At 42.2% G+C, this 230686-nt stretch carries 197 protein-coding genes, 1 tRNA gene, 1 other RNA gene, 11 pseudogenes and 1 riboswitch (2 of these 211 only partly in view); of the genes and pseudogenes, 79 read left to right on the top strand and 131 right to left on the bottom strand.

Annotated elements, in window-relative coordinates; genetic code table 11:
* From UJ203_RS05795 to UJ203_RS05785, 3 genes are all read right to left on the bottom strand, one after another.
* A protein-coding gene (locus UJ203_RS05795) for a DUF2975 domain-containing protein (protein ID WP_322009056.1) crosses the window boundary here: on the bottom strand, positions 1–273 show its 5' portion. It extends 210 nt beyond the left edge of the window; only the first 273 of its 483 coding nucleotides appear in the window; its start codon is at positions 271–273; its stop codon lies beyond the left edge, outside the window.
* Between the two features lie 325 nt (positions 274–598).
* Positions 599–1273 (bottom strand): SOS response-associated peptidase, encoded by a 675-nt coding sequence (locus UJ203_RS05790; RefSeq protein ID WP_322009054.1) that lies wholly within the window; start codon positions 1271–1273, stop codon positions 599–601.
* Between the two features lie 570 nt (positions 1274–1843).
* On the bottom strand, positions 1844–4264 hold the full coding sequence (locus tag UJ203_RS05785) for a peptidase G2 autoproteolytic cleavage domain-containing protein (RefSeq protein ID WP_322009052.1): 2421 nt from the start codon (positions 4262–4264) through the stop codon (positions 1844–1846).
* A gap of 530 nt (positions 4265–4794) precedes the next feature.
* Here UJ203_RS05785 and UJ203_RS05780 point away from each other — a divergent pair.
* Positions 4795–5116, top strand: a pseudogene (locus tag UJ203_RS05780) (hypothetical protein).
* A 106-nt stretch (positions 5117–5222) separates the two neighbouring features.
* Here the strand turns inward: UJ203_RS05780 and UJ203_RS05775 are convergent.
* From UJ203_RS05775 to UJ203_RS05765, 3 genes are all read right to left on the bottom strand, one after another.
* On the bottom strand, positions 5223–5945 hold the full coding sequence (locus UJ203_RS05775; protein ID WP_127695132.1) for a YrpD family protein: 723 nt from the start codon (positions 5943–5945) through the stop codon (positions 5223–5225).
* Between the two features lie 365 nt (positions 5946–6310).
* Entirely contained in the window at positions 6311–6514 is a 204-nt protein-coding gene (gene cotC, locus UJ203_RS05770) for a spore coat protein CotC (RefSeq protein WP_105991908.1), read from the bottom strand.
* 192 nt (positions 6515–6706) lie between these two features.
* Positions 6707–6892, bottom strand: a complete 186-nt coding sequence (locus UJ203_RS05765; protein WP_322009047.1) for a twin-arginine translocase TatA/TatE family subunit — start codon at positions 6890–6892, stop codon at positions 6707–6709.
* Between the two features lie 264 nt (positions 6893–7156).
* Here UJ203_RS05765 and UJ203_RS05760 point away from each other — a divergent pair, with 264 nt between their 5' ends.
* On the top strand, positions 7157–7555 hold the full coding sequence (locus tag UJ203_RS05760; protein ID WP_322009045.1) for a hypothetical protein: 399 nt from the start codon (positions 7157–7159) through the stop codon (positions 7553–7555).
* A gap of 91 nt (positions 7556–7646) precedes the next feature.
* On the opposite strand, the gene UJ203_RS05755 is transcribed toward UJ203_RS05760, so the two are convergent.
* The gene (locus tag UJ203_RS05755; protein WP_322009043.1) at positions 7647–8081 is read right to left on the bottom strand and encodes an SRPBCC domain-containing protein; all 435 of its coding nucleotides are present in this window, start codon (positions 8079–8081) and stop codon (positions 7647–7649) included.
* A gap of 484 nt (positions 8082–8565) precedes the next feature.
* Between UJ203_RS05755 and UJ203_RS05750 the strand changes: the two genes are divergently transcribed.
* The 6 genes from UJ203_RS05750 (at position 8566) to UJ203_RS05725 (ending at position 13290) form a co-directional block, all read left to right on the top strand.
* Positions 8566–8754, top strand: a complete 189-nt coding sequence (locus UJ203_RS05750; RefSeq protein WP_059335696.1) for a hypothetical protein — start codon at positions 8566–8568, stop codon at positions 8752–8754.
* Positions 8755–8823: 69 nt separating this feature from the next.
* Positions 8824–9624 carry a hypothetical protein gene (locus UJ203_RS05745; RefSeq protein WP_322009040.1) on the top strand — a complete coding sequence of 267 codons (801 nt, stop codon included), beginning with the start codon at positions 8824–8826 and terminating at the stop codon, positions 9622–9624.
* Between the two features lie 4 nt (positions 9625–9628).
* Positions 9629–10249 carry a DUF4166 domain-containing protein gene (locus UJ203_RS05740; protein WP_322009038.1) on the top strand — a complete coding sequence of 207 codons (621 nt, stop codon included), beginning with the start codon at positions 9629–9631 and terminating at the stop codon, positions 10247–10249.
* Complete coding sequence (locus tag UJ203_RS05735; protein WP_322009035.1) at positions 10243–11871, top strand: YndJ family protein; 1629 nt, start codon at positions 10243–10245, stop codon at positions 11869–11871. The genes UJ203_RS05740 and UJ203_RS05735 overlap by 7 nt, the downstream gene beginning before the upstream one ends.
* 109 nt (positions 11872–11980) lie before the next feature.
* Positions 11981–12292: a hypothetical protein gene (locus tag UJ203_RS05730; RefSeq protein WP_322009033.1), complete on the top strand. Its 312-nt coding sequence runs from the start codon at positions 11981–11983 to the stop codon at positions 12290–12292.
* A gap of 239 nt (positions 12293–12531) precedes the next feature.
* Positions 12532–13290, top strand: a complete 759-nt coding sequence (locus tag UJ203_RS05725) for a poly-gamma-glutamate hydrolase family protein (RefSeq protein ID WP_322009031.1) — start codon at positions 12532–12534, stop codon at positions 13288–13290.
* 21 nt (positions 13291–13311) lie between these two features.
* Here UJ203_RS05725 and UJ203_RS05720 read toward each other — a convergent pair whose 3' ends face one another.
* From UJ203_RS05720 to UJ203_RS05710, 3 genes are read right to left on the bottom strand one after another with little or no spacing between them, the layout of a single operon-like run.
* On the bottom strand, positions 13312–13764 hold the full coding sequence (locus UJ203_RS05720; protein ID WP_044155741.1) for a YndM family protein: 453 nt from the start codon (positions 13762–13764) through the stop codon (positions 13312–13314).
* An 8-nt stretch (positions 13765–13772) separates the two neighbouring features.
* The gene (locus UJ203_RS05715) at positions 13773–14072 is read right to left on the bottom strand and encodes a spore coat protein (RefSeq protein ID WP_059335692.1); all 300 of its coding nucleotides are present in this window, start codon (positions 14070–14072) and stop codon (positions 13773–13775) included.
* Positions 14069–14272: a DUF892 family protein gene (locus UJ203_RS05710; RefSeq protein WP_024121571.1), complete on the bottom strand. Its 204-nt coding sequence runs from the start codon at positions 14270–14272 to the stop codon at positions 14069–14071. The genes UJ203_RS05715 and UJ203_RS05710 overlap by 4 nt, the downstream gene beginning before the upstream one ends.
* A 196-nt stretch (positions 14273–14468) precedes the next feature.
* On the opposite strand from UJ203_RS05710, the gene fosM reads away from it, so the two are divergent.
* Together fosM and UJ203_RS05700 are read left to right on the top strand one after the other, a co-directional pair.
* Positions 14469–14891, top strand: coding sequence for a FosM family fosfomycin resistance protein (fosM, locus tag UJ203_RS05705; protein WP_322009025.1), 423 nt, complete (start codon positions 14469–14471; stop codon positions 14889–14891).
* 82 nt (positions 14892–14973) lie between these two features.
* Entirely contained in the window at positions 14974–15402 is a 429-nt protein-coding gene (locus tag UJ203_RS05700) for a hypothetical protein (RefSeq protein ID WP_322009023.1), read from the top strand.
* Between the two features lie 393 nt (positions 15403–15795).
* Here UJ203_RS05700 and lexA read toward each other — a convergent pair whose 3' ends face one another.
* Positions 15796–16413: a transcriptional repressor LexA gene (gene lexA / locus UJ203_RS05695; RefSeq protein WP_010334405.1), complete on the bottom strand. Its 618-nt coding sequence runs from the start codon at positions 16411–16413 to the stop codon at positions 15796–15798.
* 156 nt (positions 16414–16569) lie between these two features.
* Here lexA and yneA point away from each other — a divergent pair, with 156 nt between their 5' ends.
* The 6 genes from yneA (at position 16570) to UJ203_RS05665 (ending at position 20930) form a co-directional block, all read left to right on the top strand.
* Positions 16570–16881: a cell division suppressor protein YneA gene (gene yneA / locus UJ203_RS05690; protein WP_059291742.1), complete on the top strand. Its 312-nt coding sequence runs from the start codon at positions 16570–16572 to the stop codon at positions 16879–16881.
* Between the two features lie 17 nt (positions 16882–16898).
* Positions 16899–17552, top strand: a complete 654-nt coding sequence (locus tag UJ203_RS05685) for a recombinase family protein (protein ID WP_024121575.1) — start codon at positions 16899–16901, stop codon at positions 17550–17552.
* Positions 17553–17615: 63 nt separating this feature from the next.
* Positions 17616–17849 (top strand): DUF896 domain-containing protein, encoded by a 234-nt coding sequence (locus UJ203_RS05680; RefSeq protein WP_024121576.1) that lies wholly within the window; start codon positions 17616–17618, stop codon positions 17847–17849.
* Between the two features lie 174 nt (positions 17850–18023).
* Positions 18024–20027 carry a transketolase gene (gene tkt / locus UJ203_RS05675; protein ID WP_105954358.1) on the top strand — a complete coding sequence of 668 codons (2004 nt, stop codon included), beginning with the start codon at positions 18024–18026 and terminating at the stop codon, positions 20025–20027.
* Between the two features lie 152 nt (positions 20028–20179).
* The gene (sirA, locus tag UJ203_RS05670) at positions 20180–20626 is read left to right on the top strand and encodes a sporulation inhibitor of replication protein SirA (RefSeq protein WP_024121578.1); all 447 of its coding nucleotides are present in this window, start codon (positions 20180–20182) and stop codon (positions 20624–20626) included.
* Positions 20627–20711: 85 nt separating this feature from the next.
* Positions 20712–20930 carry a YneF family protein gene (locus tag UJ203_RS05665; protein ID WP_003221221.1) on the top strand — a complete coding sequence of 73 codons (219 nt, stop codon included), beginning with the start codon at positions 20712–20714 and terminating at the stop codon, positions 20928–20930.
* Positions 20931–21003: 73 nt separating this feature from the next.
* Here the strand turns inward: UJ203_RS05665 and ynzD are convergent, their stop codons facing one another.
* Positions 21004–21177 (bottom strand): aspartyl-phosphate phosphatase YnzD, encoded by a 174-nt coding sequence (gene ynzD / locus UJ203_RS05660; RefSeq protein ID WP_024121579.1) that lies wholly within the window; start codon positions 21175–21177, stop codon positions 21004–21006.
* 220 nt (positions 21178–21397) lie between these two features.
* Between ynzD and UJ203_RS05655 the strand changes: the two genes are divergently transcribed.
* The 3 genes from UJ203_RS05655 to UJ203_RS05645 all read left to right on the top strand — a co-directional run bounded on the left by UJ203_RS05655 (position 21398) and on the right by UJ203_RS05645 (position 23129).
* Positions 21398–22105, top strand: a complete 708-nt coding sequence (locus tag UJ203_RS05655; RefSeq protein ID WP_322009014.1) for a cytochrome c biogenesis protein CcdA — start codon at positions 21398–21400, stop codon at positions 22103–22105.
* Between the two features lie 89 nt (positions 22106–22194).
* On the top strand, positions 22195–22557 hold the full coding sequence (locus UJ203_RS05650; RefSeq protein WP_010334411.1) for a response regulator: 363 nt from the start codon (positions 22195–22197) through the stop codon (positions 22555–22557).
* 80 nt (positions 22558–22637) lie between these two features.
* Positions 22638–23129: a CcdC family protein gene (locus UJ203_RS05645; protein ID WP_082687905.1), complete on the top strand. Its 492-nt coding sequence runs from the start codon at positions 22638–22640 to the stop codon at positions 23127–23129.
* 30 nt (positions 23130–23159) lie between these two features.
* On the opposite strand, the gene UJ203_RS05640 is transcribed toward UJ203_RS05645, so the two are convergent.
* From UJ203_RS05640 to sspO, 4 genes are all read right to left on the bottom strand, one after another.
* A complete protein-coding gene (locus UJ203_RS05640) occupies positions 23160–23588 on the bottom strand; it encodes a DUF2621 domain-containing protein (RefSeq protein WP_322009012.1) in 429 nt (142 codons plus the stop codon).
* A gap of 232 nt (positions 23589–23820) precedes the next feature.
* The gene (gene cotM, locus UJ203_RS05635; protein ID WP_322009474.1) at positions 23821–24213 is read right to left on the bottom strand and encodes an outer spore coat protein CotM; all 393 of its coding nucleotides are present in this window, start codon (positions 24211–24213) and stop codon (positions 23821–23823) included.
* Between the two features lie 78 nt (positions 24214–24291).
* Positions 24292–24438 carry a small acid-soluble spore protein P gene (locus tag UJ203_RS05630; RefSeq protein ID WP_003221237.1) on the bottom strand — a complete coding sequence of 49 codons (147 nt, stop codon included), beginning with the start codon at positions 24436–24438 and terminating at the stop codon, positions 24292–24294.
* 30 nt (positions 24439–24468) lie between these two features.
* A complete protein-coding gene (gene sspO / locus UJ203_RS05625; protein ID WP_003221239.1) occupies positions 24469–24615 on the bottom strand; it encodes an acid-soluble spore protein SspO in 147 nt (48 codons plus the stop codon).
* 227 nt (positions 24616–24842) lie between these two features.
* Here sspO and acnA point away from each other — a divergent pair, with 227 nt between their 5' ends.
* The 7 genes from acnA to UJ203_RS05590 all read left to right on the top strand — a co-directional run bounded on the left by acnA (position 24843) and on the right by UJ203_RS05590 (position 29668).
* Positions 24843–27572 carry an aconitate hydratase AcnA gene (gene acnA / locus UJ203_RS05620; protein WP_322009009.1) on the top strand — a complete coding sequence of 910 codons (2730 nt, stop codon included), beginning with the start codon at positions 24843–24845 and terminating at the stop codon, positions 27570–27572.
* A 70-nt stretch (positions 27573–27642) separates the two neighbouring features.
* A complete protein-coding gene (locus tag UJ203_RS05615; RefSeq protein ID WP_322009007.1) occupies positions 27643–28152 on the top strand; it encodes a redoxin domain-containing protein in 510 nt (169 codons plus the stop codon).
* An 80-nt stretch (positions 28153–28232) separates the two neighbouring features.
* Entirely contained in the window at positions 28233–28358 is a 126-nt protein-coding gene (locus tag UJ203_RS05610; RefSeq protein WP_003244964.1) for an FbpB family small basic protein, read from the top strand.
* A gap of 64 nt (positions 28359–28422) precedes the next feature.
* Complete coding sequence (gene sspN, locus UJ203_RS05605) at positions 28423–28569, top strand: acid-soluble spore protein SspN (protein WP_024121586.1); 147 nt, start codon at positions 28423–28425, stop codon at positions 28567–28569.
* A 35-nt stretch (positions 28570–28604) separates the two neighbouring features.
* Entirely contained in the window at positions 28605–28856 is a 252-nt protein-coding gene (gene tlp, locus UJ203_RS05600) for a small acid-soluble spore protein Tlp (protein ID WP_024121587.1), read from the top strand.
* An 80-nt stretch (positions 28857–28936) separates the two neighbouring features.
* Positions 28937–29353: a YbgC/FadM family acyl-CoA thioesterase gene (locus tag UJ203_RS05595; RefSeq protein WP_010334419.1), complete on the top strand. Its 417-nt coding sequence runs from the start codon at positions 28937–28939 to the stop codon at positions 29351–29353.
* 15 nt (positions 29354–29368) lie between these two features.
* Complete coding sequence (locus tag UJ203_RS05590; RefSeq protein ID WP_024121589.1) at positions 29369–29668, top strand: hypothetical protein; 300 nt, start codon at positions 29369–29371, stop codon at positions 29666–29668.
* A 32-nt stretch (positions 29669–29700) separates the two neighbouring features.
* Here the strand turns inward: UJ203_RS05590 and UJ203_RS05585 are convergent, their stop codons facing one another.
* Together UJ203_RS05585 and plsY are read right to left on the bottom strand one after the other, a co-directional pair.
* On the bottom strand, positions 29701–29988 hold the full coding sequence (locus tag UJ203_RS05585; RefSeq protein ID WP_024121590.1) for a HesB/YadR/YfhF family protein: 288 nt from the start codon (positions 29986–29988) through the stop codon (positions 29701–29703).
* Between the two features lie 93 nt (positions 29989–30081).
* Positions 30082–30663 (bottom strand): glycerol-3-phosphate 1-O-acyltransferase PlsY, encoded by a 582-nt coding sequence (gene plsY, locus UJ203_RS05580; protein WP_024121591.1) that lies wholly within the window; start codon positions 30661–30663, stop codon positions 30082–30084.
* 168 nt (positions 30664–30831) lie between these two features.
* Here plsY and UJ203_RS05575 point away from each other — a divergent pair, with 168 nt between their 5' ends.
* The 3 genes from UJ203_RS05575 (at position 30832) to parC (ending at position 36017) form a co-directional block, all read left to right on the top strand.
* A complete protein-coding gene (locus UJ203_RS05575; protein ID WP_322008999.1) occupies positions 30832–31239 on the top strand; it encodes a CoA-binding protein in 408 nt (135 codons plus the stop codon).
* A 389-nt stretch (positions 31240–31628) separates the two neighbouring features.
* The gene (gene parE, locus UJ203_RS05570; protein ID WP_198098466.1) at positions 31629–33596 is read left to right on the top strand and encodes a DNA topoisomerase IV subunit B; all 1968 of its coding nucleotides are present in this window, start codon (positions 31629–31631) and stop codon (positions 33594–33596) included.
* 3 nt (positions 33597–33599) lie between these two features.
* The gene (gene parC, locus UJ203_RS05565) at positions 33600–36017 is read left to right on the top strand and encodes a DNA topoisomerase IV subunit A (protein ID WP_322008995.1); all 2418 of its coding nucleotides are present in this window, start codon (positions 33600–33602) and stop codon (positions 36015–36017) included.
* A 50-nt stretch (positions 36018–36067) separates the two neighbouring features.
* Here parC and UJ203_RS05560 read toward each other — a convergent pair whose 3' ends face one another.
* Together UJ203_RS05560 and UJ203_RS05555 are read right to left on the bottom strand one after the other, a co-directional pair.
* A complete protein-coding gene (locus UJ203_RS05560; RefSeq protein WP_010334426.1) occupies positions 36068–36193 on the bottom strand; it encodes a hypothetical protein in 126 nt (41 codons plus the stop codon).
* A gap of 24 nt (positions 36194–36217) precedes the next feature.
* Positions 36218–36568 carry a hypothetical protein gene (locus UJ203_RS05555; RefSeq protein WP_322008992.1) on the bottom strand — a complete coding sequence of 117 codons (351 nt, stop codon included), beginning with the start codon at positions 36566–36568 and terminating at the stop codon, positions 36218–36220.
* A gap of 457 nt (positions 36569–37025) precedes the next feature.
* Here UJ203_RS05555 and UJ203_RS05550 point away from each other — a divergent pair, with 457 nt between their 5' ends.
* From UJ203_RS05550 to UJ203_RS05540, 3 genes are all read left to right on the top strand, one after another.
* Complete coding sequence (locus UJ203_RS05550; protein WP_105954367.1) at positions 37026–38423, top strand: alanine/glycine:cation symporter family protein; 1398 nt, start codon at positions 37026–37028, stop codon at positions 38421–38423.
* Positions 38424–38756: 333 nt separating this feature from the next.
* Positions 38757–40256 carry a cellulase family glycosylhydrolase gene (locus UJ203_RS05545; protein ID WP_322008988.1) on the top strand — a complete coding sequence of 500 codons (1500 nt, stop codon included), beginning with the start codon at positions 38757–38759 and terminating at the stop codon, positions 40254–40256.
* A gap of 76 nt (positions 40257–40332) precedes the next feature.
* Complete coding sequence (locus UJ203_RS05540) at positions 40333–40593, top strand: YnfE family protein (RefSeq protein ID WP_105954369.1); 261 nt, start codon at positions 40333–40335, stop codon at positions 40591–40593.
* 500 nt (positions 40594–41093) lie between these two features.
* Here UJ203_RS05540 and UJ203_RS05535 read toward each other — a convergent pair whose 3' ends face one another.
* Positions 41094–42239, bottom strand: coding sequence for a choline esterase (locus UJ203_RS05535; RefSeq protein WP_322008983.1), 1146 nt, complete (start codon positions 42237–42239; stop codon positions 41094–41096).
* Between the two features lie 1181 nt (positions 42240–43420).
* On the opposite strand from UJ203_RS05535, the gene UJ203_RS05530 reads away from it, so the two are divergent.
* Positions 43421–44257 (top strand): sialate O-acetylesterase, encoded by an 837-nt coding sequence (locus UJ203_RS05530; protein ID WP_322008981.1) that lies wholly within the window; start codon positions 43421–43423, stop codon positions 44255–44257.
* Positions 44258–44348: 91 nt separating this feature from the next.
* Here the strand turns inward: UJ203_RS05530 and UJ203_RS05525 are convergent, their stop codons facing one another.
* The 4 genes and pseudogenes from UJ203_RS05525 to UJ203_RS05510 form a co-directional block, all read right to left on the bottom strand.
* Positions 44349–45620 (bottom strand): glycoside hydrolase family 30 beta sandwich domain-containing protein, encoded by a 1272-nt coding sequence (locus UJ203_RS05525; RefSeq protein ID WP_322008979.1) that lies wholly within the window; start codon positions 45618–45620, stop codon positions 44349–44351.
* Between the two features lie 81 nt (positions 45621–45701).
* The gene (gene xynD, locus UJ203_RS05520; RefSeq protein ID WP_322008977.1) at positions 45702–47240 is read right to left on the bottom strand and encodes an alpha-L-arabinofuranosidase; all 1539 of its coding nucleotides are present in this window, start codon (positions 47238–47240) and stop codon (positions 45702–45704) included.
* Between the two features lie 64 nt (positions 47241–47304).
* Positions 47305–47440 (bottom strand): annotated as a pseudogene (locus tag UJ203_RS05515) (malonyl CoA-acyl carrier protein transacylase); the annotation flags it as partial.
* A 345-nt stretch (positions 47441–47785) separates the two neighbouring features.
* A pseudogene (locus UJ203_RS05510) lies at positions 47786–47936 on the bottom strand (6-carboxyhexanoate--CoA ligase); the annotation flags it as partial.
* 273 nt (positions 47937–48209) lie between these two features.
* Between UJ203_RS05510 and UJ203_RS05505 the strand changes: the two are divergent.
* From UJ203_RS05505 to UJ203_RS05495, 3 genes are all read left to right on the top strand, one after another.
* A complete protein-coding gene (locus tag UJ203_RS05505) occupies positions 48210–48617 on the top strand; it encodes a GtrA family protein (protein WP_202853120.1) in 408 nt (135 codons plus the stop codon).
* A 6-nt stretch (positions 48618–48623) separates the two neighbouring features.
* Positions 48624–49517: a UTP--glucose-1-phosphate uridylyltransferase GalU gene (gene galU / locus UJ203_RS05500; protein ID WP_322008973.1), complete on the top strand. Its 894-nt coding sequence runs from the start codon at positions 48624–48626 to the stop codon at positions 49515–49517.
* A 73-nt stretch (positions 49518–49590) separates the two neighbouring features.
* Positions 49591–50187: a DedA family protein gene (locus UJ203_RS05495; RefSeq protein ID WP_014113955.1), complete on the top strand. Its 597-nt coding sequence runs from the start codon at positions 49591–49593 to the stop codon at positions 50185–50187.
* 46 nt (positions 50188–50233) lie between these two features.
* Here the strand turns inward: UJ203_RS05495 and UJ203_RS05490 are convergent, their stop codons facing one another.
* From UJ203_RS05490 to UJ203_RS05400, 19 genes are all read right to left on the bottom strand, one after another.
* Complete coding sequence (locus tag UJ203_RS05490) at positions 50234–51433, bottom strand: DHH family phosphoesterase (protein WP_322008970.1); 1200 nt, start codon at positions 51431–51433, stop codon at positions 50234–50236.
* Positions 51434–51601: 168 nt separating this feature from the next.
* Positions 51602–53131 carry an acyl-CoA carboxylase subunit beta gene (locus UJ203_RS05485; RefSeq protein ID WP_322008968.1) on the bottom strand — a complete coding sequence of 510 codons (1530 nt, stop codon included), beginning with the start codon at positions 53129–53131 and terminating at the stop codon, positions 51602–51604.
* 19 nt (positions 53132–53150) lie between these two features.
* Positions 53151–53933, bottom strand: coding sequence for an enoyl-CoA hydratase (locus tag UJ203_RS05480; protein WP_322008966.1), 783 nt, complete (start codon positions 53931–53933; stop codon positions 53151–53153).
* A 16-nt stretch (positions 53934–53949) separates the two neighbouring features.
* The gene (gene ldeG, locus UJ203_RS05475; protein ID WP_322008964.1) at positions 53950–54852 is read right to left on the bottom strand and encodes a hydroxymethylglutaryl-CoA lyase; all 903 of its coding nucleotides are present in this window, start codon (positions 54850–54852) and stop codon (positions 53950–53952) included.
* A gap of 15 nt (positions 54853–54867) precedes the next feature.
* Positions 54868–55089, bottom strand: coding sequence for an acetyl-CoA carboxylase biotin carboxyl carrier protein subunit (locus tag UJ203_RS05470; protein ID WP_024121611.1), 222 nt, complete (start codon positions 55087–55089; stop codon positions 54868–54870).
* 14 nt (positions 55090–55103) lie between these two features.
* Positions 55104–56438, bottom strand: coding sequence for an acetyl-CoA carboxylase biotin carboxylase subunit (locus UJ203_RS05465; protein ID WP_322008961.1), 1335 nt, complete (start codon positions 56436–56438; stop codon positions 55104–55106).
* A gap of 13 nt (positions 56439–56451) precedes the next feature.
* Entirely contained in the window at positions 56452–58101 is a 1650-nt protein-coding gene (locus UJ203_RS05460; protein ID WP_322008959.1) for an AMP-binding protein, read from the bottom strand.
* Between the two features lie 41 nt (positions 58102–58142).
* Entirely contained in the window at positions 58143–59285 is a 1143-nt protein-coding gene (locus tag UJ203_RS05455; RefSeq protein ID WP_322008957.1) for an acyl-CoA dehydrogenase family protein, read from the bottom strand.
* A gap of 79 nt (positions 59286–59364) precedes the next feature.
* A complete protein-coding gene (locus tag UJ203_RS05450) occupies positions 59365–59607 on the bottom strand; it encodes a TetR/AcrR family transcriptional regulator (RefSeq protein ID WP_322008955.1) in 243 nt (80 codons plus the stop codon).
* A gap of 301 nt (positions 59608–59908) precedes the next feature.
* The gene (locus UJ203_RS05445; protein ID WP_322008953.1) at positions 59909–61444 is read right to left on the bottom strand and encodes a glycoside hydrolase family 10 protein; all 1536 of its coding nucleotides are present in this window, start codon (positions 61442–61444) and stop codon (positions 59909–59911) included.
* A 144-nt stretch (positions 61445–61588) separates the two neighbouring features.
* Positions 61589–61981, bottom strand: coding sequence for a DUF1360 domain-containing protein (locus UJ203_RS05440; RefSeq protein WP_322008952.1), 393 nt, complete (start codon positions 61979–61981; stop codon positions 61589–61591).
* 123 nt (positions 61982–62104) lie between these two features.
* Positions 62105–65929, bottom strand: a complete 3825-nt coding sequence (gene fenB, locus UJ203_RS05435; protein ID WP_322008950.1) for a fengycin non-ribosomal peptide synthetase FenB — start codon at positions 65927–65929, stop codon at positions 62105–62107.
* A 28-nt stretch (positions 65930–65957) separates the two neighbouring features.
* The gene (fenA, locus tag UJ203_RS05430) at positions 65958–76751 is read right to left on the bottom strand and encodes a fengycin non-ribosomal peptide synthetase FenA (protein ID WP_322008948.1); all 10794 of its coding nucleotides are present in this window, start codon (positions 76749–76751) and stop codon (positions 65958–65960) included.
* 25 nt (positions 76752–76776) lie between these two features.
* Entirely contained in the window at positions 76777–84441 is a 7665-nt protein-coding gene (gene fenE / locus UJ203_RS05425; RefSeq protein ID WP_322008946.1) for a fengycin non-ribosomal peptide synthetase FenE, read from the bottom strand.
* 16 nt (positions 84442–84457) lie between these two features.
* Positions 84458–92173 carry a fengycin non-ribosomal peptide synthetase FenD gene (gene fenD, locus UJ203_RS05420; RefSeq protein WP_322008944.1) on the bottom strand — a complete coding sequence of 2572 codons (7716 nt, stop codon included), beginning with the start codon at positions 92171–92173 and terminating at the stop codon, positions 84458–84460.
* A gap of 25 nt (positions 92174–92198) precedes the next feature.
* Entirely contained in the window at positions 92199–99881 is a 7683-nt protein-coding gene (fenC, locus tag UJ203_RS05415; protein ID WP_322008942.1) for a fengycin non-ribosomal peptide synthetase FenC, read from the bottom strand.
* 431 nt (positions 99882–100312) lie between these two features.
* On the bottom strand, positions 100313–101788 hold the full coding sequence (gene dacB / locus UJ203_RS05410) for a D-alanyl-D-alanine carboxypeptidase/D-alanyl-D-alanine-endopeptidase (protein ID WP_105955728.1): 1476 nt from the start codon (positions 101786–101788) through the stop codon (positions 100313–100315).
* A gap of 26 nt (positions 101789–101814) precedes the next feature.
* Positions 101815–102789 carry an aldose 1-epimerase gene (galM, locus tag UJ203_RS05405; RefSeq protein WP_322008939.1) on the bottom strand — a complete coding sequence of 325 codons (975 nt, stop codon included), beginning with the start codon at positions 102787–102789 and terminating at the stop codon, positions 101815–101817.
* 139 nt (positions 102790–102928) lie between these two features.
* Complete coding sequence (locus tag UJ203_RS05400; protein ID WP_322008937.1) at positions 102929–104320, bottom strand: MATE family efflux transporter; 1392 nt, start codon at positions 104318–104320, stop codon at positions 102929–102931.
* Between the two features lie 289 nt (positions 104321–104609).
* Between UJ203_RS05400 and UJ203_RS05395 the strand changes: the two genes are divergently transcribed.
* A complete protein-coding gene (locus UJ203_RS05395) occupies positions 104610–105155 on the top strand; it encodes an IseA DL-endopeptidase inhibitor family protein (RefSeq protein ID WP_322008936.1) in 546 nt (181 codons plus the stop codon).
* 88 nt (positions 105156–105243) lie between these two features.
* Here UJ203_RS05395 and UJ203_RS05390 read toward each other — a convergent pair.
* The 3 genes from UJ203_RS05390 to UJ203_RS05380 all read right to left on the bottom strand — a co-directional run bounded on the left by UJ203_RS05390 (position 105244) and on the right by UJ203_RS05380 (position 106465).
* Positions 105244–105316, bottom strand: a tRNA-Arg gene (locus UJ203_RS05390).
* A gap of 54 nt (positions 105317–105370) precedes the next feature.
* Positions 105371–105916 carry a site-specific integrase gene (locus UJ203_RS05385; protein WP_044155674.1) on the bottom strand — a complete coding sequence of 182 codons (546 nt, stop codon included), beginning with the start codon at positions 105914–105916 and terminating at the stop codon, positions 105371–105373.
* 318 nt (positions 105917–106234) lie between these two features.
* Positions 106235–106465, bottom strand: coding sequence for an excisionase family DNA-binding protein (locus UJ203_RS05380; RefSeq protein ID WP_322008933.1), 231 nt, complete (start codon positions 106463–106465; stop codon positions 106235–106237).
* A gap of 182 nt (positions 106466–106647) precedes the next feature.
* Between UJ203_RS05380 and ggt the strand changes: the two genes are divergently transcribed.
* Positions 106648–108411, top strand: a complete 1764-nt coding sequence (gene ggt, locus UJ203_RS05375) for a gamma-glutamyltransferase (protein ID WP_322008931.1) — start codon at positions 106648–106650, stop codon at positions 108409–108411.
* Positions 108412–108701: 290 nt separating this feature from the next.
* Here ggt and UJ203_RS05370 read toward each other — a convergent pair whose 3' ends face one another.
* Entirely contained in the window at positions 108702–109571 is an 870-nt protein-coding gene (locus UJ203_RS05370; RefSeq protein ID WP_322008929.1) for a LysR family transcriptional regulator, read from the bottom strand.
* A 128-nt stretch (positions 109572–109699) separates the two neighbouring features.
* Between UJ203_RS05370 and UJ203_RS05365 the strand changes: the two genes are divergently transcribed.
* Complete coding sequence (locus UJ203_RS05365) at positions 109700–110689, top strand: zinc-binding dehydrogenase (RefSeq protein WP_322008928.1); 990 nt, start codon at positions 109700–109702, stop codon at positions 110687–110689.
* A 54-nt stretch (positions 110690–110743) separates the two neighbouring features.
* On the opposite strand, the gene gltD is transcribed toward UJ203_RS05365, so the two are convergent.
* A complete protein-coding gene (gene gltD / locus UJ203_RS05360; protein WP_044155668.1) occupies positions 110744–112225 on the bottom strand; it encodes a glutamate synthase small subunit in 1482 nt (493 codons plus the stop codon).
* Positions 112226–112241: 16 nt separating this feature from the next.
* Entirely contained in the window at positions 112242–116804 is a 4563-nt protein-coding gene (gltB, locus tag UJ203_RS05355; protein ID WP_322008925.1) for a glutamate synthase large subunit, read from the bottom strand.
* A gap of 146 nt (positions 116805–116950) precedes the next feature.
* Here gltB and gltC point away from each other — a divergent pair, with 146 nt between their 5' ends.
* Positions 116951–117853 carry a glutamate biosynthesis transcriptional regulator GltC gene (gene gltC, locus UJ203_RS05350; RefSeq protein WP_024121635.1) on the top strand — a complete coding sequence of 301 codons (903 nt, stop codon included), beginning with the start codon at positions 116951–116953 and terminating at the stop codon, positions 117851–117853.
* A 59-nt stretch (positions 117854–117912) separates the two neighbouring features.
* Here the strand turns inward: gltC and proB are convergent, their stop codons facing one another.
* The 3 genes from proB to rtp all read right to left on the bottom strand — a co-directional run bounded on the left by proB (position 117913) and on the right by rtp (position 120437).
* Positions 117913–119028, bottom strand: a complete 1116-nt coding sequence (gene proB / locus UJ203_RS05345) for a glutamate 5-kinase (RefSeq protein ID WP_322008923.1) — start codon at positions 119026–119028, stop codon at positions 117913–117915.
* Positions 119029–119043: 15 nt separating this feature from the next.
* Entirely contained in the window at positions 119044–119922 is an 879-nt protein-coding gene (gene proC, locus UJ203_RS05340) for a pyrroline-5-carboxylate reductase (RefSeq protein ID WP_101863279.1), read from the bottom strand.
* 146 nt (positions 119923–120068) lie between these two features.
* Positions 120069–120437 (bottom strand): replication termination protein, encoded by a 369-nt coding sequence (gene rtp / locus UJ203_RS05335; RefSeq protein WP_010334473.1) that lies wholly within the window; start codon positions 120435–120437, stop codon positions 120069–120071.
* A 304-nt stretch (positions 120438–120741) separates the two neighbouring features.
* Here rtp and UJ203_RS05330 point away from each other — a divergent pair, with 304 nt between their 5' ends.
* Entirely contained in the window at positions 120742–121959 is a 1218-nt protein-coding gene (locus tag UJ203_RS05330; RefSeq protein ID WP_322008921.1) for a cytochrome P450, read from the top strand.
* A gap of 30 nt (positions 121960–121989) precedes the next feature.
* Here UJ203_RS05330 and UJ203_RS05325 read toward each other — a convergent pair whose 3' ends face one another.
* A complete protein-coding gene (locus tag UJ203_RS05325; protein ID WP_059293344.1) occupies positions 121990–122706 on the bottom strand; it encodes a 3-ketoacyl-ACP reductase in 717 nt (238 codons plus the stop codon).
* A gap of 148 nt (positions 122707–122854) precedes the next feature.
* Between UJ203_RS05325 and UJ203_RS05320 the strand changes: the two genes are divergently transcribed.
* From UJ203_RS05320 to UJ203_RS05310, 3 genes and pseudogenes are all read left to right on the top strand, one after another.
* Positions 122855–123160: a DUF948 domain-containing protein gene (locus UJ203_RS05320; protein ID WP_059336520.1), complete on the top strand. Its 306-nt coding sequence runs from the start codon at positions 122855–122857 to the stop codon at positions 123158–123160.
* A 68-nt stretch (positions 123161–123228) separates the two neighbouring features.
* Positions 123229–124007, top strand: a pseudogene (locus UJ203_RS05315) (hypothetical protein).
* 43 nt (positions 124008–124050) lie between these two features.
* A complete protein-coding gene (locus UJ203_RS05310) occupies positions 124051–124605 on the top strand; it encodes a GNAT family protein (protein WP_322008917.1) in 555 nt (184 codons plus the stop codon).
* 354 nt (positions 124606–124959) lie between these two features.
* Here UJ203_RS05310 and UJ203_RS05305 read toward each other — a convergent pair whose 3' ends face one another.
* From UJ203_RS05305 to UJ203_RS05295, 3 genes are all read right to left on the bottom strand, one after another.
* Positions 124960–126204 carry an MFS transporter gene (locus UJ203_RS05305; RefSeq protein WP_322008915.1) on the bottom strand — a complete coding sequence of 415 codons (1245 nt, stop codon included), beginning with the start codon at positions 126202–126204 and terminating at the stop codon, positions 124960–124962.
* A gap of 93 nt (positions 126205–126297) precedes the next feature.
* Positions 126298–127776, bottom strand: a complete 1479-nt coding sequence (locus UJ203_RS05300; protein WP_322008913.1) for an FGGY-family carbohydrate kinase — start codon at positions 127774–127776, stop codon at positions 126298–126300.
* 18 nt (positions 127777–127794) lie between these two features.
* Positions 127795–128817, bottom strand: a complete 1023-nt coding sequence (locus tag UJ203_RS05295; RefSeq protein WP_322008911.1) for a 2-hydroxyacid dehydrogenase — start codon at positions 128815–128817, stop codon at positions 127795–127797.
* 97 nt (positions 128818–128914) lie between these two features.
* Positions 128915–129006, bottom strand: a riboswitch (SAM riboswitch).
* Between the two features lie 149 nt (positions 129007–129155).
* Between UJ203_RS05295 and UJ203_RS05290 the strand changes: the two genes are divergently transcribed.
* Together UJ203_RS05290 and UJ203_RS05285 are read left to right on the top strand one after the other, a co-directional pair.
* Positions 129156–131198 carry a molybdopterin oxidoreductase family protein gene (locus UJ203_RS05290; protein ID WP_322008909.1) on the top strand — a complete coding sequence of 681 codons (2043 nt, stop codon included), beginning with the start codon at positions 129156–129158 and terminating at the stop codon, positions 131196–131198.
* A gap of 111 nt (positions 131199–131309) precedes the next feature.
* The gene (locus tag UJ203_RS05285; protein WP_105992013.1) at positions 131310–131606 is read left to right on the top strand and encodes a hypothetical protein; all 297 of its coding nucleotides are present in this window, start codon (positions 131310–131312) and stop codon (positions 131604–131606) included.
* A gap of 224 nt (positions 131607–131830) precedes the next feature.
* On the opposite strand, the gene UJ203_RS05280 is transcribed toward UJ203_RS05285, so the two are convergent.
* The 5 genes from UJ203_RS05280 to UJ203_RS05260 form a co-directional block, all read right to left on the bottom strand.
* Positions 131831–132988, bottom strand: a complete 1158-nt coding sequence (locus UJ203_RS05280; protein WP_322008907.1) for a Gfo/Idh/MocA family oxidoreductase — start codon at positions 132986–132988, stop codon at positions 131831–131833.
* Between the two features lie 13 nt (positions 132989–133001).
* Positions 133002–133925 (bottom strand): sugar phosphate isomerase/epimerase, encoded by a 924-nt coding sequence (locus UJ203_RS05275; protein WP_322008905.1) that lies wholly within the window; start codon positions 133923–133925, stop codon positions 133002–133004.
* Between the two features lie 453 nt (positions 133926–134378).
* Positions 134379–135374 (bottom strand): LacI family DNA-binding transcriptional regulator, encoded by a 996-nt coding sequence (locus UJ203_RS05270; protein ID WP_322008903.1) that lies wholly within the window; start codon positions 135372–135374, stop codon positions 134379–134381.
* A 205-nt stretch (positions 135375–135579) separates the two neighbouring features.
* Positions 135580–136278 carry an expansin EXLX1 family cellulose-binding protein gene (locus tag UJ203_RS05265; protein WP_188323042.1) on the bottom strand — a complete coding sequence of 233 codons (699 nt, stop codon included), beginning with the start codon at positions 136276–136278 and terminating at the stop codon, positions 135580–135582.
* A 292-nt stretch (positions 136279–136570) separates the two neighbouring features.
* Complete coding sequence (locus tag UJ203_RS05260; protein ID WP_322009469.1) at positions 136571–137248, bottom strand: YoaK family protein; 678 nt, start codon at positions 137246–137248, stop codon at positions 136571–136573.
* A gap of 169 nt (positions 137249–137417) precedes the next feature.
* Between UJ203_RS05260 and UJ203_RS05255 the strand changes: the two genes are divergently transcribed.
* Entirely contained in the window at positions 137418–138455 is a 1038-nt protein-coding gene (locus UJ203_RS05255) for a polysaccharide lyase family 1 protein (protein WP_101861439.1), read from the top strand.
* A gap of 233 nt (positions 138456–138688) precedes the next feature.
* Here the strand turns inward: UJ203_RS05255 and UJ203_RS05250 are convergent, their stop codons facing one another.
* Positions 138689–139462 carry an acetoin reductase gene (locus UJ203_RS05250; protein WP_322008893.1) on the bottom strand — a complete coding sequence of 258 codons (774 nt, stop codon included), beginning with the start codon at positions 139460–139462 and terminating at the stop codon, positions 138689–138691.
* Positions 139463–141019: 1557 nt separating this feature from the next.
* On the opposite strand from UJ203_RS05250, the gene UJ203_RS05245 reads away from it, so the two are divergent.
* On the top strand, positions 141020–141565 hold the full coding sequence (locus UJ203_RS05245) for a hypothetical protein (RefSeq protein ID WP_322008892.1): 546 nt from the start codon (positions 141020–141022) through the stop codon (positions 141563–141565).
* Positions 141566–141864: 299 nt separating this feature from the next.
* Here the strand turns inward: UJ203_RS05245 and UJ203_RS05240 are convergent, their stop codons facing one another.
* Positions 141865–142221, bottom strand: a complete 357-nt coding sequence (locus UJ203_RS05240; protein WP_322008890.1) for a DUF3221 domain-containing protein — start codon at positions 142219–142221, stop codon at positions 141865–141867.
* A gap of 352 nt (positions 142222–142573) precedes the next feature.
* On the opposite strand from UJ203_RS05240, the gene UJ203_RS05235 reads away from it, so the two are divergent.
* Positions 142574–142930: a YoqO family protein gene (locus UJ203_RS05235; RefSeq protein WP_322008888.1), complete on the top strand. Its 357-nt coding sequence runs from the start codon at positions 142574–142576 to the stop codon at positions 142928–142930.
* Positions 142931–143084: 154 nt separating this feature from the next.
* On the opposite strand, the pseudogene UJ203_RS05230 reads toward UJ203_RS05235, so the two are convergent.
* From UJ203_RS05230 to UJ203_RS05215, 4 genes and pseudogenes are all read right to left on the bottom strand, one after another.
* Positions 143085–143565 (bottom strand): annotated as a pseudogene (locus UJ203_RS05230) (DUF4944 domain-containing protein).
* A 289-nt stretch (positions 143566–143854) separates the two neighbouring features.
* The gene (locus UJ203_RS05225) at positions 143855–144334 is read right to left on the bottom strand and encodes a hypothetical protein (RefSeq protein ID WP_322008886.1); all 480 of its coding nucleotides are present in this window, start codon (positions 144332–144334) and stop codon (positions 143855–143857) included.
* 185 nt (positions 144335–144519) lie between these two features.
* Complete coding sequence (locus tag UJ203_RS05220; RefSeq protein WP_105992020.1) at positions 144520–145065, bottom strand: delta-aminolevulinic acid dehydratase; 546 nt, start codon at positions 145063–145065, stop codon at positions 144520–144522.
* 363 nt (positions 145066–145428) lie between these two features.
* Entirely contained in the window at positions 145429–146844 is a 1416-nt protein-coding gene (locus tag UJ203_RS05215; protein WP_322008882.1) for a sugar porter family MFS transporter, read from the bottom strand.
* Between the two features lie 619 nt (positions 146845–147463).
* Between UJ203_RS05215 and UJ203_RS05210 the strand changes: the two genes are divergently transcribed.
* Both UJ203_RS05210 and UJ203_RS05205 read left to right on the top strand, forming a co-directional pair.
* A complete protein-coding gene (locus tag UJ203_RS05210) occupies positions 147464–148075 on the top strand; it encodes a thermonuclease family protein (protein WP_415859177.1) in 612 nt (203 codons plus the stop codon).
* A 79-nt stretch (positions 148076–148154) separates the two neighbouring features.
* Positions 148155–149594 carry a flavin monoamine oxidase family protein gene (locus UJ203_RS05205; RefSeq protein WP_322008880.1) on the top strand — a complete coding sequence of 480 codons (1440 nt, stop codon included), beginning with the start codon at positions 148155–148157 and terminating at the stop codon, positions 149592–149594.
* Between the two features lie 318 nt (positions 149595–149912).
* Here the strand turns inward: UJ203_RS05205 and UJ203_RS05200 are convergent.
* From UJ203_RS05200 to xylA, 3 genes and pseudogenes are all read right to left on the bottom strand, one after another.
* Positions 149913–150078, bottom strand: a pseudogene (locus tag UJ203_RS05200) (1,4-beta-xylanase); the annotation flags it as partial.
* Between the two features lie 101 nt (positions 150079–150179).
* The gene (gene xylB, locus UJ203_RS05195) at positions 150180–151679 is read right to left on the bottom strand and encodes a xylulokinase (protein WP_322008878.1); all 1500 of its coding nucleotides are present in this window, start codon (positions 151677–151679) and stop codon (positions 150180–150182) included.
* A 162-nt stretch (positions 151680–151841) separates the two neighbouring features.
* Positions 151842–153179, bottom strand: a complete 1338-nt coding sequence (xylA, locus tag UJ203_RS05190; RefSeq protein WP_322008876.1) for a xylose isomerase — start codon at positions 153177–153179, stop codon at positions 151842–151844.
* A gap of 257 nt (positions 153180–153436) precedes the next feature.
* Between xylA and UJ203_RS05185 the strand changes: the two genes are divergently transcribed.
* On the top strand, positions 153437–154591 hold the full coding sequence (locus UJ203_RS05185; RefSeq protein WP_322008874.1) for a xylose repressor: 1155 nt from the start codon (positions 153437–153439) through the stop codon (positions 154589–154591).
* 149 nt (positions 154592–154740) lie between these two features.
* Here the strand turns inward: UJ203_RS05185 and xynB are convergent, their stop codons facing one another.
* The 3 genes from xynB to UJ203_RS05170 all read right to left on the bottom strand — a co-directional run bounded on the left by xynB (position 154741) and on the right by UJ203_RS05170 (position 158679).
* Positions 154741–156342, bottom strand: a complete 1602-nt coding sequence (gene xynB, locus UJ203_RS05180) for a xylan 1,4-beta-xylosidase (protein ID WP_322008872.1) — start codon at positions 156340–156342, stop codon at positions 154741–154743.
* A 54-nt stretch (positions 156343–156396) separates the two neighbouring features.
* On the bottom strand, positions 156397–157788 hold the full coding sequence (locus UJ203_RS05175) for an MFS transporter (protein ID WP_322008870.1): 1392 nt from the start codon (positions 157786–157788) through the stop codon (positions 156397–156399).
* 609 nt (positions 157789–158397) lie between these two features.
* On the bottom strand, positions 158398–158679 hold the full coding sequence (locus UJ203_RS05170) for a permease (RefSeq protein WP_322008868.1): 282 nt from the start codon (positions 158677–158679) through the stop codon (positions 158398–158400).
* Between the two features lie 549 nt (positions 158680–159228).
* On the opposite strand from UJ203_RS05170, the gene UJ203_RS05160 reads away from it, so the two are divergent.
* Positions 159229–159459 carry a hypothetical protein gene (locus UJ203_RS05160; RefSeq protein WP_105955058.1) on the top strand — a complete coding sequence of 77 codons (231 nt, stop codon included), beginning with the start codon at positions 159229–159231 and terminating at the stop codon, positions 159457–159459.
* 12 nt (positions 159460–159471) lie between these two features.
* Here UJ203_RS05160 and UJ203_RS05155 read toward each other — a convergent pair whose 3' ends face one another.
* From UJ203_RS05155 to UJ203_RS05145, 3 genes are all read right to left on the bottom strand, one after another.
* On the bottom strand, positions 159472–159867 hold the full coding sequence (locus UJ203_RS05155; RefSeq protein WP_322008866.1) for a UPF0715 family protein: 396 nt from the start codon (positions 159865–159867) through the stop codon (positions 159472–159474).
* 83 nt (positions 159868–159950) lie between these two features.
* The gene (locus tag UJ203_RS05150) at positions 159951–160226 is read right to left on the bottom strand and encodes a hypothetical protein (RefSeq protein ID WP_322008864.1); all 276 of its coding nucleotides are present in this window, start codon (positions 160224–160226) and stop codon (positions 159951–159953) included.
* Between the two features lie 541 nt (positions 160227–160767).
* A complete protein-coding gene (locus UJ203_RS05145; RefSeq protein WP_105992038.1) occupies positions 160768–161388 on the bottom strand; it encodes a lytic polysaccharide monooxygenase in 621 nt (206 codons plus the stop codon).
* Positions 161389–161956: 568 nt separating this feature from the next.
* Between UJ203_RS05145 and UJ203_RS05140 the strand changes: the two are divergent.
* Positions 161957–162459: pseudogene (locus tag UJ203_RS05140) on the top strand (DinB family protein).
* A gap of 201 nt (positions 162460–162660) precedes the next feature.
* Positions 162661–162879 (top strand): hypothetical protein, encoded by a 219-nt coding sequence (locus UJ203_RS05135; protein WP_322008861.1) that lies wholly within the window; start codon positions 162661–162663, stop codon positions 162877–162879.
* A 145-nt stretch (positions 162880–163024) separates the two neighbouring features.
* On the opposite strand, the gene UJ203_RS05130 is transcribed toward UJ203_RS05135, so the two are convergent.
* On the bottom strand, positions 163025–163537 hold the full coding sequence (locus tag UJ203_RS05130; RefSeq protein WP_322008859.1) for a GNAT family protein: 513 nt from the start codon (positions 163535–163537) through the stop codon (positions 163025–163027).
* Between the two features lie 277 nt (positions 163538–163814).
* Between UJ203_RS05130 and UJ203_RS05125 the strand changes: the two are divergent.
* Positions 163815–163952 (top strand): annotated as a pseudogene (locus tag UJ203_RS05125) (UV damage repair protein UvrX); the annotation flags it as partial.
* Here UJ203_RS05125 and UJ203_RS05120 read toward each other — a convergent pair.
* Positions 163937–164026, bottom strand: a pseudogene (locus UJ203_RS05120) (YolD-like family protein); the annotation flags it as partial. The pseudogenes UJ203_RS05125 and UJ203_RS05120 overlap by 16 nt on opposite strands.
* A 385-nt stretch (positions 164027–164411) precedes the next feature.
* Complete coding sequence (ppsA, locus tag UJ203_RS05115; protein WP_322008857.1) at positions 164412–167015, bottom strand: phosphoenolpyruvate synthase; 2604 nt, start codon at positions 167013–167015, stop codon at positions 164412–164414.
* Positions 167016–167526: 511 nt separating this feature from the next.
* On the opposite strand from ppsA, the pseudogene UJ203_RS05110 reads away from it, so the two are divergent.
* Positions 167527–167611, top strand: a pseudogene (locus UJ203_RS05110) (putative holin-like toxin).
* 633 nt (positions 167612–168244) lie between these two features.
* Here UJ203_RS05110 and csaA read toward each other — a convergent pair.
* From csaA to UJ203_RS05075, 7 genes are all read right to left on the bottom strand, one after another.
* A complete protein-coding gene (gene csaA, locus UJ203_RS05105; protein WP_322008856.1) occupies positions 168245–168577 on the bottom strand; it encodes a chaperone CsaA in 333 nt (110 codons plus the stop codon).
* Positions 168578–168639: 62 nt separating this feature from the next.
* A complete protein-coding gene (locus UJ203_RS05100) occupies positions 168640–169362 on the bottom strand; it encodes a helix-turn-helix domain-containing protein (protein WP_322008854.1) in 723 nt (240 codons plus the stop codon).
* Complete coding sequence (locus UJ203_RS05095) at positions 169362–170114, bottom strand: GNAT family N-acetyltransferase (RefSeq protein ID WP_106021262.1); 753 nt, start codon at positions 170112–170114, stop codon at positions 169362–169364. The genes UJ203_RS05100 and UJ203_RS05095 overlap by 1 nt, the downstream gene beginning before the upstream one ends.
* A gap of 77 nt (positions 170115–170191) precedes the next feature.
* Positions 170192–170767 carry a TetR/AcrR family transcriptional regulator gene (locus UJ203_RS05090; RefSeq protein WP_322008850.1) on the bottom strand — a complete coding sequence of 192 codons (576 nt, stop codon included), beginning with the start codon at positions 170765–170767 and terminating at the stop codon, positions 170192–170194.
* 2 nt (positions 170768–170769) lie between these two features.
* The gene (locus tag UJ203_RS05085) at positions 170770–171474 is read right to left on the bottom strand and encodes an MBL fold metallo-hydrolase (RefSeq protein ID WP_322008848.1); all 705 of its coding nucleotides are present in this window, start codon (positions 171472–171474) and stop codon (positions 170770–170772) included.
* A gap of 75 nt (positions 171475–171549) precedes the next feature.
* A complete protein-coding gene (locus tag UJ203_RS05080; protein WP_322008846.1) occupies positions 171550–172035 on the bottom strand; it encodes a GyrI-like domain-containing protein in 486 nt (161 codons plus the stop codon).
* A 53-nt stretch (positions 172036–172088) separates the two neighbouring features.
* Entirely contained in the window at positions 172089–173027 is a 939-nt protein-coding gene (locus tag UJ203_RS05075) for a helix-turn-helix transcriptional regulator (protein WP_024121705.1), read from the bottom strand.
* 210 nt (positions 173028–173237) lie between these two features.
* On the opposite strand from UJ203_RS05075, the gene csk22 reads away from it, so the two are divergent.
* Positions 173238–173780 (top strand): mother cell-specific sporulation protein Csk22, encoded by a 543-nt coding sequence (gene csk22 / locus UJ203_RS05070; RefSeq protein WP_322008843.1) that lies wholly within the window; start codon positions 173238–173240, stop codon positions 173778–173780.
* 30 nt (positions 173781–173810) lie between these two features.
* On the opposite strand, the gene czrA is transcribed toward csk22, so the two are convergent.
* Positions 173811–174143 (bottom strand): Zn(II)-responsive metalloregulatory transcriptional repressor CzrA, encoded by a 333-nt coding sequence (czrA, locus tag UJ203_RS05065; RefSeq protein WP_322008841.1) that lies wholly within the window; start codon positions 174141–174143, stop codon positions 173811–173813.
* Positions 174144–174334: 191 nt separating this feature from the next.
* On the opposite strand from czrA, the gene UJ203_RS05060 reads away from it, so the two are divergent.
* On the top strand, positions 174335–175009 hold the full coding sequence (locus tag UJ203_RS05060) for a lysozyme family protein (protein ID WP_024121708.1): 675 nt from the start codon (positions 174335–174337) through the stop codon (positions 175007–175009).
* A 92-nt stretch (positions 175010–175101) separates the two neighbouring features.
* Here the strand turns inward: UJ203_RS05060 and UJ203_RS05055 are convergent, their stop codons facing one another.
* Together UJ203_RS05055 and UJ203_RS05050 are read right to left on the bottom strand one after the other, a co-directional pair.
* A complete protein-coding gene (locus UJ203_RS05055; protein WP_003231280.1) occupies positions 175102–175638 on the bottom strand; it encodes a DUF420 domain-containing protein in 537 nt (178 codons plus the stop codon).
* Positions 175639–175775: 137 nt separating this feature from the next.
* A complete protein-coding gene (locus UJ203_RS05050; RefSeq protein ID WP_322008838.1) occupies positions 175776–176558 on the bottom strand; it encodes a VLRF1 family aeRF1-type release factor in 783 nt (260 codons plus the stop codon).
* Between the two features lie 170 nt (positions 176559–176728).
* On the opposite strand from UJ203_RS05050, the gene UJ203_RS05045 reads away from it, so the two are divergent.
* The 5 genes from UJ203_RS05045 (at position 176729) to desR (ending at position 181298) form a co-directional block, all read left to right on the top strand.
* Complete coding sequence (locus UJ203_RS05045) at positions 176729–177226, top strand: hypothetical protein (RefSeq protein ID WP_105955037.1); 498 nt, start codon at positions 176729–176731, stop codon at positions 177224–177226.
* 64 nt (positions 177227–177290) lie between these two features.
* Positions 177291–178268: a S66 peptidase family protein gene (locus UJ203_RS05040; protein ID WP_322008834.1), complete on the top strand. Its 978-nt coding sequence runs from the start codon at positions 177291–177293 to the stop codon at positions 178266–178268.
* A gap of 121 nt (positions 178269–178389) precedes the next feature.
* Positions 178390–179448 carry a fatty acid desaturase DesE gene (gene desE, locus UJ203_RS05035; protein WP_322008832.1) on the top strand — a complete coding sequence of 353 codons (1059 nt, stop codon included), beginning with the start codon at positions 178390–178392 and terminating at the stop codon, positions 179446–179448.
* 119 nt (positions 179449–179567) lie between these two features.
* The gene (gene desK, locus UJ203_RS05030) at positions 179568–180680 is read left to right on the top strand and encodes a two-component sensor histidine kinase DesK (protein WP_322008830.1); all 1113 of its coding nucleotides are present in this window, start codon (positions 179568–179570) and stop codon (positions 180678–180680) included.
* 18 nt (positions 180681–180698) lie between these two features.
* The gene (gene desR / locus UJ203_RS05025; protein ID WP_044155563.1) at positions 180699–181298 is read left to right on the top strand and encodes a two-component system response regulator DesR; all 600 of its coding nucleotides are present in this window, start codon (positions 180699–180701) and stop codon (positions 181296–181298) included.
* Positions 181299–181425: 127 nt separating this feature from the next.
* Here desR and UJ203_RS05020 read toward each other — a convergent pair whose 3' ends face one another.
* From UJ203_RS05020 to UJ203_RS04980, 9 genes are all read right to left on the bottom strand, one after another.
* A complete protein-coding gene (locus UJ203_RS05020) occupies positions 181426–181761 on the bottom strand; it encodes a sodium:solute symporter family transporter (protein WP_322008828.1) in 336 nt (111 codons plus the stop codon).
* 115 nt (positions 181762–181876) lie between these two features.
* Positions 181877–182071, bottom strand: a complete 195-nt coding sequence (locus UJ203_RS05015) for a hypothetical protein (protein WP_322008826.1) — start codon at positions 182069–182071, stop codon at positions 181877–181879.
* A gap of 573 nt (positions 182072–182644) precedes the next feature.
* Positions 182645–183508, bottom strand: coding sequence for a LysM peptidoglycan-binding and 3D domain-containing protein (locus tag UJ203_RS05010; protein WP_044155560.1), 864 nt, complete (start codon positions 183506–183508; stop codon positions 182645–182647).
* 236 nt (positions 183509–183744) lie between these two features.
* Positions 183745–185532 (bottom strand): DNA helicase RecQ, encoded by a 1788-nt coding sequence (gene recQ / locus UJ203_RS05005; RefSeq protein WP_322008823.1) that lies wholly within the window; start codon positions 185530–185532, stop codon positions 183745–183747.
* A gap of 143 nt (positions 185533–185675) precedes the next feature.
* Positions 185676–185862: non-coding RNA, 6S RNA (gene ssrS, locus UJ203_RS05000), on the bottom strand.
* Between the two features lie 231 nt (positions 185863–186093).
* A complete protein-coding gene (gene azoJ, locus UJ203_RS04995; RefSeq protein WP_024121718.1) occupies positions 186094–186720 on the bottom strand; it encodes an FMN-dependent NADH-azoreductase AzoJ in 627 nt (208 codons plus the stop codon).
* 150 nt (positions 186721–186870) lie between these two features.
* Positions 186871–187362, bottom strand: a complete 492-nt coding sequence (locus UJ203_RS04990) for a TraR/DksA family transcriptional regulator (protein ID WP_059293268.1) — start codon at positions 187360–187362, stop codon at positions 186871–186873.
* Positions 187363–187484: 122 nt separating this feature from the next.
* The gene (locus UJ203_RS04985) at positions 187485–187829 is read right to left on the bottom strand and encodes a PH domain-containing protein (RefSeq protein WP_024121720.1); all 345 of its coding nucleotides are present in this window, start codon (positions 187827–187829) and stop codon (positions 187485–187487) included.
* A 385-nt stretch (positions 187830–188214) separates the two neighbouring features.
* Positions 188215–188418, bottom strand: a complete 204-nt coding sequence (locus tag UJ203_RS04980) for a DUF6501 family protein (protein ID WP_024121722.1) — start codon at positions 188416–188418, stop codon at positions 188215–188217.
* 228 nt (positions 188419–188646) lie between these two features.
* On the opposite strand from UJ203_RS04980, the gene dhaS reads away from it, so the two are divergent.
* From dhaS to UJ203_RS04965, 3 genes are all read left to right on the top strand, one after another.
* Positions 188647–190134 carry an aldehyde dehydrogenase DhaS gene (dhaS, locus tag UJ203_RS04975; RefSeq protein ID WP_105992065.1) on the top strand — a complete coding sequence of 496 codons (1488 nt, stop codon included), beginning with the start codon at positions 188647–188649 and terminating at the stop codon, positions 190132–190134.
* 99 nt (positions 190135–190233) lie between these two features.
* A complete protein-coding gene (locus UJ203_RS04970) occupies positions 190234–192132 on the top strand; it encodes a prenyltransferase/squalene oxidase repeat-containing protein (RefSeq protein WP_322008815.1) in 1899 nt (632 codons plus the stop codon).
* The gene (locus UJ203_RS04965) at positions 192122–192967 is read left to right on the top strand and encodes a superoxide dismutase (RefSeq protein WP_105955027.1); all 846 of its coding nucleotides are present in this window, start codon (positions 192122–192124) and stop codon (positions 192965–192967) included. Before UJ203_RS04970 ends, UJ203_RS04965 begins: the two co-directional genes overlap by 11 nt.
* Positions 192968–192998: 31 nt before the next feature.
* On the opposite strand, the gene UJ203_RS04960 is transcribed toward UJ203_RS04965, so the two are convergent.
* Positions 192999–194336: a sodium-dependent transporter gene (locus UJ203_RS04960; RefSeq protein WP_095713102.1), complete on the bottom strand. Its 1338-nt coding sequence runs from the start codon at positions 194334–194336 to the stop codon at positions 192999–193001.
* A gap of 240 nt (positions 194337–194576) precedes the next feature.
* On the opposite strand from UJ203_RS04960, the gene UJ203_RS04955 reads away from it, so the two are divergent.
* On the top strand, positions 194577–195542 hold the full coding sequence (locus tag UJ203_RS04955; protein WP_322008811.1) for a bile acid:sodium symporter family protein: 966 nt from the start codon (positions 194577–194579) through the stop codon (positions 195540–195542).
* 57 nt (positions 195543–195599) lie between these two features.
* On the opposite strand, the gene odhB is transcribed toward UJ203_RS04955, so the two are convergent.
* The 8 genes from odhB to cdaS all read right to left on the bottom strand — a co-directional run bounded on the left by odhB (position 195600) and on the right by cdaS (position 207282).
* Entirely contained in the window at positions 195600–196856 is a 1257-nt protein-coding gene (gene odhB / locus UJ203_RS04950; RefSeq protein WP_322008809.1) for a 2-oxoglutarate dehydrogenase complex dihydrolipoyllysine-residue succinyltransferase, read from the bottom strand.
* Positions 196857–196871: 15 nt separating this feature from the next.
* Positions 196872–199706, bottom strand: coding sequence for a 2-oxoglutarate dehydrogenase E1 component (sucA, locus tag UJ203_RS04945; protein ID WP_322008807.1), 2835 nt, complete (start codon positions 199704–199706; stop codon positions 196872–196874).
* Positions 199707–199934: 228 nt separating this feature from the next.
* Positions 199935–201851, bottom strand: coding sequence for a nitric oxide reductase activation protein NorD (locus tag UJ203_RS04940; protein ID WP_322008805.1), 1917 nt, complete (start codon positions 201849–201851; stop codon positions 199935–199937).
* 10 nt (positions 201852–201861) lie between these two features.
* Complete coding sequence (locus UJ203_RS04935; RefSeq protein ID WP_322008803.1) at positions 201862–202752, bottom strand: MoxR family ATPase; 891 nt, start codon at positions 202750–202752, stop codon at positions 201862–201864.
* Between the two features lie 87 nt (positions 202753–202839).
* Positions 202840–203430, bottom strand: coding sequence for a superoxide dismutase family protein (locus UJ203_RS04930; RefSeq protein ID WP_024121733.1), 591 nt, complete (start codon positions 203428–203430; stop codon positions 202840–202842).
* A 142-nt stretch (positions 203431–203572) separates the two neighbouring features.
* Positions 203573–204808, bottom strand: a complete 1236-nt coding sequence (locus UJ203_RS04925; RefSeq protein ID WP_322008801.1) for a LysM peptidoglycan-binding domain-containing protein — start codon at positions 204806–204808, stop codon at positions 203573–203575.
* Positions 204809–205206: 398 nt separating this feature from the next.
* The gene (locus UJ203_RS04920; protein WP_322008799.1) at positions 205207–206424 is read right to left on the bottom strand and encodes a macrolide family glycosyltransferase; all 1218 of its coding nucleotides are present in this window, start codon (positions 206422–206424) and stop codon (positions 205207–205209) included.
* Between the two features lie 243 nt (positions 206425–206667).
* Positions 206668–207282 (bottom strand): sporulation-specific diadenylate cyclase CdaS, encoded by a 615-nt coding sequence (gene cdaS, locus UJ203_RS04915; protein WP_105992058.1) that lies wholly within the window; start codon positions 207280–207282, stop codon positions 206668–206670.
* Between the two features lie 275 nt (positions 207283–207557).
* Here cdaS and UJ203_RS04910 point away from each other — a divergent pair, with 275 nt between their 5' ends.
* The gene (locus tag UJ203_RS04910; RefSeq protein WP_059352489.1) at positions 207558–208916 is read left to right on the top strand and encodes an MATE family efflux transporter; all 1359 of its coding nucleotides are present in this window, start codon (positions 207558–207560) and stop codon (positions 208914–208916) included.
* Between the two features lie 15 nt (positions 208917–208931).
* Positions 208932–209780, top strand: a complete 849-nt coding sequence (locus UJ203_RS04905; RefSeq protein WP_199398027.1) for an STAS domain-containing protein — start codon at positions 208932–208934, stop codon at positions 209778–209780.
* 30 nt (positions 209781–209810) lie between these two features.
* On the opposite strand, the gene bshB2 is transcribed toward UJ203_RS04905, so the two are convergent.
* The 4 genes from bshB2 to rarD all read right to left on the bottom strand — a co-directional run bounded on the left by bshB2 (position 209811) and on the right by rarD (position 212092).
* Positions 209811–210476, bottom strand: coding sequence for a bacillithiol biosynthesis deacetylase BshB2 (gene bshB2 / locus UJ203_RS04900; protein WP_202853609.1), 666 nt, complete (start codon positions 210474–210476; stop codon positions 209811–209813).
* A 19-nt stretch (positions 210477–210495) separates the two neighbouring features.
* Complete coding sequence (locus tag UJ203_RS04895) at positions 210496–210846, bottom strand: YojF family protein (protein WP_010334594.1); 351 nt, start codon at positions 210844–210846, stop codon at positions 210496–210498.
* Complete coding sequence (locus UJ203_RS04890) at positions 210843–211121, bottom strand: hypothetical protein (RefSeq protein ID WP_044155530.1); 279 nt, start codon at positions 211119–211121, stop codon at positions 210843–210845. Before UJ203_RS04890 ends, UJ203_RS04895 begins: the two co-directional genes overlap by 4 nt.
* 74 nt (positions 211122–211195) lie before the next feature.
* On the bottom strand, positions 211196–212092 hold the full coding sequence (gene rarD, locus UJ203_RS04885; protein ID WP_322008790.1) for an EamA family transporter RarD: 897 nt from the start codon (positions 212090–212092) through the stop codon (positions 211196–211198).
* Positions 212093–212190: 98 nt separating this feature from the next.
* Between rarD and UJ203_RS04880 the strand changes: the two genes are divergently transcribed.
* Positions 212191–212646, top strand: coding sequence for an Hsp20/alpha crystallin family protein (locus tag UJ203_RS04880; RefSeq protein ID WP_322008788.1), 456 nt, complete (start codon positions 212191–212193; stop codon positions 212644–212646).
* A gap of 32 nt (positions 212647–212678) precedes the next feature.
* Here UJ203_RS04880 and UJ203_RS04875 read toward each other — a convergent pair whose 3' ends face one another.
* Entirely contained in the window at positions 212679–212912 is a 234-nt protein-coding gene (locus tag UJ203_RS04875) for a hypothetical protein (RefSeq protein ID WP_322008787.1), read from the bottom strand.
* A 99-nt stretch (positions 212913–213011) separates the two neighbouring features.
* Positions 213012–213112: pseudogene (locus tag UJ203_RS20875) on the bottom strand (transporter); the annotation flags it as partial.
* 363 nt (positions 213113–213475) lie between these two features.
* On the opposite strand from UJ203_RS20875, the gene UJ203_RS04870 reads away from it, so the two are divergent.
* The gene (locus UJ203_RS04870) at positions 213476–213865 is read left to right on the top strand and encodes a tautomerase family protein (RefSeq protein ID WP_024121746.1); all 390 of its coding nucleotides are present in this window, start codon (positions 213476–213478) and stop codon (positions 213863–213865) included.
* Positions 213866–213954: 89 nt separating this feature from the next.
* Here UJ203_RS04870 and UJ203_RS04865 read toward each other — a convergent pair whose 3' ends face one another.
* Both UJ203_RS04865 and yodB read right to left on the bottom strand, forming a co-directional pair.
* The gene (locus tag UJ203_RS04865) at positions 213955–214221 is read right to left on the bottom strand and encodes a hypothetical protein (protein ID WP_024121747.1); all 267 of its coding nucleotides are present in this window, start codon (positions 214219–214221) and stop codon (positions 213955–213957) included.
* Between the two features lie 181 nt (positions 214222–214402).
* Complete coding sequence (gene yodB, locus UJ203_RS04860) at positions 214403–214741, bottom strand: transcriptional regulator YodB (protein WP_024121748.1); 339 nt, start codon at positions 214739–214741, stop codon at positions 214403–214405.
* 129 nt (positions 214742–214870) lie between these two features.
* Between yodB and UJ203_RS04855 the strand changes: the two genes are divergently transcribed.
* Positions 214871–215479: a nitroreductase family protein gene (locus UJ203_RS04855; RefSeq protein ID WP_322008783.1), complete on the top strand. Its 609-nt coding sequence runs from the start codon at positions 214871–214873 to the stop codon at positions 215477–215479.
* 45 nt (positions 215480–215524) lie between these two features.
* Here the strand turns inward: UJ203_RS04855 and UJ203_RS04850 are convergent, their stop codons facing one another.
* Together UJ203_RS04850 and UJ203_RS04845 are read right to left on the bottom strand one after the other, a co-directional pair.
* On the bottom strand, positions 215525–216127 hold the full coding sequence (locus UJ203_RS04850) for an alpha/beta hydrolase (RefSeq protein ID WP_322008780.1): 603 nt from the start codon (positions 216125–216127) through the stop codon (positions 215525–215527).
* An 11-nt stretch (positions 216128–216138) separates the two neighbouring features.
* A complete protein-coding gene (locus tag UJ203_RS04845) occupies positions 216139–217050 on the bottom strand; it encodes a ring-cleaving dioxygenase (RefSeq protein ID WP_322008778.1) in 912 nt (303 codons plus the stop codon).
* Positions 217051–217234: 184 nt separating this feature from the next.
* On the opposite strand from UJ203_RS04845, the gene UJ203_RS04840 reads away from it, so the two are divergent.
* The gene (locus UJ203_RS04840; protein WP_044155515.1) at positions 217235–217435 is read left to right on the top strand and encodes a DUF3311 domain-containing protein; all 201 of its coding nucleotides are present in this window, start codon (positions 217235–217237) and stop codon (positions 217433–217435) included.
* Complete coding sequence (locus UJ203_RS04835) at positions 217435–218925, top strand: sodium:solute symporter (protein WP_322008775.1); 1491 nt, start codon at positions 217435–217437, stop codon at positions 218923–218925. The genes UJ203_RS04840 and UJ203_RS04835 overlap by 1 nt, the downstream gene beginning before the upstream one ends.
* A gap of 34 nt (positions 218926–218959) precedes the next feature.
* On the opposite strand, the gene UJ203_RS04830 is transcribed toward UJ203_RS04835, so the two are convergent.
* Entirely contained in the window at positions 218960–220360 is a 1401-nt protein-coding gene (locus UJ203_RS04830) for a S41 family peptidase (protein ID WP_322008773.1), read from the bottom strand.
* A gap of 151 nt (positions 220361–220511) precedes the next feature.
* Between UJ203_RS04830 and UJ203_RS04825 the strand changes: the two genes are divergently transcribed.
* On the top strand, positions 220512–221213 hold the full coding sequence (locus UJ203_RS04825) for a class I SAM-dependent methyltransferase (protein WP_322008771.1): 702 nt from the start codon (positions 220512–220514) through the stop codon (positions 221211–221213).
* Between the two features lie 86 nt (positions 221214–221299).
* Positions 221300–221560 carry a hypothetical protein gene (locus UJ203_RS04820; protein WP_024121755.1) on the top strand — a complete coding sequence of 87 codons (261 nt, stop codon included), beginning with the start codon at positions 221300–221302 and terminating at the stop codon, positions 221558–221560.
* 40 nt (positions 221561–221600) lie between these two features.
* On the opposite strand, the gene UJ203_RS04815 is transcribed toward UJ203_RS04820, so the two are convergent.
* On the bottom strand, positions 221601–222422 hold the full coding sequence (locus UJ203_RS04815; RefSeq protein WP_044155508.1) for a D-Ala-D-Ala carboxypeptidase VanY: 822 nt from the start codon (positions 222420–222422) through the stop codon (positions 221601–221603).
* Positions 222423–222505: 83 nt separating this feature from the next.
* A complete protein-coding gene (gene deoD / locus UJ203_RS04810) occupies positions 222506–223207 on the bottom strand; it encodes a purine-nucleoside phosphorylase (RefSeq protein WP_024121757.1) in 702 nt (233 codons plus the stop codon).
* A 201-nt stretch (positions 223208–223408) separates the two neighbouring features.
* Between deoD and UJ203_RS04805 the strand changes: the two genes are divergently transcribed.
* Positions 223409–223534, top strand: a complete 126-nt coding sequence (locus UJ203_RS04805) for a hypothetical protein (protein WP_024121758.1) — start codon at positions 223409–223411, stop codon at positions 223532–223534.
* Between the two features lie 37 nt (positions 223535–223571).
* On the opposite strand, the gene yodL is transcribed toward UJ203_RS04805, so the two are convergent.
* The 3 genes from yodL to UJ203_RS04790 form a co-directional block, all read right to left on the bottom strand.
* The gene (gene yodL / locus UJ203_RS04800; RefSeq protein WP_038954208.1) at positions 223572–223886 is read right to left on the bottom strand and encodes a shape determination protein YodL; all 315 of its coding nucleotides are present in this window, start codon (positions 223884–223886) and stop codon (positions 223572–223574) included.
* A gap of 59 nt (positions 223887–223945) precedes the next feature.
* Positions 223946–224557 (bottom strand): phosphatase PAP2 family protein, encoded by a 612-nt coding sequence (locus UJ203_RS04795; RefSeq protein ID WP_024121760.1) that lies wholly within the window; start codon positions 224555–224557, stop codon positions 223946–223948.
* Positions 224558–224634: 77 nt separating this feature from the next.
* Complete coding sequence (locus tag UJ203_RS04790; RefSeq protein ID WP_202853601.1) at positions 224635–224811, bottom strand: YozD family protein; 177 nt, start codon at positions 224809–224811, stop codon at positions 224635–224637.
* Between the two features lie 120 nt (positions 224812–224931).
* On the opposite strand from UJ203_RS04790, the gene UJ203_RS04785 reads away from it, so the two are divergent.
* Positions 224932–225075 (top strand): hypothetical protein, encoded by a 144-nt coding sequence (locus UJ203_RS04785; RefSeq protein WP_305934428.1) that lies wholly within the window; start codon positions 224932–224934, stop codon positions 225073–225075.
* Here the strand turns inward: UJ203_RS04785 and UJ203_RS04780 are convergent.
* The 7 genes from UJ203_RS04780 to UJ203_RS04750 all read right to left on the bottom strand — a co-directional run.
* On the bottom strand, positions 225072–225752 hold the full coding sequence (locus tag UJ203_RS04780) for a hypothetical protein (RefSeq protein WP_010334614.1): 681 nt from the start codon (positions 225750–225752) through the stop codon (positions 225072–225074). The genes UJ203_RS04785 and UJ203_RS04780 overlap by 4 nt on opposite strands.
* A 153-nt stretch (positions 225753–225905) precedes the next feature.
* Positions 225906–226130 (bottom strand): YozE family protein, encoded by a 225-nt coding sequence (locus tag UJ203_RS04775; RefSeq protein WP_010334616.1) that lies wholly within the window; start codon positions 226128–226130, stop codon positions 225906–225908.
* Positions 226131–226216: 86 nt separating this feature from the next.
* Positions 226217–226495 (bottom strand): YokU family protein, encoded by a 279-nt coding sequence (locus UJ203_RS04770; RefSeq protein ID WP_105992047.1) that lies wholly within the window; start codon positions 226493–226495, stop codon positions 226217–226219.
* Complete coding sequence (gene ablA, locus UJ203_RS04765; RefSeq protein ID WP_322008755.1) at positions 226492–227916, bottom strand: lysine 2,3-aminomutase; 1425 nt, start codon at positions 227914–227916, stop codon at positions 226492–226494. Before ablA ends, UJ203_RS04770 begins: the two co-directional genes overlap by 4 nt.
* Before the next feature lie 32 nt (positions 227917–227948).
* A complete protein-coding gene (gene ablB, locus UJ203_RS04760) occupies positions 227949–228776 on the bottom strand; it encodes a putative beta-lysine N-acetyltransferase (RefSeq protein WP_322008753.1) in 828 nt (275 codons plus the stop codon).
* Positions 228754–230064: a peptidase gene (locus tag UJ203_RS04755; RefSeq protein ID WP_268510998.1), complete on the bottom strand. Its 1311-nt coding sequence runs from the start codon at positions 230062–230064 to the stop codon at positions 228754–228756. Before UJ203_RS04755 ends, ablB begins: the two co-directional genes overlap by 23 nt.
* 8 nt (positions 230065–230072) lie before the next feature.
* On the bottom strand, positions 230073–230686 hold the 3' portion of the coding sequence (locus tag UJ203_RS04750; RefSeq protein WP_024121766.1) for a 3-oxoacid CoA-transferase subunit B. Its footprint extends 40 nt past the window's final position; the window shows 614 of its 654 coding nt (coding positions 41–654); the start codon falls outside the window, past its right edge; its stop codon occupies positions 230073–230075.

The following is a 230686-nucleotide window of genomic DNA, read 5'->3' as shown; positions in this document are numbered from 1 at the left end:
TATTTTCTTTAAAGCTCCTACTGATAATTCCGAGAAAGCTTTATTCCGGTCAATATAGCTTAAAAGTGTAAAGGCTTGATACAGAGCGAAATAAAAAGGTATCGCCGCTGCATACAAATCGATATAAACAAGATATTTCAGATAAGAAATATCTGGATACAATTCCGCTGCAAAGTTCGCTATCTGCGGCACCAAAAATATGCACAGAGCAAGAACTGGAATTCCAATAAGAATAACAGCTATCTTTAAAAAAAGTGTTGATCCTCGTTTCATAAAAAGCACCTCACCTAATATTGTCGATTTGAATTTAACATACTATTTATCGTTTTACAATAAAAAAGTATTGATAAAGATTATTTCCTTGTTGTTTTAAAACTATCTTTTTTCACTTTGGACAAGAAAAAAGCATTCCTCATTACAGAGAAACGCTCTATATCTTTAATCGATTCAATTTAAAAATTGGACAGCTAACTGAATCATTGACTAGCTATGGTTTAAAAATAACGCATGGCACATAAAGGGTTGTTTTTGAATCATGTACACGTTCGTTTATTATGCTTAGGCGAAAGTGATATATAAAGCAATCTGGCAGCGGTACTTAATGGGCTACAATAAGCTCAGGTGAATTGTTTTTAGGTGAGTTAACTAATGATGAAACCTGGTATGCTTCCATGTCATCAGCATCATATGGCAAAAGCAAGCTTTTGAGAAAATCGGGATCTGTATTTTTAGGGTTCAGCCATTCTTTTTCATGACCGTGACCTAATATAACCGGCATTCGATCATGGATATTTTCCATAAGCGCATTAGGTTTTGTCGTAATGATTGTGCAAGTGTAGAGCGGGTAACCTTCAGGCGTATTCCACTTTTCGTATAAGCCGGCAAAAGCGAACAGATTGGATGATTTCAGCTTGATTCTCATAGGAATCTTAGTTTTTGGATCAAGGCGTTTCCATTCATAAAAACTGTCGGCCGGAATAATGCAGCGTTTGCTGACAAGCGGTTTTCGAAAGCTGGGTTTCTCGGCCAATGTTTCAGCACGAGCATTGATCATTTTATAACCGATCTTTTCATCTTTAGCCCAAGGAGGAATGAGGCCCCATCTTAATTTTCCAAGGCGGTTGCTTGATCCATCATTAATAATGGTAAGGATGTTTTGTGCTGGCGCGACATTATAGCTGGGGTGATATTCGTCTTCAGGCAAGAAGTGATCTATGTTGAATTGCTCAATGATGTCGTCAAATTCTGAGAATAAAGTGAATCTGCCACACATGTTCATCATCCTTTTGGTTTTTTGAATATTGTACAGGGTTGGTATATGAAAATCAAAAAGGGGAGTATGATGCAGCAAGTGAAGAACGAATTATTTGAATAAAAAACTGAGGGAAAATCAAAGATGCGGAAACATTCAACGTTATGCGTAGCAAGAAAGTTTTAAGGCTACAGATATAAAAGTCGTTCCAAAGATTTAAGAGTTATAAAATGATATGTATAAAAAAGGTGAGTACCTTGTATTGGATAGTATTAGCACCTTAATTGGAATGCATAGAATTTTTAAATACTGATGTAAATATGCAATGTTGGTTAATGTTAACCTTCCCGGAAATGTGAAGAAGGGAATAGGGATCAAAACAAGGATGTTTATAAAATTATTGTGATTTAGGTTTGTTACGTATTTTTGATTTCTAATGAAGTGGTCATGAAGCCCAAGTTTCAAGAAAATGAGCCTGAATCTTGGGCTATTTATAGCTTGAGATATCTTGATATTAAACCAGCAGGAAATGAAAAAAAACTGATATCATTTAATCTTTCATCAGTATAATGAACTTGTTCCAGACTCTCACTATCTAATGACGGTGAGTGCGATGCCATACCCTTTTTCCGGAGTGTAAATGGTAGTGATTTTCATTACTTTCCAGGTTCCTTCAGATGCTTTTGTTCCTATCCCATTATGCGCAGTAAGATAGTCTCCTTGACCGACAGTTTCGTCAATACGTACATAATGCTGTCCCGCCAGTCCAACCACATGCCATTCGTCCCTTACAGCCCGTGAATGATAAGCGCTCTCCAGCGCTGCATCATAGTCTGGATTTTGTTTTGGCACACGTATCAATTCACCGGTTTCCTTGTCGATCAGATCCTCATAAATGAATCCGCCAAACTCATTAGTCAAATAGCGGTTCTGCCAGACGAAGCTAGATGCTCCTGAAATGAATGCTGCTGTTTCCGAAATAACTCCAAGCATATAATCTCCCACGTGGGCGGGCGCTATTTTTTCACCTCTTAAAGTTACGATTGTACCTGTCTGGATTAACTGCCCAGTTGAACTCTCAAAATACTCTCCATATCCATTTAAGGAAGAATTGATTGCTCCTGCAAATGTCCCGTTTCCTCCAACTGAGTCAAGAAGCCATTTCATTGATTGATGGCCTCCTGCCACGGTGTATGGTTCTTCCAGTATAATACTTTCAGAAGACAAAATTGTTCTTGAAACACTGTTTCCTTTAATATGGGCATTGTTTGAAGAAGCGATTAATGCCCGGGAGCCTTCTGTGCTAGAGCCTCCTGAAGCGCCGATGACCGCATTTCTTTCTCCCTTCGCCGTAATGTCTCCGGTACCAGCGATAACTGCGCTCGTTTGGTTAAAGGCGAAGCCAGAGGTTGTTGCAAGCTGTGCGCCGCCTTTTAAATTAATGGGTACATGCTGGTATGTTTGACCTTTGATGGTGACCGCCGTACTATAACCTTCTGCCTGTACACCGAGAATGACGGTTTGATTATTAGGCGACTGAATTCCGACCGCTCCGTTATCAGCAATCATTGTACCGTTTAGTATATTCACATTATAGAGACCGCCACCAATTGAAATTCCTTTTGGAGCAGATTGATAAATATCGAAGTTTGAAATTTTAATATAATCAGTTTTATTTGACCCGCCTGATAAATGAATATCAACACCGGCTTTTTTAAATCCGCGAATTTTAATACCGTTAAGGGTGATATTCTGACTGCGGTATTGCAAAGCTACGACAGGATTTTCCTTATAGTCATAGTCGGGATCACCAATTGCTGTGAATCCGCTTACATTAACGTTTTTATATGCTGAAACAACTAGCGCTCTTGGCGTGACAGCTTCATAAAGAGAGTTGAAAACCGGTTCAATTGCTGAACAATCAATGAGTGTGACATCATAAGCCGTTGTGCTTTCAGGATCCGTGGCTTGATGATGACCAATATGACGAAGATCAAATGCCCGGACATCACGATAAGAAACATGGCCGATGATATGGACATTTTGAGAGGCTGGCCACATTGCATGCGCTTTAACCTCTACTCCACGAATGTTTCCGCTTGTAAAGTTATTCAAAAGCCACACATGCTTAGACCCATCGTCGATTTCTATTCCGTTGGAGTTGGATACACCCTCTGCAAACTCCGTTCCTCGCGGATTACCGGAATGGCAATTTGAAATAAAGATGTATTCACTATAATGGGTAGTAATGCCGTCGTCTCCTGAACCATATGCCACACAGTTATCAATCCAAATATATTTTGAGCCGTCTTTGGTCCAGTCGGTATCAGGTAAATGATCGTACGTTGGGGATGTAATATCAATACCGTGAAGACCTGCGTTAATGGCTTCCACGTCTCTAATCCATCCATATTCAACTTTAGCAAAAGTTAAACAGCTGGAGAATTGACCACCAGGATTTTTCACACCGCATTGTCTATTTGGATTCCAGTCTAATGACATTCCTTGAACAAAAATATTGCGGTTCCCATTTTGGTAATCATCATTTGTGATTACCCATTCATGAGCGGGAGTGTCTTCATGAAGTTTAATTACGGTAATTCCTTTACCTTGCCCTACAATAGTTGTCCAGGACGGAAGTTTAATCCCTTGAACCAGATATTCTCCGGCAGGAACATTTACTTTGACGCGACCATTACCGATTGCTTTTCGAAAAGCTTCTGTATTGTCTCGTCCATCGGGAACAGCTCCGAAGTCTTCCACATTTACTTCCCGGGTGATTTTACTTAAAAGCTTATGGTATTCTCTGTCAAGACGTTCTTTTAAAAGAGAGGTGATCTCTCCTTCTGCCGTCACCCTTGCGTCAGTAACTTCGACGTTTTGATCTGTAACGGAATGCTTAATAAGGTTTTGCATTCTCTCCTTGACATGTTCAATTTCAGATGTATATTCCGGGTGTGACTCAGATTTGGCGTTTAGAGAAGGATCGGGGTAGTTTTTAAAATGAACCATTCTAAAGACACCTCTTTCTTTTAATATAAGCGCAGTTTTCAGTATTGCAGTTTCTGTAGCGCCTTTTGCGCTTATCTTTCCAATTCTGTATTTGTTGCTAGAATTCCTTTTAAATCCATATTAGTTTTCAAAGATAAGTAAGTCTTGAACAAGAATTCGATGGAAAATAGGGAAATTAGTTAATGTCCATAAAAGGAGTGGTTCATATTCCAGCGCTGATTTAAAAACTGGGATTACAACAAAAGCAAAAATACTAAAATTAATGTAAGGAAAGATGTCATTAGCCCTTTTAATTTAAGAAAAGATTTACTCCAACTCCGTAGCAGACTTGAATCCACTTTACCTATTCGGTTTCGTTAGAGAGCCAAGGTATTAAAAGAGTCTGTTTAGCTTCTGCGGTGTATTCAATGGTAGTAGTCATTAAGAGGCAAGAGAATTGAAAACATTTAAGTAGGGGAAATTCTGCATTGACGCACGTTAATGAGTGTTAATATATACCGGATTAAATATATGAAAAAGATGAGAGAAGAATGAAAAGACTTGCCTTGTTATCAAGTTTTGCTGCTATTGTCATCTCAATCATCGGACAGCTGATGGGAATGTTAGATGAGCCTTATGCAGTGGGTAACGCATGGTTCGTAGGTGTATTAGCAGGATTGATTACCTTTCTTAGTTTTTATTGACAGTCAAGGGATGACAAAAAGTTATATCATAAGTTCAAGTACAATTTTAGGTATTCTAGGAGTAGGTTTTTTATATTTCCCAGTTGCATTAATTAACATTTTAATAGCTTTTAAGCTAAACAAAAAAAAGAGAGGGAATTTTTTTATTCGTAAAGAGAAAATGTGGTAAATGAAGACATCATAGTATTGGAATCATCATTTTATTCAGTGGATTGAATTTTTAGGTTATACAATAAAAAAGGACGCCAGCATTGCCAGCGGCCCTTTGCAGAACCTTATTTATTAACAGAAATTGTGACATTATTTCCAGAAGGGAGGACTTTTGCAAAATCCTGTGTATCTACGACAGGTGTCACTGCTTTATTGTCGATTGTGATATTGTTAAAAGTTGTTGAAAAAGTTGCTTTAATGGCAGAGCGTTGGCTTTCAGCTGAAACCGCAGCGGTGGCAAGTGTTTTCCATTTCGACAGAGTGCCGATGTTTGTTCCTTGAATTTCCATGATAATACGTCCGGTATAGCCGTCATTGTTCGTTCCCCAGAGGGTCATGCGAGTATTCCCGTTCAAGTTTTTGTAGATCGTCATTTGCACTGTGCTTCCGGGACGAAAGCCTTTATTATAAGTGAATTTCTCTTTTCCTTCGATATACGTTTCATCATTTTTAGAACCGACTTTCATGAGCGGTTTCCAGACGTTGTATTGTTTGCTGTACTGAAGGCCGATATCTGCCTCAGTTCCGTTTTTTGCGCTAAAGCCTGAATAAATATAAGGGGTAGAGACAGAGTCTTGGATGTTCACAGTGTCGGGAAGCTTAATTTTAGCCGTGAATACAGCGCCTGTACTGTTTAGGTAGGCGCGTCCGCCGATTCCCTTAGGCAGCTGGGAAGCCGCTTTTGCCACTTGAGTGTCTGCTCCTGGAAGACCTGGAACTCCTGAAGAAATGGTTCCGAAAAGAATAGCTGTTCCTACTGCACCTGCAATTAATACTTTTTTCAACAAAATTCCCCCTTTTAAAAGTGGTTTCGCCAATTATTATACCTTATTTTGGAACTGCTTTTATTAAGATAAATCGACAAAATCGTTAAAATCTTGTGTTTATGAATAGGTTATGTTTATATATTGACACCATAGATCTAAAAATAAACTAATTAAACTATGTACCAAATGTTCATTTTTTTATTAAAAAATCGGCATTAAGAGGCAAATAATAATTGTAAGACACTCACCAAAGGTAAAAAAGCTTTATCCTTTTTTAACAAATTAGACCTAGGATTCGTTTAGACATTGAAGTTACATAGTTTTTTCTGCAAAAAAACCCCCGGCCATTGACCGGGGAAGCAAAATTGAGGAGATTAAATGGAGTATTAGCAGTGTTTCTTACGCTTTTTATACTCTACAACGTAGTCATAGTCTTTTTTGTCGTGATCATAATGTTTTTTGTCATAATCACAGTAGTAATCTTTTTTATCATGGTGATCATAATGTTTTTTGTCATAGTCGTAATACTTCTTGTAATACGTTTTCTTAACCGTACAATACTCTTCTTTATATTTTTTGTAATAACCCATAAATACCCCTCCTTTTATGATCCATACGCTTTATTATATGGAAGTTAGCGTTTGCGGATTGGACAGTTTAAATTGCAAAAGTAAAAAAGGGCTGTCCAAAAAAGAAGTTGAGAAAAAATCAGAGGAAAACTGAGGGATCATGCAGAAACAACAATATAAAAAGCCGATGTGCATCGGCCAAATCATTTTACCTTACATTTGCTTGTCTTCTTTGTCTGAACCACTACTTCTTATGTCTTGAGTCAATCCGCTTGTCGCTTTTTTAAATTCTGATAAGGCTTTTCCGGCAGAGCGGCCAAGCGCAGGCAGCTTATCAGGACCAAACACTAAAAAACCTACAAATAAAATAACTAAAATTTTTGTGACGCTTAATTCCATGATGCTTCTCCTCCTCTTGTTTGAAGTACGAACCTTTATTAACAAATTATAAAAGATGGCGGTTCAAATGAGAATACGTCTGTTTTGAATATTTTGTATAACACAGGCGAAGGGAGGATGATGTGATTTATTCAGGAAAAAATGCTGATGATAAAACGTATGGCTTCCAATGCCATACACATACCTGCAATTTTATTTAAAGGGGGGGTGATATATATATAACTGTAAGTTGCCATGATCAAAATAAAGGGGGAGATATTAATTATGAGATGCAATAAGCTAATAGGGTACCTGTCTGTTTTCATGTTCGCTGTCACTTTTCCATTATCTGCACATGCAGAAAAAGCGGGAACTGCTGGAGCCGGAGAGTGGGATAAGCTTGGGACTTACACCTATACTTATTCAAGTCCGACGGTATACTCGAGCGGAGGCGATTTTAGAGTTTGTCTTTCAGGAAGTACACCTTTCTCCGTATCGCTGCATCTATATGAGGATGATGCTGGTGACAACCCTGATGAATATGTGGGTTCTAATTATTTTTCACCCGGAGAATGTCATACCTTTAGCAATATCGGGAAATTTGTAGATGGAAGCAATAACAAGGCAGAGTTCTTTGTTACTGATTACTCTGGTAAATCAAAAACAGTTACGTTTTACGATTGATTCGGAGATACAGTTCAGTGAATATAACTTTGTCATGAATAAAAGAGAGAGGGAGCTCTCTCTTTTTATACTGTATGAGCAATGAAATACCTTACTCTTGAACAGCTTTGCGAAGTCGTTCATTCACAATGCCTGTCCAGCCGCCATCCATCTTATCCCGAATGACTAAGCTTTTCTCGTTTGCCTTACCGATCATTTCATCCGGCTTCTTCCAACCGCTGTGGATGAGAGTGAATTCTGTTTTGTTCCCTACGTCTCTTAATTGAAATGTAACAATCCATCCATCAGTATCCCATTCAAAAGAAAGCTCTCCGGGAGCATGAACCGTCAAAACTTTGCAAGGTGATGGTCCAAATGGTGATTGTAAATGAAATTTATATCCTTCCTTCAGCTGAAAATCATTCGGCATAAACCACTTGGCTATGCCTTCTGAAGTTGAGACTGTCTCCCAAACCTTTTGAATAGGCGCCTTTATTGTTATATGTTTCGTAATGTCCGGTAATGTTTTTTCTTGATATTTATCCATATATTGCTCCTCTTTATTCAATATATATTTTCATGCAAATTTTATATCATCTAACGAAATCATGTCCATAGTGAGCATGAATCTGAATCTGTTGTCGGCAAGTGTTTCATTCTATAAATTTCACGATTAAAAGTGAATTTATTATCCATTTATTGTTATATTGAGTGGTGAAAGGCAGGGGAAGCCTCATGCAAAAAAACGAAAATACAGCAGGAGAGCGGAAAATATATATCACGGTCTTTTCATTCTTGTGATTTGTCTGGCAGCAATATGCTTTTATGAACAAAGATTTCTTTTTAATCAATTAGCATTTCGGGTATTTGATGCACTGATCAGTTTTGTGTTATTGGCCAATGTGCTGTTTTTCTGGAGAAAAAAGAAGAGCATAGCATATGTCTCAGGCATTTTGGCTGTAGTTAATGTAATTATGCTGATATTTCTGCTTTTTCTATCGTGATGAGAATGTAAAGAAGGAGGGTTCTGCGTGCTTGGTAAAATAAAAGCGGCCATTGATAATAGTCCGGGAAAACCCGCGAAAATTGTAGTTAATGAAAGCACACTTCAGCAGTTAAAAGAAGAGATGCGTTTTGTTTACGTTTCCAAACCTAAAACCATTATGGGGATACCTGTGGAGGTTTCAGATGATGTAGAAGGCTTTGAACTCAAATTTTAACGTTAATCTATTTTAATACTATAAATATGCTAATATAGGAACTGCTAGAAAAAGAAGGGAGGAGGGGCTGTGAAACAGAAGCCGATTTATGTCGAAATCGAGATGACATCTGACCTGGACAAGCTTTGGGAATATACGCAAAACCCATCGTTACATAAGGAATGGGATCTGCGGTTTTCTGACATTACATATTTACACAGAAGCGTAAATGAAGCGCAGAGGTTTCTTTACGAGACAAGAATTGGCTTTGGATTAAAGGTGTCAGGTGCTGGTGAAACCGTGGGAACGAAATTGCATTCCTCTCAAAGAGTATCCTCCCTGGCCTTTTCCTCCAACCATCCGTTATCCTTGATTAAAAAAGGCAGCGGGTATTGGAAATACATACAGCATGATAACGGGAAGCTTACATTTATGACACAGTATCAATATGAAACGGCATATGGCTTTCTGGGAAGATGGATTGACCGTTTATTATTTCGGCCGCTGTTGGGCTGGGCAACAGCATGGAGTTTTGATTCATTGAGACTTTGGATTGAACAAAATAAACATCCGAAACAATTGATCCGTTATGCGTTTGTCTATATGCTGACGTGCTTGTTTTTTAGTCTGTTTTGGTTTTACCACGGGTTTACAGATCTTGAAACGAACAATATGGCAGGAGCAGCGAGGATAGGATTGGGCATTTTATGGCTGAGTCCATTAAAGAGAAAATGGACACTTCATGCTGTGCAGATCTGTATCTTTGCTGTCTTCGCTTTTCTGGATGCCGGAATATGTTCTTTACTGTTAAGTGTGATTACTGCGGCAAGCGGCTTGATCAGTCTCCGGCTTCCAAGTGCTCGGCATACGAAACGAAAAAGAAAGAAGTGAAATGGTGAGTTCAATGTATAAAAAAACAATTATAAATTATCATCTATTACATCCCAAGCTGCAGAAACGTTATCAATTAGACAGGTCACATACATTCAGCGGAAGAGGAACGATGTCAGAAATAAGCGGAGGGTCTTTTTTTGTCAGAATGCTGCTGAAATGCGGAGTGTTTTTTAGATGTTTCTTTTCAGAAAGAGGAAAGGACATCCCTTTTACAATTAAAAACAGAACATGTCTTACGAAGCAGGAACATACGGGGATTGAATGGAATCGGACTTTTGTCTTTAAAGATAAAAAGCGTTACTTTGATGCAGTTATGGTATACGACGAAAATGAAAAACGAATACTTGATTTTTTCGGCCAACCTCATATTCTGCTGTCCGTTTTAACTTTTGAAGCACTCTCTGACGGGTCTCTCCACATTACATCAGGAAAGCAATGGCTATTAATATGCGGAAAAAGAATTCCTTTGCCAAAATGGCTGAGCGGTAATTCCACTGTTTGCGAAACTTTTGATGAAAGCAACAACTGTTTCACTATTCAAGTTCATGTGGAAAATGCAATTCTTGGCACTCTATTCTTTTATAAAGGGACGTTTCAGGAAACAGAGGGAGAAGTATGTTAAAACGAAACGGCATCATTAGTGCACTTTGTTTCATTTGGTTTCTTGCATCTGAAGCTCCCGACATATCAGTTGCTGAGGCGCTTGTCTTGTTTTCCATTCTCTTTTTTGTGCCGGGAATTTTTCCTTTTGTTTTTCATCAATCAGCTCACAGGACTATTCAATTTTCGGAAAAAATATTGATGCACATCTATTCGGCAGCAGCTGTTTTCGCGGTATTAGCCCTTGTGACCGACGTGGGGTATTTTGCACTGATCTGGTGGATATACACTGCTTTGTTGGCTTTATATGGTGTGTTGCGGCTTTTGAAAACAAAAATACATAGAATCGAAGAAACATCTATTTTGTTAGGACTCGTTTATTTAGGAGGAGGGGGATTTTGGTTTTTTGCCTATGCTGCGCATTTACATATCCTGCACTTCGGTCCTCTTATTATTTTGCTCACAGCTGTTCATTTTCATTATTCTGCTTTATTGATCCCGATCTTTCATGGTTTACTTGGCAGAGTCAATAGAGAAAAACGGGTTATGTACGGTTGGGTGACATGGATTATTTTACTGTCGCCGCTCCTCATCGCACTCGGAATAACATACTCAAAAACACTTGATATCTTGGCGGTTGGTATCTATATGGCGGCACTATATCTTAACTCATACTTAATATTTAAGACAGCTTTTCGCAGTAAGACAGGAAAAGTGCTTATCCGACTGTCTTCTGTCGTGTTAATGATAACGATCTGTTTCTCTTTCATTTACTCATTCGGTGTATTCCGGCAAGAAGTCACGCTGACCATCAGCCAAATGATTTGGATACACGGTGTCGTGAACGCATTCGGTGTTATTTTGCCGGCTCTTGCAGGATGGAGAAAAGAAAATCCTCAGCCCTCGGATGCGAGTGTCAAGGTTTTCAGCCGTATATACGGAAAGAGAACAATCGGAAAGAACTTTTTGCACAACATTCACGCTGAAAATAACATTCGATATAGCGGACTTGTGGATGATATGAGAAGCCTTCGTTCGAACGATTTTTCACCGGAGCACTTGACACCGTTGATTGTTTCTTTTTATGAACAGACGAAAGATTATGAGGTAAAAGCAAAAGTGACGTGGAGCACTTGGTTTCAGCCCTTTGCGAAAATGTATGAATACATCAGCAAAAGAACCGGACAAATACATCTGTCAACGAATCCTGACTGGTATAGGATGCACAGTACAATAAAAGGTGTCCATTCAAAAAAAGACGGAAGAAAAAAGGTACGTGCCTGGATCAGAACAAATGAAAAAAACGAAACCATTTTTACCGCGCTGTATTCTGTATATCGCTCAAAAGGGGAGGGGTACATGAATATTTCTCTGCCGCTTCCTTTCAGTAACATGACAGGCATTTTAAAGCCTTATCATCACAAAGAGAACCTGATTTTGACCAGCAGGCGGAGAAAAAGCGGTGCTGGGGATGAAGGAATTTATCTTAGAACAAGAATCGGGACCTGCCCGCTTCCATTATCTGAAACCTTTCTAATAAAGGCTCCGGGTGCAAGCAGGTTAACAGCTGTTCATGAAATGTGGCTGTTTGGGATTCAATTTCTAACTGTAGAATATGACATTACATATTGCCCGTCCAAATGAATAATATAAAACAAAGACAATAGTTCATCTGACAGTCTCTCGTCCGGTAATAATCGGTTCGGCACATTTTCATGCTGCACCTCATACAGACGGGGAAGGAAGGATTTTTATGTTTTATATCAGTTTGTTTCTGATTGTATGGCTGGCTGCGGGATTTGCAGTGGGGATGAAGCAAGTTTATGTCGATCAGCTGTTCGATAAAGATGTAATCGAAAGGCTTGAAAAAGAAGCAGGTGACCATGATCTTGTTGACCGTTTTATCAAACACCGTTTCATTTATATTACAGCAGTTACTTTAAGCGGGTTTATTGCTGTTTACAGTGAAATAAAAGCCATTCCGCAAAAGCGGAGAATAAGAAAAATTGAAAAAGACATTATTAAGCTCAATAAAGTAAAGAAACGCGGGGATAACAGAAAGTAAAAGGTGCACAAGCCAGCAGGCGGGTGCATTTTTTTATGTAATGGGGGAATGAGAATAAAGCCGGTACGATCTTACTTTTTTGCTAAGGAGTATAAATTCATAAATGTGAAGAACAGCGCCCGGGCTAATGGTATATAATATTGTGAATTTAACAAAAATTTAACAAGGAGGACGAGATAATTCGTGCTAAAGCCTCAAAGAGTCCAGCATCCTGTGTTTTTGGTTTTGAGGCGGAGTAGATGAAACCGGCCAAAGTATCCCTGCTCCGCCGTTTGCTCCATTCCTTGAAGCATGTTGATTGTAACATAGTCAAACGTTTTCCATCAACTTTAAAAAATGTAAAATTGTTGTTAATTTTCTTGTTGTTTGTTCCGGTTTCTTCTGTATATGCAGAGGATATCTATCAGAATTTCGAGGAATTAAAGAATCACGAAGATCCTTCAGATTATAACATTGCCACAAAAGAAACCGGCAGCTCTGTGCTTGTTTTAGCTATTCACGGAGGAGGTATTGAAGGCGGCACAAGTGAATTAGCGAGAGAGCTCAGCAAAGAATATTCCATGTATTTGTTTGAAGGTTTGAAGACGTCTGGAAATTCAGTACTGCATATAACAAGCACCCATTTTGATGAGCCTCAGGCACTGAAGCTTGTAGCAAGTCATGAGTATGTCATTTCATTGCATGGATATGCAGGAGAGGACCAACAGATACAAATCGGCGGAACAGACCGATCAAGAGCGGCAGAATTAGTTTCAAAACTGCAAAAAGCCGGTTTTCCGGCTGAATTGCTTGGTACGGATCATCCGCATGCAGGCGTAAGTCCAAACAATATATCGAATAAATCAAAAACCGGTTTGAGTATCCAATTAGAGATGAGTACAGGGTTCAGAGAATCTTTGTTTGGCATCTTTTCTTTAAAAAGCAGATCCACGACTCAAAATGAGAGGTTTTATGATTTTACAGAAGTGATGACCCATTTCATAGAAAACAGCTATTAAATAAGGAGGCTTTGCGCCTCCTTATTTTTCGTCCTTCTGATCATTGGCTTCAGGAAACAATTCATCTGATGCCTCAGTTTGATATTGCAAAGTGTTATCTTTGACAGTCAGTTCGTTTCGGAATGTTTCATCCAGCACATTTTTCAGTAAATACCGGTGAAAAAAATATTCAAAAACAGTAAGGCAGACAGACGCAATCAGAGCGGCTGCAAACGGTGAGAAACCGTTTCTAGTTTGCGTTTCAAGAAAGACCCAAAGAATAACGAGTGAAAGTCCGAAGTCAGCCAGTGAAGCTGTTATATTGCTGGTTCTCGGCAAGATCAGGATGTCACCGGAAAGGTATGTTACAAAGCTTAAGAAAAATGCAATAAACAGCACACTTAAAAAGGAAGCATGATAAACTCTATCCAAAATCACATACAATAGGGCAAGAGTTAAAGCTGTTTTAGAAGCAAGAGCGATAATATGTTTCATTTGATCACCTATATTTGTGGCAAATCTTTAGCGGTATCTGCAGCCTCAAGATCGACACTTATTTGCTGAGTTAAATCTTTAGAATGATAAAAACCCTTTGCAGCCATATAATGAAAAATTTGTTCATGGGTATTCATCGCGTCATGTAAATATTGCTGCAGCGTTTCCCTGACTTCTGGGGAAGAAGATTCTGTGATGGCAGCTGCAATATTCCTTACGCCTGTCTTTGCCGATATTAAAAAATCCGTTGCGATCACTTGTTCGGTCATGCTGCCCATTCCGGCTAATTTTTGAAAGAACTCATTCACGCTTGTTCACCTCTCACTGACAGCAATTCCTGCAAACGCGCAACCTGCTGTTTTGTTTTTTGAGCATCCTGCTCAAGAATACTCTTTAATTCTTCATCTTGTACAAGTCCCGTCATGGTTGAAGATTTTGTTAAACAAAGATTCTTAAACGTAAGCAATTCGTGCAATTCCAACGTTTCATGAAGGCCGTAGCCATTCATAATGGTCATTCCCTTCTGAAGTAATATGGTTTATTTTGAACAAATTGCTTTTGTTTACACTGGTATTTTTTGCTGGTCGTTTGAAACTTTCTGACTGCAATGCCCGTACAAAAGGGGTGAGGGTGAGCTTCTGTTAAACAAATCAATCTTTCATGGTTTTTAATCATCTATCTTTAAATACTAAGGAGGAGACACAGTGGAGATCAAAGGGATCAATCACTTGTTATTTTCTGTTTCTGATTTATTGACTTCCATCGAGTTTTATCAAAATGTCTTTGATGCTAAACTGCTGGTTAAAGGAAGGAGCACTGCATATTTCGATTTAAACGGCATATGGCTGGCTCTCAACGAAGAGCGTGACATTCCCAGAAATGATATTAACGCTTCTTATACCCATATCGCTTTTACAATTGAGGAAAGCAAGTTTGAAGAAATGTCCGCAAAATTAAAAAAACTTCATGTTACTATTTTGTCTGGGAGAGAACGAGATGAACGTGATCGAAAATCAATTTATTTCACTGATCCTGACGGCCATAAATTTGAATTCCATACAGGAACTCTTCAAGACAGACTTCAATATTATAAGCAAGCTAAAACCCACATGGATTTTTACGATTGAAAAAGTACGGGAAACAGAGTAATGGGGAATATACATATTTATCTTCTGGGGTTAATATATGGTAAAGGAGGGGGGATTGCAGTTGAGAAATAAAATATTATTCATGACAGCTGTTTTGCTATGTGTTTTTGGAACCGGGACCATTCATGCAGCAACTTCACATTTTGAGCATAAAACCGACTTTATTCTAAAGGACGGAACAAAAGCGCTTTATGTAGAAAACATTAGTGATGTACCGGCAATGGATTATTTTTTAGGATACCAATTTACGATATTAGGAGTGAACACTTGTTCAGTTAACATTAAGCTTCAGCGAATGGGACTTGCAGGGGATTATACTACGTTAAGCACAAAACAATTCACCGGTAATTGGTTTGATTTTAGCGCTCAAGATAAGGTTTCCATTGAACCTTATCACCGGTATCGAATATTAGCTGAAGAACATTCAGAAAACTGTGCAAGTGTTCATGTAAAAGGCCGCTATGGTGTAGAATATTTTAATTTTGATTGAAGCTCACATTTTTGAAAAGAAGTGAGCTTTTTTTGCAGAATAAATTAACTAAATAAACTATGTACTAAATATTCAGTATATTTCCTTTTGTCTCGCTCAATATAAAAGAGCAGAGTATAACTCATCTTTTCACGTCCGAAAATCGAAACATTTATAAGAAAAGAACGTCTAGTTTTTTAAACAGCACTTTTTTAAAAAAAGTTTCGTTAAGGAAAGAAAATTTCTTGACTTCAACAATTAAATGATGGATAATTATGGTGTAAACATGATGTTCTTTTTCCTCCTATTCAGGTTCGCACCTAAGCCAGGGCGAGCCTGCTTTTTTAAAAAAACAAAACCCCCACTCCGCAAAGGGAGAGGGGGTTTATTCTTTGTAACTGATAGTTCAATAGTTTAATGGACAGTTCTGAACACACCAATTACTTTTCCTAATATGCTGACATTCTGCAGTATGATCGGAGCCATGGTTGGATTTTCAGGCTGTAAGCGAATGTGTGTATCCTCTTTATAGAAACGTTTTACCGTAGCTTCATCATCTTCTGTCATCGCCACTACGATTTCACCGTTATTCGCCGTGTTTTGCTGTTTTACAATTACATAGTCCTTATCAAGTATACCTGCGTCAATCATACTGTCACCCATGATCTCCAGCATAAACACATGCTCATCCGGAGGAACCATACGGTCAGGAAGCGGGAAGTATTCTTCAATGTTTTCAACCGCTGTAATAGGTGAGCCCGCCGTTACTTTTCCGATTACCGGTACATTAACGACTTGGCTTTTTGGAATCTCTACTTCTTCATCCAGAATTTCTATCGCTCTTGGTTTTGTCGGATCGCGTCTAATCAGCCCTTTTGTTTCCAAACGGGCCAAATGGCCGTGGACAGTAGAACTGGACGCAAGGCCGACAGCCTCTCCGATCTCTCTAACCGAAGGCGGATATCCTTTTGATTTAACCTCTGCTTTAATAAAACGGAGGATATCAAGTTGCCTTTTTGATAGCTTCGTCATTTTTTGCACCTCTAAACGTCGATTTTAAATAGATTATAGCATGATTTTCCTGACAGTACAAACATAGGTTCGAAAAAAACAATTGACAGAAACGTTTGTTCGTATATACTGAAATTATAAAAATGCGAACAAACATTCTTGTCGGAGGTTGTTATCATGAATAAAGAATCTATTATTTTTGTCGGCCTGTTCACTGTGATTCTAAGCGTGGTTATCCTTCTGTTGTCATATACAAGCAGCGACCAGGAGCTTAATCAATATGTTAAAATAAAAGTTCAGTCTGGGGATACGCTCTGGTCGCTCGCTGATCAGGTGGATGACTCAAAAAAGATAAATAAAAGTGATTTTGTTGAATGGGTAGCTGAAAAAAATAATCTCCAGACGTCTGAGATTCAGCCGGGGGATGAATTGGTTATTCCATTAAAAAAGGAACACCCGGCTGCATACGAACTGGCTACTGTTAAATAGAGAGGAAAGGTAGAAAGGTGAAAGCACTCATTTATGCCCGAGTAAGCACAAATAAAGAACAGCAAGAAACCTCATTAAAGCGGCAGGAGGAGGAGCTTACGGCCATTGCTGCCGAGAACGGCATGGAAGTCGTCAAAGTGATTTCTGAAAAAGCCAGCGGATATGAAATGGACCGGGATGGTGTATTTGATTTGCTTGATCACATCAAGAATTCAAATATTGATGTGATTTTAGTTCAGGATGAAACAAGACTCGGCCGGGGAAACGCGAAAATTGCACTTCTTCATTGTATTTACAGGGAAGGTGTGAAAGTATATACGACCGCTCACAGAGGTGAGCTGGAGTTATCAGAGGCTGACTCTATGGTGCTGGAAATCGTCAGCATTGTGGAGGAATACCAGCGGAAAATCCACAATATGAAAATTAAACGCGGAATGAAACGTGCAGTGAAAAATGGTTTTAAGCCACAAAAGAACCTGAAAAACCAGCATGAAAACAGCGGAAAAGAAAGAATAGAAGTTCCGATCTCGGAGATTGTCCGGTTGAGAGCGAATAAACTGACGTTTGCTGAAATCGCAGCTACGTTAAGAGGTTTCGGCTATGATGTGTCAAAGGCGACAGTCCATCGGCGTTTTCAGGAATACATAGAGAATGAGCAGACAGGCGAGTGAATCAGTTGTAAAACTCCTCTTGTTTTAGTAGTATATAGACAAAATGCAATAAAGGAGTTTATCATGATTTCAAACGAAAAAATTGCCAGAATCAATGAACTTGCCGCAAAAGCTAAAGCTGGCGTTATTACAGAAGAAGAAAAAGCTGAACAGCAAAAGCTCCGTCAAGAGTACCTAAAAGGATTTCGTTCTTCTATGAAAAACACATTAAAAAGTGTAAAAATCATTGATCCTGAAGGCAATGACGTAACACCTGAAAAGTTAAAAAGAGAAAAAAATAATAACAGACTTCACTGATATAAGAGGAATACGGCAATATCGTATTCCTCTTTTGTATATACTACAAACAACAGCGCTTTCTTCAGGTGACAAAATTCATCAAGTTTCTCTCAAATTTAAGCTGAAACAGTTGAGAAAAAGTCGTCAGACATTTATGATGAAAGGGTACAACATATAAGGAAGGGGATTTTTATGGATACAATTGAAAAGAAATCAGTTGCTACCATTCGCACACTATCAATAGACGCTATTGAAAAAGCTAACTCTGGTCACCCTGGTATGCCTATGGGGGCAGCGCCAATGGCATATACGCTATGGACAAAATTTATGAATGTAAATCCGGCAAACCCTGGGTGGTTTAACCGCGACCGTTTTGTTTTATCTGCGGGACACGGATCAGCACTTTTATACAGCATGCTTCATTTAAGCGGGTATGATCTCAGCATTGAAGATCTTAAGGGATTCCGCCAGTGGGGCAGCAAAACACCGGGGCATCCGGAATTCGGACATACAGCAGGTGTTGATGCAACAACAGGGCCGCTTGGACAAGGAATCGCAATGGCGGTCGGAATGGCTATCGCAGAACGCCATTTAGCCGAAACTTACAACCGCGATTCATTCAATGTAGTCGATCACTATACATACAGCATTTGCGGTGACGGCGATTTAATGGAAGGTATTTCTTCTGAAGCCGCTTCACTTGCAGGCCATCTTCAGCTTGGCCGTCTGATCGTATTATACGATTCTAATGACATCTCATTGGACGGAGATCTGGATCGTTCATTCTCTGAAAACGTGAAACAGCGTTTCGAGGCGATGAATTGGGAAGTTCTTTACGTTGAAGATGGAAACAATATTGAAGAATTATCTGCGGCAATTGAAAAAGCACGCCAAAACGACAAGAAACCTACATTGATTGAAGTAAAAACGACAATCGGTTTCGGTTCTCCTAACCGTGCCGGCACTTCCGGTGTTCACGGTGCTCCGCTTGGCAAAGAAGAAAGTAAATTAACAAAAGAAGCTTATGCATGGACGTATGAAGAAGATTTCTACGTTCCGTCAGAAGTATATGAGCATTTCGCAAAAACAGTAAAAGAATCCGGCGAGAAAAAGGAACAGGAATGGAATGACCAATTCGCTAAATATAAAGAAATTTATCCGGAACTCGCTGAACAGCTTGAGCTGGCTATCAAAGGAGAACTTCCGAAAGACTGGGATCAAGAGGTGCCTGTTTATGAAAAAGGAAGTAGTCTGGCATCCCGTGCCTCTTCAGGTGAAGTTCTGAACGGTCTTGCGAATAAAATTCCGTTCTTTGTCGGCGGTTCTGCAGACTTAGCAGGGTCAAACAAAACGACGATTAAAAATTCCGGTGATTATACAGCGCTTGATTACTCAGGCAAAAATTTCTGGTTTGGTGTTCGCGAATTTGCTATGGGTGCAGCCTTAAATGGTATGGCGCTTCACGGCGGACTTCGTGTATTCGGCGGAACATTCTTTGTCTTCTCTGATTACTTGCGTCCGGCCATTCGCCTTGCAGCATTAATGGGTCTTCCTGTGACATATGTCTTTACTCACGACAGTATCGCGGTCGGTGAAGATGGACCGACTCACGAGCCGGTTGAGCAGCTTGCTTCATTACGCGCAATGCCTAACCTTTCTTTAATCCGTCCTGCAGACGGTAATGAGACAGCAGCGGCTTGGAAGCTTGCGGTGCAGAGCACAAATCACCCAACAGCGCTTGTATTGACACGTCAAAACCTTCCTACAATCGACCAAACAGCTGAAGAGGCATTGGCTGGTGTAGAAAAAGGTGCTTATGTTGTTTCTAAGTCTAAAAACGAAACACCTGACGCTCTTCTCATCGCTACGGGATCAGAGGTTGGCCTCGCAATCGAGGCACAGGCAGAATTGGCGAAAGAAAATATTGATGTTTCTGTCGTCAGCATGCCTTCAGTAGATCGTTTTGAGAAACAATCGGATGAATACAAAAACTCCGTGCTTCCGTCAGATGTGAGAAAACGTCTTGCGATTGAAATGGGCTCATCATTTGGCTGGGGCAAATACACAGGGCTTGAAGGAGACGTGCTCGGTATTGACAAATTCGGCGCCTCCGCTCCTGGCGAAACCATTATCAATGAATACGGCTTCTCAGTTGCAAATGTTGTGGATCGAGTCAAAGCATTAATCAATAAATAAATTTTTCAAAGGGGATGAGTCAAATCATCCTCTTTTTCTTGTTTATCCGACAAAAATAGTATTGGCTGTTTAACAGTAATAGACAATTCTTTCTTCTCTTCTTTTGTATAATAGAATGCAAATGAAATGCTGCTGGAAAAGGGGATGAGAAGATGGAACGTCACTACTATACGTACCTGATCAAAGAGGAATTTGCCAATCATTATTTCGGGCGGGAATCGGTTATGTTTGAGCTGTTTCAAGACTATCATTGGACAAGCCTGACGAGGCAGCAGTATGAAATGACAGAGAAACAAATTCAATATATTACGAAACCCATTCCGATTTTACATATGCATCAGCGGTTAAAAATGAATTTGAACAATACAAACTATACACAGCTGGATTATATTTATAGATTATCTCTCCCAAAAGCAAAGGGACAAGCGTCTTTTATGATGAAAGAACACATGATTGAAATTGTAGCTAACGGAGATTACGAGGCGGAAACGATATTTTTTGAAGTTCTTCGCAAAGTAAGCCCTTGCTTTCTTGCAATGGATTTCAATACGAAGCGGTATGGGTGGTTAAATCCGGTGAAAGAAAGAAATTTTGTCTAAAACCGAAGAAAAAGAGATGTAAATGTTGTATAATAGCTTTTGGTTTAGTACACTTTAAACTAGACAACATGAAGGAGGAAATAAAATGACTTTATGGGTTGGCATCCTAGTGGGCGTTGTTGCACTGCTCATAGGTGTTGCACTCGGGTTTTTTATTGCTCGTAAATATATGATGAGCTATCTTAAAAAGAATCCGCCTATTAATGAACAAATGTTACGCATGATGATGATGCAAATGGGAATGAAACCTTCTCAAAAGAAAATCAATCAAATGATGAAAGCCATGAATAATCAAACGAAATAATACGTAAAGATTATGATATAGAGAAACATGGTTATAAAATAAAAAACCCTTTATCGGGTTTTTTATTTTGCAATCATTCATCACCCGCTACTGCTCGAAGGCGCTGCTTTTGATATTGTATGAGAAGATGGTCAAGCTCCTGACTGAGTTCTATCGTAATATGAGATGTCATTCCGTTCGCCATGACAATTTGCAGCAGCTCTGCTCTTTTTTTTTCAATTTCATTTAATAGATGCTCTCTAATCACAGGGATGTATCCTTTCATACATTAGATCTTCAAAAGTGAATGTTTATATTATATCCATATTTATACTAATTTTCAAATGAGAAGGAGTACAATGTCTCAATGTCAAATTAAATTATATAAGTTTTTTTTGAAAATAGAAATCCTTCGAGTGAAAGTGTTAAAAAAATGAAATGATTTTGTCATAACTTGAAGGAATGTCAAATCATGAAGGGATGATGACATGGGAGATGTGAATTATTTACTGACATTCGGGGCAGGATTTTTATCATTTATTTCGCCTTGCTGCCTGCCGCTTTATCCGGCTTTCCTGTCATATATTACAGGAGTCAGCATGGATGATGTGAAAACAGAGAAACTATTGCTGCAAAAAAGAAGCTTGGCCCATACGCTGTTTTTTTTGCTGGGGTTTTCAGTGATTTTTATAGCTTTAGGATATGGAACATCTTTTATTGGAACCTTGTTTAGGGATTATCATGATGCCATACGGCAAGTTGGTGCTTTGCTCATTATTCTGTTCGGTTTTATTACGCTTGGCGTGTTTCGGCCTGAGGTTATCATGAAAGAACGCAGAGTCCATTTTAAGCATAGGCCAAGCGGTTTTTTCGGTTCCGTTTTAATCGGTATGGCTTTTGCGGCCGGCTGGACGCCTTGCACCGGTCCCATTTTGGGGGCTGTTATCACATTAGCAGGTACTAATCCTGGCTCAGCGATACCGTATATGATGCTATATGTTCTCGGATTTGCCGTTCCGTTTGTATTATTGTCGTTCTTCATCACGAAACTGAAGTGGATCAGGAAGAATCAGCTTTTGATCATGAAAGCGGGCGGTGTACTTATGATTGTTATTGGGGTACTGCTATTTTTTGATTGGATGAACTTGATCATTATTTTGCTGTCGGATCTTTTTGGTGGATTTACAGGTTTCTGACTGCTAAATTACTTTTGCACTACTACTAATCCTTTTGTTTTTGGTACAATAAGACTATTACCTGAGGAATTCGATTTTTGGAGGGGAATATGACAAGAGTTTTAGTTGTAGACGACGCCAAGTTCATGAGAGTAAAAATCAGAGAGATCTTGGAAGAGGCAAATTACATAATAGCAGGCGAGGCGGCGGACGGCGAGCAAGCGGCTGACCTGTATAAAAAACTTCGGCCGGACTTAGTGACGATGGATATTACGATGCCGGTGAAAAACGGCATTAAGGCGCTCCGTGAGATCATATCCTTTGACCCTAAAGCAAAGATCATCATGTGTACGGCAATGCGCCAGCAAAGAATTGTTACAGAAGCCATTGAACTTGGGGCCAAAGATTTTATTGTCAAACCGTTTGAGGAGTCCAAAGTATTAGAAGCTGTCAACCGCGTTATGGGAAATTGATAGTCATTTCTTTTCAAAATGGTTTTTTTTATTGTTTTGGAGTATAGTATATAGTGTCAACACTCCGAGAAAACAAAGGAATGATAAGTATGATGATTATAGTTTCATCAATTGTTGCTGTTTTAATGGCTGCAGCTGTGATGGTGGTCAGAATTAAGTCTTCCGATAAGCCCGTTTCACCGAAAAAAATCATTCTCCCGCCGATTTTTATGAGTACGGGGGCGTTAATGTTTTTATTTCCGGTTTTTTGGGTAACGGGTGAAGAGTTTTTAGAAGCGATCACTTTAGGCGTGATTTTCTCTATTTTTCTTATAAAAACTTCAAAGTTTGAAATTAAAAATAATGAAATTTACATGAAACGCTCTAAGGCATTTGTCTTTATATTAGTCGGCCTTTTAGTGATCAGAATTGTGATGAAATCAATTTTAAGCACATCGGTTGATTACGGCGCACTGAGCGGAATGTTTTGGATTCTGGCTTTCGGTATGATTGTGCCGTGGAGAATCGCCATGTATCTGTCATACCGAAAACTTCAAAGCGAGCTGCAGTCAGCAGACATTCAAATGAATTAAAAAACCTTTCCTCCTTGCGGGAAAGGTTTTTTATTTAAGAAGGTCCTGATAAGGTTCAATATCGATTTTCTTGTCTCTTAGATGTTTCTTTAAAAAGGTATGGTCTCTTTTCGGAGTAGCCAGAATATAACCTTTGATAATAAGCCGCTGATCAATCGCAGCTGCGTTTTCTTTTAATGCCAGCTCTCCGATTTTTCCGGCAATTTTTGCTCGAGCTATATCTCTGAACAGCTCCGGAACAGGTGTGACCAATTCATCGAGAAATTGTTTGTTTTCATTACTCCATAGATGTCTGCTGTTTTCAATATAGTAATCCTGCCAATCCAGCTCAGATTTGCCGTCCTCTTTTGGTAAACGCTTTAAAAACTTTCGAAACATAAAAAAACCGCCGATTGATAACAAGACAATCATCGTGATCACCCAAAACAGAATAAACCACAAAAACCAGCCTTCCAGCATCAATCATTCCCCCTTATACTAACCATATTGTATATGAAGAAAGAATAGAAGAACAATGTTTAAAAAAAATAGAAAAAAATGATAGACGTCTAGTCAAAAGAGATGGTAGATCATATTCTATTGTATAGTGAATCTGCTATTTGGCCATGGGAGAGTCACTAGAGGGTATTTGACGATAAATGGACGGAAAAAAAGTCACTTTCATTATAGGGGATGAAAGTGACTTTTGATTTTAGCTGAGAGGGAATTGAAGAGAAAAAGAAGAGCGATCATTCGTCTCTTTATTGACGGCAACTGTGAGAATTTGATTTTCACATTCGGTCTCAATCGACTTGTCATTCAAATAAAAAGGAAGCATCATTTGTTTTTCAAGAGTCTGTTCTGAGGATTTAACCGTCAGGATGAACTCACATCCGGACAAGGTAATTGTGATTTGTGTCGGCTGTATAGACGACAGATCTGCTTCAATAATATATTGCTGACTTGTTTCATATAGATCAATAGGTAATGTTTCGTCGTACCAGGCGAACGGATCTTCAAAAAATTGCCCAAGCCATTCCTCCATACCATCGAAATCATTAGCATCGTTTCGTTTTGAATGGGTCATGGAAGCATTCCTCCATATATATACCTTGCTTTAGCTTATGCAGTTGGTCAGAAATGGGTGAACGCATAAAAAAACAGACGCTACGGTCTGCTTTTATTACATATCATGGCTGGAATTGTGCTTTTGTCTTGTGTGATTTCTGTTTTTTACTTTCTTGCTTCCGCTGAGGGGTTCCGGCTGACCCGGATTGTGTCCTTTAGGAGCGTTTTTATGCATATCTTTACTTGTATTTTTATTGGTCATAAAATGAGAACCTCCTTAAAAGAGTTAACGTTATTGATTGGTTTTTCTTTTTTTGTTATTTTGGCGTTCTGCTTCAGTCAGTACAAGCTGATCGTTTTCTACATAGCCGGCGCCTTTGCCTTGGCTTTTCGCGTCATTCATCCCATTTATTACGTGATTTGCTTTTCGTTTGACCATCATTATCACCTCAATCATAATATGGCTTCTTTCAATGAGGAATATGAGAGAGTGCAGACAGTAAAATTTCCCGCTTTTTTGCCCTGATAAGCCGATCTTATTGTATTTAATAAAAACATTGATATTTACTTATGTATGATTTTGTTTTAATATGAAATTGTGAGAAAATTGTGATGGAATGTAATGTTCATCTGAGAATGAACTGATCTGAAGGGGGATTTTGGAGAATGGCAAACGAGCAAAAAACTGCAGCACAAGACGTTTTCCAAGCGAGAAAATCGTTTACTACAAATGGGAAAACATATCATTACTACTCTTTGAAAGCATTGGAAGATTTGGGGATCGGAAATGTGTCGAAGCTTCCTTATTCCATTAAAGTTCTTTTAGAATCTGTATTGCGTCAAGTTGACGGATTCGTTATCAAAAAAGAACACGTGGAAAATTTGGCAAAATGGGGAACTGCCGAGTTAAAGGAAATCGATGTTCCGTTTAAACCATCTCGCGTTATTTTACAAGATTTCACTGGGGTACCGGCAGTAGTTGACCTTGCTTCATTACGTAAAGCAATGGCAGCTGTCGGCGGAGATCCTGACAAAATCAACCCTGAGATTCCTGTTGACCTTGTCATCGACCACTCTGTACAGGTTGATAAAGCGGGCACAGAAGATGCTCTGGCTATTAATATGGACTTGGAATTCGAAAGAAATGCAGAGCGTTACAAATTTTTAAGCTGGGCAAAGAAAGCGTTTAATAACTACCAGGCAGTACCGCCGGCAACAGGTATCGTTCACCAGGTAAACCTTGAGTTCTTGGCAAGTGTTGTCCACGCAGTTGAAGAAGACGGAGAACTGATTACGTATCCTGATACGCTGGTAGGAACCGACTCGCATACAACAATGATTAACGGAATCGGTGTTCTCGGCTGGGGTGTCGGCGGAATTGAAGCAGAAGCCGGAATGCTGGGGCAGCCTTCTTATTTCCCTGTTCCTGAGGTAATCGGCGCGAAACTCGTCGGAAAGCTTCCGAATGGAACAACAGCCACTGACTTGGCGTTAAAAGTGACACAAGTACTGCGTGAAAAAGGCGTAGTCGGTAAATTTGTTGAGTTCTTCGGACCGGGAGTTGCTGAACTGCCGCTGGCAGACCGTGCGACAATCGCCAACATGGCTCCGGAATACGGTGCAACATGCGGATTCTTCCCTGTTGATGAAGAAGCTCTAAATTATCTGCGTCTGACAGGCCGCGATGCTGAACATATTGACGTAGTAGAAGCATACTGCAGAAGCAACGGCTTGTTCTACACTCCAGATGTAGAAGACCCGCAATTTACTGATGTCGTTGAAATTGATTTGTCTAAAATTGAAGCAAACCTTTCCGGTCCAAAACGTCCTCAGGATTTGATTCCGCTTTCTGCTATGCAGGAAACGTTTAAAAAGCACTTAGTCAGCCCTGCGGGTAACCAAGGATTCGGATTAAACGCCGAAGAGGAAGATAAAGAAATTAAATTTAAATTGCTTAACGGCGAAGAAACAGTCATGAAAACGGGTGCAATCGCTATTGCTGCGATTACAAGCTGTACAAATACATCTAACCCATACGTCTTAATCGGCGCCGGCCTTGTGGCGAAAAAAGCGGTTGAATTAGGACTCAAAGTGCCTAACTACGTGAAAACATCACTTGCACCGGGTTCTAAGGTTGTTACAGGATATCTTGTTAATTCAGGCCTTCTTCCATACATGAAAGAGCTTGGTTTTAACCTCGTTGGATACGGATGTACAACATGTATCGGAAACTCAGGTCCGCTTTCACCGGAAATTGAAGAAGCAGTTGCGAAAAATGACCTGTTGATTACGTCTGTTCTTTCTGGAAACCGTAACTTCGAAGGACGTATTCATCCGCTTGTGAAAGGTAACTATCTTGCTTCTCCGCCGCTTGTAGTAGCTTATGCGCTGGCTGGAACAGTGAACATTAACCTGAAGACGGATCCGATCGGTATCGGAAAAGACGGACAAAAAGTGTACTTCAACGATATTTGGCCGTCAATGGACGAAATTAATTCACTTGTTAAACAAACTGTTACACCGGAGCTCTTCCGCAAGGAGTACGAAACAGTATTCGATGACAACAAACGCTGGAATGAGATTGAGACAACAGATGAAGCGCTGTATAAATGGGATAATGATTCAACTTATATCCAAAACCCGCCATTCTTCGAAGAAATGTCAGTTGAACCAGGCAAGGTTGAACCTTTAAAAGGCCTTCGTGTTGTCGGTAAATTCGGCGATTCAGTCACAACCGACCATATCTCTCCTGCAGGGGCAATCGGAAAAGATACACCTGCCGGAAAATACTTGCAAGCAAAAGGTGTGTCACCTCGTGACTTTAACTCCTACGGTTCACGCCGCGGAAACCATGAGGTTATGATGAGAGGAACATTTGCAAACATCCGCATCAAAAACCAAATCGCGCCGGGCACAGAAGGCGGATTTACAACGTACTGGCCGACTGGTGAAGTGACATCAATCTATGATGCCTGCATGAAATATAAAGAAGATAAAACAGGCCTTGCCATCTTAGCGGGCAAAGATTATGGTATGGGATCTTCCCGTGACTGGGCTGCAAAAGGAACAAACCTGCTCGGCATTAGAACTGTAATTGCTGAGAGCTTTGAAAGAATCCACAGAAGTAACCTGGTATTCATGGGTGTGCTCCCGCTTCAATTTAAACAAGGTGAAAATGCGGATACACTCGGCTTAAGCGGTAAAGAAGTGATCGAGGTGGATGTTGATGAAAGCGTACGCCCTCGTGATATCGTTACAGTAAGAGCAATTGATGAAGACGGAAGTGTAAAAACATTTGAGGCACTTGTGCGCTTCGATAGTGAAGTTGAAATTGATTATTACCGCCATGGCGGAATTCTGCAAATGGTGCTTCGCGAAAAAATGAAGCAATCATAATGTATGAAGAAGAGAAGGCAGCCTGCTTTCTCTTCTTTTTATGAAATAAGATAGCTCCGGGGGTGAATTTATGCTGAAAAAATGGGTGGCAGGAATCCTGTTGATTGGGCTTGCCGGATACATGTGCTGGAACATCTATCAGCAATTTAGCAAAAAAGAAATAGGCATTGAAGAGGGACAGCAAGCGCCTGACTTCACTCTGAAAACGCTATCAGGAGAAAGGATCTCTTTATCAGATGTCAAAGGCAAAAAAGTTCTGCTTAACTTCTGGGCAACTTGGTGCAAACCGTGCCGACAGGAAATGCCGGCGATGGAGGAACTGCAAAAGGAGCACTCAGATGTAGCGGTTATTGCAGTTAATTTCACTTCAGCTGAGAAAAGCGAGAAACAGGTGCAAACTTTTGCTGATACGTATCATTTAACCTTCCCCATTTTGATTGATAAAAAAGGAATTAATGCTGACTATAATGTGTTTTCATACCCAACTACGTATATTTTAGATAAAAAAGGCGTAATTCAAGACATACATATCGGGACTATGTCAAAAAAAGAGATGAAAGAAAAACTGGATCTTTATTAGATTCAGTTTTTTTTATGTGCAAACATGCTTACAAATTTTCAGAATTGGAAAAAATGAAAAAATACGCGGAGGTGAGAAGAGTGAAGAAGATGAGAAAACGTTCTTTTCATGAGCTCGTCATGGAAAACAAAAAAGAGCTGATGACGAATACGGAATATTTAAATCAGCTTGAGGAAAAGCTTGAACAGCGATTTAAGCAAAAATAACCTTTAATTTGTATTCATGTTTGCCCCTCCTTTTGAGAATCCTATTTGTTGAGGAGGGATAAACATGGGAAACAACAAGAAAAACGGTCAGCCTCAATATGCTCCAAGCCACTTGGGTACAAAGCCTGTTAAATATAAACGCAATAAAGGGGAAAAAATGCACGATACTTCTGGTCAGCAGCCAATTATCATGCAGACGAAAGGCGAATAGCGCCGGATTGATTTTATTCTAGGAGGTTCATCCCAATGACAAAAAACCAAAATCAATATCAGCAGCCTAATCCTGACGACCGTTCCGACAACGTAGAGAAACTGCAGGATATGGTCCAAAATACAATCGAAAATATAGAAGAAGCAGAGGAATCAATGGAGTTTGCTTCTGGAGAAGATAAGCAGCGCATCAAAGAAAAAAACGCAAGACGGGAAGAGAGCATCGAAGCATTTCGCAATGAAATTCAAGACGAATCCGAAGCGAGAGAAAACGGATACCGTTCGTAAAAACCAGGGAAACCTGGTTTTTTTCTTTCTGATTTGGATATGGTAAAATGGGGCTAAACTGATTAAGGGAGCAGAGTATCTTGCATGTATCAAAAACAGAAATAGAAGTGCGTTACGCCGAAACAGATCAAATGGGGATCGTGTATCATGCGAATTATCTTGTTTGGATGGAGGTCGGAAGGACGGCACTCATTAAAGACCTAGGCTTTTTATACAGTGATATGGAAAAGAAAGGCGTGCTTTCTCCAGTCGTTGATATCAATATTTCCTACAAAAAACCCCTCCATTATGGAGAAACTGCGGTGGTGCACACATGGATTGAGGAATACAACGGCTTTAAAACCATATATGGCTACCATATTTATAATCCGGCTGGTGAGCTATCTATTGAAGCGAAATCATCTCATATTTGTGTGGATAAAGAAAGTTTTAAACCGATTCAGTTTCGTAAGGCTTTCCCCGATTGGCACGCAGCATATGAAAAGGCCAAAAAATAGGGAAGTGAATGACATATGGCATTTGGCGTGAAACGGGAGGAAGTTAACCGATGGAAGAAGGCAGTCAAAAGAGGGGAAATCGCATTTTTAACACATTATTGGCTGGATGACCGTTTCCCGGAATCTAAAACCGTGACAAAAGCAGGCTGTGCAGATATTGATAAGCTGGTTCAATGGGGTGCGGCGTACGGTTTGAAGGAAGAATGGATACATAAAAAAAGCGAATTTCCCCACTTTGATCTTTTGGGCGAGACGCAAAAATATATCTTAGAACAAGAAAAGCTGACCGACCATCTCACACGTTTTCATTTATAAAAAAAGAACGCATATGATATGCGTTCTTTTTCTTAATGGTATTCAAATACAGGCTCATCAGCAGACTCTGAATAGCTGACGAGAAGATCATGGTTGTCAAAGTACCAAAGATCACTTTCTTCAATAAAGAAGGTGATGCCGCCGACTTCTGCCGTGACTCCTGCCTCTTGGGGAGCATCTTTCGCCACTCCGAGAGAAAAGCCTTTTTGAACGTTGCTGCAGCCGCCATAGCGGACGAAAAATCGAACTTGGTCTCCGTTTTGTAAATCGAGCTCTTCTTTATACCAGTTCAGCGCGTCTTCGTTAACTGTCATATTCATAACAGGACCCCCTTTTCCCTTTGTTATCATTTGATTTTCTCTATTATAAACGTATAAGGCTATCTCGTGTCAAAATAGAAGTTTTTTAAACATTTATAACCATTTGACTTTAGGTTCTGTTTTATTGATAATTCGTTTGATATTCGCCCGGTGCCTGTATATTACAAAAACAGTGAGCAGCGTGACGACAATCAATAAATACTTATCATGTACAAAGAGACTATATATGACAGTATATATCCCTGTTAACATTGATGACAGAGAGACAAATTTTGTCAAGTATAAAAAGATGAAAAAGACCGCAACCATTGTAATGAATAACAGAGGTGCATAAAACAGCAAGACGCCTCCCGAAGTTGCTACGGCTTTGCCGCCTTTAAATTTGGCGAACACAGGAAACACATGGCCAAGAACCGCTATGACTCCCGCAAGGAGCGGATGAATATCAACATGCATGAGGTAAGGCAATGCAGCTGCCAGTGTCCCTTTTAAAATATCTCCGGCTATGACAACCGAACCAGCTTTTACGCCCAGTGTACGGAACGCGTTGGTAGCGCCTAAGTTTCCGCTTCCATGCTCCCGAATATCAATTCCCTTGGCAAGCTTACCTACGATTAAGCCAGATGGAATGCTGCCTATCAAGTAGGCCAAAATAATCAATAAAGCAATTAACATCTACATTTCTCCTTTTTCAATGTCCCTAATCTCTATTTTAACATGAGATGTCATGATCTGATGATAAGTTTTTTTGTAAAGTTTGCTTACAAATCTAATCAGCCATACATCATGTTTTGATTTCTTCCTTTTCGGTCGTGTAGAATAAACAAAAAGGAGTGGTCTATCATGCAAAACCCTTCAAAAGCGGAAATCAAAAAAATTCTTGATGGAAGTAAGAGAATTGCGGTAGTCGGGCTTTCAGACCGTCCCGATAGAACATCCTATATGGTATCAAAAGCGATGCAGGATGCGGGATACGAAATCATACCAGTAAATCCGACGATCGAAGAGGCGCTTGGTGTAAAAGCCGTATCATCGTTAAAAGAAATTGACGGTCCGGTTGATATCGTAAATGTATTCAGACGTTCAGAACAGCTTCCTGATGTCGCTAAAGAGTTTCTGGAGACAGATGCCCCGGTATTTTGGGCGCAGCAAGGCCTGGTGAACGAAGAGGCTTATCAGATGCTGAAGGAAGATGGCAGAACGGTCATCATGGATCTGTGCATAAAAGTGGCACACGCTGTAACAAAATAGGTGCAGAGCTGCAAAAATCCTTGTGAATTCAAGGATTTTTGCTTTTTCATGTAAAGATATTGTTTGCGAATTACTGTGAAACAGATACAATAAAGCTTGAACAGCTTTTTTTGAATGCCTTGCTAAGCTGGGTTCCGGCCGTTCGATTTGCGAAGGTCCGCTGCTTTATATATAATAAACAAACATACGTTCTCATATCGAAAAAACAGCACTTTTGGATGTTTTACGGAATGATTCGTTAGCTGTATGTTGAGAATGGGATGACATTGGTTATAATGAAGAGTCCAAGGCAGAAGCGCACCGGGGCAAGGATTAGGAAAATACTTTTATACAATTGACAAGTAACAATGAAAAAGAGAATGTTAGTTTTTTGAAAGGGGTTTGTACGTTTGGCTAGAAAACAGCAATTTGATTACAACGAAGATGCCATACAGGTGCTGGAAGGCCTTGAAGCCGTAAGGAAAAGGCCGGGTATGTATATTGGCTCAACCGACGCGAGAGGCTTGCATCACTTGGTTTATGAAATTGTAGATAACTCCGTCGATGAGGTACTTGCCGGCCATGGAGATCACATTATCGTTAAAATACATAAAGACAACAGTATTTCTGTACAGGATAGAGGCCGCGGCATGCCGACTGGAATGCATAAACTCGGCAAACCAACCCCTGAGGTCATTTTAACGGTGCTTCACGCAGGCGGAAAATTCGGGCAAGGCGGTTATAAGACAAGCGGAGGGCTTCACGGCGTCGGCGCATCTGTCGTGAATGCTTTATCTGAATGGCTGACGGTTACGATTGAGCGGGACGGCTTCGTCTATCAGCAGCGTTTTGAAAACGGAGGTAAACCGGTCACATCTCTCGAAAAGATTGGCAAAACGAAAAAGACAGGCACACTTACTCACTTTAAGCCTGATCCGACAATGTTCAGCACAACAACTTATAATTTTGAAACGCTTTCTGAACGCTTACGGGAATCAGCGTTTTTATTAAAAGGATTAAAAATTGAACTGATTGACGAGCGGAACGGCCAGCGTGAAGTCTTTTATTATGAGAACGGAATAGAAGCGTTTGTTGCTTACTTAAATGAGGAAAAAGATGCCCTGTCTGAAGTGGTCTCGTTTGAAGGAGAGCATCATTCCATCGAAGTGGATTTTGCGTTCCAGTTTAACGACGGCTATTCAGAAAATATCCTGTCGTTTGTTAACAACGTCAGAACAAAAGACGGCGGAACTCATGAGTCGGGTGCAAAGACAGCGATGACGAGAGCCTTTAATGAATATGCGAGAAAAGTGGCTTTGCTGAAAGAAAAGGATAAAAACCTGGAAGGCACAGATATAAGGGAAGGGCTTTCAGCTATTATCTCTGTCCGTATTCCTGAAGAACTTCTTCAATTTGAAGGACAAACAAAAGGAAAACTCGGCACAAGCGAAGCAAGATCTGCTGTAGACGCAATCGTATCAGAACAGCTTGCTTACTTTTTAGAGGAAAATCGGGACACCGCTACTCTTCTTGTGAAAAAAGCAATAAAGGCGAGCCAGGCGCGAGAAGCGGCACGTAAAGCCCGGGAAGAAGCCAGAAGCGGCAAAAAACGAAAAAAATCAGAAGCGACATTAAGCGGTAAGCTGACACCTGCGGGTTCAAGAAATCCGGCAAAAAATGAATTGTATCTCGTTGAGGGTGACTCTGCGGGCGGTTCAGCAAAGCAGGGAAGAGACCGCAGATTCCAAGCGGTTCTGCCATTGCGCGGTAAAGTCATTAACACGGAAAAAGCAAAGCTTGCTGATATCTTTAAAAACGAAGAGATTAATACGATCATTCATGCCATCGGCGGCGGTGTCGGGGCTGATTTTTCAGTCGACGACATTAACTACGATAAAATCATCATTATGACGGATGCCGATACTGACGGCGCTCATATTCAAGTACTGCTTTTAACCTTTTTCTATCGCTATATGAAGCCGCTCATTGAGAATGGAAAGGTATTCATTGCTCTGCCTCCTTTATATAAGGTCAGCAAAGGAAGCGGGAAAAAAGAAATCATTGAATATGCATGGTCTGATGAAGAGATGGATGGAGTACTGAAAAAAGTCGGCAAGGGCTATACAATCCAGCGATACAAGGGTCTTGGTGAGATGAACGCGGATCAGCTGTGGGAAACGACGATGAATCCGGAGTCCCGTACGCTTGTAAGGGTCAAAATTGACGACGCGGCACGTGTTGAGAGACGCGTGACGACATTGATGGGCGATAAAGTAGAGCCGCGCAGAAAGTGGATTGAGAAAAACGTAGCTTTCGGCTTAGACGAAGAAAGCAATATTTTAGAAAATGAAAACTTATCGGTCGCTGAGGAGGTTTAATGATTGTCACAGCCAGAATTATTTCATGATTTACCATTAGAAGAGGTGATCGGCGACCGTTTTGGACGCTATAGTAAATATATTATTCAAGACAGGGCGCTGCCTGATGCGCGCGACGGATTAAAGCCCGTACAGCGCAGAATTCTGTATGCGATGCATACGGACGGAAACACATTTGATAAAAATTTCAGAAAAGCGGCCAAAACGGTCGGTAATGTCATCGGTAACTACCATCCGCACGGTGACAGTTCGGTGTATGAAGCAATGGTGCGAATGAGCCAGGATTGGAAAGTGCGGAATGTATTAATTGAAATGCACGGGAATAACGGAAGTATAGATGGAGATCCTCCGGCGGCCATGCGTTACACAGAAGCGAAGTTGTCTTCGATTGCATCAGAGCTTCTGCGGGATATTGACAAAAATACTGTTGAATTTGTCCCAAACTTTGATGATACAAGCAAGGAGCCTGTTGTACTTCCGGCTATGTTCCCTAATTTGCTGGTCAACGGTTCTACCGGTATATCTGCAGGATATGCGACTGATATACCGCCTCATCATTTAGGAGAAGTCATTGATGCTGTTATTAAACGTATTCAAGTGCCGTCATGCTCTGTAGACGATCTCATGGAAGTGATCAAAGGGCCTGACTTTCCGACAGGCGGAATTATCCAGGGCGTTGATGGCATTAGAAAAGCCTACGAAACCGGAAAAGGGAAAATTATTATCCGCGGAAAAGCTGAGATCGAAACGATCAGAGGCGGACGTGAGCAAATTGTGATTACAGAAATTCCGTTTGAAGTCAATAAAGCCAACCTTGTGAAAAAAATGGATGAGTACCGTATTGATAAAAAAGTTGAAGGCATCTCCGAGGTTCGAGACGAAACAGACCGAACCGGCCTGAGAGTGGTCGTAGAACTAAAGAAAGAAGCAGATGCCAAGGGCATTTTGAATTACTTATATAAAAATACTGATTTGCAGATTACGTATAACTTTAATATGGTGGCGATCCACAACCGCCGTCCAATGCTGATGAGTCTGCCATCTATTTTAGATGCATACATCGGCCACCAAAAAGAAGTTGTCACAAACCGATCCGTTTACGAGCTTCAAAAAGCAAAAGACAGACATCACATTGTAGAAGGTCTTATGAAAGCTTTATCGATCTTGGATGAAGTTATCGCAACGATTCGCTCCTCAAGCGATAAACGTGACGCCAAAAACAATTTAATGGCGAAATATGAATTCACTGAGCCTCAGGCTGAAGCTATCGTGTCCTTGCAGCTATATCGTTTAACAAATACCGATATCACAGCGCTCAAGGAAGAGGCTGAAGAGCTCAGCAAAAATATTGAAGAGCTTGAATCGATTTTAAGCAATGATAAAAAGCTGTTAAAGGTCATTACAAACAGCTTAAAAGCGCTGAAAAAGAAATATGCGGACACGAGACGCTCTGTCATTGAAGAAAAAATTGAGGAAATCAAAATTAATCTTGAAGTCATGGTTGCCTCTGAGGATGTATACGTGACTGTTACAAAAGATGGCTACTTAAAACGCACAAGCCAGCGTTCCTTTGCCGCTTCAAACGGACAGGATTTTGGAATGAAGGATACAGACAGGATGCTGCACCAGTTTGAAATGAATACGACAGATGTGCTGCTGCTTTTCACGAATAAGGGAAGCTATATCTATTGTCCGGTTCACCAGCTGCCTGATATCAGATGGAAGGACATGGGCCAGCACTTTTCTAACATAATCACGATTGAACGTGACGAAACGATTGTAAAGGCCATACCGATAAAAGAGTTTGATCCATCTGCTTATCTTTTATTCTTCACGAAAAACGGCATGGTGAAAAAGACAGAACTCACCCATTACAAAGCACAGCGTTATTCTAAAGCACTTGTGGCGTTAAATCTAAAGGGTGAAGACGAGCTGATTGATGTACATGTGACAAATGGTGACAGTCAGATCTTGATGGCGACACATCTCGGATATGGCCTATGGTTTGGAGAAGATGAAGTAAATGTTGTGGGCGCACGTGCAGCTGGCGTTAAAGGAATTAACTTGAAAGATGGAGACTTTGTCGTGTCAGGAGAAATTCTGCATGAGTCTGATTCTCTCGTATTGTTTACACAGCGGGGAGCGGTCAAACGTATGAGTCTTTCTGAGTTTGAAAAGACCTCCCGTGCAAAACGGGGAGTCGTTATGCTGCGTGAACTGAAGAAAAATCCGCATCGTGTCGTTTCGCTGTTCGCGTGCGGACTTGATGAGCGGTTTATGGCAGAAACGGAAAAAGGGGACAGAAAAGAACTGCAGGCTAAAGAGCTGCGAACAAACGACAGATACAGCAATGGTTCATTCTTTATTGATGAAGAAGAATCAGGCAAGGTCACAGCTGTCTGGCGTCTTACAACTGAATAATCATTAAAAAACCCGCCCACATATCGTGAGCGGGTATATTTTGTTTTTCATCAGCTTTCATGGCTGGTGAATAAGTCTGTCACGGCATGAATGACTTCAATACCTTGCCATACAAATAAGTTCAGCGCTGTGAAAGAGAACAAGCCTAAAATCACCATTCTTAAGATAAACAACATGTTAACAGCCTCCTCATATTTTCGTTATATATTCGGGTGATGTTGAACATGAAGTTTGTCGAAATAAGATGATTGATAAAATTTGGCCAGTATAAAGCTTTTTCTCCGCTGCCGTCTCCGGGAGTAACATATATCTTTGTTTTCCGCGGTCATCAGCAGCACAGCCATTGAGAAGGCAGTCAGCGCAAAAGCTCCGGTGATGGATTTCTTTTCATCATCTGCATTTTGGCCAGCTTTCATCTCATGCATTTCCTGCTGGTCGGCTACCGCTTTATCATGATGGCCAATATCAAAGGCGTGGGGAATTGAGAACAAATGAAAACTGGCAATCGCCAAAAATAAGATGGAAGCTTTAAGTATCGTTACTTTTTTCAAATGATCTCCCCCCTTCGATATTACTGAATATTTTTATAATGATACCCCAGACCATCTTAAAAGTAAACCTGATTTATTAAATTTAAAAATAAAATTCACTTTGTTAAGTATATATCGTTTCAGTTCCTTTTTAAAGTGAAATGTCTTTTATTAGTATATGTATACCCTATCTAGGGTGTGATACAAAACATATTTTAAAGATATGTTTGCAGTTCAAACATTATCACGATATACACCCTAAGGGTAGGGAGAAACAAGCGGAGAATGAATAGAAAGGGAGACTCTTTTTATTAATTTCTAATGAATTTATTCATAGAAATTAAAAAATCAAACTAACATAATATTCTTTCGAAAAAACTTCCTAATTCGACATATTGTGATATAATAATACTCGTTATGTTAAAAAATCTAACATCGAAATTGAATTCACAATGAATTGATGAAACAGGAGGTAAATATGGAGTCTTTTTTCAACAGTTTGATTAATATTCCAAGTGATTTTATCTGGAAATATTTATTTTATATTTTAATAGGGCTTGGATTATTTTTTACACTTCGTTTTGGTTTTATCCAATTCCGTTACTTTATCGAAATGTTTAGAATAGTAGGGGAGAAGCCACAAGGCAACAAAGGTGTTTCTTCTATGCAGGCATTTTTTATTTCTGCCGCATCCCGAGTCGGTACAGGGAACTTGACTGGTGTTGCCTTAGCGATTGCGACAGGCGGACCAGGCGCTGTATTTTGGATGTGGGTTGTAGCAGCTGTCGGTATGGCTTCAAGCTTTGTTGAGAGTACGTTAGCTCAGCTTTATAAAGTGAAGGACGGAGACGATTTCCGAGGCGGACCGGCTTACTATATTCAAAAGGGGCTTGGGGTCAGATGGCTTGGCATCGTATTTGCTGTCTTAATTACCGTATCATTCGGTTTAATCTTTAACGCTGTTCAATCAAATACAATTGCAGGAGCGTTAGAAGGCGCTTTTCATGTGAATAAAATAGTTGTCGCTGTTGTTCTTGCTGTTTTAACGGCTTTTATTATTTTTGGCGGTTTAAAACGTGTTGTCGCTGTGACACAGTTGATTGTTCCGGTCATGGCAGGGCTTTATATTCTTATAGCACTATATGTTGTATTCACAAATATTTCTGCATTCCCAAGCGTTATTGCGACAATTGTCAAAAACGCTTTAGGAATTGAACAAGTTGTCGGCGGAGGAATAGGAGCTATCATCGTCATCGGTGCACAGCGCGGACTTTTTTCTAACGAAGCGGGAATGGGTAGCGCGCCAAACGCTGCTGCGACAGCTCATGTTTCGCATCCGGCTAAGCAAGGCTTTATCCAGACATTAGGCGTGTTTTTCGATACATTTATCGTATGTACGTCCACAGCGTTTATTATTTTGCTGTACAGTGTAACACCAAAAGGTGACGGCATCCAAGTAACGCAGGCTGCTTTAGACCACCATATTGGGGGATGGGCGCCTAGTTTTATAGCAGTCGCAATGTTCTTATTCGCTTTCAGTTCAGTTGTCGGAAACTACTATTATGGCGAGACAAACATTGAATTCATTAAAACAAGCAAAACATGGCTGAACATTTACCGTATTGCGGTTATTGCTATGGTTGTCTTTGGATGTGTAGCAGGGTTCCAGATTGTTTGGGACATGGCGGATCTCTTTATGGGGATTATGGCGCTGATTAACTTAGTTGTGATCACGCTGCTGTCAAACGTAGCATACAAAGTCTATAAAGATTACGCGAAACAGCGCAAACAAGGACTTGATCCTGTGTTTAAAGCGAAAAATATCCCAGGACTGAAACACGCTGAAACTTGGGAAGAAGAGAAACAAGAAGCATAATTTATAAAGAATACGGCTGCATTCAATGACTTGAATGCAGCTTTTTATTTGCCGAAAAAAAAGCGGAATCTTTTGATTTCATCAAAAAATAACGTGTAAAGTCCTGAACAAGCACTTTTATCCCTGATATACACGTGTCAGCTGTATAAGAAGCAACACAAAAAGAGTCAATAGACAGGCTTTTAAGCCGCCTAAAAACAAGAAATTAGGTTGATAGACAATCATGAGAAAGATTTTTACAATGAGTGCGTGTTTAAAAAAAGAAAGGGAGGGAGAGCGGCAGCTAATAGGCAGACATTTTACATGATTATTTGAAGGAGGAGAGAATGCTATATGAAACGTTCAGTCTCTATCTTTATCGCATGTTTATTAATGACAGTATTAACAATTAGCGGTGTCGCGGCACCAGAAGTATCTGCAGCAGGGGCGAAAACGCCTGTAGGCCTTAATGGGCAGCTTAGTATCAAAGGTACTCAGCTAGTCAATCAAAACGGAAAACCGGTGCAGCTGAAGGGGATCAGCTCACACGGTTTGCAGTGGTTCGGCGATTATGTCAATAAAGACACTTTAAAATGGCTAAGAGACGATTGGGGAATTACCGTCTTCCGGGCGGCAATGTACACGGCTGACGGCGGTTATATCGAGAATCCGTCTGTGAAAAATAAAGTCAAAGAAGCTGTTGAAGCGGTAAAAGAGCTCGGGATATATGTCATCATTGACTGGCATATTTTAAATGACGGCAATCCAAATCAAAATAAAGAGAAGGCGAAGGAATTCTTTAAGGAAATGTCAAGCCTTTACGGAAGCTCACCAAACGTTATATATGAAATTGCTAATGAACCGAACGGTGATGTAAATTGGAAGCGCGATATCAAACCGTATGCGGAAGAAGTGATTTCTGTTATTCGTAAAAATGACCCGGATAACATCATTATTACCGGAACAGGCACTTGGAGCCAGGATGTCAACGATGCTGCGGATGATCAGCTTAAGGATGCAAACGTCATGTACGCGCTTCATTTTTATGCCGGTACACACGGCCAGTTTTTAAGGGATAAAGCGGACTATGCGCTCAGCAAAGGAGCGCCGATTTTTGTAACGGAATGGGGGACGAGTGACGCTTCCGGAAATGGCGGGGTATACCTTGACCAGTCGAGGGAATGGCTGAATTATCTCGACAGCAAGAAAATCAGCTGGGTAAACTGGAACCTTTCCGATAAGCAGGAATCATCCTCAGCTTTAAAGCCGGGGGCATCTAAAACAGGCGGCTGGCCGTTATCAGATTTATCCGCTTCAGGGACATTTGTAAGAGAAAACATCCGCGGCTCCCAAAATTCGAGTGAAGACAGATCTGAGACGCCAAAGCAAGAGAAACCCGCACAGGAAAACAGCATCTCTGTGCAATACAGAACAGGGGATGGAAGTGTGAACAGCAACCAAATCCGTCCTCAGATCAATGTGAAAAATAACAGCAAGACCACCGTTAACTTAAAAAATGTAACTGTCCGCTACTGGTATAACACGAAAAACAAAGGCCAAAACTTCGACTGTGACTACGCGAAGATCGGATGCAGCAATGTGACGCACAAGTTTGTGACATTACATAAACCTGTAAAAGGTGCAGATGCCTATCTGGAACTTGGGTTTAGAAACAGGACGCTGTCACCGGGAGCAAGCACCGGAGAAATTCAAATTCGTCTTCACAATGAGGACTGGAGCAATTATTCACAAGCCGGGGATTATTCTTTTTTCCAGTCAAATACGTTTAAAGATACAAAAAAAATCACATTATATAATAACGGAAAACTGATTTGGGGAACTGAACCCAAATAGTGACTGTTTTGACGGACATCACAATTGGTGTCCGTTTTCATTATCTAATCAGCGGCAGAACAAGGAGGTGCAAGCTGTGGACGAAACATTGAAACAGTATATGTTGCTGTTCAAACAAAATAGCGACTTGGTAAACGGATCGGACTATCCAGGTAAGGAAAAAGATATCCAAAACCAAAAAGAACAGATTGAAGCCTACGAAAAACTTCTGCAGCAAGGCTTTACCAGCGATTATGATTATGATGAGTTTGCTGATTCGGTAATCAAATGCGCATACGGTGATATGACATTGGAAGAGCTGGAAGCCGTATATTATGGGTTGACTTCGCCATTTTAAAGTTTTTTAATAAGGCTTGCTGAAGCTCAGGCATTTGACATTTGAAATGAATACAATCGAAATTAGTCAACCTGTAAGTAATTTTCTTATCCTGTCTCACTAACTTAAGTATACTTTGTTATTGAGACAGGATTTCTTTAAAATTTATTGCTTCCTAGAATATATATTATGTTAACTAAAATAAGTCGCAAATCGACACCATTGTTTTTCAGCCTCTCTTATGCCAGGATTATTATCTGTATAAGAAAAAACCTTTATGGCCAAGACATAGTCGAATTCGGTCCTTTAAAGTAGCTTACGAAAACAATAATTGTTTAGGTGCAATGAAATTTGACAAATCATTGCACCCTTGAGCTTGTAATAATAATCTATTCCGTCGGTTGATTTTTTTAATTGTTTTGCCGGCTTCCAATGCCCAATATGGATTTAGGGTTATCGGCTCTGTGTCTGTACGACTAGCTCTTTGACTTGCGTTTATCAGCAACCTATCATCGGTTATGTCACTTGTTGCTGGTCTTCTTGATCAAGTCCACGCCATCGTATGCCAGACTCTCCACACTTGCAGCCTTCTGCAGTATGTAATGATCAAAAAAGTTCTTCGTATAGTCTGTAACAAGATTTCGCATCTCCATAGCATCCCGTTCGCCTCTGAGTTCCTCATTAACACTGGTAAACACGATGTCGCAGTAATCTAAATGCGCAACACGATCAACAGAGAAATAATAGGTTTCCATGCTATTGTTAGCGCCAATTATCGCATTCATGTTATAGTTAGGTTCACAAAACAGTAGCAAAAAGGGTTTCTTAAGGTCGCTGTCGAGAAGGCCGAATGCACCGCTATCCAAGCCAATCCCGCAGGCGAACCGGTCGTCGTCCCGGCAAACAATCGCCGTCGTAGGCCCTCCATAAGAATGTCCGACTATGCCCATGCCGATGTCAAGCAACAATCTGCCCTGAAAGATGGAATTCAGCTCTCCAGAGTCCAGTTTGTAAAGATAATCGGCTGCATACCTTACATCTTCTGCCTGTAATTCACTATACTCTGTTAACTTGGCAAGTATCGGCAGTGTAAGCACGTTTTGGCACATCTCAATGGCAGTTTCATCGTCAGGCCGCATCTCCATCTTACCAGCCAACGCCAGCATCTCCGGATCTTCAGAAAACGCCATAATGACATCCGAAAAATCCTTTGAAACATTAAACAGACGCCCATCTTTACGCTTATACATCGTGCTATTCTGATGGCCGATGCTTACCACAACATATCCCATGCTTGCCAAGTCTGTACAGATCACTGTACCCCATTCTGGAGAACCGCCCCCGCCGCAAACATAGAATAACACCGGATAGCGCTTTTCCTTCCCGGAGAGGGCGAGGTCGTCGTAACACTGGGTCTTGATATCTATAGAGAAAACATCCTTCCCTTTAAGATACGCAGTGACAAGTGGCTGCTCATTAAACATCTGGTAGACTTCAGGGAACATGTACGTTGATGTAGTCTTACCTTCGCTACTGTCGGACGGATAGTACACAAACGCCGTCAGTTCTCTTTTTGAGTGATCTGATGCCGTGTACTCAAAATCAATCTGGGTTCGACCGACAGTATAGTTCCCAATTGGTTCTGGAAATGCGTCATAAGTTTTCATTCTCTTGTTCCCCCTTAATTAATAAAAGTGGCGAATGTGAAATACATACATTGCGCTATAAGCGCTTTTCAAAACTGTTTTAGGGTTTGTTTCAACAAGAACCCAAAAATCGTATTCTAGATCACTGAACAAGCGAACATTCCTTTTTAGTTAAGGACTATATGATCCCCAATAATTATTTCCAAACTTGCTGCTTTTTTTCATTTATTGGGCGAATACATGTGCACACCTCTTTTAACAAGATTTTTCTATAAAAATTTCGACAAGGTTCTACAATACCCTTCTATAAATATTCATAATATCTCAGTAATAGTGCATCGGTCGTTCAGAATGGATCCATTAAATGATAAAATACTTATTTGACTAGGGTTTACAACGCATAAAATGGATCTATGTTTACTTCCTTGTACAATTCCTCCTTGTTTCTATACCACCTCCTAAGCTGCATCCTTAACTTCCAAGATTACTCGATCACTTTTTACGATAGTATATTTCCATGTGCATTTGAATTGATCATTGAACAGCCAAAAAAGAATAAACCATGCCTAAAGGCGTTAAAATGGACAAATAAAAAAGGACACCTTCACCAACCGGTAAAGTCTGTCCAAAATGGAGTCGAATTTATACGTAAGTTACTGGGGCTGAATAGGCTACGTAGTCACTATCACATTAGTTCACTAACTTTTCCCTCGCTAACCAAGTCCTCCTAATAATTCCCCTGCCTTAGACCCCTCCCCTATATTACAATAAAGTTATTTAAATACGCCCATTAGACTTTTCCAGAAAAGGATCATTTTGTTGAATAAATAAGAGGGATAGCAAAATACCCTTAAAAACTTGACTAAAACGATTCAACCTAATAATAAATTTCGCTATAATTCACATTAAAGGGGATGCTTACAGATGGATAATCACTTAAGAATGTCTGGTACCTCTTCCGCTCATGAAAAGCCTATTATTGGAAAGGCGATACTTTGCATGGGCGAAATGTTTCTAAGTCATTTTCTCCATTTTAGAATCTTGCCGGATTTTTTCTAAATAGACCCCAGCAAAATGCTAGGAGAAACACGTGATGACCGTAAAGTTTATTAAAAATGAACAGTTAAATATTATAAAAAACAGATTGCTTTGATTAACAATTTATTTTTTTGTTAGAGAAATACAAGGAGGCATAAAAAATTATGATACATTCTTTTTTACTAGTTGGTCAATCAAATATGGCTGGACGCGGATTTTTAAAGGATGTTCCAATGATTTGTAATGAACATATAAAAGTTCTACGAAATGGAAGATGGCAAATCATGATGGAACCTATAAACTATGATCGAGCTTTTGCAGGGGTTGGTCCTGCGGCTTCTTTTGCAGCTGCATGGTGCAGAAAAAATGAAGATAAAGAAATAGGTTTAATACCATGTGCTGAAGGTGGCACAAGTCTAGATGATTGGTCAGTAGAAGGACCACTGTTTGAACATGCTATCTTACAAGCAAAACTTGCAAAGCGAAGCAGTAAGTTAGAGGGAGTTTTATGGCATCAAGGTGAAAATGAATGTTCTTCAGGACGTTCTAAACTTTATCATGAAAAATTTTTAGAAATTGTTGAGGCGTTTCGTCATGAACTTTGTGAGCCAGATCTACCTATTATCATAGGTGGAATTGGTAACTATTTAGGAAGTGGTTTTCTTGGTCATTACTTTCCAGAACATTCTGAGGTGAATCAGGAATTACTGAAGTTTGCTAAAAAGGAAAAGAACTGTTATTTTGCAACAGCATTGGGACTAACACCTAATCCTGACGGTATTCATTTGAACGCAGTTTCACAGAGAATATTTGGTCTTCGATATTTTGAGGCATATAATAAGCGAGAGCATATATTAGAACCCCTAGAAGGGGAAGAAAATGCTATTAATATCGATAGTGAAAGACCTTTAACAAAGACTGAAAAGACTGCAATACTAGAAAAACAATTTGCTGGAGGAGAGATATCTTTAGAAGAGTATCAATCGCAGTTGATGAGTTAAAATCGAGAAAAATGTACATACATTTCTGTCAATTGTATCGTTACACATCCTTCTTCTCTTCTTCCTGCAGTCCCGCTTGCCTGAGGTGCCCTTAACGATTTGCGACAAATGTTGTCACGCTTTGAGCTGGAAGATGGGCCCAAAAATGATTCCCCGTTACATTGAGATTTGTTCCAGGTTGAAGATTGCTGCTTCCGCTTGTTATCCACCTAGATACCTGAGAAGCAGATCCATTCTGCAACACAAAGTTTTGGTTGACCCCTGTGTTGCTTTTGTTAATGGCAACAATAACGACCTTGTTGTCACCTTTATAGGCTGACACGTAAACGTTCGCATTAGGATTTTTCGTTGCATCAACCCTTACATAGCCGGGACGCACAAACTTCGAGAAATGAGCCATATTGTAACCGCGTTTGCTGATCGTACCGTCTTCTTTCATAGGACCGTAAGATCTGCGGATGTACCACCAAACATAAGATTGAAAATCTCCCTCCACCATTGAATGGTGAATATGCTCTGAAACGCCTAATGCCTCGGGCCAGCGATCCGCTGAATTGTTGTCACTGTTTGGATAGTATACTTCCGTCATCCATAGCTCTTTCCCTGCTCCTTTTTGTTTGAAAAGAGGATAAGGAAACTGACTGATCTGAGTGCCGTACAGGTGAGTTCCGAGAATATCCATATTCCTTAGCGCCTGTGGATCGTTCAAAATGGGGTCCGATATATTTTTAAAGTACTGAAAAGATTCTGGTGCAATGACACGTGCATTAATGGAACCGGCATTTTCTCTCATGAAACGAAGTATTTCTTGCGGAGTCCACCACGTCCATTCGTGTGCATAATCAGGCTCGTTTTGAACAGAAATCGCATAAAGATTCACGCCATTATTCTTCATGAAGGTAACAAAATCGTTAAGATGCTGCGCGTATGCGGCGTACTTATCGTATCTTAGCCGTTTAGCTGATGTGTCACCATTACGATTGAAAGTCTCAACCATATCGCTTGGAGGATTCCAGGGAGAAGCAAAAACGATTGCTCCATGTTTGATCGCACTCTTTGCAGTCTCCACTTCTCTGTACCAATTATTTCTATTTTCATCCACATGAATTCTTAAGATTGAAAAACCTAACTGATTCTGTCCATTGCCAAAAGCAGTTTCTCTTTGAGCTGCTGTCAAATCTCCAATCCAAGCCGGGTGGTTCATGCCTCCAAAACCGCGAATCACTTGTTTTTCTGCAGACACATTAACTGTTACATCACTTGCTGCCAAAACTTCAGTAGCACCTGGCCCGGTTAACATTACTGACAGCATAGTGAAACATACCAATAATACACAAATTGGTTTTTTCACGCTTGAAATCATTTTTTCCTCTCCTTGTCTTTTACGGTATTAGAAAAATCTGATCTGTCTCCTTATATTACAAACAAAAGGTTTTTTCCTCTGCTATCTTTGCGTAAACTGCCAGTAATCAAAATTAAACAAGTTTCCTGTACCTGTTCCGGTAAATACGAAGAAAACTTTGTGCACACCGGTTGCACCGCTTACCGCAGTTTCTATTTCTCTCCAGGTTTGCGCTCCCCCTGTGGAAGGTACATTCAGGGTTCCTGCAAGCTTACCGTTTGCACTGTCGAGGCGCACTTCTATTTTCCCGCCTATAGTGGATGCTACATTTGCTTTAAACGTTCTGGCACCGCCCGCCCCGAAGTCTGCATTTCCTACAGCAATCCAGTCTCCGTTATGAATGCTTGTTACATGTTGATTATTTACCGGCCCGCCGGTTGCTGAAGATTTCTCGGTCAAAATGCGTCCATTCCAGGCAAACGTTTCAGCTTCTACCCGGTTATATGGATTCAAATTGGAAAGCTGTGTTACGCCTGCATAATTTGCTGCAACCTCTTGAATGGATCCATCTGCATTGTGCACCAGCTTATTAATATGGGGAGAACGGTATCCTTTGCCGGCCCCGAACAAAGCGGAACTGACAGTTTGAGTATGGTACACCGCATACCACTCGTTTTTAAAATTGAAAACAGCATGGTGGTTGTTTCCGCCACCTCCGAAAAATGCTCCCGGATTTTTCAGGAAGTGCCCTCTATATGTAAAGGGACCCATGGGACTTGAGCTGGTCATGTAGCCGATCTCACCTGGGGGGTTATCGGCTGGGTGCGTGCCCCCGAAATTGATGCAATAGGAATAGTAATATTTTCCGTTATGCTTATGCATTCCCGAATCTTCAAACATAAAAGGCGCATCAATTGTAGCTGCACTTCCAACAACACTGGTCATATCAGGCCCCAATTTCATGACTCTTGCTGTTTTAGGATTGGCCCATTGCCCCTGCATTGGATTTGAACCGCCAGGGATGCCTCCCCCGGCATACAGGTAACCGGTGCCGTCATCATCTACAAATACTGCCGGATCAAAAAGCCATACAACACCAGACATTCCTGGCGTACTTGGCGTTACGAGCGCTTTTCCGATTGGATCGGTCCATGGGCCAATCGGACTGTCTGCGGTGAGAACCCCGATACCTCCGCCGCTGTTGGCGAAATAAAGGAAGAATTTATCCTTGCCATTTATCTTTTTAACTGCGACTGACGGGGCCCAGGACGCACCTGCCCATTTCGCAATCCCCTGGCCGCCATTAGCCCCGTTGGCACCTGCTACCGGAATGGCTCCGTGGTCTGTCCAGTTCACCATATCCTCTGAAGAGATGACGAATACTCTATTCAAATTGGCAAATGAGTTATCCTTAATCGTTCCGTTGCTATTATATTCATAGTCATCACTTGACATATAGATGTAGACTCTTCCGTTATAGGTCAGCGCAAACGGATCTGCTCCCAAATGATGGTCGATAAGCGGGTTTGAATTCCCTACATGTTTTGCAATTGTAGTACTGGCTGCATACGCAGACTCCCCAAATAAGCAACTCAATAATAAAGCAAGAATCCATAAACATACGCTACACTTTTTATTCATGACTTAACATCCTCCTTTTTTCTAAAAATGGGGGGTGATCACACAGGTCATGAAGGACACATAAATCGGATGCTGATCGTATCATCGAACTGTGAAAAAGCGCACGGACATTCAAATAAGTATATTTAGCCCCCCTTTTCCTCCGCCATCCTGATGACACATTCCACAGCTTGCCGATGCCTGAAAATCACATGCTGCTGGCAGGAAATCAAAAGGCAGGATTTTTCATGAGTTCCCTCCGATCACATTGAATAGAGATACAACATTATACAAAATATCCCTTTATCTAACATCCTAGCATGGTTATAATAAATGTGTATAGAATACTTTCGGAGGAATTATTGTTCGGTTTTACAAAGAAACTGGATACATTTATTCATTGAATATATATGGTGGGGCTGACACCGGAAAATCAGTCTTAAAAGGTTTTCAGGCGCAAAAAAAACAGCCGTTCAGAGCGGCTGTTTTTTTGCGTACAAGAACTATTGCGGTATACCCGCCGTCCATGACTACGGCCTGACCTGTGATGCCTTTTGCTTTGTCGCTGTCCCTCTTGAGTGCGAGAAGCCTTTATGTAATAAGCCATTCACCCCTTCCTGTAAACCGCTGTAAATGATGACCCGTTCTCCGCCTTGTTCATAGGGGGCGTCCTGGAAAGCTCTCATTCTTGACGCTGTAATGTGTTTCTTCCTGCATCATATTCCCCTCCTTTCTAACCTTGAGAATGAATGTTAACTAAATTCATAAAAGGTTAACAATTGTGCGGAATATTAGTGTTCCTCGTAAAATATGTCAACCTACAAGATCAAACTATTAACTTAATGAATCTGCAAGGCCTCATTATTTTTTCATGTTTTGTTCATATTTTAGTAATTGTTTATTCAACACTGTCCGCTAAAGTAATCCATATCAACAAATGTAACAGCCATCTGCATTTTTTATGAAGGGAGGTCAAAACCGGGTGCCGTTATGTTGAGAGAAAAAATAAAAACATTAGGCCGTTTTTGCACCGTAGGCGTCGGCAATACGCTGATAGATTTTGGTGTCTTCTTTCTTCTCACCGCTTGTCATGTCCCTTATCTGCCGGCACAGATCTGCTCCTATTCGGCAGGTATCATCAACAGCTATGTGTGGAACCGGAATTGGACGTTTCGTGTAAAACGTAAGGCTGACGGAAAAGAGATCGTGCGCTTTCTCATGATTAATATTGCCGCGTCGGGGATCACCTTTTTGCTGCTTTATTTATTTCAAAAAGGCGGCTGTTCGCTTTTGGTGAGTAAGCTCGCCGCCACTATCGGCGGAATGATGATGAATTTTATCGGAAACCGAATCTGGGTATTTGGAGATTCGCTGAAAAACATACAGGATCAGGAGTGAAGATGAATGAGAAAAAAAGTGAGAAAAGCGGTCATTCCCGCAGCGGGTTTAGGAACGAGATTTCTGCCGGCGACAAAGGCGCAGCCGAAAGAAATGCTCCCGATTGTCGACAAACCGGCAATTCAATACATTGTAGAAGAGGCCGTAGAGTCAGGAATTGAAGATATACTGATTATTACAGGGAGAAACAAACGCTCGATTGAAGATCATTTTGACCGGTCGGCGGAATTGGAATTCAATCTGCGGGAAAAAGGCAAGACGGAGACGCTTAAGGAAATACAGCAGATTGCCGATTTGGCCAATGTTCATTATATCCGCCAGAAAGAACCGCTCGGCTTAGGTCATGCTGTGCTGTGTGCGGAGCATTTTATCGGAGATGAGTCTTTTGCCGTTCTATTAGGCGATGATATTATGGTGTCTGAAAAGCCGACTCTTCGGCAATTAATGGATGTATACGCCGATTATGGCACAGAGGTTGTCGGTGTACAGTCTGTTCTCCCTGAGGATGTCAGCAAATATGGCATTATTCAGACATCAGGCTCTCAAGACCATGTGTATGAAGTGAACGATTTAGTTGAAAAACCGTCTCCGGAAGAAGCCCCTTCCGAAATTGCAGTGATGGGACGATATGTACTGAATCCTTCTATCTTCCGTGTTTTGAAGTCGATCGGCAGAGGCGCAGGCAATGAGATTCAATTAACAGATGCACTTCGTGAGGTTTGCCGCACCCAGCCTATTCATGCGCGGCTTCTGGAAGGAAAACGATATGACATTGGCGATAAATTGGGCTGTTTTAAAGCAAGCACCGAAATCGGCTTAATGCGTCCTGAAATGAGATCTCAGCTTTTAGCTTATTTAGAAGAAGTGCTCAAACGGGAAACAAAAGAAGTGCTGCGATAAAAAAATTTGTAACCATCTTGCTCGTCAATCAGTCATATAATAGTGAAAAAGATAAGGACAGGTTGTGAAGAATGTGGGCAGTTTGATAAGCGAAATTTTAACTTGGCTGACGAATATGGGATATGCGGGCATTGCAATTGGGTTGATGATCGAAATCATACCGAGTGAAATTGTATTGGCCTATGGCGGCTATATGGTATCGGAAGGCACGATTGGATTTATCGGCGCCATCATTGCGGGGGTTATCGGGGGCACCATTGCCCAGATCTTTATTTATTGGATCGGACGCTATGGCGGCAGGCCGTTTTTGGACAAATACGGGAAGTACTTATTGATTAAAAAGCATCACATTGACATGTCAGAAAACTGGTTTCAAAAGTATGGTACGGGGGTTGTCTTCTCGGCACGTTTTATACCGGTTGTCAGACATGCGATATCAATTCCCGCAGGCATTGCCAAAATGCCGTTTCTCAAATTTGTGGTACTGACTGTACTTGCTATCATTCCGTGGTCTATCCTGTTTGTTTATTTAGGCATTCAGCTCGGAAGCCAGTGGGATGACGTTGAGAACATTGCGGGCACTTATACTACACCGATTATGATACTGGCTATAGTCGTCATTGCACTTTATTTTGTCATAAAAAAACGCACAGCCATTTTTAAACGATAGCTTATGGATATGCATAGGGATGACTCTCCCCTATGCATATTTTTTGTTATTTTCGATGATGATTTGAAAGCTTCATATGTTCCGCTAAAAATGCGACAAACACTTCATCACGTACAAGAGATGCCTCGTAATTCCTTTTAATAAACCATTCTGCTTCCTCAAAAGCCGCGAAAGTTTCGTCCTGTGTCTCCCCGTTAATTTGAATGTTCCATGCGTTGTCCAAAGGAAACAGGAAGAATCTCATTTGTTCGCGATTTTCGTATAATGAGCCGTTTGCCGACCCTTTCAGATTATAGAAATTACGGAATGCATCTGGGCGGACCGGTTCCATTCGGAATGCTTCAGCTACAAACAAATCGTATACTTCGTCCGTTATGGAACAGCCTGAAGCCTTCGCATGCCCCCCGCCTCCGTACCGGCCTGCTACTTCTGAAACATCAATGTAATCATGAATGGTGCGCAAGCTGGCTCGTTTTGATCCCATGCTTAAAATGGCAATGTAATCAAGATGCGGATTGTCTTTTCCGAGTCTGTTTCCGAGTTCAGAATGGTACGATTCTGCATGAACGATGCCTACACAGTGTTCGTGAACAAAGGTTTGCACCATTTCTCTTTTTTTCCTGCGAAGGTAGCGCTCGATTTTCTCTTCTTCTAAATCAAGCAGTTTCACTTCAAATTCATCAAAGAAGAATTCGTCGTGGGCAGAAAGCCGCTGAATCATTTTTTGTTCAAATTCATCGATTGAAAGCAAAAAGAAAAGGTCATTGAGCCGCTTTGCCTGTTTTTGATCGTACTGCTCCCATTCCCAAGTGTCGTATTGGCGGATGAGCTCTGTAAATTGATCTAAGGCGTTTGTCGGCTTCATCAGATCATTTTGGACAAGATAGTCGTATAAAAGAGATGTGGCCGATGCAAGACGTCCGTCATCGTATTCCACCTGGACAAATCCCCACTCATGCTCATTCAAATGAAGGGCTGTTTTATGGTGGTCAATCAGTTTCACTTTTCCGCCCGCATGGACATACTCGTTCAGCCTTTTTTCATTTTCTTCATTGACAGCAAGATCCGTGATAAATAAGGCATCGTGTCTGCTGCTCTCTTTTGCTTTTTCTAAGAAGTATTGGACTTGAGCATTTAAGCCGTTGACAGAGTTATAACGGACCTCAACTTCTTTCCCGAAAGCCAATTTCGCAACGATCCCGCACCCTACTCCGTCCAAGTCGTTATGTGAATATAAATGGTACATAATAAAAGGCCCCTTTTTATCATACTGGAGATTGCCGCTATAGGTGTGCGGCAGCCTTTATTTACTATTGTAAAAAACAGAGGGTTTTATGCACAGTTGATTAGTTTACATAATAAAATTATCTAAAACAATAAAAAGAGCGCTTATTCACGCTCCTGGTACTTCCTTTTAAACTGGATAAACCGGATGTTTTCGATTGGTGAATGTTATTTCCTTTGTCATGTACGCCATAAGCCGTTTGTGCAATTCTTCGCGCAATGAATTGGCTGGGATAACAGCGTCAATGATCATCTCTGAAGCCAAGCGGTATATATTGATGTCCTCTTTGTACTCCTCCCGTTTGCTGCTGATAAATTGAGCCCTCTCTTCTTTCGGCAGCTCGGAGATTTTTTTGGCATAGACAGCGTTTACGGCTGCTTCAGGGCCCATTACGGCGATTTGTGCGGTTGGAAGCGCTATGCAGCAATCCGGTTCGAAAGCCGGTCCGGCCATAGCATATAATCCCGCTCCATAGGCTTTTCTCACAATTACAGAAAGCTTGGGGACGGTTGCTTCTGACATCGCTGAAATCATTTTGGCTCCATGGCGGATAATTCCGGCCTGTTCTACCTTTGTGCCGATCATAAAGCCGGGGATGTCCGCTAAGAACAGCAATGGAATATGAAAGGCGTCGCATAATGTGATAAATTTAGCGGCTTTGTCCGCTGAATCGTGGAATAAGACACCGCCTTTTACTTTCGGCTGATTCGCAATAATTCCGACAGGCTGTCCGTGAATCCTCGCTAGACCTGTAATGATTTCCGGTGCAAATAAGGCTTTGATTTCAAAAAAAGAGCCTTCATCTATTACACGATCGATCAGCTCAAACATATTAAAAGGTGCATTTTGGTTTTGCGGAATAACGTCGGAAAGCGGTAAGTCAAAGGGCTTTGGCGGCCGTTTTTCTTGTACAGGCGCTTTTTCTTTATAATTTGCCGGAAAGTAAGATAAATATGAGCGTGCCAAGTGAATGGCTTCTTGTTCAGTTTCTGCGAGAATATCTCCGCAGCCGGAAACTGAACAATGCATGCGGGCGCCTCCCATCTCTTCAAGTGACACCTTTTCACCGATCACCATTTCTGCCATCCGCGGCGAGCCTAAATACATGGACGCGTTACCGTCTACCATGACGACAATATCGCAGAAGGCAGGAATATACGCACCCCCAGCTGCGGACGGGCCGAATAGAAGGCAGATCTGGGGAATGCGCCCTGACAATTTGACCTGATTGTAAAAAATTCTCCCTGCGCCTCTTCTACCCGGAAATACATTGATCTGGTCGGTGATTCTGGCGCCTGCCGAATCGACTAAATAAATGAGCGGACAGTTTAATTTTTCTGCTGTTTCTTGTATTCTGATGATTTTTTCAACTGTTTTTGCTCCCCAGGAGCCTGCTTTCACTGTAGAATCATTTGCCATGGCGCAGACGGTTTGGCCGCCGATTTTACCGATGGCTGTTATGACTCCGTCGGCGGGAAGCCCGTCTGACATACATTCTGCAAAAAAAGCGTCCTCAAGCTCGATGTCATCGTCAAATAAAAGGGCAAGCCGCTCTCTAACAAAGAGCTTGCCTTTTTCTTGGTTGCTGCGATGATACTTCTCCGCTCCGCCTTTTTGTATCCTTTCCGCCCGTTCTGTTCGTTCTTTTTCATAATCCATAAGGCATTTCCTCCGATCTTTATTCTCCCGTGTATACGGCACGTCTTTTTTCTTGAAAGGCTTGAAGTCCCTCTGTCCTGTCCTTTGTCGGGATCGTGTGTTCATATGCTTTTTGTTCAATTGATAATCCCGTTCCAAGATTTGTTTCCAATCCTTTATTGATCGCGAATTTAGCCTGGCGGACGGCAATTGGTCCGTTAGCTGAAATGGCTTCTGCCAGTTCCTCTGCTTTCGCCATAAGCTCACAAGAAGCCGTAACATGCTCTACAAGGTTTATCTCTTTGGCTTCATGTGCGGTTATGCGTCTGCCTGTATAAATGAGTTCTTTTGCTTTTCCTCTGCCGATCAGACGCGGAAGTCTTTGTGTCCCTCCTGCGCCTGGGATAATGGCTAAAGCCGTTTCCGGAAGGCCTAACGTAGTGTTCTCTGCTGCTATTCGGATGTCGCATGCCAATGCCAATTCAAGCCCCCCTCCTAAAGCACTTCCGTTTATGGCTGCTATCACCGGCTGCGGCAAGGCTTCGAGTAAAGCAGCGGTTCTGTGAATGAAGGATACACTTTTGAGAACCTGATCTTGTTTCATTTTTATTCTTTCTTTTAAGTCTGCTCCCGCACAGAACGCTTTTTCACCGGCGCCTGTCAGGATGACGCAGCGGATTTTCGTGTTGAATTCAATTTCTTGGAGAATGGATTGCAGATCTCTAAGCATTTCTGCCGAAAGGGCATTTGCCACATGGGGCCTGTTAAGGGTGATGACAGCAATGTGTTCTGTTTTTGCAGTGAAAAGAATAGATTCTCCCATTGGTTTTTCCTTTCTTTTATAAAGATGATTTATACACCTGTAAATTTCGGCTCGGAAGATGTTTCCCGATTTTCTCCTCGATCCATTTGGCTGCTGGAAGTAACTTGGCGAGCTTTACGTTTGTTTCAATTCCCATTTGATCAAGCATGTACACGATATCTTCTGTCGCAGCATTTCCCGATGAACCTGGAGCATATGGGCAGCCGCCAAGCCCGCCCGTTGAGCCGTCAAATGTGGTAATGCCCATTTGCAGAGCGGTGAGAATGTTGGCGAGAGCCGTTCCCCTTGTATCATGAAAGTGGAGTGCGAGCTGGCTTGCCGGGAATCGTTTCAAAAGCGCTTCAAGTACGATTTCAACCTGTAAAGGATTTGCCGCGCCGATCGTATCTCCAAGCGATAGTTCAGAAATTCCGAATTCAAATAAAGATTCTGCCAGGCGAATCACTTGTTCGATCGGTACATGTTTTTCATACGGACAGCCGAAAACTGTGGAGAGATAGGCTCTTACTGTAAGATTTGCTTTTTTTGCGTCGTCTGTTACTTGTTTGAGAACTTGGAGAGTGTCAGCAGTGGATTTGTTGATGTTTTTTATGTTGTGTGTTTCGCTTGCGGACATAAAGACAGAAGCTTCGTCAATGCCCCCTTCCAGCGCATTCTCCAGTCCCTTTTGATTAGGGACAAGTGCTGCGTACGTGATGCCTTTTGCCCGGCTGATGCCTTTTGCCACATCTAGAGCATCTCGAAGCGCGGGAATCCATTTTGGATGAACGAAGGATGTTATTTCGATATAGGAGAGTCCTGTCTGGGAAAGCTGGTTATTCCAAGCGATTTTGTCTTCTGTTGCAAGCCACACCGGTTCGTTTTGCAAGCCGTCCCGCGGGCCGACTTCTCTTAACATGACTTTTTTAGGATAGGACATGGTAAGCCTCCATGATTATTGAGTTGGATCGTTCAGTTCGAGCAGCACATCACCTTCATTCACGAAATCACCTTCCTTTTTTTTCACTTCTTTGACTGTTCCGCTTCTCTCTGCAACAATCGGGATTTCCATTTTCATTGATTCTAAAATGGCAACTTCCTGGCCTTTTTCAACGTGGTCTCCGGCTTTGACATGCACCTTCCACAGGTTCCCTGCCATTTGAATGTGTATCGTCATGACAGCTGCCTCCTTTATAAGTTGTTTTTCAAAAAATCAGTTGTGACGTCTCCTTTTTTGAATGCTTCTAATGAAGCAGCCTGTAAGAGAAGCGGAATATTCGTTTTGATTCCTTCTATTCGATAGTTACGGAGCGCCTCCTTTAGCCTCTCAATCGCTTCCTCTCTGTTTGGGCCTTTGACGATCATTTTGGCGATCATCGGATCGTAAAAAGGGGTAACTGCGCTCCCTGTTGCTACTGCGCATTCGTGTCGGACTCCATATTGTTCCGGGAGAGAAAAAGCGGTGATTGTTCCCGGTGACGGATAGAAGGTTTTCGGATCTTCCGCATATATTCTGACCTCTATGGCATGCCCGTTTCGTTTTATGTCCTGCTGAGCGAACCTGAGAGTCTGTCCCTCCGCAACCCTTAATTGCTGTTCAACTAAATCTAAACCTGTAATTTCTTCAGTCACGGGATGTTCTACCTGCAATCTCGTATTCATTTCCAGAAAATAAAAGTTTTTATTCTCATCGACTAAAAATTCGATCGTTCCCGCATTGGCATAGCCAATCGCTTTAGCTGCTTTCACTGCCGTTTCTCCTATCTTCATTCTCAGCTCATCATCAACAAATGGAGATGGGGCTTCTTCAATGACCTTTTGGTGGCGTCTCTGGACAGAACAATCACGTTCAAACAGATGCACGGCATGCCCGTGGTGATCGGCAAGAATTTGAATTTCGATGTGGCGGGCGTGTTCAATCACCTTTTCTATATACATGGACCCGTCTCCGAAAAAATCTGCTGCTCGCTTTTTGTTTCCTTCATACGCCTTTATCAATGCTTCTTCGTCAGGAACGAGCTGCATTCCGATGCCTCCTCCCCCTGCTGAAGCTTTCAGCATAACGGGGTAGCCGATTTCACTCGCGGCGAGGCAGGCTGCCTGAATATCTCCAAGGGATTCGGAAACACCCGGCACTACAGGAACACCTGCCTCCTCCATTGCCTTTCGTGCTTCAATCTTACTACCCATTTTGGCAATCACAGCGGGTGAAGGACCGATAAACACAATGTTTTCTTCTTTGCAGCGTTGCGCGAAACGGCTGTTTTCTGACAATAATCCATATCCCGGATGGATGGCGTCGGCATTTGCCTTTTTCGCCGCCTCTATGATTCTCTCAATATTTAAATAGCTCTCACTGACTTTCGATTCTCCGATATAATAAGCCTCTGTTGCTGCCTTTGCATGGAGCGCACCTCTGTCTGCTTCAGAATATACCGCTGCCGTTTTGATCCCAAGGCGGCTGCACGTACGTATGATTCTCATTGCGATTTCTCCGCGGTTGGCAATCAGCACTTTTGTAAACAAATGAAATCACCCCTCATTGACTTGATGGTAAGTGAAACAGCTGAATCGTTTTTTCACGCAGCTTGTATTTTTGAATTTTGCCTGAGGCCGTCATAGGATACTCGTCTGTAAAGATGAAATAACGCGGAATTTTGTGGCGGGCGATTTTCCCTTTGCAATAGGCTTTCAGCTCTTCGGGTGAAGCTGTTTTTCCCTCTTTCAGCTTAATCCAGGCAGCTGCCTCCTCCCCGTATTTTTCGTCAGGCACACCAACTACCTGTACATCTAAAATATTAGGATGGCCGTATAAAAATTCTTCTATTTCTCTCGGATAAATGTTTTCACCGCCTCTGATGAGCATGTCTTTTAATCTCCCGGTGACGCGGCAGTATCCGTCTTCATCCATCACAGCGAGATCACCGGTAAAGAGCCATCCTTCTGGGTTGATTGCCTTCTGGGTAGCCTCTTCGTCTTTATAATAGCCCTTCATCACATGATAGCCGCGGGTACAAAGCTCTCCCTGTACGCCTCTTTGAACCTCATTAAACGTGCCGGGCTCCACAATTTTCACTTCGACCTCTGGCAAGGCTCGGCCGGTTGTTTCCACTCTTCTTTGGAAGGAATCATTAGCTCTTGTTTGTGTGATCACCGGCGAAGCTTCCGTTTGTCCGTAGGCGATTGTGATGTCTGTCATGCCCATTTTTTCAATGACAGCTTTCATCACCTCACTCGGACAGGATGATCCTGCCATGATGCCTGTTCGCAACGAGGACAGATCATAAGAATCAAAATCTTGAAGATGAAGCTCCGCGATAAACATCGTCGGAACACCGTGCAGTGCTGTGCATGTCTCGTTTTCAACCGTTTTAAGGACTGTAGCAGGTTCAAATTCTACAACAGGTACCATGGCTGCTCCGACGGTCACACATGCCAAAACGCCAAGCACGCAGCCGAAGCAATGGAAAAACGGAACCGGAATGCACATTCGGTCAGATGAGGTTAATTTCATACATTCAGCGATATTTGCGGCGTTGTTGATGACATTAAAATGAGTCAGCATCACTCCTTTAGGAAATCCTGTCGTTCCTGACGTGTATTGCATGTTAATGACATCATCTTTTTCAAGGCTGCTCATTCTTGCTTCCAGCTCGGCATCTGACACTGTTTGTGCCAACATCTCTGTATCGTCCCAATGATACATACCAGGTAAACGTTTTTCACCGATATAAATCAGTGTTTTTAAACACGGATAGCGTTCTGATTGCAGCTGCCCTGGCTCTGCATCCTTCAGCTCAGGAATTAAGCTGTTGAGGATCCCTGTATAAGAAGTGCCGCGATAGGAATCCATGACGATAAGTGCATCCGCATCTGATTGGCTCAGCAAGTAATCAAGCTCTTGGGATTGGTAATTTGTATTTACGGTAACGAGCACGGCCCCGATTTTTGCGGTGGCGAATTGAGCAGCAAGCCATTCCGGTATATTCGAGGCCCAAATGGCCACGTGGTCTCCCTTTCCAATCCCCATCTTCATGAGCCCTTTAGCGGTTTGGCGGCACAGCCTGTTGAATTGCGCGTACGTGTAGCGGAGATTCCGGTCGGGATAGACAACCGCTTCTTGATCAGGATAGGCTGCTGCCGTTTGCTCCAGCAGCCTGCCGATTGTGCAATGGATGAGTTCGGACATGTGTGGGTCCTCCTTTCACGAGATCAGAAAGCGTTTACATTTTATTTTAGAAGCTGTCTGGCGATCACGATACGCTGAATTTCTGATGTGCCTTCTCCAATTTCCATCAATTTTGCATCCCGCAGCATCCGTTCAACCGCATATTCTCTCATGTAACCGGAACCGCCGTGAATTTGAATCGCTTGGTTGCATGCCCTTGTTGCCATTTCAGAGGCAAACAGCTTGGCATAAGCCGCTTCTTTCGTAAACGGGCGCTTATGATCTTTCAGCCAGGCAGCTTTTAATACCATTTGCCGGGCAAGATCGATTTCCATCGCCATGTCGGCGAGTTTAAACTGAATGGCCTGAAAGGAAGAGATCGGCTGTCCGAACTGCTTTCGTTCTTTCGCATAGGCTAAGGAGGCTTCAAGTGCCGCTTGGGCAATGCCGACTGCAAGAGCGGCAATTGAAATGCGTCCGCCATCCAGGGTATGAAGAAACTGTTTAAATCCTTTTGAAGGGTCGCCGAGCAGGTAACTTGTGGGTACACGGACATCCTCAAGCAAAATTTCTGCTGTATTTGATCCGCGCACGCCCATTTTATCGTACGGGCTCGTTATGGTAAGGCCGGGTGTGTCAGTCGGAACAATCAATGCGGAGATGATATTATTTCCGCTCTCATTTTTGCCTGTCACTGCCGTCACAATTATCGTACGTGCATAGCTGGCATTTGTGATCCAGCATTTTTCGCCGTTAATCACATATTCATCACCATCTATCACCGCTTTCGTTTGCGTGCCTCCTGCATCAGAGCCGGCATTTGGTTCTGTCAGGCCGAATGATCCGAGTGCTTTTCCGGAAGCCAGAGGAATCAAATGCGCCCGTTTTTGTTCTTCTGTCCCGAAGTAATATAGAGGGCTTGCACCGAGTGAAACTGCAGCTGCATAGCTTAATCCTGTACTGCCGCATGCTTTGCCGATTTCTTCAACAGCTAAGGCATAGGAAATCGTATCTCCTCCTGATCCCCCGTATTCCTCAGGAAAGGGGATGCCCATCAGTCCGAGATCACCCATTTTTTGAAACGTTTGTATCGGAAATTCACCCGTTTGATCTACATGTTCTGCGTGAGGAGCAATTTCTCTCTTTGCAAAATCCTTTACCATTTCACGAACCATTTGCTGTTCTTTTGTCAGCTCAAAATTCACTTGGTTTCCTCCTTCACATCTTTGTAACATCCTATTAAGTGAATTCAGGAATCATTCCCTGACAAAAGAAGTCTGAAAATTAAAACGTCAGCGTTAAAATTAACCGGTGATAATAAGCATTTTCATTCGTTCGGGCTTTTGCTGACAGTAATACCTCTTTTCGCTTTTCGGTTGGCGGACGCTGATTATTCTTTACGTTTGCCCATGAACTGTCGCACACATGACGAACCACCTCCAGCAACAGGTTCTCTTTTGTGCGAAAATGATAATAAACCGTGCCTTGCGTGACATTTGCTTGTTCGGCAACTGATTTTAACGTCATTGTAGTCCCTTGATACTTCTCATAAATCCCCCACTTTTTTCTGATAATCTCGATCAAAATGGCTAATCATTTTATGTACTGTCTTTTATGTTATGTTTAGGAAGGATGCCGCGGTTTTCAAATACTTCGTCATGATCATAGATTGAAAATACATGTTGCAAGTGTTCCTCTTCGATCTTTTTTATAATATGAAATGCTCAGTTTCCAATACAGGTAATTCAGCACCGGCAATACGTTTCTTGTCTCATTCATAAAAATGCAATTTGTTGAAAAAGACGGCTAGTAAACAGCCGTCTCTGCGCTATTGATTTATTTTTCTTTTCGAGGCCTTGCTTTCGTTATGAAGTCGGTCTGCGGACGTGACATAATACGTATATGTTTTATTTGGTTCTGCCGTGTCATCCAGGAAGGTTTGCTTGTCGTTTGTTTTTCTTGCTGTGGCCAGCAATGTTTGCTCCTGTTTTCCTTCAGCCCTGTATATCGCATAATAGGCTGTTTCCTTTGTTTTTCGATTGGATGAGTGGTCTTGTATGTGCAGGAGGTTTCCGTTATCGTCTGCGGTTACTTTGATCAGTTTCGGTTTTTTCGGTGCTTTGCTGTCGAGCCAAGGCATTTCGGGTACCAATGCAGGCTTGCTGTACAGGTCGGTGATGAGTCTGTCTTTGATGCCGAGCGGATTTTTATTGAGGTCTTTGAGGCTGAAATGCATGCTTCCTTTCACCAGCTCCAGCTGACGGTTGAGATTGATTTGTCTGGCGTATTCTTCAGGGTCGAACCAAGGCGGGTCAAAATTGTTATTGATTTTATAGGCTGCCTGCCCGATGTATAAATGAACGGGTCTGTTTTTGACCTCGTTGCTCCACCAATCAGCCAGCACGTCATAAGCGGCTGCGTTGAAGCCGATGCTCCAGTAAATTTGCGGGGCAATATAGTCGATGTCGCCTTGCTGGATCCAGTGTCTCGTATCTGCATAAAGGTCGTCATAATTTCTGACACCTGCTTTGGTATTCGATCCGGTTGGGTCGTCTTCTGCGTTTCTCCATACACCGAATGGACTGATGCCGAATTTGACATATGGTTTTTCAGCTTTGATTGTTTGATTGATTTGGCTGACAAGCTGGTTTACATTATCTCTTCGCCAGTCATCAATATCGGGAAACGTGTCTTTCCCGTATTGTTCATACTGTACCGTATCAGGAAATTCCTGTCCGGCTATTTTATAAGGGTAAAAATAATCATCCATATGAACGGCATCAACGTCATAATGCTTTACGACTTCTTCAATGCCTTTGATGATAAAATCCCTCGCTTCAGGAATGCCGGGATTATAATAAAGCTGCTTTCCGTAAGCCACGACCCAGTCCGGATGCTTTCTTGCCGGGTGATCATCAGACAATTTATTGAGATCTGTATGGTTCATCGTAATGCGGTAAGGATTAACCCAAGCGTGGAATTCAAGATTTCGTTTATGGGCTTCTTCAATCATAAAAGCGAGCGGATCATAACCTGGGTCTTTTCCTTGAACACCAGTCAAATATTCAGACCAAGGCCCGTAAGCGGACGGATAAAAGGCATCGGCCGTCGGCTTAATTTGAACAATGACGGCATTCATTCCCATTGACTGAACGTCATCCAGCAGACTGAGATACTCCTGTTTTTGCGCTTCAATCGATAAGCCTTTTTTTGACGGCCAATCAAGGTTTAATACGGATGCAATCCATACGGCTCTCAGTTCCCTGTCTGTTTGTGCTTTGGCCAGATACGGAACGGATATGATTAACGTTCCGATGAGCAAGCTGACAAGAATACGTACAATCGGCTTTTGACAACCCTTCATTCTGCTTCTTCTCCCCCATTACATCGCTTTCACTATTCGTTATTACGGTATTCCCGGGCTGTAAAAGGGTGCTTAATCGGATTGAAGAAACCGGATTTATAACCGGCTGAACGTAAAAAAGCCCCGAAGCCTCTTTACCCTGCTTTAGGACTTTTTATCATTTATGAGAATTTGGACACTTTTTAACACGTCTACGAGTTTTATGCCTACGCCGACAGCTGATTCAAGAATGGCCTGTGCGCCTGCGATCGATAATATGAAAATCACCGGAACAGCGATATCAGGTAAAAAAAGATAGCCAAGCCCGATCAGGATGGCACACCAAACGCCCGCGCACCAGTAGCAATTTAACATATAGCCAAAGTTTGAGGACGGCACGTTTTTTTCATTCACATGCCCGTTTGCATCAACGGTTCTTTTCTTTTTCATAAAAGGTTTTCGGATGAATTCAGTAATTTTGTCGAATACAATTAAGTGTGTCAGCCTGTAACTCGCCAGTATCAGCATAAAAAAAGTAAGCCAAGATAGATGTTCCATGACAAGCCTCCAAGAAAAAGGATGATGTTATCATTCCCCGCTTTTTTGCATCCATTCTTATGCGCGATGCTCTTGCAAAAAGAAAACCGGACAGAGATACGCTTCTGTCCGGCAAGTATTTGTTTAATGCTTATTTGGCAGCACTTTTTGAACTGAATTGATCTTGTCTAAAATATAGAGGATAATATTTGCATTCTTTTCAGCAAATTCACCTTCCAGCATGTCTTTGTGCGCGCCGTACCCGGTGTATTCGGCATAGCCTTCCTCAGCGGCGTCTTGCCATTTCTGTAATACCATAGCCCCGCTCGTTTCGGTTTGAATGCCAGCTTCAATGAAATGAATGTTTGATTTGATGCGGCCTTCATTTATTAACTGAGCCCAATATTCCTGATAACACCTTTTTTTCTGCATCACTGTTTCTCTGACTGCTTCCGGCAGGTATGCGGCTGAGTCGTCGTTTTTGGTAGCTGCTGTTATAGACTGATCCTTTTTGTAGGCGTCTACGATAATGAAGTCACTGACTTCTAATCCTTTCTGCTCCATAGCCTGTACGACCTCAAAAGCCAAGTTTCCGCCCGCGGAGTAGCCTAATAGAACGTACGGCCCTTCTGGCTGTATTTCGGTAATGCGGCTGACATATTGTTCGATGCGGCTGTCTTCCTCAATAAAATGAAAGCCATACACGGCTGCTTTGTGATTCAGCTGCAATGCCAGGTCTTTAAAATAAATCCCGAAGCCTGAAATCGGCGGGAAGCAGAACAGGTTTTTTCCGCCTTGCTGGTTCAGTTGGATCACATGCTGTTCGCCGGCCGCTGACAGCTGATTAGAATAAAGCTTTTCCGCAAGCTGGGCGATCGTCGGATTTTCGAATAAGACATCAATCGGTATATCAATATGCTGATGATGTTTAAGCATGTGTATCACTTGAAGCGCTTTTAGTGAATGTCCGCCAAGAGCGAAGAAATCATCATGTATTCCGATCGTTTTGACGCCGAGTACGCTTTTCCAAATTTGCGCCAATTCCTGTTCGACCCAGTTTCTGGGCGGTGTGAGGTCCTGACGATTTTCAGACTCGTTTTCTGGAACAGGGAGTGCGCTGCGATTGATTTTTCCGTTTCCGGTAAGCGGCATACGGTCAACCCGAACCCAGCGCTGCGGAATCATGTAGTCAGGAAGCACACGTGCCAATGCAGCGCGAATTTCCTTTTCGTTTCTGCTTTCATCACTAACATAATGCGTGTATAGCTGCGCCTCTCCATCTGTTTCCAGCAATGTAACTGCAGCTTCACGTACCCCTTCGATTTCTAACAGACGCGCTTCAATTTCAGCGGGTTCAATCCGTTTTCCGCGAATTTTAATCTGCCTGTCAATCCGGCTGATATATTCTAGGTTCCCATCAGGCAGCCACCGCGCCAAATCACCGGTACGGTATATTCTTTCTCCAGGTATGAAGGGATCAGGAGAAAATACGGCAGCTGTTACATCATCTCTGTTTAAATAGCCTTTTGCCACCCCGTCACCGCCCACACATAGCTCTCCGGGAACGCCTATTGGCAAGAGACATCCTTTTGCATCTAAGATGAAAGCGGTACAATTGCTGATCGGTTTCCCGATCGGGATAGGAGTGGCATAGTCTCTTTTAATCTCAAAAAAGGTTGAGAACGTCGTGTTTTCTGTTGGTCCATAGATATTATAAAGCGAAAGGTTCGGACACGCGCGCCTGACAGCATTTATAAGCTCAGGCGACAGCGCTTCGCCCCCGACATATAGCGTATGAAGCCTGTGAAACATATCAGCTTGAGCTTGTGCCAGCTGATTAAAAAGAGCGGTTGTCAAAAACAGCACAGTGATGTTGTTTTCAATTAAATACGCGCCAAAACGATCTGGTGACAGCATTGTTGATTTATTAATGATATGCAGAGTTGCTCCTTTTAAAAGCGCTCCAAACATTTCAAAGGTGACGGCGTCAAAGCTGATGGACCCTGTCAGGATAAACCGGTCATTTACAGAAGCTGATGTGTAATTGCTGTTGTAAACAAGGGACACGACATTGCGATTGGTAATCATGACGCCTTTAGGCCGGCCTGTCGAACCGGAAGTATACATGATGTACGCGAGATCATCCGGGCCAGTGACGATTTCCAAAGGTTTCGTATGTTCTTCAATCATCGCCTCTGCATCTGCAGAAATAAAGGTTCCTGCAAACGGTGTGTTTGGCTCCAGTCCTTTTTGAACAATCAGCATAGCGGCTTTTGTTTCGTCGAGCATATAGCTGATCCGTTCAGGCGGAAGCTCCGCGTCAAGAGGAAGGTATGTCCCCTCTGCTTTTAAAACAGCCAGTACACTAATGATGAATTCAGGAGAATGACCAGCCAAAATACCGGCTGTTCCGTTCCGGCGCAGCCCGTTTTCATACAATGTTCTGGCCAGTGCATCCGATTTTTGATCGAGTTCACGATACGAAATGGACCTATTTCCGTAAACCAGAGCTGTTTGATCTGGTGTTTTTACTGCCTGTTCGCGGAATATATCTATTACTGATTTGTTTTTCGGATACGCCGTCGAAGTGTCATTACATTGTGTTAAAATCTGCTCTTTTTCTTTCGGATCAAGAAAGGAAAAGTCTGCAACGGGAATGTCAGGGTGATCTGCAGCGGCTTGTAACGCTTGTGTCAGCTGTCTTTGGATGCAGGTCATCCAGGCAGCATCATACACGTGCGCATTATAGCTGAACTTGATGACGAGTTCATCACCGGGAGCAACAACAAGGTTGAAATTGTATCCTGACTGTTCAGACACTTTCACATTGTCTATTTGCAGAGGTGAATCAATCTGATCAGCTGAGTCAGCCATTTTTTGCTGTAACGGATAATTTTCAAAGACAATAATGTGGTCAATCAGTTCCTGTTTTAAGGCGGTGTTTGCCTGAATATCGAATAAAGGATGGCAGGTAAACGGCTCAGCGTCCAGCATATCTTGTTGACAGCGGCTGAGCAGTTCTGCAAACGTTTCTTCTTTGCCTGTTTTAACACGAACCGGAACTGTATTGATAAACAATCCGATCATTGACTCAACACCCGGAATTTCAGATGGTCTGCCTGAAACGACCGCGCCAAAAACGACATCGTCCGTTCGGTTGTAGCGCTGGAGCATGACACCCCAGACCGTTTGAATAAAGGTGGCAAGCGTGACGCCTGTTTGTTTGGCTGTCTCTTTTAGCTTGTCCGTCAGCTTTTGATGTAGAGTGAAAATTAATTCTTCACGGTAATACCCTTCTTTTGCTTCTCTGTCCGTCACCCGAGGCAGCTGTGAGGGGGTGCTGTAGTTTTTCAGATAAGCACGCCAGTAGTCTGCTGCCGTTTCTTTGTCTTGTTTTGTCAGCCAAGAAATATAGGTGCTGTAGGGACGAACAGGCTCCAAAGCAAGGTGATTTCCTGTTTGGATAGATTGATAGATTTGCATAAATTCCTGCAGAATGATTCCGAGACACCAGCCGTCCATTAAGATGTGATGATGGCTCCAGACACAGACATGCTCATTTTCCGCTGTTTTGAGCAGAGAAATCCGCATCAGCATGTCTTTTTGCAAATCAAACCCTTTTTTCTTATCTTTCTCCTTAAACTGTTCAATATAATCATTCTGCTCATTCGTTTGCAGGCTGGAAATGTCCTCAGTGTGCAAATGGAATTTCCGTTCTGTCATCACGACCTGCCGAGGCCCCGATAGATTGGGGACGTGCGGCAGAAATACAGTCCTGAAAATATCATGGCGGTCGATGATGGCTTGAATACTGCGCTGAAACATCTCATAGCTAAGACTTCCTTTTATCGTAAAGAGCGACTGCTCAACATAAGCTCCCTCCTCTTTATGGAGGAAGGAATGAAACAGCATTCCCTCCTGCATATGACTCAGAGGATAAATATTCTTGATTTTTTTGGTTTTAACCATATCGCCTGCACCTTTCTATACGGTTTCATTAGTGAAAACTGAGCATATCAGCGATTTCTTGTAGCGCGTCCTCGGTCAGTTCATGATCATCAAAATCGCTGATGGTTTTTTCTGTTTCTGTTTTGTTCAGACAGTGATCAATCAGCTTCAGTAAATAGTGATGGCAATTCTCACAAAGCTGTGCGATTGTTTTATGCTGGAAACGGGATGTTTCATACGTCATGTTGACTGTCATTTTTCCTTCTGCTGCCATCGCACTGATGTCAAGCGTTTGCTCACGGTTCCAAGAAGTGCTGATATCTTCTCCGGTCCCGAGCGGAGAAAACGAGAAGGTGTTTTCATCAGGCGCTTCAGTTGTACGGCGGTTTTCAAATTGACCCAGATAGTTGAAGCTGATGTCCGCCGTGCCGGTGAAATCGACGTCAGTTTTCTCAGGCGGGGTCAAATATTTGAGTACACCGTAGCCGAATCCTTTGTCCGGAACGCGTCTCAGTGTATCTTTTGTTGTTTTTAACACATGAACCAAGTATTCTTCTTGATCCTTGTCGGTCAAGTCTGAATCTAGTTTGACGAATAATGGATAAATGGCGGTAAACCATCCAACCGTGCGGCTGACATCTATGCCGTCTAACACATCCTCGCGTCCGTGGCTTTCTAATGACAATTTGACGGCGGATTGTTTTGTCCAATCCCGCAAAGCTAGAATCACGGAAGCCAGCAGCATATCTTGCGTATCTGTGTTATATGTGCTGTTGACATGTTTTAAAAGCGCCTCCGTCTCTTTTGTATTTAGAGAGAATGAAACTGTATCCCGTTTTCTCTCATTTGCCGTTTGAGCGTCCATTTGATCAAACGGCAGTGCTTTTGCTTGATACTCTTCAGCTTCGCGCCAATATGCGAGCTGTTTCATAAGCTGACGGCTTTCAGCATAGTCAGCGAGTTTTTCCGTATATGCTTTGAAAGAGCTTGTTTTAGGCGGCAAATCAATGCCGTCTCCGTTTACAGCCTGACGGTATCCGGTTGCCAAATCCTCCAGCAGGACACGCCATGAGACGCCGTCAACGATGAAGTGATGAGCCGTTAGGAACAAAAAGTCTCCGTCATCTGTACGGAAAAGTCCGGCCTGCAATAGCGGCCCTTTTTCCAAATCTATGTTCTGCTGAATGTCACGTACATGATGTTTAATCAGAGATTCATATTCATTAACTTCTGAACCTTTAAGATTGATGATCTGAAGGCTGTACAGCGCGTCGTCTGAATGACTGACCGGCCGATTATATTGAACCCATTTGCTTTGCTCAGACTGTGTGAACACCATTCGCAGCGCATCGTGGTGGATTGTGATGGCTTTTAACGTTTTGCGCAGCGCGTCTTCTTGAACGGAGGTGCTCCGATGCAGCATAACAGATTGATTAAAATGGTGTTTCTCTTTTATATCTTGAGAAAGGAACCATTTCTGAACAGGTGACCACTGTACTTCTCCCTCAACCGGAGCTTGGCTGGCACTAGTATCGGAATCACGGATATATGCTGCCAGTTCTTTAATTGTCGGATGACTGAATAAATCTTTAACCGACATTTGTTTCCCTATTCGATGAAGCCGTGCTGACACCTGTAACGCTTTAATGGAATCTCCTCCGAGCTCAAAGAACGAATCATCAATTCCGATTTTCTCTGCACCGAGCACTTCACCCCATATATCTGCCAGTTTTTGTTCCATCTCGCTGTTCGGTGCATGGAATGTACGTACTGGATTGAATGCCGGTTCTGGAAGTGCCCGGCGATCCAGCTTGCCATTTGGTGACAAAGGAAGCGAGTCCATCGTTTGAATAAACGCCGGCATCATATATAAAGGCAGCTGTTTTTTTAATTCGGCACGCAGCATTTCTGTATTAAAGTCTTGCTCTGCCACAATGTAAGCACATAATTCGGTTTGAGCAGGCGCTGTTTCGCGAGCAAGGACAACAGCCTCTTTTACTCCGCTTATACGGCGGATAACCGATTCAATTTCTTTCGTTTCTACACGGTGGCCCCTGATTTTGACTTGATCGTCCATTCGTCCTAAGTATTCGATTGTACCGTCTGCCATCCATCTGGCTGCGTCACCTGTTCGGTACATGCGTTTTTCGGGCTGGAATGGGTACTGAACGAACGTTTTTGCTGTCAGTTCCGGAAGATTGACGTACCCTCTCGCAAGCCCTGTTCCTGCTATGCAAAGCTCGCCGGCAACTCCGATTGGCTGAAGCTGATCCCCGTTTAAAATCAGCACTTCAGTATTGTCGATCGGCCGGCCGATGCATACGTTTTTCTGCCGTTCCATATGTCTCATAGCTGTGGTTGCCACACTGTTTTCTGTCGGCCCATATTCATTTGCTAGCTCTGTATTCGGGCATATTGCCATGCTGCGGTCTATCAATTCCCGGTCAGCTGCTTCTCCTGCAAGCGTGACTACCCTAAGCGTCTTCGCATCTTCCGGCTGTATGACGTCCAAAAGTGCCCGATATAAAACAGGGACGATAATCATATGTGTAATCCGATGATGAGATAGATCATGCTTAATGGACAAAATATCTTTCGCTTCGTTTTCATCAGGCAGCACTGTCTTTGCACCTGACAAAAGCGGTGTGAACATACTTGTTAAAAAGCCGTCAAACGAAAAAGAAAAGAGCTGAAGGACTGTGTCTGTCTCATTCAAAGCATAAGCATTTCGCCGCCACTGCAGGGTGTTGGCTATTCCTTTATGCTCAACCATCACGCCTTTTGGCTGGCCTGTCGTTCCTGAAGTGTAAATGATATAAGCCAAATGCTGAGGGCGTGACACTTGAGGAAGCGGTGATCCGTCGTATGTCTCCGCGGTCTCTATAGCGAATATCTCACCTTCAAAATCTTCAAGTGCTTCTTGCTCCACAGCAGGTAAAGTGATAAGCAGTTTGGTTCGGCTGTCGCCGAGTATATAGCGTTTCCGTTCCGCCGGGTATTCCGGATCAATCGGGACATAACAGCCGCCGGCTTTCCAAACGCCCAGAATGGCTGCAATCATGCTGAATGAACGAGGCATCATAATTCCGACTGGTGTGTCCGGTTTAACCCCGCGGTCTCGAAGGGCCCATGCAATGCCATTGGACCATTCGTCCAGTTCCTGATAGGTGAGCGTGTTTTCTCTGCTGACAAGTGCAGGAGCATTCGGAGTCAGCGCTGCTTGTTTTTCAAACAGCTGATCGATTGTTTGGACTTTATGTTCATTTTCTTGCCCGCTGTTAAACTCATTCAACAGTTTGTTTCGCTCTTCATGAGTCAGAATGTCGATATTGTTAAGAAGTGTGTTCGGATTTTTGACGATATGGCTCAGCAAATTTGTCAGATGATATGTCCATTGTTTTATCGTTGCTTTTTGAAAAAGCGAAGTTGAATATTCAAATTGCAAATGAATTTGCTCGTCACCTTCAGAAGCCTGCAATGTGATATCAAACTTAGAAACATGATGAGAAACGCCGGTCGGCTGAAGTTGTATGTCATCCAGCTCCAAAGTCTGTTGCTCTGTATTTTGAACGACTAACATCGCATCAAACACTGGATTTCGGCTCATATCCCTTGTTACGCCGAGCTTGTCGACAAGCTCTTCGAACGGATAATCCTGATGTTCGTAAGCTTCCAAGGCAGTCTCACGCACTTCCTGCAAAAATTGCGCAAACGGCTTCCCGCCCTCCGGGCGTGCCCGAAGCGCCAGGGTGTTGACGAACATTCCAAGTATCGGCTCAAGGTCTTTGTGAGGACGTCCGGCAATTGGTGACCCGACGATGATGTCTTCCTGTCCGCTTAAGCGCGCCAATAACGCTGTGTAAGCTGCCAGGAGCACCATGTACAGGGTGCTTCCGTTCTCGCGTGCGAGTTTGTGAAGCCCGGCTGTGAGTTCTTGATCGAGCGTAAATGAGACTTGATCACCCGCGAAGCTTCGCACCGGCGGCCGGGCGTAATCAGCCGGCAGGTCCAGTACGGGCAGCTCGCCTTCGAGCTGCTTCAGCCAGTACGCCTCCTGCGTCTTGTACGTGTCTCCTTTTTTAAAGGCCTCCTGCCATACGGCATAGTCTTTATATTGAATGTGAAGCGCAGGTAGCTCTTGATTGGCGTACAGCTCCCCGAATTCCCGAATGAGCGTATTGACTGAAACACCGTCTGAAATAATGTGATGCATATCGACCAGTAATAGATGCCGCCCGTCTGATACCTTGACGATCCCCGCTCGGAACAGCGGAGCTTGGCTGAGATCAAACGGCTGGATAAACGCTGCCGCGGCTTCCTGTTCAGTTTGTCCGCCGAGCACAGAGGTGCGGAATGTAAACGGCACTTCGTCATGGATGCGCTGAACCGGCTCGCCGTCTGTGTCCGTTGTAAAGGACGTGCGCAGTGACTCGTGGCGTTTGATCAGCTTTTTGAATACGGCATCCATTCTTGTAAGATCCAGCTTTCCTTCCAGCTCCAAGACTGCCGGCATATTGTAGCCTGTGCCTCCATCCTCCAGCTGCTGGAGCACATACATCCGCTTTTGGGCGGAGGAAACCGGGTAGGTCTCGCGTTTTTCAGCCGGCTTCATGGCTTCATACGGACTTTCCGTTCCTTCGCTGATGACAGAAGCCAAACCTTCTACCGTCGGATGGGAAAACACATCCTTCAGCGGCACTTGGACGCCGAATTCCTTGGCGATCCGGGAGACAAGCGCGGTGGCTTTTAAGGAATGGCCGCCCCGGTCAAAAAAGTTGTCGTGAATGCCGACAGGTCCGCTTTTCAGCACTTCCTCCCACAGCTGGGAAAGCTTCATCTCTGTCAGGTTTCTCGGCGCTGTGTAGGTTTCCCGATCTGCCGCTCCGTCAGGAGCAGGCAGCGCTTTTCGGTCGAGCTTTCCGCTCGGGGTAACCGGCCATTGTTCCATCTCAATGATATGGACAGGAATCATGTAGCCCGGAAGCAATGTCTCAAGCTGCTTGCGCACTTCATTTCTGCCGAGTCCTTCCGCATACGCACATAATTCCGGCTCGCCGCTTTCTGTACGAACGGTTACAGCGGCTTCCCGCACGCCTTCAATGCTTCTGAGTGCGGCTTCGATTTCTCCCGGCTCAATCCGATAGCCGCGGATTTTTACCTGGTCATCCAGACGGCCGAGGAATTCAACCTGTCCGTCTGGGAGCCAGCGCGCCAAATCACCCGTTTTGTACATGCGTTCACCCGGATAAAATGGATCATCAAGAAAACGTTCTTCTGTTAATTGCGGACGATTCAAGTAGCCTCTGGCGACGCCGGCTCCGGCGATGTACAATTCTCCGATACATCCAGCAGGCAGCATCCTCTGCTTCTGGTTCAGAATATACAATCTGACATGATGAATAGGTTTGCCAATGGGAATGCGGTCAAGTTTTTCATCCAGCGGGCAATCAAAGTATGCCGCTTCTACAGTAGCTTCGGTAGGCCCATAGGAATTGGTTAATGTAACATCTGGAAGCAATTCACAGAACCGAGAGACAAGATGTGCCCCCAGCTGTTCGCCTCCAGAAAACACCCTCTTCAGCCTGTTCGTTTTGATCGGTACAGGGCCATTTTTTAGATATTCTAAAAACGCATGAAGCATAGAAGGCACAAAATGCATCGCTGTAATCTGCTGTTCTTCTATGACCTTCAATATCATATCCGGTTCTTTTTCGCCTCCTTGAGAAAGCAGATAAACAGAGGCGCCGGCATACGGCCACCAAAACAGCTCCCATATCGAAGCATCGAAGGAATACGACGTTTTATGCAAAATGACGTCCGACTGGTTCATAGGATAGCGGAGCTGAAGGGAATTTAAAAAATTCACTGCAGATTGATGCTCAACCTGTACACCCTTAGGTCTTCCAGTAGAGCCGGATGTATAAATCATATAGGCTAAAGAATCCGGATAGACTTCAACATTTGGATTGGACAGACGACGTTTCAGCCCGCTGTTTAATTGACTGAGATGAACGATTTCTCCATCAAAAGCCGGAATGTCTAGATTGTCAGATTGAATAAGGAGAATGCCAGCATCGCTGTCCTTCAGCAAAAAGCGGATCCGTTCCTCTGGATAATCCGGGTCAATAGGAAGATAAGCGCCGCCTGCTTTTAGAATCGCATAAATCCCGATCAGCATTTCAGGGGAACGCCTTCCCATAATGGCAACAGTCGTTTCGGCTTTTACTCCGCGGTCGATCAGCTCCCAGGCTACACGGTTAGCCTGTTCGTTCAATTCCTTGTAGGTTATCTCTCCGGCTTCAACGATCACGGCCGGTTGGTCAGGTGTTTTTGCCGCTTGCTGTTCGAGTGCATGGTGCAGGGTCTGTTTCAACGGATAGCCTGTCCCTTCAAGCGGCTGGCATGAGTCAATGAAAGACCTTTCTTCTAAAGTCAGGATCGGGATATCGTCCAATTCCATGTCAGGACTGGAAGCTGTGTTTTCCACAAGTGTCGTAAAAAGGTCGGCCCACCTTTGAACGGTATCTTCTTCAAACAAAGCGGTACTGTATTCAAATTGACAGTACAGCTCAGCTTCATGCTCCGTGACATACAGGGAAATATCGAACTTAGATATCGGATGCTGCAAATCGTTCCATCTGAGCAGCAAATCATTCATTTTCAGCGTTTGCTTTTCCATATTTTGCAGTACAAGTGTTGTATCAAACAGCGGATTCCGGCTCATTTCCCGCTGCACACCGAGTTGATCAACCAGCTCTTCAAACGGATAATCCTGATGCTCATAGGCTTCCAGTGCAGTCTGCTTGACTTCCTTGAGAAAATCCGTAAATGTCTTATTGCCGGCTGGGTGCGTCCGGAGCGCTAATGTATTGACGAACATGCCAAGGACCGCTTCAAGATCGGAATGCGAGCGCCCGGCAATAGGCGAACCGATCACGATGTCTTCCTGACCGCTTAACCGCGACAAAAAAGCTGAATACAATGCGAGTAGCGTCATGTACAGCGTGCTCTCATTTTTGCGGGCTAGCTGCTTCAGGCGGGACGTGATTTCTTCATTCATTTGAAATAAAACTTTGCCGCCTGTGAAATTCCGTTCTGCCGGTCGGCGCTTGTCTGTTGGGAGCTCGAGCACCGGCAGCTCACCGCTAAACTGTCTCAGCCAGTAAGTCTCCTGCTTTTTGTATGTGTCTCCCTTTTGAAATTCCTGCTGCCAAACGGCGTAATCTTTATATTGGATTCGTAACGGCTTAAGCGCCCGATTTGCATAACGCTCAGTGAATTCGCGGATTAAAAGCTGAACGGATACACCATCGGAAATGATATGATGCATGTCCACCAGCAGTAAATGCTTCTCGTTCGCCAGTTTCACAAGGCCAGCTCTGAATAACGGCGCTTGACTGAGGTCAAATGGACGGACAAATCCAGCAGCAGAGGCTTCTTCACTTAACGTAAACGGAACCTCACTGTGAATACGCTGTACGGGCTCGGCATCTTCTCCCGGCACAAAGGACGTTCGAAGCGGCTCATGCCGGCTGATCAGTTCCTTGAATACAGCAGCCAGTTTTTCGCGATCAAGCTTCCCTTCCAGTTCTAAAACTGCCGGCATGTTGTAGCCGACACCGCCATTATCTAGATGCTGGAGCACGTACATCCGCTTTTGAGCTGATGATACTGGGTACGTCGGTTGTTCTTTTGCCTGTGCAATTGACGAAAAGGGATTTTCCTCTGCATGTCGAATAATGAGAGCCAATCCTTCCACTGTCGGATGGGCAAATACGTCCTTCAGCGGGACTTGAACATGAAATTCCTTGGCGATTCGCGACACAAGCACCGTTGCTTTTAACGAGTGTCCGCCGCGGTCAAAAAAGTTGTCGTGAATGCCGATCGAGGCTTCCTTCAGCACATCTTCAAACAGCTGCGAAAGCTTTACCTCTAACAGGTTCCGCGGAGCAGCGTATGTATTACTGCTGATTGAAGCTTCCGGTTCTGGAAGAGCTGATTGATCGACTTTTCCGTTCGGCGTCAAAGGAATGCTGTCAACCCTGACCCATTTGGCCGGAATCATATATTCTGGGAGCTCATTTGCCAGATATTGTCGCAAAGCCGAGGAATCCAGCCTGTGCATACTGCAATAATAAGCGCATAACTCATGTTCTTCACCTTGATTTTGCCGGATAAGAATAGCAGCTTCTTTGACCTCTGGATGCTTCATTAACGCGATTTCTATTTCTTGCGGCTCGATTCGATAACCTCTGATTTTCACTTGATCGTCGGCTCGACCGATATATTCAAAGCTGCCGTCTTCACGAATTCTCGCTACATCTCCGGTTCGGTACATGACCGCTCCGGGCCTGAAGGGATCGGGTAAAAATTTCTCTCGCGTCAGTTTATCGTTATTGGTATAACCTCTGGCGACACTTGAACCGGAAATATATAGTTCTCCTGATACCCCCCGGGGCTGCAGCTGTTTTTGGCGATTTAAAATATACAGATCAGTACAATCAATCGGTTTTCCGATCGGAGGAAACTCCGGAATTTGGTCACCCGGATATATGGTATATGCCGATACTACATGAGTTTCTGAAGGTCCATAATGATTGTGCAAGTACATGCTGCGCTGGCGTAAAACATCTTGGAGAAGACTGGAAACGATTAATTGCTCACCGGCTGTAATCAGGTGTTTTACATCATGAGGAAACGCGTTCGCAAATTCCTGTTCGCTGAAAATCATTTTGATAAAAGCCGTTGGGAGAAACACAATAGTCGTCTGATGCTCTTTTATAAATGCAAACAGCTGAGGTACGTCTCTTTTTATAGCTTCTGGCACGATATGAAGTGTGCCGCCTCCCAGCAATGTTGAAAATATTTCTTGATAGCAGACGTCAAAGGCAGGAGTTGCAAATTGCAAAACATCATTTTCAAAGTCAATGCCAGAGCGAGTGAATTCGAACTGCAGCAAGTTCGCCATATTTCGATGTTCAAATTGAACGCCTTTTGGTTTTCCTGTTGTGCCTGATGTGTAAATCATATAGAGCAGATCGTCAGCACTATTCACTGAATGTAAGCAGCTGCTGTCTTCGATTTGAGTATCTTCCATATAGGTAACATTCAGGCCAGTCTCAAGCAAAGGTGCAAAACGCGCTTGTGAAACGACATGAGAGCAGCCGCTGTCATTCAGAATATTATGGATTCTGTCAGACGGATAATGGGGATCGATTGGAACAATGGCGCCTCCAGCCTTCAATATACCGAGAACACCTATAATGAACTCAGTTGAGCGTTCCATCATGATTGCGACAGGTTCCTGCCTCATAATGCCTTTATTCCGCAAATGCCGTGCCAATCTGTTGGCGGATTCGTTCAATTCTTTATAGGTCAGAGAATGCGCTTGATCAATCACAGCCCGCGCGTCAGGCGTCTTTTCTGCCTGTTTTTCAAACATGGCATGGATGGTTTCGTAAACGGGTTTGCGATCTTTGATTTCCCCAATCAGCTGCAGCTTTTCAGTGTCTGTTGTGATATCGATGTCTTCGGGTGAGAGATGCGGATGATCTAAGATTTGGGAAACAGTGTTCAAAAGATGCTCCTTAACAGAAAGCACAAAGGATCGGTCATGCAGTGCTGCATCATAGCTCATTTTTATATGGATTTCTTCCGCTGGCGCCACCATAAGATAAAAGCTGTAATTGGTTTCATCCGCCACTGTGAAGTCATGAATCTGAAAAAGATCTGAATCGTGCTCCTGGCTGTTCAGCATTTCTATTTCTTTCTGGACCGGATAGTTTTCAAATACAAGAATGTGATCAATCAAACCTTGTTTGACTGCTGAACGGGACTGTATCTCGTATAGAGGATGGTAGCTGTATGCTTCTGCAGCAAGGCGATCCTTTTGCATGTCTTTTACGAGCTGTAAAAATGGCGTTTTTGATCCATGCAGCCGTATGGGAATCGTGTTGATGAAAAGCCCGACCATTTGTTCAATTCCTTCAATGTCTGAGGGCCTTCCTGAAATGACAGAACCGAATACCGCGTCATCACTATTGTTATATTTTTGAAGAAGAATTCCCCATAGGGTATGGAAAATTGTACTGAGTGTGACTTCTTCTCTTACGGCAAGCTCTGACAGCCTGCTGCTGTCTTCTTTTGAAAATGAAAATGTAATTTGCTCCTGCCTGCTTGTGCTCTTTGTTTTTTTCTGCTTCGGGAGCAAGGTTTGCTGCTCAATGCCGGAAAGATAATTGTCCCAATAGGAAACAGCTTTCTCTTTATCTTGCTCCACCAGCCAATTGATATAAGTTCCGTATGGCTGAACGGGCTCCAATGATAATGGAGCCCCTTTTATTTTTGATGCATAAATCTGAAGGAATTCTTTTAGTACTATGCCGAGGCACCAGCCGTCCATCATGATGTGGTGAAAGGTCCAAATACAAGTATATTGCCGCTTTCCGGTTCGAATAAGTGTGATGCGCATGAGCATATCTTTTTGCAGATGAAACCCTTTGGCGCGGTCCTTTTCTTTTATTTGTTTGACAAACGCAGATTGGTCCGCTTCATCTAAATGAGCAATGTCCTCCTCCTGTACACTGACAGTCCGTTCCCTCAGGACAACCTGCTGAGGTGAAGAGACATTTTGGCTGATGAAAATCGTTCTGAAAATGTCATGTCTTGCTACTAAAGCATTGATGCTCTCTTGGAAAAACTGCAAATTGACTTCGCCCTCTATTGTAAAAGAGGCTTGTTCAACATATGCCCGTGAATCTTTTTGCAGGAGGGAATGAAAGAGCATTCCTTCCTGCATATAAGACAGCGGATAAATATCCTGAATTGAATTCGCTTTTGTCATGTTCATATCTCCCTGTCACGATTTTCTACAAGTCTTCCACCAAGCTGGATATACTGTCCAAATCCTCTGCCGTTAATGATTGGCTGCTGAAATCGCTCAGCGTCTTTTCTGTGTTCTGTTTTTCAGAACAGTGTTTCATAATATCCTGCAAATAGCATTCAATCATGTTGATGAGCCGCTCCATTGTACCCCTGTGAAACTGTGCCGGCGGATAGCTGAGCTGAAAATGAAGCCGATTTTCAGCTGCCATTGCACTCATCTCAATAAGCTGCTCCCGCTTCCAAGTAGGAGTGATGTCCTTACCGCTCCCAAGACCGGATGGGCGGAAACGGTCTTGACTTTCTATGTCGTTGAACTGCCCTAAATAGTTAAAGCCGATTTCAGGTGTTTTTGAAAACACCATGCTTTTATGTTCGGGAGGTGTAAGATATTTCAACATGCCGTACCCTACCCCTTTGTTCGGTATCCGGCCCAATGTATCTTTCACGGTTTTAACTGCGGCTCCAAACTCATCCGCTTGATTTTCAAAGTCAATAAGGACGGGGTAAATGGATGTAAACCAGCCAACCGTGCGGCTGATGTCTAAATCCGGCAGAATGTGTTCTCTTCCGTGTCCCTCCATTGCCAAACGGAGCTTGCTGCCCCCTGTCCAGTCACAAATTGCTAATGAAGCCGCCGTCAAAAGAATATCTTGTGTATCTGTGCCATAAGCGTGGTTTACTTTTTGCAGCAAGACCGCGGAGTCTGCTTCAGTGAGTGAAAAGCGCAATGTTTCCCTTTCACTGCTGTTCCTATTCTCCATATAAGGCATTTCATATGGCAGTTCCGCTGCTTTTTCCTCTTCAACCGTCCGCCAGTACGTTTCCTCGCGAATCAGCTTGCTGCTTTGGGCATAATCTTGAATTCGCCGTGCGTATTCCTGATAGGAATCTGTTTTAGGCGGAAGCTGTATAGCCTGTCCTGAAGCTGCTTGATGATATGCCGCTGACAGGTCCTCCAGTAAAATTCTCCATGATACCCCATCAACGACCAAATGATGAATCGTGAGAAATAAATAATCTCCGGACAGCGTGTTAAACCAAGCGGCATGCAGTAATGGTCCTTGTTGGAGATTGATACTTTGCTGAAGATTTGCCACTTCTTCTTTAATGCTCGTTTCCCAATCGATTCCCTGATCTGAAAAATCAGAAACCCTTAAGCTGTACAGTTTGGATTCATGAATATCTTGGTTGATTTGCATTTGTTGTCCGCTATCATCCCGATAAATCATCCGCAGGGCATCATGATGCTCTGCCAGTTTTTTTAATGATGCTCGCAGTGCATTTTCCGACAAACAATCAGGGCTAAACAGCATGACAGACTGGTTAAAATGGTGTCTTTCTTCTATATCCTGAGAGAGGAACCAATGCTGAATAGGTGTCCATGGAACAGCTCCCTGAACAGATCCTTGGTCTATTACTCTTTCTGTCTTCCGGATGACTGGTGATAAATCTTTTATTTTGGGATGGCGGAATAAATCGCTTGCATGCAAGCTCCATCCATAACGTCCGAGGCGCGCGGATACTTGAAGAGCCTTAATTGAATCTCCGCCTAGTTCAAAAAACGAATCTTCTATTCCGATCCTCTGTGTCCCGAGAACCTCCTGCCATATGATCGCAAGCTGTTCTTCAAGGTCATTTCGAGGCGGGACGTACGTTTGTTTAGATGTAATATCTGGTTCAGGCAGTGCTTTTCGGTTCAATTTTCCGTTGGCAGTGAGCGGGAGAGCATCCATTTCTATCACATAGGCTGGCATCATATAGCCTGGCAGCATTTGAGAAAGGTGAGTACGCACTTGTTCAGCATCTGTACTCTCTTTCACGCTTATATAGGCGTAAAGCTCCTTGCTGCCTAATTGTCCTGTTCGCGCCAATACGGCTGCTTCTTTGACACCGTCTATATGACGAAGCGCTGATTCAATCTCACCGAGCTCAACCCGGTACCCCCTTATTTTTACCTGATCATCGACACGGCCTACATATTCAATTGTGCCGTCCGGTAGCCAGCGTGCCAGATCACCGGTGCGGTACATTTGTTCGCCGGGCGCAAATGGATTTGGCACAAATTTCTCTTTCGTCAGGTCTGGTCGACCAAGATAGCCTCTTGCCACACCATCTCCGCCGACACACAGTTCACCGACAGCTCCGATCGGCTGCAGCATTCCCCATTTATTTAAGATAAATGCGGTTGAATTACCAATCGGCCGGCCGATCGGAATAGAATGTTCATACAGTTTTTCAATGTGAAAACAAGTCGAAAATGTTGTATTCTCAGTCGGCCCATATCCGTTCCAGATTGACAATGCCGGGCATGCTTGCTTGATTCGATTGACATGACTGACTGACAGAGCTTCTCCGCCAATAATCAGATTTATGAGCCGGGAAAATATTTTCTCATTCTGTTCTGTTAAATGGTTGAAAAGAGATGCTGTCAGCCACATTGTAGTGATTCCGTTTTGTTCTATGTATCTCTTAAGCTGATGGGAATCCAGAAATGTTTCTTTATCTGTGAGATGCAAAGCAGCGCCATTTAGCAGCGGCCCGAGTATTTCAAATGTAACGACATCAAAACCGAGTGAAGAAGTCAGCAGAAGTCGGTCTTCAGGTGTAAATTCAATGTAATTGCTGTTTTTGACAAGACGGATCACACTTCGCTGCTCAATCATGACACCCTTCGGTTTGCCGGTTGATCCTGAGGTATAGATGATATAAGCGAGTGAATGTGGCCCTGCTGGAGATTCAAAGTTCTTCGTTTCTCCTTGTCCTTGAATCTCTTCGATGACGATTTTCTCACATTTAAGCTCTAAGTCTAATCGTTGATTGTTTGCTTTTTCAGATTGAAGGAGTATTTTTGCACCGCTGTCAGACAGCATATATGATATTCGGTCAGCGGGAAGATCCTTAGCAATAGGCAGATAGGCTCCTCCAGCTTTCAAAATGCCGAGCATTCCTGCTGCAATTTCTGGAGTTCGTGTTGTTAATAATGCAACTACAGTTTCAGGTCCGACTCCTTTTCTCCGAAGAACAGCAGCAATCCTGTTTGCCCGGATGTTCAGCTCCTTGTACGTTAATGTTTGTTCATCGCCGGCCACAGCTATGGCATCAGGCGTTTGTGCAGCCTGTAACTCAAACAGCCTGCTGATGGTTTCATGTCTCGGATACTCTCTTTTTGTGCAGTTGAGTTCATGGATAAGGAAATGGGTTTCATTCTCGTCCAATACATGTATTGTTCCAAGTGCTGCTTCGCTGTCTTGGATGATGGCGCGCAGCATATTCATTAAATATTGAAGCCACATTTCAATCGTATTTTTCTGATAGAGATCAGTGCTATATTCCATTTGAAACATCATAGATCCATTAGCTTCCTCGTACGCATACAGGGTTAAATCGAACTTTGATACTTGATGTTCCACATTTGTTGCGGGCCGGAGACACAGGTCCTTCAGCTGCATGGATTCTTGGTCCATATTCTGAAGCACAAACATCACATCAAACAGCGGATTTCGGCTCATATCCCTCGTCATGCCGAGCTTGTCGACAAGCTCTTCGAACGGATAATCCTGATGTTCATAAGCTTCCAATGCAGTCTCACGCACTTCCTGCAAAAATTGTGCAAATGGCTTCTCGCCCTCCGGGCGTGTCCGAAGCGCCAGGGTGTTGACGAACATTCCAAGTATCGGCTCAAGGTCTTTGTGAGGACGTCCGGCAATTGGTGACCCGACGATGATGTCTTCCTGTCCGCTTAAGCGCGCCAATAACGCTGTGTAAGCTGCCAGGAGCACCATGTACAGGGTGCTTCCGTTCTCGCGTGCGAGTTTGTGAAGCCCAGCTGTGAGTTCTTGATCGAGCGTAAATGAGACTTGATCACCCGCGAAGCTTCGCACCGGCGGCCGGGCGTAATCAGCCGGCAGGTCCAGTACGGGCAGCTCGCCTTCGAGCTGCTTCAGCCAGTACGCCTCCTGCGTCTTGTACGTGTCTCCTTTTTTAAAGGCTTCCTGCCATACGGCATAGTCTTTATATTGAATGTGAAGCGCAGGTAGCTCTTGATTGGCGTACAGCTCCCCGAATTCCCGAATGAGCGTATTGACTGACACACCGTCTGAAATAATGTGATGCATATCGACCAGTAATAGATGCCGCCCGTCTGATACCTTGACGATCCCCGCCCGGAACAGCGGAGCTTGGCTGAGATCAAACGGCTGGATAAACGCTGCCGCGGCTTCCTGTTCAGTTTGTCCGCCGAGCACAGAGGTGTGGAATGTAAACGGCACTTCGTCATGGATGCGCTGAACCGGCTCGCCGCCTGTGTCCGTTGTAAAGGACGTGCGCAGTGACTCGTGGCGTTTGATCAGCTTTTTGAATACGGCCTCCATTCTTGTAAGATCCAGCTTTCCTTCCAGCTCCAAGACTGCCGGCATATTGTAGCCTGTGCCTCCATCCTCCAGCTGCTGGAGCACATACATCCGCTTTTGGGCGGAGGAAACCGGGTAGGTCTCGCGTTTTTCAGCCGGCTTAATGGCTTCATACGGACTTTCCGTTCCTTCGCTGATGACAGAAGCCAAACCTTCTACCGTCGGATGGGCGAACACATCCTTCAGCGGCACTTGGACACCGAATTCCTTGGCGATCCGGGAGACAAGCGCGGTGGCTTTTAAGGAATGGCCGCCCCGGTCAAAAAAGTTGTCGTGAATGCCGACAGGTCCGCTTTTCAGCACTTCCTCCCACAGCTGGGAAAGCTTCATCTCTGTCAGGTTTCTCGGCGCTGTGTAGGTTTCCCGATCTGCCGCTCCGTCAGGAGCAGGCAGCGCTTTTCGGTCGAGCTTTCCGCTCGGGGTAACCGGCCATTGTTCCATCTCAATGATATGGACAGGAATCATGTAGCCCGGAAGCAATGTCTCAAGCTGCTTGCGCACTTCATTTCTTCCGAGCCCTTCCGCATACGCACATAATTCCGTCTCGCCGCTTTCTGTACGAACGGTTACAGCGGCTTCCCGCACGCCTTCAATGCTTCTGAGTGCGGCTTCGATTTCTCCCGGCTCAATCCGATAGCCGCGGATTTTTACCTGGTCATCCAGACGGCCGAGGAATTCAACCTGTCCGTCTGGGAGCCAGCGCGCCAAATCACCCGTTTTGTACATGCGTTCACCCGGATAAAATGGATCATCAAGAAAACGTTCTTCTGTTAATTGCGGACGATTCAAGTAGCCTCTGGCGACGCCGGCTCCGGCGATGTACAATTCTCCCGCTACGCCGACAGGCTGTACGGCTAAATGAGGATCTAATACATACAGACGCGCGCCAGGCACGGGTTTTCCGATCGGAAGGCGCAAGCGATCCTTGTCCAGCTTAGGATCACACGCGTAAAATGCCGCATCAACGGTTGCTTCTGTCGGCCCGTAGCCGTGAACCAGCGATGTCTCCGGCAGCAAAGAAGCGAAACGGGCTGCCGTATGGGGTGCCAGCGGTTCACCTCCGGCGAATACACGCTTCAGGCTTCTCGGTGCCTCTATTTCCGCTTGATCCAAAAAGCTGTTCAGCATGGCCGGAATAAAATGAGCCGTTGTAACGCCTTCCTCTCGAATGGCTTTTACCATCAATGCCGGATCTTTCTCCCAGCCGGACGGAAGAAGATAGGCCGAAGCACCTGAAAGCGTCCACCAAAACAGCTGCCAGACAGATGCATCAAAGGAAAAAGACGTTTTCATCATAATGATGTCGTCTTCCTCTAAAGGAAACTGCATCTGCATGCCGGTCAGAAAGGAAACCGCCTGGCGGTGCTCCACGGCGACCCCTTTCGGCTGTCCAGTGGAGCCCGACGTATAGATCACATAGGCGAGAGAATCGCTGTCCGTTTGATGAAGAGAGTGATATTCAGATTCTTCATTCGCAAGAGCCGTCATATCCACTTCAAGTGTCTTTCCGGAAAAATCAGGTGCCTTTAATCCCGGCTGCGTCAGCAACAATGCTGCCCCGCTGTCTTTCAGCATATAGCTCAGCCGTTCCTCTGGATATGCAGGATCGAGAGGAACATAAGCTCCGCCTGCCTTTAAAACGGCGAGAACGGCTGTCAGCATGTCCGGCGAACGCTCGCTTAGAACACCGACAATGCTTTCCTTCGTGACACCATGCGCCGTAAGGCGCGCTGCCAGCCTGTTGGCGTACATGTCAAGCTGCGCGTAAGTCAGCGAGCCGCCAGAAAAGCGCAAAGCCGTCCGATCCGGCGTCAAAGCCGCCTGACATTCAAACAGCCCGTGCAGCGTCGGAGCTAACGCTGAAACAGCTCCCGTCGTATTATATTCAGCAACCATTTTCTGTGTTTTGTCTTTATCTAGTAACGTCATCTTTGAAACAGGAAGAGAAGGATCAGAGATGACAGCCGAAATCATATGCTGTAAATAATCTTTTATCTCAGCCATTATGCCAGGCTCATATAAACCTGTATGAAAATTGATGCGCACGAACAATGTGCGGCCTGGAATCACTTTGACGCTGCATCCATAATTAGTCTCCTCCGCCATCGCAAAGTTTTCCACTGAGAAACCGAACGATCCAGTCTGGTTCAGTCCTTCAATTTCTTGCTGGGTCGGCACGTTTTCAAACACGATAATATGATCAATGAGCTCTTGTTTAAGAGCACTCTGTGCTTGAATGTCATATAGAGGGAAATAGCTGTATGCTTCTGCTTCAGTCATTTCCTTTTGCATCCGGCTGACCAGGCCAGAGAAAGAAAGAGCTTTGCTTTGGACCCGGATGGGAATGGTATTGATAAAAAGGCCGACTATATTTTCTACATCCTCCAGCTCAGAGGGCCTGCCTGAGACGACTGATCCGAACACGGCATCGTCACAGCGATTGAATTTTTGCAGCAAAATCCCCCACAAAGCTTGGAAAACGGTGTTAAGCGTTGCACCGGATGCTGCTGCGATTTTCTGCAAATCGGATGTTTCTTTTTCAGAGATGGTAAACGTGACCTGCTGTAATTCACCTTCTGATACTTGCTCGTTTCTTTTTGGCAAAGAAGAAGCTTTCTCGAAATGCTGCAGCCGCTTTTTCCAATATGCAGCTGCCTCTTCACGATCCTGCTGCATCAGCCATTTAATATACGTTCCGTACGGCTGAACTGGCTGCAAATATGGAAGCCGCCCTTCTCCCAGCGCTTGATAAATGTGGAGAAAGTCTTTGATGATGATGCCTAAGCACCATCCGTCCATTAAAATATGGTGATGGCTCCAGATGCACACGTAACGCTCAGGCGCCCATTTTAAAACGGATATTCTCATCAGTACATCCGACTGAAGATCAAAGCCCCTTTTTTTATCTCGTTCCTTGAATGCTTCTGTACAATGTTCTTTGTCTCTCTCATTAAGATGAGAAATATCTTCAAAATGAACATGGCAAGGACGGTTTTTAAGCACCACCTGACGAGGCTTGGCTACATTTTTGTAGATAAAAGTCGTTCGAAAGATTTCATACCTGTCAAAAACAGCGTCCATACTTTTCTGGAAACGGTCTAAGTCAAGCTGCCCATTGATTGTAAAAGACGCCTGTTCAAAATAAGCTCTCGACTGTTCATCATACAGCGAATGAAAAAGCATCCCCTCCTGCATAAAAGACAAGGGATATATATCCTGTATTTCGGGTTGCTGCGGCATCAATGAATCTCCTCTCCTATAGTTTGTTGATGGCCCCCATAATCTCACTTAAATCCTCCAGCGTTAAATCCTCATCAGTAAAATCAGCCGCACTCCATTCGCGGTTTTCTTTGCCCGCGCAATGCTGAATTATGTTTTCAAGCGCATGTTTAAGATGATCGGCTAATGCTTGTACGGTTTGTTTCTTAAATTGAAGACGGTTATAAATAATGTGCATGTGCAGGCATCCTGATGAAACGGCTCCGCTGATATCAAGCACATAAGGACGCTCCCAATCCGGGCTGATTTCATTTCCTGTCTTAATATCAGAAATCTCAAAAGCTTTTGATTGAACATCCTGATCAAACTGGCCTAAGTAATTAAAGCTGATTTCCGGATCGCTGTACTCAGAATCCCATATCTTGTTGATATATTTCAGCACTCCATAGCCCGCGCCTTTATGCGGTATCCGGTGCAGCATGTCTTTTGTCTGCTTAATGTGTCGCCCTAGCCGCTCACCTTCATCCGTATAGTCAGAATCACTCATATCAAGCCATACAGGATAAATTGAAGTGAACCAGCCTACTGTTCTGTTCATGTCAATATTGTCAAGATAATCTTCTCTGCCGTGGCCCTCCATACTGATTTTGAAATGGTCAAGTCCCGTCCATTCCTGCAAACCTAGGCCTAAAGCAGTCAGAAGGATATCATTCGTTTCCGTGTTGTATGCATTGTTTGCAGCAGTTAAAAGCAATTCTGTATCTTCACGAGACAGCTCGAAATCAATTACTTCTGTATCTTTGAATGAGTTCGATGTGACCGAATGATCTTTGGGAATACGCTTAATATGCCGGTCCTCCCGCTCATTCCAATACGCGATTTCACGCTGCAGCCGACGGCTTTTTGAATAGTCAGCCAATGTCTGTGCATAGGTGAAATATGAATCGGTTTTTTCCGGCAGTACGATGGTTTTTCCTGAGACTGCCTGTTCGTAAGCAATTGAAAAGTCCTCAAATAAAATGCGCCATGAAACGGCATCAATGACTAAGTGATGGATCGTCAGAAACAAATGGTCTCCATCTTCGGCTTTAAACAAACCAGCATGAAGCAAAGGACCAGTCTCCAATCGAATGGTTTGCTGAATTTGGTTTGCCATTTCTTCAATCTGTTTGTGTGCTTCGGCTGACAAGCCCTGTGCATTTCCAGCTGTATTTGAACGATGATCTCTTATATCAAACAGATCGAAGGCATATAGCTCCTCATCCGGAAGATCTGCTCCTCTGTTAACCTGTACAGGCTTGCCATCTTTGTAACGGCATATGATTCTCAGTGCGTCATGATGAGTCACCAGGCTTCTCAGCACATTTCTGAGTGCAGTGTCATCAAATCGTTCAGCCCGGTAGAGCATGACAGATTGATTAAAATGATGGGCTTCCAATGATTGTGAGAAAAACCATTGCTGTACAGGTGTCCAAGTCAGCTCGCCTTCGACTGGCGTTTGGTCAATTACGCGTACGGCTTTTCGAACGCGGGCGGACAGTTCACCAAGCGTCTGATGCTCAAACATCTCACGCACTGTCGTTTCATAGCCTCGCTGCTTCAGCCGTGCACACACCTGCAACGCTTTTATTGAATCCCCTCCAAGCTCAAAGAAATTCGCGCTGACACCTATCTCCTCCGCTTCGAGCAGTTCCTCCCAAATGTCAGCCATCGCCTTTTCAATCTCATTTCTAGGGCTGATATCATTCTCATCTTGAGCGCGCTTATCTGGTTCCGGCAGGGCTTTCTGGTCGAGCTTGCCGTTAACCGTCAGCGGGATGCTGTCAATCTGGATCAAGCGGGCAGGCACCATAAAATCAGGCAGAACGCCTCTCAGGGCAGCCCTGATATCTGCTTCATTTACGACCTGTCCATCTTCAGCAACCAAGTAAGCATACACAGCGGATCGGCCTTGTTCATCATCTCTTGTGATGACAGCCGCCTCTTTGATTATTGGAAGCTGAAGCAGAGACGCCTGGATTTCGCCGAGCTCGATGCGGTGTCCTCTCACCTTTACTTGATCATCAATGCGGCCCATATATTCCAGATCTCCACTTGCCAGACGCTTTGCAAGGTCTCCGGTTCGGTATAATCTGTCTCCCGGAAGATAAGGATTAGGTACAAATCGGGCCGCGGTCAGATCATCTCTGTTCAAATATCCCCGGGCTACCCCTTCTCCGCCAATATACAGCTCTCCTGGAACTCCTGCAGGCTGAAGATTCATATGAGCATCCATCACATATGCCTGAAGAGTTGCCAGCGGTTTTCCGATATTGCTTTTATTTTTTTCTATATCAGCTGAGGACAATTTCTTATATGTCACATGTACAGTTGTTTCAGTAATGCCGTACATATTGATCAGGTCTGTATCAGGGTATTTCTCGTTCCAGGTTACAAGCATGCCGGGCTGTAAAGCTTCTCCGCCGAAAATAACGTATCGCACATGTAATCGGTCCGTATGGTTTTCTTCTTCATGAATGAGTCCGTAAAAAGCAGTTGGAGTCTGATTGAGTACTGTGACGCCTTCGTTTTTTAACAATAGGCGGAATGCATTTGGATCGCGGGCTGTTTCTCTGGAGACAACAACCAGCGTACTTCCATTCAGCAACGCTCCGAACATTTCCCATACTGAGAAATCAAAGCAATATGAATGAAATAAAGTCCAAACGTCCTCACTGCCAAAATCAAAAGGCAGGTCCTGATGCTTCAATAGACTAATCACATTGCGATGCTCGACAACGACGCCCTTTGGCTGCCCAGTGGTTCCAGATGTATAAATCACATAAGCTGGCTGGTCTGCTAATGTTTCTTGCGCTTTCAAATCAGGCGAAATCAATTCGTTTTCGGCGTCATTCAGGTATAAAATTTGCCCATGGTAATCCGCCGGCTTGTTGTGTCCGTGCTCTGTCAGGAGAATTCTTGCCCCGCTGTCATTCAGCATAAAGCTGATGCGTTCTTGAGGATATTCAGGGTCAATCGGCAAGTATGCCCCTCCGGCCTTTAGAATAGATAAAACGCCAATCACCATATCAGGCGATCGATCAAACAATAAACCGATGATATCCCCGGATCGGACTCCTTTTTTCATCAGCATAGCCGCTGTCCGTTCTGCTTTTTCATTCAGGTCGCGATAAGTCAGCCGTATATGATCGCATACGACTGCGGTATGTTCGGGATGTTCAGCTGCTTGTTTTTCAAATAAACGAACGATGCTTTCATCTCTTGGATAGTCAGCATACTGACCCATCGTTTCAAGAAGCAATTCGCGCGCTGGAGCAGATAGCAATTGCATTTCCGAAAGCTTCATATGGATATCAGACGTTATTCCTTTCACCAGCTCAATAAAATGGGAAGCCCATCTTGCAATGGTCTCATCTTCAAACAGCGCGGTACTGTATTCGAGGCGGCAGCGAATGCCATCGGAATGCTCCTCAGCGTGTAATGTCAAATCGAATTTAGATACATTGTGTGACGGGGTTACAGACGAGATAGATAAACCAGGCACTTCAAACCGGAAATCTTCGCTGTTTTGAAGCACGAGCATCGCGTCAAACAGCGGATTGCGATTTACCTCCCGTTTCGTTTCAAGTTTATTGACGAGCTCTTCAAAAGGATAATCCTGATGCTCGTATGCAGTCAGAGCAAGTTCGCGAATTTCCTGCAAATAAGAGCTGAACGTTTTGCGGCCCTCAGGCTGGCATCGCATAGCTAATGTATTGACAAACATCCCGATGACTCGCTCCAGATCAGCGTGCGGTCTCCCGGCAGCAGGCGAGCCGACAACAATATCCTCCTGCCCGCTCAGTTTGGAAAGCATGATGGAATAGACAGCCAGAAGGAGCATATACATCGTCGTTCCCGTTTCAAACATCAAGCGGTGCAGTTCTTCCGCCGTTCTTTTATCAATGTTTACTTCAAATGTTCCGCCGCTGAAATCAGGCAGAAGCGGCCTCGTTTTATCAAGCGGCAAATCCAATACTGGAAGGCTGCCGCCAAGCTGCTTCATCCAGTAGGCCTCCTGTTTGCTGTAATGCGTTTCCGGAAACTTCTCTTGCTGCCAAACCGCAAAATCCTTATAATGCAGGTTTAAAGCTGGAAGCTCTTTTCCGCAATAAAGATCAGTGAATTCTTGGACGAGTGTACTCATAGAGATTCCGTCAGCAATGATGTGATGCATATCAAGCAACAAATAGGCTCTTTCTTTTTCGAGAGAAATCAAGCTTGCTCTAAAAAGCGGTCCCACGGTGAGATCAAACGGTTTGATAAAGGACGAGATCGCAGACTGCAGCATTTGCTCTGATTCAATTTCAAGCTCTTTCAGATCAGCTGCCAGCGCCGGATGAATCTTTTGCACTGGCTCTCCGTTGTTCAGTTCAAATGCCGTACGCAATGATTCATGCCGATTCACAAGCTCTGTGAGAACTTTTCTCAATCTCCCGCGATCCAAATGTCCTCGCAGTTCCAGTACCGCCGGCATGTTGTAGCCTGTGCTGTCATCTGCCAACTGGTAAAGAGCGTATAATCTTTTTTGCGAGAAAGACAGCGGATAGACATCTCTAAAATCCGCAGGTTCAATCTGTGTAAAAGCATGCTCACGTAAACTCATCAGTTTGGCTGCCATGCTTTCCACGGTCGGATAAGAAAAAACGTCACTGAGCGGCAGCTCGATATTCAGCCGTTTATGTATTCTTGATACGAGTGTGGCTGCTTTTAAGGACTGTCCGCCCAATTGAAAGAAATCATCGCGAATACCGATTTGATTTTTGTTCAGCACCTCTTCCCAAATGCGTACCAGTTCAGTTTCCATTAAGGTTTGTGGCGGCATGTACGTTAAGCTTGTTGTGTTTTCTGGTTCCGGAAGTGCGGAACGGTCGAGCTTCCCGCTGGATGTTAACGGCATTTGAGTGATTTTGATGATGCTTGCGGGAATCATATAGGACGGCAATGTACCGGCAAGATGCTGGTGCAGATTCGGAAGGCCGTTTCCTTTTTCCGGAACGATATAAGCAACGAGTTCCTTTTCCTCATCAGAAACATCACGGGCCAGCACTGCAGCTTCCTTCACTCCAGATGCTTGCCGAAGAACAGTTTCAATCTCACTTAATTCAATGCGATATCCCCTGATTTTTACCTGATCATCAAAACGTCCAATATATTCAATCGTGCCGTCAGGCAGGAAGCGCCCTGCATCTCCGGTTCGATATAAGCGTTCCCCTTTGAGGAATGGATGGTCTGTGAATGCTTTCTCTGTTAGCTCTGTCCGCTTATAGTACCCCCGTGCGAGACCCGCGCCGGAAATACACAGTTCACCCGCCGCGCCTATCGGCTGCAGTTGCTCTCCTTGTAAAATATATACTTTTGTATTGGCGATCGGGTGTCCGATCGTGATTCTCTCTTCTTCGTTCAGATGACGAAAGATTGTTGTTGCCACACTGTTTTCTGTCGGTCCATATTCATTTGCAAGTTCAGCGGAGGGACAAATCTTTCTGCTGGTCTCAAGCAGGTCAGGAGTCACTGCCTCGCCCGCAAATGTCACGATACGAAGACTTTTTGCATCTTCAGCAGTCAGCACTTCTAATAACACCCGGTACAGGGAAGGAACAATAAGCATATGACTGACCTTGTATTGAGCTATTTTCCGTCTAAGGGCGAGCACGTCCTTCGCTTCACTATCTGTTGTCAGCAGCACGCATGCGCCGGACAGAAGCGGAGTAAACAAGCTCGTCACGCAGCCGTCGAAAACATAGGAAAACAGATGAAGTGCTGTATCCCCTTCGCTCATGCCGTACTCTTCCCGTCTCCACTGCAAGGTATTTGCAATTCCTTGATGGTCAACGAGCACTCCTTTTGGCCGTCCTGTCGTTCCTGACGTATAGATCAGGTAGGCAAGCTCACCAATCGATGCATCAGGAGAGTCCGTTTTGTAATGTGTTGTATGTTCTGATGTCACAATTCTGCCTTCATAGCCTGACGGGATGAATGAAATAAGTTTCTCTTCTGTCAGTAAGAGAGCTGCTTGGCTGTCATGCAGCAGAAAAGAAAGCCGTTCTTTCGGATAACTTGGATCAAGAGGCAGATAAGCGCCGCCGGCTTTCCAAATTCCAAGCAGGGCAGCAGCCATGTCCATTGACCGTCCCATCATCACAGCGACAATCCCGCCAGATCGAGCTCCCTTTTCTATCAGGGCGTGTGCAATCTGATTGGCTCTTTCATCTAATTGCCGATATGTCCGGCACTCATCTCCCATTCTCAAAGCAGCCGCGTCAGGTGTTTTGAGAGCCTGTTCCTCAAACAATTGGGATAGCGTTTTGCTTGGATAATGGCGCTCCGTTTCGTTAAACGATTGAATGAGCTTACGTTCTTCAGGAGGCACAATGTTGATGTTGTCGACAGCAATATCGGGATTTGACAAAATACAATCCATTGCCTGCATGAGGTGCCCCTGAATCCGAAGCACCTCTTCCCGTTCATAAACGGCGGCATTGTAGCTGAATTTAATATAAAATGATTCACCTGGAACGATGACAACGTTAAGATCATAGCTGGTTTGTTCTGACATAGAAATGTCATCTAGCTTCAAAGCGTTTTCGTCATTTTCGCTTTGCCTATTGACTGCCTGCTGAAGCTGTACAGGATAATTTTCAAAGACAAGAATATGATCGATCAATCCTTGCTTCAAAGCACTGCGGTTTTGAATCTCATAAAGCGGATAATAACCATGCTGCTCAGAACGTAAAGTATCCTCCTGCACGGATTTGACAAGCGTAGAAAATGCCATTTTCTCTGCAGATCGAATACGCACCGGAACAGTGTTAATAAACAAGCCGACCATTGACTCGATCCCGTCAATCGCTGACGGACGTCCGGAAACAACAGAGCCGAAGACCGCGTCATCCGTACCGTTGTAACGATGGAGAAGAACACCCCATAGACTCATAAATAAAGTGTTTAATGTAACTCCCCAATTTTGAGCAGCTGCTGTCAATTTCTGAACGATAGCCGGCTCTAAAGAAAAACGGATATTTGCGGCTTCATATTCCCCTTTCGCTGAGCGGCTTTTTAGTTTAGGAATAGAAGCGGTATTGCCGTACTCCTGCAGGTAATCTCTCCAGTATGCAGCGGTTTCTTCTTTATCTTGTTCTCCGAGCCATTCAATATAACGGCTGTAAGGCACCGTGCTGCCGAGCTGTACAGGCCTGTTATTTTTAAGTGAGTCATACATGCTGAAGAATTCTTTGAGGATGATGCCCAGGCACCAGCCATCCATGATGATATGGTGATGCGTCCAGACACATGTATACGTGCTGTCTCCTCTATCAAAAAGCGTGAGCCGCATTAACGGATCCTTTTGCAAGTGAAACCCTTTTTCCCGGTCCTGCTGCATAAATTCTTCTATCAGAGCAAGCTGCTCATCATGTTTCAGGTGAGAAAGATCTTCCCTTTGTACGGTTAATTCTCGGTTTGTCAGCACAACTTGCTGCGGCCCAGTGAGGTCTGGAACCTCCTTAATGAATATGGTTCTGAAAATATCGTATCGGGAAACAAGAAGATTTAAGCTCTTTTGAAACGAATCGATACACAGGCTGCCTGTAATGGTAAACGAGGTTTGTTCCACATAGGCTTTAGAGCTGAAATCAAGCAGTGAATGAAACAGCATCCCTTCCTGCATGTACGATAACGGATAAATATCTTGGATCTGCGTTGCTTGCGTCATCAATTCCACACACCTTTTCCAAAAGTTAAAGATCTTTAACGAGATTTTCGATGCTAGATAATGCGGATGGCGTTAGTTCTTTGTTGCTGAAATCGCTCAGCGTTTTTTCTCGTTCTTTTTTCTTTGTACAATGCTCAATGATCTCAATAAGATGACTGTGAAAGCTGTCCATCAAACACTGAATTGTGTTTTCGCGGAACACCCGGGTGTATACTGCTTTGACTTGCAGGCGTCCGTCTGTTATCAAAGCATTAATATCGAGCTCGTACTCTCTTTCTCTCTCCCCCGCTATTTCGTAACGAGGCTGATAAGAAGACAGTTGAAACAAATCAGAACCCTCACCTTCGCTGAATTGTCCAAGATAATTGAAGCTGATCTCAGGCTCTTTATGCTGTATGGCTCCCTTTTTTACTAATAAGCCGTAGCCCGTTCCCTTGTGCGGCACTCTTCTCAGCCTGTCCTTTGTCGCTTTGATTCTGTAACCGAGCTGATCTTCAGATGAATGCGGTGCACTCATGTCCAGAAGGATAGGATAAATAGAAGTGAACCAACCTACTGTTCGTGAAATATCAATATTCGGAACATGTCCTTCTCTTCCATGGCCCTCAGCGCTGATCACAATTTGTTCGTGTCCGCTCCATTCATAAAGCGCCATTCCTAAAGCAGTCAGCAAAAGTTCGTTGGCATCAGTACCATAAGCTTGCTGCGTTTCAAACAGCAGTTTTTTAGTCAAGTCACTGGCTAATACAAACGCAGCTGTTTCGGCACTGCTTTGATGCCTGTCCGACTCAGCCATGTCCTTAGGCAGAAAAGCGTTATGAGCATCTAAAATCGTTTGCCAATATGTTATTTCTGATAACAATTGCCGGCTCCCGGCTATCTGTGCGAGACAATTGGCATATGATAAATAAGAATCGCTTTTCGGCGGCAGTTTGATCTCTGTTTGCTCCAAAGACTGTTGGTAGGCTGCAGCTAAATCTTCAAGCAGAATCCTCCAAGAAACGCCATCTACAGCGAGGTGGTGGATCGTAATCAGCAAATGGTCTCCTTCTGTGGTTTTAAACAATCCTGCTTGCAGCAAAGGTCCTTCTTTTACATTCATATTGCTTTGAAGCACGATTTCCTCAGCAGCAAATTTTTCTTCCAAGAGTGTGCCTTTTGCCTGTTCTTTTGTCCAATCTGCTAGGTGAAATCCGAACAGTTCGTTTTCAGTAATCTGAATTCCGCGATTGTACTGAACGACACGCCCGGTATGATCCTGTGTAAACACCATGCGAAGCGCGTCATGATGCTCAGTCAATTTGCGCAGCGCTTGGCGAAGCGCGTCAGCATGAAACCCCTTTTCGCTGAAAAGCATGACCGATTGGTTGTAATGATCACGAAAAGCATGACGCTGATCGAAAAAATTGTTCTGAATCGGTGTGAGATCCGCTTCACCTTCGATAGGCCTCTGTTCTGCCTGAGATATCAATGGAGTGATATGGCTGCTCAGCTCATGAACTGTTGGATAACGGAATAAATCTTGTATAGTCATGCTCCAGCCTTCAGCTGCCAGGCGGGCGGACACTTGCAGTGCTTTAATAGAGTCTCCTCCAAGCTCAAAAAAGGAATCGTGAATACCAACTCGAGACACGCTCAGCACGTCCTCCCAAATCTGCGCTGTCATTCCCTGCAATTCGTTTACCGGTGCAGTATACGGCCGCGAGAAAGCTTCATTTGGTGCCGGTAAGGCTCTTCTGTCCAGCTTCCCGTTTAATGTCAGCGGCATAGTTTCCAAAGGAATGATATGCACAGGAATCATATAGGCCGGCAGCATTTTCGATAAAGCACCGCGGAGAACCGTTGTATCGGCATCTGAAGGCAGAATATACGCTGCCAAACGAGCCTGTCCATTCGTATCATTTTGAACCGCAACAACCGCTTCATTGACAAGTCCGGTTTGGAGGAGCACACTTTCAATTTCTTCTGTTTCGATTCTGTACCCGTTTATTTTTACTTGATGATCTATCCGGCCAAGAAGCCTGAGAGTGCCGTTTGGAAGCCAGCAAGCCAGATCCCCTGTTCTGTACAGTCTTTCTCCGGACACAAATGGATTTTCTGTAAATTTCTTTTCCGTTAATCCAAATTTTCCGTGATAGCCCTTGGCAACGCCGGCTCCGCCGATACAAAGCTCGCCGGCAATACCGATCGGCTGTATTTGGTCAGTCTGGCTGAGTACGTACAGTTTTACATTGGGAAGCGGGATGCCGATCGGTACGCTGTCTCCCGAATACTCTTCACCCATATTCATTTCATAGTAACTTGAATCGATCGTGGCCTCTGTGACCCCGTAACTATTGATTAAGCGCATTTTGTTTCCGAAACGCTCCGCCAGTGTTTTGAAATCATGGGCTTTCACCATATCCGAACCAAGAATAAGGATGTCTAAGTCAGGAAGACTGAGCTGGTTGCGGTAAACATATTCCATAAATGGGACAATGAGTGCCGGTGTTGACTCCATGATCGTGATACGCTGGCTGTTCATCAATGCATATAATTCAGCAGGCTCAAGCCTTGTTTCATCAGGGCAAATGACTAGAGTCCCTCCGTTGGCCAATGTTCTCGCCAAGTCTCCTGAAAAGACATCAAAGGAAAAGCTCGCCATTTGAAGCAGCCTGACAGGCATTTGATCGAGCTGATATATGCTGCGCCATGCAAGAACAGCATGAGCAAAGTTGCGGTGCGTAACGATAACGCCTTTAGGCGCACCGGTTGTTCCTGACGTATAAATGATGTATGCCGAGTCCTCCGGGGCAGGAGATGAAGCAAGGTTGCATCTTTTTGCTTCATAGAAACTTTCATCATCAAGACAGATGCGAGAAATATCACCTATATCTGAGCCTGCAATCAAATGCTTTACTTCATTCTGTAAAAGAAGAATTTCAGCCCCGCTGTCTTTGAGAAGGTATTCAATCCGGGCTTTTGGATAATGAGAATCTATCGGAATATACACGCCGCCGGCTTTCATAACGGCTAAAATACCAACAATAGCATCAATGGATCGCTCCGCTAAAACAGCAACGATTGGCTGCGTCTCTTTTCCTTTTTCTTGCAGTGTGTGTGCCAGACGATTGGCTTTTTCGTTGAGATGACGATAGCTGATCTGTTTTTCACCGTCCATAACAGCAATATGCTCCGGTGTCTCTTCAGCCCTCTTTTCAAACATGCGATGAAAAACGGTATCAGTTTGAGAACATTCAACGTGGGTTTTGTTGAGTTCTATCAAAATCTTTTGTTTTTCTTTTTCACTGAGTATATTCACTTGTGAGAGAGTTGTATTAGGATCTGACGTGGCAGCACGCAAAAATTCGGTAAAATGAGCCGTCCAGCGTTCAATTGTCGTTCTCATAAATACGTCGGTACTAAATTCCATGTCACATTTGATGACTCCATCTGATTCAGCCGCAATCAACGTCATGTCAAATACAGAAATTTGATGAATGACATTTGCAGGACGTGCTTTTATGTCTCCAAGATTAATGTCTTGTTTGTCCATATTTTGAAGAATAAACATCGCATCAAACACTGGATTTCGGCTCATATCCCTTGTCACGCCGAGCTTATTGACAAGCTCTTCGAACGGATAATCCTGATGTTCATAAGCTTCCAATGCAGTCTCACGCACTTCCTGCAAAAATTGTGCAAATGGCTTCCCGCCCTCCGGGCGTGCCCGAAGCGCCAGAGTGTTGACGAACATTCCAAGTATCGGCTCAAGATCTTTGTGAGGACGTCCGGCAATTGGTGACCCGACGATGATGTCTTCCTGTCCGCTTAAGCGCGCCAATAACGCTGTGTAAGCTGCCAGGAGCACCATGTACAGGGTGCTTCCGTTCTCGCGTGCGAGCTTGTGAAGCCCGGCTGTGAGTTCTTGATCGAGCGTAAATGAGACTTGATCACCCGCGAAGCTTCGCACCGGCGGCCGGGCGTAATCAGCCGGCAGGTCCAGTACGGGCAGCTCGCCTTCGAGCTGCTTCAGCCAGTACGCCTCCTGCGTCTTGTACGTGTCTCCTTTTTTAAAGGCCTCCTGCCATACGGCATAGTCTTTATATTGAATGTGAAGCGGAGGAAGCTCCTGATTGGCGTACAGCTCCCCGAATTCCCGAATGAGCGTATTGACTGACACACCGTCTGAAATAATGTGATGCATATCGACCAGTAATAGATGCCGCCCGTCTGATACCTTGACGACCCCCGCTCGGAACAGCGGAGCTTGGCTGAGATCAAACGGCTGGATAAACGCTGCCGCGGCTTCCTGTTCAGTTTGTCCGCCGAGCACAGAGGTGCGGAATGTAAACGGCACTTCGTCATGGATGCGCTGAACCGGCTCGCCGTCTGTGTCCGTTGTAAAGGACGTGCGCAGTGACTCGTGGCGTTTGATCAGCTTTTTGAATACGGCCTCCATTCTTGTAAGATCCAGCTTTCCTTCCAGCTCCAAGACTGCCGGCATATTGTAGCCTGTGCCCCCATCCTCCAGCTGCTGGAGCACATACATCCGCTTTTGGGCGGAGGAAACCGGGTAGGTCTCGCGTTTTTCAGCCGGCTTCATGGCTTCATACGGACTTTCCGTTCCTTCGCTGATGACAGAAGCCAAACCTTCTACCGTCGGATGGGCGAACACATCCTTCAGCGGCACTTGGACGCCGAATTCCTTGGCGATCCGGGAGACAAGCGCGGTGGCTTTTAAGGAATGGCCGCCCCGGTCAAAAAAGTTGTCGTGAATGCCGACAGGTCCGCTTTTCAGTACTTCCTCCCACAGCTGGGAAAGCTTCATCTCTGCCAGATTTCTCGGCGCTGTGTAGGTTTCCCGATCTGCCGCTCCGTCAGGAGCAGGCAGCGCTGTTCGGTCGAGCTTTCCGCTCGGGGTAACCGGCCATTGTTCCATCTCAATGATATGAGCAGGGATCATGTAGCCCGGAAGCAAAGTATCAAGCTGCTTGCGCACTTCATTTCTTCCGAGCCCTTCCGCATACGCACATAATTCCGTCTCGCCGCTTTCTGTACGAACGGTTACAGCGGCTTCCCGCACGCCTTCAATGCTTCTGAGTGCGGCTTCGATTTCTCCCGGCTCAATCCGATAGCCGCGGATTTTTACCTGGTCATCCAGACGGCCGAGGAATTCAACCTGTCCATCTGGCAGCCAGCGCGCCAAATCACCCGTTTTATACATGCGCTCTCCCGGATAAAATGGATCATCAAGAAAACGTTCTTCTGTTAATTCCGGACGATTCAAGTAGCCTCTGGCGACGCCGGCTCCGGCGATGTACAATTCTCCCGCTACGCCGACAGGCTGTACGGCTAAATGAGGATCTAATACATACAGACGCGCGCCAGGCACGGGTTTTCCGATCGGAAGGCGTAAGCGATCCTTGTCCAGCTCAGGATCACACGCGTAAAATGCCGCATCAACCGTTGCTTCTGTCGGCCCGTAGCCGTGAACCAGCGATGTCTCCGGCAGCAAAGAAGCGAATCGGGCTGCCGTATGGGGAGCCAGCGGTTCACCTCCGGCGAATACGCGCTTCAGGCTTCTCGGTGCCTCTATTTCCGCTTGATCCAAAAAGCTGTTCAGCATGGCCGGAATAAAATGGGCCGTTGTAACGCCTTCCTCCCGAATGGCTTTTACCATCAATGCCGGGTCTTTCTCCCAGCCGGACGGAAGCAGATAGGCCGAAGCACCTGAAAGCGTCCACCAAAACAGCTGCCAGATAGATGCATCAAAGGAAAAAGACGTTTTCATCATAATGATGTCGTCTTCCTCTAAAGGAAACTGCATCTGCATGCCGGTCAGAAAGGAAACCGCCTGGCGGTGCTCCACGGCGACCCCTTTCGGCTGTCCAGTGGAGCCCGACGTATAGATCACATAGGCGAGAGAATCGCTGTCCGTTTGATGAAGAGAGTGACTTTCAGATTCTTCATTCGCAAGAGCCGTCATATCCACTTCAAGTGTCTTTCTGGAAAAATCAGGTGCCTTTAATCCCGGCTGCGTCAGCAACAATGCTGCCCCGCTGTCTTTCAGCATATAGCTCAGCCGTTCCTCTGGATATGCAGGATCAAGCGGCACATAAGCTCCGCCTGCCTTTAATACGGCGAGAACGGCTGTCAGCATGTCCGGCGACCGCTCGCTTAGAACACCGACAATGCTTTCCTTTGTGACACCATGCGCCGTAAGGCGCGCTGCCAGCCTGTTGGCGTACATGTCAAGCTGCGCGTAAGTCAGCGAACCGCCAGAAAAGCGTAAGGCCGTCCGATCCGGCGTCAAAGCTGCCTGGCGTTCAAACAGACCGTGCAGCGTCGAAGCTGCAGGCGAAACAGCTTTCGTTCTGTTAAATTCATACAAAACTTTTTCTTTCTCACGTTTTTCTGCCATATCTAATTCTTTTATAGTACTATGCGGATTTTGAAGCGCGTTTTCCAGCAACGTAAGCAGGTGGTGCTGAATCCGTTTAATGTCCTCAAGAGAAAATAAGATATTTTGATAGTCGAAATTTAATTGAATGGCTCCAGTGTCTATCCGCTCCTGTATTTGAACAGAAAGCTCATTCGCGGTGTATCCGCTGAAATAAAGCGCCGTCTCATAGTTCAAATCATCCGCTTTTTGCCACTGAAGCGGATGGTACTGCATTGATATACCGATCAGGTTGTGTAAATCCTTGTGTTCTTTTCTTAATTCATTCACCAGCAAATTATAAGGAAATCTTTGGTGGCGCATGACTGAAAGCTGTTCTCTGCCGACACTGCGTACAAAGGAAAGAAACTCGGCGTCAGAATCAACCGTTTTTCTGATTGGAAGAGAGCTGACAAACATGCCAAGCATTTCTTTCTCCGCTTTTGACCCCCTGTTTCCATAGTAGGTTCCGATTGCAAGGTCCGTTTTGGAGGTGATGCGGCTGATGCATATGTAAAATGAAGCCATAAATAAGGAGATCATACTGATTTTCTGTTCTTCGCAAAAAGCTTGGATGGTATGTGCTAGGTAAGGTGAAAGTGTGATAGTATCTCTCGATGCGGAGGTACTCTGCTTTTGTGAAGTGCTCTGTCCGGTAAGTGAGTGGTATACCGGCGGCTGTTGGTAGGTTTGCGTCCAAAACAAATGGTCTTTTTCAAAACGTGAAGATTGTAAGTACTGCCTCTCTTTTTCTATGTAGCTAATGTAGGAAGGCTCTTGCACATCGGGTATAGGCTCCCCTTTTTTGATTTTTTGATACAGATTAATAATTTGATTTCCCATCAAATTTAAAGAGATGCCGTCCATGATAATATGATGGAATTTCGCATATAGCCAAATTTCATGGGGGTGGATTCTAAGGAGATAAAATTGATACAGAGGCGAATCAAGCAGCTTAAACGGAATTCTGGCTTGATCATGAATCCATTGCTCTGTTTCTGTCATTTCAGCATTTGTAAAATCTATTATTTCAAGTGATAATTCTTTGTATTCTGCAAGATACAGACGAGGCTCTGACTCCGATTCAATTCCTTCTGTCAGCTGGAACCTGATTGCATCATTACGGGAGATTGAAAGGTTCAGAGCCAACTGAAGAGCATCAAGATCAACATCACCCCTGAATTTTACACAGGCGGTCAGATTACAGATGCTTGTACCAGGCTCCAACAGTTCAGTAAACCAAACTCTCCTTTGGGCATGAGTTAAACCATAAGTATTTTCTTTCAACGAATTCCCTCCAATTCTAATTTATAAGAGGATAAGAAACTGAAATAATTACAATAAAAAGAAATTATATGACTATATAATCCATATATGCATTATATTAACCGAATTTTTTTAAAGTACAATAAAAAATATAAAATTTTTATAACATTTTTTTGAATATAGTATTAATTATTTATTTTTCTTGATTAATTTTATTAGGATTTCGAATGTAAAGTTATGAAAGTATCGATTTTTAATAGTTCTTCATCACTAGATTTTTTCTTCATTTATTTAATTTCATATGAGGATAGGTTGAACCGTTTATAAGATATTCTCCGCCTCAGTATCAGTTACATTTCTACAATATTTAGCTGAATGTTTTAAAAACAAGCGCGATAATGTAAAAAGAAACATAAAAAAACCTGTTTTCCACGAAAACAGGTTTAGCGTTTTTATTGATTTGCCAAAATAACAGCAATTTGATCCTCAATGTCTTTGCCATCCGAGTCATCAATCAAACCGTTTAGAAGAATAGAGAAAACGAGCGTTTTTCCGCTCTTTGTTTCTGCATAGCCAGACAGAGAGCTGACAGTGCTTAACGACCCGGTCTTTGCTCTTATCTTCCCTTCTGCCGGGGTGTCTTTCATGCGGTTTCTTAGCGTCCCGCCTACCAGTCTGTCACTGTTCCCCGCTTCCGGCAGAGCATGCAGATAAGTTTGAAACCACTTTTCATCTTGGATGTCATATAACAGCTTTGTGATTTGGTCTGACGATACAGCATTGATATGAGAAACCCCGGAACCGTCCCTCAAAATAAGTGTTTTGGGATCAACGCTGAAATTCGGAAGCGTACTGTTTAGCACTTCAAGCCCCTTTTCCCAGCTGCCCTCTCCTTTTTCCACTTTCCCCATCTCTTTTACAAGTACCTCGGCGTGTCCGTTATTGCTTAATTTCATAAAAGGGAGAAATAGCTTAGACAAAGGCATTGAGTGATGAGTGGCCAGTACGTCTGAAGAGTCGGGCGCTGTGCCCATTGTGATTTTCCCTTTTACTGTAATGCCTTGTTTTTTAAGAGCCTGCTTAAATAAATCTAAAGCATATCCTGCCGGCTCCCAGACGGAAATCCACTCTTTTGTTTTGCTTGCATCAACCGGTATGCTCCCTTTAATCGTAATAGTATTGGTTCCATGTTCTCTTTCGATAGAAAGATCTTTCTTTTTTCCCGCCTCAACTGTTTTCGCCTCATTCTCAATCGCTACATAATCCGTTTTTGGTGACACTGATATTGCTGGCTTTTGTCCTTCATTCTTTCCCGGGCTGGCTTCTACTATCACAGTGCCTGCATCATAGTCCTCATTTGGAGACGCTGTCAGTGCGGAAATTTGCGCGCCGTAATAAGTGTACTCATCACTCCATGGCAAATCAGGCGAATAGCGGATATGATCATACCATGAGTCATCGGCGACAAGATTGCCTTTTATGGACTTGATGCCGGATTTTTTCAGCTTTTTGGCCATTTGATCAAAATCAGATGGTAAAAGTGTCGGATCTCCTTTTCCTTTCAGATAAAGGTTGCCATTCAGCTTTTGTCCTTTAAGGCGGCCGTCTGTCCGCACTTCTGTTGTGAAAGAATAATCCTCACCGAGAACAGAAAGTGCCGCGGCGGCTGTAAAAAGCTTCAAAGAAGAGGCGGGTCTCATCCGGACATCCCCTAAATGGCCGTAAATGACGTCGCCTGTTTCTGCAGAACGGACAGTAATGCCGGCCATTGCGCCTTTTAAAGCAGGTTCATTGGCTAAAATGGTTTCAATCTGCCCGGCAAGTGTATCCTGTTCTTCAGCCGCATGTGCAGCATGATGCATATATGGAATGGAAGCAAAGATGAAAAGCAGCAATATTACAACATAAAGCTTCATACTTTTTCTCATTTTCTTATCCCGCCTCTCCTGATTGGCTATCGATGATTACGCTCAATCGTGATGCTGCTTTTTACTGTCTTCTCTTCACCAGGCTCTAACACTTGTAAGCCGGTGAGTGACGAAGGGAGATCAAGGTTAACTGCGTTTGTCACCCATGTATAAGGCTCTGGGCACAAATACCCTTGTGTTCCATCAGCATTATACACAACCCAATGCTTAAATTGTTCATCTGCCTTGTAGATCATATTCAGATGTGCATGCTGATGGTAAATGACAGCCTGATTTTCTCCCCCTCTCTTCTGATAAGAAGATAAAAAGACATCATCAAGCTGCTGCCGCAAGAGCATTCCTTCGTGCAAAGCTTCCTGATTCGGTATATCGATCAGCTTTCCGGTCGGCAATAAACGTTCATCCAATTCCCATTGCTGATCAGCAGTAAGAGAAAATAAAGAGCTCTCTTCCGGGAAAACGAAGGTCGTATGATAACCAATCCCCCAAGGAAATGCATCCTTCCCTTTATTCATGATCGTGGCATGCTTATAAAGAGTGTTATCTTTTAAAATGTATGTCATCCGTACAACAGCATGATGCGGAAATTGTTTATAAACATGGGGAATTTCCGAAAGATCAATTTCAGTTTCTATGATCACTTCTTCGTCTGTTTGTTTCATCGTTATGATGTCCCACTTTTTGTCATAGAGAAAGCCGTGAAGGTGATGGTGTTTATCTTTTTCATTGATATCAAAATGATACGTTCTGCCCCGGAAGGTGAACGTTCCGTCACTTATGCGGTTAGGCGGAAACAAAATGGGAGTTCCATACAATGTAGGTGTGTCATGAAAGCTTTCAGTTGTTTCCGGTTCTCGTAAAAGGTGCATCTTTGTTTCTTTGTCTACGAGAGAAATGACGTTGCTGCCCCACTCAGGCACGACTATTATTTCCAAATGCTCATTACCCGCTTTGACAGCTGGTGTTCCTAAATACGTCATCTTTTCAATATAATTTGTCATGTGTACTCAACCTCTCCTTAGTTCAATGCTTATATATAAATTCAATTCAGTGTGCACTATTTCCTCCATTTTATGTTTTCCCTTTAGTCTTTAAGTAAACAAAAAACACCATTCAAAATGAACGGTGTTCTTTTGGAGTTTATTGAATCAGACGTGTAATCTGCTTCTTTTTCCAAATGAATTGATAATACCCGTAAATCAAAAGCAAACTCACGGCAAATGCTGCCGGATAGCCTACCCAAATGCCGAGTATTTCAAGATTTGTATAGTGAGACAGAACAAACGCGACCGGCACCTCGATTCCCCAGATGGCAAAAATACTGATGAGGGTCGGCCATAAAACCGTTCCGCTTGCACGCATCGTCGCAGAAATAATTTGGGCATTCCCAAACAGCAAATAGCTCCATAATGTAATCATCAAAAGCCTGTGTGCAATGTAAAGTGTATCTTTCTCGGTCAAAAATAATGCTAAAATCTGATGTGCAAAAAGATAGATAAGGAGGATCAGCACACCGCCAATGATATAATTCAGCCAAATACCGACCCGAATGACTTGCTTTAACTGGTCAAACTCATTCGCTCCAATAGATTGAGCGGCGAAAATAGACACCGCGATCCCCAGACTGACAGCCGGCATTTGCACATAGCTGGCTACTTGATTGACCACGCCATATGCTGCGGTTGCATCAGAGCCATAATGATTGACGAATGAAATGACCGCTATTTCCGATAGTGAGACGAGAATCATGTTAATGCTTGACGGAATACCAAGACGCAACAGAAGCGCCAGCAGTTCCTTATCCATTTTCAAATAACGCCGCACTGTCTTATCAAATTGCAGCGGGTGTTTCGTTTTCCGCAGATACACCAATAATACGATAAAGGTCACAATTGTAGAAATAACGGTTGCGTAAGCAGAGCCGTAAATGCCCAGCTTCGGCAAGCCGAACATGCCGAGAATTAAGATCGGTAAAAGTGCTATATTGATGACTGTGCTTACTATCAATGTATAAAACGGTGTCTTAGAATCTCCTGTCCCCCGCAAGAATGTGGTATAAGCAAAATATAAAAACATAAACGGCATTGCGCAAAATAAGATACGCGCATAGCTGACACTGACATGAATTACATTTTCCGGCGTTCCCATGAGACGCAGAATATCTAAGGTGAATATACTGCCGATCACAGCTAACACAATTCCTAATAAAAAGGTGAATGTCAGCGTTGTTCCGACAACGGCCTTTAACCGTTCCTCATTTTTTGCCCCGTAGGCTTGCCCGATAAGAATGGAACTGCCGGAACCGATGCCGATCGTAAATGAAATGAGAAGAAAAAACAGCGGGAAAAAGGATGAGACAGCTGCAAGCGCATCTACGCCAAGCCATCTGCCCACAGCGACCATCCCGACTAATTGGCCCACTGATTGCAGCACATTGCTCAGAAGGAGCGGCACTAAAAATAGTGACATTGACCGCCAAACAGATGGATTGCTCTTCTTCTTAGATACGGGATTTTCTTGTAATGTTTCCATATGTAATGACTCCTTTATTTAAACTCGTTTCACTAACGTGCTCCCGTTTCTTTTGAAATGAACACGACATGCAACATGTAACTATTCACCACAGTACTTATAAAACCCTTCCCGATTCTCCTGTTTTTACACATTTTTCAATCTGCAAGAATAAACTAGCGCGATACAGCATAGTCTTTTGGTGAGATGAAAGAATAAAAAATAATTTATGCAAAAGTATTGTAATCTAAACGTAACTATTGTAACATTTGTAACATAAGAGAAAGAGATTTTAAAAGAGAGAGCCACATTGAAAAAATATCTTCTATTTCTAACCACTATTGCACTTATTCTGTCATTAAACACAAATGCATTTGCGAAAAACACATCTGGGGATTTATCACAAAAACAAGCATTGCAGCTGGCACTAACAGCAAGAGAGCATTTTTGGAATACAATGAGCGGACACAATCCAAAAGCGAAAAAAGCAGTTTGCCCATCAGGCACATTCGAGCATCAAAATCTTCAGTACGTATACATGTGCAGTGACCTTGGCACAAAAGAAAAAGCTGTGAATTACTTAACACCTATTTTCTCAAAAACAGCGATTGAAAAAGGCTTTAAATACTATCATTTCATTGTCTCAAAAGGAAAACTGGCTGTTCCGGTCGGTGACGGAGACAATCTCTTAAATTGGAAAAAATCAACCGCTAAACTCATATCTAAAAAAGGCGGCACAGTCACATATGAATTTACCGTTCCTACTTTGGACGGATCACCTTCAGCAAAACGGAAAGTGACATTTGTAAAAGAGAATAAAAAGTGGAAAGTAAATCGCTTTGACGCAGTTATATAAGAAAAAACGCCCGAGAAAAACGGGCGTTTTTTATGTTAAGCATAAAAAAGGCAACGGACGTATCGGCCGTTGCCCTTTTGTTTTATTACGCTCTAGGAGAGATTCGAACTCCCGACCTGCAGTTTAGGAAACTGCTGCACTATCCGCTGTGCTACTAGAGCTTTTTTGATATCTATATAGTAGCTCCGATTGTCACGATTTTCAAGCGATTTGATTTACAGCCCTCCAAATACCTTATAAGCAGCTCTTGTTGTATCTTCATCGATTCCAATATAACGCATTGTAATTGAAGGTGATGAATGATTAAGGATCCTCTGCAGCTCAGCGATATCTTTTGTCCGCTGGTAGAAATGATAGCCAAATGTTTTCCGGAGCGTATGGGTCCCTATTTCCTCAAGTCCGCACGCTTCGGCTGCCTCTCTTAAAATTCTGTATGCCTGAATGCGTGAAATTGGCTTTCTGGTTCGTACAGATTTAAAGAGGTATTCATTTTCTTTCATATCTTTCGTATACTCGTATATTTCTGCTTTCAAAGATTCTAAAATGAGAATCTTCCTTTTCTTTTTTGTTTTGCTTTCAGTCGCCCATAAATGGTCTTTATTTCTGACATCTTTCACTTGAAGTGGCAAAATATCAGAAATTCGGAGCGCGCTGTTAATGCCGAAAATAAACAAAAAATAGTCACGCTTGTTTTTGCTGCGTAAATACTGTTTTACATCTTGAATTTTCTCTAAACTGCGGATCGGCTGTACAATATGCATCAAAAAACTCCTTAAAAACCGTTATGTAACGTTTTGAGGTCTATGTTACTATTATAGCGGAAAAACGTTGAATGTCAAAGTTCGGTGGCATTTATGTAACATAATATACATAGTGTTACATAAGCAGAAAAGAGATCTCTTGAAACGCCCTATCTTCTGAAATGACATTTACAGGCTCATATGAAGCTTTTTCGACTCCTGAGACAAATCACTCTGACCCTTCCCGAAAAAGCCCTTAAAACGCAATATGACGCTTTGCTTTTCGAGATGCCCTCAAAAAAATATGCAAAAAAAAAGACACAATTTGAAAATTGTGTCCTAATCCTCATCCTTTACATCAATATCTTCTGGGATTGGTTCATTTAATATTTCCTGCACGAGCGCTTTATAATTTTCCAGCTGTTCGAGATGCGTTTTGAACTGTCCCTTATAAATCAAAAATTGCTCACCGTCATGAATGGCCCTGATTTTTCCTTCGAGCACCAAACTTTTAATATAATCCTCTGAAAGATTTGCATATTCTGCTGTTTCTTTAATCGTTAAATACATATAGCATTCCTTTCTTAATCCGTATGCTGTTTCTACTATAGCACATGACTCACCCCAATATAATCAATTTCACACAGAAATAAGGCCGGATGATATAGATAATATACCATTTGTCACTTGTGAAACCGCTGTATTTTTTTTACGCTAAGATTGTAACATAACAGCTTAATAGGAGGGAGAACATGAAAAAAACGTGGAACGTCTGTTTAGCAGTCCTGCTTAGTGTTTTGTTAGTCGCTGGAAGTGCTCCATTTCACGCGGAAGCTAAAAAGCCGCCCAAAGGCTATGACGAGTACAAACAAGTAGATGTAGGCAAAGACGGAATGGTTGCCACTGCGCATCCTCTCGCTTCAGAGGTCGGAGCTGACGTCCTGAAAAAAGGCGGAAATGCCATTGACGCGGCGGTTGCCATTCAGTTTGCGCTTAATGTCACAGAACCGATGATGTCAGGTATTGGCGGCGGCGGTTTTATGATGGTGTATGACGGAAAAACAAAAGATACGACGATCATTGACAGCCGTGAACGCGCTCCCGCAGGCGCAACTCCGGATATGTTTCTCGATGAAAACGGCAAAGCGATACCTTTCTCCGAACGTGTCACAAAAGGTACTGCCGTTGGTGTTCCGGGTACACTGAAAGGGCTGGAAAAAGCCTTGGATAAATGGGGAACCCGATCGATGAAACAATTAATTTCCCCCTCTATTAAACTCGCTGATAAAGGCTTTCCGATTGATTCAGTGTTAGCAGATGCGATTGCTGATTATCAGGAAAAATTATCCCGGACTGCCGCTAAGGATGTATTTCTGCCGAATGGCGAGCCGCTTAAAGAAGGCGATACGCTCATTCAAAAAGATCTGGCCAAAACCTTTAAGCTTATTCGTTCGAAAGGCATAGACGCCTTTTACGAAGGCAGATTTGCCAAAGCCCTTTCTGATACTGTTCAGGATTTTGGGGGATCAATGACCGAAAAAGATTTAGAAAATTACGACATTACAATTGACGAACCAATTTGGGGAGAATATCAAGGCTATCAAATCGCAACGACTCCTCCTCCAAGCTCTGGCGGCGTTTTCTTGCTGCAAATGCTGAACATTCTCGATGATTTTAACCTTTCACAATATGATATCCGCTCATGGGAAAAATACCATCTGCTCGCTGAAACCATGCATTTGTCTTACGCTGACCGTGCGGCTTATGCAGGCGATCCCGAATTTGTAAATGTTCCTCTCAAAGGTTTGCTTCACCCCGACTATATAAAAGAGCGCCAGCATTTAATCAGTTTAGATGAAGTCAACAAAAAACCAAAAGCCGGTGATCCTTGGAAATACGAAGAAGGAACCGCAAACTATAAGCAAGTCGAACAGCCGAATGATAAAGTAGACGGCCAAACGACACACTTTACCGTCGCGGACCGCTGGGGCAATGTTGTTTCCTATACAACAACAATTGAACAGCTGTTTGGCACAGGCATTATGGTTCCTGATTACGGCGTCATTTTAAACAATGAACTAACAGATTTTGATGCGGTTCCAGGCGGAGCCAACGAAGTTCAGCCGAACAAGCGGCCATTAAGCAGCATGACACCGACGATTTTGTTTAAAGATGACAAACCAGTTCTCACCGTCGGATCTCCTGGAGGGGCAACGATTATTTCTTCCGTGCTGCAAACCATCCTCTATAATATAGAATATGGAATGGAATTAAAAGCAGCGGTTGAAGAGCCGAGAATTTACACAAACAGTATGAACTCCTACAGATACGAAGACGGAGTTCCAGAGAATGTACTCAGCAAATTAAAAGACATGGGCCATAAATTCGGCACAAGTCCAGTGGACATCGGAAACGTGCAAAGCATTTTTATCGACCGTGAAAACGGCACCTTCAAAGGAGTAGCCGATTCAAGCAGAAACGGCGCAGCGATCGGAATTAATTTAAAACATAAATAAAAAAGAAAAACTGTACTCATTTTTGCCGAGTACAGTTTTTTGCTGTGAACGATTAATCTTGCCTGTGGTCCTCGCAAACTCCTTAACGCGAATCTAATGTCGGTACGAATACCTTTCAATATAACATCCAGACATGTGCCAGATAACAATTCGAAACACATAAAGGTTTGATCAGCTAATCAATTCATAGACCTTAAAGCTTCTTTGTTTTTTTGAAAACAGTCTCTCCAGCTTACGAAAACAAAAATCTATCCCGCATCCCCTGCTATTGTTGAATCTTCTCTTCTTGATTAGACTGATGGGATCAATTTGGTTTCGTTCAATTCTGCAATAAACCGCTGAAATGCATTGCTCATAAAAAAGTCTTTTCTGTAAATAAACACGATCGTCATATCCTGATATGATGCGGGAAGCTGGTGAACGTACACCCTTTGGCGATGGACAGAGCAGGCAATGGCCGACTTTGGCAGCAGCGCCGTTCCTAAACCAGCGGAAACTCCTCTGATAACGGCTTCCAATGTGCCAAATTCTATGATTTTTTGCTGTTGAATACCTGCTTCCTCCAATAATCTTTTGACCCTATCGCGATGAGAGCAGCCGGTTCCAAAAAAGAGCATCGGCAGCCGTAGCATGTCCTCTATCGCCCCTTCCTCCGGTGAAATCAACACCAATTCCTCATGGGAAACAGGAATTTGTTTGATATCCATGTATTCAACAGGACCGTACACAAAAGCGCCATCCACCTTATGATCTAGAACTTGCCGAACCAAGCTGTGCGTATCACCTGTGTTCACTGATAAATCAACTTCAGGAAAACGTCTAAGGAATGAAGCTGCATGTTCAGGCAGGTGAGTGACCGCTGTTGTTTCCAATGCTCCAAGCCGCAACGGCCCTTTCGGATGCTGACTTAACTGCGCTGATTTCTCAGCTTCGTCTAATAATGATAAAACTTGATCTGCGTATTGTAATAGGTTTTCCCCCGCAGCCGTTAACTTCATTCCACGATTTGTCCGGTGAAATAACTTGATATTCAGATCTGTCTCAAGCTTATGGATTCTGGCTGTTACATTAGATTGAACATAATTCAGCTGCCGGGCTGCTTTTGTTATACTTCCTTCACGGGCAACAGCCCTGAATATCTTTAATTCTCCGCTTTCCACACGCTGTCACCTTCTTGCTATGATTAAAAGTGATACCGGCAATCATTTTTGTTCATTTTACCTGAAGAAAACCGCTGTGTAAAATATGTGAAGATCATAGATTACGAGGAATATAGGAGGCAGACGGCATGAAAGCGGTTATTCATAACGGAAAAAGTGGACTTCGGGGGTTAGCGTATCAGGACATCCCTTCTCAAAATCCCGGATACGGAGAAGTGAAAGTAAAGTTGAAAACGGCGGGATTAAATCATCGGGACCTGTTTCTCATGAAAAATAAAACTGAACAAGATCCTGAGTTTATTCTGGGCTCTGACGGTGCTGGCATTATTGAAGCGGTCGGTGAAGGTGTAGATAAACTGGCTGTTCAAACAGAAGTGGTGATTTTTCCGACTTTGAATTGGGAAGTAACAGATGATGTACCTCCTGTTCCGGATATTTTGGGAGGACCTTCAAACGGAACACTTGCTGAATATGTGATCATCCCTTCACAAAATGCAATGAAAAAACCTTCTTATCTATCCTGGGAGGAAGCAGGCGTGTTGCCATTATCAGCTCTGACCGCATATCGAGCACTTTTTACAAAGGCCCAATTAAAAAAAGGCGAGCATATTTTGATACCCGGTATTGGAAGCGGCGTTGCAACCTACGCGCTAGTAATGGCTAAAGCAATTGGAGCAACTGTAAGCGTGACTTCTCGAAGCGAGGAAAAAAGAAAAAGAGCAATACAATTAGGCGCTGACCACGCTTTTGACAGTTACAGCAATTGGTCTGAACATCTTCAAGGACAAAAAGCTGATGTCATTCTCGATAGCATAGGGCCGGCCCTCTTTTCAGAATACTTTGATCATGTTAAACCGAACGGCCGTATTGTCAGCTTTGGTGCAAGTTCGGGTGATAATCTCAGTTTTCCGCTGCGTTCTTTATTTTTTTCGCAAATCAATATATTGGGAACGTCAATGGGAAGCCGTGATGAATTCCGTGAAATGCTGCATTTCATGGAAAAACACAAACTTCGGCCCGTGCTTGACCGGACATATCCTATAGAACAAGCACATGAAGCATATACCAGAATGCAGGAAGGCAGCCAGTTTGGGAACATCGGGATCACAATAGATTAAAAAAGAAACCGGCTGACAAACAGTCGGTTTCTTTTTTTATATAATCCCCTTTATTTACGGCAGAACTGAACTCCCCATCAAATATCGGTCAACTTCACGCGCCACTTCACGGCCTTCATTAATCGCCCATACGATTAAACTTTGGCCTCTTCTTGCATCCCCTGCGGCGAAAACACCATCGATATTTGTTTTATAATCCCCATATGCTGCGCTGATTTTGTTGTTATTAGAATCAACACCGAATTGTTTTAAAAGCGGCTGTTCTGTGCCTTCAAAGCCGATAGCGATAAAGACGAGCTGAGCAGGCCAAACTTTTTCCGTTCCTGGCAGCTCGCGGAACTCGTATTTTCCATGCTCATTTTTCACTTTCTCCATTTGAATCGTATGGAGCTCTTTCAATTTGCCGTTTTTATCGGCAACCAATTTTTTTGTTTGGATCGAATATTCTCTCGGATCTCTTCCGAATTTTGCTTCTGCTTCTTCATATGCATATTCAAGCGTAAAGACGTGCGGCTGTTCAGGCCACATATTATCATTCGTGCGAGCCGGAGGGAGTTTCGGGTGTTTGCCGAATTGGTGCACGCTTTTGGCTTTTTGGCGCAAAGCGGTAGCCACACAGTCAGCTCCTGTGTCTCCGCCTCCGATCACGATAACATCTTTCCCCTTCGCATCAATGAATCGCTTGTCTTTAAAGTTAGAATCTAAATAGCTTTTTGTAGCAAGCGTCAAGTAATCCATTGCGTAGTGAACACCTTTTGATTCGCGTCCCTCGATTAACAGATCCCGCTGTTTTTGAGCACCTGTGCAAAGGATTACGGAATCAAATTGCTCTTTCAGCTCATCAGCCGTTATATCAACGCCAATTTCCGTATTTGTAACAAAATCGATTCCTTCTTGCGTCAGCAACTTAATGCGACGTTCGACAATTCCTTTTTCAAGTTTCATGTTTGGAATGCCGTAAGTTAAAAGTCCGCCCGCTCTGTCTGCGCGTTCAAATACAGTGACAGAATGTCCAGCTTGGTTCAGCTGGTCAGCACTCGCAAGTCCGGCTGGGCCCGACCCAACGATGGCAACTTTTTTGCCTGTTCGTTTTTTCGGAATTCTAGGCTGAATCCAGCCATTCTCAAACCCTTTATCAATAATGGTCCGTTCAATATTCTTAATCGATACGGCCGGGTCGGAAATCGCTAGTGTACATGACCCTTCACAAGGAGCGGGACAAACCCGCCCTGTGAATTCAGGAAAGTTGTTTGTTTTTACAAGCCGTTCTAATGCTTCTTTCCATCTGCCTCGGTAAACAAGATCGTTCCATTCAGGAATTAAGTTGTAAATCGGACAGCCGGATGTAAATCCGTTAATGTCAGCACCGATCTGGCAAAACGGTGTACCGCAATCCATACACCGCGCCCCCTGCCGTTTCGACGCTTCTTCTGAAAAAGGAGCAGAATATTCCTTCCAGTCCTTTAAGCGAGTGAGAGGGTCTCGCTCAGCTGGTTTTTCTCGTTTGATTTCCATAAATCCAGTTGGTTTCCCCATGTTCCTCTCCCCTTCCTTACTGTACTACCGCTTGTTTTTGTCCCGCCGGCGCTTTTTTCTGCTTTGGTTTCGTATTGGCTTCAAACGCGTACATGACGGCTTCTTCCTCAGATAAGCCCGCAGCTTTTTGCTCTTCGATGCTTGCAAGCATTTGTTTATAGTTTTTCGGAATCACTTTAATGAATGTTTTCACGCTGTCTTCCCACTGTTCAAGCAGGTCTGCTGCTTTTTGGCTGTTTGTATACGCAGCATGCTTTTCAAGCATTGCTTTAACTTGTTGAATTTCTTTTTCATCTTCTAATGACTCAAACAAAATCATTTCAAGGTTGCATTTGCGTTTAAATGCCTTTACATCTTCGGCCAATACATACGCGATTCCGCCGGACATACCAGCCGCGAAGTTTTTGCCGACATCACCCAGTACGACAACACTTCCGCCTGTCATGTATTCACAGCCGTGATCACCGATGCCTTCCACAACAACATTCACACCGCTGTTCCGAACGGCAAAGCGTTCACCTGCACGGCCGTTAATATATGCTTCTCCGCTTGTCGCGCCATAGAATGCTACGTTGCCGATAATTACATTATCATGTGATTCTGAGTTGAATCCTTCCGGTGATTTGACAATGATTTTTCCGCCAGACAGACCTTTTCCGACGTAGTCATTTGAATCTCCATCTAAATAAAGCGTCATGCCTTTTGGAACGAACGCTCCAAAGCTTTGGCCGGCTGAACCTGTGAATTGCAGCTTAATCGTATCTTCCGGAAGTCCTTCTTCACCGTAACGTTTCGAAATTTCACTGCCTGTTACAGTGCCTGCTACACGGTTAGTGTTATTGATTTCGACTGAAATATCAGCTTCTTTTCCCGATTCGATGGCATGTTTTACAGCAGGAAGAATCGTTGTGATATCGAGCGATTGATCAATTTTATGGTTTTGCGGCGTTTGGAATGTCCGTACGCCTTCCGGCTGATAAAGAAGTGTGGACAAATCAAGCTGGCTCGCTTTCCAATGCGCCTTCGCCCGCTCACTCACGTTAAGTGCGTCAGTGCGGCCGATCATTTCATCGAAAGTTTTAAACCCTAATGCGGCCATGTATTCACGGACTTCTTCAGCGATAAACAACATGTAGTTCACAATATGATCAGGATCTCCCATGAACTTTTTGCGAAGTTCAGGATTTTGAGTCGCTACCCCGACAGGACATGTATCCAAATGGCAGGCGCGCATCATAACACAGCCAAGAACAACTAACGGAGCAGTTGCGAAACCGAATTCTTCGGCGCCGAGCAATGCGGCCATGACGACGTCCCGGCCTGTCATAAGCTTTCCGTCTGTTTCTAATACAACACGATCACGGAGTCCGTTCAGCATTAAGGTTTGGTGCGCTTCTGCAAGGCCAAGCTCCCACGGAAGCCCTGTATGTTTAATGCTTGTTTTAGGTGAAGCACCTGTACCTCCGTCGTAACCGCTGATAACGATGACATCTGCAGTTGCTTTAGCAACACCCGCAGCGATCGTTCCGACACCAGCTTTTGAGACCAGCTTCACGCTGATTCTTGCATCACGGTTCGCATTTTTTAAATCGTGAATCAGCTGGGCTAAATCCTCGATTGAATAAATGTCATGGTGCGGAGGCGGTGAAATCAATCCGACCCCAGGTGTTGATCCGCGGACATCGGCAACCCAAGGATACACTTTATTGCCTGGCAGCTGTCCGCCTTCTCCCGGTTTTGCGCCTTGCGCCATTTTAATCTGCAGCTCATCGGCGTTGACTAAGTAATGGCTTTTTACACCGAATCGTCCGGATGCAATTTGTTTGATCGCGCTTCTTCTGTCATCGCCGTTTTCATCAGGCACAAAGCGTTTTGGATCTTCTCCGCCTTCACCGCTGTTGCTTTTTCCGCCCAAGCGGTTCATCGCAATCGCTAATGCTTCGTGTGCTTCCTTGCTTAATGATCCAAATGACATCGCACCTGTTTTAAAACGTTTGACAATCGATTCAGCAGATTCTACTTCCTCCACTTTTAGAGGCTTGCGGTTTTCGTCAAATGAGAACAAGTTTCGCAGGAATCCGATTCGTTCTTCATCTGCCGCTTTCGTATATTGTTTAAACAGATTGTAATCATTTCTGCGGCACGCCCATTGCAAGGTATGAATCGTTTTCGGGTTAAATGCGTGATGCTCTCCGCCGTTTCTCCATTGGAAGTCACTTCCCGGTTCAAGCGTTTTGCTGTAGTCATCTTTATACGCTTTTTGGTGGCGGCGCTGCGCCTCTTCCGCAATGGTATTTAAGTCAATGCCGCCGAGCTGTGATGCTGTTCCCGTAAAATAACGGTCAATCACGTCACGGCTGATTCCTACCGCTTCAAAGATTTGGGCGCCCCTGTAGCTCTGTACAGTAGAAATCCCCATCTTCGACATCACTTTTACGACACCTTCAGTAATGCTTTTCCCATACTTGCTGACTGCTTCTTCATAGCTGATATCCAAGCGGCCTTCGTCAATTTCCTGCTTATAGGTCGCATATGCCAGATAAGGATTGACAGCATCAGCACCATAGCCGATTAGAGCTGCGAAGTGATGAACTTCACGCGCTTCTCCCGATTCAACGATAATGCTGACTTTCGTGCGCAATCCTTTTCGGATTAAATGCTGGTGCAGTGCGCTGACTGCTAACAGCGGCGGAATTGGCGTTAATTGCTCATTCATTGCTCTATCGGACAAAATCAAAAGACTGACGCCTTGGCTGATTGCTTTCTCAGCTTGGGTGAACATGTCTTTTAACCCGCGTTCAAGATCTTCTGAAAACAGCACATTTATTTTTTGGCTTCTTAAATCAGGATGGACGATTGTTTTCAGCGCATAAAACTGCTCATTTGATAACACGGGTGTATACAGCTTGATTCGGCGGACGTTCCGTTCACTCGGATGAAGGAGGTCGCCTTCTGCTCCGAGCCAAGTCATTGTTGAAGTCACGAGCTGCTCGCGAATCGCGTCAATTGGCGGGTTGGTAACCTGTGCAAACAACTGCTTAAAGTAGTTAAACAGCGATTGCGGGCGATCAGACAAAACAGCAAGCGGCGAATCGTTCCCCATTGAGCCGAGAGGATCTTTTCCTTCTTTAATAACAGGAATTAAATATTTTTGAATATCCTCATATGTGTATCCAAACGCTTTCTGACGCGTAAGAAGATCCGTGAACTGCTCTTCCTCTCTTGTTTCCGGATCAGGATTCACTTGCACAAGCTCTTCCTCAAGCCATTTTTGGTACGGATATTCAGTTGCGATTTGTGTTTTTACTTCTTCATCTGAAATGATGCGGCCTTCTTCCAGGTCAATTAAAAGCATTTTTCCTGGTTCAAGGCGGTTTTTATATAAAACGTTTTCCTGTTCAACCTCAATAACGCCGACTTCAGAAGAGAAAATAATATAGTCATCCTTTGTCACATAATAACGGGCCGGACGTAAACCATTTCGGTCGAGTATTGCGCCGATTTGTTTTCCGTCAGTAAATGAAATGGCAGTCGGACCATCCCAAGGCTCCATTAATGAGCTGTGATACTCATAAAACGCTCTTTTTTCTTTAGACATGTGCGTATTTTCTGTCCATGGCTCAGGAATCAGCATCATCGCCGTATGTGCCGACTTGCGTCCCGCCATAACGAAAAACTCAAATGCGTTATCTAAAATGGAAGAGTCACTGCCGTCAGCATTCAGAATCGGGAGAATTTTATCGAGATCCTCACCAAAACTTTCAGACACAAATTGCTGTTCACGTGCTCTCATCCAGTTGATATTTCCTCGAAGGGTGTTAATCTCACCATTGTGAACCAAATAACGGTTTGGGTGTGCTCTTTCCCATGTAGGGAAGGTATTAGTGCTGAAGCGTGAATGAACTAGTGCAAAAGCGGATACGAATGCCTCATCTTGCAGATCGGAATAAAACGCATCAACCTGTTCAGGTGTTAAAAGGCCTTTATAAACAATAGTTTGGCTTGAAAGACTGGCAAAATAAAAATCTAGGCCTTCCATTACTCCCCAGTTTTCAGCCTGTTTACGAATGACATACAATTTACGCTCAAAGCACAAATCATCCTTCAGGTCAGAACTTGCGCCAATGAATACTTGACGGACAAACGGACAGCTTTTTTGTGCTACTGTTCCGATTTTTCCGACATTTATAGGTACAGTTCTCCATCCAAGCACAACTTGGCCTTCCTGTTCAATCAGTGCATTGATTTGCTTTTCGATTTTTTTTCTTTCATCTTCCTTCTGCGAGAAAAAGACCATTCCTACCCCGTAACGTCCTTTTTCCGGCAGATTGATGTCTTTGCACTCTTTCTTAAAGAAAGCATCAGGGATTTGAACCAGTAAGCCGGCGCCGTCTCCCGTATCCGGATCACTGCCTTGACCTCCTCTGTGGTCGAGCTGGCAAAGCATCTGCAGCCCCTGTTTGACGATGTCATGTGTCGCCTTGCCTTTTAAGTGCGCATATAGGCCGATTCCGCATGCATCATGTTCAAATTCAGGACGGTAGAGACCTTGAGCTTTTGGCATTTGATTGTAAGTCATAATTCCTCTCCCCCGATCAGTTTCCGATAATACCGGTCATAAAATCTAACAACTCTAATATTATTGTAGGTTTTCAAAACGATATAAACAATATATAATTTAGATCAAAAGAATCTCAAAATGAGATAGATGGATGTGAGACTTACATGGAGCTGCGCCAACTGCGTTATTTTATGGAGGTTGCTGAACGGGAACACGTTTCAGAAGCCGCTGATTATCTGCATGTGGCACAATCAGCAATCAGCAGACAAATTGCAAACCTTGAAGAAGAATTAAATGTTACTTTATTTGAGCGTGAAGGGAGAAATATCAAACTCACTCCGATTGGAAAAGAATTTTTAATTCATGTCAAAACAGCGATGAAAGCCATCGATTATGCTAAAGAACAAATTGATGAGTACCTTGACCCGCATCGCGGAACCGTAAAAATCGGCTTTCCTACAAGCCTCGCCAGTCAGCTTCTGCCGACTGTCGTTTCGGCATTTAAAGAAGAATATCCGCACGTAGAATTTTTGCTGCGCCAAGGCTCTTATAAGTTTCTGATTGAAGCTGTCAGAAACCGCGATATCGATTTAGCGTTATTAGGCCCGGTGCCGACGAATTTTCCAGACATAGCAGGAAATATTTTATTCACGGAAAAAATTTATGCACTTGTACCTTTAAATCATCCGCTCGCCAAACAAAAAACGGTCCATTTAATCGATTTGCGCAACGATCAATTTGTGTTGTTTCCGGAAGGATTTGTGCTCAGAAAAATGGCGATTGACTCTTGCAAACAAGCCGGCTTTGCCCCTCTTGTCTCTACGGAGGGTGAGGATTTGGACGCTATCAAAGGATTGGTGTCCGCAGGTATGGGTGTCACCCTTCTGCCGGAGAGCACTTTTGCTGAAACGACACCCCGATTTACTGTGAAAATTCCAATTGAGTTTCCTCAAGTGAAACGGACTGTCGGGATTATTAAGCCGAAAAACAGAGAGCTTGCACCGTCAGCTCAGGATTTTTATGAGTTTGTCATTCAGTTTTTCTCGAAATTGGAACAGTATCAATAAAAAAGAACCCGAGCTTCTCTGGAGAAGTTCGGGTTTTTTGTTCCCGTGTATTTCTTCTATTAATATACAGGCAAAGATAAATCCACATGGCATACAAACGCTTCTGGATCAATCACCGCTTTGTTTTTCATGCCTTTATTTTTTTCGGGTGTCTCAAGCTGTGAGGAAGAATAATTGACGATCCCGAGGCCGATGTCTTCACCATGAGAATCAGTCAGGCGGACAACAGCGCCGCTTTTAAATTTTCCTTTAATCTCCCTTACACCATCTGGGTATATACGCGATTGACAGTCAGCTATTTGGCGGGAACAGTCATCTGATAAAACAATTTCACCTTCTGGTCCGGAATTAAAAGCGATCCACTGCTCTTTTTGATTCAACGGAAGCGTTCCCTCAGCTTCAAAATAGGTGCCTTCCGCCTCTCCATGAACAGCTTGATATAATATATCTGCAGCGTCCGCCTGGCCAAGAAATCCTTTTATGCCGGATGCCATCACAATTTTAAACGCATCCAGTTTGGACCGCATGCCTCCGGTGCCGACCTCGCTGTCTGTATCGCCTGCACACGCTTCAATTTCCGGTGTAATCTCGCTGACTCGCTGCACCCTTTTCGCTTTTGGATTATTTCGCGGATTGCCGTCATATAAACCGTCGATATCCGATAAAATCACAAGCAAATCCGCATCGATTAATCCGGCGACTTTGGCCGCGAGTGTATCATTATCGCCAAACTTAAGCCGATTGACGGTCACTGTGTCATTTTCGTTAATTATCGGGATAATACCGCGTTCGAGCAGTACATTCATCGTGTTTCGAACATTGTGATATCGGTATTCATCAGAAAAGTCGCTTCTTGTAATTAAAATCTGGGAAGCCACATAACCGTGCGCCAAAAACAGCTTTGAATAAGCCTCCATCAGCAACCCTTGACCGATTGAAGCAGACGCTTGTTTTTCAGGCAGATTTTCTGGTCGCTGAAGAAATCCGAGCTTGCGATATCCTGCGGCTACTGCGCCGGAAGACACCAGGATGACTTCATATCCGGCGTCTTTTAGTTTGGCGACCTGGTCCACTAAAGCTTCCAGTTTGCGAATGCTGATTTCCCCATGAAGACTTGTCAATGAACTGCTGCCGATCTTCACGACAACTCTTTTCATTTCTGTTTCAGACGTCACTTTATCACTCCTGTTTTATAGCGGTGCCGCTGTTTTTTCGATATCATCGCTAATTTCCTTTGAACGCTTAGCCGCATGTTTAATGGCTTGAGAAATGGCTTCTCCTCCGCCGCTCTTCTTCAAGGCCTGCAATCCGGCAGCAGTCGTTCCATTTGGCGAGGTGATATTATCTCTCAGCACCTCAGGCTGTTCTCCTGTCTCCATCAGCATTTTTGCAGCACCCAAGAGTGTCTGTGCACCGATGCTTCGTGATAAATGTTTATCAAGGCCCGCTTCCTCGCCTGTTTTTTCGATGAATTCCATTAAATAATAAAAATACGCAGGGCCGCTGCCGGCAATTCCCGTGAATATGTCCATTTGATTTTCCTGGATTGTATACACTTCACCCATACAGCCGAGCAAAGCCGCCGTCAGTTTTTCTAAATCATCTGTCACATGCCTGCCAAGTGCGATGGCAGTTGCAGAAGCGCCGATCATACTTGATGTGTTAGGCATTACTCTGACAACCGGCTGTTGATTATGCAATGATTGTTCAATATAAGAGGTGGTTATGCCGGCTAGCACCGACAAAATTAATTGATGGGGTTGGATGCGTGTTTTTAATGATGACAGAGCGCTTTCGGCATCTTTTGGCTTCATCGCCAAAATGAGCACATCCATGTCTTCAATACATAAGTGATCCGGCGCCACGCCTTTGATTCCATATTGAAGTTCAAGCTCAGCTAATCGCTCTGTATTGCTGCGGTTTGTAACGCAGATGTTTTGTTTTGGGATTTTATTGGCACGAACGATACCTGATATCATTCCTTCCGCCATAGATCCGGCTCCGATAAAAGCTACTTTTTTTTGATCAAAGATCGGTAACATCTCCTTTGTTCGCTTTTTTGTTCGTATTTTCACACGTTTAAAATGTTACCACGTGAGGAAATGATGTCAAGTTTGAAGGTCACTATTGATTTGTATTGTTTCATTTCGACAAATATGTATAATGAAAAACAGAAAACACCCGATACTCGTGACTATGCCGGGTGTTTTCTATGTTAAAAATTATCTGACAGTGCTTTTTCAATCAGTTTCTTGCAGCGATCCAGCTCTACTTTCAGCTGTTTTTTATACAGCTTGGCTGCCTCATAATCTTTAAATTGATAGAGGACCACTTCTTGGAGCTTAGCCCCTTCTTTCTTTACTTTGATTTGTTTTAATATCCCATCATCAAGAAGCTCATGCAAAGACCGGTAAACCTCTGTATGGTTTGGTTTAAAACCAATCTCTTTAAATTCTGATCGAAGCACTTCCAGAAGCTTTAACCCGTAAAGTCTTTTCTGCTCAGTCATGGTAATCATATAAAGCTTCAAAAACGCGCGCTGCTTGACTAAAAATCCAGTGGAACTTCTTTTTTCTTCTTTCATCGGTCTGCACCCCTCCTCTGTAAACTGAGAACACCATGTACTAAATATTCAATTTTTTCCTCTTGTTCTCCTTCTTCTAGTCATAACATGATAATCAAGTTATTTTGTGTTTGGTGTTTGTATGGCTGGTGGGAATAGAAAAAGATAAAATGAACATTTGGTACATAGTTTGTTTGGTTCATTATAACTTGTTTTCACTATGATCTTCAATTTAAAACTATTGTCCGGTTTACATTTTCTTCAATATATGTCCATTGAATTGAAAAACAGCCTTTGATAACGTATCGATAAAGGAGATGATAAAATGACAAAGCAAACAGCGTGCCCTGCCAAAGAAGAACGTTACGCCAACTTGATTCCCATGAAAGAATTGCAATTCGAAAAGGATCGTCTTTTCCCCTTCCCGATTTATGAAAAGCTTCGGAAATCGTCTCCTGTCCGCTATGACAAACAGCGTGATTGCTGGGATGTTTTTAAGTATGATGACGTTCAATTCGTCCTGAAAAATCCCAAACTTTTTTCATCCGAACGCGGCATACAGGCAGAAAGCATTTTAACAATGGACCCTCCGAAACATACCAAATTACGTGCACTCGTCAACAAATCGTTTACTCCAAAGGCAGTGAAACAAATCGAAACCCGCATAAAAGACGTTACAGCATTCCTCTTACAGGAGGCGCGGCAAAAAGACACAATCGATATAATAGATGATATAGCAGGCCCCCTTCCCGTTATTATCATTGCTGAAATGCTTGGAGCACCGATTGAAGACCGGCACATCATCAAAACATACTCCGACGTGCTCGTTGCCGGAGCGAAGGACAGTTCAGACAAATCTGTCGCTGACATGGTTCAAAAACGCCGGGACGGCCACGCTTTCTTAAGTAACTATTTTAGAGACATTCTATTAAAACGACGAGCCCAGCCAAAAGAAGATTTGATTACGATGCTTTTGCAGTCAGAAGTCGATGGAGAATATCTAACAGAAGAGCAGCTGCTCGGTTTTTGCATTCTACTTCTTGTCGCGGGAAACGAAACGACTACTAATTTGATCGCGAATGCTGTTCGCTATATCACGGAAGACACAGCCATGCAACAACAGATAAGACAGAATACAGACTATGTGCCTAATATAATAGAAGAAACGCTACGCTATTATCCGCCTGTTCAAGCCATCGGACGAGTTGCAGTAGAAGATACAGCGCTTGGCGGAGCATTTATAAAGAAAGGATCTTCCGTTATCAGCTGGGTCGCGTCAGCCAATCGGGATGAAGCTAAATTTTCTGAACCTGATCGTTTTATCATTAACCGCCCCTCCTATCCCCATCTCAGCTTTGGGTTCGGAATTCACTTTTGCCTCGGCGCATCATTGGCCAGGCTCGAAGCAAAAATCGCTCTTTCCTCCCTCTTGTCTATGTCAGCTTATATTAAAAAAGCTGATGATGAACAGAAACTTGAAGCGGTACCAAGTCCTTTCGTGTTTGGTGTTAAACATTTACCTGTGCGGATTGAATTCAAATAAAAAAAGCCTGTCGCTAGACAGGCTTTCGTTTTACGGATTTGTTGACCACAATCCTGCAGATTTAATGAAAATACGCGGATCTAATTTCAATTGAGCCACCATATATTCAGCCAGATCCTCAGGCTGCATAACCTTTTCAGGATTGCCGTCTGTCAGGTTCAGTTCAATCGACATATCACTTGCGACAGTGCTCGGCGTTAACGCGCTGACTCTGATATTATGCTTTCTCACTTCTTGCATGAGAGATTCCGTTAACCCAAGAACAGCAAATTTGGATGCGCTGTAAGCGCTTGTGACAGCTGCTCCTCTTTGGCCGGCTGTAGAAGAAATATTAATAATGTCACCAGCTTTGCGTTCAATCATTTCAGGAAGCACCGCACGAGTAACATGGTATACACCCATTAGGTTCACTTGAATGATATTTTCCCACTCATCAGCGGATAGATCTAAGAATCCGCCAAATTTGCTGATTCCCGCATTGTTAATGAGAATATCAATCTCGCCAAGCTCCTCTTTAATAGAAGCCACAGCTTGATCAACGTGCGCCGCATCCTTTACATCCGCAGCGGCAAACGCAGCTTTCACACCAAGTGCTTTTACTTCTTCTGCGACTTTCTCAACATTGGCGGCAGTTCGTCCGATTAAACCGATATTTACGCCTTCTTTCGCAAGCGCAAGAGCTGTAGCGCGTCCAATCCCTCTGCCTCCGCCTGTGATAAGAGCAGTTTTATTTTGTAAACTTTGCAATTGAAGCACCCTTTCTTGTTTACATATGTACGATAACACATTATAAGCACAAGAAAAGCAATACGCAAATGATATGAACTGCGCAACTATCATTTCACCTGCTTAAAATAGGCGAAATAGGGTATGACATTAGAAAAGGGGTGAACATATGGTTATCGTTTATATCAGTATCGCTGTAATAGCCATTTCAATCATTTACTTAGGGATAAATGTGATTCAAAACAAGAAGAAAATAGATCCCGCCATGAAGGAACTCACTGCAGTTACGCAATCCATGCAAAAACAAGTTGAAATGGTAAAAACGGAAGCGCAGCAGCTGTCTCAAAAACAAAAAATGATTCAGTACGATGTTGAAATGAAAAAAACCGCGTTGCAGCAGACTGCTGCTGAAGTGAAAGAAGCCCCTCAAGCAGTTAAAGAGGTGTGGCACGCAGGACATTTGAATAGAGGTTAAATATGAATGATATCCCGTTGTAACGTTTAAAATGGACAATGGGATATCATTTTTAGGGAGGTTCACCCATGATTGGAAACCGCAGCGGTTTAGCAGCATTTGCAGAGAAATTAAATACTCTTCCGGTATCAAGACCGTTTTCGAAAACGGATTTGCTCACTTCCCCATTTCGCATACACCAAGAAAACGCGCTTGAAATGTACTATTCACCTCATAATGAATATATCAATCAAGATGCTTCGATTGTGATTTCAGGCATAACGCCTGGTTTTTCCCAGATGAAAACAGCTTATGAAACAGCCGCAGAAAGCTTGCACAAAGGCCGATCTCTAGAACAGATCGCTTTAGACACCAAAAAAGCGGCAGGACTTTCTGGAACTATGAGAGATAACCTGATTACGATGCTGGATCAATGCGGGCTGCCGCAGGTTTTAGGCATTCAAAGCGCCGCACAGCTTTTCGGCGACTTGCGCCATATGCTACACACCACTTCTGTTATCAAATACCCTGTTTTCATTCAACAGAAAAACTATACAGGACATCGTCCGGCTATCCCCCGCTCATCTATGCTAAGCACTTATGCATATAAGCATTTTCCCGCTGAACTTGAAAAGCTATCGGGCCCTGCTCTTCTTATCCCGCTAGGCAAAGCAGCCGAAACAGTCTGTGAAACACTGATCAGGGAAAACAGCAAATGGCGGCTGACCTGCCTACACGGCTTCCCTCACCCATCGGGCGCGAACGGCCATCGAATGAAACAATTTAAGAAAAACAAAGAGGAATTAGAAAAACAAATCCGCTCCTTTGCTTCATCAAATTCGATTTCGTTATAGAAAAGAGGAAATAAAAGGGATATGATAAACCTACATACACCATAAGGGAGGGATTGGGTGTTTCCTGAATTAGAAACCGTCAGGCTTATTCTAAGAGAGTTGACAGAGAAAGATGCGGAAGCCATTTTTACTTGTTTTTCAAACCATGGCATCACACGCTACTACGGACTTGATCCCTTTAAAAGTATAGAGCAGGCAAAAACAATGATTCATCAGTTTGCCGACAATTATCAAGAAAAGCGGGGAATACGGTGGGGAATTGAAAGAAAAGACACCAAAGAACTCATCGGTACGATTGGCTTTCATGCTTCGGCCCCCAAGCATAAACGTGCAGAAATCGGTTATGAAATCAGCCCGGCGAATTGGCGAAACGGCTATGCGTCAGAAGCCATTTTAGAAATTGTGTCTTTCGGCTTTGATATCCTTGAACTAACGAGAATCGGTGCAGTTGTTTTTACGGAAAATGAAGCGTCAAATCGTTTGCTGTTAAAAATGGGATTTGAAAAAGAAGACGTATTAAGACAATATATGTACCAAAGCGGTGTCCCTTATGATACAAATGTTTATTCTATGATAAAATCATGTAAATCAGAGAATGAGCAGAGATTCTAGCTGCTCTTCCCTAAGTCTCTCGTCTGTTTTCACTCCGCAGGGTATATTGCAGAACCAAGATAAACTGAACGCTATCCAGCGAAATTAGTTAGCGTGCCAGCAACTGGCTGCGCGCTCACACTTCCTGTCGCACACCGCTTTGCCCCAAACCCGCCACTCGATCATGTGCTTTTGAAACGTCATCCATGAAAGTTAAAAAGCGATATAAATGCAGAAGAGATCTCCCAAACTATTTTATTGGAAGGACTCCTAATGATGAAGTCCCTTCCAGACCAATTTTTTGCGCGGCACTCTGTAACTGAAACCATTGCTGAAAAAAATCATAAAAAGCGCCCTGTTTCAGGGCGCTTTTCATCAGGATGCATATTGAGGGGAAGTCTCTTTCTGTACTTCTTTTTCTTCAGGTAGCTTAATACATTTCGTCATGACTGCACTCGCAAGATAAAGCACCGCAAAAATCCAGACAACGCCTTGTGCACCGACGAGTCCAATGAACATCCAAGCTAAAGCAGGTCCGACAAATGCCGATAAGCCGGCTGCGAGGTTCAAAACGGACATGGCGGCTCCTTTGTCTTTTCCGGCAACTGTCGGCACAATCGCACCAATCGGCACGTAGCCTGCCAGCAAACCGCCCCAGATAAAGCCGACGATGCTCACAACCGCTATATTCCCGCCTGAAAAAACTGGCGCATAGTATAATAAAACAGTGAAAATGCCGCAGCCGACTCCTCCAAACCAAATGACGGTGTTTTTCCATCCGAATTTATCACCGACAATTCCAAAAATGAGGTTAAATACAATGTTGCCCAGAAAAATCGTTCCCCAAATCTGCAGCCACACATTAGTTGAAATGCCGTGCTGAGCCATGTGCATCGGCAAAAACACAGGGAAACCATATGTGCCGATGCTGTTGATGATTCTAATCATTCCTCCTGTCAGCACCCGCGGATTGGTAACAAGAATGGTAATCCCTTTTAAAAGCTCCTCCGCCGTTTCTGATCTTTTTCTTTTCTTCTTTTCAAACCGGTCTTTATTAATAAACAACGCGAAGACTGCACCGAGGCATACCCAGAAAATAGAACTCCACAGCGTATTTAAATAACCAAACGTTTTAATTGCATAACTTGAATACCAAGCACCGAAAACAAACATGCCCAGACAATACGCAATCCAAAACCAGCCGACAGCTGTGCTTAGCCTGTTCTGCGGTGTTCTGTAGATGACCCATGTCAAGAAGGAATAAGCAAAAAGCGGGTATCCTAAGCCTTTAATAAAGTAAGTCACATACATGACAGGCAGATTTAGCTGTTCAAATCCGAAGACGATAAAAGCAGCTGTACCGATCACATAAAACAACAACCCCATAAACATCGTCCGCTTTGCGCCAAATGCTTCCAGACACACACCCGAAAACCATGAAGCGATGGCCAGTGAAATGCCGTATATACTAAAAATCGAAGCGGATTGCTGAACGGTGAGCCCATTTTCAATCAGAAAAGGACTGAGCCATCCTTGTTCAAGACCGTCTCCCATCATAAACAGCACAACCCCTAAAAACCCCCATGCCAGCCGCTTTGGTATACCAATTTTATCTAACATATCTGTATCCTCCTTAGATGCTTATCTCAATTATCGTATTACCTCATTAAAGTAAGAAAATGTATAATTCCTCAATTAGCGGCAAATTCCGCCTTATACTAATACCTTGTTTCCCGATGACGGCTCTAACCCTGAAAAGAAGCGTTGGACCTGCTTCCACTCCTCGTATAAAGTCATTTCTATCCGGCAATCCTGCGGCTCTATCACCCGAACACTTCCAGACATTTCTTCGGTCAATCTATAGGCCTCATTGCAAACCACCGCAGCACCAACGACTGATGCCTGACTGTACCCTTCTTTGACATAAATTTTTTTCTGAAGAAGATTGGCGATATATTGTGTAAATGCTCTGCTTTGGAATCCGCCTCCGCATCCCCACACATAGTCACGATCAAACGGAGTGATATCTGTTAAAATGTCAAAGTTCCATTTGATTGAACATGCAATCTCCTGTAAGGCTGCACGTACAAAATGTGCTCTGCTTAAATGGGCTGAAAGCGGTACATCAAAGAGAAAGCCGCCTTTCGTCAGGGCGTTTTTTTCTGCCGATAAATACGAACCGAGGGAAGATACACATGCATGATCTTCCTTAGCAAGAGCAGCAATCTCTTCTTCCATCACATCGTACGGTTCATTCGGATAGAAAACATCCTTTAATTTTTGAAAATTCAGACCTGTTACCCCGGGATTTGTCTCCGCAAGCCACTGTCCTTGATCTGTGTGGCAGTTCAGCCAGGCTTTATTTTGTCTGTCCTCATGAATTTCACCAATAATTTTGGTAATCGGTGTTGTCGTACCTGATACAATGACTGCGTCTCCCAGAGCAGCACCAGTGCTTTTGACAGCAAGCTGTGTATCTCCCCCACCCGCTATAACCTTCGCATGATGTGATAGTCCTAATTCTGCCGCATACTCATCTGTTATCGATCCAATGACTGTTCCCGCTCTTACTAGAGGCGGAAGAATAGATGGCGAGAAACCGAATATATTGCACATCTCTTCTGACCATGTATTTTGTTTTACATCAAACAGCAGCGTTTCCGTCGCCTGTGACGGTTCATATGTCAATACTCCGCTCAACTGATACGTTACCCAATCACTGATGCTTGTGAAGCTTGCAGTTTTTTCCCATAAGGAGGGCTGGCGGTGCTTTAAACCATAAAGCTTGAGCGCTGAAAAAAGCGCAGTCGGCAGACGGCCTGTTCGGCTGTATACTTCTTCCCGATTCAGTATGTTTTCCTCCCACTCCCTGCCCCGATTGTCAATGTTGGGCAGACCGAGGAATGACTCACCATTTTGATCAAACAGCACGATCCCCTGTCTTTGACTTGTTGAAGTGAGACCAATAATTTCAATATGATGAGAACGAGAAATCGCACGTTTAGCCAGATTCATGATTTGATTCCACAGCGCCTGTGGAGAAAAATAGCGGCTGTCCGGGTAAAGCGGCTCGGTCGTATATACAATGTCCTCCCGTTCAACCGTTTGAACGCTGCCCGACACACTTACGACCGCAACTCTTGCATTGCCAGTGCCAATGTCAAATACGAGATAACCTTTTTGTTTCGTCATCCTGATGCCCTCCTTTTCTTACACCTCTGCTTTAAGATCGTTTTTGTTATATAAAGTCGGAATATTGAGAGTTTTTTCACCCTTCCACTTTTTAAGCGCTTCGTTCAGAATGGTAACGTGATGATCCTCTACTTCAAATGTTGCTCCTGCTAAATGCGGTGTTGCCAGAACATTAGGTAATGAAATAAATTCATAATCCGATTGCTCTGGCGGCTCATGATAAAAAACGTCTAATATCGCACCCCTGATTTTACTTTCTTTCAGTACAGATAAAAGATCCTCTCGGTTTACCACGACAGCTCTTGATGTATTCACGAAAATGGCGCTCTCTTTCATCAAGTCAAAATACGGCCGATCAATGAGGCCAAGCGTATCATCTGTACGCGGCAGATGAACAGAAACGATATCACTATCTGAAAAAACCTTCTCGAGAGATACTTTTTCATATTGCGGATAATCGTGCTGTACGTATGGATCGTAATACAAAACCTTGCAGTCAAACGCAGCCAGCAGTTTTGCAATTCTTTGCCCAACCGCTCCGAATCCGACCATACCCACGGTTTTTCCTGTTAGTTCATTACCTTTGAATTTGGCATACGCCTGCAAATAATCGCTGTTCCATTTTCCATCCTTTAGCCATTGATTAGAGGTATTCGTATGCCGGAGAAATGAAATCACATTTCCAATAAACATTTCAGCAACAGCTTGTGCGTTGCGCCCAGGTGTATAGAAAACCGGAATGTCTCTGTTTGACGCTGCTGCCACATCAACATTGGAAGGCATTCCCCTGCATACTCCCACAAATGAAAGTTCCGGCATTGATGCAAACACGTTTTCTGTCACCTGATCAAGCTCAGTAATCAAACCCGTCGCATTTGATTCTTTTAATAGCTGAATCAATTCATCTTCCCTGTATGCCCGGCCGTTTTCTTTCCAAGACTGATAAGCAACGGAACCGAACAATTCTTCAAGCTCTTTTCGTCCTTCTTCGTTGTACGGTGCTGTAATCAAAACCGTCATGATGCAAAACATCCTTTTCATCGTTATTTTTCACACAAAAAAATCTCTCTCCAAAGATGGAAAGAGATTCATGTATAGGCGCACTCTGCCACAGACAGAAGCCGGTATAAACCTTACTTTCCTATCTTTCAAGCTGACGCTTGCTGGAATTGGCACAATAATGTTGCCGAGGTTTCATAGGGCCAGTCCCTCCACCTCTCTTGATAGAAAATGTTTTGTATGTAATTTTCAGAATTGAGAATACGTTAATCATAAAGAAGACCCAGATTGATGTCAATGTCTTTTTTTTCAGAATTGACGTTATCATTCGAAATGTTATAATTCTTACAATATATCTAACTAGGGAGAGGAACTGGGCTATGAAATCGTTCGCCACTCAAAAAAACGGCATTTTTAAATCCGTTTGCTCACTGGACTGCCCGGACCAGTGCGGATTGCTGGTACATAAAAAAGACGGGAAAATTGTGAAAGTGCAGGGTGATCCTGATCACCCCGTAACAGCCGGAAATATATGCAACAAAGTACGAAATATGGCTGAGCGCATCTATGATGAAAAGCGGCTGACGACTCCGCTGAAACGAACAGGTGTGAAGGGCGAGGCAGAGTTTAAACCAATTTCTTGGGAAGAAGCGATTGACACCATCACATCCCGCTGGAAACAGCTGATTGATGAAGAAGGAGCTGAAAGCATACTGCCTTACAGCTTTTACGGCAATATGGGAAAATTAACGGCTGAAGGAATGGACCGCCGCTTTTTTTACCGTTTGGGCTCAAGCCAGCTTGAGCGGACGATTTGCAGCAAAGCCGGATCAGAGGGCTATAAATATACCATGGGTGTGAGTGCTGGAATCGATCCTGAAGAAACGATCCATACGAAACTGTTTATCTTTTGGGGAATAAACGCAGTCAGCACAAATATGCATCAAATTACAATCGCCCAAAAAGCACGGAAAAAAGGCGCAAAAATTATTGTGATTGATGTGCATAAAAATCAGACAGGGCGTCTAGCAGACTGGTTTATTCCTATAAAACCCGGTACCGACAGCGCGCTTGCCCTCGGCATCATGCACATTTTATTTAAAGAAAATCTTCACGATGAAGCGTTCCTTTCAGAATATACAGTCGGCTATGAAGAACTGCGCGAGCATGCGAAACAGTATCATCCAGAAAAGGTATCCCTAATCACTGGTATCAGTACCGACGATATCTATCAGCTGGCAAAAATGTATGGTGAAACCTCCCCTTCCTTTATCAGAATCGGAAACGGCCTTCAGCATCATGACAACGGCGGAATGATTGTAAGAACGATTGCCTGTCTTCCGGCGATTACCGGTCAATGGATGCATACAGGAGGCGGTGCCATCAAGCATAACAGCGGAATTTTAGAATATAACACCACCGCGCTTCAGCGTCCTGATTTACTGAAAGGACGCACACCGAGATCGTTTAATATGAACCAGCTGGGCAGAGTTCTTCTGGAAACAGATCCTCCTGTTCGCTCCCTCTTTATTTATGGGACGAATCCAGCCGTTGTGGCGCCAGAAGCAAACAAAGTCAGACAAGGCCTCCTGCGGGATGACTTGTTCACCGTGGTTCATGATTTGTTTTTAACAGAAACGGCCAAATATGCGGACATTGTACTGCCCGCTGCATCTGCTTTTGAAAATACTGATTTTTACACCTCATACTGGCATCATTACATTCAGCTGCAGCAGCCGGTTATTGAGAAATACGGAGAAAGTAAGTCTAATACCGAGGTATTCCGGTTATTGGCTGAGGCAATGGGATTTACGGATCAGGAGCTTAAAGATTCAGATGAAGACTTAATCCGCCAGGCGCTTCACCATCCGGATAATCCTTACTTAGCAGAGATAACTTATGAATCACTTACTGAACGTTCGTTTATGAAGGCGAAGCGTGAAAAGCCGCTGTTTCCAGGTAAATTGCCGACACCGAGCGGAAAAATAGAATTATATTCAGAAAAAATGAAACAAGCCGGTTTCCCGCCGTTACCGACCCATACGCCGCTTGCGCCGGATCATGAATTCCCGTTTATGTATGTTCCGGGACCGAATCATAATTTCTTAAACTCAACGTTTTCCAATAATGCAAAGCACGTCAAACTTGAAAAGACACCGAAACTCTTTATCAACACGATAGATGCTGAAAAACACGGCCTCACTGATGGTGAAGCCGTACGGATTTGGAACAGCCGAGGTGAGTGTGAACTAACCGCCGCAGTCGGAGAACAAGTGCTGCCCGGTGTTGTCGTCAGTCAAGGATTATGGGCAGATGAACCAGGCAAAAATCAGCTTGTTAACGCCCTGCCCCCCGACCGCTTGTCTGATATGGGCGGAGGCGCCACTTTTTTCTCAGGCCGAGTGCAGATTGAAAAAGCATAGAAACCGTCCAGAGCTTTCTCTGGCGGTTTTTTGTGTACACAGTCAACAAAAATGAAACCAATGGTATAGATTGACCGTATAACATGACGATTACATAATGGAGGCATACACATGGACGTTTTTTTAGGAATCGGTATTGCATTGGCTGGATATTTTATCGGAGAAGGATTAAAGCATATTAACAACCCAAAAGCTAACGAAAAAAATGACATCATGCTGATTAAAGAACGAGATATTTACTTTTACATCGGGCATTTTTTAGGAATAACCCAATCGGAGGCGAAACTCTTAGCAAAGGATCTCACAGACCTCCCTCATATTGATATTAACGGAAAAAGATATGTGCAAAAACATATCTTAAGAGAATGGGTATTAACATTAGGAGAGAAACAACAAGCGAAAGATTAATGCCAATTTTTACAGGAGAGCGGTTCTTTTAGGCACCGCTCTTTCCTATTCAACTGTCCTCCAGCCTGTAGTAATTCTCTGCAGTATAGATCGGCCTCACTAAAATTTCGCTCCTTGGGTAGTGATAAACCGGTCCAACCATAATTCAAAATTCATGTCACCGCGAGTTCCAAAGCTATGATGATGACATCCAAATCGATATTAGAGATAGCGCTTTCAAAATATTATTGATATTCCACCCATACAGCTCCGTTATCAGCGGACCGTACGCAATTTTGTACCCAACGGACGCCTTCTACTCCCGCTTCAATTCCTGGATACCACGTTTGATTCAAGTCTTTCCCCCGCTCCATTGCTGCAGCAAAACGGGAATACAGATTGGACCATGCTTCAAATAACCCCTCCGGATGTCCGCCTCCAATGCGGTCATCTTCTAATGCTTCCTGATAAAGATACTCCATTCCGCGTTCTAAAATTTGTGCCGGTTTTCCTTGTATTTCGAAACGAAGCTGGTTTGGCTGCTCATCCCACCATTCAATGCTCGCTTTAGAGCCGATTACACGTATTTTCTGGCCATGCATAGATCCTGCATTTACACAAGAGGACCAGACTGTGCCGACCGCCCCGTTATCATATTCCATGATCGTATAAGCATTATCCTCTAAAGGCGCTCTGCTTTTGACAAAGCTCTGGCGAGTACATAATAGTTTTTTTATTTTCATGCCCGGCAGCATCACTTCAGACAAAAATAATGGATGAGTCCCTAAATCCCCCAATACGTAGCTTGGACCAGCAAATTTTGGATCTACACGCCATTTCGTACTTAGGTTATGACATTCAACAGGATCGGAGTGAAATCCGTGTGCAAATTGCATATTGATAATTCGAATGTCACCCAATTCTCCGTTTGCGATCATCTGACGCGCCTGTTCAATCATTTGATGTCCGGAATAACCATATGTAATGCCGACAACTCTGTTTTTTTTCTTTGCTAGATCCTCTAGTTCATTTGCTTCTTCGAGTGTAAAACAGAGAGGCTTTTCACATACAACATGTAAACCGGCATTCAGAGCAGCCTTGCAAATTTCATAATGCGTGTTATTTGGTGTCGCGATGGAAACAGCTTCAATACCGTCTTCACGTTTTGCTTCTTCTTCAAACATTTTCCGGTAATCCGAATAGCAGCGATCCGGAGAAATGTGCAGATTTACACCGAACTCTTTTCCCCGTTCCGGAATAATATCAAATGCACCTGCTACCAGCTGAAAGTGATGATCACGCAATGCTGCTGAGCGATGAATATACCCAATCTGACTGCCTCGTCCTCCTCCTACCATTGCCCAGCGAATGGGTCTTTCAAGCTTTTTTTCCCCATTAATCATTTACATTCCCCCTTTAATAGCCAATACTTTTCAAATAAGCAATACTTTGACTGACATCTCTTAAACTAGTATCGGAATTTCTCGGATCACGTTCTTGCTCAATCGTAATGTACCCATGATAATTAATTTCTTTCAGCAATTTGTGAATGGAATCATAATTAATAATTCCTTGGCCGATCGGGCACATTACTCCTCTTGCACAAGCATCAAAAAAGCGGATATGCTCGCCCATCACCTGCTGGTATACTTCTAAATCAATATCTTTAAAATGGATATAGTCTAAACGGTCAGCGCAATCTCGAAGCCATTGCTCCGGGTCCATCTTTGAATAATACAAATGTCCTATATCAAGACAAAGACCCGCGACTTCATATGGAATATCCTTTAATAACTGCTGTATTTCATCCTCAAATTCAATATAACCTCCCGCATGTGGATGGATCACGGCACGCACACCATATTGTTTCCAAGCCCGCTCTGCGAGTATCCGAATGTGAGACATCATACGACTCCAATCCGTTTCGGATAAACGTATGGCTTGATCGGGATGCCCCGCCTTGTAATCTCTTTCATCGTGTCCCCAGTCAATCAAGACCAAATAAGGTGGTGTAAAGTGCTGGCTATCTTCATGAAAGGAGGATGGGAGTTTTGTAATAAGAGAACAAATATCATCTACTTGCCGCAACAAGTGATTCAAATGAGACTCAGTTACTAAATCATCAAAAATCGTTCCGGCAATGATTGTCAAATCGTTTTTAGAAAGCTCTGACTGCACTTGTTCTATGTCCAATGGAATATAGCCGTACGGCCCTAATTCAATCCCTTTGTAACCGGCTTGCGATGCTTCCCGCAACACTCTCTCCCATGGCGGAAGATACGGATTTTTCGGATTATCTACGCCCCAGCAGCAAGGCGCACCAGCAATGTGAATACTCATCCAAAACACCTCTGATTTTTATTATGTCATTGAATAAAGCGCTTTCTAAAAAAGATAATAAATAATGTTTTTATAGACATACAGCCATTAATCTACCCCTTTTCTTACTAGATTAGTTGATCTCTTTAAAACTGTCAGACAGAAAGATAAAGCGCTTTATCATTAATACAATAGAGATCTGATACGTTATAAATCAGATTCTATTGCTAAAAATCGAAAGCGCTTTATATTTTGTGAACTGATTGTATAATATTCAGTATATTTTGTAAATATGTTTCGAACTTTTATTTTCAAAAAATAATCAACAGTACACAAACATATATTCACATCGACCCGCTTTATTATGAGATTTGAGTCTTTTTTGTAGCACATATAAACAGCAAAACAGCGGATTCAATATCTGCTGCTCACTTTAATTGTTTATATTGACTCTTTTTAAATAACATCACAGTTTCAACGATGATAAGTTGTTGATTTTCGAATAATTAACTTTGGCAAAACTAAAATCTTTTGTTTTTCAACGGCTTTTCCTTCTATTTCTTCAATCAGCAAATCCACGGCCTGAGAACACATCTGTTGAACTGGTACTTCTACCGTTGTTAAAGGAGGATCACTGCTCTTCGATAACAGGGTATTATCGAAGCCAGAGATAGAGAGTTCATCTGGTACTGAGACATGATTTTCGCGCGCCCCGAGAAGCGCAGCAATTGCTAATACATCATTGCAGCAAATGATAGCTGTGGGCGGATTAGGAGAATGTAATAATGAAGCGGAAACACATTGAGCAGATTCCGCGGTGGATTCACTTACAGCAATCAGGTCATCAGGAACACCAAGTCCAGAGTCCTGTAAGGCCTGTTTATAACCGCGAATGCGTTCCCGGCTGCTAGAATTGTCTTCGGCAATAACTGCAATCCTGGAGTGGCCAAGCGCAATGAAATGGGAGGCCAGTTCATATCCTCCCAAAAAATTATCAACGGTAACTGTTGTAAGAGATGAGTACGGCTGAGAATCAGAAAGTAGGATAACAGGGACATTATCGTTTATTAATTCTTGAACCACTTCTTTATTTTTAAAGCCGGCGGCTAAAATAAAACCATCTACACGTTTCTGCCTTAGTAAAGACACATACCTCGCTTCCTTCTCTGTGTTTAAATCAGTACTGCAGATGACGACATTAAATCCATATTCATGTGCCCGATCCTCAACTCTGCGCGCCATCTCAGCAATCAAAGGATTCGCAATATCCGGTAAAAGAAATCCTATCGTTGATGTCCGTTTCCCTGTCAAAGCTGATGCCAATACACTCGGTTTATAATTTAATTCTTCCATGGCACTCAGGACTTTTTGTTTTGATTTTATCCCAACCGATTGATGATTGATGACTTTAGAAACTGTTGAAATGGATACTCCTGCTTTTTCTGCCACATCATAGATCGTTGTTTTCATTCGTTAGAACCTTCTTTCTTCATGCGAGTTACCAGCTTATTAGAAAGCGCTTTATCATTATTGTATAGATAACTGCGATTATTTCAATAAGGCGAACTATGATGTTCTTTTTCCATAAAACAAAAAGCAGGATTGGTAACCCGCTTTTGATAAATTTATTTATTTTCAGATTTTTTCTTATAGTCTGTTTTTCTCAACCCATCTATTATTCAGGAAACTGAACATGCCCGGGAACTGTGTACGCCCCAGATGATCCGTTTGCAGGAAGCTTTGGAATCGTGTCTTTTACAACTTTTCCTCGAATGTCAGTGATTCTGACTTTAAGAGAGCCCGTTCCTAAATTGGTGCTGAGGAAATGATTATAGTCCGTTTTCTCCATGTTGATCCACTTTCCGTCTTTGTAGTATTCCATTTTCATAACGGGATACTTGTGATTTCTAACTTGGATTGCCGCCCACCACTGGCTGCTGCCTTCTTTAATCCGGTATGTGAAATTTCCAGTGATTGGTGCTTTGATCACGCGCCATTTGATCTTGATTTTTCCATCTTTCATAGCACCGATTTTGCTGAAGGCATTGGGTGAAAGATCAAGGGCTCCTGGGGCACCCTCAGGATATAGATCGGTAACATAGACGATCGTCTTCCCCTTTGGCCCTTCCACTTCAAGATAAGAGCCGGCAAGAGCGGCTTTCACACCGCCGTAATTAAGATCCTTTGGGTTAATTGCCGTAATCTCCATGTCAGATGGGATAGGGTCAAGAAGGAAAGCTCCTCCTGAATAGCCTGATCCGGTATAGGTTGCATAGCCTTCGTGCAAATCGTTATAGGCGGCCGAAGCCTGCGGGCAAAAACAAAGAATCATCAACATAACCACGCTAATAACAGCACTGATCTTCTTTTTCATAGACATCCTCCTAATCCAAATTTCGAATGAGAATCATTATCATTGTAATACTCATTCGATATGGATTGAAAGAGGACATAGATTCATAGATTGATTTATGCCTAATTCACTATTCTATATATATCAAAGGGTGCGTTTTATACGACTATGCAATACTTATGTTCAGATGCACATATGAGCCAAAATTCTTGTTTCATTAATATGGATAGAATATGGATAGCTATAGTGAGGATCTGAAGTATATCAGCTCAAAAAATTCCCATCCCCGCTTGAAATCGCAAGCGGGAGAATTTCACTTTACCTTTTGCAACTTGGTCAGAGCAGTAAGTATAATACCTAAAATGAGCACAATCGGAAACCAGATAATAATGTAATAAAAATGTGGATCTGCAAAAGCTACAATAACAGCCCCCACACAATATAATATGATGGCCAGCGCCCTTAACACAGCATCTCTTAAGAATGTTTTATTCTGTTTAGAGAAAAACAACCGGCCGGAAAGATCCTCTAAAAGAGAAGCCAATGTTCCGGTCAAAACTGTAGAAGAAATGCCTGCAATCCCCAGTTGTTTAGCTGCTATTGTTTGTATCCCCATGGCAATACTCAAAAGGATAATAAGGATGTACACCGGAACGAAAGCAGCAGATATTGAAAGACAAGCAAAAACAAATAAAATGAACGCTTCAATTGCCAGAGCTTTTGTTACAGCGGATGGCCAAAATGTTTTCTCTGCCTTTCCAACAATGATCGTGGAAACAATCACTCCCACGATAAAGCCGATTAGCGCAGTTAAAGAATGAAAAACAGTGACTTGAAGAGATTTTCCGATTGCTAATCCCAATAAAACGATATTTCCCGTCATATTAGCAGTGAAGACGTGTCCTAGGCTTAAATAACCGATCACATCCACGATTCCCGCTGTTAAACAAAGAAGAGAAAGCAAAGTGTTTCGATATGCTGCAGCAGTCAATGGTGTATCAATCCTTTCGTGTGGTTCCAACTGTAACTCTTTTATTTGCATCAAAAAACGTATAAAATCCCGGTTTTGATCAGGAATATAGACTCTATTCTTACTGTTGTCCAACTGTAATAATAATCCATATGTAAATTATTTAAATTTGAAAGGAAGCTGAGTGGCTTTGAAACGATTTTCTTTATTATTTGCCGTATTAAGTTTATTATTGCTTCTCTTGCCTGAAAAAGCTTTAGGCGCCGTCGATTTTCCAAATACCTCGACGAATGGCATTTTAGGATTTGCCGGAAATGCAAAAAATGAAAAAGGAGTCTCTAAAGCCAGCACAACCGGCGGAAAAAACGGCCAGATCGTTTATATCCAAAGTCTAAATGATTTAAAAACCCATCTGAGCGGATCAACACCTAAAATTTTAGTGCTTCAAAATGATTTAATCGCTTCTTCAAAAACAACGGTAACGATTGGTTCAAATAAAACACTTGTAGGTTCTTACGCTAAAAAAACGCTCAAAAATATTTATTTAACAACATCTTCTTCATCCGGAAACGTCATCTTTCAAAATCTGACCTTTGAACACAGCCCGCAGATTAATGGAAATAACGATATACAGCTTTATCTAGATTCAGGCTTCAATTATTGGATCGACCATGTTACATTTTCAGGACACAGCTATAGTGCTGGCGGAAGTGACCTGGACAAGCTGTTGTATATCGGTAAATCAGCTGATTATATCACCATCAGCAACTCAAAATTCGCAAATCATAAGTACGGTTTAATTTTAGGATATCCTGATGATTCCCAGCACCAATATGATGGCTATCCGCACATGACCATCGCCAACAACTATTTTGAGAATTTGTATGTAAGAGGCCCGGGGCTGATGAGATATGGCTATTTCCATGTCAAAAACAATTACAGCAACAATTTTAACCAAGCAATTACCATCGCGACAAAAGCAAAAATATACTCTGAATACAATTATTTTGGAAAAGGCAGCGAAAAAGGCGGAATCCTTGATGACAAGGGCACCGGATACTTTAAGGATACAGGAAGCTATCCATCCTTGAACAGGCAATCCTCTCCGTTGACAACGTGGAATCCAGGCTCTAATTACAGCTACCGGGTTCAAACTCCGCAGTACACAAAAGAATTTGTCACAAAGTATGCCGGATCACAAAGTACAACATTGGTTTTTGGCTACTGACACATTGTTCGTCTTGCTTGTGTCTAAACTTGCTTGTCAAACATATCATTCCTGCCCAAGATGAACATGCTTACGGACCAAAAATTTTTTCACATGTTCACTCCATTTTCATTGAATGAACACACGGACCTCTGAATTGCTTTTCTTATTATACAACTAGGTCATTATGGTTTCATCTCAAGCAAAAAGAATCCATTTCTAAAATGGATTCTTTTATTTTAATGTACATTCTATCATCTATAAACCAGGCCGCCATCAGTTAAAATAGCTTGACCGGTGATATAATCTGAATCATCTGAAGCAAGAAATGAGACTAAATTGGCCACATCTTCAGGAGTTTGATATCTTTTTAGAGCAATGTCTGAAGAGAATTTTTCAAAAGCTTCTCCTGGTTTTAAATCATCGCCATGTTTAACCATTTCCTCATCAATGCGATCCCACATTTTTGTTTTTGCAACACCAGGACAATATGCGTTAACTGTTATTTGATATTTGGCTAACTCTTTAGCAGCTGAATGTGTAAAAGATTTCACTGCGTGCTTCGTTGCGGAATATGTGCCAAGCATTTCAAATGATTCGTGACCTGCTATACTGCATGCGTTAATGATTTTGCCTTTTGTTTCTTGCTTAATGAACAGATCAGCAGCTGCTTGAGTACCAAACACAACGCCATTGACATTAACCTTGAACAATTGGTTCAGCTGTTCTTCTGTTATTTCTAAAAATGGAGAAACTGCCTCAATGCCAGCATTGTTTACAAACACATCCAAACTGCCAAATGTATCTGCCGCTGCTTTAACTAAATTGAATTGGTCATCACGCTTGGATACATCCCCTTTTACTCCTATAACATGATAGCCTTTTTCTTTGAAGTCTGATACAGTTGCATGCAGCAGCTCCTCGTTAATATCATGCAGAACGACACTAAAACCATCCTTGCACAATCTCTCTGCTATCCCTCTCCCTAATCCGCCTGCGGAACCAGTAACTATTGCTACCTTGCTCATAAATATTCCCCTTTCGCGATGAGGTATAGTGACGATATATTTATTTTAACAAATCAATGTTTCTCCACATAATGTAAACTGCTGTCTCAAAAGAAAACTTGTGTTATATTAATTAATTCAAGTTGAAATCATCGTGTGTAAAGTAATAAAGTTCTTCACTTCAGGATTGATCCCTTAATTCTATATGACGTGTGTAACCATGCTCTCATTATTGTTAAAGATATGGACACCGAGCTCTTATCCATTTTCTTTAGTATTCATGCGCTGTAATACATTGTATTGGAATTCATTAGACCAGTACCCAATGTTTCATTGCTAAGGTCTTACCCCTAAATGTAGTTTTCCTTGCTTAACATACCTTTGAATTTCGTATAAGCATGGTGTAAATGCCATTGAATTTAATTGGTCTTGATTCCAAAGCATGCGTGATGAAGAAGATCATCGACCTGGTCAACTTTTTCACAGTTAACATTTTATTTTCTTAGCAAGCTTATAATCATATGTATTAGCCGATGCTGCCGTCCTCTTGTTTCCTTTGTAATTCTTTAAGCTGCAAGCTTTTTCTGACTCTTCTTGGTTTACATTCTTCAACTGAGATAACATTATTTACAATTAAGATGTATCGTTTAACAAATAGAGTTATCCTAATTTACTACCTTTTTATCAGATTCTTCATTTTTCATTTATATAATGTGGTTTTAAAGAGGAGAAAGTCCCCTCTTTTACACTTGTATTTCTCCATAACATAATCTGTCACATAACTCATAGTTACCGCCAGTTTGATACATGCAGCGTTGATAACATCGTTGTGGATCATAAGAGATTGTTTGGTATTGAGGCACATGATAATTCAGGTAGTAAGGTGTTTGTGTATACCAAACTGGATATTGTCTAAACACATCGAACCCTCCATTCGCTCCTCTAGTTTACTGTATTGTATTTACCTCACAGCCAAATGTCATTTGTCCATACGAAATTAGGCATTCTTTAGAGCCATTGATCTTTTCAACACATTTAGTTATTTTTTATTCTTTAACAATTGATCAATTCAATATCACTCCAATCATTTTCAACTTTGACTCATATGATCAATAAACTTCTCCTCGATCGTTTCTTAAAAACATGTCAGCAAACTTGGTTGGAAATCACTGTCGTTATTGAGTTTCACCTTCCCTTTCCTCCTTTTAAATCTAGATAAAAGTCTTTTTTATTTAACCTTAATCTATTTCCTAATTATGTTAAAATAGATCAAAAAAAGAAATTGTGGTGTATTTATGATTGAATTAACTTTTCTCTTGCCATTCATGTTTGTACTTTATTTTTGTTTTATTCTTTATAGAATTATTAAGCGATTTATATTTAAGAAAGAACGAATGGCCAATGATAAGCATCTTGTTATTGTTTGTTTAATTACTTCTTTGAACTGATAAGCGTTACAATATTCCAATTGATTTAACAATCATAAAGCATTCACTAGCGCGAGAAATGATGTTTATTGGAAGATCGCAAGTGAAAGGATATAATCAACATAACTAATCATTTTAAGGTGATACGAAAATGGACAGTATAATGAAATCTCATTTTGAAAATCTAGAAGCAAAGGACAAAAGCCTGCAATTAGAAGCCTTTCAGAATATTATTAACGCCACAAAAGAAAAAGTAGACTGGGCTTATGAAGTATGGGATCAATTAATAGGATGGCTGACCGATCCGGATAACCACAGGCGAGCGAGAGCTGCACAGTTTCTTGCTGGTTTAGCAATCAGTGATCCGGATAAACGGATGCTGCGCGACTTTCCAGCATTATGGGAAGTGACCAGGGATTCAAAATTTGTAACAGCTCGGCATAGTTTGCAAGCAATCTGGAAGGTTGGCTTAGCTGGGCCAGAACAAAAAGAACTGGTGCTTACTCATATTATTGATCGTTTTAAAAATGGAATGAACGAAAAACATTATACATTGATTCGCTACGATATGATTGTAGGATTAAAAAAATTATACGATGAAGATAAAGATGAGCATATTAGGAAAATAGCAATGGACTTGATTGAGATCGAGAAAGATAGCAAATATCGAAAGAAATATTTGTCAGCCTGGAAATAACCACTTTTATGCAATGCTCTGCAAACGTTAAAACAGCACTACATCTTCGTGTGAGTGCTGTTTTTTATGCTAAACTTGCCGCCCTCGCCCATCATGCTGCTTTTATACAGCAACAAGCTGCATTGATTGTGTAAGCGATGTTCATGCCCTTGCGCGTGGTAAAGAGAACATCTGTGTTTATTGATTTTTTTCAGGCATCTCAGTATTTGAATATAGAGCTATTTATGGCAGTACCATTATTAAAAAATAATAATTGTAGAGCTTTCTATTAAGCGATCATATGCGGGGGATGCCAACCTTTATAACCAATTGAATTTTTTAATTGTTGCTTTTGGAGGATCAGATTCTTTAAGAGTGTTGAACCACACCTTCATTTTTTTACCTTCCACAAGGTCTTCTTTGTTTTCAATTTGACTTAATTCCAATATCACAACATGATTTTTATATTTTCTTATAAGTCTATCTTGAGACAATTCAAAGTCCTCTTTTTCAGGAGCATGTTTGCCCTCAAGAAAAACGGCTGACTTTTCATCCTTAAAAAGGATAAAACCAACAAGGTTCTGCATCTTTGGCGTTTTTATTCTATTTTCTTCCTTATCATTGCAGCCCGAAATAAAAGCAAAGAACGCTAAGACCGATATCCCGATTTTACGCATTTATCTCTCCTTTTTTGGTGTATGTTTTATAACAGTGAAAAAAGGCAAATCATTTTAGCGGTAATTTATAACAACGCGACACAAGAGTACTGGACCCGGAAAGACAGTACAAGTTTATAGATTTGAAGAACAGATTTACCACAGGTAAACTCTCTTCAGTTCCGTTTTGCCTTTCCGTTACACATCATTCCCTAGTGCCCGTACATAAAAAGTGATTGAATATTTAGTACATGGTACAATAAGATAAAAAACCGATTTTGTTTACCAATAGATTAATTAACTGACACCACATTGTGCTTATTGTGAAAAACTTGTAAACTTTTTGGGTAGCCATAAAATAAGGAGCGATTTTTTGTCTAAAAACTTAGCATTTTTTCTTTTCATCTTATGTATCATCATTGCGAAAGTCATGAAAAATATTGATGTAATAAGCACTACAGCATCCTTTTGCTCTTTAGTTCTCGTTTTCATTTATTTTAAAGATGAGTTTAAAAAGCTAAAACCAAAAGCAAAGAGCATTCTGTTTTCATGCTTTTTAGTATTAACAGGGATTATAACTTTTATCATTTTAGAAGGACAGGTATTCATTAAAAACCACGATTTTTTTAACGGCTGGGAGACCATAGCAGTGATAATCTTGTTTGCAGTCCCTTTGATATCTGGTACTGTTTGCTTTAGATTGCTTTACGAGCATTTGAAAGAAATGTAAGCATTTTATGTGCAGGTAAGGAACTACACTCGCATGTTTTATATTTACTCTGAATAAAAACATGCCTTTATCATGACATGTGCTTATCAATCAGATGTTTCTGAAAGCAGACCTATTTTTTGGAACGTTCATCCCTAAACTTGCCATTGCAGATTTATCTTTTATACCATGGTTTCTCTTGTAATCTTATTTTATCTGTGTGTTTCTCCCTACCGGTCTTCCACTCCACCTTAACAACTACATCATGTCCAATTACTTCATCTTCAGGCATAAAATCAAATGTAGCAATGTGGTCTTCCATTTGTCCTCCGCCTGGCATTTCTTCACCTGTGTACTCTGATAAATCATACTCTTCTCTGTCATCGTACTTTTTACCATCTATATACAATATGATTTTTTCAACAATGGTTCTTTTCGCTTCTTTCTTGTTCCCCTGCCAGTATAAATTCAAGAAGTAATTAGGGCCAATCGCAGGTTTTATCTGATTTTTCAATGGTAGAAACCCATAATCCGTTCCTGCTGCTTCCCTCATATTTTACTTTGTCTCCTGATATCATTGCAAAGAACGTTACTAAACAAATCAATAATAGAGCTGTAATGAGTAGTGATTTTTTGATTTTATTTTTGCTTCTCATGTTTCCCCTCGCTTTCTTCATTTTATTAGTAGAATAAATGGGCAAAATGTTACTTGAAAAAGAATATAAAAAAAGCTGCTCATAAAGCAGCCCACTAATTGTCTTTTCAGTTTTGCAGCCATATAAGACTTTCTTCATTGTTCTCAGCTTTGTGATTCGCAGCGCGTCTATATCTGCCTTAAGACCGATCAGGTGTTGATCATCTGTCTGTTAACCAAAAATGGAAACAAGTTTACTTACAAGTATTTTAACTCCTATGTAGGTCACTACATTGTCTAATTCACCTCTTCTAACTGAATGTAAAGGTTTGTTTTAATTGGCGTCCTTCTTTTCCTTTTTGTGTCCAAATAATAACAACCTCTAATTCAGATGCCTTTTCAGCCACCATAAAATGTTTAAACTTCAGCGGGGCACCATCGTTTAAACTTTTGGCTAAGCTTATTAAATCCTCCTCCTGTCTCACACAATTTTCATTGGGACAGCCAAAAAGTGAAAACCTCGTGGTTGAATCAGGATCATTTCTATACAATTGTACATCCACTGTAGCTGCGGCTTCTCCTATGTTTTTGATTTCCATTGAATATACGTTATATTCCCCCTTTTTTGGACTCGCTAATTCCTTTGCATTTTTTGCTTCAGTTATTTCGACTGACCATTGTTCTGTTTTTTGTTTAATTGGCAACTCTGTAAATCTCAGGGCTTGAGTCTTTGTTTGAACAAAAGTCAATGCAAATAATAAAACACATAAGGAAAGTAAATGCTTCTTCACTTCGTATCTCCTTCTTTCTTTTTCATTAGCTTCCCCAATATAAGTGTCGGGTATGACGCATAATAAAAAGCCCTCATTTAGAGAGCTTTAATAACAAATGCAATACTATTTCATTAGTCTGAGGGAATCTAAGCAGGACTTTCAGCAACATAGCATTACAATAGCTAAATGTATGTGGTTTAGATTCAATACAATTGAAACAAGCTTGTTTCTTTGTCGATCGAAGCAGCCTTTTGAAATGCTGCCTCTTGAGATTTCGCATTTGTCATTAGTTCATATATGAATGTGAGGACGAAGATAAGTGTAGCGTTTCCATCTATATAGTCGCCAGGGGCTATGTAAGAAGAGCTTTTGCATTGTCTAAACGCTTCAGCAAGCCTTTTGTCACCTAATGTGCATCCAGTTGCTAACACATGCACCCCTCGTAAATCTGCATACGCCCGAACTTCTTCAGGACCGAAATAACATGAACGCGGCTCGTTTTTTTCATAAACGTCTTGCCCCAATTCCGGCAATATAAATTTTCCATCTTCTCCATGAAAACTTAAAATCAAATAGTCGGTTTCTCCCCTGTTCTCGCCCGAAAGCACGCTAACTAAATCATTAGGTCGTCCAACCCAATGCATGTGTACTTTTGCACCATAATATTCAAGTGCGGAACGTAATGCAAATGATTCTAACTCACAATTTGGCCCTGCCACTAAAGTAATGCGCATGCTTGACTGACTCAAAACAAATAGCCTCCCCAAAGTTATAAGTGCCCTAAATTCTAGCTTCACAGATTAAAATGTGATATCAAAAGATGCCGTTAGTTATTTCCAAAACGAAAAGAACTTCGACAAATAATAACTACAAATCGTTTTGTTTGAGCAGATCAGTGAAGGGCATGCCATATGCACACCCAATGTTATCCCATCATATCCTTAGCCAATACTAATGGCGGCCTTCATGTAATCGTTGAATTAAGAAAGTATAAAGTTTGCTTTCTTCCCCAATTCCATATCAATTATTTCTCGCACTTCATTGGGAGTCTGATGCAGAATTGTTTTCTTGATTAGCCTAATTGAGTTTTCAATATCATTTTAGTACAGATATCACGCTTCATGAATTGATTTTTCAGAGTCATAATTTCTATCCATTGAACGGAAATGCTCTTCTAGTTCCTCGAGTGTTCGTCCCTTAGTTTCCGGCATGAATTTGTACACAAAACCGATTGCCAAGATACCCAGAGCGACAAATATAAAGAAAGTAAAGGATAAGCCTGCAGAGCTAAGCATGATTGGAAAAGCAAAACCGATGATAAAGTTTAAAATCCAGAGGAAAAATACACTGATGCCAGAACCAAGCCCTCTTACTCTTTGCGGGAATATTTCTGCAATGACCAGCCATGTTACTGGTCCGACACAGCCCTGCATAAAGGCTAGAAATAAAACGGTCAAAGATAGCACGATATACGGGAGTGCTGCTGATCCATCAAGCACGATTGAGAATATGGCAATGAATAAAAGCGCTGTGGTCGTTCCTGATAAACCAATCATCAATATCGGACGCCGGTTCACCCTGCCAACCAGCCAAATGCCGATGATAACGGCAATGACTGATATCAATCCATTCCCAATATTAGCGATTAAAGCTGCCTTTGTACCAAAACCGGATTCTTGCAGGATTTGAGTGCCGTAATACATAATCGAATTGACGCCTGTGATTTGATTAACGATGGCAACACCGATCCCAATCCATAAAAGACGGCGCAGCCATGGTGTAGAGAACTCTTTGATCGATGCCTTCTCTACATTTGAATCTTTGACTGCCGCTGCTTGTATTTCTTTAAATTCTGCTTCTGCCCTTTTCTCGTCACGTATGAGTTTAAGAACGCGCAGCGCCTCGCTTTTTTTACCTTTAGAAGTTAGCCACCTCGGGCTCTCCGGAACCATGAGCATACTTGCAAATAATATGAGAGCCGGTATGGCACAAAGGACAAGCATGTATCTCCAAACATGCCCTGTATCAGCCATTGCAACACCAAGAATCGCATTAAAAACGTAGGCTAAAAATTGCCCGCCGACGATCATCAGTTCATTTTGCGTTACCATACGCCCTCTTTTCTCATACGGCGCCATTTCTGCTAAAAAGGCCGGTACCATTGATGATGCCCCACCGACAGCCAGTCCCAGCAAAAACCGAAAGATAACCATCGTTAAAACATCTGGCGCAAATGCTGTTCCGAGTGATGCCAGAAAGAATAAAAAGGAAAGATTAAGGATCATTTTACGTCTACCATAGCGGTCAGCCAATTTGCCGCACAGCAATGCACCAAACGCTGCTCCTAATAGAAGCATGCTTGTAACCAGCCCTTCTGTGACCGGTGTTAAGTTAAGTTGATCAGATCTTGCCATAAAAGGCAAGGCTCCATTTATAACTCCGGTGTCATATCCAAAGAGAAGCCCGCCAAATGTTGCTGAAATCATTATCAACTGTAAAAACGACCTGGGATTTCGTTGTTCTTTCATACCCTTTCCCCACCTTTATGAAGAATGTTTTATACATTTTTTCATTCTTGTCAACCGAGTGTGCTGGATTCACCCTTTCTCTTTTAAAGAGCAATACTCGTTTCAGCCAGTTTTTTTATTTCCCGAGACCTTATCAATCTGAAAATTAGCAATACTCAATGCAGCGAAGAGGCTTTTCGCAAAAACAGCCTAATTGAAATCGCTTTCAATTTTTTCACAAGAAACATATCCACTTTTTTGTTATGTCCTAGTTATATTTTTGTTACATTCTTGTTAGGTTTGATATTATCATAATTTTAAAAGCGTTTTCAGTCAATAAAAAACTTCTGAAGTTTTTTAGCAATTATAGGATTTTCCCAGATAAAACGCCTAACACCAGGAATACATACTAATCCCCTTATGCTCCGAATGATTTCAGGAAATTCAGCTGAACATGTTCTATTTTCATTATGTTATGGTTATGTTTTTGAAACCTTTTTGTGATATTTGAATATTGATCAAGAGCTTGTACTCAAATATAAACGTGTTAAGAAAAATTACATTCACAATAAATAGCGATATCATTATAATGAATGTTGATTGATTGAGATAGAAAGAAACAGAAGAAGGAGAAATGGAATTGAAGAAAGTAATGTTAGGCTTTAGTCTATTAGCTTTGAGTTTTTCTTTGGCAGCCTGCGGATTAAATGATACTGCTGAAAAAAGCCATTCACATCTTAAACAGCAAGTTGCCAAGAATTCTAAATCGGAAGCAAAAAAAGGCTTGGTGGATGTTGTATTAGAAAGGCCTGTTGACGGAGATACGATCAAAGTTAGCTATAACGGCAATATTGATACGGTTCGCTACTTGCTCATTGATACTCCAGAGACTAAAAAGCCACATTCATGTGTTCAGCCATATGGCGAGGATGCATCTAAACGAAACAAAGAATTGGTTAGCGGCGGCAAGCTGCAATTAGAATTTGATAAAGGAGAGCGCAGAGATAAATTCGGAAGGCTGTTAGCTTACGTTTATGTCGATGGCAAGTCTGTTCAAGAAACACTGTTAAAAGAAGGATTCGCCAGAGTAGCATATGTTTATGAGCCAAATACGAAATACATAGACCAGTTTAGAAAAGATGAACAGGAAGCACAAACGAAAAAACGTTCTATTTGGAGTAAAAACGGTTATGTGAATGCCAGAGGATTTAAAGGCTGTGTTAAGCAGCACTCCACTGAAAACCACAAGTGAAAAAAAGATATAGTTCGTGATAGACACCCTTTTGAATGAATATAATGCAATAAATCAAAAAAGAGGGTGCCTCACAAAAATGAATTCTCTACTAAAGAACAAAGACATGATTGCGATTATTAGAAATGGTCTTAGCATATCACAATACCCAAAGAACATAATTGTTGTTGGCGCCGGGTTGGCCGGGCTTGTTTCTGCATCTTTACTGAAGAATGCGGGACATAAAGTGACGATTCTGGAAGCGAGTGATAGAGTCGGGGGCAGGGTTTGCACGTTGCGATCTCCCTTCAGTGCCGGGCTGTATTTCAATGTTGGACCAATGCGCATTCCGGATATCCATACTCTAACCTTGGAATATATAAAAAGATTCAGCCTGCCAACTAGTGTATTTTTGAACAGAACTCCAATGGACATCATTTACGCCAATGGCATTCAAACACGTCTTCATCAATTTGAAAGCAATCCGGGTATCTTAAGATACCCAGTTGCAGCAAATGAACAAGGAAAAACGGCCGAAGAGCTGATGCTTTCTGTATTGCAGCCTATCCTCAATTTTATTTATGTAAATCCTGCGAGAAATTGGCGGATTGTTGAAACACAATACAGGAACCATTCGTTAGGCTCTTACTTGAATACTTATTTTTCATACGGTGCAATCGATATGATCGGCGTACTTTTGGATATGGAAGCATATATGGGGATGTCCCTTGTTGAAGTGTTACGGGAATCCATCTTTTATACGTCGCCAACTCGCTTCTATGAAATAACAGGCGGCATGGATCGGCTTCCTCAAGCATTTCTTCCTCAATTAAAAGAACATATTGTCTTCCATCATAAAATGGTGAAAATATCTCAAAACCAAAACAATGTTACGGTTAACTGCATTCATCAACAGACAGCAAAACATTTGGCAGTGACAGGCGATCTCGCTATCATAACCATTCCATTTTCAACATTGCGTTTTGTACAAGTTGAACCATATGATTCATTTTCCTATTATAAACGGCGGGCCATTCGTGAACTCAACTATATTGCCGCCACAAAAATCGGAATAGAGTTTAAGAGCCGTTTTTGGGAAAAAGCTGGGCAGCGCGGCGGCAAATCGATAACTGATCTTCCGATTAGATTTTCGTATTATCCCAGCATTGACATTGGATCGAATGGACATGCTGTCGTTGTAGCGAGTTACACATGGGCGGATGAGGCACTGATATGGGACAGTCTTTCAGAGGGAGAGCGCCTCCGCTATACGTTAATGAATTTATCGGAAATCTATGGTGATGTTGTATGGTCAGAGTTTGTGACCGGCGCTTCTTTTAGCTGGACCCAAAATCCATATTCAGCCGGGGGTTTCACAGCTTTCGAACCAGGACAGGAATTACAGCTGTATCCATACATCCCTGCCCCTGAAGGGAAAATACATTTCGCTGGAGAACACGCCTCACTTACTCACGCATGGATGCAAGGAGCGATTGAATCCGGAATACGAACGGCGTATGAAGTGAATCGTATAACTTAAATCCTACGTTTTTTATATCCGTTTTAGCGACTCCTTTAGATAGATTTGATATTGCTTTTTCATGACGAACATTGATTTTGTTGAATACTTACTATAGAAACAGCAATTAGATCGTGTAGCTTATCAAAAACACCCCTTCACATTTGATGTGAGGGGGTATTTGTGCGTAGAAAATACTTCAGATTTGATCGTAAATCAAAAGTTTGGTGATACCAAATCAGGATTTGAATCAAAACTTCAAAGGTTGATTTACTGCTTGAATTTCCTCCCAGATTGATTGAAGGTTGCGTTGTAATGAATTGACACGTTTCCAAATTATGAGTGAGTCTTGGTTGTATCGAATTTCTTGCCTTTTCGGAATAAAGCATTCCCAATTGCTACTCCACTGAGCACTAAACGCGCCGCCTCTATTGAGCGTCATACTGGTGTTCCCATAATCCTTCCGCAATTCATCGTCATAGCCATCTTGGGAGCCGATTTGAGCTGTAGTTTTGTCATCAAATGCCTTTGTTGATGATTAGCCGTTAATTGTTCTTTCGTTGATCCCCTGACAAAAAAATACACTCTTTACGAATCACACTTATATTAGTTTTTTCGAAAGCTCTTCAAGGCTGTATTTATATCCTTTGTGTGAGTGTAAATTTTCTTATACACATCGAATAGTGTTTTATATGTTTGAACATTTTGTTCCTTTGGATAAAATGTAGCAGCCTCACGAATGAACTGCTCTGCACACTCTTCAAGAGATTCAAACCACCTACTTCCAAAGGCAGCTAGCATAGCAGCACCCATGGCTGGGCCTTGTTCATTTGCCAACTTTATCACCCTCGCATTAAAAATATCAGCTTGCATTTGAAGCCACGTTTCATTTTTAGCTCCTCCACCAATAGAAACAACGGTATGCACTGATTTTCCCGCTTCTCGAAATAGCTCAATTGATTCATGTAAAGAGAATGTAATGCCTTCCATAACCGCCCTTAAAAAATGCTCTCTTTTATGTGCTCCATCCATTCCAATTAAGCTTCCCCGAATAGAAGAATCAGCATGTGGCGTTCTTTCACCTACCAAATAAGGAGTGTATAGCAGTCCATTTGCTCCTATTGGAATAGATTCCACCCCCTGCAATAATTGCTCAAATGATTCGTTTGGGGCAAACGTTCTTTTGAACCAGTCCAAGCTGTACCCTGCAGCGAGCGTGACTCCCATTGTATAAAAAGAATCCTTTTTTCCATGATTAAAAAAGTGCACTTTCCCTTTAAAGTCTCTCTCCTTGCCTTCTTCGTATGAAAGTATGACCCCTGACGTTCCAATACTGCATAATGTTTTTCCGGAAGAAAGAATGCCGGCTCCAATCGCACCACAAGCATTATCTGCTCCCCCAGCGTACACTTTTGTTTTTTCCAAGAGCCCTGTCTCAGCCGCAACGTTCGGAAGCAGCGATCCTACACAATCATAAGATTCAACAAGCGGAGGACAAATATCTGCAGAAATACCAAATCGATTGCAAATCTCATCGCTCCACTCCTTGCGAGTAATATGTAAAAGTAACGTTCCTGCTGCATCGGAGTATTCGGTGTGAATGGCACCGGTCATACGAAATCTCACATAGTCTTTTGGAAGCAAAAAAACAGCCGTTTTTTTAAAAAGTTCAGGCTCATGTTCCTTCACCCATAACATTTTAGGTAATGTAAACCCTTCTAAAACACGGTTTTTTGTGATGTTAAGCAGATTATCACCGAATTTCTCGGTCATCCTAATACATTGAGGCGTGGTTCTGGTGTCATTCCAAAGAATCGCATGACGTAACACCTGCCGATCCTGGTCAAGCAGTACTAACCCATGCATTTGTCCTGAATAACTTATCCCGTCAATATCCTTGGCTTGAACGTTGGATATGGAAACCAATTCAGCCAATGCATCAATTGTTTGCTGCACCCAGTCTTCAGGATTTTGCTCACTATATCCCGCCTTCTCTTGAATGAGCGGATAACTTTTGGACGTTTCTGCGCAAACCTTGCCGTTTTGATTGACTAAAATCGTTTTAACAGCACTCGTTCCAAGGTCTATCCCAATGACATACTTCATTTTTTCACCTCTTACCCTTATAAAAAACCATTCACTCTAAATAAATGTCCAGTTATAGAAATTACCCGTCATAACAATAAGCAAAAGGTAAGGAATCATGACGGGTAGTCTCAGGTATTAGCTAATCATGCTATACCTTTTTATAGCGGTTCTCTTTATCTGTTATACTTCTAAAATGTATTGGTTCAATATAGATTTTAATCGCTCCTGTCTTCCTGATTCGTTTTTGATTGCTGTATTATTTAGCGCATATTGCTCAAGAGTATGGAAATTAGCTCTTCCTTCTATAATTTCAAGACCTATTCCTTCAGTAAAGCTGCGATAACGATGTTGAATCACATCATCAAACACACGATCTTCGATCAATTTATGGGCTACTCTCAATCCTCTTGCAAATGCATCCATCCCCGCAACATGGGAATATATTAAATCATCAGGCTCAAAAGAAGACCTTCTGACCTTCGCATCGAAGTTTAATCCACCGCTTCCAAGGCCGCCATTTTGCAGGATTTCGTACATTGCTAATGTCGTAGAATATAAATCCGTCGGAAATTCATCTGTATCCCAGCCTAAAAGAGGATCACCTTGATTCGCGTCAACAGAGCCAAGAAGACCATGTACTCTTGCCATCCGTAATTCATGTTCAAATGTATGCCCGGCTAAGGTGGCATGATTGGCTTCAAGATTTAATTTAAAATGATTGTCTAATCCATATTGCTTTAAAAAGGCAATGGTTGTTGCTGCATCTGTATCATATTGATGAGTGGTTGGCTCTTTTGGTTTTGGCTCAATCAAAAACTGCCCTGTATATCCGATTTCCTTCGCATAATCCACTGCCATATGCATGAATCTCGCCAAATTATCAAGCTCCAATTTTAAATCGGTATTTAACAATGTTTCATATCCTTCACGGCCGCCCCAAAATACATAGTTCTCGGCGCCAAGCTCTTTTGCTGTTTCTAACCCTTTTTTTACTTGTGCTGCAGCATACGCAAACACATCTGCATTGCAGGAAGTCGCCGCACCATGAACGAAACGGGGATTCGTGAACATGTTTGCAGTATTCCATAATAGCTTAACGTTGCTAGTTCTCATATACTCTTTAATCATGCCCACGATGATATCTACATTTTGATTTGTCTCTTTTAACGTACTTCCTTCTGGTGCAACATCTCGGTCATGAAAAGCAAAGAATGGTGCATCTAGTTTTTCAAACATCTCAAATGCTGCTTCTACTCTCGCCTTCGCCAGATCCATTCCTTTATAATGATCCCATGGCCTTTGCATCGTAGCTGCCCCAAAAACGTCTGTTCCATCAGCGGTAAATGTATGCCAATAGGCAATAGAAAACCGCAAGTGCTCTTTCATCGTTTTTCCGCCGATTACTTCTTGGGAATTATAATATTTAAATGCTAAAGGATTAGTGGAATCTTTCCCTTCGTAAACCACTTTGTTTACGCTTTCAAAATAGTTGACTGAACTAGAATGAGATTGAGCCATGTTATTTCCCCCTTAAAAATCATTTCAAATACATGCGCGTTTTATTTCATATTGAAAGTAAGTTATCTATTAGTTTGTTGTTCGAACAAACTAACTTATTTTTATCTTATACCAACCTCATCAGTATTTTCAATATTTTTTTGTTTTTTATGAACACATTAGATATAGTAAAGGTAAGATTAGCTATGTACTATGTCTCATACTGAAAACAATACATTTCAACTTAATTTAAAGATTATACAAATGGAGTGGGTTAAGTGGTTATCGCTGATCAAACCTTTGTCAAAAAAGTAAATCAAAAGTTATTATTAAAAGAAATTCTTAAAAATTCACCTATTTCAAGAGCAAAATTATCTGAAAAGACTGGATTAAATAAATCAACTGTTTCATCACAGGTAAACACGTTAATGAAAGAAAATCTTGTATTTGAAATAGGTCAGGGACAATCAAGTGGCGGAAGAAGACCTGTCATGCTTGTTTTTAATAAAAAGGCAGGATACTCCGTAGGAATAGATGTTGGTGTGGATTATATTAATGGCATTTTAACAGACCTTGAAGGAACGATCGTTCTTGATCAACACCACCATTTGGAATCGAATTCTCCAGAAAAAACCAAAGACATTTTAATTGATATGATTCATCACTTGATTACGCATATGCCACAATCTCCATACGGGCTTACTGGTATAGGCATATGCGTGCCTGGACTAGTTGATAAAAATCAAAAAATTGTTTTCACTCCGAACTCCAACTGGAGAGATATTGACTTAAAATCTTTCATACAAGAGAAGTTCAATGTGCCCGTTTTTATTGAAAATGAGGCGAATGCTGGGGCATATGGAGAAAAAGTATTCGGCGCTGCAAAAAATCACGATAACATTATTTATGCAAGTGTCAGTACAGGGATAGGGATCGGTGTTATTATCAACAATGATTTATATAGAGGGGTAAGCGGATTCTCTGGAGAAATGGGACATATGACAATAGACTTTAATGGCCCTAAATGCAGTTGCGGAAACCGAGGCTGCTGGGAATTGTATGCTTCTGAGAAGGCTTTATTAAAATCTCTTCAGACTAAAGAGAAAAAAGTGTCCTATCAAGATATTATAGACCTTGCCCGCCGGAATGATATTGGAACTTTAAATGCATTACAGAATTTTGGATTCTATTTAGGAATAGGCCTTACCAATATTCTAAATACATTCAATCCTCAAGCCATCATTTTAAGAAACAGCATAATTGAATCGCATCCTATGGTTTTAAATTCAATTAGAAGTGAAGTGTCGTCCAGGGTTTATTCCCAATTAGGCAATAGCTATGAATTATTACCGTCTTTCTTAGGAAAAAATGCACCGGCATTAGGAATGTCCTCCATTGTTATTGATCATTTTCTGGATATGGTTACAATGTAATTTATGATTAAAATGTACAGATCTCTATGTCCTGCGCTCATCTTTAAAGATGAGCTTTTTGTTTGTTATATTGATGTTGAATAGGAGTATTTTTGAAGGATATGAAAAAAGGAGTTCTAAAATAGAAGTCTCCTTTTTTCATGAACAAATTATTTTTCTTTATAGCGAAAATATCTAAAGTCGGCCGGAATATGATTACCACTGGTATCTTGGCATTGCATCCCTACAAAGGCTCCCGTGAAAAATCCTCCTCCACGGATGTAATCATCTGATAATTTTTTCGATTCCAATGCAATGTCAATTTTATGCCAATCTTCTTTGTTAAAAGAATAAAAATAATAATAATTTTCCTTTTCAATATTTACTTTTAAATATACATACTTTACTTCACGAGGAATAACAATTTTATTTTTTAATGGTTGTGAGAAAGAAAAGTTATCACATATTGTTAATTCAAGAATACGGCCAAGGTCTTCATCATGCGTGACTTGAAGAGCCGTCCAGTTCTCTGTATTGTAATAGTTCACCAATCCAGCAGCTTGTTGAAAATTTTCCGGATAAAACTCAACAGCCGTTTCCGCTTCAAAATGGAGACTTTGCCAACGTCTGGCCACAAATGCCTGAGTAAATGTCGAGGTTAATGATTCATGGCCGTATAATCGCAAATGATTTGGCACTTGAGTCAATGAACCTAATTCATTCGTAAACGGGATCCTTAAAGTTTGAAAATTTATATTTAATGTTGAGTCCTCAAATTCATCAACTTCCGGGTACGTTGCTTGAAACATTATATTAGGTATAGAAGGCGCTTCTACCTCCAAGCTTCCTTCTTTTCCACCTACTACATAAGGCCATTCATCTTTCCAATCCAGTTTTTGAATAGCTGTTTCTCTGCCTAAAGGACAATATCCTCTCTGCTGAAAAATTGAATCATCGTCAGGATGAATAGGACGGCCCGTTAAATGAGCTAAATACCACTCATCTGTATGTGTTTGAACAATGGATGCATGACCGCATTTTTGCAATGGATTTCCAGGATCATGCCATGACGTTAAGATTGGATTATCGGGATGAACTTCATATGGACCCTCAATATTGGTAGAACGGGCAATTGTAGCAGCGTGTTCAAACCGTGTTCCTCCTTCTGCAGTCAATAAATAATAATAGTTCCCGATATGATAAAGGTGCGGAGCTTCTGTTAGTTTTCTATCGGTTCCTTTAAAAATAACTTTCGGTTTACCAATTAATTTTTTCTCCTCATCAGAATATTCCTGTATGACAATTCCTCCAAATGAATGCCGATCAATACGCTGATCCCATAACATATTTAATAAATATTTTTTTCCATCCGTATCATGGAACAAAGAAGCATCAAATCCTGAGCTATTTAATTTGATCGGATCCCCCCAATCACCATTAATCGTTTCACAAGTAACTAAATAATTATGACAATCTTTCCAAGCGCCATCTACTACCTTAACATCCGTATAGATCAGCCAAAACTTTCCGTCACTATAACTTAAACATGGTGCCCAAACCCCGCCTGAATTAGGGTTTCCTTTCATATCTAATTGTGAAACTCTTTGTAATGGATGTGCGACTAAGTGCCAATTCACTAAATCTTTTGAATGATGTATCTGGACACCTGGAAACCACTCGAATGTAGATACAGCGATATAATAATCCTCTCCTGCCCTACAAATACTTGGATCGGGATTGAATCCTTTAAGTACTGGATTGATAATCTTCATTTGAACTCCTCCTCAGCTATTTTCTTAATAGGCTTCTCTTATTTGGTGCCATTTTCATGCCTTGAATTCCTCAATATTATCCAAATAAATTTTATCTCTATTCTCTAATTCTCGTACCATTTTTTTGTATTTCTCTTCATCTAAGTTATAGAAATTAATATCAATCATGGCTAGAACCAGCAAGAACACGGGAATGATTGTTGCTGTAATTAAAATTCCCGTTAATGCCTCCGGGGTTTGTGTTTGATTTGCCACGTATCCAAACTTATCTAAAACCAACCCAGGAACAATCCCTCCCAGTGCCATACCGAATTTAAAGAAAAATCCGATAATAGCATAAATGAGGCCACCCATTCTTTTCCCAGTCCTATACTCTCCATATTCTATTGTTTCAGGAATGAGCGCCCACATATATCCCCCGGCAGTGAGACTTCCGGCAGCAGCAATTAATCGAAAGAAGAGTATTAGATATACATTACTTGGCGGAACAAATAGTAAAGCGAACAGGCCGATAATATTCAGTAATAATGCATAGTTTAGAAGTTTTTTCTTCCCCAATAATTGATGAAGCCTTGGAATAAACGGTAAAATGACCAAAGCAGGCAAACTTCCAATCAAACCGTACCACTTCACTAAATCCTCTCTTCCTAAGTTATATGTCACATAATAGATGCCAACTGAATTACTTATTGAATTCACTCCAAAAATAATAATAAAGAAAATGCTTAATACAACAAGTGGGCGATTCACACGAAATTGCTCAAATATATCCGATAATTTAATTTTCTCCTCAGACTTTTGAAGAGTGACACGCTCTTTTGTGCTTTTAAAACAAAAGATTAAAAGGCACCCACCTATCATTCCCAAAATACCCATGGTGAGCTGCCAGCCAAGAGATTCGTTGCCGGAAGTATCGCTTAAATAGGCAGCCAATAAGGGAACAAAAAATGCAACGACAAGTCCCCCAAGATTCGCAAATAACATACGAACAGATGTTATACTAACAACTTCTTGATTATTTCTAGTTATTGCAGAAGTTAACGCGCCATATGGAACGTTTATGGTTGTGTATGTAAGCGACAAGCCAACATAGGTCATATAGGCATATATTAATTTCCCCATATCTGAAAAATCTGGAGTTGTAAAACAGAGTAATGCAAGTACTACAAATGGGAAAGCTCCGAATAAAAGATACGGTCTAAAGCGTCCAAACCTGCTATTTGTTCTGTCTACTACTGTTCCAATAAAAGGATCAGCGAGAGCGTCGATAATTCTAACCACTAAGAACATAGTACCGGCTGCTGCTGCCGATAAACCAAATACATCTGTATAGAAGAACAAAAGATAAGTAGACACCGTTGCATAAATTAAATTACATGCAAAATCTCCAGAAGCATAGCCAACTTTTTCAGTCATGCTAATCTTCTTTACATTTTCACTGACCATGATTTTTCCTCCCTTTTCGATCATTAAAGTAGGAACAGTATGAAATGGTATAAAAATTTCTCAAACTCACCTCAGCCGGTAATTGTTTATAAAAGCGCTTTCAAAAAAATCGCAAAAAATATGAGTGGTTTAACTTCACAGATTATTCTTCATCGTACAAAATGATCTGATCAGCAAGCAGTAAATTCATCTTTTTTCGTTGCACTCGTATACTTGGGAAAACACTCTTTTGTTTTATATATTGTTTAGCTCCAATTGAATCGAGCCTTTTATTCCCCCTTTATATTTAGAAATAACCTTATCTTATGGAACTAATAAAGTCACCTTCATTAGTTTGTTGCTTGGATAAACTAACTTGACTTAATATTATAAAATCCTATCAACTTTTTCAATGTTTTTTCAGAAAATTTAAATCAGGCTGCAGCAAATATTGATCATTGCTTTTTTATACAGTCAGTTTCTCAATTATCCTGATTATTCTCTTTAAAAAGATTTACGAAGTAATGATCACATGAGTTTGTTTAATACCTAATAAGTTTAATTCATATAAACTTCACTCTGAACAAAATGATTATTTTATTACTGCACCAAAAACAAAAAGCAGTCTATTCAGATCTGCTCCTTAGTGTTCTCTTCTTTTAACTTTTTGTTTAGCTTGAAACCAATTAAGACATTGATCATCGCAGCTGGAAAATATAAAATTCCTGCTCCCATTATTCCTAACGCAGTGCTTGAACCTACTATAAAAGCCTGCATTTCTGTATTTCTTGACTTCAAACTAAGTAATACTAGAATACCCGCTAAAACCCCTATAAACCGAGCAATGCCTGGAATAAAGAAATCGGTTAGGATTCCAAATATTTGTCCAATAATTGATAACACAATCCCCATAAAACTGGATAATACAACTAATGTTTTGATAGCTTTTCACCCCTTTTTAAATCCGTTTCCAATATTAAACCGCTTTTGATACAGGTCTACAAGTATAGCAGCTCGCTCTACAAACCCTCTCAGCTGCCATGCTTTTTGACTCACCATTCTCTTTCCGCTCTATTCCAATACAAATAAACACTCCTTACCCTGCGACAATGGCGATTAGCTTTATTCAAAAACTCTGCAAAGAGCGGTGTATTCTTACATGAATGCCGGAGATGTGGAATAGAAAAGAGCATTTAACTTAATATTCTTTCAGAATTCTCACAGACTGTTTCCAGAAATTTATATACTTTACTTTTCTTGTTTAAGCTCTTTCTTTTTATTCCTTTTGTAACCTGCATAAGGGCCGCCAAAAATAGCTATAAACATGGCAATCCAAATAAAAATGTTCAAGTCAACTCCCCCAATTTTAAATAAAACACTTCTTTTATCATGACCCCTTTTCCTCTCCAATAAAAGCTCATACCGTGTTATGGTTTAATAAAACTTTCAAGGAGTGGTTCTTTGCTTAAAACTTCAAAAATTTTGATCTCATGTGTAGCTTTAATCCTATGCGTATATTCTTTATATAATCAAAGTGAATTCCTCTTGGTTTCTCTCCAAGTATTAGTTGCACTTCTCTTTGTTTTAATGGGAGTGGAGACACTTTCAAAAAAACAAACAAGGTCTGCGTATTTATTGTTCGGATCAGCGGCTTTTATACTTGTTGTGAACGTTGTGAAATGCATGATTTAAATAGTAAATAAACTAATTCCGCAGGCATATGGAATCCCAGAACCAATAAATTAACGCAGCGGCAATGCTCATTATGTAATAATTTAAGCTACTGAACACTGTAAGAGCACTAGGCGGATAATCAACAAACCAGAACACGAACACAGCTAAAAAAGCTACTGCAGTATAAATAAAAAAATGGATCAAACTGAACTTTCCGGGATTTCTTCTTAGTAATAATTGTAAGGGAAAAGCAAATATTAAGTAAGTGATAAAAGAGTAGAATGCAATGATGCCTATTGTGATTAAGGCGATCGCCATAAATCCCGAATAAACAAACATATACAAGCCAAAGACTAGACCATATGACAAACTCGAGAATACCAGAGTATAAACATAACTGTTTAACGTCTTTTGATTGAGGCTCAAATCAGCACCCCCTACCATGTATCCTTTTTAACCAGTTATCCAATTGTTCAAAATCTTCATCGATTTTCACGTCTTTTTAAAAATTAGACTCCGAATAACAAAGTTCCACCTATAAAAAAGAAGAAAGGGAATAGTAACAAAACTGAATTTAAGATGATTCCCCATATAGCCCACCGTTTATTTGTCTTTATTGAACCTAACGCCAGCATTATCCCTATAGGTGAGAGTAATAAAGGGAACAATACCGGCATTCCTTGCCACGGCATTGATATAATCCCAGTCAAAAAATTAATTATTAATATAGCTGATATAATTGGAAAAGCAAATGAAAAGATGACTGCAGCTTTTTTAAAATTCATATTAAAAGTAAATCTCCGTTCTCTTTAAATCGTATTTTTATTAAAAAATATATTAAGACGTCATTGTCTCCGTGCTATTGCTTCAACAACGCTTTATTTAATTTCGAGAGATGCTTCAAACCTTGCCTCAGATCACACTGCGCTTAATTCTTTTCTCATATTCTGAAAAGATGTTTTATCTTAATGGTTTTCTTTTCGTTAGTGTCAAGGAAGTGAAGAAGCTTAATGCCATTCTATTCTATGTATTGAGTAGACTTCAATTAAAATTTAAAAAGATCGGCAGATGCACGAACATCTAACCGATCTGCAATAGATAGCTGATTCGCGTACTTCCACAATCAAACACTCTGTGTTCTCCCGGTTCCGTTACAGTTTTCTTCGTTGTACTGTAGACGTTTCACTAGCTGGTGATGGCTTCACAACTATTGGCAGCTGTTAAAACCTTAGCGGTATACACTGTGCCAGATTTGATGGAAATTTTCTGATTAAGCCTCATATTCTTGTTCATTGGGATTAAGATTTGTTCGATGGAGGTTCAACATCATTGTATTAGGTTTACATCAATTACGTTATAAAAGGCATTAGAAGTATCCGCAACGTCCCACACCCCTAGAATGACATGATAACCACTGCGATCAGCAGGTACATAAATCTTATGAGAAAGATTAGTATCTGCCTTTGAACCATCGTGATCTACTGTTCCAATTAATTCAAACTCATCTCTTGTTAATGGTTTGTTTGGATTCCAATCTTTCTTGGTTATATAATAGTGCCACTTTGATGTTGCGTGAGGAGCAGTATAGTACCAAGTAAAGATGTTTAGACCCCCACGGATGTTTTGTTTTACCCAATGATCTGCAGTCTGCCTGTCTAACCCAAAGTCAATTTGACCAAAGCCTCCATTTGCCGATGCAATTTTTCCATCTGGCGGACCTCCGGCTGGAAACCCTTTTGGTCCTTCTACCGATTGAGGATTATCAACTACAGAACCATACTTTTGCGTAGCTGCCGTCCAACCAATTATTTGTTTTTCTAATGATCCCATGTACGCTCTACTAGCAGGTTCTTTTATATACCCGTGTGCAGATACATCACCTGCAAATAAAGTAGCACCCACACTTAGAACAGCAGTTAGAACAGCGCCTTTGATAAAACCCTTCATTACCAACTCATTCCTCCCTTTGCTGTAAAATTTTTCTCTTTCCTACTATAATAATTCATTATATGTCAGGTAAACTCCTTCTTTATTTTTGATGGCGTAACACTTAAAAAACTTCATACTCCCCAGCTCTTTTGTTCTTCCTACAGCTTTTTAATGTAATCACAGATGGCGAACTCTTTTTCAATCTCTGCTTTAACACATATCATCTGCAGTATCATTCAACCCAGCGGTATATTCTCAATCCCCTAATAACTAACAAAAGGATTTATTCAATCTTCTGTGATAGCCGAAAATTGTCAGAAAAAATCCTATAGCATGTGAGGCATTTAAAAATGAAATTTAAGGATTGTATTCAACTCATTATGAAATTCACACTGCTGTTTTCAGAATCCTTGTGAAAAAGGCAATTCAACATCAATCAAACGAAATAAAGTCATGACGTTTATAAGAATGGTGCGATGCTTTTTTTCCTTAGAAAATTCTTGTCTAAAGTTTTGTTCTTTTTAACTAAACGGGCAGGTATAATTAAACTATAAAAAGAAAACAAAACATCATAAGGAGGATTTTTGTGTTTCAAACCTTAGACCATTTTTTAAAATCTTGGGAGTTCGAAGCCGACGCTACACAGAAACTACTAAATAGTCTAACTGATGAATCACTTAAACAAGAAATTACTTCACAAAATTGGACTTTAGGCCGTATTGCGTGGCATACTGTTGCTGCCATTCGCATTATTACCTCAAACACAGACTTAACGTTTCATGCCCCTGCTGAAGATTATCCTGTTCCTACTTCGGCTCAGTTTATAGCAGACAGCTATCATCAAGCCAGTAATGCGTTTGTACAGGCATTAAAAACCCAATGGACTGATCATACACTTCAAGAACGTATCAACTTTATTGGTCAACAATTGCCAAATGGTTCACTTTTGATGTTTTTGATTCAACATCAAAATCACCATCGAGGACAAATGACTGTTCTTATGAGACAAGCAGGATTAACTGTTCCAGGTATTTATGGTCCAGCTAAAGAGGAATGGACAAAATCGGTTTGGAACCCCCGCAAATGTAAGTAGCCTTTATAACGAAGTTAACCTATTACAAAATATAAAAGCATGTTTCGGTGATTTTTTTTCAAAACATGCTCTTTCCTTTTGTTCATTTAATCAATGTTGATTAACATCAGAAATAATATCTGGCATTTTTCTAATCTCCTTTTTGAATAATATTTTGATACACATTAAAATGGGTAAAAATTTATCAGGTGATTTCTTTGAATAATGATCAAAAAGTTTCTCAACACTCTTCATTTATTTTTTCAACGATCATCGTGTTGTTGGTCGTAATCTTTCCTCAATACACTTCTTGGTTTGTGACTGTTTTCTTTTTGGGTTTTGCACTTATATATACTTTCCAAAAACATAAAGCAATTTCTTATATTTCATATTTCTTGTTCACCGTTGCGTTGGTTTACACATTAGTAAATATATAGTTTTAATCCTCCTAGAATTGTCTCAAATAAAATGCCCTGCATTTAAGAATGTCTCCTGCCATTTCATTTTATATATCATCGCTTATGTTCTAAGTAGGAGATGGTATTTTGTTTGTATCGCCAATGTTTCTGCCTTCAATATAGTTCAATTCCACTCTTCCTCTAAAATAGCGTAATAATATTCATCCCACCATTCTTTGCCTTCAGGAATACATTTTTTAAAAAAGCCTTCTCTTCTCATTCCAATCTTCTCCATAACTCGGTATGATGGAATATTCTCAGGTTGACACGTAGCTATAATCCTATGTAAGTTCATTTCTTTAAATCCATATTCCAAGATAGCTTGTGCTGCTTCAGAAGCATACCCTCTATTTTGATAATTCGGATTAAACACCCACCCAATCTCATATGTATGTTCACCAAAATACTTATAAAAAACAATATGACCTATAAGAAAATCTTCATCTTTTAATATTACAGGAAATTTTTCTGCGTTATCACCTTTGTTTTTCTTTACAAATGCTTTTGCATCTTCTTCAGTAAAAACCCCTTCTGGTATATACTTCATAACATTAATATCTGACGTATACTCATATACAGCTTTCCAATCTTTGAATTCAAATTCACGTATCAATAACCTTTTTGTTGTTATATGCATTAAAATAACTCCCATCAAAAATAATTGCACCTTAATCTTTATTCGATATTATGACAATAATAACCTCTTTAAATACTATCCTTACAAACATCTCAGCTGTATCTTCTTGTAGACTTCTGTGTAAGCCTTTAATTGGTCACGTAAATCGTTACTCTCATGCTCTAATCGCTTGACTTTCCGGTTTAATGATTCGATAATCGCGTCTTTATTATTTTCATTCATATCCCTTTGCAGCTTTCTTTTTTATTTTTAAAGCTCTTTACACAAAAAAAGAGGGTGGAGAGAATTTGGCCTAATGTGCACAGTAGGCATTGGAGATAACATGTTACTCAGTAAGCTTTGCGCTTGACCTGGAGAGCAAAAAAAAACGAAGAGTGGCATTGCACGTTGGAGATATGAAGATGTGCCAATTAAATCTTGTTTTAGCTGCGTTAGATGTTCTGGAAGCATCATTGATGTCCATTTGATTGTTCCTCTATCTCTAAGCATATCGACTCACTCCTTTATTGAACATTAATAGAACAAAAGTTCGATGTAAATGTTGGTAATTAAAAACTTCCTTTAAAGGAGTTCCGCCAACAAAATGCAGATTTCCCACGCTAAGCAGTTATTACATAAAAAAGCCGGATCCCCACTCTATGGGGATCCGACTTTACTTATTGTTAGAGTATTATTTTTTCATTTTTGTATATTTCATCGATTCTCTAATCTTGTCGAAGAATAACTAAGGCCTCAATGTGTGTAGCAAGCCATCAAATATTCAACATTCAATAAGTGTCCTTATCTCTGCTCAAGAAGATAAAAGAATGAACTGTATAACCGTTATTTATCCATTTAAGGCCGTCCATTATGACAAGATCTCAATTGATAAGCATTACAATATTTCAATGTACCCTTCTGTTCCATTCACACGAATTCGTTGCCCGTCTTTGATTAGTCTGGTAGCATTTTCAACTCCAACAACTGCAGGTAAGCCATATTCACGCGCTATCACTGCTCCATGGGTCATCAGTCCACCAACTTCGGTGACTAGACCTTTTATGGATACAAACAATGGTGTCCAGCTAGGGTCAGTAAAGGAAGTGACTAATATATCTCCAGCTTCTAGATCAGCATCTTCCATGTTTAAGATGACACGTGCTCGCCCCTCTATCACTCCGGAGGAAACAGGTAGACCTACAATTGCTCCGGCTGGGAGATTTTCTCGTTTGTACTCGCCTGTCATGATTTCACCATCAGACGTGATAACACGTGGTGGAGATAGTTTTTCATATAATGTATACTCGTCTTTTCGTTTGCTTATGATTTGGTAATCCAGTTTATTTGTGCGTACGACTTCGTGAAGTTCTTCAAAAGTGAGATAGTATATATCTTCTTTTTCATGAATAACGCCCACTTTTACGAGTTGTTCGGCTTCTTTCAGTAAAGCCTGCTTATAAACGAAGTAGCGATTAACCATGCCGTATTTTGGATATTCCCGATAACCGATGAAATTCCGGATGATGTCGATCATTCGTTTGGTTTCTTTGGCTTTTTGTTCACCATCCGGTAATTGCTTCAATCGATCTAATAACTCTTGTTCTTTCTTCAAAGCCTCCTGTCGCCCTTGCTCAAATTTCCGATGGCTGGCATTAGGCTCAAAGTTTTTGATATTATTAAGAATCATTGGGACAAGTGTAGTTGGTTTTTCGCTCCACCGAGTTCTTGTAATATCAATTTCTCCGGCACATCGCATTCCGTATTTGTTGAGATAAGCATAGATAGCGTCTTGGATTTTCTGTCCATTTTCAAACTCAACCAGCTCATCCAAAAAGTGATCATTTTTTACATGCTGTAAATAAGCAATTACTTTTGGATAAGGACGTATCACGTCTGCGACGTCTAATAGCGCAAGACCCATTTCTGAAGTAATATTATTAGGTACAGATTGAGAAAGCGTATCTGCTGCGTTTTTTTCGCCTAACCACTCGTTCATTTTTTCGTTAATCCATGATGTAGCATTTATAGCAGCCATAAACACAGCCGAACTTTGTGGGTCAAATAAGATCTTCTTTAATTGCTGGATATCTTCGAGAATAAAATCAAACAAATCCGATCCCGATTTCGTTTGGATGTTTTGTTTTAACTCTTCTATCGATGTTTGACTACGCTTAATCAAATCAGAAACGATTGTTGGATCGTTCTCGAATTGTGCCAGCATATCTGTATTATTACTTCGGTTGGGAATCGTTGCTGTTTTATCATTTGGTATCGACTTAATGAAATCTCGTCGCTCAATTGTGGTCATAAGTACGTCTTTTAAGAGTGGATCGTGTTGTCCCATGCCATTTAATAAAAATTCTCTGCTGTCAGGTGATGCCAGATTATGTGTGACATCAACAAATAACCTTCCACCAGCTTTATGCATGGGTGCAGAAGTCGTCAACAGAAAAAAAGACAATCCCAGTGGTTTTATGGGATCCGTCATCATTTGTTGATGACCAACAGAGATATAGACGTGATTTTCTTGATCACTCGCTTCAGGGATGGGGTATAAAGTTGTGATTGGACGACTCTGGACAATATAAAAAGTATCGTCAACCAAACACCATTCGATATCTTGCGGGCAACCAAAGTGGGCTTCGATCTGTCTCCCGATGCGTGCCAATTGTAAAATTTGTTCATCAGTCAGTGTTTGAGTCTTTTGCTGAGTAGGATCGATCTGCTGTGTTTCTGTTCCTCCTTCTTTTCGTCCATAGATAGCCATTTTTTTGGTTGCTATCATCTTATCGACGATTTGCTCATCCTGTACTTTATAACAATCGGCAGATACCAAGCCAGAGACCAGTGCTTCACCAAGTCCAAAACCTGCATCAATGGATAACACCTTTCTGTTGGAAGTGATTGGATCAGCAGTAAATAAAATCCCCGAAGTCTGTGGGAAAACCATCCTTTGAATGATAACGGATAAATAAACTTGGGTATGGTCGAATCCATTTTGCATGCGGTAGATTACCGCGCGATCCGTAAATAGAGAAGCCCAGCATTTGCTGATATGCAGCAAGATCGCTTCTTTGCCGATAATATTTAAATAGGTATCTTGCTGACCGGCAAAAGAGGCATGTGGTAAATCTTCAGCAGTCGCACTCGAACGTACGGCATAGGCATGTTCCTCACCAAACTGGGAGAGATAGTGAGCAACTGCTTTCACAACATCGGAAGGAATTTCTATTTCCATAATGATTTGTCGAATCTTTCTGCTGATTTTACCAATTTGATCTCGATCCTCAACTTTTAGCATGGCCAATTGATCCAACAACACTTGTAACGTTTCGTTTTGTTCGATGGCTTTTTGATATCCTACTGTTGTGACACAAAATCCTTCTGGTACTTGTAGACCTTGAATTTTTGATAATTCCCCTAAATTTAACCCTTTTCCTCCAACAAGCAAATGCTGTGTTTTTTCAATTTCATGAAAACCAAGAACCAAAGAACTCATTCTACATCTCCCCTTCAAAAATAATAATTGACAAAGAGCTTTCCAGCCTGATATAATAAAAATATAAGATGGATATCTATAACTTTTTATGAAGAAAGCACACGTAGTCTGATTATATCACCGTGTCTATTTTTGTGCAATATAAAAAGAACCTGGGCTATTTCACCAGGTTCTTTTTTAATTTCCAGCTACCATTAGTCACAAAAAAACTCGGAACTTTATTCTGGAGAAAGAACATGAAAAGTATTTACAAGAAAAAATGACCAATAAACAAAGCAACATCCAACTTTTATTCTTGTATTGTTTCCATATTCAAATTGAATTTTTATAGACAATATATCAAAGGTTTTATAACCGAATACAAAAAAGAACCTGCATTTTGCAAACTCCTTTCACGTTGTCAATATATTGTGAATGTTTAATGACAAGGACATGTATGTATAAATATTTCCTATAAAGTTTGCTCTCTCAAGGGAGTCTTGCTCATCCCCTAATGAAAGGGGGTAATGCTATGTCAACATTCCAGGCATTAATGCTAATGTCTTGCATTCGAGTCGTTTATAATCACCCTGTTGACGTATATAAATAAAAAATAGAACTCCCCTGAACCTCAGAACCTAAAGGGATAGGTCTGAAACCACATCGAGCAAGCCCTTTGATGGGCAGTTTTTTGTACAGAGCCGGGGTGTTGGTAGCACCCTGGTTTTTTATGGTAAAAAGAAGGTTCAGAAACTAAGTCAAAAAATAAATGAAGATATCGATACTAACATGCCTATTGAGAGATCCTAGGCATTTTTTGTGCAATAAAGAAAGACCCAGATCAAAAAGTCTAGGGTCATACTGGTTCCTTCTATTCGCTTTGATATTTAGTACGTTTTCATTGTTTTAACTGCGTTTATGACACTCTTAAATGTACACTTCAGGTCACACTTGGGGTCACACTCAGGCCATAAAATGACTTTTACCGGTTTCAAATCATCCATAACAAACTAATCATTGTACAGTAATCTACCCTATTTCTCTTCATTTCATATTTTCACAGCAAATTCAAACATAAAATAACAAAGTACTCCTTGCATTTCCTCCCCCGTCATGCTATATTCATATAGCGATGAGCTGAATTGTGTAAGCCGATGTACATGCCCTTTGCGGCACACACGAATGTGGCGTGTGGTGCATCGCCTCAATACGCAAAGACGTTTGCCTCTTAGGCAAACGTCTTTTTTGTGTTATCCGATTTTTGTTCCGTTTGGTAATGGTTGTTCAGGCTGAAGCAGGACGACATCACCTTGGCCGGGAATGCCGCCGAGGACTAAGACTTCGGATTTAAAACCTGCGATTCGGCGCGGCGGGAAGTTCACGACAGCGATAATTTGTGTGTTGGTCAGTTCTTCCGGGCAATAGCGCTTTGTGATTTGCGCGCTTGATTGTTTAATGCCGATATCTTCTCCAAAATCAATGAACAGTTTAATTGCCGGATTTCTTGCTTCAGGGAATTCTTCCGCTTTGATAATGGTGCCAGTTCTGATTTCCAGTTTTTCAAAATTTTCAATTACAGCCATCATTATATCTCCTTTTTCTTTCTATTTTAAAAGAGACACCTGCTAAATGTTTAGCCAAAAGCTCATATTTTTTTATCCGAATGAAAGGTGTTCCGGTATATTCGGGGTGATACACCTGTACTTTTTACAAACCATCTTGTAAAAGAAGAAAGGTTTTGAAAGCCGAGCGCTTGACTCACGACAGTCAGCGTAACATTTTTCTCAATCAGCATCCGTTTCGCTTCCTCAAGACGGAGGTCAGCTATATAGGCTTGAGGGGACTTACCGGTTTGTTTCTTAAACCAGCTTGAATAGTAAGCTGGGTGATAATGTTCAATTTTCGCCAGCTTTTGTATTGTCAGCGGCTCAGACAAATGGCTATGGATGTATGCGATTGACGCATGAGTATGGGTTTGCAGTTTTTCTTTTATGTATTGAACAAGCAAATGGAGCGTGTGCGCTGAGCGTGTGTTTGCTTCCTCTATTAATAAGTGCCTGATCGAAGACCAAAAAGGATCGATTGCAGCTTCAATCCCTGCGGCTGCATGATGCTCCTCAATTTTCATCGCCTGAAGCGGCACATCCAGCACAAGACATTCATTTCTGCCAATAGAGCGGAACCGATGCTCGCACTCTGGCGGAATATATAAAAATTGATCCGGCTTTAATTTGACCCGCCGATCCTCTGTTTCAAGATCGATATTCCCTTCAAGGGGAAAAAGAAATTGGCTGTACGTGTGCTTATGTGAGGAATAAAGGCGTGTATATGTCCGTTTTTCACAGATAATCTCTTGAAGCGAATTCATCAGCCATCCTCCTTTTTGATCCGGTAATGGTGTTCCGATATAGGCAAGAACCCAATTTTTTCATACAAAGAAACGGCGGCTGAGTTTTCTTTCATCACTTGCAAGTACATATACTTAGCTCCATGGTTCATTGACCATTCAGTCAGAGCCCTGATGACTTGAGTCCCTGCCCCTTTTCCTCTATGTTCCTTTGCTACTACAACGTTGCTGAGTCCGCCATAGCCATCGATAACGGAAGCCGTGCCCACTGCTGTCAGGCTGCCTTGGTCATACATAGTGAAAAAGGTTTTACACGGCTGTATTCGTTTGAAAATGCTTGTATAGCCGCAATGCCGTTCTGGTGAAAATTCTTCTAATCGGATAAAATCATCAATCCATGAAGACGATGGCTGTTGCTCCCACTTATATGTAAATCGGCTGTTGTCAAAAGTACGATCTAAAATATCGCAGCATGATGCTGTCATCTGAAAACATTCATCAATCTTTTCATATCCGCTGTCTGCCAGCGCATCATCCAGTCCTTCCGGAGATGCGTCACTGATTTGAATACAAACGGGCAGGCCTAAACTTTTATAGAAATGCTCGATCTCTTTTTGGTAATCTCCTTCTGGCATGTCCGCCGATGTCCATACGCTGTTCGCCCGTTTGGTTACGCCAAAGTTCGCTCTGAGAAGCCATTTCCCCATTCTTTTTTGAATATAAGACGGCCATGATGCTGCCGCTAATTGCTCAATTTTGTAAATATCATGCATCGCCTCTTGCTCTCCCTTATATCTACTGCATGATATATTATACAATATTCAGAAATATAAGACATACATTATTTAGTTTACATAATACTTTTATTGTTTATTGACAGACCCGATAGAAATAATCGAATTGAAAATGCTAAGCTGTCTGAAATGTCTTCCTTTAATTCAAACGCTTCTTTTCCGATTAAAGTCGCGAATCCGTGCAGCAAGCTTCGCAGCCCTCTTGTGGCATGGATCACAGTCTGTTCGTTTGCATAACCGCTGTCAATTAGCAGTTTCGTGACAAGACGGACAATCTGCTTTGACAGGCTTTCAGCTCTTTCATCTTGAATTTTAAGTAAAGTCGCTTCATAATAACCCGGATTTTCAACTGCAAACCCAACATATGCATCGCCTAAAGATAGCAAAGCGGACTCCCCCTTCTGTTCTTTGACGGAATCAGCCATCGTATCAAAAAGCCTTGTCAAACCGCTAACCGCAAGCTCTGTTCTGATTCCCTGCAGCCCGCTTATGTGATTATACAGAGACGGGGGCCGTACATTCATTTTTTTAGAGAGTGCGGCTAGTGTCACGCCGTTTATTCCTTCCTGATCAGCAATCTCTGCCGCCGCCTCTATAATCATCTTTTGATGTAATCCTGCTCTCGGTGACATGGTCAGACCCCCTTCTTTGCTTTTTGAATTGCTAATTTCATCGACTGTTCTGGTGAAGCAAGGAAATTCCCATGTCCGACCGCGAGACAGCTCGGCGCCTTGTCAACAAGCCATTCCGCGCTTCTTACAGCAGCCTCCTTATTCCAAGTAGCGAAGGCAGGAAAAGGAAATGTCCATCTCATCTGGCCGGAGACGGCTATTCCCCCGCGTAGTTGAAATGCATCCCCAGCTATTACAATTCCGTTTCTTGTGTCCAGAAACGACATGCTTCCCGGGGTATGACCTGGGGTTGAAATCGCAATTAGAGAACCGATTGTTTCGCCACCCGCCAGCAAAACGTCAGGCTTTGTTTTGATATTTTTTGGAATTCCTCCTTTTATAGGCGTCTGCGGTTCATCTTTCCGCAAAGAAACATCACCTTTTAACAAGAATGAATCACGCTCGGATATGACAACCTTTGCATGAGGAAAGGCTTGGGACAGTGCATCCAATGAACCGACATGATCACCGTGCGCATGAGTCAGTAAAATGTGTTGTAGCGGTTTTCCCAGCTGATTCACTGCTTGGATAATCCCTTTATAGCTGTTCGGAAGACCAGTATCAATTAAGGTTACTTCATTTTCTTCCTCTACAAGATAGCAATTGACCGGAAATAATGTGGGATAAAACGTCAGCTGCCGCACAGTTTGATTCTGAATGATTCTCATATGATACTCCTCCTGAATAAAAAACTAATGGTGTTAGTTTTATTATTAACTAATGTCATTAGTTTTTCAAGAGTGTTATACCAAGTTTATGGCGACAAATATTTTAACCTGCGCCCGCTGCGGTGAAAGCGCACTTTGATCATACTGCTCAAAGTCTCCTGAAAAAGTACGCAAATGGCGCTTGTCCCAAGACCAGATTTCCTTCCATGTGTCGAGTACAATGTCTTCAATAGGACCGATTCTTGAAGTAAAAACAGCATAAGCGGAAGCCGGTAAATATATGTCCTCATACGGTTCCGGAAGCATGTCGCTATGCTCGGTAAAAGCGCCGACAGAAAATGTGTAAAACCCATTCTCCTGCTGTTCGTAATGAGAGTATAAAGCGATAATGCTCTGATCCTTTTTATCAGGCGGGAGTAACACGCTCGTATCCTGCTGCCAAAATCGATTCCACAAGAGCGGGATTTGTCTTTTTTCCGTCATTTCCGATGCATTGCTTGTTCTCTGTGACAGCCCTGAAAAGCGCTTTTGTTCTAAATGTGTCATATGTGAATAGCTCATATGATACCTCCTTTTTACCTAGATTATAAAAGAAGAAACCTGACAGCATTGTGTCAGGTTTCATATATTTTTTGCATATGAAAAATCGTATCTTTCACCTTTTCCCGGATATGAAGGGGTTCCAGGACCTCAATATCCTTGCCAAATTGCAGCAAGAAACCGATCAGCCATTGATCCTCAGGCAGAGATATCACCGCTCGGCAGGCTTCATTTTCATCCAATTGAAGGACATCATTTCCAAACCATTCACTTATACGTTGATGCGCACCGGGCTGGACAAGAATGACCAGTTCAGTTAAACGATCCTTTCGATACCAATTCGCATCCCAAGGCAGAGTCTCCAGCTGTATGTCTTTTCTCTTAAATGATTGATGTAATACAGTCAGATCTTTCATCCGGCTTAATTTAAAAAAGCGGAAATCGTTTCTAACCAGACAGTAGGCGTATAAATACCAGCGGCCTGTCTTGCACACCAACGTGTAAGGCTCTGTTTCACGGAGAAGTGTTTCCCCGTTTGCATTTGTATATGTAAATGATATGGTTGACGACCGATCGATTGCATCACTGATGTTTTCTCGAAGCGCCTTTTGGTCCTCTGTTTGTCCCCATGCCGTCATGTCAATAAACCATTTTTCCGTTTCACGCTTAAATGCCTCTGCGGCCTGGTCAGGTATGAGATGTTTTATTTTTTGATAAGCCGCGCTGTGAGAAGCGGGTTCATACATCGATGAGACGCTCTGCAAAGCGGAAGCAATAGCAAATAGCTCCTCTTCTTTCAGCCATTCTCTTTCAAGCCGATACGTTTCCATCACACTGATCCCGCCCCCGGCGCCTTGTGAGGTTACAATCGGAATGCCCGCTCTGCTGATCGTATCAATATCTCGGTAAACCGTTCTGACTGATACTTCAAACAAATCAGCTAGCTCAGCAGCCTGCACTTGTTTTTTGCTGATTAATAACATCACCATCGCTAACATACGTTCCAGTTTCATTTTTTCGCACCTTGTCTCCCGCATTTATTTTCCAATATTATCATAACATTTTATGAGGCTTGGGCATATCTATTATGCAGCCCAAAGGCATCGTGCATATGTTAAGAAAACAGGGGCCTCCCCCCTTCTTTTTTTATGATCATTGTTTTATTTAGACTACTATTTCTAAACGGATAAGCATACACTTCTCAACGGAGGGGATATCACATCATGCATCTTACACTTCAAAGCGTTTATCCTGTCATGATTATCATCTTTTTTCTGTATAAAAAAATCAAACGATCCATCGGATATCAGCCGCTGAAGCCTCGCTGGCTTTTTACTCGTATGATTCTTTTTTCAATGTTTGCATTCGGTCTCACCATCTTCAGCCTCATTCATCCTTTTTTATACGGATATTTCATTATCGGCATTCTCGGCGGATGTCTGCTGGTTTTTTTCGCCAGGAAAAATCTCTCCTTTGAAAAACGCAGAGGAAAAATTTATTTTCGGACTCATATTTGGGTAGAACTTATTCTGCTAACCCTATTTCTATCGAGATTTCTTTATCGTGTAACAGAGCTGTACCTTGCCGCGCCTGATTTACACAGCCTGGGATCTTTCAGCCAGTCTATCGGAACTGATCCTTTCACGATTGGCGTCTGTTTTCTGATCGCCGTCTATTATGTCGGTTTTTCCTCTATTGTCATCAAAATCAGCAGAAACGGGCTGGAACAAAATGGGCACAGTAAAGAAAAAGACATCCTTGCTTAATCGCGACATGCGGCAGCAAGGATGTCTTTTTTAATCGTGTCTTGTATGATGGATCATTTGCTGAAGCACATCTAAAACATGCTCATCCTCGGGAGAATAGTAGATTGATGTTCCTTCTCTGCGCGATTTCACGAGCCGGAGATTTTTTAAAAATCTGAGCTGATGGGATACTGTTGATTGCAGTAAATTCAGTTTCTCAGCGATCCCGTTCACAGCATGTTCACCCTGAGAAAGCAAATAGAGAATTCTGATTCTCGTAGGATCAGAAAGCGCTTTGAAGGTTTGTGCGACTAGAAATAAAGTTTCTTCGTCCAAATCGGTTACCGTTTCATTCGCACGGTCCGTTTCTCGAAATTCAGTCATGTGTCTCACCTTTCTTATTTCATAGTTTTATCTTATAACAAATGACCTTTCATGCAAACCTGTCTCTTCTTGTTCCAATTTAATCTCATAGTTTAAATTTATGTTTCAAATCAGGTTTTCACTTGGTCTGGTATACGTTCTGTGTCATAATGAAAAAGTCATACTGCTGCAAACATTGAGGGTGAAACACAGTGAAGAAAAAGAGAAAAGGCTGTTTCGCTGCTGCGGGTTTTATGATGATTTCTGTCTTTGTCATGGCCTCTTTTTTATTGGTCCTGCTTTTGTTCAACCGCGATTTAATCAAAAAACTTCCGATTGACACGAAAACAATTGTCCTCGAACGTTTAACTGATTATAAACCGCTGGTTGAGGACGAGCTTGAAAACCGGGGACTCTCCAATTACACATCGCTGATACTCGGCATGATGTATCAGGAGTCAAAAGGAAAAGGCAATGATCCGATGCAGTCCTCTGAATCTCTAGGTTTAAAGCGTAATGAGATAACAGACCCTCAACTCAGTATTAAACAAGGCATCAAGCAATTTACCCTCATGTACAAAACCGGTAAAGAAAAAGGTGTGGATTTGGATACGATTATTCAAAGCTACAACATGGGGGCAGGTTATATTGATTTTGTAGCTGAACATGGAGGAACGCATACTGAGGAATTGGCAAAACAATACTCCGAGCAGCAAGTCGAAAAAAATCCCGGGCTCTATACTTGCGGAGGAAATGAAAACAATTTCCGTTATCCGTATTGCTACGGTGATTACACGTACGCGGAAAAAGTAAAAGAAAAAACGAAAACTGTTGAAAAATCTTTACAAGTTGCAACACTTGAAACCATGGAATCAACGGCTCATTAAAGGAGCCTGTCAATTTACTGACAAAGCCCAAAACGAGATTTGGGCTTTTGTTATGTTTACAAACCTCAAAAAAGCCATACAAAGTATGGCTTTTAATAATACGGTGATATCATCAAATATACAATAACGCCTGTAAGGCTGACATACAGCCACAGCGGCATTGTCCATCTGGCAATTTTTTTATGGCGCTCAACCTGCATGCTGAAGCCTCTGATCAGCGTAAACAGCGCAAGCGGCACGATGATTGCAGAAAGGCAGATATGCGTAATTAAAATAAAGAAGTAAATCGGACGCATAATACCTTCTCCGCCATACAGCGTATTCTCCGCAATCGAATGGTATGTGACATAGCAAATCAAAAACAATAATGTTGTCGTAAAAGCAGCTAAAATAAAGCGTTTATGCGCCTTAATGTTTTTTTGTTTAATCATAATCAGTGCCGCCAACAAGAAGATAAACGTAAAGCTGTTGAATATCGCATTCAGCATTGGCAAAATGTGAATATTCGCATGGCTGAACTGATCTAATTTAGGCATAAAAAACAGCACTGCGATTAAACCGTTAATCAGAACTGTCAGTGTAAGGACAATTCCAGTATAATTTTTCGGTTTATTTTCTGTTTGATTCATTTGGTGACCTCTCCTAATTTGTACTGGCTATCCAAATCGTATGCAAATTCAACGGAGATGTCAACGTTTTCGATGGCTTCGTCAGAAATTAGACACACTTCAGAAGGCCGGCGCTTTAAAAGCACCAGCCTTTTGGTTTATGCCTCTTGCATTAAATGGTCAACAACCTTATGTTCATTTTCATTCAGCAAATTCTTTTGGATTTTCGAATGAACGGGTTTGTTCATATGCTGATCAAGGATGTCAGCCGTATCTTTATCACCGGCAATGATCATCCGCTCCCATTTTTTTGCCGCGGCCTTTTGGTCGAGGTTGGTCGCCAGCCGCTTGTACAGTCTCGTTTGATTCTCCGTTACATGATTCTTCATTTGTTCCTCTTCTAATGAAGCTGATGCAGTTTTAGAAGACTGGCTGCTCTCCCATGATTCATTGATTACGTCATATTCATAATGTTCCACCGCTTCAATTTTGCCTAAAACGGTTTCTATAATTTTCACTTCATTTTGCTGCGTTAAAATAAAAGCCGTGCTTGGATACGTTTTGCGCAAATTTTCCAGCTGATCAAGTACAGCTGTCTCTTCCCAGTAAAATTTTGTGTCAACAGGAATTTGAAGCTTGATCGCTTCCCATATACCGCTATTCGAAACAAAAAACACGAGGCTGCGCGGCATGTTTTTTCCTATTCCGTTAAGGTGCTGATAGATTTTGTCCGTGATTGCATTCAGACACTTTTCTTCCTCCGGGTCACTTGCTGCCAGATATTCTTTTAATCTGCCGAACCCTGACTTAAGGGCAATTTTCCATTCTCCCCCTTGCTGCTCTGGGTCCCTCATATCTGTGTTGAGATATAACGAGAGAATTTTGTCCGGGGGTTCCAATTGGACATAACGCAATTTCTTAATCAATGAATCAATCGGCATTCATATTCCTCCTTTTGCAACGGGTTACTTTTCTTTTTCCTCTCTTAAAACCAATCAAACCTTCCTTGCACTAAATTCTAGCAATTATGGATTTATCATTTACAAACGCCTCTTTTATCTACTACAATTGGTTACTGTGTTTCTAACTATTTTTTGAAAGGGGTTTGATTTTGATTACCACTAAGAAAAAAAACCGCCAAGAGCTTGAAGAAGAGCTGAATCATTTAGAATTTCAAATTTATCGCATGCAGGAAAATATAAAGGATCTATCGAAAGATGCCAGAGTGCTTGGTATTGATCAATCGAAAGATGAAGATTGGATGATTGTTTCCTCGATTGATGATGGCCAAACATGCAAAATTATGCTCACAGATTGTGAAACAGCTTATAGAGGGAAAAGCTGCTTTTCACTTGTAGCATCCTATCAGGACGATGCCATTCATATTGGGGATATTAAAGGGCCTCCGAATTACGGCTTCGGTTCTATTTGTATGAAATATTTAAAAGATATTGCCAGAGACTGCAATATCCCGAAAGTTACGGGCGACATAGCCAAACGGGATTGGAATCATGTGGACAGACTCATTCATTTTTATGAAAAGCATCAATTTGAAGTATCCATTGACTACGATACACAATCAGGAAGCATTAAATGGACGGATTTCTAAAAAAGTCTGGAAGAATATGCCGAGTTATGCTGTAATGGTGTAAAACCGTTTAGGAGGACCTGAAGTGTTTGCACCCAAACTGAAACCGGGAGACGAAATTCGAATCGTGTCTCCCGCCACCAGCATGTCCGTATTAACAAATGAAGCAAAGTTGCACGCAAAAACGACATTAGAACGATTGGGTTTTCGGGTGACCATTGCTGAACACGCAGAGGAGTTAAACGAATTCCAGTCATCCTCTATCGAATCAAGAGTAAGTGATCTACACAGCGCCTTTTTTGATCCCGACGTCAAAGCTATTTTAACAACACTCGGCGGATTCAACAGCAATCAGCTGCTCCGTTATCTTGATTACGAGAAAATCAAACAGAATCCAAAAATTCTTTGCGGCTATTCCGATATTACGGCTCTCGCCAATGCCATTTATCAAAAAACCGGTCTCGTTACATATTCAGGCCCCCACTTTTCTACGTTTGCAATGAAAAAAGGATTGGACTATATAAAAGATTATTTTCTGGCTTGCTGCGCTTCGGATGAAGCTTTTGAAATCCTGCCATCACAAGAGTGGAGTGATGACCAATGGTTTTCAGATCAAGAAAACAGGCACTTTCACCCTCATTCCGGTCCTATTGTGATCCAGGATGGCTATGCTGAAGGCACATTGATTGGCGGCAACCTGTGTACACTTAATTTGCTGCAGGGAACGGAGTATTTTCCGGAAACAGAAAATACAATTTTATTGATTGAGGATGATTATATGTCAGACGCAAACATGTTTGACCGCGATTTACAATCGCTCATCCACCTCCCTTCTTTTTCAAATGTAAAGGGGATATTGATCGGCAGGTTCCAAAAAGCATCAAACGTATCTATAGATCACGTAAAAGCCATGATTAGAACAAAAAAAGAATTATCCGGCCTCCCCGTCATCGCAAACATAAATGCCGGACATACCTCTCCAATTGCCACGTTCCCTATAGGGGGAACATGCAGGATTGAAGCTGATTCGGGCAAATCACGAATATGGATCGACAAGCATTAAACAGCTTACTGCACGAGGGCATATGACAAGTGTCATGTATGATGCATGATGTGTGCTACTACAAAGGACTCCTCTCATTAGCGTATACTTAATCGAGACACACAATGAGAGGATACTTACTATGACTGAAAAAACCATTGCTCATAAACAAAAACTGCTGACAAAGCAAGTCGCTGCTTTTGCTCAGCCCGAAACAAAAAACAGTCTGATTCAGCTTTTAAACACGTTTATTCCTTTCTTCGGACTGTGGTTTCTTGCTTATTTCAGCCTCAATGTCTCCTATCTTCTTACTTTAGCATTAACAGTGGTTGCCTCAGGATTTTTGACAAGAATTTTCATTATCTTTCATGACTGCTGCCATCAATCATTTTTCAAACAAAAGCGCTATAACCATATTCTCGGTTTTCTGACAGGTGTTCTGACTTTATTCCCTTACCTTCAATGGCAGCACAGCCATTCGATTCATCACGCGACCAGCAGCAATCTGGATAAACGCGGAACAGGCGACATCTGGCTGTTAACGGTAAACGAATATAAAGCCGCACCTAGACGCACAAAACTTGCATACAGACTTTATAGAAATCCGTTTATCATGTTTATTCTCGGACCAATTTATGTTTTTCTGATCACCAACCGTTTTAACAAAAAAGGCGCAAGACGTAAGGAGCGTGTGAACACGTACCTTACAAACCTGGCAATTGTGTCATTGGCTGCTGTTTGCTGCCTGATCTTTGGCTGGCAATCGTTTTTGCTCGTGCAAGGCCCTATCTTTCTGATCTCAGGTTCAATCGGCGTGTGGCTGTTTTATGTACAGCATACATTTGAAGACTCTTATTTTGAAGCAGATGAAAACTGGAGCTACGTTCAGGCCGCTGTGGAAGGCAGTTCATTTTATAAACTCCCGAAACTGCTTCAATGGCTGACAGGCAATATCGGTTACCACCACGTTCACCATTTGAGCCCAAAGGTGCCGAACTATAAGCTTGAAGTTGCTCATGAACATCACGAACCATTAAAAAACGTACCGACAATCACCTTAAAAACAAGCCTGCAATCACTCGCATTCCGGCTTTGGGATGAAGACAAAAAACAATTTGTATCATTTCGTGATATCAAACAAATATCTTTCCGCCTTCCGCCTGATTCAACAGAAAAACAGAAGCTGCGGAAGAACGCCTGACAATTAGGAGGTCTTCTTATACAACAAGAAGACTTCCTTTTTATTGTTCGGTGGTGCAATCTGGCTTTTACAATGGTAAAGTTACATTTAAGATGAAAAGCTGAAAATGAGGTTATATCATGATCAAAAAGCATTTTACATTTCAAAAACTAAGCGGGATCACGCCTTATATATGGACGATATTTTTCATCCTGCCCTTCTACTTTATATTTAAATCATCTTCTACATTTGTTATTATCGTCGGAATTATTTTGACGCTTTTATTTTTTTCGGTTTATCGATTTGCTTTTGTCTCAAAAGGCTGGGCCATTTATTTGTGGGCGTTTCTGCTAATCGGCATTTCAACCGCCTCCATTACGCTGTTCAGTTATATTTATTTTGCTTTTTTTATTGCGTATTTTATTGGAAACATAAAAGAACGCGTCCCTTTCCACATTTTATATTACGTACATTTAATAAGCGCAGCTGTCGCAGCGAATTTCAGTCTTGTGTTAAAAAAAGAATTCTTTCTGACACAAATTCCTTTTGTAGTCATTACCCTCATCAGTGCAATTTTATTGCCGTTCAGTGTCAGAAGCCGCAAGGAGCGCGAACGGCTGGAAGAAAAACTTGAATTTGCAAATGAACGGATTGCCGATTTGGTAAAATTAGAAGAAAGGCAGCGGATTGCCCGCGATCTCCACGATACACTTGGTCAAAAGCTTTCTCTTATCGGTTTAAAAAGCGACTTGGCGAGAAAATTAATATACAAAGATCCTGAACAAGCAACGCGTGAGCTGAAAAGTGTTCAGCAAACAGCGAGAACTTCTTTAAATGAAGTAAGAAAAATCGTATCCTCAATGAAAGGTATCCGGCTCAAGGATGAAATCATAAACATCAAACAAATTCTCGAAGCAGCTGACATTACATTTATCTACGAAGATGAGAAAATGCCCGAAAATATCTCATTGCTTAATGAAAACATTTTGAGCATGTGCTTAAAGGAAGCTGTCACAAATGTTGTCAAACACAGTCAGGCTAAAACATGCCGAGTTGATATTCAGGAGCTCTGGAAGGAAGTTGTTATTACAGTGTCTGACGATGGAACATTTCAAGGAAGAGACACGTGCTTTTCAAAAGGACATGGCTTACTCGGTATGAGAGAGCGTCTTGAATTTGCAAACGGGAGCCTTCACATCGACACCAAAAACGGAACCAAGCTTACCATGACGATTCCTAATAACTCAAAATAAACAAAAAGGATGGCTTACATGATTAGTATATTTATTGCGGAAGATCAGCAGATGCTGCTGGGCGCTTTAGGATCACTATTGAACTTAGAAGACGATATGAAAGTTGTCGGCAAAGGAACAACCGGACAGGATGCTGTCGAATTTGCAAAAAAACATCAGCCCGATGTATGCATTATGGACATTGAAATGCCCGGAAAGACGGGGCTTGAAGCTGCTGAGGAATTAAAGGATACAGATTGCAAAATTATTATCTTAACCACTTTTGCCCGCCCCGGCTACTTTCAGAGAGCCATTAAAGCCGGCGTTAAAGGCTATTTGTTGAAGGACAGTCCCAGCGAAGAGCTCGCGAGCGCCATCCGAAGCGTCATGAACGGAAAGCGTATCTACGCACCTGAGCTGATGGAGGATATGTATAGCGAGGCCAACCCTCTCACAGATAGAGAAAAAGAAGTGCTCGAACTTGTGGCTGACGGAAAAAACACAAAAGAAATCGCCCAAGAACTCAGCATTAAAAGCGGAACGGTGCGAAATTATATCTCCATGATTCTAGAAAAGCTTGAAGTGAAAAACCGTATAGAAGCCATTACGCGCTCAAAGGAAAAAGGCTGGTTTAAGTAAAAGAGGATCTTGGCATACGTCCAAGATCCTCTTTTGTTCATCTGCTACTCCCCACGCTGAAACAGGAAATATGTTGCCGCTCCAAGAATGAAAATAACACATCAGCCGTTCATTGTTCATTGGCATATCATCCACCTCTTGATGATAGCTGTATAGCTCTATGGCGCGTATAAAACAAATGGTGCGATGACATGGATACAATCCCGAGGGCTTGAACAAAAGTGCGCCCTGATTTGACAATTTCACCTTCACCATCATCTGGCTTGAACATTGGCTTGTATATATTTAATGTAAACAAGGTAACTGTACTGTTTAAAGCCCCACTGAAAGAGCTTAAGATCACCCTGAATAAAATAGCGGCAAAAACACCAGTAAGCGACGCTGGCAATAAGTCGACGATCAGTCGAGGGTATACAGTGCCAGCATTTCTATTCCGAAGCCATACAAATGAAAAGGCAGTCACTCCCGGAACAACTATATAATACACTCCGATCAGTTTAAAAACCTGCTAAAAAAAGCCCCATTCTGTCCTTCAGCTGAATGTTTAGCGCCTAACGCACGCTGAACAAATTGCATGTTCATAAATACAGGTGATTCACTAATAAACCTGTTAAAATCGTCGGCCAGGATACATCTGCCGAATTACGAATATCGATTTTATGTAATGCAGTCAGTCTTGCAATTCCGCTCTCAAAGCTGCCATCTTCGACTGCAAGAACGCCGAGAACCACAATAATAAAATCGTCTAAAATTAAATCAATTCCGTATATCATATCTGCTAAAAGCAGCTGCTATCAGCCCGCAAAAAATGTAGGCAGTCGTTACGCAATAATGAAGGAAATCAGCTAAACCCCATGAACGTGCTGATGCCAAACGTCTCCGTAAAGCGGAAGTAGAGCCTTGAATACAGCATTGTTGCTGGAATGAAACAGCATAACCTATGATCAAATCGCTGCTCCAAAAAATCAGGTATCGCCATGACTCCTGTTTTTAAGTAACGCGGGCGGCGCACTTGCTTCCCAAGACATGCTGTCATAGAGCCCGCGTAGCTTTGCTCATTTAACCCGGCCATCAGCTCAGTTGATAAATTCGTTATAAAAGCGAGCTTTCAATATATAAAACAGTGAGGCTCCTCCCCTAAGAAATAAGGTTAGAGTATGAACGATACAATAATCAAAGCAAAAGCCAGCAACACCTTCTGCAAAGACAGTAGATGACAGGAGCGTTTACCTTCTATTCATCGAAATCAGAAAGAACACAATTTTTCTTTTATCAGCATATTATGTTTTACGTCAAAAAAAGGACACGAGCTTAGAGCTACATGTCCTTTATCTTCATCTATTCTATTAATTTAACACTTTTACACTTACTGTTCTGACGCCCCAATTATGTGCATCACTTTTGTTTGGTACAAATACGTCAATTTTATTTCCTTTTATTGCGCCGCCAGTGTCTGCTGCTGTTGCTTCTCCATAACCTTCAACATAGACTTTAGAACCTAGCGGAATCACGTTTGGATCAACCGCAATAACTTTAGCATTCGGGTTCTTGTTTAAGTCGATGCCTGTTGCTGTAACGCCGGAAATGCCGCCGTCGTTAGCAGAGTAAGCAGTAGCAGTAACAGTTAGTTCTTTTGCCGCTTCTTGTTGATTTGTATTAGATTCAACAGCCTTTTCTTCTGTTTTAACAGAAGTTTCTGCTGCAGCCTTTGTTTCTTGTTTTGGTTGCTGTTGAACAGCTTCTTGTTTAGGTTGCTCTTTTTGCACAGCCTCTTGTTTTGTTTCAGTTTGAGGTGCGCTTGTTTGCGCATTCTCAGTCACTGTGTTTGCTGCTGTTGCCTGACCTTTTACTGAAAGTGCAGATCCAGCATAGATCATGTCAGAGCTTAAGTTATTCCAAACTTTCAGGTTGTTAACTGTCGTACCGAATTTTTGAGCAATCTTAGAAAGCGTATCTCCCGCTTTAATTGTATATTGCCCAGAAGTGGTTGTTTCTTCTGAAGAAATGGTCAGTTTTTCTCCCGCAATGATTGTATCAGAAGTTAACTTGTTCCATTCTTTTAGGTCCTTTAGGTTCACTCCGTTTTTCTGAGAGATCCCCCAGAGCGTATCACCCTTTTGCACCGTGATTTCTTTTGCAGAAGCGTGAGCTCCGAATGCAGTTGTTGAAAGTGCTGCAACTGCTACAAAGGACATAATCGTCTTCTTCATAAGTAAATCCTCCCTTGTTAGCTTTTTATTGGCGGCTAACAGGTGATATCGTAACACATGTAAATGTCAAATCAATAACAAAAAGATATGATTTAGATTACAGTTCCTTTACATGAAGGATTTCTCTCCGTTGGAAAGTCTTACTGAACCCTTGATGTAATAGGCTTTTCAAGTCTTTTAAGTTCGGGTCAAAAAAAAGAAAAGAAAATGTGTTTTTCAATGAAAAAAAGGTTGATTTATGCTTTTTTCGATTCTGTCACCTGTACATAAGCTTGTATTTCTTCTAAAAAAAGCCGGCCATATTTTGCTCTTTTTTGTTCTCCGACTCCTTTTACAGACAAAAGTTCCTCATCATTTACAGGCTGTTTTCCAGACATATCTTTCAGCGTCTGATCAGAAAAAACGACAAAAGGCGGAACGCCCTGCTCTGCTGCAATTTGCTTGCGTAAGGTACGCAGCCGTTCAAACAGCTCATCATTTTCCGTAATGGCTTCTGCTTTTAATGCTTCTTTTCTCGCTACTGATAATTCGCCTCTCAGCACATTTCTCCCTTTTCCGCTTACAAAAAGAGTCGGAAATGTTCCATCTGACATCCTAATAAATTCGTCAGCAATCAGAAATTCAATGAAGTCGCTGATTTCACCAACTGATTGGTGCTTTAATATTCCGTATGTTGAAAGGCTGCTAAAGCCGTTTTCGAGCACTTTTTTATTTTTTGATCCAGCGAGCACCTGGGCAACCATCGTCTTCCCAAAACGTTCATTCATGCGAATGATACACGATAAGACCATCTGCGCTTCTCTCGTCACGTCATGGGCTGTTCTTGTATCTGTGCAGTTTCCGCACTGTCCGCAGGCTTCAGGCTCCTTTTCTCCGAAATACATCAGAATAAATCGCTGCAGACAATCTTCCGTATGGCAGTAGTCAACCATTTGCCGCAGTTTTTTCAAATCCTGCTTTTGCTTCTCTTCATTTTCCGATTGCTCGATTAAAAAGCGTTGCACCATAATATCCTGCGGAGAAAATAAAAGCACACATTCACTGTCGAGGCTATCCCGGCCAGCTCGTCCTGCCTCCTGATAGTAGCTTTCCATATCTTTCGGGATTTGGGCATGAAGAACAAACCTGATATTTGATTTATCGATGCCCATGCCGAAAGCAGATGTGGCAACCATGACCTGCAGCTCATCGTTCAGAAACCTTTCCTGCTGTTCTTTTCTGACCTCGTCCTGTAAGCCCCCATGATACCGCCCTGCGCTGATCTGATTTCGTTTTAATCGCTCATATATCCGATCTGCTTCTTTTCTTGTCGCGGTATAGATAATGCCTGCTTCATGTTTGTTTCTTTTTACATACTCTTCAATAAAACGATCTTTGTTTTCCCCTTTTGCAACTTTTAAAGTCAGATTGTCACGGGAGAAACCGGTATACACCGTGTTTTCTTTTTGAATATGCAGCTGGCTGCATATATCATCATGCACCTCAGGTGTTGCTGTTGCCGTTAATGCGATAATGACGGGTTTGTCATTTAACTCACGAAACAGAATTTCAATGTTTCTGTAGCTTGGCCTGAAATCATGGCCCCATTGAGAAATACAGTGGGCTTCATCTATTGCTACTAAAGGAACGTCAATGCTTTGCAGAATACGAATAAATTCTGTTGACGTTAACCGCTCTGGTGTAATGTAAAAAAGCTTATAAGCTCCTTCTTTCAGCCCGTTCAGCCTTTCATATATCTCTTGATTGGTTTGCGTGCTGTTGATGTAAGCAGCTCTGATTCCCGCTTCTTCAAGAGCATCAACCTGATCCTTCATTAAGGAAATTAACGGTGAAATGACAATAGTTGTTCCTTCAAATATCAGTGCCGGAATTTGATAGCAAATTGACTTCCCCCCGCCCGTCGGCATGATGCAGGCCGTATTTTGTCTCGCTTCTGTCACCGAACGGATGGCTTCCTCCTGCCCTCTGCGCAGCTTTTCATAACCGAAATAATGCGCCAAAAGAGATTGGGCTTTATGCAACATAACGTGTAACCCTCGCTTTTCCTTCAATTTCTCCCATCATATCACAAAAAATAAACCTGCATTTCTTCTCGGATAGAAATTGAATTTTCGATATAAAAATCCTTTTTTAGATAAAATAAAAAGCCATTTCCATAAAGGAAATGGCTTTCGCTACATCTTGCCGTATGCAAGTAAGAAAGTTTTAAACCACCACTCCTCAAAGTGGGTGTTTGCAGAAACGTTCCTGTCGTCCTCTACAATGGAGGCATGACATTCCGGCTTCGATATAAAACTCCCTATTACAGCTTAAAGGTTAAAACTTAATTAACAATACGTACAAAGTAGCTTCTTTTATATAGTACACCATCGGACATATTTTATCAAGGGGTAGATCAATTGTTCAGAAAAACTTTTTTCCGTCCATAAAACTGTTTTTTCGCTAATATATCTAATGATTCGACAAACAAAAAATATATTACAATAAAAAACGACGCTTTTTAACGGCAAGAAGTTATCACTTTCTTCTATATAATATGTACACGCAAAAAAAACTCCTATCTCACGGATAGGAGTCTTCATTCATTAAAATTTAACAGCAAGCTCTTTCGCTTCTTGTAAACCTTTTTCAACAATTTCTTGTGCTTTATCAGGCGCTGCATTATGTCCCTCGATGACAACTGTGTGCAAGTCTTGAACACCCCAGAAACCAAGAACTGTTTTCATGAAGTTTAATGACATTTCTAGTGAAGCCATTGGTCCTTCTGAATAAACGCCGCCGCGCGCGTTAAGAAGTGCAACTTTTTTGCCGCCCATTAAACCAACTGGTCCTTCTTGTGTGTATTTGAATGTAACGCCTGCGCGAGACAGATAATCCACATAAGTATGAAGCACTGCTGGCACTGTAAAGTTCCAAAGCGGGAATGCGAACACCACTTTATCAGCTTTTACAAATTGGTTCAGATATTTGTCAGCTGTAGCAGCTTGTTTTTTCTCTTCCTCAGTCATTTCCATACCTTGACCTGCTTTAAATGTTCCGTTAATCATATCTCTTCCAAGGTAAGGAAGGTTTTCTTTATGAAGATCTAATTCAATCACTTCATCATTAGGGTTGTTTTCTTTATATGCAGCTAGAAATGCTTCGTATAGTTTAACTGAAACACCTTCTTCAGCTGTACGGTCACTTGATTTTACAAATAAAACTGTAGACATTTGTATTCCTCCCGGTAAACTTTTTATATTAACTTACAAATAGTATGTTACTTTCTTTTTTATGCAAAGTCAATCACTTTATTTCGAATATGAGATTTTTTCATAAAAAAAAGCAAGTACACTTCATATCGGTGTACTTGCTTGCCATTTTCAGTTTGAATCCTGCTCACGATCTAAAATCTCATACGTTTGAGAGCTTTTTTGATCAATTGTTTCTTTATTAGATAGATCTTTGACCTGTTCATGAAACTCCCTTTCGAATGACGGAGCATCCGTTTCCAAGTCATCCTCTATATCAGCTTGGGCTTCCACTGTCATTCTTGCGTACGGAACAGCTTCCAATCTTTCGTATGGAATGTCTTGACCTGTTTTTTCACAAATGCCGTACGTTCCGTCTTTTATCTTTTGTAAAGCGTGATTAACTTCCTCCAAAAGCTCCCGGTCTATTTCTTTTACCGTTTGGTCTGTCATGCGGTCTGTTACAAGTGTTCCGTGGTCAGCCATATGGTTATCGACCCCATTAGACAGCTCTCCTACTTCTTCAGTCATTGATTGTGTTTTCTTTTTTTCGCCAGACAATTCTTTTTGCATATCAAGCAATTTATGGTAGAGATGCTGAGTTTGTTCTTTAGTCAGTGCCATGTGTATCCTCTCCTTTTTTTCTCTGTTCCCAGTTTTGAATACTGACAAACCAAAAAAGCGTTTTTATGGCACAAAAAAAAGCCAAACCATTCTTTGGAGACGGCTGGCCTCAGTCAGTTTATTCAGCTGCATAAATACTTTGTCAGCACCGCTTGCACTTCGCTTAAATCGGTATCTTTCGCAAATTCTAATTCAAAGGTTTTGCTTCTTGTCATTAATAAAAGGCCAGTATCGGGATCAAACATTCCCGCTTCTTGAATGGCAAAGCTTTCAATCGTTTTATATGGAAGAAATACACGAACCTTCTTTTTAGAAAACACCTTATTATCAAAGAAAATGATACGTTTGTTTGTAAAGCAAATTTGGTCAACCCGGAGCTTATAAATCGATTCTATTCTTTCCCCTTCAACGAGCAAAGCTTCAAGCTTCTTTGCGTCAGTTGATCTGCTAACAGAAAAAATACCCAATGAAGAACCCCTCTTTCTGCATTTATCTATTTTTCTTATGACGAGATTACATTAAATAAAATAAGTCCTTTATCCCTATATAAGAATACGACATAGAAGACATTTAAACCATTACGAACAGATTACATTTTTCAAATTTTTGATTTGTTTCTTGTCTTTTGAATTGTTGTCATCATGTAGTACGCACCAAAAGAGAAAAAAGTTTCATTTTCCGCAAATATTTTTTGAAAAATGAGTTTTTTAACGTTTCTTTTGTGTATCTGTTTTATTTTCCCTTTTTGAATCAAAGAAGAACCGCAGCTTAGCTGCGGTTCTTTGCATAACCATCCGTATCTTCAATTGTGACATCTTCTGTTTCTTCTTCCATCAGGAATTCAATCGGTGATTATACCTCTTCAAAATATTCTTTATAGTATCCGCCGATTTTATTTGTATTATCGACGACAAACAGAAATTCCTCTGTTTCATTCTTCACTTCATATTCTTTCCCTGGAGTTAATACGCGATTTACAATGTATTTTTTTGCGTTTGTCTGAACACACTTTACCTTTTTAATGGTTTCTTTTTCAAGCCAATTTTTATGTATCATGATGAAATCTCCTTTACTTGTCTATAAGCCTATTGTAGCTTTTTTCTTTTGTAAATTGCAATATCGGTTATTCATTGATTTTGCCTTGTTTTCTAGTATAGAATGTTTGTATACGCTTACTTCCACAGTAACGATCACAGCTAATTCCTGCTCTTCAATCAAGCAATATCCATACTATCACCAAGAATCTCAGAACAGACCATAAAAATGACTGGAGGTTTGTTACGAATGAGTTCTTTAACGATGCAAGTGAGTAAAAGGCTGGAGACATTTTTACAGGGAACAAAGAAGCTTTATATTGATGGAAAGTTTGTTCCGAGTGCCTCAGGGGCAACCTTTGACACGCCCAACCCGGCGACAGGCGAAACCTTAATGACGCTGTATGAAGCCCAGGCAGAGGATGTGGACAAAGCCGTTAAAGCTGCCCGCAAAGCCTTTGATCAAGGCGAGTGGAGAACAATGTCTCCAGCATCGAGAAGCAGACTGATGTATAAGCTGGCAGATTTAATGGAAGAGCATAAAACTGAGCTTGCTCAGCTTGAAACCCTTGATAACGGAAAACCAATAAACGAAACAACAAATGGAGATATCCCGCTGGCTATTGAGCATATGCGCTATTACGCCGGCTGGTGTACAAAAATAACAGGGCAGACAATCCCTGTTTCCGGCTCCTATTTTAATTATACACGCCATGAGCCTGTCGGCGTCGTCGGGCAAATCATCCCGTGGAATTTCCCGCTTCTTATGGCGATGTGGAAAATGGGTGCGGCTCTTGCAACCGGCTGTACCATTGTGCTTAAGCCTGCTGAGCAAACCCCGCTTTCAGCTCTTTATTTGGCTGAGTTAATTGATAAAGCCGGTTTCCCCGACGGTGTCATCAATATCATTCCTGGATTCGGGGAGAATGCGGGAGAAGCACTTACCAACCATGAAGCGGTTGATAAAATTGCCTTTACCGGATCAACAGAAATCGGAAAGAAAATCATGGGCACGGCGGCAAAAAGCATTAAGCGGGTCACCCTGGAACTGGGCGGAAAATCACCTAATATCCTGCTCCCGGATGCGAATTTGAAAAAAGCCATTCCAGGCGCTTTAAACGGTGTCATGTTTAACCAAGGCCAAGTCTGCTGTGCGGGCTCACGCGTCTTTATTCATAAAGACCAGTATGATGAAGTTGTCAATGAGATGGTGTCTTATGCTGAATCACTCCGCCAAGGAGCCGGACTTCATAAAGATACCCAAATCGGCCCGCTCGTGAGCAAGGAGCAGCATGAACGTGTTCTTTCTTATATTCAAAAAGGGAAAGATGAAGGAGCTAAAGCTGTCACTGGCGGAAGCTGCCCTTATGAAGAAGGATACTTTGTCGCGCCGACTGTGTTTGCGAATGTGGAAGACGATATGACCATCGCTAAAGAAGAAATTTTCGGACCAGTCCTGACGGCCATACCATATGAAACAGTGGATGAAGTCATTGAACGAGCTAACCATTCTGAATACGGACTTGCTGCCGGACTATGGACCGAGAATGTAAAACAAGCCCATTATATCGCAGATCGTCTTCAAGCCGGGACTATCTGGGTAAACTGCTATAATGTGTTTGACGCAGCTTCCCCATTCGGCGGTTATAAACAATCCGGACTCGGAAGAGAAATGGGTTCATATGCTCTAGATAACTATACAGAAGTCAAGAGTGTATGGATTAATCTTGAGGACTAAAAGGTTTTTTAAAAAAACTGCTGCCAGTCAGCAGTTTTTTTCTTTCAGTAATGGCGGCAAAAGCAGATGAATATATATCTTCTGAAGGAGTTGAGCGGGATGAGCACACTTCAGGAGAAGGTGAGGCGCTATCAGCAAAACACCATTTCAGAGCTGAAAGATAGGCAAAATGATGACGGTTCTTGGACATTTTGCTTTGAAGGGCCAATCATGACGAATTCTTTTTTTATTCTGCTCCTCACCTCACTTGATGAAGGTGAAAACGAAAAAGAACTCATTTCGGCGCTTGCAGCCGGCATTCGCGAAAATCAGCAGCCAGACGGAACGTTTAACAATTTTCCTGACGAAACAGGCGGCAATATAACAGCTACCGTCCAAGGATATGTCGGAATGCTGGCTTCAGGATGCTACCATCGAACTGATCCGCACATGAAAAAAGCTGAACAATTCATTGCATCACATGGCGGCTTGAGAAATATTCATTTTATGACAAAATGGATGCTTGCAGCAAATGGCCTTTACCCTTGGCCCGCTTTATATTTGCCATTGTCGCTTTTAGCAATTCCCCCAACATTCCCGGTTCATTTTTATCAGTTCAGCACATATGCCCGTATACACTTTACCCCAATGGCCGTAACACTCAATCAGCGATTCCCACTAAAAAACCGCAAAATTCAATCTCTCCGCCACCTCGACCCGCACATGACAAAAAATCCTTTGACTTGGCTCCGTTCCGATGCTTTCGAGGAGAGAGACCTCTCTTCTGTTCTGACTCATTGGAAGCGCATTTTTCGTGCACCCTTTGCTCTTCAGGAGCTGGGCTTACACACAGCTAAAACGTATATGCTTGACCGGATTGAAGAAGACGGCACACTGTACAGTTATGCAAGCGCCACAATATTTATGGTATACAGCCTTCTGTCACTTGGTGTGTCACGCCATTCACCGGTTATCCGAAGGGCAATAAATGGCATCAAAGCATTGGTGACTGAATGCGGCGGCATTCCTTATTTAGAAAATTCCACATCCACTGTTTGGGATACTGCATTAATCACTTATGCGCTTCAGCAAAACGGCGTTGCCGAAACAGACGGTACAATTACAAAAGCCGCTTCTTTTTTACAAAAGCGGCAGCATACCAAGATAGCAGATTGGTCTGTCAAAAATCCAAATGTATCTCCAGGAGGCTGGGGATTTTCAAATATCAACACGAATAACCCTGATTGTGACGACACCGCAGCCGTCTTAAAAGCAATTCCCCGCAACTTCTCTCCTTCTTCTTGGGAGCGAGGTGTGGCTTGGCTTTTATCGATGCAGAACAATGATGGAGGGTTTTCCGCCTTTGAAAAAAATGTGAACCACCCTCTTATCCGCCACCTCCCGCTTGAATCCGCCGAGGATGCGGCTGTTGATCCCTCAACCGCCGACCTCACCGGGCGTGTGCTGCACTTTTTAGGTGAAAAAGCTGGCTTTTCAGTAAAACATCACCACATTCAGCGTGCTGTGAACTGGCTTTTTGAAAACCAGGAACATAATGGATCTTGGTACGGACGATGGGGTGTTTGCTACATTTATGGCACATGGGCTGCCTTGACCGGTATGCACGCCTGCGGAGTTGTTCGAACACATTCTTCGATACAAAAGGCAATCAGGTGGCTCAAAACCGTACAAAATGATGACGGCAGCTGGGGTGAATCCTGCAAAAGCGCGGAGGTCAAAACCTATGTGCCGCTTAAAGAAGGAACCATTATACAAACTGCATGGGCTTTAGATGCTTTATTGCAATATGAAAAACCCAGTCATCCAGCAATTGTGAAAGGAATGAACTACCTCATGGACAGCAGTTCTCATGACGGTAGAAGCTTGACTTATCCAGTGGGAATCGGGCTGCCAAAGCAATTTTATATTCGGTACCATAGTTACCCTTATGTGTTCCCTTTGCTGGCTGTCAGCAAGTATTTGAATTCTATTGAAAAGGAGACAGCAAATGAAACGTGAATCTTATCAAACCGAGATGTTCAATTGGTGTGAAGCCTTAAAAGATCAGATTCAAAAACGAGGACAGCTTGATCAATTTGAGGATCAAATCGAAAAGATGATTGAAGCGCTGGAGGATGACCAGACGACAGAAGAAGAGTGGTATCAGCAGGCCGCCACACTCTATCGTGATATTACACAATCAGAAGAAACAGGTGAAAGACGTGCCTTCGTTCCTATAGGAAAACATGTTCTCCCAAAGCTTCCGTACAAGTACTCCGCTTTAGAACCTTATATTTCTCGTGATATTATGGTGCTTCATCATACAAAGCATCATCAAAGCTATGTTGACGGACTGAATAAAGCAGAATTGGAGCTTAAGAATGCCAGAGCTTCAAAGAACTATGACTTGATCACTCATTGGGAAAGAGAGCTGGCATTTCATGGAGCTGGCCATTATTTGCACAGTATTTTTTGGTTTTCTATGCATCCAAACGGAAAAAGACGTCCTACTGGAGCATTGTTTCAAATGATCGATCTTTCATTTGGAAGCTATTCGGCCTTTAAGGAGCATTTTACCCAAGCTGCAAAAAAAGTGGAGGGTGTCGGGTGGGCCATTCTTGTCTGGTCCCCTCGTTCCGGACGGCTTGAGATTTTAGCCGCAGAGAAGCACCAGCACTTCAGCCAGTGGGATGTTATCCCTCTTTTGCCGCTTGATGTATGGGAACATGCTTACTATTTGCAATATAAAAATGACCGCGGGAGCTATGTTGATCATTGGTGGAATGTAGTCGATTGGCGTGAAGCCGAAAAACGTTTTGAACAGGCAAAAGAAGTTGTATGGAAACTCTATTAAAAAAGCCCCCTTTTCCAGGGGGCTTCATTTTTTAAAAAACACCTAATACATGTAAAAATACAATAATGATTGCAACAGGTGAAAGATAACGTATTAGCAGAAGCCAAACCGCAAACCACTTTCGCTTGAGGTTTGAGCCGCTTTTCAGCTCGTTAAACAAATCCTCTTTCGGTATTTTTAACGGTACAAAGATAGAAATCAATAACGCTCCTAACGGCATTAAAATATTGCTGACCAGAAAATCAGCTGCGTCAAAAATAGACATGTGAAAAATGGTAACATCACTTAAAACCCCGTATGATAACGCAGACGGTACGCCGACCAGAAAGATAGCAATCCCGCCGATCCAGGCAAATCGTTTTCTTTTACTAACATCGCCTTTAGAAAGCACAGCGACCAAAATTTCAAGCATTGAAAAGGCAGAGGTCAGTGCCGCAAATAAAAATAGAATTAAAAATGCTAATAAAAAGACAATTCCGAACGGCATTTGATTAAATACAGTCGGCAGCACATTAAATAACAGAACAGGCCCTTGATCCGGTTTGAGACCGAATGAAAAAACAGCTGGAAAGATCGCGATGCCCGCCATAATGGCGACAAGGACATTCAAAACCGTAACAGATACAGCAGACTGCACCAGATTTTCTTGTTTCTCTAGATAAGCACTATACGTTACCATTACAGATACACCGACACTTAATAAGAAGAAGGACTGGCCCATCGCATATAATATCGTATTGGCGTCAATCGCAGAGATATCAGGTGTCAGGAAAAACTTAATACCTTCTATCGCTCCATGAAGTGTAACTGAACGCACCATTAAAATGATAAATAATATAAAAAGCGCCGGCATTAAAATTTGGCTTGCTTTTTCAATTCCGCTGCTTACACCTTTTGCGACAACTAAAATTGTGACCAGCATAAACAGCAGCTGGCCTCCTACAGCCAAATAAGGATTTGAAATAGTATTCGCAAACAGCGTATCAAATCCTGACGTATGCGATAAACCGCCGGTAAAGCCTTTAAAAATGTAATTTAAAATCCATCCGCCGACGACGCTGTAGAATGATAACAGAATAAAGCACGTCGCCATGCCCAAATAGCCTATCCAATGCCACTTAGACCCTGGAGCAAGAGATTTATAGGATTGGACGGCATCTTGCTGTGTTTTTCTGCCTATGATGAATTCACCGAGCAATAATGGCAGTCCGATTAAAATTGTAAATAAAATAAAAATAAATAAAAACGCGCCTCCTCCGCTGGTGCCTGCTACATATGGGAATTTCCATATTGCACCGAGACCGATAGCCGATCCAGCCGCAGCTAAAATAAAGCCCAGCTTCGAAGACCATTGATTAGCTTCCTTCACCCTATCACTCCTATTTTCCAAAACACTTTAAAGGTTCATTGTAAGAATATCTACCTATATAGTCAAGAATATTTTGATTAGTTTACATAATATATTTATCATCTATCTTCATGAATATATCAGAATACAGTCAATCTATCAATATTGAATTATTCAGAAAATTAATTATAATAGGGGAATACCAAAAAATCTGTAAGGATTTCTGCTGGAGTTCTTGATCAGTGTATGAGGAGTGTTTTTATGGAAAACATCAGAAAGATAAGTCATTTCGCGGGACAAACCTTCGGAATCTGGGTCATTGTTTTTGCCGTGCTCGGATTTTCTTTCCCGTCATTATTTTCTTGGATCAGTTCTTATATTACGATTTTTCTTGGCATTATTATGTTTGGAATGGGGCTAACACTGCAAACCGATGATTTTAAAGAGCTGATCAGAAAACCTTTGTACGTCATTATCGGCGTGATTGCCCAATATACGATTATGCCGCTTGTTGCTTTCGGCTTAGCATATGGCCTGCATCTCCCCTCGGAAATCGCGGTAGGCGTTATTCTCGTTGGCTGCTGTCCCGGTGGAACTGCCTCTAATGTCATGACATTTTTAGCAAAAGGCAATACGGCCCTGTCTGTTGCTGTCACAACAATTTCCACCCTGTTGGCACCTGTTTTGACGCCGGTTTTGATTATGCTGTTTGCCAAGGAATGGCTGCCTGTCTCACCTGGCTCGTTATTTATTTCGATTTTGCAGGCTGTATTGATTCCAATCATTGCAGGCCTAGTCGTCAAAATATTTTTCAAAAAACAGGTCGCAAAAGCCGTTCATGCCCTGCCGCTTGTTTCAGTCATCGGTATCGTTGCCATTGTGTCAGCTGTTGTAAGCGGCAACCGGGAAAACCTGCTTCAATCAGGTTTGCTTATTTTTTCAGTAGTTATCCTGCACAACGGGTTTGGATATTTACTGGGATTTCTTTGTGCAAAGCTGTTAAAAATGGATTATGCGTCTCAAAAAGCAATTGCAATCGAAGTCGGCATGCAAAACTCAGGGCTTGGCGCAGCACTTGCCACGGCACATTTTTCACCGCTGTCTGCCGTTCCGAGCGCGATTTTCAGTGTATGGCACAACCTTTCGGGCTCCCTGCTCGCTACATATTGGTCTAAAAAAGGTAAGAATCCAAAAGAAGATTCAAACAGCACAGAACTGTCTCTTTAACATTCTATTGTATATAAAAAGGTACATCACGTTTATCCGTGATGTACCTTTTTTGTTTTATCCCTCTAACAAAAGCTGTTCAGGATCTTCTAGTAAGTTTTTAATTGTGACAAGGAATCCAACTGCTTCTTTACCATCTACGATCCGGTGATCATAAGATAATGCAATATACATCATCGGACGGTTTTCGAAACGCTCTTCATCAATTGCGACAGGGCGCAGCTGAATCTTATGCATACCCAGGATACCAACTTGAGGGCTGTTTAAAATCGGTGTCGACATGAGTGAACCGAAAGTCCCTCCGTTTGTAATTGTAAATGAGCCTCCTTGCAGCTCACCAAGGGTCAATTTATTGCTTCTCGCTTTTTTCGCAAGCTCGCCGATTTCTTTTTCAATGCCTGCAAATGTCAGACGGTCCGCATCCCGTACAACTGGAACGACAAGTCCTTCTTCAGCTGCAACAGCGATTCCGATATCATAGAATTTCTTAACAATCAGCTCATCGCCTTGAATTTCTGCATTCAAGAGCGGATATTTTTTCAATGCCGCTACAACAGCTTTTGTAAAGAAAGACATAAAGCCCAGCTTCACTTCATTTTGCTCAAAGAATTGGTCTTTGCGACGTTTTCTGAGATTCATAACAGCCGTCATGTCAACTTCATTAAATGTAGTCAGCATCGCAGATGTTTGCTGAACTTCGACTAGACGTTTTGCAATCGTCTGTCTGCGGCGTGACATTTTTTGCACTTCAACAGGCTTTTCAAAGCTTTGCTGTGTTTTTTGAGCCTGCGGCTGTTGTTTTTGCTGCTGAGGAGCTGGTTTCGCCGCTGGTTTTTCATACGCCTCAACATCCTGTTTGCGCACTCTTCCAAGCGGGTCGCCAGTCGGAACCTGAGACAGGTCAATCCCTTTCTCTCTCGCCAGCTTACGGGCAGAAGGAGATGCAATTGTTCTTGATTTTGCTTCCGTTTGCGCTTCCTGGCTCACTTCTTGCGCCGCTGGTTCAGCTTGCTTTTCTTCTTTTTCACTTTCTTTGCTTTCAGCCTTCTCTGAAGGAGCAGGGGCAGAACTTTCACCCGCGCCTTCTGTAATGGTACCGATAATTTCTCCAACTTGGACGGTATCACCCGAATCTTTCAATACCTCTTGAAGAACACCCGATTCTTCTGCTGTCAATTCTACATTTACTTTATCCGTTTCAAGTTCAAGCAGATATTCCCCCTGTTCTACATAATCACCGGGCTGCTTTAACCATTGGGCTATTGTTCCTTCTGAGATTGATTCTGCTAATTCAGGTACCTTAATTTCCGCCATTTTTTCATTTCCCCCTTAGTTTTTGCGAGTCAAGCTATCAGATACAATACGTTCTTGTTCTTTTTTATGAACTGTCGGATCTCCCTCTGCAGGACTGGATCGTCTTCTTCGTCCAATATATTGAACGCTTACTCCTTCTGGTGCAAGTTCTGTCAAATAAGGGCTGATGTAGCTCCAAGCCCCCATGTTCTGCGGCTCTTCCTGAACCCAAACGATTTCTTTTAGGTTCGGAAGCTTTGCAAATAATTCTTTGACTCCTTTTGCAGGGAATGGATACAGCTGTTCAATTCTCGCAATGTGAAGCCACTCTTTCCCGTCTTCTAACTTGTTGAAATGATCGCTGATGTCTATAGATACTTTACCGCTGGATAATACGAGCCGCGTTACTTTTTCATACTCATGAGAAAGTCCTGACTGTTCGTAAACAGGCTGGAAGCGGCTTTCACTGAGCTCCTGCACTTCAGAAACGGTATTCGGATTGCGCAGAAGGCTCTTCGGCGTCATAATGACGAGCGGACGAATTTCCTCACGCAGCAGCATTTTAGCCTGTCTTCTTAATATATGAAAATATTGAGCGGCGCTTGTCAGGTTGGCAACCGTCCAGTTGTTCTCAGCAGCTAGCTGCAGGAACCGCTCGATTCTACCGCTTGAATGCTCAGGGCCCTGTCCCTCGTAACCGTGCGGGAGCAGCATCACTAATCCGGATTTTTGGCCCCATTTTGCGCGTCCAGCAGAAATAAATTGGTCAAAGTACACTTGAGCAGCATTGGCGAAATCTCCATACTGCGCTTCCCACAGGACAAGTGTTTCCGGTGAATGCACGTTATACCCGTATTCAAAGCCGAGAACCGATCCTTCAGACAGCGGGCTGTTATGAACGGCAAATGATGTATCACAATCTGACAAATGGTGCAACGGCACAAATTCTTTGCCTGTCTCACTGTCGTGAAGCACAAGGTTTCTTTGAGCAAACGTTCCGCGCTCAGAATCCTGTCCTGTTAATCGAATCGGTGTTCCGTCTTTCAGAATGGAAGCAAACGCGAGAGATTCAGCCAATGACCATTCCACTTTTCTGTCATCATCAAACGCCTTGGCCCGTCTTTCCAAAATGCGTTTTAGCTTACCGAATACATTAAACGACTCCGGCCAATTGACCAGTTCGCCATTCAGCTTGCGGAGCACATCAAAATCAATAGATGTATCTACATCCGGAAAGCCGTTTGAAACAGGTTCCGGAAGTTCTATTTCACTGGCGATATGTTCCTTTTTAGCCGGCACTTTTTGATAAGCGTCTTCTATGCGTTTCGTTACCGACTTATCAATGTTTTGAACAACTTCCTCGGTCAGCACCCCATCTTTAATGAGCTTTTCCGCGAAAATATGTTTGACAGTCGGATGCTTTCTTACAGCGTCATACAGCATCGGCTGAGTAGTTGACGGCTCATCCATTTCGTTGTGTCCGTAACGTCTGTACCCGATTAAGTCAATCAGAAAGTCCTTGTTGAATGTTTTTCGGTATTCTACCGCAAACTTAACAGCTGAAAGACAGGCTTCAGGATCGTCCGCATTTACGTGAACAATCGGTATTTCATAGCCCTTCGCCAGGTCACTGGCATAGTTTGTTGATCTTGATTCAGCGCTTTCTGTTGTGAATCCGATCATGTTATTGGCGATAATATGAATCGCACCGCCGACTTGATACCCTTTTAAAGAGCTTAAATTCAATGTTTCAGCGACAATTCCTTCCCCAGGGAATGCAGCGTCTCCATGAATTAAAATCGCAAGTGATTTTGTTTCATCCTGAACCGGGTATCCGCTTTGTGTTCTTGTTTCCTGCGCCGCTCTTGTGCTGCCTTCAACGATCGGGTTGATAAATTCCAAGTGGCTCGGGTTATTCGCAAGCGTAATACGCGCCGACTTCGTTTCAGCGTCTTGAAGCTCGCGGTTCGCTCCCAGGTGATACTTGACATCCCCCGTCCATCCGTAGCTGATGCCGATAGATCCTTCAGACGGGACTAAATCTTTGTTCGGCGCATGCTGGAACTCTGAGAATATGATTTCATACGGTTTGCCCAGCACATGTGCCAGCACATTCAGGCGGCCCCTGTGCGCCATACCGATGTTAACGCTCGTTGTACCTGATTTGACAGATTGTGCGATAATGTCATCAAGCACTGGAACAAGAGCGTCCAGACCCTCAATTGAAAAACGCTTCTGCCCGACGAAGGTCCGGTGTAAAAATTGCTCGAATCCCTCTACTTCCGTCAGTCTTTCCAGCACAGCTGACAGCTTTTCGGCTGAGTTCTTTTGGAACAATTCACCGGATTCAATCTTTTGAGTCAGCCACTCTCGCTCTTTAAAGTCGTGTACATGATCAAATTCAAATGAGATGGTTCTTTTATACGTATTTCGTAAATACTGAATGGCTTCTAAACCGTTCGTAATGTTTGTAGGAGCGTCTTTACAAATGACCGACGCAGGTATTTCTTTTATTTCCTCTTCTGTTAGCCCGTAATCGGATAGTGGAAAGAGCTCGCTCTTTTTCCCATCCTTTCTGAGCGGATTGACGGAAGCGTTCAAATGGCCATAGGTTCGTATATCTTCTGCAAGTCTGATTGCTGATGCGATCTTTTGTATCAGATCGGCTGTAACACGTCCCTTTTCTTTTGTTCCCGATGCCTCTTTTATATCGCTTGGAGGAGCTCCGAGTTCGTCGAACATTTCCTTCAGATCCGGATCAATGCTGTTCGGATCCTGGGTGTACTGATCGTAAAGCTCCAGTGCATAGCCGAGGTTCGGACCGTAAAAATCTTCCCAATTCATTCGTTGTTTCATATTATTTTGAAACATTTGAATATTACCCCCAACCTAGATAATCAAGTGATTTATTCACTATCTTAAAATAACTTTCGAACGCTGTGTCCAAAATTATGTAATAAAAACGCTTCCAATGATATTTTACCACTGTTTGCAATTTGATTCTACCTTGATTGTTCACAAAATAGTAAAAAACCTTTATAAAAAACAAAAAATTTAATCATTTAAAAAAAGAAACGCCAAAAAGCATAGAATAAAGGGTTATCCTATGCTTTTATGGAGCAGTTTTTTAAGAAGCGGATACAGTACATCCGGAAGCTGATCGACATCCGGGACAAATATACTGAACTTTCCGTACATATCCTGTATCGTTTTCATTTGTGATTCTTCAATTTCCGTGTTGGAGAGAAAAACATTTATGACTTCTATTCCTCTTTTTCGAGCTTCGATAACCGCTTCACTTGTATCGACAATTCCATTTTGCTCATAACCAAATGCGGCCGGCTCTCCGTCAGAGAACACGATTAAGAATTTTTGCGCCTCGCTCCGCTGCAGCATTTTTTTCGTCATTTGCCTGATCGCATAGCCGTCACGGTTGTCTTCCTCAGGTTCAAGCTGCATTATCGCCGGTCCCGCCGCCTGTCTTAAGGATGACTGAAATGGAATTACCGTATTAAAATAATTCGGCTGACTCGTTTCGGTCGCATCGTTTGTATCCTCCCAGAAACCGACAATTTGATGCGGGACTGCTACCGACTTCAGGGCTTCGTGAAACAATACGATTCCCCTCTTCGTTTCATCCATTTTGTCGAACATGCTTGCTGAACAGTCGACCAGCAATGTGAAAACAGCGTCAATTTCTGAAGAAGGCTCTTGTTTTTTGTAAAAAAGACGCGGATTCCGCTCCGTAAAATAACGGAGAAGTTTGTTGTTCAGACGGCCCGCGTGAAGATCAGTCCTTGGCAGCGTTTTTTTGTGTTCAAGCGTTTTTTGAATCATCTGTTTCAAACGCTTCTGATACGATTCGATCGATTTTGCCTGCTGTTTATAAGAAAGCTCTTCATCTTGTGTTGCAGGCTGCGGTTCTTTATAAATCGCAAACGCGAATTTATTTTCCTTTCCGTCGGCAAGACCCGCGCCGTTCGGCTGGTCTTTTTTGGACTCCAGCGCTTCCAGTTTGGAATAGTCTTTTCGTTTTGTCTGTCTGGCTGAACCTTGAACAGAGCCGAGGGCCTGGTCTCCATCGTCCCCTTCACGAGAAGCATCTTTTCCTAAATCGGATTTTGCGCCGTGTTCAATATCAAATTGAAGGAAGCTTTTAGACGGTGCTTCTGTTTCACGGTGCCAAGTCGGCATTTCTTCATCGTGAATATCTTCATCGCCGTCTGACTTTTTCGGAAGCGTTATGTCATCGCTCAGCTTCGGCGCTTTTTTCTCTTCTTCAAATAACGGCTGCTCTGCAGCTTTTGCATAATCTAACTCAGGCAAAAAGAAGTAGGTATTCAGCATGTCTTTATCAAGCACCTCTTCAAGTCCGTCCATGATATCTTCGACAATTTTCAGAACGTGATGTGTAGAATCAGCTTCATACACGCGCAAGAGCTGCTGTTCGATAAACGGACGCATCAGATCAATATCATCACGCATAGACGGGATGGCTTCCAGAGGCGATTCCGCCGTCAGCTTGACATACATGGCGCAAAAGAGCGCATCCGTAAAAATGCTTCGTTCTAAATTTAAAGTCAGCTGCGTGGAGAAATGTTTTCTGTACATGTCTTTTCGTTTTGCAAATACATGCTTTGTACCAGGACGCTCGTGTTTGATACATTCTTCAATTCTGATGTCCTCAAGCAGCATAAACAGCTGTTTGGCAAAGCTTTTGTACGTAAGATTGTGCTGGATATAATCCAAAAGGCTCGCAAACTCTTGCAGCGAGCTGTATTTTGTTCCGACCGATCGAAGGTAGACATCGCTTTTGAGACCTGCTTCCATATCTTCAGCTGCTCTGTCCTTCCAAAAGTGGCTCATGTAGATTTTTTTTTCAAATGGGTTGTAGTAGGACTGAACGCCATACTCCACTTCCACTGCCTCACTTTTGGTGAGCGTTTTGGCCAAATCGGTCAGCATCATAAATAAAAACGAGTCAATTGTGCTGTCATTAAATTTGATAAATTTCATCGCACATCCCTCATTCAAACAGAGTTTCTGCGATATTTCGGACCGCCGCCTTTTCACGGTCATCGTCAAGCTTCTCTACAATTCCCCGTTCGATGGCACGTAGCGGCGGAATATAAGCGGCTAAATCACACGTATCAATTAAAGCTCTGATGGATGCCGCTTCTTCAGACACCTGCCCGTTATTGGCCTGAACGATCAGATCAGAAGACAGGGTGATAAACCGGTCAATCAATTTCTCATCATGAAGGGCAGACTGAGACATGAGTACTTGTTTCAGCAGCTCGCCTTTAATATAAGGCACATCAATAATGACAAAACGGTTTTTAAGCGCTTCATTCAGCGGAACGGTTCCGACGTAGCCTTCATTGATGGCAGCAATGACTCCAAACCCTTCTTTTGCCCGAACGACTTCTCCTGTAAACGGATTTGTCATCATTTTTCTGTAGTCCAATACACCATTTAAGATTGGAAGGGTTTCCGGTTTTGCCATATTAATTTCATCTATATAAAGAAAGTGGCCTTCATTCATGGCCGTTGTCACAGGTCCCGAGACAAACTCGATCGTCGCCTGGCCAGATTGATTTTCAATGGTTTTATAGCCGATCAGCGCTTCAGCATCCAAATCAACTGAGCAGTTGACACTGTGCATCGGTTTATGAAAATAGCTGGACAATGTTTCTGCCAACTTAGTTTTACCTGAGCCTGTAGGTCCTTTTAACAGGATATTTTTCCCCATCGATAATGCGATAATGGCATCGAATAAAATGGCTTCATCCTCCGCCTCATAGCCTGATGTCCCGATAAGCGATTGAAATTCTGGAGAAATCGGCTGGCTTTTATATGATAAAAGCTTATTTTGTATATCTTCCGGCAATGTTAAGTGCTGCAATTGAGATGTCATAGACAGGTTTCCTTTCCTATTCGTATTCCATTAACGAGTATACTAAAAAAGCCCCTGTATGCTCAATACAAAAGGGCTCCCGCTATATTACTGTTTCTCGTTATTGCCAGAAAGCGCTCCGCAGACAATTCGCGCTCCTGAATTTCCGCTCGGATTCGTCAAATAGTCGTCAGCCTGTTCATGAATAATAAACGCGCTGCCATCCTGGTCGAGAATATTCAATTTGCTTCCTTTTTGTAAAGAGGTTTCAGGCGCATTCATAATAACATCTACTTTCCCGTCTGCGCCGACCTCAAGATTCGGAAGATCTCCGGCATGATGTCCCATCGGATTATTGAAGCCGTGTTCTTTGTTCAGCGGATTAAAGGGTCCGCCCGCGGATTCAAAATCCGGCCTGACACATGATCCTTTTTCATAAATATGAAACCCGAGTGAAGCCCCAGGTGTCAGGCTGTGTGCTGAGATGTGAAAATCGAGCCCTTCGTCTTCTGACTCTTTTATTTCAATAAACCCGACTTTTTTGCCTTCTCTATTGACCAGCTGAATCTGATGACGAAACGCTGAGGTTTCTATTACCTTTTTTTCCGGTACCCGCCGCGGATGATCGGGAGGTGTTTCTTGACTGCATCCCGCAAGACCCAGTGCCGCCAGCACGATAAGGAGCAAGAAACGATTCATGCTGTCTCCCCCTTGTTTTTTCTAACAGTCTGGTCAATCATATTCCGATATAAACTAAAAAAAGCCTTTTAAAAGGCTTTTACATTAGGGCAGCAGGACGTCTGCCCAAACGCCCCGTCTGTCTAATGTCGATGCTCAAAGTTTAAAAATAGCTTCGTGCTCCCAGGTAGCGTTGTTTCCAATACGAATTGCTGAGATTGGAAATGCCCACACCGTCGGAGCTTGCATGAATAAAATTGCCGCCGCCCAAGTAAATCCCCATGTGAGACGGTCCGGATTTATACGTCGTAAAGAAAACAAAGTCTCCGACTGACGGCTGGCTGACTTTTTGCATCACATTCCAGTACCCTGCCGTGCTCAGCCTTGAAATAGATGATACTTTATTAATGAGGTAATAAATATAGCCGCTGCAATCGAAACCGGAAGGCGTATTTCCGCCCCAGCGATATGGAACACCGACATATCTTTTTGCCTCTGTTATCATTCTGTCAATCTTTGTTCCAATTTGAACGTTTGATCCTGGTTTGTCTTTCGGGACTGTCTTATTGGAATTATTTGATTTAGTCGTTCCTGAAATCGTGAGAACCTGCCCGATTCGCAGAACATCACTAGACAAATTGTTCTTATCACGGATACTTTGCACAGTGACGCCAAGCTGATTCGCAATCTTCCATAACGAATCACCCGATTTCACTTTGTATGTAGTTGTTTTTGAAGAATTTGAGTTTGACGGCTTTTTGGAACCGCCGCTACCGCTATTGGATGAGCTGCTTTTTTTTATTTTTAATACTTGCTTAGGGTAAAGCGTATCTGATGTTAAGCCGTTTAAGGTTTTCAATTCGGCCACCGTCATATTTAGACTGTTTGCGATTTTCCACAGAGAATCACCAAGCTTTACAGTATATGTACTTTTTGATGAGCCTGCAGAATTTGAACCGTTGCTTTTTTTCTGCCCATTCGAACCATTTGAACTGCTTGTCCCTTTAATTTTCAGTTTTTGGCCGGGACGAATCAAATCACTGCTCAGGCTGTTTAAGCTTTTAAGCTCTGAAACACTCATTTTATGATTTTTGGCAATCATCCATAAGGAATCACCATATGCTACGGTGTATGTTGACGTTTTGCTTGAGTTTGATGAGGATGTTTTGCTTTTTTTGCTGCTTTCAGGAACTTTAAGGCTTTGGCCGACATAAAGCATTGACGATTTCAATTTGTTTTCGGATTTCAGTGCTGAAATACTCGTATGATACTGGCGCGAAAGTTTCCAAAGAGAGTCACCGCTTTTCACCTTTATCGATTTTGCGTCCGCGGGTGCTGCTGCCATCGATGACCCAACAACTGCGGAAACAGCCAAGCCGGCTACGATCTTCTTTTTCATTCATTTAACCTCCTAAACTTTTTATGAGACAAACAGAAATAATTAGTATTCTGTTTCCAAAAATGGCACACATACGTTTTATCGTCACTTTTTTAGCGTTATAAACAAATTTTTTATAGATCCGGCAGCAAATTCAGCTTCGTTCGACCTTAAACCTCTAGATAAACACCTAATACTTTACATAATTTGTATAGGTTTATCGAAAGTCTAAGGAACTATTTAAGCAGGGGTAAAATGATTGGTTTATGCTGATGAAAGAAGCAGATTTTCCTCCTTTCCTGTCTGTTTTTCTTTCAATTCTCTATCAAAGTGTCAAATCCCTTCTTCTGACTGCAACTCTCCCCAGCTTTCCGAAACAGTTAAAAGCCTGTCCATTTCAAATAAACAGGCTGTATACACTATGCATTAGCTGATTGAGTATTGTGTTTAACATATTCAAGAATGCTGTCGGCAGCTTTTTCAGCACCGCCTGCTGCTTTCAGTGACTGACCAATTGCTTTTGCTTTCTCAGCATAAACAGGATTGCTGATCACTTCTTGAATGGTTTCTTTCAGAAGGTTTTCAGACAGCTGTTCTTTTTTCAGCACTTTCCCCGCACCTACTTGTTCCACCTGTTTTCCGACAGCAAATTGATCAGCTCCCATCGGAATGACAATGAGCGGTGTTTCAAAATACAAGCCTTCGCTTGTGCTGTTCATTCCGCCGTGGGTGACAAACAAACTGGCTCTTTTCAGGATTTCAAGCTGCGGCACATACGGGCGCACAATAAAATTGTGAGGAATATCGTTTAACTCACTTTGTTTAACATGTTTCCCAATGGACAGCACAACTTTTCCGTCAAAGTCTTTGCACACCTCGAGACATTGGTTGAAAAACTCTTTTTGATTATTAAAAATGGTTCCCATAGAAATAAACAGCACGTTTTCATTGTCAATCTGATCCAATGGAAATTCATTGCTTTTGGCTCTTTTTGCAATAGAAGGACCAACAAAAACATAATGTTCTCCGAATTGCTCAGCCATTGGCTGAAATTCTCTTGACGTAAAGACAATCGTCAAATCTCCATCGGACGAAAAAACGTCAAACGGCTTGGTAATTCCCGCTTGAAACTCTGCATTTAAGGTTTCTGCGAGCTGCTGATAGGATTCGTAATAAGGTGAGTCTTCAAATGGTCTGCTATTGAAGGTGTCCATCATTTCCTTTAAAAAATCCTCATTCATCGCAAAGGTCGTACATAATGAAAATCTCGGCAGCTTCAGCAGATTGGCAATGATTTTACCGGTCAGGAAATGGTGATCATATATGACATAATCATATGATTCGTTTTTCACTTCATTATAAATATGGGTGGCGATGTCCTTACACCCTTTCAAAAAGGCGCATATCATTTCGGCAAAATCTCTTTCCTCATTACCAGTTGCGTTTTTTCCGAAATATTCTTCTCTAAAATCGTTATATTCACGAAATTCAATATCAAGCGCGGTGATTTTTTCTTCATATTCCTTTACTGCATAGTAAGTAATGTTTTCTCCTCGTGATTTCAGCTCCTTCATTACACCGATAGACGGATTAATATGGCCCTCTCCCGGAAAACCGATCATTAATACATTAGCCATGCGGCACACCCTTCCATTAAAATTTATGTAATATTTTATACAGTACTATAAATACAAAATCAGGTAAAGTATTTAACTTTATTAATATTAATCCGATATAACTTTTATACTAGGTTACATTTCCCGACTTTCTATTTTTAAGAAAAAAAGCATTCAGTATGGCATGAATGCTTTAAAAAAAGAGTTCTATTCCAGTCATTTTGTCTCATGAGACGAAAGCTGTTCGGGTCCTTTTGTTTATTTTTATGTTCTCGGTGAGATGAGCGGATATAACACACCATCCTTCGCAAATGACATCTTGCCTGTTTCCTCAGAAACAACCAGCACAAGCGCATCTGTATATCCAGACATCCCCAAAGCCGCCCGGTGCCTGGTTCCCAGATGAATATCCACTTCTTGTGTCGTCAGCGGGAGAACGTTTCCGGCTGAGACGAGTGTATGATCCCTCACTAATAAAGCGCCGTCATGAAGAGGGTTTCCCGGGAAAAAGATGCTTTCAATTAATGAAGCACTGATTTCTGCATGCAGCGATGTTCCTTTTTGAATAAATTTGTCAACCGGGTCTGCCCTTTCAATGACAATTAATGCGCCATGCTTATTTTCCGATAAATTTTTAATCGCCTTGGCCAGTTCCACAAATGACGGTGTAAATTGTTCAATGTATGATTGCAAATAAAAGGATGAGGCAATGCCGTGCATATTCTGAAAAATACGTCCCAAGTCATCCAATTCACAAAGGAGGCATTGATCTTTTTCGTGTAACGTTTTCAAAATAAGAGAAGCATCCCCTAGTATCTGTTCTAAATGCGATTGTATCTTTGCCGTGAATACACTTTCTGTCATCTGTTCGTAATGCATGGGCCTTCATCTCCTTTTCATATTTTCAACTTTGCACGCATGCTTATCTTATTGATGTACATTCTATTGGTAAAGGAGGTATGTAAAGAATGGAAATGGAAAGAATCATTCAATATATCTGCACCTTTTTAGGCGTTATTTCGCTTTCTTTTATTTATGCCCAAATGTTTAGAAAAACGAAACCGACAAAAAAAGAATAGGCCAGGCGTTCATTGCTTTTTATACATAAAATGTTATAATTTCTCTCGTTATGATAAAGAAACGGGGATCAATGTATGAAAGAAACCAAAAACGCCGGACAAAAGATAAAACAGCTTTTGCACATTTTAATTCCGATTTTAATTACTCAGGCGGGGCTTTCTCTCATGACCTTTTTAGATACGGTGATGTCAGGGAAAGTCAGCGCCGCCGATTTAGCCGGTGTGGCCATTGGATCAAGTCTTTGGACGCCTGTCTATACTGGACTGGCAGGTATATTAATGGCTGTCACCCCGATTGTCGCGCAGCTATTAGGCGCTGATAAAACCAAACAAATTCCCTTTACTGTCTTACAGGCTGTATATGTGGCCGCGCTTCTAAGCATTGCCGTTTTAGCGGTTGGATATGGAATAGTTGATCCTGTTCTGTCCCGATTGAACCTTGAGGCTCACGTATATGACATTGCTAAGCACTTTTTAGGGTTTTTATCTTTGGGGATTTTTCCTTTATTTGTTTACACCGTTTTGAGATCGTTCATTGACTCATTAGGAAAAACACGAGTGACCATGATGATTACGCTATGTTCACTGCCGATTAATTTTGTGTTAAACTACGTATTTATTTTCGGAAAATTCGGCATGCCTGCCCTTGGCGGAGTCGGCGCCGGAATTGCATCAGCGCTTACGTATTGGTGCATCTGTATCATCAGTTTTATCATCATTCATAAAGCAGCACCGTTTTCTGAATATGGCATTTTCCTTACCATGTATAAGTTCTCTTGGGAAGCGTGCAAAAATATGCTGAAAATCGGACTGCCCATCGGGTTTGCCGTGTTTTTTGAAACGAGCATCTTCGCGGCTGTCACTTTGCTGATGAGCCATTTCAATACAGTGACCATCGCGTCCCATCAGGCCGCCATGAACTTTGCGTCACTTTTATATATGCTGCCGCTCAGCGTGTCCATGGCTTTAACGATAGTTGTCGGGTTTGAGGCCGGAGCAGCTCGTTTTAAAGACGCTCGCTCTTACAGCTTTATCGGCATCATGATGGCAGTAGGCTTTTCTTTGTTAACAGCTGCCTGTATCCTTTTATTCAGAGAGCAAATCGCAGGTATGTACACCTCTGATCCGGATGTCCTCCGGCTAACGCAGCACTTTTTAATTTACGCGCTGTTTTTTCAGCTTTCCGATGCTGTGGCAGCACCTATTCAGGGCGCCCTCAGAGGATATAAAGATGTCAATTATACACTTGCAGCCGCTTTTATTTCTTATTGGGTTATCGGCCTTCCTGTCGGTTATGCGGTCGGCACGTTTACAGGACTTGGCGCGTTCGGTTATTGGATCGGGTTAATTGCAGGGCTAGCGGCAGGAGCAGTCGGGCTGTTTTTCAGGCTGGTTAAACTGCAGAAGCGTTATTTATTGAAACAGGAATTTTAAAAGAGGTGATATGACATGGCACAAAACCAGAAATTATATGAGTATCTGTCTCAGCATGCAGAAGAAATAAGTTCTACATGGTATGAAACAATCGAGGAAACTGATCCGAATTCAATCTATGCATCAACAGACCCGGCAATCATTAAAAATTTAAAGAGCCAGAATCTTGCTTTCAATTATAAGATCAGCCGTATCTTTATAGATGAAGAAGAGGTATACTTGCCCATTCTAAAAGCCTGGGCATTTGAAGTCACTCAGGATCAAGAGCATTTAAAAACGCCTATCCACTATATTATCCGTGAGTTTGTCAGAGTGAGAGACTTGTATGTTTCCTATGTGAAGGACTTTGTTCATATCAATCAGGATACCGTGAAAAGCGAAGAAGCCGAGGATTTGTATCACACTCTTATTAAGGCGTTTGATCTTGTGATTCATATTTTTATAGAAGAAATGTACAAAAACACAAGTCTTCAGCTTCAAGCCCAAAAGGATATGATCACTGAATTGAGCGCGCCGGTGATCGTGCTGTTCCACAGTGTGGGACTGCTTCCGTTAATCGGTGATATTGATACCGTCCGTGCTAAATTGATCATGGAAAATACATTGAATCAATGTGCGAAAAAAAAGGTGACGCAGCTTTACATTGACTTGTCCGGAGTAGCGGTAATTGATACCATGGTTGCCCACCAGCTGTTCAGTCTGATTGAGGCGCTGCGTTTGATCGGCGTTTCATCCACATTGTCGGGGATCCGCCCGGAAATTGCGCAAACCGCGGTTCAGCTCGGTTTGTCTTTTGAGGACATCTCACTGAGATCTACTCTTGCATCAGCGATTGCATCTGACTTGAAATTAAAAAAGGTATAAGGTCCCCTCCAGGGCCTTATACCTTCTTTTTTAATCATTCCATTGATATGTCCAATACACTTCTTCTTCAAACCATGTTGCCATAACAGGTTCATTGTTTTTCAGTTTTTCCTCAAGCTCGCGGAGCATACCTTCCGTCTGGGTGCGATGAGCTCTTAACGCGTTCATTTTAATATCTGCCACTTCTTTGATATCAAGTACGACGTCTGCTTCGCCAAGCACCTCTTCCCTATTGCGTGTAATAGCCATGCATAGTGTGCGCGGACGGTCTTCTTTCTTTTTGCGGTACAATGCCCGGATGACCGCTTCCCCGCATGCATCATGGTCAGGATGCACGCCATGTCCCGGATAAAATGTGACAATTAAGCTTGGTTTTACATCATCTATGATTTCTTCCATGATATCAGCTAAATATTCATCGTCTTCAAACTCAAGCGTTTTATCCCGAAGTCCGAGCATTCGCAAGTCATTAATATCCATTTCTTTGCAGGCGTTGATAAGCTCTTGTTTTCTTAATAATGGCAAGGTTTCCCGATTAGCAAAAAATGGATCTCCCATATTTCTGCCCATTTCGCCTAACGTAGCGCAAGCATATGTAACGGGCACACCTTTTTTTCTGTTTAAAGCAATCAGACCCGCCACACCGTATGATTCGTCGTCAGGGTGAGGCAGGATTACAAGCACGTGTTCTTTCATTATTTTTTCACCCTTTTCTTTAAACTGTGAACGGTTTTTCACTGATTTGAAGTGAAATAGCCAGTTTCCCGCCCGGCAAGTGTCCTGCCATTAATAAGCGGTTTTCTTCATCCACTGTGTACTCAGTCAGGCCTTCAGCATAAATCCAGCCCTCTTCTGTTTTTAAGCCGACCCGGTAAGGCCCGCTCCCTTTGATTTTAGCTTGATGATAGGTTACCTTCGCATTGCGTATATAAGCAACAACCGTCATGTTTTTTTCATTTAAATGTGCCGAGTAAGAACCGGTTGTGGTTTCTAAATGGATATATACAGGGCGGTCCGCATATCGTTCTAAAGATGCTTGCACATCTTCTTTTATGATTGCTTTCATAATTGCTCCCCTCTTTCTTCTTTTAAATACTGTACGCGTTCTGTATGTAATTTGACCAGTTGATATTTGACAGCCGGTTCCAGCTGTGAGTTCACAATGCGCTGTATAGCGGCATAATATTTTTCCAGCATAGGTTTACGGAGCCTCGGATGTGTTCTCTTATCCAAAAGCTCAAGATCAATTGCCTCTGTAACCGCTTCTGCATCTTCGTTTGAGAAAGAGCGGCTGTTCCATAGCGAGGCGTATGCTTTTACTATTTCTATATCATTGTCCATCGTCCTGCTCCTTTATGTCTTACATACATGAAATGATTATACATAATATATACTCAAACTGAAAAGCCAAAGGCTCAATGGCTTTTTGATGCCCGTTTCCATTTCACTTGTGAAAACGTAAACAAGACTAATGCAGCCCATATACAGGCAAAGGTAAATGCCTTCGAGTTTGAAAATGGCTCATGGTAAATGAACAGCCCAATCAGCAAGGTGATGGTCGGTGCAATATATTGTAATATACCGACTTGATACAGCGGCAGCCGCTTCGCCCCTTCAGCAAACAATAAGAGCGGCAGCGCGGTAAACACACCGGCAAAAAAGAGAAGCACCCATGCCCCGCCGCTTTCTGCACCCGCAGGCTGAATATGGCCGCTAAGCAGCAAATACCCCAATGCAATCGGCATAATCATGAATGTCTCGAGTGTTAAACCGATAGCGCTTGAAAGACTTGTTCTTTTTTTGGTAAATCCGTATAAGCCGAAGCTGAATGCAAGCAGCAGCGCGATGTATGGAATGGAGCCGTATTGAAACGCAGAAATAATAACGCCGGCTGCCGCTATCGAAACTGCAACCAATTGAAGGCGATTCAGCTTTTCCTTTAAAAACAAAATGCCGAGAAGAACTGACACAAGCGGATTGATGTAGTAGCCAAGACTGGCTTCAAGCAGAAATCCATGATTGACAGCCCATATGTATACAAACCAGTTAACCGAAATGAGAATTGAAGCGAGAAATAAAGATAGTATGCCTCCGTTCTTTTTTAAAGACCGCAGCTCATGCCACCCCGTTTTCCATTGACGCAAGAAAAAAAGCACGATACACATAAAAACAAAAGACCAAATGATACGGTGAGCTAAAATATCAAGTGCCGGCAGCTGTTCAAGAAGCTTCCAATAAAGCGGAAACAGCCCCCACATCGTAAAGGAAACGGCTGTGTAAAGAACGCCTTTTTTTGTTTCTGAATGATGCATATTTTGTCCCTGCCTTTCTTTAGAGCATCTTATATTATATCACGTGAAAGATCGAGCAGGCATATACTATTTTGTCCGTGAAGAAAGGTGTGATGAAGATGTTTGAGTGGAACAAGTATTTTCCTTTCCAAAATCAATTTTCCAAGGAAGCATTAAAAAAGGCCGATCCAAAAGAGGTTGAGCGTTATGTAAACAGTGTAATGGAAAGTGTGTTCGGAAGTGATTACGCGGCTCAATTTCCATTTCGCGATCCTCTCCCGACTAAAGAAAAAACACAGCGCACCGAACCTGATATAGATATATTCGAAACAGCAGACCATGTGTTTGTAAAGGTTTCAGTAAATGAAAGCCAGCTGGAACAGCTCAAAATTAAACATACATCTCATACATTACTGATTGAACATTTCCCGGGTTTGTCCCATCCTAAAAAAGTAAATCTTCCCTGTCTTGTCAAGCGGAAAGGAACGAAAGCCGTATATAAAGACAGCCATCTGGAAGTCATGTTTCATAAACAGCAGGACTACAATATGTCCGAGGTAGAAATTATGCGATAAAAAACGGCCTGCACAGAAGCAGGCCGTTTTTGCTAATAAAAACCGGGATAACCTCCGCCATACGGTCCTCCGGGGCCGTATGGCGCACCTCCGTAACCGTAAGGAACAGGCGGATACGCATAGGGACGCGGATAATTAAAAAGAGCACTCCCAAGAAAACCGCCTAATAAACCGCCGACTAAAGGAGCGCCAAACAAAAAAGGGTTTCGTACCGGGTATCCGGCCGGACCTGGGTTCCCGCGATAATACGAGTGTTGAGGGTACATGATTATTTCCTCCTTTATGTCTGCCTATATGTAAGGTATTCATCCAGGAAGAAAAACGATTGGGCTATTGTTATATTGATTTTTACTGATAAAACATTATTACAAAAATAGTCCGGCCAATAAAACACAGCCCAGTCCTGTACTGAGAGGACCGTTGTGAGCAGCGTCCATGTTTAAAACGTTTCCTTCATGCTCAAGCCGTCAGAAATAACAAAATAAAAACCCCGGCAGCAATGATAAAAAATCGGCATGGCTAACCTCCATTTTCATGTTGTTTTTGCCAATTCTCCGGATATTTGTTAGAAAATGTTTTCATTTTTAACGAAATAGGATCTTCGTGGTGATATAATTGATATCTTTTGATCAACTATTATTTCATGCTAATCTCCTAATCAATTACTGCCAAGAATATTTATGATTTCATAGGCTGTCAGACAATAACATAGTTATATATCGATCAATTATTGGTTATATGTTATGTTTTTATCTATCAATTGGCTTCAGATAACAAAACAATGTGATAACATGCTGATAAAATCAGTGTTACAAAAGGAGGAATTCAAATGCCATTATTACGTTTCGATCTAATAGAAGGCCGTGATCAAAAAGCATTACAATCGCTATTAGACACTGCTCATCAAGCGATGGTAGAGGCGTTTGGCGTGCCGGAGAGTGACCGATATCAAATTGTGCACCAGCACCCCGCGAATGAGCTCGTGATTCACGATACCGGATTAGGATTTCATAGAAGCAAGGATTTGATCGTGATCAGCATTACAAGTAAAACAAGAACAAAGAGCCAAAAAGAGAAATTATATGCCTTGCTGGCTGAAAAACTAGAAGCAGAATGCGGTATTTCCCCGGAAGACCTAATGGTTTCCATTACGGAAAACGGTGATGCTGATTGGAGTTTCGGGCTCGGCGAGGCACAATTTTTGAATGGTAAGTTATAAGATGGTGAAACTTCTTCATCTGCTTTACACTTAGCGAATGGCCATCAATGAAATAAAAAGAGAGATCCTTATTCAAGACCTCTCTTTTTTTATTTCTTTTTCAAAAAAGCAGAAATAACCAGAATGAAAACAGCCAGCAAAACGAAATATAACGGTGTGATCCAGATTTGGTGGATAGAATCAGGGTCTCCCTTTTTATACCCAGTTTCGATGCCTATGTAATTCCAATGAAAGCTGACAGGGTTTTGATCGTATATATAAAATTCAGGCAGATAGAGCTCCGGTTTGCTGATTTGAACAACAAGATAAATGATGATTCCCATTAACAACAGGATAGCTGTTAGTAACTTTTTCACGGAAGGATCCTTTCCTATTTTTGTATGTTGACATCATCCTAACATCTCTTTTTATATATGTAAAATAAAAGCTGATTCATAACATGGCTCCTAAAATAAAAAGTCATGTAAACGGTATGACCCACTTACATGACTTTCTCACTGACACAAACCCTTTCTGCGGATGCTCTGTTTCTTTCCATTATTTCTCTTCTTCGCACACTGTAACACCAGGCTCACAAAATTGATCGGCCCACGCTTGCATTTCTTGAAATACGGCTTGCAGCGCGGTTCCTTTTTCAGTCAGCGTATAGATCACTTTTACCGGTGTCTCGGGAAGAACCCGTCGTTCAACAATTTCGTTTTGCTCTAGCTCTTTAAGGCGCTCTGCCAGCATTTTTTGGCTGATCATCGGTATGGTTTCCGTTATCTCTTTAAATCGTTTCGGCCCATCCATTAGTACATGGATGATCAGACCGTTCCATCGTTTTCCCAGCAATGAGAAAGCTGACTCCATTTTAGGGCACATTGTATTTCCCACTAGTCTTCATCCCTTCATCTATTGTTTGACAAGTATTCACTGATCCATTAAAATTATCTTTCAAGTTACATTTAGTAAGCTTCTAACTTTTCTATTATCATACCACGTTTACCCGAAGGAGGAAACATTATGACTGATACTCTGGACATTTTGCAAGCACGGGCATCTGTTAAGGAATATGATACCAATGCCCCGATCTCTAAAGAGGAACTGACTGATCTTTTGGAGCTCGCCACTAAAGCGCCTTCTGCATGGAATCTGCAGCACTGGCATTTTACAGTTTTCCACAGCGATGAATCAAAAGCGGCTCTTCTGCCTGTAGCATATAACCAAAAACAAATTGTTGAATCTTCTGCTGTCGTTGCCATTTTAGGCGATCTAAAAGCGAATGAAAACGGTGAAGACGTTTACGCTGAACTGGCAAACCAAGGTTTCATCACGGATGAAATCAAACAAACGCTTCTTGGCCAAATTAACGGTGCTTACCAAAGTGAACAGTTCGCACGCGATTCCGCTTTCTTAAATGCTTCATTGGCTGCTATGCAGCTTATGATTGCCGCAAAAGCGAAAGGTTATGACACCTGCGCAATCGGAGGATTTAATAAGGAGCAGTTCCAAAAGGAATTTGATATCAGCGATCGCTATGTTCCGGTGATGCTTATTTCTATCGGGAAAGCAGTGAAACCTGCACACCAAAGCAACCGCTTGCCTCTATCAAAAGTATCAACTTGGCTGTAAATCTAAGAAAAACCTTAGTCCGGATAAACACGGACTAAGGTTTTTTTATTGAAACGTATCTTTGTACCATTGGCGAGCCTGTTCAGCTTCATGCTGCGTGAGCTGATGGCCCCCATCCTGCCAAAAAACTGAAGCAGATGCCCCGCTGTCAAGCAAACAGCGGTGAAGCTCTTCCGATTCTTCCTTTGTGCAAAGCGGATCATATTTTCCCGCCCCAATGAAAACAGGAAGCCCTGTCATATCGGGAAGCTCAAGCCCCCGTATCGGCACCATAGGATGATGCAGAATAGCCGCCTTTAAAACATCCGCATAATGAAAAAGCAGGCTCGCCGCGATATTTGCGCCGTTTGAGTAACCGACTGCAATCACTCGGCTCCGGTCAAACTGATGCGTTTCTGCCGCCTCGTCGATAAAATCTTTCAATTCTTTTGTCCGCTCAACGAGATCCTTTTCATCAAATACACCTTCGCTGAGGCGTTTGAAAAAGCGCGGCATTCCATTTTCGAGCACTGATCCCCTGACGCCGAGCAAATGAGCACCCGGATCTATAAAACGGCCCAATGAAAGGAGATCATGCTCATTTCCTCCGGTTCCATGTAACAGCAGTAAGACGTTATCAGATGTCCCTTTTTCAAAAATATGCTTCATCATGTCCCCTCCTACAATTCAGGCAAAATATCTGTAATTTGTTTGCGGTGTTGCTCCAGCCATTCAGGCAGCTTTAAGGATGTCCCCAGCTCATCAAACGTTTCATCTGTCATAAAGCCTGGTTCATCTGTGGCAATTTCAAATAAAATGCCGCCTTTTTCCCTGAAATAAATTGATGTGAAATACTCCCTGTCCAGAATTTCTGATGAAGGGAGATGTTTTTCAGCAATAAGCGGCTGCCATTTGGCCTGCTCCTCACTCGTTGTCCGAAACGCTATATGATGAACTGTTCCATAACCTCCGACGCCTCTTTTTTCCGGCTGCAAATGAACGTCAATCACGTTTCCGACAGCCGCTGCGGATTTCAGTCTAACGATCTGATCTTCTTCCGCTACTTTGCTGTATCCGAAGCTTTCCTCTAACAATTGAATCGTTGCTTGCGGATCATAGGAGTACAGCAGCACGCCTCTCATTCCGGTGATGGCTTCATGTTCTGAAATGCCGTCAGGTGTCCACTCGCTTTTTCCGCTTTCGCCGTCTTCCATGATTGCTAACGGAAGGTCTTCTGTATCATCAAAGATCAGCGCGTGTTCCCTGCATAGCATTTTCTCCTCTGCATTCAGTCCATTATTTTGAAGGCGTTCCTTCCAGAAAGCCAGAGAGCCTTTAGGGACTGAAAAGTAAATCCGGCCGGCTTGGCCTTTCCCTACCGTCCCCTGCCCGCTTCCTTGGAACGGGAAAAAGGTAATAATGGTCCCTGGATCTCCATTTTGATTCCCAAAGTAAAAATGATATGTTCCCGGGTCATCGAAATTCACTGTTTTTTTGACAAGCCGAAGCCCGAGCACTTCTGTATAAAATCGCAAATTTTCTTGCGGATCTCTGGCAAATGCTGTAATATGATGCAATCCTTCTGTTTTCATCTTTTCACTCCTAGATTATCTTGATTTCGAGATATTTATTATTTTAAACCTATAATGTGCAGGATGCAATCCATAGGATTTAATTAAATAATTGAAAAAATCATTTTTTTCTAATAATTATCTTGTGATCTTATCTTACAACTGCTATTATAGTGAGCATTATCATCTTTCAGGAGGAAAGTAAATGGTTAAAAAAGCACTTATTGTTATACTCATCATTTTACCATTCATTCAGCTTGCACTTTTGCCGTTTGTGAATCGAATCGAACCGATTATTTTCGGCCTTCCTTTTTTCCATTTTTGGCTGCTGCTGTGGATTATTATTACGCCGGTATGTTCGTTTGGCATTTACCTGGTGCAAAAAAAAGATGGAGGAATTGAATAATGCAAGGAAATCTCACTGCACTTATGATTACGGCTATTATCGTATTAACTGTTGTCTGTATCGGATTTCTCGCCGGGAGAGACAAATCATCGCGAACCTCGGTGGAAGAATGGTCTGTCGGCGGCAGACGTTTTGGAGGCCTTCTCGTTTGGTTTTTAGTAGGCGCTGACCTTTACACGGCATATACTTTCTTAGGTTTGACCAGTACGGCTTACACAGGCGGAAGTGTTGCGTTTTTTGCTATTCCTTACTCCGTATTGGCTTATTTTATCGCCTATTTCTTCCTGCCGAAACTTTGGAAAGTTGCGAAAATTCACAAATTAACAACTCTCGCTGATTATGCGCGGGAACGTTTTGACAGCAAGCTGTTGGCAAGTCTCGTTGCAATTGTCGGTGTCCTGATGCTTATCCCATATATCTGTCTTCAGCTTAGCGGAATTCAAGATACGCTTCAGGTAGCGGGCACCGGCTATATCAACGTAAAGTTCGTTGTCATCATCTCATTCATTCTAGTTGCTCTATACACGTTTTTCAGCGGGATTAAAGGGCCTACTTTTACAGCCATTATTAAAGATATTTTAGTATGGGTGATTATGCTGTTTATGGTCGTTTCCCTCCCTCTTATTCATTTCAACGGCTGGACGCCGATGATTGATACATTGGTGAAGGAAGCGCCGCAAATGCTGACGATACCGACAGAGGGCCCAAAAGGCATCCCTTGGTTTATTACAGCATCTATTGTATCCGCCTTGGCACTTTTTATGTGGGCGCATGCCGCTACAGGTGTATTTACGGCGAAAAGTGCCGATGCAGTTAGAAAAAACAGCATGTTTTTGCCGCTTTATAACATCGTTTTAATCTTAGTTATTTTCCTTGGTTTTATCGCTTTTCTTGTGCTGCCGGAAGATACAAATCCAAGACTGGCGCTGCTGCATCTGATTCAGACGTCTTACGGCGGCGTGGCACAAGGTTTTGCATACGCCACTATCGCTTTAGCTTCATTGATCCCTTGTTCGATCATGGCTATCGGAGCATCGAATTTATTTGCCAATAACTTATACCGTGACTTGATTCATCCAAATGTGTCACAAAGCAAACTGACCCTTATTACACGTTCCATGGTATTTGTCGTGATCGGTCTTGCTCTTCTATTTGGAATGCTGTTCCCGACTGCCTTAGTAACACTTCAGCTTTTAGGCGTTTCCGGTATGGTGCAGATCTTCCCCGCGATTGCCGTCAGCTTATTCTGGAAGAACCAAACGAGAGAGGCGACAGTGATCGGATTATTAGCCGGCCTTGCGGTTACGTTTATTGTGTATATCACTCAATCTGCACACGGCATTTATGAAGGTTTCTGGGGATTGTCCGCCAATATCATCGCTGTAATCATTCTCAATCCGCTGTTTTTAAAAAGAGCAGGTTCAAATCCAGTCAAAGAAGGTTTATTTGGTAAAAAAACTGAACCGAATCCGAATCAGAAGGGTGCTTAAAAAAAGCCATACGCGGTAGCCGCGTATGGCTTTTTTACATTTCTTTTTTCAGCGTTTCAATTGCTTTTTTCATTTGCGTATCATTATTTGACAGCTTTTGTTGAAGTTCTGTCATTAGTTTTGTTGTAGTATCGCCAGTCAGCACGCCTGTTTGTTTCAGATTCTCTTTTTTCTGAAACTGTTTGACGACTGATACAAAATCTTGATCATACGTACTGTTTACCTTCACCTGATAGCCAAGTGCTTTCAGCATTTGCTGAGCGACTTTGACTTCAGTGCCTGTATTGCCTGATTTGTACGTTTTATCAGCGTCCAAATATGGGAGCTTTGCGTAATCAGGAAGCTCTGCTTTCACTTGCGGCTTGATGCCTTTTTTATGAATCCATTCACCGTCAGCAGTCAGCCATTTGGCCATTGTCAGTTTGACTGTTGAACCATCCTCATACTCTTTTGCGGTTTGCACTGTGCCTTTTCCGAATGTGGTTTCTCCAATTAACGGAATGCCTGACGATTCATGAAGGGCAGCGGCCATGATTTCTGCAGCGCTCGCTGTTCCGTCATTTACTAAAACGACAGTCGGCTTGGTAACTTTTCGTTCTTTTTCCGCTTTCATGACTTCTTTTGAGCCGTTTTTGTACTCAACCTGCATAATATTTTTACCTTTATCAATAAACAGATTGCTCATTGTAATCGCCTGGTCCATTAAGCCGCCCGGATTGCCCCTCAAGTCTAAAATATAGCCTTTGGCACCTTTTTTCTCTAAACTGTCGATCGCACTTGTCAGCTCTTTAGCAGTTGTTTCAGAGAAAGAAGTGATTTGAATCTCACCGATATTGTTGTCTTTCATCTCAGAATAGACGGTCTCAACAGGAATCGTATCGCGCTTAATGGAAAGATCAATCTCTCCCACTCCCGCTCTGTTCAGCTCAAGCTTCACTTTTGTGCCCTTTTTGCCGCGGATTAAAGCGACGGCTTCATTTACATTCATGCCTTTTACGCTTTTCCCGTTTACTTTCAGGATTTGATCCTTCGGTTTGATTCCGGCTTTTTCAGCAGGTGAACCTTTGATTGGCGCAACAATAAGGATTTCACCGTCTTTTTCCTCTACTTGTGCTCCTATTCCTTCAAAGGATGCAGAAATGCTTTCTTCGAATGATTTTCCTTCCTTTTGATCCATATAGGTAGAGTAAGGATCGTCCAGAGACTCAATCATTCCTTTAATTGCTCCGTCTACTAATTTGTCATCGTTTGTTTCCTTGTAATAATCACTTTTGATTTGCTCATACGCTTTATTTAATTTATCGAACTTACTATCTCCTGCGCTTGTTGATTTTTGGCCCAGAATGCTTGAATTGCCCGTAATAAATAAAGTCAGCGCCGAAGCGACAACCGCAGTGATCAGCACAACAAAAAACAGTTTCAATTGCCGTTTCAATTAAACACCACCTTTTCTTCTTACATTATTATCATGGACGATTTCCTATTCGTCAACTCGGAGCAGAAAATATAGAGATCCGCCCTTCTTTATCGTTTCATAAACCTATGTCTTTTCACGACATATAATAACCAAAAAGGAGGATACCATTTTGAGCCGATATTTAGAAATGCTGTCCTTATTCGGTGTCTCAGGTGCACATCCAGGCGGGCTCGCTTTTTCAAAAGCCGTATTGCAAAAAGCGGCACCTCCGTCTGATCAGCCGATTCTTGATGCCGGATGCGGGACGGGGCAAACTGCGGCTTATTTAGGACATTTGCTTTATCCTGTCACAGTCGTTGATAAAGACCCTGTCATGCTTGAGAAGGCGAAAAAAAGATTTGCAAATGAAGGGCTGGCCATCCCTGCATATCTTGGAGAGCTGGAACGTCTTCCGTTTTCTTCGGCGTCCTTTTCCTGCGTCCTGTCCGAATCCGTCCTCAGTTTTTCCCATCTGACATCCTCCCTTCAAGAAATTAATAGAGTATTGAAGCCGGGTGGAATGCTGATCGGTATTGAAGCGGCGCTTAAAAAGCCGATGCCTCCGCGCGAAAAGAAGCAAATGATGGACTTTTACGGTTTTACAAAGCTTTATAACGAATCGGAGTGGATGGAATCGATTCATTCCCATGGATTTCAGAAAACAGAAACGATCACCCTTTTGCCGGAAGATATGGAATTTGAACCGACGACAGAAATGGATGTATCGCAAGCAATCGCTCCTATCTACTATGAAACGCTTCAGTCCCATTATGACCTCATGCAGGCATACAGCGAGTATATGGGTCATTGTATCTTTATCGCATACAAGTAAAACGGCGCTTCACCCCCTCTTTTCGTCCAACCTTTTTTGTTTATCTATCATAAGCTGATAGAAAGACGGATTAGGAGGGAATTATATTGGAAAAATACTATCATATCTGCCGCCAGCACCAAGGAAAAGTTGCTAGAATTACAGAAAGAAACGGCAGAGTCCATGTGGGCAGAATTACACGTGTAACCAACAGCAAGGTCTTTATTGCTCCAGTTACTTCAGGGGGCCCAAGAGGCGGATTTGGCTATGGATATTGGGGCGGCTACGGATATGGATATGGAGCCGCATACGGTATTGGCCTTGGGCTGATTACAGGTGTGGCGCTCGCCGGTTTATTCTTTTTTTAATGGAAAAACCCGCTTAACCAATGGTTAGCGGGTTTTTATTTTATATCTTCTTCACTTTTTCAAAGTATTCTTCTAATGTTAAGTCATTCTCATGAATAACCTTTGCAGCCTTTTTGCCTACATAACGCAAATGCCATGGTTCGTATTCGTACTTCGTGATGTCTTCTTTGTTTTTAGGGTAGCGAATGATAAAACCGTATTTATATGCATTGTTCTGCACCCATTTTCCGTCTTCGGTGCTGCCGAATGCTTCATTTAGCTCAAAACCGTTGCTTCGGCTGGAAATATCCATTGCCAGACCTGTTTGATGTTCGCTTTCACCAGGATATGCGACAGCTTCTCTTGCTTTCTTTTCCCCTTTTAGGCTTACTTCATTTTTAAAGATAACCTGCTGTCTGTCATACGAGCGGTATCCTGACACGGCTGCCAGCTCATAGCCATCCTTTTTCGCTGCATCAAACATCGTTTTTAATGCGTCTGCTGCTTCTTTTCTGATGTATCGCTTTTGTATTTTCTCTTCAAAAGAAAACTCGACATCAGGGATAACTAGATCGCTAGGTTCATAGTCTCCTGGCAGTGCGTATTGCTTATTGACAAGGGCGAGGATATTTTTTGGATTTTGAATGGTTTCCAGGCCGTCCACTTTTTTAATGTTATTGAAAAACTTGCTTTCCAATAAGAACTCACTGTCCTGCGTATTTGTTTTTTTGCTGTCAGCTGTTTTTTCTTCTGTCTGTTTTGATTCTGCAGTGGTTTTCGTATCCTTTTGAGCATCTCCATTTGACATGCTGCAGCCGGCTCCGACAATTGCCGTCACACTCAGAGCGGCGGCCAGCGAGAACCATTTACCGGACTTTTTCATCATCACATTACCTTCCTTTTATCAATCGTTTCCGTATCCATAAAGAAGAGGCTGCCGGCACCCAGCACGCCTCTTCATTTATTTTATTTTGATACAGAATGTAAAGCCACTTCTATCATATCATGAAAAGTGGTTTGACGCTCTTCTGCTGTTGTTTCTTCTCCTGTTAATACGTGATCGCTCACGGTCAGGATGGACAGCGCTTTTCTACCGTGCTTCGCTGCCAATGTATACAAAGCGGTTGTTTCCATCTCTACCCCGAGCACACCGTATTGGGCAAGCTTTTCAATTTGAGAATCGTCATTGTAGAACTGGTCAGCAGTAAATACACTGCCTACCGTCACCGGTACGCCTTTATCCTTAGCGGCGTCATAGGCATTTTTCAAAAGCTCGAAATCTGCGTTAGGCGCGAAATCGATACTTCCAAAAGCGACTCTGTTCATTTGTGAATCAGTAGAAGAAGTCATGGCCAAAATGACGTCGCGCACTTTGACATCTTTACGGATGGCGCCGCAAGAGCCTACTCTTATTAAATTTTGCACATCATAGCTTTGAATTAATTCATTGACGTAAATTGAAATGGACGGAACACCCATGCCCGTGCCCTGCACAGAGATTTTTTTGCCTTTATATGTACCTGTAAATCCATACATGCCTCTGACTTCATTATAGCATTCCACATTTTCAAGATACGTTTCTGCGATAAATTTTGCTCTTAAAGGGTCCCCCGGCAACAGTACCGTATCCGCAATTTGTCCTTTTTCCGCACCGATATGTACACTCATCTCATATCCTCCTCAACCAAAATTAACGATCAGTCCGTTCATTTTACAACGGATGTCATGATGAGACAAACTTCAGCATTGATTATAAAGGAATGTTCCGAAAAAAGAAAATGATCCGGGGTATTTTTAGGCGCCATTAGAGAAAATCGGGATAATTGAGCTGCTTATATGAGAACCTAACGGCAAAAGGAGGGATGAAACATGGGTAAAAAACAGCGTAACCGAATAACCGGACAAAAAAAGAACAACCACATACCTGCTAAAGACGTTATCGCAGCTGAAGAGGCGCACGAAAAAGAGCATTCCGCGGCCAAACGAAAACCTTAAAAAACAGAAAACTGCGGATATCCGCAGTTTTCTTTCGTTATGTTGTTTGCACAATCAGACGATTGATTTTCCTCCATCCGGCAGGAAGCAGTTTATAATATGTTTTCCCTTTTCTGCCTTCATCAATCAAAATCACATCCCCTGTGGCCATAAATCTCGCATCATAATCACTTGGAACAGTATCGAATACATTAAACAAAGAGAATGCTCTTTTTAGCACGTCTTGATGATTGCTCCCGTTCAGTTCAGTTCGATAGACGGCTCTGTAGCCTTTTTTTTCACCAAACCGGGGTGTTTGAAATATTGTCACATCGTAAAAACAAGACTTCTTTTTAAACACGGATAACATCATCAAGATCCCTCCCTTTTATTTCTATAACATATTGGCGTTTCGCCCTCTTTTTCCTCTCTCTACTTTTGTCGAAACGAATGAAACTTTTCGTCAAAACCTTTCACGAGGAAAAACAGTAGCAGGCCGAGACTGAAGCCTCCTAAAACGTCAGTTAAAAAGTGCACGCCGAGGTAGACTCTGCTGGCACCAACCAAAATAACGACAGTACCGGCGATTATGTATACCGCTTTTTTATGCTTTGACAAAAACGGGATGTGTTTCACTAAAAAGTAGGCGATTACAGGATAAACACAAGCAGCGTTCATGGAGTGGCCGCTCGGAAAGCTGAAGGACGACTCATGAACGAGCGGTTCAAAATCCGGCCTTGCCCGTTCGATCCACTCTTTTAATATTTTGTTTAACAGACGATCCGCTCCGAATATGAAAAGCATCAAAAGACCGTCCAAGGTTCTCTTGTAAAAAAACAGCCCTGCCCCAATGACTACGATAAGTGGCAGTAAAAAGGAAGTAGCACCGAGATGAGTCACCCAAATCATCACATCGTTCAGCCAAGGCTGACGGATAGCTGCGGCTGCCTTACTGATCATTTCATCTGCTGATTGAACAGCAGATGTATGAATAACCGCGGCTAAAAAAAGAAAGAGAAGAAACAGACTGACTGGCTTGTACAAGATTTTCCCTCCTTTATTTCTCAAAAATTCATATCAGCCGAATAAAAAACCGGAGCTGGCCGCTCCGGTTTCAAGCCTTAATAATCTTCATCCAGCTCTTCATCTATCATACATTTTTCTATCAGATAATCAAAGGTAATATCGGCGATTTCAAACAGCTCATCTTCACTCGGTATGTAGCCCCGTCTTGCAAGCTCTCTGTAAAAAAATTCAGCGATTTCTTCCGTGTCAATCACAAGATCTATTTCTTTCATAACCGTACCGCCTCCTTTTTTATGTTTTATGAAAAAACGGGATGAATTATACCCGGTGTTCTAAACAATTCTTTCATTCATATACATTGAATAAAAAAACAAGCCATAGGAGGCTGACATATGATCGCTAAAATGATGGAAGCACTGGACGGAGAAAGATTCGATATGGTGATGGGAAAAACGCTCAAAGGTATGACGCATGTCATGATTTGGGGCTGTCTGCCTTACTTTTTATATGTGATCATCCGCTTGTTCACAAACTAACTGAAGTGTTCTTTTAAACTTTCCAGCACAAACATCATCATATCTTTATATTCTTCATCTTTAAACATTTCGTACAGAATTTTGTAATCGTTGTAAATATCCAAAAGCTCATCAACAATTGATACAGCCAGGATGCGCAGGGTATCTTGATCTTCATCTTCGCCTTCAAACTGAAGAAGAGCAGACGGTACAATATCTTCGCCGATCTCATGGGCAGTTTCTCCGACATAATGGACAAACAAAAGCTGATGCACAAACTGGTCCATTTCATACTTTCTGAGAACCAGCGTGAGATCCTCTTCCTCCGTTTCAAGCCACTCTCCATCCTTTAAACGAGTCAGCTCATAAATAATATCTTCCCAGCCATCTTCTAAATATCTCCAAATTTCTGTTCTGTGGCCGATAATGCGAAAGAGTTCTTTTCCATAATCTTTTACATAAACGACATCTCCAATGAGGAATTCATATTCAATATCAAGTTTTTCCATATCGACAATGACGCCTTCATAATCTTTATATAATTGAATGGACGATTCAAAATATAAGACTTCATTGTGGTTTACTTCATAAAGATAGTGCTTATCGATTTGGTGTACTTTTGTAATTGTGCCGACTGTCCCATACATAATGACGACTACGATATCCCCTACTTGGAATTTCGGTTTATTTTGCTTCATGGTGTCTCCCCCTCGCCGCAACATTTCTCATACGCTATCGTATGCTGGGTTACACCAATTCGCATGGGCATGAAAACCATTGGAAGTATCCAATTATGGTATGTGTATGCGCACAAAAAAATCCGCAGCAAATCTGCGGATTTAAACATGTGGTTATTTGCCGTGCACCTCGGCCTCGTATTTTTCCCAAGCTTCATCAAACGTAGCCATCGTGTCCAGATAATCAACATTCAGCTCCAAATATGAACTGATTTCGTGATAATCGGTTGATGTTTTTGGGAAGCTGTGATCCTCATACGCCTGATTGGCAAACTCGCTGATGCTGTCCTGCGGTTTAGGATGTCTGTATTTCAATAAATAGTGATAAAAGGATTTCATGGGTTTCCCCTCCTGGTGTCTGTCTTTTGTTGTTCTATTATACAGTGCAAGTGTAAAATTACAACAAAAGAATAACGAAACATCATTCAGGAAAAATCAAAATAGTTGCGTTTTAATATCCTTTCCGTTTCCATGAGCTGTTGATACGTCAGACTTTCAGGAAGTTTTTTTGTGTTGATTAAAAACAGCTGATCCTCAATATCTTTTATCGTCGAATCCTCTTGGTAGGCCATTCCGCAAGAAGAGCAAATCATCGCGGGGGTGTTTGTCAGCTCTATGGCTCGTGTGCCGTCAGGAAGCTCCCAATAAACCGTGTTCGTGCCAGGCTGCGCCTCAGGCACACCGCACCATACGCATGTTTTCATGAAGAATTCCCCCCGCTTTCTGCCTCTTTTTCTTTTTTCTGCTGGGCTAAAAATTTCTTTTCCTTTAGCTGGTCTCTTTTCTCCCGCCGGTCCTTTAAGGTTTCGTGCCCCGGTTTCGCTGTATATGCTTCTCTCCTTTTGATTCTGGCCACGTTTTCCGGTGTGAAAGAAATCTCTTTGTCGGCAAGGATGGCACTCAGTCCAATTGGTTCTTTTTTGTCGACAGCTTCAGGAAAAACAGACTCAAAGTAGGCGTCAGCCTGGTTAGGGATATAATGTTCAGGTTCCGGATAAGAGGTAATGACTCCTTCAAAATTTCTCAAGATGATTTTGTCAGGACTTTGCGATAAAACATAATTTGGCTGCAGTGCGATCTTCCCGCCGCCGCCTGGTGCGTCAACGACAAAGGTTGGTACCGCGTAGCCTGAAGTATGGCCCCGCAGCCCTTCAATAATCTCCAGCCCTTTTGAAACTGGAGCTCTGAAATGTCCGATGCCTTCTGAGAGATCACATTGATATATATAATAGGGGCGGACTCTGATTTTCACCAAGTCATGCATAAGCTTTTTCATAATTGTTACCGAATCATTAATGCCTGCTAACACGACGGCCTGATTTCCGACCGGCACACCTGCGTTCACCAGCTTTTCGCAAGCCTCAACGGATTCCTCCGTCATTTCAATGCTTGTGTTGAAATGGGTGTTCAGCCAGACCGGATGATATTTCTTTAAGATATCGCACAGTTGATCGGTGATTCTCTGAGGAAAAACGACAGGCGCTCTTGTGCCGATTCTGATAATTTCCAAATGCGGTATACTGCGCAGCTCTTTTAAAATGTATTCTAAAATTTGATCATTGATCAGCAACCCGTCCCCGCCTGAAATCAGACAGTCCCGGATCTCGGGTGTCTCCCGAATGTAGGCGATCGCGGCATCAAGCTGCTTTTTAGGGACACCCATTCCGATTTGACCGGAAAAACGCCTCCTTGTGCAGTAGCGGCAGTACATGGAGCATTGGTTCGTGACAAGGAATAGGACTCGGTCGGGATAACGGTGTGTCAGACCGGGTACCGGAGAGTCTTCATCCTCATGAAGCGGGTCTTCCAGGTCGTATTTTGTTTTGTGCATCTCTTCAGAGAGCGGCACAGACTGCATCCGTATCGGACATCTGGGGTTATCGGGATCCATTAAGGAAGCATAATAGGGTGTGATATTTAAGGGGATCGTTTTAGTAGAAATTCTGACGCCTTCCTCTTCTTCTTCGGTCAGGTTAATCACTTTTTTCAAGTCATCTAATGTTCTTACAGTATGGGTCAGCTGCCACAGCCAATCATTCCATTTTTCTTCCGGAACATCCTTCCATAACTCTATCTCCTTCCAATGCCGTTTCGGTTTATACCATTTGTTTGTCTTGTTTGTCAAATGAAATTCCTCCTCGCGCATTTCTTTTTGACTTACAGGCGCTTGCACCAGATATTCATATTTTCGAGCCCTTCTCCTATATAACAATTATTGATCAGCCTTCCGCCATACTGATACCCGGAATGATACAGGATCGCATTCATTCCAAAAGATGCAGCGCGGGCGAGTGAAAATACTTGAAAGATATCTTGCTCTCTCATTTCTTTTTCTAATGCATCTATTAAAATACTTGTCAGCGAACGGCCCCGATAATCTGGAAGCACGGCACAGTCCGTCATTTCGGCATGCCCCAGCTCAGGATTGATATCTGCGCTTGCCGCGCTAATCAGACGGTCATCTTCAAGCATGACATAATAAAGCGTATGCTCATTCATCGTCTTTTCAATATAGGCGGGATCAAACACAGGAGTCGGATACGTGCGGAATACTTTTTTATACAGCATAGATAACTGATACATGTCGTTTGTTTCTGCTTTTCTCATTGTAAAAGGAGACCTGTCTTCGGTTTGTGGCTGAGGCTTCAATTTATATAATAGCTCTATCATTTCCTGCTCGGATAAATAGGTATCTGTTTGTCTTCGTTTTTCTGTGAGATAACGGACCATGACGGCAGCGCGATGGCCGAGATAGTAGCCTTCGAGAAAGCCCTCCGGCGTAAACAATTGTTTAGCCAGCTCTGCCTCGTCATGCTGTTTAGTGTACACAATAATTTTTTCGGCGCCCTCCTCTTCAGCCGCTGTCATAATATCAGACAAGACTTCCTGAATAGCGCCTTCATAACGAATGACTCTAATTCGTTTATTAAAGCGGTCATTGTCTATGACAGCCGTAACACCGCTATTCTTTACCGTTTTGATCATCAGCATCCTCCCCGTCTGTATGAAGCCCGCACCAATCCATCACAAAAAGAGCAATAATTTTAGCTGATTCTAACATGGCTTCAACCTCAATATACTCGTTTGCCTGATGTGCCGTTTTCGTCTCTCCCGGTCCAAAAACGATAACAGGGGTATCTCCCGCATGATACAAAAGGCCGCCGTCTGTCCCCCAAGGCGACGCTTCGATGATCGGCTCTGTTTGTTTCATTTTTTGATAGGCTGACTGCAAGACTGATAGTAAAGGATGGCCATCAGGCAAATCATTCGGCAGCCATTGAGCCCCGAACCATTCCACTTGAATTGGATGGCGTTTAAACCATTCATCATGGTATTGTAAATCTTTCAGCCAATTTTCCAATTCCATTTTCACGGCTTCAGGCTTTTCATGGGGAGCAATTCCGCACCTTCCTTCTATGACGACGCGGTCTGCTACCGAGGACGGCCATGTTCCGCCTGAGATAGTGCCAATATTGATTGGAACCGGGATTGGGATATGATCATAAAGCGGGTCAGAAATTCTTGCATTGCGGACTTTTTCAAGCTCTTGAATGGCTGTAATGACATGCATGCTTTTTTCAATGGCGCTGACACCTTCATACCGTGTGCCTCCGTGTGCCGCTAATCCTTTAACCGTGATCCGAAACCACATCGAGCCCTGCTGTTTAATAAAAAGCTTCATATTGGTCGGTTCCGGAATTAGCGCCCCGTCCGCACGATAGCCTCTCATAATGGCAGAAAGTGTTCCGGCGCCGCCGCACTCTTCATCTATAACACTCTGAAACAATACATCGCCCTTCAGTTTGACATCGCAGGCGTGCAGAGCTTCTAATGCAAATAGAAGGGCTGTATTGCCTCCCTTCATATCAGTGGAGCCGCGGCCGTAAATTTTACCATTTACTTCGGCAGCTTGAAACGGTTCATACTTCCATTCCTTCAAATTTCCTTCTGGCACAACATCGATATGCCCGTTTAAAATCAGAGATCGTCCTCCGCCCTCTCCCGTTTTTTTAGCGACAATGTTCGGGCTCTCATGAAAATCCGACCGGTCTGATATAAAATAGGGATGCTGTTTTAATTGTTTTAGGCTCGGCTCCCACACATCAATGTCCATATGAAATTGCCTAAGCTTTTCAAGGACTACTGCCTGAGCGTTAAATTCCTTGCCAAGTGTGCTTTTTTCTCCAACCAGCCTTTTCAAAAGACGAATGGCTTTGGCTGAATGCTGATCAAGCCATTCGATTACTTTTCTTTCAATGTCCTGCATCATCACTCCCCCTTTTAAGAAAAAGGCATATCTACCATTATTTCAGCGTCGGTCAGCCCGATCACCTCGTCAATTGTTGAGCCATTCATCAGTTCTTTTAAAATAAAATGATGCCGGCCAACTGCAAGAACTGCTTTTTCAGTAATGATCATATCTACACAGCCTGCTGCTGTTAACGGAAGGGTGCAGGCTTCTGTTAATTTAGGCCTCCCTTTTTGATCGGTATGGCTCATGACAACAACCACTTTTTTCGCTTTTTGGGCGAGCTCCATCGCACCGCCCATGCCTGGCACCTTTTTTCCGGGTACAAGCCAATTCGCAAGGTCTCCCGACTGGCTTACCTGCAAAGCGCCTAAAATCGTAATGTCAATCATGCCTCTTCTGATCATGGCAAAAGACATCGTTGTATCAAAATAAGATGCTCCCTTAACAGCACGGACAGGGAAACCCGCGGCGTTGCATAAATTTTCATCCTCATTCCCTTTTTCGGGACTTTCGCCAATCCCGAGTACGCCGTTTTCCGCCTGCAGCATAACCTGCATGTCAGGCGGCAAAAAGTTCGGCACCAAGGAAGGGATGCCGATACCGAGATTCACCATCATGCCTGGTTTGATTTCAGAAGCAGCCC

Origin of the sequence: Bacillus sp. V26 (genome assembly GCF_034296245.1) — a bacterium.
Classification (GTDB): Bacteria; Bacillota; Bacilli; order Bacillales; family Bacillaceae; genus Bacillus; species Bacillus halotolerans.
Note: the sequence above shows the minus strand (reverse complement) of the source record. Positions and strands in the feature narration are given on the sequence as shown.

What these genes read in the sequence shown, in the direction of transcription:
- UJ203_RS05790 (WP_322009054.1), bottom strand. Translation starts at nt 1,273, where the DNA reads ATGTGTGGCAGATTCACTTTATTCTCAGAATTTGACGACATCATTGAG.
- UJ203_RS05785 (WP_322009052.1), bottom strand. Translation starts at nt 4,264, where the DNA reads ATGGTTCATTTTAAAAACTACCCCGATCCTTCTCTAAACGCCAAATCT.
- cotC (WP_105991908.1), bottom strand. Translation starts at nt 6,514, where the DNA reads ATGGGTTATTACAAAAAATATAAAGAAGAGTATTGTACGGTTAAGAAA.
- UJ203_RS05765 (WP_322009047.1), bottom strand. Translation starts at nt 6,892, where the DNA reads ATGGAATTAAGCGTCACAAAAATTTTAGTTATTTTATTTGTAGGTTTT.
- UJ203_RS05760 (WP_322009045.1), top strand. Translation starts at nt 7,157, where the DNA reads ATGAGATGCAATAAGCTAATAGGGTACCTGTCTGTTTTCATGTTCGCT.
- UJ203_RS05755 (WP_322009043.1), bottom strand. Translation starts at nt 8,081, where the DNA reads ATGGATAAATATCAAGAAAAAACATTACCGGACATTACGAAACATATA.
- UJ203_RS05735 (WP_322009035.1), top strand. Translation starts at nt 10,243, where the DNA reads ATGTTAAAACGAAACGGCATCATTAGTGCACTTTGTTTCATTTGGTTT.
- UJ203_RS05730 (WP_322009033.1), top strand. Translation starts at nt 11,981, where the DNA reads ATGTTTTATATCAGTTTGTTTCTGATTGTATGGCTGGCTGCGGGATTT.
- UJ203_RS05725 (WP_322009031.1), top strand. Translation starts at nt 12,532, where the DNA reads ATGAAACCGGCCAAAGTATCCCTGCTCCGCCGTTTGCTCCATTCCTTG.
- UJ203_RS05720 (WP_044155741.1), bottom strand. Translation starts at nt 13,764, where the DNA reads ATGAAACATATTATCGCTCTTGCTTCTAAAACAGCTTTAACTCTTGCC.
- UJ203_RS05710 (WP_024121571.1), bottom strand. Translation starts at nt 14,272, where the DNA reads ATGAATGGCTACGGCCTTCATGAAACGTTGGAATTGCACGAATTGCTT.
- lexA (WP_010334405.1), bottom strand. Translation starts at nt 16,413, where the DNA reads ATGACGAAGCTATCAAAAAGGCAACTTGATATCCTCCGTTTTATTAAA.
- yneA (WP_059291742.1), top strand. Translation starts at nt 16,570, where the DNA reads ATGAATAAAGAATCTATTATTTTTGTCGGCCTGTTCACTGTGATTCTA.
- UJ203_RS05680 (WP_024121576.1), top strand. Translation starts at nt 17,616, where the DNA reads ATGATTTCAAACGAAAAAATTGCCAGAATCAATGAACTTGCCGCAAAA.
- tkt (WP_105954358.1), top strand. Translation starts at nt 18,024, where the DNA reads ATGGATACAATTGAAAAGAAATCAGTTGCTACCATTCGCACACTATCA.
- sirA (WP_024121578.1), top strand. Translation starts at nt 20,180, where the DNA reads ATGGAACGTCACTACTATACGTACCTGATCAAAGAGGAATTTGCCAAT.
- UJ203_RS05665 (WP_003221221.1), top strand. Translation starts at nt 20,712, where the DNA reads ATGACTTTATGGGTTGGCATCCTAGTGGGCGTTGTTGCACTGCTCATA.
- UJ203_RS05655 (WP_322009014.1), top strand. Translation starts at nt 21,398, where the DNA reads ATGGGAGATGTGAATTATTTACTGACATTCGGGGCAGGATTTTTATCA.
- UJ203_RS05650 (WP_010334411.1), top strand. Translation starts at nt 22,195, where the DNA reads ATGACAAGAGTTTTAGTTGTAGACGACGCCAAGTTCATGAGAGTAAAA.
- UJ203_RS05645 (WP_082687905.1), top strand. Translation starts at nt 22,638, where the DNA reads ATGATAAGTATGATGATTATAGTTTCATCAATTGTTGCTGTTTTAATG.
- UJ203_RS05640 (WP_322009012.1), bottom strand. Translation starts at nt 23,588, where the DNA reads ATGCTGGAAGGCTGGTTTTTGTGGTTTATTCTGTTTTGGGTGATCACG.
- UJ203_RS05630 (WP_003221237.1), bottom strand. Translation starts at nt 24,438, where the DNA reads ATGACCAATAAAAATACAAGTAAAGATATGCATAAAAACGCTCCTAAA.
- sspO (WP_003221239.1), bottom strand. Translation starts at nt 24,615, where the DNA reads ATGGTCAAACGAAAAGCAAATCACGTAATAAATGGGATGAATGACGCG.
- acnA (WP_322009009.1), top strand. Translation starts at nt 24,843, where the DNA reads ATGGCAAACGAGCAAAAAACTGCAGCACAAGACGTTTTCCAAGCGAGA.
- UJ203_RS05615 (WP_322009007.1), top strand. Translation starts at nt 27,643, where the DNA reads ATGCTGAAAAAATGGGTGGCAGGAATCCTGTTGATTGGGCTTGCCGGA.
- sspN (WP_024121586.1), top strand. Translation starts at nt 28,423, where the DNA reads ATGGGAAACAACAAGAAAAACGGTCAGCCTCAATATGCTCCAAGCCAC.
- tlp (WP_024121587.1), top strand. Translation starts at nt 28,605, where the DNA reads ATGACAAAAAACCAAAATCAATATCAGCAGCCTAATCCTGACGACCGT.
- UJ203_RS05590 (WP_024121589.1), top strand. Translation starts at nt 29,369, where the DNA reads ATGGCATTTGGCGTGAAACGGGAGGAAGTTAACCGATGGAAGAAGGCA.
- UJ203_RS05585 (WP_024121590.1), bottom strand. Translation starts at nt 29,988, where the DNA reads ATGAATATGACAGTTAACGAAGACGCGCTGAACTGGTATAAAGAAGAG.
- plsY (WP_024121591.1), bottom strand. Translation starts at nt 30,663, where the DNA reads ATGTTAATTGCTTTATTGATTATTTTGGCCTACTTGATAGGCAGCATT.
- UJ203_RS05575 (WP_322008999.1), top strand. Translation starts at nt 30,832, where the DNA reads ATGCAAAACCCTTCAAAAGCGGAAATCAAAAAAATTCTTGATGGAAGT.
- UJ203_RS05560 (WP_010334426.1), bottom strand. Translation starts at nt 36,193, where the DNA reads ATGTTGTTTATCTTAAGAATGGTGATTTTAGGCTTGTTCTCTTTCACA.
- UJ203_RS05550 (WP_105954367.1), top strand. Translation starts at nt 37,026, where the DNA reads ATGGAGTCTTTTTTCAACAGTTTGATTAATATTCCAAGTGATTTTATC.
- UJ203_RS05545 (WP_322008988.1), top strand. Translation starts at nt 38,757, where the DNA reads ATGAAACGTTCAGTCTCTATCTTTATCGCATGTTTATTAATGACAGTA.
- UJ203_RS05535 (WP_322008983.1), bottom strand. Translation starts at nt 42,239, where the DNA reads ATGAAAACTTATGACGCATTTCCAGAACCAATTGGGAACTATACTGTC.
- UJ203_RS05530 (WP_322008981.1), top strand. Translation starts at nt 43,421, where the DNA reads ATGATACATTCTTTTTTACTAGTTGGTCAATCAAATATGGCTGGACGC.
- UJ203_RS05525 (WP_322008979.1), bottom strand. Translation starts at nt 45,620, where the DNA reads ATGATTTCAAGCGTGAAAAAACCAATTTGTGTATTATTGGTATGTTTC.
- xynD (WP_322008977.1), bottom strand. Translation starts at nt 47,240, where the DNA reads ATGAATAAAAAGTGTAGCGTATGTTTATGGATTCTTGCTTTATTATTG.
- UJ203_RS05505 (WP_202853120.1), top strand. Translation starts at nt 48,210, where the DNA reads ATGTTGAGAGAAAAAATAAAAACATTAGGCCGTTTTTGCACCGTAGGC.
- galU (WP_322008973.1), top strand. Translation starts at nt 48,624, where the DNA reads ATGAGAAAAAAAGTGAGAAAAGCGGTCATTCCCGCAGCGGGTTTAGGA.
- UJ203_RS05490 (WP_322008970.1), bottom strand. Translation starts at nt 51,433, where the DNA reads ATGTACCATTTATATTCACATAACGACTTGGACGGAGTAGGGTGCGGG.
- UJ203_RS05485 (WP_322008968.1), bottom strand. Translation starts at nt 53,131, where the DNA reads ATGGATTATGAAAAAGAACGAACAGAACGGGCGGAAAGGATACAAAAA.
- UJ203_RS05480 (WP_322008966.1), bottom strand. Translation starts at nt 53,933, where the DNA reads ATGGGAGAATCTATTCTTTTCACTGCAAAAACAGAACACATTGCTGTC.
- ldeG (WP_322008964.1), bottom strand. Translation starts at nt 54,852, where the DNA reads ATGTCCTATCCTAAAAAAGTCATGTTAAGAGAAGTCGGCCCGCGGGAC.
- UJ203_RS05470 (WP_024121611.1), bottom strand. Translation starts at nt 55,089, where the DNA reads ATGACGATACACATTCAAATGGCAGGGAACCTGTGGAAGGTGCATGTC.
- UJ203_RS05460 (WP_322008959.1), bottom strand. Translation starts at nt 58,101, where the DNA reads ATGTCCGAACTCATCCATTGCACAATCGGCAGGCTGCTGGAGCAAACG.
- UJ203_RS05450 (WP_322008955.1), bottom strand. Translation starts at nt 59,607, where the DNA reads ATGACGTTAAAATCAGTTGCCGAACAAGCAAATGTCACGCAAGGCACG.
- UJ203_RS05445 (WP_322008953.1), bottom strand. Translation starts at nt 61,444, where the DNA reads ATGAAGGGTTGTCAAAAGCCGATTGTACGTATTCTTGTCAGCTTGCTC.
- UJ203_RS05440 (WP_322008952.1), bottom strand. Translation starts at nt 61,981, where the DNA reads ATGGAACATCTATCTTGGCTTACTTTTTTTATGCTGATACTGGCGAGT.
- fenB (WP_322008950.1), bottom strand. Translation starts at nt 65,929, where the DNA reads ATGGTTAAAACCAAAAAAATCAAGAATATTTATCCTCTGAGTCATATG.
- fenA (WP_322008948.1), bottom strand. Translation starts at nt 76,751, where the DNA reads ATGACAAAAGCGAATTCAATTCAGGATATTTATCCGCTGTCTTATATG.
- fenE (WP_322008946.1), bottom strand. Translation starts at nt 84,441, where the DNA reads ATGCCGCAGCAACCCGAAATACAGGATATATATCCCTTGTCTTTTATG.
- fenD (WP_322008944.1), bottom strand. Translation starts at nt 92,173, where the DNA reads ATGACGCAAGCAACGCAGATCCAAGATATTTATCCGTTATCGTACATG.
- dacB (WP_105955728.1), bottom strand. Translation starts at nt 101,788, where the DNA reads ATGAGAAAAAGTATGAAGCTTTATGTTGTAATATTGCTGCTTTTCATC.
- galM (WP_322008939.1), bottom strand. Translation starts at nt 102,789, where the DNA reads ATGACAAATTATATTGAAAAGATGACGTATTTAGGAACACCAGCTGTC.
- UJ203_RS05400 (WP_322008937.1), bottom strand. Translation starts at nt 104,320, where the DNA reads ATGGAAACATTACAAGAAAATCCCGTATCTAAGAAGAAGAGCAATCCA.
- UJ203_RS05385 (WP_044155674.1), bottom strand. Translation starts at nt 105,916, where the DNA reads ATGCATATTGTACAGCCGATCCGCAGTTTAGAGAAAATTCAAGATGTA.
- UJ203_RS05380 (WP_322008933.1), bottom strand. Translation starts at nt 106,465, where the DNA reads ATGTATTTAACGATTAAAGAAACAGCAGAATATGCAAATCTTTCAGAG.
- ggt (WP_322008931.1), top strand. Translation starts at nt 106,648, where the DNA reads ATGAAAAAAACGTGGAACGTCTGTTTAGCAGTCCTGCTTAGTGTTTTG.
- UJ203_RS05365 (WP_322008928.1), top strand. Translation starts at nt 109,700, where the DNA reads ATGAAAGCGGTTATTCATAACGGAAAAAGTGGACTTCGGGGGTTAGCG.
- gltD (WP_044155668.1), bottom strand. Translation starts at nt 112,225, where the DNA reads ATGGGGAAACCAACTGGATTTATGGAAATCAAACGAGAAAAACCAGCT.
- gltB (WP_322008925.1), bottom strand. Translation starts at nt 116,804, where the DNA reads ATGACTTACAATCAAATGCCAAAAGCTCAAGGTCTCTACCGTCCTGAA.
- gltC (WP_024121635.1), top strand. Translation starts at nt 116,951, where the DNA reads ATGGAGCTGCGCCAACTGCGTTATTTTATGGAGGTTGCTGAACGGGAA.
- rtp (WP_010334473.1), bottom strand. Translation starts at nt 120,437, where the DNA reads ATGAAAGAAGAAAAAAGAAGTTCCACTGGATTTTTAGTCAAGCAGCGC.
- UJ203_RS05330 (WP_322008921.1), top strand. Translation starts at nt 120,742, where the DNA reads ATGACAAAGCAAACAGCGTGCCCTGCCAAAGAAGAACGTTACGCCAAC.
- UJ203_RS05320 (WP_059336520.1), top strand. Translation starts at nt 122,855, where the DNA reads ATGGTTATCGTTTATATCAGTATCGCTGTAATAGCCATTTCAATCATT.
- UJ203_RS05305 (WP_322008915.1), bottom strand. Translation starts at nt 126,204, where the DNA reads ATGTTAGATAAAATTGGTATACCAAAGCGGCTGGCATGGGGGTTTTTA.
- UJ203_RS05300 (WP_322008913.1), bottom strand. Translation starts at nt 127,776, where the DNA reads ATGACGAAACAAAAAGGTTATCTCGTATTTGACATTGGCACTGGCAAT.
- UJ203_RS05295 (WP_322008911.1), bottom strand. Translation starts at nt 128,817, where the DNA reads ATGAAAAGGATGTTTTGCATCATGACGGTTTTGATTACAGCACCGTAC.
- UJ203_RS05290 (WP_322008909.1), top strand. Translation starts at nt 129,156, where the DNA reads ATGAAATCGTTCGCCACTCAAAAAAACGGCATTTTTAAATCCGTTTGC.
- UJ203_RS05285 (WP_105992013.1), top strand. Translation starts at nt 131,310, where the DNA reads ATGGACGTTTTTTTAGGAATCGGTATTGCATTGGCTGGATATTTTATC.
- UJ203_RS05280 (WP_322008907.1), bottom strand. Translation starts at nt 132,988, where the DNA reads ATGATTAATGGGGAAAAAAAGCTTGAAAGACCCATTCGCTGGGCAATG.
- UJ203_RS05275 (WP_322008905.1), bottom strand. Translation starts at nt 133,925, where the DNA reads ATGAGTATTCACATTGCTGGTGCGCCTTGCTGCTGGGGCGTAGATAAT.
- UJ203_RS05270 (WP_322008903.1), bottom strand. Translation starts at nt 135,374, where the DNA reads ATGAAAACAACGATCTATGATGTGGCAGAAAAAGCAGGAGTATCCATT.
- UJ203_RS05265 (WP_188323042.1), bottom strand. Translation starts at nt 136,278, where the DNA reads ATGAAAAAGAAGATCAGTGCTGTTATTAGCGTGGTTATGTTGATGATT.
- UJ203_RS05250 (WP_322008893.1), bottom strand. Translation starts at nt 139,462, where the DNA reads ATGAGCAAGGTAGCAATAGTTACTGGTTCCGCAGGCGGATTAGGGAGA.
- UJ203_RS05245 (WP_322008892.1), top strand. Translation starts at nt 141,020, where the DNA reads ATGGACAGTATAATGAAATCTCATTTTGAAAATCTAGAAGCAAAGGAC.
- UJ203_RS05240 (WP_322008890.1), bottom strand. Translation starts at nt 142,221, where the DNA reads ATGCGTAAAATCGGGATATCGGTCTTAGCGTTCTTTGCTTTTATTTCG.
- UJ203_RS05215 (WP_322008882.1), bottom strand. Translation starts at nt 146,844, where the DNA reads ATGAAAGAACAACGAAATCCCAGGTCGTTTTTACAGTTGATAATGATT.
- UJ203_RS05205 (WP_322008880.1), top strand. Translation starts at nt 148,155, where the DNA reads ATGAATTCTCTACTAAAGAACAAAGACATGATTGCGATTATTAGAAAT.
- xylB (WP_322008878.1), bottom strand. Translation starts at nt 151,679, where the DNA reads ATGAAGTATGTCATTGGGATAGACCTTGGAACGAGTGCTGTTAAAACG.
- xylA (WP_322008876.1), bottom strand. Translation starts at nt 153,179, where the DNA reads ATGGCTCAATCTCATTCTAGTTCAGTCAACTATTTTGAAAGCGTAAAC.
- xynB (WP_322008872.1), bottom strand. Translation starts at nt 156,342, where the DNA reads ATGAAGATTATCAATCCAGTACTTAAAGGATTCAATCCCGATCCAAGT.
- UJ203_RS05175 (WP_322008870.1), bottom strand. Translation starts at nt 157,788, where the DNA reads ATGGTCAGTGAAAATGTAAAGAAGATTAGCATGACTGAAAAAGTTGGC.
- UJ203_RS05170 (WP_322008868.1), bottom strand. Translation starts at nt 158,679, where the DNA reads ATGGGGATTGTGTTATCAATTATTGGACAAATATTTGGAATCCTAACC.
- UJ203_RS05150 (WP_322008864.1), bottom strand. Translation starts at nt 160,226, where the DNA reads ATGAATTTTAAAAAAGCTGCAGTCATCTTTTCATTTGCTTTTCCAATT.
- UJ203_RS05145 (WP_105992038.1), bottom strand. Translation starts at nt 161,388, where the DNA reads ATGAAGGGTTTTATCAAAGGCGCTGTTCTAACTGCTGTTCTAAGTGTG.
- UJ203_RS05130 (WP_322008859.1), bottom strand. Translation starts at nt 163,537, where the DNA reads ATGCATATAACAACAAAAAGGTTATTGATACGTGAATTTGAATTCAAA.
- ppsA (WP_322008857.1), bottom strand. Translation starts at nt 167,015, where the DNA reads ATGAGTTCTTTGGTTCTTGGTTTTCATGAAATTGAAAAAACACAGCAT.
- csaA (WP_322008856.1), bottom strand. Translation starts at nt 168,577, where the DNA reads ATGGCTGTAATTGAAAATTTTGAAAAACTGGAAATCAGAACTGGCACC.
- UJ203_RS05100 (WP_322008854.1), bottom strand. Translation starts at nt 169,362, where the DNA reads ATGAATTCGCTTCAAGAGATTATCTGTGAAAAACGGACATATACACGC.
- UJ203_RS05095 (WP_106021262.1), bottom strand. Translation starts at nt 170,114, where the DNA reads ATGCATGATATTTACAAAATTGAGCAATTAGCGGCAGCATCATGGCCG.
- UJ203_RS05090 (WP_322008850.1), bottom strand. Translation starts at nt 170,767, where the DNA reads ATGTCACCGAGAGCAGGATTACATCAAAAGATGATTATAGAGGCGGCG.
- UJ203_RS05085 (WP_322008848.1), bottom strand. Translation starts at nt 171,474, where the DNA reads ATGAGAATCATTCAGAATCAAACTGTGCGGCAGCTGACGTTTTATCCC.
- UJ203_RS05080 (WP_322008846.1), bottom strand. Translation starts at nt 172,035, where the DNA reads ATGAGCTATTCACATATGACACATTTAGAACAAAAGCGCTTTTCAGGG.
- UJ203_RS05075 (WP_024121705.1), bottom strand. Translation starts at nt 173,027, where the DNA reads ATGAAACTGGAACGTATGTTAGCGATGGTGATGTTATTAATCAGCAAA.
- csk22 (WP_322008843.1), top strand. Translation starts at nt 173,238, where the DNA reads ATGCATCTTACACTTCAAAGCGTTTATCCTGTCATGATTATCATCTTT.
- czrA (WP_322008841.1), bottom strand. Translation starts at nt 174,143, where the DNA reads ATGACTGAATTTCGAGAAACGGACCGTGCGAATGAAACGGTAACCGAT.
- UJ203_RS05055 (WP_003231280.1), bottom strand. Translation starts at nt 175,638, where the DNA reads ATGAATCAAACAGAAAATAAACCGAAAAATTATACTGGAATTGTCCTT.
- UJ203_RS05050 (WP_322008838.1), bottom strand. Translation starts at nt 176,558, where the DNA reads ATGCCGATTGATTCATTGATTAAGAAATTGCGTTATGTCCAATTGGAA.
- desE (WP_322008832.1), top strand. Translation starts at nt 178,390, where the DNA reads ATGACTGAAAAAACCATTGCTCATAAACAAAAACTGCTGACAAAGCAA.
- desK (WP_322008830.1), top strand. Translation starts at nt 179,568, where the DNA reads ATGATCAAAAAGCATTTTACATTTCAAAAACTAAGCGGGATCACGCCT.
- desR (WP_044155563.1), top strand. Translation starts at nt 180,699, where the DNA reads ATGATTAGTATATTTATTGCGGAAGATCAGCAGATGCTGCTGGGCGCT.
- UJ203_RS05015 (WP_322008826.1), bottom strand. Translation starts at nt 182,071, where the DNA reads ATGATATACGGAATTGATTTAATTTTAGACGATTTTATTATTGTGGTT.
- UJ203_RS05010 (WP_044155560.1), bottom strand. Translation starts at nt 183,508, where the DNA reads ATGAAGAAGACGATTATGTCCTTTGTAGCAGTTGCAGCACTTTCAACA.
- recQ (WP_322008823.1), bottom strand. Translation starts at nt 185,532, where the DNA reads ATGTTGCATAAAGCCCAATCTCTTTTGGCGCATTATTTCGGTTATGAA.
- azoJ (WP_024121718.1), bottom strand. Translation starts at nt 186,720, where the DNA reads ATGTCTACAGTTTTATTTGTAAAATCAAGTGACCGTACAGCTGAAGAA.
- UJ203_RS04990 (WP_059293268.1), bottom strand. Translation starts at nt 187,362, where the DNA reads ATGGCACTGACTAAAGAACAAACTCAGCATCTCTACCATAAATTGCTT.
- UJ203_RS04980 (WP_024121722.1), bottom strand. Translation starts at nt 188,418, where the DNA reads ATGATACATAAAAATTGGCTTGAAAAAGAAACCATTAAAAAGGTAAAG.
- dhaS (WP_105992065.1), top strand. Translation starts at nt 188,647, where the DNA reads ATGAGTTCTTTAACGATGCAAGTGAGTAAAAGGCTGGAGACATTTTTA.
- UJ203_RS04970 (WP_322008815.1), top strand. Translation starts at nt 190,234, where the DNA reads ATGAGCACACTTCAGGAGAAGGTGAGGCGCTATCAGCAAAACACCATT.
- UJ203_RS04965 (WP_105955027.1), top strand. Translation starts at nt 192,122, where the DNA reads ATGAAACGTGAATCTTATCAAACCGAGATGTTCAATTGGTGTGAAGCC.
- UJ203_RS04955 (WP_322008811.1), top strand. Translation starts at nt 194,577, where the DNA reads ATGGAAAACATCAGAAAGATAAGTCATTTCGCGGGACAAACCTTCGGA.
- odhB (WP_322008809.1), bottom strand. Translation starts at nt 196,856, where the DNA reads ATGGCGGAAATTAAGGTACCTGAATTAGCAGAATCAATCTCAGAAGGA.
- sucA (WP_322008807.1), bottom strand. Translation starts at nt 199,706, where the DNA reads ATGTTTCAAAATAATATGAAACAACGAATGAATTGGGAAGATTTTTAC.
- UJ203_RS04940 (WP_322008805.1), bottom strand. Translation starts at nt 201,851, where the DNA reads ATGAAATTTATCAAATTTAATGACAGCACAATTGACTCGTTTTTATTT.
- UJ203_RS04935 (WP_322008803.1), bottom strand. Translation starts at nt 202,752, where the DNA reads ATGACATCTCAATTGCAGCACTTAACATTGCCGGAAGATATACAAAAT.
- UJ203_RS04930 (WP_024121733.1), bottom strand. Translation starts at nt 203,430, where the DNA reads ATGAATCGTTTCTTGCTCCTTATCGTGCTGGCGGCACTGGGTCTTGCG.
- UJ203_RS04925 (WP_322008801.1), bottom strand. Translation starts at nt 204,808, where the DNA reads ATGAAAAAGAAGATCGTAGCCGGCTTGGCTGTTTCCGCAGTTGTTGGG.
- UJ203_RS04920 (WP_322008799.1), bottom strand. Translation starts at nt 206,424, where the DNA reads ATGGCTAATGTATTAATGATCGGTTTTCCGGGAGAGGGCCATATTAAT.
- cdaS (WP_105992058.1), bottom strand. Translation starts at nt 207,282, where the DNA reads ATGCATTACGAACAGATGACAGAAAGTGTATTCACGGCAAAGATACAA.
- UJ203_RS04910 (WP_059352489.1), top strand. Translation starts at nt 207,558, where the DNA reads ATGAAAGAAACCAAAAACGCCGGACAAAAGATAAAACAGCTTTTGCAC.
- UJ203_RS04905 (WP_199398027.1), top strand. Translation starts at nt 208,932, where the DNA reads ATGGCACAAAACCAGAAATTATATGAGTATCTGTCTCAGCATGCAGAA.
- bshB2 (WP_202853609.1), bottom strand. Translation starts at nt 210,476, where the DNA reads ATGAAAGAACACGTGCTTGTAATCCTGCCTCACCCTGACGACGAATCA.
- UJ203_RS04895 (WP_010334594.1), bottom strand. Translation starts at nt 210,846, where the DNA reads ATGAAAGCAATCATAAAAGAAGATGTGCAAGCATCTTTAGAACGATAT.
- UJ203_RS04890 (WP_044155530.1), bottom strand. Translation starts at nt 211,121, where the DNA reads ATGGACAATGATATAGAAATAGTAAAAGCATACGCCTCGCTATGGAAC.
- rarD (WP_322008790.1), bottom strand. Translation starts at nt 212,092, where the DNA reads ATGCATCATTCAGAAACAAAAAAAGGCGTTCTTTACACAGCCGTTTCC.
- UJ203_RS04880 (WP_322008788.1), top strand. Translation starts at nt 212,191, where the DNA reads ATGTTTGAGTGGAACAAGTATTTTCCTTTCCAAAATCAATTTTCCAAG.
- UJ203_RS04875 (WP_322008787.1), bottom strand. Translation starts at nt 212,912, where the DNA reads ATGTACCCTCAACACTCGTATTATCGCGGGAACCCAGGTCCGGCCGGA.
- UJ203_RS04870 (WP_024121746.1), top strand. Translation starts at nt 213,476, where the DNA reads ATGCCATTATTACGTTTCGATCTAATAGAAGGCCGTGATCAAAAAGCA.
- UJ203_RS04855 (WP_322008783.1), top strand. Translation starts at nt 214,871, where the DNA reads ATGACTGATACTCTGGACATTTTGCAAGCACGGGCATCTGTTAAGGAA.
- UJ203_RS04850 (WP_322008780.1), bottom strand. Translation starts at nt 216,127, where the DNA reads ATGAAGCATATTTTTGAAAAAGGGACATCTGATAACGTCTTACTGCTG.
- UJ203_RS04845 (WP_322008778.1), bottom strand. Translation starts at nt 217,050, where the DNA reads ATGAAAACAGAAGGATTGCATCATATTACAGCATTTGCCAGAGATCCG.
- UJ203_RS04840 (WP_044155515.1), top strand. Translation starts at nt 217,235, where the DNA reads ATGGTTAAAAAAGCACTTATTGTTATACTCATCATTTTACCATTCATT.
- UJ203_RS04835 (WP_322008775.1), top strand. Translation starts at nt 217,435, where the DNA reads ATGCAAGGAAATCTCACTGCACTTATGATTACGGCTATTATCGTATTA.
- UJ203_RS04815 (WP_044155508.1), bottom strand. Translation starts at nt 222,422, where the DNA reads ATGAAAAAGTCCGGTAAATGGTTCTCGCTGGCCGCCGCTCTGAGTGTG.
- deoD (WP_024121757.1), bottom strand. Translation starts at nt 223,207, where the DNA reads ATGAGTGTACATATCGGTGCGGAAAAAGGACAAATTGCGGATACGGTA.
- UJ203_RS04805 (WP_024121758.1), top strand. Translation starts at nt 223,409, where the DNA reads ATGGGTAAAAAACAGCGTAACCGAATAACCGGACAAAAAAAGAACAAC.
- yodL (WP_038954208.1), bottom strand. Translation starts at nt 223,886, where the DNA reads ATGATGTTATCCGTGTTTAAAAAGAAGTCTTGTTTTTACGATGTGACA.
- UJ203_RS04790 (WP_202853601.1), bottom strand. Translation starts at nt 224,811, where the DNA reads ATGAAAGAAATAGATCTTGTGATTGACACGGAAGAAATCGCTGAATTT.
- UJ203_RS04785 (WP_305934428.1), top strand. Translation starts at nt 224,932, where the DNA reads ATGATCGCTAAAATGATGGAAGCACTGGACGGAGAAAGATTCGATATG.
- UJ203_RS04780 (WP_010334614.1), bottom strand. Translation starts at nt 225,752, where the DNA reads ATGAAGCAAAATAAACCGAAATTCCAAGTAGGGGATATCGTAGTCGTC.
- UJ203_RS04775 (WP_010334616.1), bottom strand. Translation starts at nt 226,130, where the DNA reads ATGAAATCCTTTTATCACTATTTATTGAAATACAGACATCCTAAACCG.
- UJ203_RS04770 (WP_105992047.1), bottom strand. Translation starts at nt 226,495, where the DNA reads ATGAAAACATGCGTATGGTGCGGTGTGCCTGAGGCGCAGCCTGGCACG.
- ablB (WP_322008753.1), bottom strand. Translation starts at nt 228,776, where the DNA reads ATGATCAAAACGGTAAAGAATAGCGGTGTTACGGCTGTCATAGACAAT.